Consider the following 230,686-nt stretch of genomic DNA (forward strand, 5'->3'; position numbering starts at 1 on the left):
AAACTCCAAGCTTGCGTGTAAACAAGATTGGGATTCATCTCCATTATTTGCTTGCCATCATCAATTACCCAATTAATCCAAAACTGACCGTAACAAGGACGAACTGTCACTTCCTTCACCCAATCTGAATCAATGAATTCTGGTAATGGTAAAGCAATTTCAGCTAACAAATGTGGTTTAGTTTCTCTACTAATCGAAGGATAAAAACAACCATTTTTGTAAGTAAGTGCTTGCCTTGGGAACGTAACTGCCGCCAGTCCACCGCTTTTTCTATATTGTGGTAACGATGGTTTATCAACCTCACCTCTGTAATAAGCATTAACAAGTCCGTTGTAAGAAGTAATTGACTCACCAATAGATTTCAATGTTTGCTGTGCAGCCTGTGCAGCCAAAGCCTTGTAATGTGGATTGTCTTTGAGAATTTTATCAAGTTCTGGATAAGTAGTATTGCATCTGTAGGTTTTCCATCCGTGGCGTAATTCATCACCTTTCCAGTAGGTCGTGAAAGCATTACCCGACTCTTCAAGTCTTGAATAATGAGTTTGACGAACATGATAAAGAGCGCAATTAATCAAACTGTTAGCGTGTTGGCACTGGTCTAGCCAAAACGCTTGTTCAATATCTGTAAACCTTGCTTTAACTGGTAAAGTTTTGTACACCTTGTCACGGGGGTCTTACACGTACAAAAATGGGGCAGCCTTAAAAACAAATTGTTCATCTGTATTAGGGATTGCAACCTCAGGAAGGCTGCCCCATTTTTGAGGGGACAATGCGTCGTCATCACCTCCTGTCGTTTATTATATTAGTTACTACATATAAAGTCAACAATACTCCGGAAAATGGCAAAGCTCTCAAAAGAAGACCATGACTACAGAAGAACGGAGAATTCCGTGTCCTCAATCAATTATCATTTTGTATTTGTACCAAAACGACGAAGACCCGTATTGGTCACCGATGTGGCAAGAAGACTGCAAGAAATTATTTTTGAACTAGTGCAAGAACACAACTGGAGACTCATTGCATTAGAAATTCAACCCGACCACGTGCATATGTTTATTAATGCACCTACAGATGAAGCGCCTTCACAGATTGCTAAATGGGTTAAAGGTAGAGCATCCCATCATCTAAGAAAAGAATTTCCAGAACTTTTAAAACTACCTGCTTTGTGGACTCCAACCTACTTTGTAGCGTCAACAGGTCAAGTTAGCACAGAGGTAGTTAAAAAGTACATTGAGAACCAGCGTGGGAAGTGAGACAACAGGTTAAAACCTGTTGAGTCGGGTTTCATCCCCTGGCTGAAGCGCAGGGGTTCTCACCCTCCCATGCTGTTTTGATAGGTAAAGAAGAAACTATTCCTATCCCCCGCATTGCCAACAAAGCAGTTCCAAAAGCTGCTTCCGCATTCACAGAACACTCAACAGGTACCTGTAAAAGACGCCCTCTAATAACCCGCCAAACAAGATTTCCCGCACCACCCCCAGCCGTATAAACATGAGTTAACTTATCAGCCCCCAAATCCTGCAATAACTCATATCCCCTTGCTTCTATCCGAGCAATGCTTTCTAACAAACCGTGTAAAAATTCCACCTGACTCTCCGGACGCGGTTCCAATCGCGCAGACAAATTTGGGTCATTAATCGGAAATCTCTCCCCTGGCTTTAATAACGGATAGTAATCCAACTGACTTGCTTTGAACCCATCAATCTCTTGACTGAGGCTTTCTAACTCTGCATTAGTAAAAAATTGCTTAAGGACTGCACCTCCCGTATTAGAAGCCCCTCCCGTCAGCCACAGATCTCCCAAGCGGTGGCTGTAAATTCCGTACCTTGGATCGTCTACACGAATTCGGCTTAACAGTTTCAGTACCAACGTCGATCCCAGAGAAGTCACTGCTTCACCTGGAAGTGTTGCACCACTGGCAAGAAAAGCTGCAATACTATCAGTTGTGCCAGCACAAACCAAACAATCGCGACGAAACCCCAACCCATCTGCAACTTCAGCACGTAATTCTGCAATGGGTGTACCTGGAGCGAGAACTTTTGGTAAATGAACTTTAATTTGTAACTGTTCCAGCCAATCCGGATATTCTAACTTTTCCACGTCATAACCCAACTTCAATGCATTGTGGTAATCGCTAACACCCAATTGCCCATGTAAAAGAAATGCCAGCCAGTCTGCTTGATGCAGGAAGTGTGTTGCTTCAGCAAAAGATGGCAATTGTGACATCCATAAAAGTTTGGCAAGGCTAGAAGTCGCACCTAAAACTGTATGATTGGGAGGGGCTACCGTTTTTAACTCTTCCATCACGATCGCTCCTCGTCCATCGTTGTACAACAGAGGTGTATCCACAGGTTGACCCGTGCTGTCGCATAACAAGACTGTAGAAGAAGTCCCATTGATAGCGATCGCTCTAACTTTTCGCCTTAATTCCTCTGCAATTTGCTCAAGCAGGTTAAATAAAGCATCTTTCCAGCAGTTTGTTAGGTCAAAGGCATTTAACATATCAAAAGGATAGCGCCCCTCAAACTGGATACAAGCGTCTTTGTCAATGACTGCAGCCCTTGCACCCGATGTACCAAAGTCTATACCCAAATACAAGCTCATAAGTTATTTTGGATTTTGGATTTTGGATTTTCGATTAACGAATTTTGGATTTTGGATTGAGAAAGCCTTACCCGGACTTATTCTTATCTAACTACCTGTTGTATTCCTTTTTTAATTTAATAAGTTTTATTAAATAAGCTTGACATCTTTTGAATTTTTCTAACTTTTGACTTTAGATTTTTGACTTTTGACTTGTTTATGTTGCATCTTGTAACAACCTATTCCCCAATCTTCGCAAAACAGTGAAAAGTAGTAAACGAACTGTTCAAAATCGTTGAGATTGTGAGGTTTAAACCATGTCGATCCCAAATCTTCTCTATCTCGCCCAAGTAACTAGTATCTCAGATACTCAAGTGTACATCGCACTTGTTGTCGCGCTTATCCCAGGCGTTCTGGCTTGGCGTTTAGCAGCATCACTTTACGATTCATAACCCTCTTGTAGAAGGTTATTAACCTGGCTTTACGAGTACGGTTTTTAGGCACTTGCGGCTTGGTGTCATCACAACTGAAAACTGTATCCGTAAAGCCAGGATTTTTTTACCAAAATCTCAGTGTACCAAGTTGAAAAAATGAAGTAATATGACAGCAAATAAAACTGCAATAAGTGCAGATGCGCTTTTTGTGGTGTAGAGTTACGATTATTTTTTTACTACCATGAATGCTTTTCAACCGTCTAGACCACCGCTGCAACCAATAGAAAAGCGTCGAGTCACTCCTCGCCCAAAGCGGCGTCTTCGTCAACGCTCTTACCAAGTGATGGCACTGGAAACCACAGCAAAGATTGGGGTTAATATTGTCATATCAGCAGCTGCTATTTCCGCCCTAATTCAGCTTTTGCCTTATCACTGGTCGCAGCAAGAAAAGCTAAGAGCTATCCGCGTTGATGTGCAGCAGGTGGAAGGACGGGTTTATGATTTGCAGGCTGAATTTAGTCGGAACTTTGACCCACGCCAAACTCAAAGAATTATGCAAGAAGAGGGCTACCGATTTGACCCTTCTCAGCGTCAGGTCGTGTTCCCCAAAAATAGGACAGAAGTGGAACAATCAGAATCAGATTAATTTCTGTCCGATTACGTATTACTCAACAACTTTATGGCAGACAACATACCTCAACCTGGAGAAAAAGCGCCTGATTTTTCCGCACCAGACCAAGATAGTCATCAAGTGAGTTTGGGTGATTTTTCCAATCAGTGGATTGTTCTTTACTTCTACCCAAAAGATGACACTCCTGGTTGTACGACAGAAGCTAAGGACTTCACTGAATTAAGTCAAGACTTTAGCAAATTGAATGCAAAAGTCTTAGGTGTCAGTGTAGACACAGAAAAAAATCATTGTAAATTTATCAACAAGCATAACTTATCAATTACATTATTAAGCGATCCAGAGCATCAAGTCGCTGACGCTTACGGTGCATGGCGATTGAAAAAATTTATGGGTAAAGAGTACATGGGTGTGGAACGTTCAACCTTTCTGATTGCGCCCGACCAAACCATAGCATATACCTGGGCAAAAGTCAAAGCCAAGGGTCATGCTGCGGCTGTACTCGCTCAATTACAAAAATTGATAGCCACGTGAAAATGAGCAAACCCGACGACAGACGCGCCGGGTTTGAAATTGATATGTAAAGAATGGATGAAGAAAAAGGATAAAGAATGATATTTTTTGATACTTTATCCTTTATAATTCATACTTTTTTGATGCTCTGTCATCTTGTTCATCCGTTTCCAAATGTGCTTGTGCTAAGAGCCTTTTGCCATGAATAACTGCCGCAATTGTTACAGTGTTACCTTGAATCTGATAAATAATTCGATAGGTGTAAGCAAACAGTTCCCTAATGCTACCATCATTAAATTCTGGCACCATTGGTCCAGAAATCGGGAGTTGGCTTAACTTACGAGAAGAATCAAGTATTCTCTGAACTACTGTGGCAGCGTAGGAAGCGGAGTCCCGAAATATGTATGCCGCGATCGCGTCTACATCTTCAAGCGCTTTGGGAGACCAAACTACTCGATAAGCCATTTACGTAAAAGCGCCTCGGCTTCCTCTTGAGAGATAGTGTCCTTACTGTCAGCTGCCAACAAACCCTGTCGCACTTTTTCAAGTACGTACAGGTGATACTGAACATCCTCAACAGAACAATCATCTGGTAGTTTGCTCAGCAGAGATTGGACTTTTTCCTTTGTAGTACTCATAGCATTTTTTTTAGTAAATTTATATGAATTATTTTTTAAGGGTAGGCAAAGAACCTACCCTTAATCTACATTCTGTTAAAAGTTTTCGTACTTCGCAATGGCATCCTTTATCTTCTCTAACACTTCAGAGACAAGCATACTACCTAATTCTCCAGAAGCCCTAGTACGGATACTGAGAGTATTACTTTCTACCTCTTTTGCTCCCACCACTGCCATGACGGGAATTTTTTCTTTCTCAGCATTGCGAATCAGTTTACCCAGGCGATCGCCAGTGGTATCTACTTCTGCACGAATACCCAACATTCTCATTTTTGCTGCCACATCCAAAGCATAATCCAGTTGTCCTTCGCCCACTGGCAGCAATCTGGCTTGTATTGGGGCTAACCACAAAGGAAAATCGCCTGCATACTCTTCAATCAAGATACCGATCAGCCGTTCTAGGGAACCGAAAGGCGCACGGTGAATCATAACTGGGCGTTTGCGGACCCCATCTTCAGCCACATATTCCAAATCAAACCTTTCTGGCAGATTATAATCTACCTGCACAGTTCCCAGTTGCCACTCTCGCTCTAAGGCATCACTAAAAATAAAGTCAAGCTTGGGACCGTAAAAGGCTGCTTCTCCAATTCCCAGGAAATGCTCCATTCCTAGCTGTTCGACAGCACGCTGAATAGCACCTTCTGCTTTTTCCCAAACATCATCCGAACCAATATACTTATCGCTAGCCGGATCGCGAAAACTCAGTCTAGCTTTAAACTTTTTCAGTTGCAGTTTGTTGAAGACCGACAAAATCAAGTCTACAACATTGAGGAACTCATTATCCAACTGTTCTGGCGTTACAAATAAGTGAGAATCATCAACAGTGAAACCCCTTACCCTTGTCAAACCACCCAATTCCCCAGATTGTTCGTAACGGTAAACAGTCCCAAACTCTGCCAACCGCATTGGGAGTTCTCTATAGGAACGCAAATCGCTTTTATAGATTTGGATGTGAAATGGGCAATTCATCGGCTTGAGGACGAAACCTTGCTCTTGTTTTTCGGCTTCTTCATCCTCCGCCATCAAAGGAAACATATCTTCTTTATATTTCTGCCAGTGTCCGGAGGTCTTAAATAAGTCAACTCTGGCAATGTGAGGAGTGACTACTGGTAAATATCCCCGTTTTAGCTGTTCCTGTTTGAGAAAGTCTTCTAAAAGACTCCTCAACAGTGTTCCCTTCGGTGTCCACAATGGTAACCCCGGTCCTACCAAGTCAGAAAAGATAAATAATCCCAGTTCTTTACCCAGTCTCCGGTGATCTCGTCGTAGTGCTTCTTCCTTGCGCCGTTTGTATTCGGCGAGTTGTTCTGGTGTTTCCCAAGCAGTTGCGTATATACGTTGTAACTGTGCTTTTGTTTCGTCTCCACGCCAATAAGCACCGGCAACGCTTTCCAATTCAATCGCTTTTGGGTTAAGCTCCTTTGTATTTTCCACATGAGGTCCGGCGCACAAATCCCACCATTCATTTCCTAAATGGTAAATTGTAATCGGTTCCTCTTTAATGTCCGCTAGAATTTCTAACTTATATGGTTCGTTAATTTCTTTAATCCGGCGTTCAGCTTCTTCGCGGTTCACTTCTTCTCGAATAACTGGTAGCTTTTTATTAATTAACTTTACCATTTCCTTGTAAATGGCTTTCAAATCCTGTTCTGAGAAGGGTTCAGGATTGTCAAAGTCATAGTAAAAGCCGTTCTCAATCCAAGGACCGATTGTAACTTGCGCCTTGGGAAACAGCTTTTGTACAGCCATCGCCATAACATGAGAGGCAGTGTGGCGAATTTTTTTTAGAGTCTCTGACTCGCTAGTACGCGGCAAATATACTATCTTTTCAGATTGTTCTAGTTGATTAGATGATTCTGGCGGCATCGGCTATAAAATAATTGGCGAAACGATTGAACTGTTAAGTTATGAGTTAAATTTATAACAAATATAATTAACTATAATACACTTTTATTTTCATCTTGTCAGCTTTTATTTGTTGTGGTTGTAAACCTTAGTATTTCAATATAACCATGTTTGAGTCTCTTCATTCATTGTTTAACAACTATTAAGTCATTCATAAAATCTAACCGTATATAGTTGCTTTTCGCTCATGACTCTGATACCAGGGAGTGGGGAGTAGGGAGTGGGGAGTAGGGGTAAGAAATTTTCATTCCCTCGTTGTGGACAATTGCCCATGGGTGTCTATCTTGATTTGTCAGATCTAATCTGAATATAACTAGTTGAATAGTTGTGGGTTTATTTTTACAAACCCACCGGCTCAATTTATTTCTAATCAAAGAATTGGCACTATATTTTAACTAATGGCTCTCACTAATTTGACATTTTTCTAAAATTTTACTATTAACAGGAGTTCAACACTAAACTATCCTCTCGGTTCTGGTGAGTTTTACTCGATTGTACATAAGTTTAACTTAACTTATTGTTAACTCATAATTATAAGATGATTTATCGCTATATTAGGGGGTTGGGGACTGGCGACTGGGGATAAATGGCTGCCAGAACTCCGACTTCTCCTGCGAAGTCGGAGTTCTGAGTGTTTTCTGAGAATTAGGAAAATATTTAAAAACTTTTAAAACTTTTAGAAGACAAATACTGTGCAGTAATTAATACAAGTGTTGTGATAATTATCAGCAATTTTGCTAGAGTATTTATGGTTTTTTTAAAAATCCCTCTGCGGAATCTGTACAATTGCCTTGAAGATTTTATATAATAAGTGAAATGTAGCTAATGTTACAAATGCTTAAAAATCTCTGACTTGTGAAAGAGATTGAAAAAATGTTAAGAATCGTAAATAGAGTTAATATTAGTATGAAAGTTAAGAATATGCTTTTCATTTATGCAAGACTCTAATTTATCTGAATCAGAGTTGCTCAAAACGGTTTTGCAACCACTATTAGAAGATTTTCAGTATTGGTTTGCGCGATCGCGTAACTTTTTGGAAACAGAGCAGCTTTCATTTATGAGTCCAAACGAACAATCAGACTTACTCATGAGAGTCAAGCAAGCACAAGCGGAAGTAAACACAGCTAAGATGCTATTTACAGCAACTGACAGCAAAGTAGGAATTGATATGGCAACGTTAGTACCTTGGCATCAATTGGTATCGCAATGCTGGAATGTAGCGATGCGCTTCCGTCAAATGCGAGATAATGAACAGCAGAGAGACAGCATATAAGTCAAGATTCATTAACATTTTTTCCAAAAACAATGTGTATATTATGCTACCTTTCCTTTTTCTGAGTTAAAATTTCTCATTTTTATGAATATAAGCGCACCTGGAGTGCGTTAAGCATTTGGCATCTTTGGGATTCACTGACTGCATTTAAAAACTCATCATTAGAATTTGCTACTTCTGGAGGAAAAACAATGTTACATCTACTTTACATTTTTGCTTTTACCCTACTAGCTTTCATAGCAGTTGCAAACTTAATTCGCAATTTGATTTTATTTAGTTTTGACAGAGAGCGAGTTTACCCGCCAAAATCCGTATCTTTAGGAGATCGGAGCACTCATAAATCATTTACACCACATCCAGAGCTACTTGATGCGTCCGGTAACTTAATCAGAGAACCATTGTTAGTCATGCGATCGATCAACGTTGAAGACGCCCGCCAAAAACTTGATGCACTTTACGAAGCTTCTCCAGGACAGAAAATCGAGAACCAAAAGGAAGAATAAATTTTAGATTTTGGATTAAATGAATTTTAGATTTTGGATTTTGGATTTTGGATTTGAAATTCTCAATCCAAAATCTAAAATCTAAAATCCAAAATTTTATCAGGCTTCAATCACAACTCGGAGGTTACCGCGTTTCTTGGCAACGCGACAAGCTGTTGTGCTTCCGGAACGCTCAAATTCTAAGTCTAGAATTGTACCACCAACGCGCAAATTGTGTAGGGACAGACGAGCGATCGACTCCGGTAAGGCGGGGTCGATAATTCGCAAGCAATTGTTGGGAGCATCCGGCACTAAGTTAACTATCATTTGCAGCAGTTGAAAAATGCTGCCAGTAGCCCAAGCCTGAGGCGTACAAGCAACAGGATACTGCACGGGGGCATTATCGACCTTGCGCTCGTAGCCGCAGAACAACTCTGGAGGACGACTGTAAGGCTGCTGGTTAGTCATGTCGAATAAACCCTCAAAAAGTTCCAAGGCTTGATCGATTAAACCGAGGGAACGCAAACCCATAGCAATGAGGGAGTTATCGTGAGGCCAAACAGAACCAATGTGATACCCCATTGGATTGTAAGCAGGTGATAAACTACTTAAGGTACGAATACCCCAACCATTAAACATATCCGGTCCGCGCAATCGTTCGGCAACACTGTAAGCTTTTTCTGGAGTAAATATTCCTAAATGCAAGCAGTGACCTGGATTCGAGGTAATACTGTCTACGTGCTTGCCATCGCCATCTAAAGCCAAGGCACAAAAATCTTGGTCTTCCATCCAAAAGTCTCTGTTGAAGCGAAGCTTAAGATTTCTGGCTTCTTCCGTCCATCGATCTGACAAATCAATGCGCTTCTTCATCCTAGCAATTTCTGCTAGGCGTAGTTTGGCAGCATAAACATAAGCTTGAACTTCACAGAGGGAAATCGGTCCGTTAGCTAACTCTCCCTTGCGGTTAACAATACAATCTCCAGAATCTTTCCACCCTTGGTTAGCAAGTCCCTTTTTAGATTTGCGATAGTAGCTGAGGTAACCCGTATTTTTCATACTGCGGTCAATCCATTCCATTGCAAAGAGTGCATGAGACCAAAGTTGCTCTAAAGTCTCTCCATCATGAGTCCATGCATAATATTCAGCATATAGCATCAGCCATAAGGGAGTGGCATCCACCGTACCGTAGTAAGGTGTGTGAGGAATTTCTTGGCAACGTGCCAATTCTCCAAACCGCAGCTCGTGTAACATCTTACCCGGTTCTTCGTCTCGGCGATCGTTTTCTACTTTTCCTTGGTAATTTGCCAGTATGTATAGAGTTTCCTTCGCAATCTGAGGATTCAACATTAAGGTTTGAGAAGCCGCAATGATGGAGTCTCTGCCAAACAGTGCGGAGAACCACGGGACACCTGCGGAAACAGTCTTGTATTTCCCAAAAGATTGGCGCAATAAATACATATCCTGTTCGGCACGCTCAATAATTTGATTAAAATAGCTTTTATCCGAACGAATTTGTGTAATTTGATGCACCCAGTTTTGCTCTTCCATCAACTCAGAAGCTTTTGCTTGTCCCAAGGTGATAGCAGCACTGACTGTAGAACTCGATTGGTTGTTGGTGAGTAAATTCACTCGATAGCCCAACTTTTGGGTTTCGTGGGAAGCCAATTCCAATCGCCAAATAGCAGTATATCCTTTGAAATAGTCTGGTTGCCGATACTGGAATTGAATGCGGGATTCCATCACCAAACCGTCAAGACCTTGATAGGCAAGTGAGAGTGATTGTTCCTTATGGGTGGGGTTTTGAGCTTGTGCAAGAATGCCTTCAAGAGAAGATGTTTCCTCGTGTGCTTCCTCTATATGCCGCAAAAGTTTACCCCGATTGTCTCGGCTATAGCCACGAACTTCAAATAAATCGGCAAAATCTGCTTCAAAGCTGATACTTAGTTCAAAAGAAATGGAAGTTGTGCTATAATTTGCTATCTCCAATTCTTCAAACAAAGCGCCATTCAGTACAAATTCCCGACGAATACCTAATGTATCTGGCCTCAGGCGTTCGTCTATTCTGGGATTAGTACATAATACTGACAGTGAAAATCCTTTGTCGGCTGTACTGCTGAGGAGTACGGGGGAATGCCCTTCAATTTGCAATTCCAAACGGCTGAGGAATCGGGTATCACTGCAGAACAGCCCCAAACTGGGACCGTCATTTAGCCCGCAGCCAGAGACATTTCCTAGAGTGTCTGTTATGAAAAATAAATCATCATCTTTAACCGTCAACGTTGGTTGCGGTTTTTCACTGATGACGCAGGGCCACTCTGAAATAGGTACTTGGTCAGCAGGAACAAAGGTTTTTCCGTCCAGAATAATTTTCTCCGGGGTCATGAGGGTATCCGGTGTCATCAGCAATATCCGTGTGTACAGGTCTACTTTTTTTTCGCGTTCGCTCTTAGCGCAAGCTGAAAGAGTGCTTATCGCTCTTAGCGCAAGCTGAAAGAGTGCTTATCGCCTTTGGCGCAAGCCGATCATAGTGCTTATCGCATCAGCGTCAACAGGAAAAAAGACGTCAATCCGAACTGATTTGAGCCACTGAGCAAAGATAATAATCGCATACACCCGGTTACAGGGTATGGATCTAACTCACAACATCAAATCTTTATAAATATTTATTTCTTACAAAACTAGGGAACAGGGGAGTCCCTGTTCTTTGTTCGCTTTTAAAAAAATGCGCGTTGTGGGAGTAGCGCCCACTTTAAAAAAAGATGTTTTTCTCTCAAGAGCGAATCCCTAAGAAAAATACCTTTTTTTAAACCAGCACTTTTAAGTGTTTATTTCCCTGTTCTCGTTTCTCTGTTCCCTGTTCCCTCTGAAAATGTGAATATACCTCAGAATAGACTCAAACATAACCTCAAACAATAAGATTTGAACTTTTCTCTAACTTATCTCTAACATATTAAGTAGATTTTTTTTAAATGTGCTAAAAAAGAATAAATATATTTTTTTTAGTAACAAAACTGCTAACTCAATTACATATTTTGACATTTGAAATACACGCAGGGTGAGCATTGTCCACCATAGCCGGAGGACACACCACCCTCGTTTAACCACTCACCACTACCTAAAGTAGAGCTTGGTGAACTATATTAGATTATGCAAGTCAGCTATTATTGAAACCTCCCAATATCAGCCGATGAATAACTACAACGTACAATGGTTGTGGCAAGCGTCTTCTCCATATCTTGAAGACCCATTCCCTATACCCCACAGCCCGCTCCTTATTTTTTAATTGAGAGGAGTTTCACAATTCTTTACATATTGCAACCATCTTATTAACTAAAGAGTCCGTTGTAATTTGTACAATCAGCTGTGACATGGATTTTATCTGAGATTGTGGCTACCAAAAGACATTGATGAGCATTTCGACTTCCATGCTGAGTGAATTGCTACAGGCTCTACCCTACCTGCGGCCCCAGATATATTTTAAAGCTTCCTTAACGGCGCTCTCCCATGCGATGGAAGATCAAATTTTGGCGGCGACTTTAGAGCAGCCTTTAGTGATCGCTAGCTTCCAGCGAGAGCGATTTTACCGCCAAGAAGCTCATCGGTATCAGAGGCTATCTCAGCGAAGCAATCAAATATACGTACTATCAGCACCAGAAACGGATTTCACCAATAGCTCGGAACATTATGAGAAAATTGCCTTTGAACCAGAAGATGCTTTGAGTCAAGAGTGGCATTTAGTGGTCATTGCTCAAAACTACGCGACTTGTCTGGTTTGTCGAGAAAGCGTTGGTTCCATAACTAAAAACAAAAAACTGCGAGAGAGCAGTCCTTCTTTGGACACGGATGCAGCGCGGAGGTTTGAAGGAATTTGGACAGCAGAACGAGGTGTGAGTCTCAAAGCAGCTGAGTTGTTACTAAACAGAATTTTGGAATACAGACCGGAACTATTTGACAAAGTTGAACAAGCACGTCAAAGATTTGGGTTGGGAGAGGACAAGAGCGAAGTCACCGCCGCGCAAAGTAGCGAATATGCTTGTAACATCGATACAGACCCCTTTGTTCAACGCTTGGTGACGTACTTACAAGCAAGTCAGTATAAATTACACAAAGCTTATCGTTCTATTTCAGCTCAAGCACGAAAAGAGCGATTGGTCAATTCTATTGGTACTGCTATTAGGCGATCGCTCAATCCTCAAGAAATTCTCAAAGTCGCTGCCGAAGAATTGGGACAAAATTTAGACGCTTGTCGTTGTTTAATTTACCGCGCTCAAGCAACAGATGTCCAAGCCAAAATAGAACATGAGTTTTTAAGTCCTGGAGCACCATCGCTTTTAGGAAAACCTTGGCCTTTGGAAAACAACCTCCTGTTCCGGGAAGTCGTACTGCAAAACGATGGTATTTTTGTTACAGATACTCGAACTGATTCTTATATTAGTAGTTCCAAAGCACTTTCAAAACTCGTTAAAAAACACGGAATTCTTTCTTGGCTGATGGAACCCGTGTTCTACCAGGGGCGGTTGTTAGGTATTGTTGAGCTACATTATTGTAAAGAAACTATACACGATTGGCAAACTGGAGATTTTGATTTGGTGGAAGCGATCGCAACACAAGTAGGAGTTGCTCTTATCCAAGCAGAAGCATACGCCAACTTAGAGGAACTGAACCAGCAGTTAGAAGCCCTCGATCGCACGCGCAGTAATTTGATTGCAATCACCGGTCACGAACTCCGGACTCCCTTATCCACAATACAGGTATGCTTGGAAAGCCTTGCCACCGAGCCAGATATGCCTTTAGAGTTGCGACAAGTAATGCTCAACACAGCGCTTTCTGACTCAGAAAGAATGCGAAAACTGATACAAGATTTCCTGACTCTTTCAAACTTAGAAAGCGGACGGGTAGAGTGGCATCCCGAATCACTCCCTTTACAGGAGTGCGTTGATTTAGCCTTAAGCCGCATCCGCAGTCGCTTCGACAATGAAAATACACCCACAATTAAAACTCAGATTGCACAAAGCCTACCCCTAGTTAAAGCTGATGGAGATTGGCTGGTGGAAGTATTAGCAAAACTGATAGATAATGCGTGTAAATTTACACCTGTGGATGGGAAAATCACGGTTAAGGCTGAGCGCAACAATCAAAAAATGGTTGAAGTTACAGTGGCTGATACCGGGCGAGGGATTGAACAGAATCGTTTAGAAATTGTATTTGACCGATTTTACCAAGAAGAAGGGGCATTGCGGCGTACTGCAGGAGGAACGGGTCTGGGCTTAGCAATTTGCCGTCAAATTGTCAATGGTTGGGGCGGAGAAATTTGGGCAGAATCCAGCGGCAAAAACAAAGGCAGTCAGTTTCACTTTACCATACCCATTATTGAGAACAGCCAAGAACAAAAACCGTCAAAAGTCAAGAGTAAATAAAAGGGGAATGGGGAGTGGTGAGTGGGGAGTAGGGTTGTTCGCTCTTCCCTACTCCCTATTCCCTACTCCCCACTCCCTTCTTACTAACAACTGTTACAGTCTATGACGTAATCGCAATATAAGGCTAGCTGCGGTGATAGTATGCCCTAAAAACGTTGAGAGAGAACTCTATGGCGGAAACACTTTCTGGACAAACTCCCGTTTTTGGTGGCTACACTGGCGGCTTGCTCAAAAAAGCAGACGTAGAAGAAAAGTACGCTATTACTTGGACTAGCCCCAAGGAACAGCCCTTTGAACTACCCACTGGTGGTACTGCTATCATGCGCCAAGGAGAGAACCTACTATATATAGCTCGCAAAGAGTATGGCATCTATCTGGGCGGTCAAGTACTCCGGAAGTTGAAAATCACAGACTACAAAGTCTATCGGATCTTCCCCAACGGAGAAATTCAGTATATTCACCCAGCCGATGGTGTCTTCCCAGAAAAAGTAAACCAAGGTCGTGAAAAAGTTCGTTATGTAGACCGTAGCATCGGCGAAAATCCCAGCCCCGCTCAAGTTAAATTTAGCGGTACAGCTACCTATGATGCTCCCAATTCATAGTTAATTGTTAGTGGTTAGTAGTTAGTAGTTAGTAGTTAGTAGTAGTAACAATCAACTATCAACCACTAACCATTAACCACTAACCACTAACTAATAACTGCTAATACCAATTTGAAAAAAAAATACGACAGATAGTTGGGTGAGATTAAGTCTAAGCAAGGCATTTTCAATCCAAAATCCAAAATCTAAAATCCAAAATGGTATATGATTTTCCCAGAATTCTCCGAGTTTTCTGAGTTAGCTAAAGAGGGCAATTTTGTTCCGGTTTACCAAGAATGGGTAGCAGACCTCGATACACCAGTGTCTGCTTGGTACAAAGTATGCGCGGGTCAACCTTATAGCTTTTTGCTGGAATCTGTTGAAGGTGGAGAAAAGCTCGGACGGTATAGCTTTGTGGGTTGCGATCCGTTGTGGGTTTTAGAAGCAAGAGGGGATTGCGTCACTCAAAAACACCGCAATGGTTCTCAGGAAGTTTATGAAGGTGACCCCTTTGCAGCTTTGCAAGCTTGCTTGGAACCTTATAAACCAGTGAAATTACCTCAATTACCTCCAGGGATTGGAGGTTTGTTTGGTTTTTGGGGCTATGAATTGATTCATTGGATAGAACCAAGAGTCCCAATTCATCCACAAGATGAAAGAAATATTCCAGATGGATTGTGGATGCAGGTGGACAGCCTGTTGATTTTTGACCAGGTGAAACGGAAAATTTGGGCGATCGCCTATGCTGACTTGCGTGATGTAGAAACCAAGAATGGAAATTCATTAGAACAGGTGTATCAAAAAGCGTGCGATCGCGTAACTGATATGGTTAGCAAGCTCTCTTTGCCCGTGTCGCCGCAGAAAACTATTCTAGAATGGACGCCACCAGAAACAAACAAATCGGGGAAAGGAACGGGAATAGAGGAGTATAAAAGTAACTTTACGCGATCGAGCTTTTGTGCCAATGTTGAAAAGGCAAAGGACTATATCAAAGCAGGAGATATTTTTCAAGTCGTTATTTCTCAAAGATTGACAACAGAATATACTGGCGACCCCTTTTCTCTTTATCGATCGCTTCGGCAAATCAATCCTTCGCCTTACATGACGTATTTTAACTTTCAGGATTGGCAAATCATCGGTTCTAGCCCGGAAGTAATGGTAAAAGCAGAACTGGATGCTGAAGGGAAGGAGATTGCGACTGTACGTCCTATTGCTGGAACGCGTCCGCGAGGTAAAACGCCCCAAGAAGATGCAGCAAATGCTCTTGACTTACTCCAAGACCCCAAGGAAATTGCCGAACACGTCATGCTTGTCGATTTGGGGCGGAATGATTTGGGGCGAGTTTGTCAAAGTGGAACTGTGAGAGTTGATGAACTGATGGTAGTTGAGCGTTACTCTCACGTGATGCATATTGTGAGTAATGTTGTGGGTAAACTTGCGCCAGGAAAAACTGCATGGGATTTACTGAAAGCTTGCTTTCCTGCAGGAACAGTCAGTGGCGCACCTAAAATTCGCGCAATGGAAATTATTTATGAGTTGGAACCCAGCCGTCGTGGTGTCTACTCTGGTGTTTACGGATATTATGATTTTGAGGGACAATTGAATAGTGCGATCGCAATTCGGACAATGGTGGTTCGGAATAATATGGTAAGCGTGCAAGCAGGTGCTGGTTTGGTTGCTGATTCCGATCCGGAAAAGGAATATGAGGAGACGTTGAATAAGTCGAGAGGTCTTTTAGAGGCTATTCGCTGTTTGAGGTAAACTTGAGAGTTTAGGAACCGCAGATGAACGCTGATAAACGCTGATGAGTTGTATCTCATACATCCAAGCGAATTGCACACAGAGTTTAATCGCGAATTTTGATGTTGTGACTGGCAAGATTGTTGAGCCAACATGTGGAGACTCCAGAACAGAAGTTGATTTTGTCCAAAATATTCGTCGCTTGATTGAAACCGATCCGAATGCGACAAAATGGCACTTAGTTATGGATTGTCTAAATACTCATCAGTCGGAATCCTTGGTTCGTTTTGTTGCAGAAAACGAAGGTTTGAATATTGACTTGGGTGTCAAAGGAAAAAGCGGGATACTCAAATCTATGAAATCCCGTGCTGCTTTTTTGAGCGAGCCAACACATCGAATTGTTTTTCATTACACTCCCAAACACTGCTCTTGGCTGAATCAAATTGAGATTTGGTGCGCGTATTATGGGAGCGCAAGTTACTCAGAAGAGCAAGTTTTGTCAGTCAGGATGATTTGAAAACTCGAATACTTAATTTTATTGACTATTTTAACCAAACAATGGCGAAACCTTTCAAGTGGACATACAAGGGTAAAGTACTGGCTATTTAATGGTCTAGTTATTTACGCCGTACTGTACTAGAGATAGCTGTTTTAAGTACTGGTTGATTTGCTCTTGAATTTCAATCGCTTGACTGCCACCCTCTTCATCATCAGTATTGCGATCGCTTTGAGGTAAAAATGTCAAAACTATATCTGGTGGAACTGTAATTAAATCATCAACAGCTTTATCGACTTCGGCTCTGGCATCAGTTCCACTCAAGTTGCTAACTGATAATGCTTTTATAGTAACAATATCACTGTTAAATCCATAGCTTTTCAGGCGTTGCTTTATGCTCTCTAAAAAAGAGTTAACGCTCAAATCGCAAATTTGTAAAGCCGCAATGCGAATTAATCTTGATCGATCGCGATAATCGTCATGACGTTTATAAACACCTCCACCATTATGCTCAGACAGTCCTGCAAGGAATTTATCTCTCTTACCTACAAAGCCGTTTCCAAAAAGTAGAGGAGTTTCCTGAAGCGGCTTCTTCGGCTGCCAGAATAAACTTGGATAGTCACGGCTATTAATACTTCGCTCTAGCTCAAATCCATAAGCCGCTAGTGCATCTTTCACTGTTTCTTTATAAGAAGCTAAGAAGAATGTTCGCTCTTTGTGAGAAATCTTAGTTGCCTTAAGCAACTTTCCCCATTCAACATCAAACTTGTCGGCAGTTTCAACTGTAACGCATGGACGTAGAAGCACCATAGGATAGTCACGTTGATCTCTATTCTTGAACTGTACAGTGACTATAGGTTGGTCATCTGGAGCATTTCGCAGTGATTGTTTACTGCTTTCACGGGTTGCCTTTTTTATTAATCTGTCTCTGTGTTGCCCAACTGTTCCTGGTAACTGAGTGATAGTACCGTAACTTCCTAATTCTCTATCTCGAACTTTCAAGCCAATCAAAAGATTTTCCGGAGTATCTCTATCCAGATAATTTAGATAGAATTGTTGTAAATCACCTTTGTAAAGGATACTGCTGTGAACCGTCAAAGTTACAGCAGGTTGTAACTCTCCCTGTAGTTCGATAGTTTCTGACCAAAAATCTAGTTCACGTTTGACTTCAACTTGATTTTCGGACACAATACCTGCTGATGATCGAGGAGCAATAGCGGCTAGGATTCTCCCACTACAACGTCTAATTGAAATTAATGAAGAGATTTTGAATCTACCTCAAGGATTTGAAGCTTCGACAATTGCTCATGAAATTGGACATTGGGTGCTCCACATCAATCCACATGAAGTAGAGAGATTTTTAAAACGTCAAGACCAAGGACTTGAGACCGTAGCACAGCCATTTTTATGCCGTAATGCTGGTAGCCAAAAGAAGGCTAAGTCAATTGAGTGGCAAGCCCAATATTTCGCCAGCTGTTTACTGATGCCTAGGTTTATATTGGAAGAAAAACGATTAGGACGTGATTTAACAAATTGGCATCACCTCTATAGAATGAAAGACGAGCTTGGCGTAACGATATCTAATCTGATACACCGCCTACAACAAGATCTTGGCTGGATTCACATTCTTCCTGGTTCTCGTCAGATTCTACTGGGTGATGCTGCACCTTGTAGGGAGAAACAACCAATCAGGTAGACGCGATCCCATCCTCTTGATAAGCACAAGCAACATCACTGCGAATGCGCCAGATATTTTTGGTCAGTTAATGATGTCAGTTTTTTATGATGGAACCGCTCCTCAGGTTTTTGTTTTACGTAGTACCACGCTTGATTACAACAGTTACCGGTTGCTCGATTAAGGTGGAGATGGTGCGATCGCTTAACTATCAACTACCATCGTTGTAGATAATGAAGATTCTTGTTCTGGTTCTAAGTAGTCATCCAGCATAACAAGGATGGATATTTGGATAGATAACCCAGCAGATGCAGTAGCCGCAACCAGTTCTGGGGGTAATGTTAACCCACCCTGGTCTTCTTCTCGAATAGTGCTAATGTACAAATCAGCGTTGCAGTTAGTGCGATCGAGTATTGCGAGATTTGATGATATTTTCTGTAGCGTAGTAGTAACTTGTAGCATTTGACTATCTCTCTCTTCCTCAGTGCTGTCAGTATCAAATTGGGCAAGTTCGAGTATCCACAGATCGACAGGTTGAACTCACTTTTTTGAAACACGCTCACCACGTCGCACAAATTTCGTCGGTTGAATTCCTAGAGCTTGTGTCAACTCCTCTGAAGAAGGGATCTCGCCTCCCAGTCGCAAAGATATTTGGGTTGTACTCACCTTATCCACCTCTATCACGCCTTGGAAAATCAAAATTATGCATTAAATATGTTATCTATTTATCTATCCAAAAATTCTTCTGCCAATTCAAGTAGTTCACTATACGTAAAAAGTATTATCTGAATAAAATATCTATTCATCTGCGTACATCCGCGTGCATCTGCGGTTCTTAATTTTTACTATACTACACCCAACCAAAACTCCAATATTTTTTGTCTTTCTCGTCGTTATAACCTCAAACAAATGTTATTTAAATTGTTTCTTTTGAAAAAATCAAATTGAGAACATTGAACTCATTAGAATTTAACAAATACTTATCTGTAAAATTTTATCTTTTTAGTTCGCATCAAAAAAACGCAACCCTTTTTTATTTGTCCAAAGTCCAAAAATACTCCTGTCTTTTCTTTTACATCATATCGAACCAATGATTCTCCTAGCACGTAGTCATGAATTTGACATTTAAATTTCCAGGTGCAAGATAAAATAAGGACAATTCACCCCTATATTATGCTCAAGTATGTTTAAGGGTTCAATTCCAGCCTTCTACTCACTCGCCCATTGACTCAAAGTCTATGACTGAAACTTCCCCTAAACCCGTTGCAACAACTGCCCCTTTGCCTGCAAATGAGGTAGAACGCTTAGAGGCTCTGCGGCGATACAACATTCTCGATACCCCACCGGAAGCTGCCTTCGATCGCATCACCTCCTTGGCAGCACGTTTATTTAATGTGCCGATCGCGCTGGTTTCCCTGGTTGATGCATCAAGAGGCTGGTTTAAATCGTCCTATGGCTTTGATGTGCGAGAGGTGCAGCGAGATACGACTATTTGCAGCTTTGCGCTGTTATCTAACGAGGTATTAGTCATCCCCGACACCAGACAAGACAATCGTCTCGTCTGTAATCCATTTGTACAAAATGAACCGGGGCTGCGGTTCTACGCCGGTGCGCCGTTGCTTACCCAAGATGGCTTCAATCTAGGCACTCTTTGTTTGTTAGATACAAAACCGCGTGATACCTTAACTAATGAGCAAACAGCCATCCTCGCGGATCTTGCCGCAATGGTGATGGATGAACTAGAGCTACGACTGGCAGCCCGTAAAATTGCTCAAATCGATGCAGCGTTGCTAGAAGTGACTCAGGGCGTTTCTGCTGTAACGGGTGAAGCATTTTTCTCTGCTTTAGTGCAACATTTGAGCAAAGTGCTGGGGGTTGATTACACCTACATTGGTCTGGTGGAGGGAGATAACCAGGAAGCAATCCGGACGCTCGCCGTCTACTCCAAGGGGCAGATCGTTGACAACTTTGCATATCTTTTGCATGAAACTCCCTGCAAGGAGGTGCTCCAGCAACGAAAATTGTGCTGCTATCCCAATCGAGTCCAAGCCTTGTTTCCTAACGCGCCTCTTTTAGAACCTCTAAACGTGGAAAGCTATGTAGCGATTCCGTTTTTTGACTTAATGGGCGTACCCCTCGGCTTACTAGGCGTGATGGATGGCAAACCTTTGACAAATGTTCAGCTTGCAGAATCCCTATTAACCATCTTTGCCCTACGGATCGCCACCGAACTGGAGCGACAGCAAACAGAAGCAGCACGGCAACAAGCCCAGTATGAGTTGGAGCGCTTAGTTGAACAACGAACGGCTGAATTATCTCAAGCAAACGAATTACTCCACTTGGAAATTGCAGAGCGGCAGCAAGCTGAAGCAGCCCTGCAAAAAGAACAGGAGTTACTCAGAGTGCTGCTTGATAATGTGCAGGCAGGAATCGTAGCGTGTAATGCCGAGGGGATTTTGACCCTATTTAATCGAGCAGCACGAGAATTTCATGGCTTGCCAGAGCAACCACTGCCGCCCGATCGATGGGCAGAGTACTATGACCTGTATTTACCCGATGGCAAAACGCAGATGTCCAAAAACGAGATTCCGCTATTTCGAGCGTTACAGGGACAGACAGTCGAGAATGTTGAAATGGCGATCGCACCCAAGCAGAGAACCACGAAGACGCTACTTGCCAGTGGACAGGCGATCGTTGATAGCCAGGGCAAAAAACAGGGGGCAGTCGTCGTGATGCATGACATCACCGAACGCAAACAAGCTGAAGCCGAATTACTGATTTCAGATGTTGCCTTGCAGCAAATGCCCGATGCCATTTTGTTGACCGATTTGGAGGGTAAGATTCAACGCTGGCTGGGCAATGCCGAGCAAATCTTTGGCTATACAGCCGCAGAGGCGATCGGCAAACCCGTTAATTTTCTCCATCGCTCAGACATTAAAGCTGCGATGACGGCTGAAATCATTCAGTCTATTCAGACAACAGGAGAGTTTTGTGGTGAAATTCCCTGTCTGCGAAAAGATGGATCGGCAGTGTCGATCGAGACAACAGCCAAAACCGTATACGACAAAGCTGGGAATCCCATCTTTTTCATTGGTATCAACAAAGACATTACCGAGCGCAAACAGGCAGAAGCGGAACGCGCCCAATTAATGCGGCAGCAAGTTCAAGAGCAAACAGCCCGCATCAAAGCAGAAGTTGACCAGCAGCGATCGGCATTTCTGGCAGCAGTCAGTACAGTACTAGCATCCTCATTGGATTACGAATGGACTCTGGCAAGTGTTGCGAATCTGGTAGTGCCGTTCTTTGCAGACTGGTGTGCGATCGACCTGCTGCAAAACAATCAATTGATTCATCGGGTTGCAGTGGCTCACCGCGATCCAACGAAAGTAGAATTTGTCGGGGAAATTCATCGGCAATATCCCAGACAAAGCGACGCGACGGAGGGAGTACCCAAGGTGCTGCAAACTGGGAAAACAGAAATGGTGACTGAAATTCCAGATGCTGCATTGCTGATGGTGGCTCAAAACGCTGAACATTTGCGAATATTGCACGAACTGGGCTTAAAGTCTAGCATTATCTCACCTTTGATTGCCCGTGGACAGATTTTAGGGGCAATTTCGTTTGTCACGGCTGAATCCGAGCGCCGTTATAGTGAGGCAGATCTGGCATTGGCAGAAGACATCGCCCATCGAACCGCGATCGCCATCGATAATGCCCGTCTCTACGAAGCAGAACGAACAGCAAGAAATGTAGCGGAATCTGCCAACCGCGTCAAAGATGAATTTCTCGCTGTTTTGTCCCATGAGTTGCGAACACCGCTCAATCCGATTTTGGGTTGGTCTAAATTGCTTCGCACTGGAAAATTAGATACCGCAAAAACAGATTATGCCTTAGAAACAATTGAGCGCAACGCTAAACTCCAAACCCAACTCATTGAGGATCTTTTAGATGTCTCGCGCATTTTGCAAGGTAAGCTCAGCCTCAATATGGTTCCCGTTAACCTGGCATCAACAATTCAATCGGCACTTGAAACCGTGCGGTTAGCAGCAGAAGCCAAATCAATCGATTTGCGATTTACGATTTTAAATTTGGAATTAAAAGAAACTGATTCGCTCTTAGAGTTACAAACTGGTGGACAACAGCCTGAAAATCTAAAATCCGAAATCCGTCTTGAAAAGTTTGCTACCGAGAGAAAGCCTCCTGACAACTTTTCGCAAAATCCAAAATTCCAAGTTTTAGGAGATTCAGCCCGCATCCAGCAAGTGGTTTGGAATTTGCTCTCCAATGCCGTCAAGTTTACGCCCCAAGGAGGACAGGTAGAGATTGGGTTATTGGTTACTGGTGATTCGTCATCTGTAGAAGATAAAGAGCAAAGGACAAATGACACTGGACAAATGACAAAGTATGCTCAAATTCAAGTCACAGACACGGGTAAGGGAATTTCTCCAGACTTTCTACCGTATGTGTTTGAGTATTTCCGTCAAGCAGATAGCACCACAACCAGAATATTTGGGGGATTAGGGTTAGGGCTGGCGATCGTGCGTCATCTTGTCGAGTTACATGGGGGAACCGTTGCAGTAGACAGTCCAGGAGAGGGACAGGGGGCAACTTTTACTGTCAGGTTGCCGATGAAATCCGAAAGTGTTACACCGAAGGATAGAACAGCGACGAATCACTCCCGCATGGCTGCTCCTGACACTTTATCGCTTACAAGTGTCCGGGTTTTGGTGGTTGATGATGAAGTAGACTCCCGTGATTTTCTCACTTTTGTCTTGGAACAAGCAGGTGCAGAAGTTACTGCAACAGCATCTGCTCGTGAAGCATTACAAGTACTGGCGCAATTCAAGCCAGACATTCTACTCTGCGATATTGGTATGCCAGAAACAGACGGCTATATGTTAATGCGTCAGATACGCGCATTGGAATCAGAACAAGAAAATAAGACTCCAGCGATCGCCCTAACTGCCTATGCGGGAGAGGTAAATCAGAAACAGGCACTGGCTGTGGGTTTTCAGGAGCACATCGCTAAACCTGTAACTCCAGAAATACTGGTTCAAGCGATCCGAAGGTTAGCTAGATTGAACAGAAATGTCCTTTAAATTTTTGCTACTTTATAAACTCAAATGTGTATCATGTGTTTTTAAGAATAGATGGGCAAACCTCATGCTCTGGGTCCCACCATAAAAGAGTCAACACACCTAGATCGAGGATTCCCCATACTCTTTCTTTTCCAGAAAGGCGGAGTGAAACAAGTTCATCTATATCATCTTGTCCAATTTCACTTAAACGAGCTTGAGCTATTGAACACAAGTCATTGACATCTACTGAATGGTTAAATTTTTTACTATTCACCAGAATTTCTGCCCAAGTCATAGTTTCAAAAGAAGCAAGTTTGTCCTTAACATAAAGAAGAGTCTCGGTGTCTAACTTGTGCCAACCATAGGGACCGAGCATTTCAAGCCTAGAAATACGCCAAGACGGATTCATATTATAATAGCTAGTCGGTGAGGAAGCTATTTTAGGTTGCTTAGTAGAAGAGGGATTTACTTTTATTTTCGGCTTTTTATTAAGACGAGTGCGTTAAATTACAGACTGCTGTAATATTCAGCCATTGCAGCATGGGTAATTTCTTTGTTCCCACGTTCTCCAAGCATCAATCCTTGACGAGCATCTATCCAAGGATCTTCTTTGTGAGTTAAATCACTTAACCACAGAGAAGAGCGATCGCCATAAAAGTTGATAACTTCATCAATAGTTTCGCGTTGAGTTGGTGTCAGGTTGCTAGAATTCCCTTCGGATAACTCTGAAACTTTAAATTGACCTCGATGACTATTGTATAAGGCAGGTACTACAGGACCATTCGCCCACGCTTCAATTTTTTCAGAAAAAAGAGGTTCCTCATCCCAGACAAGAGACCAAGCTTGGGAGTAGTAAACAAGTTTTTGAAGTTTCATGGCCATCAATGGTCCCATTTTCTCTAAAATGTAGACTGCCACATCATGGACGTTTACCATAATCCCCTCCTTGGTTTGGTCTTTCCGTTAAAATCGATCTTAACGACTTAAAACCAAACACTCAATATATTCTATATCAAAATTATAATACATATTTACTATTATAAACATACAGTATCAAATTGGGCAAGTTTGAGTATCCACAGATCGACAGGTTGAACTCGCTTTTTTGAAACACGCTCACCACGCCGCACAAATTTCGCCGATTTAATTCCTAGAGTTTGTGTCAACTCCTCTGAAGAAGGGAGATCGCCTCCCAGTCGCAAAGATATTTGGGTTGTACTCACCCGATCCACCTCTATCACGTCTTGGAAAATCAAAATTATGCATTAAACATATTCATCTGCGTACATCCGCGTGCATCTGCGGTTCTTAATTTCTTACTGTACTACACCCACAAAAACTCCAATATCTTTTATCTTTCTCGTTGTTACAACCTCAAACAAATGTTATTTAAATTGTTTCTTTTGAAAGAATCAAATTGAGAACATTTAACTCATTAGAACTTAACAAATATTTATCCGTAAAAATCTTTTGCCTCATTTCCTCCAAACTATAACTTCTAAATACAACAAAAGGAAAATCTTGATAATTATGACCGATAGGAAAAATATTCCCTACAGGATAGAGCGTCCGAATATAAGTAGCAAGAATATCGCGAAAAGACTCTTCTTTTGGTTCTTCTGGATTGCTAGAAAAATATTCACTCATAGCGTTACCGCTCATAAACGCAAATAAAGGAAAAGCATAATATCGATCTGAACACTTGCTACCCTGCTCGAACTTTTGTGTTGTATTTACACCATCTCTAAGTTTGTTCGCTAACTCAATCGCATCCTTAATTGCAGATTGTAAACTTTCAGGATAAGATTTACTGTGACTGATGTACTGCATCTTCCGCCACAAATCTTCATTTGCGTAGTTAGCAATGTCCAGCAGTGACATTTGGTAAGTTTCCTCTAAAGTATTTTCCGGAATAGGAACTACCAATAAACTTCCACTAATATAACCCAATTCAATTTTGCCAAAATCTAATAGCTTATCAAGGCTATTACAAATCTGAGGAAATTGCTTAGAAAATAAAAAATCCAAATAATTAGATTCAGTAGTATCTCTAACCACAAACTCCGCATGACTAAACAATTTTTGTAATTGCGTGTAAACGTTCTCTACTAAAACATCGCGCTGATTCTTCCTATGCACCTGCTTAAGCTCATTGATAAGATTTGCCATTTGCTCTGAAAAAGTTCCACCTACAGCAAATACAGATTTACCACCAATAGGAATAATCATGAAATGGTTTCTACCAATTTTACCAGAACCAAAAATCCTGGTCATTATCGAAGCTTTTAAAATTAACAATATATTTAAAAGATTGAGTACGCTTTCCTGTATAGATAACTGTTGATTTTGAAGATCGTCTTGATAATAAACCGAACGTTCTGCTAAGTAAAAAATGAGTTCCTTGTCTTGATTGTCTATTTCATCATCTCCACGCCCTCTATAAATAACCTGAATGACTTCCATAAGATTTTTCTCAATCTGAAAGCCAGGAATCTCTACAAGAATATGTTTTGCTTTGGGAAAAGATAGACCCCTACTTCCAGATGCTGTCATAAAAACAATTTTGACACGCTCTTTATATTTATTAATCTTTTCTTTCTCTTCTTCAGGGATATTAGCGTGTATTTCTAAGTAATCTCGAAATAGCTGAAAATCTTCCTGTTGTTTTTTAATTCCGTCAATTAATTGAGCTAATCTTTGCTTATCTTGAATATAAACGATCGCTTGCTCGACATCAGGACGACTCAACAGAAGTTTTATATCTTGAAAAATTTCTTGTTGCAAGCTTTTGACTAAATTATTTTTTTGTTTAAGACGACACTCCTGACTAAATTGGTAAGATTCTACGACTAATTTATAAGTAATAGATAAACTCCGAGCAGGATAGGAATTTGCATTAATAAGAGTTGCTGGTAAATTTTTAAATTTAAACTGTTTGAACATCAAAGCTTGAAACACATCTGAAGCTTTACGAAAATATATTTTATCTGGTTCAGGTGATTTATTAGCAAGATGTTGGTTGATAATATTTTCATCAACAATCGAAGCATCAGCTACAATGATTTTAGTATTAAATCCATGTTCGGGAAGCATTAACTTATACGTTTCCACAAGTTTACTAACCCCATCTAAAAACTCTACTCCACTTTCATCCCCGGTAATTTCATCTATCATAATAAACAAATGCTTAATTTTCCAAGAAATACTTTTCATCTTTTCTGGAATAACTTTATTGTCTTTTTTGTTATAAGCACTTCTAAAAATTTTCTCAAAATGTTTTAACGTGTCACCTGTAATTGTTTTCTTTAAAGACTGTATTGCAACTGTAGCTACAATATTATTGGAATATCCCAGTTCTACCATTGTAGATACTGCTTCGCAAATACTATTCAAAACACCCCTACCTTTGTGCTCCATATCTTGAAGCACATCCTCTGTTTGTCTCTTTATTTTGTTGGAACGTTGTCCGCGTAAAGTCGGATTTCTTCTATCGCGGAAGTTGACAGACTGTGCGGAAAAATCTCCCTGTTTGCGATTCCAAAGGTATTGAACAGTATATTCTCTGGAGTTATTTTCAAGGAGGGTATTATGTGTATTAAGAGCGAGTATTCTATCATCGCATAATTCCTGAGAGTCTTTGTCTTTAAATTTCTCGATAATATCTAAGTTAACTTGTGTTCTGGGGCTAACATAAAAGAAAAGAAACCCATTATCAATGCGCTTTTTAAGAAAATTTACAATTGCCGTGGTTTTACCAATACCGGGATTTCCTGTTAAAAATAAATAAGTAGCATCAGAGTCAAGTGCTTTTGTTATCAGTTCCGTATGAGCTTCTCTCAATTTCATACTTCCTGATAATTTCAGTTGATTTATCAGTTCATCGGGAACTTGACCGACTGAATTGATAAATCCATTGATTTGCTCTTGATGGGTAATAATATTTGTTTGATTGGGTTTAATTTCTAAAAGTCGCTCTATAAAGTTTTTCCCATTGGTAAAGCTTTGATAAGCACTCCGCTTAATCTGATTTAAAACTTGTAGGCGAGCCGTGCTAATTTCTTTCCCACTGACATCATTTTTATAAATTTCATAACAAGTTTTTAAAATAGCTAAATTATCTGGGCGGACAGACATAGTACTTAATCCGCGATCGCTATACCCTACAGCATGCAATACCACTGATGTTTCTTCTTGAAGAATGTGGCTTTCTTTGAGAAAGTCATAAAAACTATGAAGATAACCTGCTGCTTGAATGAGCTTAGAACTCTCTTTATCTTTATATTTAAAAGCTGTAAAGTAGCTCTTTAAATCTTCCGAAAAATCCAATTCTAAAGATTCTGTATCTATACTGAGTTGAGAAAAAACACTTTTTGACCGTAAGTAATTGACGTCTCTAATTAATAAACGTCGGATAATTTCTATATAATCTAAATTTTTGATTTCTTCCTCTGTCTTGATAGAAAAAACAGATAAATCGACACACACAATTTTTAGCTGCTTCCGGTTACGTAGCAAAATGAGAGTATCTGCATTGACAAACTCCCCTTTTTTGCCCATATCTAGTTCCTTCCAGACATATTGTTCAACACAGCGATCGATATCTTCTTCTGTCAATGTGTCAAACTGGCGCAAGACTTCTTTAAACCACTGTTCTGTATTTTTATTTTCGTAAGTTCCTATACTGTTATCACCACTAAACTTGCATTGATGATACAAAATTTCTATATTTTTTAATTTATCTGGCTTACTCCAGCCTATAGCTCTAATATATTCGCCCAAAAAGTTTAATCCGCAGAAAAATCCTTTTTGCAGAAAAAATACACTCCACTTTTGGACTATCTCTCTTTCTAGAGAACCAATCGTTTTACTAACAATTTGTTTCAACATTTTGGGAAACTTGAGTTGCTGGAGTTCCTGAAGATACAAGTTTCCAAAACGGTGTTTAATTTGCTTCTCTTTTATATAGGCAAGAATTCCAATATTAAATCCGACTTCAAATAAACGCCCTAATTCTTCAGCTATGTTAAATGTCATATAATAATTCGATTAGATTTTACAATATACGCTCATATCCCCGACTTCTCAAAGAAGTCGGGGATCTTGCAGTTATGTGCTTTAACAAACAAGCTTATCAAATTAAAACTGCTTTCGTTTCCGTAATAATTCCCCAATTGTCAGGTCGAACTGTGACTTTCCTTCAAACACTGTTCCTACCTTCCCTTTGTGGAAGTGAACATAATCGATACGGTAAGCTTCTTCTGGTAAAGGTACGTAGCCTACAGAAGCTGATACTACAGGCGCTTTTTTCAGATAGAAATCGACAAACTGGTAAACCGCTTGTTTGTTTTCAGCCGCCCAAGGATTGACATAAATAAACAAAGGTCTTGATAGCGGTTGATACTTAGCTTTTTCCACGGTTTCACGTGATGGTAGCACGGCTCCAGATCCACTATTAACAGCTAGCGCTTTTAACTTACTCTTATGTTTTTCAAGATAAGCATAGCCAAAGTAGCCCAAAGCATCTTGGTCTTTGCTGATTCCCTCTGCTAAAACTTCATCGTCTTCGCTAGGTGTGTAGTCAGTACGACTTGCTCTAGCTTTGCCAACAACTGCTTCAGTAAAGTAATCAAAAGTGCCAGACTTGCTACCTGCACCATACAATTTTAAAGGCCGGTTGGGCCAAGATGCACGTACCTGATTCCAACGGGTGATTTTTCCTTGAGCCGCAGGTTCCCAAATTTTTTTAAGCTCTGCTACAGTAATGTCTTTTGCCCAATTATTTTTCGGATTGACAACTACGCTAAGAGCATCAAAAGCAATAGGGAGTTCTATATACCTCACACTATTTTTCCTACACGCTTCCATCTCCTCCTTGGCAATAGGTCTCGAAGCATTACTAATATCTGTTTTTCCAGTACAGAATTTTTCAAAACCACCGCTCGTACCAGAAACATTAACTATCACTTGTGTTTTATTGTTTTGGGATGACTGATATTCTTTTGCGATCGCTTGTGTTATTGGATAAACTGTACTAGAACCATCAGTTCTGATTGTTTGTGTCGTGGTTTGTGAATAACTAACTGGTATGGAGTAATGAGTTGTTATTACCAAAGCCCCCAATGCAAAACCCAGATTGACTAATTTTTTCATTGATTTTTTCTCACAATATTCAAAAGTCTATCTTCGTTTTTCTAGTTTTTATTACCAAACAGTTTTTCCAAGCCAAAAATACTTTTAGGCTTGTTACCTGCTTAACAGGTTTGCCTTTGTTACATTGTTTTATTCAAGAACATTTATATAACATAATGGAAAGCAAAAATATAAGATTAAGGCACAATTTGACCTAAGTTAACAATTTTGCCACCAAACCTACTATTCCCCCTGCAAGAACTAACCAAGCGGAGTTTACCTTAAAACGGAACACCACGATTGCACTCAAAACCGCCAATACAATTGTTAACAGATCTACCAGTGCAGCACGTCCAAGAGTATAAGTGACTACTGCCATTAACCCCAAAGAAGCTGCATTGACTCCATCTAAGAAACGACTGACCCAAGGCGATTGACGCAACTTTGGAACCCAAGGGTTAATTATCCATACCAAAACAAAGGCGGGAAGAAAAATGCCAATTGTTCCTGCGATCGCTCCTGCATGACCACCCAACAGATAGCCAATAAAGGTTGCTGTCGTGAATACGGGACCTGGTGTAAACTGACCAATAGCAACTGCATCTAGAAGTTGTTGGGAGGTCAGCCATTGATTTCGTTCTACTAGTTCTCGTTGCAAGAAGGCTAATAGCACGTAGCCGCTACCATAAAGTACTGAGCCAATTTTCAGAAAGAAAAGAAATACGTTGAGCCAGCTAACAGATGATGCAGCCACAGGAGTTGAAGCACCTGTTTGTGCTAGGAAAAAAGAAGCAGGTAACAGCCAAGCCCCTGTTGTTCTACCCTTATTGCGCCACAAATTTTTCACCAGCATGACTCCTAAACCAGCTAGTAGCAGCAACAGGAGTTCATCTACTCCCAAGAAAAAAGCAATGATCGTTGCTCCTGCGGTGATGGCGGTAGGAATATTCTTAATAGCTTTTTTGCCTAACTGCCACAATGCTTGTGCCACAATGGCAATGATGACGGGTTTAATGCCATAGAGCAACCATTCAACTTGCGGAACCTTTTGGTAGCGATCGTAAATGGCAGCCAGTGTCCAAACAATAAGCATGGCAGGTAGGATGAAACATGAACCTGCAACGAGCAGTCCGCGCCATCCCGCTCTCTCATAACCAATATGAATAGCAAGCTCGGTAGAATTGGGACCGGGTATCAGGTTGGTGACACCTAACAAATCTAATAGTTTCTCGCGGCTCAACCATTGGCGACGAGTAACCACTTCATCATCCATCATGGCGATGTGCGCCGCAGGACCCCCAAAAGCAATTGCACCCAATTTCAAAAAGACGAGAGCTAATTCTTTGAGTCGTTGTTTTTGTTGTTGCGGGGCTAATTCAGCATATGGGATCTGTTGTTCTGGCGACTGAGTTCCTTCAGTATTTTGAGACATTGTTGCAAACCTTAGCTTTCTATTTGTAACCGTAGTATTGCGTAATTAATGTTTGATTTAACACATATACTCTTTCTTCAAAGAGATTGCACAAGGATAGTATCGTAAATCGATATCGAAATTCTATATTCCCAATGACGGAAATGTTGTGTGGTTTTGACAAACCTTATAAATACATTATTTCTAGCAAATTACCGGGGTATGTATGGATAACGTCAAAAAGGTGAGCGAATCTATAGCAGTCCTATTTTATGGATAAATTTATTAACCGCAAAGACGCAAAGAGCGCAAAGAAAAGAGTGAAGAGATAATTTTAAAAATGATTTAGGATTGGTATAGGAATCCTAAATCATTTATGAAAAACTTTAAGTACCGTAGGTAGGGCTATGCCCACCAACTAAAGCTTGCGTGCGGCATAGCCCTACCTACGTGTAGTTCAAAAATCAAATAGGATTGCTATATATATCAGCTATTATCTAGCTGAAGATTGTGGGAATTTTTGAGAAAAAATATATCGTTGGTGCGCTAGGATTGTCAATGTTGGTCATCGAAGCTCAATTTTGCGTGTAATGAAATTAGACCGTATCACCAGCAATCCCAATCGGATGAATGGACAGCCCTGCATTCGTAATCTTCGTCTCACAGTTCGTCGGGTTATTGAGTTACTGGCTACTTATCCAGAGCGAGAAGAACTGAGTCAAGAGTTCCCGGAACTGGAAGAAGAAGACATTCGGCAAGCTTTAATTTTTGCCTCTTCCTACTTGGACGATCGCATTATTGAGCTATCTCAAAGCTGTCACTGACCCCCGAATTCTATTCGGTGGATTGCTATATATCAGCTATTATCTATCTGAAGATTGTGGGAATTAATGAGAATAAATATCTCATTTTCTTTAATTAAATCTCCCGTACAAAGGACTGGCAGCCGCTCTTGATATGCCTTAATAGCTAATATATAATCACGGTCAGCTAATTCTGTTTTGATTGGACGCAGTCTATCGACAACTACGCCAAATAATGTAATCTCGCCACTCATTGTGTCAGCCAATGGTGTTTCAATGTGTGTAACTAACCCTTGAATGGTGATGTTGGGTGCATTGGTAATGAGTGAGCTATAAACCTCAATTTGAGAGCGATTTTCTGCTAATGCTAGGGTTTCTAATACTTCTGCCATCCGCCCCTTAAAGTCAACAATTTCTGGTTTAAGGGGGAGTAGAATTTCAAAATCGTCTAGAGTCCAAAGGTTGGCTTTGTCACCTTTAATTTTCTGTTGATGCCAACCATGCGATCGAAGATAACTTGCCACTTGTTGGGGGTCGATATATTGAAATTTTTCTACATCCAAGATAATAGCTGTCATAGTGGCTCTCCATCAGCAATGCGTTCCATTATCATACGAAGTGTATTGGAGCTAAATATATTTTGACGCTTATGATAAAATTAGAGTAAAACGCATACATAACCATGAATGTACAACTTGTCAACTCCCTCGTAGAAGTGGTACTAAACCTCTCTCTCGAAGAGCAACAACTCTTTCAAGAAAAGCTTAGTAATAAACATTTAATTTTGCGAACTAGTAAGTTTCTAACATTAGAAGAGAGATTGTTACTTTGGCAAGAGTGGATAGATACAGCACCAAAAAGCTATGCCAATCTTTCTGATGAAGCTCTGCGTCGAGAAAATATCTATGATGATGAAGTATGACTCATTATCTATTAAATACTAATATCCTTTTACGTTCAAGAGATATAGCTTCACCCGATTACAATCTTGTCCTTAGAACAATAAAGCATCTAATATCTAATTATCACCGATGTTTTATTACATCTCAAGTTTTAATTGAATTTTGGGTTGTAGCCACTCGTCCTGTTGCTGTAAATGGATTGGGGTGGACACCAGAAGAAGCCGAACGAGCAGTGCAAATGCTAATAAATCAGTTTGAGTGGCTAGAAGAAACACCAGATATATTTCGCCTTTGGTTTAGCCTTGCTACAACTTACAAGATTTCAGGCAAACGCACCCACGATTTACGTATACAAGCAGTGATGCTTGCTCATAACATCAGCCATCTTCTTACTTTAAACCCAAAAGACTTTGTAGCAGTTGAAGGAATTACTATTATTCACCCCAATAGCATAAACAGCTAGAGGCTAGGCAAATCTACAAGCAACGAATGGAGCAATAAAAGTCGGGGGTTTTCTCTGACTGTCTGAAACCACCCCTAACCCCTATCTTCAAATAATTCTCCGAACAGTTCTTTAACTTTTTGTTTGGCATCTTCTAAAACTTGTTTACCCAATGGGGTCGCGCAATAAACTCGGCGCGAATGTCTTCCCGAACGTTCAACGGTTGAGTGAAGATAGCCCTTGCGTTCCATGTCATGAAGCATTGGATAAAGGGTTCCTGCACTCAGCTTGTAGCCGTGTCGCGCTAATTCTTCAATTATACCCAAACCAAAAATTGTCTCATGAACTGCATGATGAAGAATGTGAAGTCGAATTAGACCGGAGTAAAAATCTTTGTCATCCATCTTGTTCTCTAGACTTGTGCTTGAAGGAGTGACACTCGCTCACCTTCTCTTGACTGGTCACTGGTTACTGGTCACTGCTCACGTTAATTGTAGAACCCAACGACGAAAAAGTTTCACAGTAATTCGATAGCGTTCCCTCAACTTCTTCAATATATTACGATCGCTGACCCTGACGGTATCTGGCTGTTTTATTCTCATGGTCAAGTAAAGTTCGTTTATCGTTTATCATAGATATCTGGGCAAGTAAGAGAACCCCACAGAATAATTGATCCAATGTTGTCATGCTCAGTGTAGCGTAAGCATAACGAAGCATCTCAAAGCTTAACGCGAGCATTTCAATGAGATTCTTCACTTTACGCGAGTTGCGTTCAGATGCCATTGGGCATTTTTTTTCGTGGAGTTCTCTAAAGGAAGGTGCTTATGGCGATTCCCTCTGAGCTACAAAATCTGATTCAAGAGGCTTTAGAATCAGTGTATCGTCATCCCCAGCATGACTTAAATCTAGGTGATCGTCATGCTATTTGGGCGGCATTTGGTGATAATGGTCATCTAAGACGTACAGCACTAGCAATCTCTACAGTCCGTCATGTACTCCCGATTTGGAATCGAAGATTCAAGAATGATGATAGACCGCAACAAATTCTTACCCTAGCGGAAAAAGTTATTTCTGGAGATGTTAGTAAAGCTTTCGCAGAAAAAGAGAGCCAACATTTATGGCGACAAATGCAACAATTAGGTTATGACGATTCGGGTATGGCTTTTACTGTTGGATGTGCAGCAGTTGCATCGCTTGATACTGCAATTTTTGATGAAAATTTTGACCCGGATGAGATTGATTTTAATCTGACAGATAATCGAGATACAGAAGCGAATGATGCTGCTTTCTTTGCTGCTTGTGCTTATGCAAATGGTGCAGTGTGGGAGACTATTTCTGGAAAATCAGATTCTGCGAAGCGTTTGGAATTTTGGTCGTGGTGGTTAAATGTTGATGTTCCCTATGCGTGGGAGGTTATAAAAGATGAGAAGATAGATATTCCTTTGCCTGAAGCTTCTTAATTACAAAGATGGTGCGATTGCTATAATCCATAGTTTGTCGGTAGCGTACTACAAAACCCAGGGGATTGGTCACTGGTCACTGAATTGTACAACCCAACGGCGGAAGAGTTCTACGGTAATTCGATAGCGCCCTTCAATTTCTTCAATGACATCATGACGCTTCAAAGTTTGAAGTGCTGGCTGTAAACTAGCTCCATCAATACCTGTAGCATGAGACAAAATATCTAAACTTAGCCCTTCTTCATGAGGTGCGATAAGCCGGGTACGGCTTGCGCCAAGGGCGATCGCTCTAATTATCGCCTGTTGATGAGCTGCACCTCGCGCCGCTTGACCCCAAACCCCATCAAAATAATAGCGTCCTCGCTTGAAGAAGTCTTCATTGATAACTGCTTCCACATCTGTCAATCCAAAAACAGGATCGCGGGGGCGTTGTTGCTCAAAAACTTGGTCGTTATAGCGGCGAACTAGCTGAAAACCCACGAGTTGAACTAAAAAAGGTTGTCCGTTGGTAAGGTCATAAATTTTATCTAGAGCTTCTAAGGTGTAGTCAAGAGAAAAATCTTCATCTGGGTTTGCTAAAATTTGGCGGGTAGCAGCACGTTTTTGGAAGTTAACGTGGATGGGAATGACGCTAGCAAAGAAAGGTTGGAAGTAATCTGCTGTCATTTCTTCTAAGGTATGCAAACCTGCAAACGCAAAAGCAACTTTAGAACTCATTTGTACGAGTCCCCGCAAAAATCCCATAAAATCTACAGGGATTTTTCCCGCCGCAATTAAATCTTCAATTTTCTCAAATTCGTCTAGAGCAATAATTAAAGATGTATCATCTAAAGTTTCTATAACCTTTTGCAAATAACGTCTAAATGTAGGGAGGGGAAGATTCAAAAGTTCTTCATCAGGAGGCGGTTGCAAGTTCATGACTTGAGAAACAGCATCACTCATAGCGATTAATACCTCTCCAACTCCTGAAGGTGCATCTCCCACTTCCAGTAAATTCACGTAAGCCACCTTTACCCCAGATCCAACCAAGTTAGCAGCGTTTTTCAGAATAGAGGTTTTGCCCATCCGCCTGTGACCGTAGATAACCACAGACTGGAGTTGTTGACCCATCAACCAAAGTTCCTCCAACTGTCTCATCACATCTTCCCGTCCAACAAAGCGTTCCCCCACAACGGGGTCGCCAATAATGTAGGGATTGCGGATAGGCTTAGTAATAGAAATTTCTCCTACTTCACCAACGACTGATAGTAACGCTTCTTTCCAAGTGTCTGCGATATCTACTATTAGTCCCTGTTCTGCTTGCGGTAGGGTGTTGGCATCGTCCAGTACCTTTTTGAGTTCTCCTTGTGCGCGGTTGAGAGCAAAGGAACGAGCAGTACGAGACGCGCTACGTAGAACAACTTGGGTATCTTCAATTACGCGATGGAGAGTCGTCAGTGCTTGCCAAGTCGTTGGACGCAGTAGAGGTTCTTGTGGAAAAGTCGGTAGTTGTAAAGCAGCAATAGTAGCTGGTTCCCTTGCTTGATAAAGAGCAACTAGAGTTTGGGCAAGGATAAACATTTCCTCTCCGTAGAGAAGAGAACGCACTACTTCAAAAGCTGCGATCGCTTTCACGGGTTCTTTTTCATGGAGATGCCAAAAACCAGCTGCAACAGCACGAGCAGGAGTGTCTAGTCGCGTATTTGTAACAAAACGGCTTTGCAACCTTCGTCGCCAGTTACCAGGTAAGAACCAGATACCTCTAATAGTCTCCGCCTTAAGCATCGCACCCAAAGAAGCTGAGGCAAAACGTATAACTTGCCAATCATAAGGAGTGTCAGCGAGCCGAGAAACACGCCAAATTATTTGCTCTGATGGAGTCTTAGCAAGTTCCCGATTAATGGCTTCCACAACAGGAATGAATTGCAACGTATAAGCCAGCAGCTGATTAACATTATGCACGCCTATTTCCCAATCCTGTTGAAGCCAATTCTGCAAGCGGACAGAAAGATAAGGTAAAGGAAGCGAAGTTATGCGGGGGAGTAACCAACTATTCTTTTGAAGATGTCGCAGATTAAAAGATGAGCCAATAAGCCAATTATCTGGACGGAGTATTGCCACGCCACTTACTACACCAAACGCCACACCAAACGCCACGCCAAACGCCACGCCAAACCCCACCACGCCAAACGCCACGCCAAACGCCACGCCAAACGCCACGCCACGCGCCACGCCAAACGCTACACCAAACCCCACGCCACTCGCTACACCAAACCCCACGCCTAACGGCACGCCAAACCCCACACTAAATCCCACGCCAAACCCCACGCCACTCGCCACCACGTCACTCGCCATACCTAACGCCACGCCACCTATCACGCCAAACCCCACGCCTAACGGCACGCCTAACGCCACGCCAAACCCCACGCCAGACCCCATGCCTAACGACACTCCACTTATCACGCCAAACGTCACGAAAAACAATTCAATCGGAAAGCCTAGGTTTTGGAAAATCAAACCTAAAACTGGAGGTGTAACAACTGTTAACAATAACTCTTGTAAAAGCAATTGACGTTGGATGGGATTTTGTTGCCGTAACTTCCGTCCCCTTGACCAATTCATTTCTCCTTCAAGATTGTATCCACCGTATCCACCACCAAACGTGTCTACATACCATCGCAATGCTTGGGGAAAGAAAAACACCCAGTACAACAAGCGTAGGTAATCCAGTGGGTTCCATAGGGCGAGGGGGCGCTTGAGTTTGGGGGCTAAGTCTAGAAGGGGAACAGAGCATTGTTGGTTCATAACATACCCCCCACATACTGAGCAAAAGCTCGGTAGCATATTTGCACAAGTCGTCGAGGGTGTCCGTCACTTTGCTGTACGAGTTGAGTTATTGTCTCCTCTGAAAAACTTACACCAGTTCCAGCCAACCGATTGGCAATAAAATCACGCATAGTCGTTTCATCCCAACGCTTGATTTGTTCCTCTTGACAAATACCTGCTAGCGGTGATGTTTTACCTTTATCGTGACTGTCATTAAATAAGTTATCTAGTGGTTCACTCGCAGCAAGAATCAATCGTATAGGAGCATCATTTCCTTCTGCCAAAGCACGCAACTGATCTCTGACTTGGCGAGTAAATCCCTTCCAAGTAAATTTCGCCACATTATCTATAGCCAGCAGTACTTTTTTTGGATGCTGTCGTAAACTACGAGTTAGTTTGTAGCCTTTGCATTCAGGGATATCCAGTTTGTCGCATAAAGCAATGTAAAAGTCACTTTCATTACCAATTTCATTCAAATCAAGGAAAATTGGCAGACGTGGTGATTCAAGCCGAGTTTCAGCTTGTTGGCAAATTGCCCATAGCAAAGACGATTTGCCAATCCCCTCCTCTCCTATCAAAGCAACACTACTACCACTTTCTAGCACCTCAAACACCCGTTGAATGTCTCGTTCCCGTCCAAAAAACTGTCTTGGATCTTCAACTCTACCTACTTGGGGAATAAAAGGATTTGCAATTGTTTTTTTAGGTTCTGATGTTGGAAAGGAAATCAGAGGTTGTTTCTGATAAATGACTGGTTTGAGGTGCTCTGGAAAACCTTGAAGTTGAATCCGTACACAACCAAAATCATACGCTTCTTCAATGGAACGATTTGCTGCTAATGCTTCGTAAAAACCCACAGCAAATGCGATCGCTGCTCGATCGCCGATCGCATCATTCATCCCTATCACAAACGGGATGTGTTCGGCAATTGCTTTTGCTTGAATTTCAGAATGACAAGCGTTCAATACTATACAGTAGACTTGCGATGCGAACAATTTAAACAATGCAGCCAAAGCATCCGGCTTGACTAGCTGAATATTACCACTTTCGTTCTCAAAGCAAAGTTCGCCTGTATGAATACCATGCCCGGAGAAATGTATAATATGCGGGTTAACATCAAATATTGCCCGTGTAATATCATCGACGCGAACAGATCCATGATTCTCTAGCTTGTATTTTCCTAGTTCTTTGGCTATTCGCAACCTGTCTTCAATATCCCGCAACTCTTGCTGCGATCGCAAACGAGAAGCGTCGCTCGGATCTGCTGCTAAAAACAGGATTCTTACAGGAATTTCACAGAGCATCCAGGAAATTACAACATTTGAGTTGATAATCAGTGTATCACTAAATTCCTAAAAAGTTGTCTTACTCCTGTCTCGTCCAAAGATTACTTATTTAAATGAACCGCAAAGACGCAAAGGACACGTTCGCGAAGCGTCTCGAAGAGAAGAAAGAGGAAAAGCAAGTCTATAAGGCATAATTGCTTTTAAGGTTTAGCCACTGGGTATAATATAAATAATCGTAAAAATTAAATTTATGACACTTTTACAAGCTAAAAACCTAACTATAGGAGACGTTCATCGATTCTTTGGTTTTCAAAGGCAGTATAATAACTCGTTTACTTCATTATTATCTTTAAAACCTTTAACGGAATTTGAACAGCAAGAACTTTTGCAAATCCAAACAGACTTTGACAACTATTTAATAGAAAGCAAAGTTTTGGAAGGGCTGGTTAAAGCTTTAACAATCTTTCCCTTAATGCGACTGGCTGGATTTTATCGCTCTCCTGTAAAAATTGGATTGGAAGAGAATATTGCCGATTTGGTTATTGAAGACGAGGATACCATAATTACTGGAAGAATAGATATTTTAGCTATCAACAAGATTAAATTAGCCAAGAACAAACCATATTTTTGGGTATTAGCGATCGAAGCTAAAAACACTGATATTGATGCGTTAGCTGGTTTACCTCAATTGCTCACTTATGTTTATGAAAAGTTAGAAGAGCAAACACCTGTTTGGGGATTGACGACAAATGGAAGGATTTATCAATTTATTTATATTCAACAGGTAAATCCGCCCGTATATCAGTTAATGCCAATACTTAATTTAATGGAATCTGAGGATGCAATCCAGTTACTACAAGTTTTCAAAGCAATTTGTCAGCTATAAAAATCCTAAATCATTAAACCTTTTGTATAAGTAAATTACATCAGCGTGTATCTGCGTTCATCTGCGGTTAATTATTCATTTTTTTGAATTTTTGCAAGAAGTTTACCTACCTACTTTAAAATATTGGAGGCAGAGCCTTGTAACGAGAATAATAATATATAATTCATATCATCTAGTCCGCGCAGGCGGACTTTGTTTGTATAGCCCCAGAATTCTATTCTGAGGGGTTGATATGAAATGTGAAATTCACCGAAAGTATTTGTTGGGTTTCGTTCCTCAACCCAACCTACCTTCTTCATACAAATTGTACATTTAAGATTTTCTTAACCTCTGTCAAAAATGCGAGAGAATTAAAATCTACCTTACCTCTCATATGGCTAAACAATGACAATGAACCTACTGAATTCTCCCCAATCAAATTTTCGTAAGGATCTAGTTTAAGATTGATATCTTTTGCTTTTTCATAACGAGAGAAGTGAAACAAGGTTAAATACTGCAAAATTTCATTTTTCAGTTCCCCTTTAAAAATGAGACCCTTATAAATATCTTCCTCATCAAGTATACCTTCATAAATATTTAAAAAAGTAGAGTAGGAAATCACCCCATTGTAGTAGCGATCGCTGCGGGTTCCAACAATAACTCCATTAAATAAGTTAAAGAAAACAACAGATTTTTTACTGGGGTCGTCTACCAGATTAGTCAGTTCTGCTGTATCTTGAATATATAAAGACGCACTGACATCAATTTTTTGTGACCTAACAGCATAGTATTTATCAAAAAACATGGGGTAAATTTTGATATCTTGATGCTGTGCTTTCAAGGCTCCAATAACTTCTTGCGATAGGAAAAAGAGCCTATCGTCTTCAGTTTTTGTCATATTTAACGTACTGGTATAAGGAGCTTTCGCAATGTAGAGAAAATGCCTGCAACCTTTTCCGTATAGTTTCGCAACCTCATCAATAATAACAGTTGGATTCCTGAACATTTGTTGATGTTCGTAATTTTCGGAAAAAGTTTTTAGCAATTGAACTCTGACGGTACTCTCTTGACAGCTTAACAACAAGATTTCTCCCATCAAATTCGATATTTTTTGAGAACCATTCCACCTTCTGTCACTTTCTCGGCTGGAAACTATCACAATTGCTAACTTGTTAATATTTCTGGGAAAGTCTGAAGAATTAGAGAAGGTAAATGATTTCGGTAATACCGAATATAAGGAACTCAGAACGTTAGGTACTTTGAACTTTCCTTTACTCTGTAAATCTCTAATGTCAACTCCCTGTGTGTTAGAGCGATGTCTTTCATTTAACAAATGAGATAAAACGTGAGCAAAAGACGCAATAAATTTTTCTATCGGTGCATCATCTTCTTTAGTATGCTGGTGCAACCGTAAAATCGGTATAAATAATTTATTTTGTTTGTGTAACAACACTCTAAGACATATGTATGTTAACAAACCAAAGGTAAATCTGTAAAGAAATAGTTCTTGAGATTCCAGTTTACTATTTTCTAACTTATAAGGAAATAATAATAATTTTCTGTTGATAAAATGACTTTTGTAAATATCCTGACATTTTTTATCTGACCAAGGCAAAAATAATAAGGGTAATGCACCTATATTTGTTTGCTCGTAATCCATTTTAAAGGTTTGCTTGTCTTCAGTCGCCACATAGTGAATATCGGTAATCGTAATTTTAGCTGGAAGACTGCAAAGCGCATCTTCTTTAACATTTGCGTCACCAACAGAGATGTATTTAATAACTTCTTTTGGATTTCCTTTTAAAATTGGTTTAAAAAATGTACTTTGGTGAAGAATTGTGTGAATATCTTGTTCAAGAATACCTTGACTGATAGAAAGATGCTGGGGATATTCTCTGATGGAAAAAGTTCGTCCAGAGTTAATCAGTTGAACAAGTAACTTTTTCAGCTTACTGATTTTTTCTTGAATGTTATATTCTTTAAAATATTTAACAATATTGCTTAAAAGTTGCTGTTTGGTATTTTCGTCATCCTTTTTAAAGATTTGTACTACTTTTTGCTCAAAGTTAGAAATTGGATTGTACTCTAATTGTGATAATTTAGGGTTAATTGCAAACAGACAATAGTACAGAAAGAGAATCTTTAAAACCTTTCTAGCAAATATTTCCTTTCTTAAAGGATTTGCTAGTTCTTCTTTATGTTGTTGACTTTCAGGATCGAGCAAATTCAAATAGTATTCAAATACCTTTTTACCACCATATGCCTGTACTTTGCCGTCAAATTTGAGCTTAACACCTAAGATAAATTGGACTTCTCCCCGTTCATCATCTGTTGTTTCTCCCAAATACCCTTCTATTTTGGGAATAATCGGTAGCATTTCATATGCTTCTGCACGTGAAAAAATATCTTTGTAGTTCAATGAAACACCAGCATAGGTGACTAGGTAATCTCCATCTGCTTTATTAGCCTCATTGATATATTCTTCAATTAGCCTTAATCTTCTAATTGTATCTTGGAGATAAATAACTGCTTCGGTATTGCTAGATCTAGTATCGGTGTTAACGTTCTCGTAGAGATACTCTAGATAGTTTATTTGTGCTTTTTTCTTCAGTTTCCCTAGTGTTTCTGTATCTATAATTCGCTGAAGTCGATAAAAATCTAATTGCGGGTTGTCCTTATCTTTGTATAAATCGTCAAGAAGATAACCTAGCTCTTCTCGTTCTTCTTCATTTGCAGACGCACACTGAACTTTTATGTACTGCTCTAAACCTTTTTTTAAGTGCTCGTTAAACTCACGTGTTTTTTGTACGGCAATTGTTAGCTTGTGAAATCTTAAGACGGCTTTTTCTTTATGATTTCTGTCTGGAACGGTTAATCTTTGCTTCTGTAAACCTTCATAGGAGCTAAACGGATAGGTGAAGTTTAAGCTAGCTGTATCACCTTTAAAGGTTTGCAAATCTGTCACTAAACTTTCTACAAACTCTTTTACGTTAGCAGAAGGACGCTGCTGCGCGATCGCATCTCCTAATATCTGTCTGACACAATCTGCGATCGCCTGAATTTTATCAGGAAATAATTCTTTACAACCCGGACTAAAATTGACAGTAGCAGATTTTGCATTATTAGCAGCAGCACCTAAAGGATTACTCATCTGCAACTGAGCAACTTGACTAGCGACAGCATCAACATCAATACGCAGTCGCATACCATCGGTTGATACCCCAAACAGGTTTTTAGGCTGCTGATTTCGTAGAACTTGTAAAATTTTGTCCAGTATATCGCTGTAGTCCACAAAAACCAGCTCGTTGTTACCTGTTCGTATAGTACTCACTCTACTAGCTCCTAGCCTTATCTATGGCTTGTTCGGTGAATACTTAGTATAATTCCTGGTTCAGGTACTGACATCAGAGATTTCCACGAAATATCGTTGGGGGCTTTTAAATCAAAAATCTACATTCTTGTGGGATGGGCTTCTAGCCCGTCCATTTGATAAAACGGGCAGGATGCCCGTTCCACAAGAGAGATGCCCGTTTCACCAGAGATGAGGCTATACCAGTGCGGTAACTTTCTCCAACAGCCCTTGGAATAACTTCAGCCCATCGCTATTGCCTAACATGGAGTCAGATGCTCTCTCAGGATGAGGCATCATCCCCAACACGTTACCTTTAGAATTGCAAATCCCAGCAATGTTGTTTAGCGAACCATTGGGATTATCCCCCTCATAGCGAAACAGCACTTGACCGTTATCTTCTATCTCTGATAGCGTCTTCTCATCTGCATAAAATCGCCCTTCTCCGTGAGCGATAGGCAATGTAATGATTTCGCCTGTTTGATAATTTTGTGTCCAGGAAAGATCTGTACGCTCAACTTTGACAGGAACGCGATCGCAAATAAAATGTAAGTCTTGATTTCGCGCCAATGCTCCAGGTAGCAGCCCCGCCTCAGTCAGCACTTGAAACCCGTTGCATATACCAAGAACTGGTTTACCCTTTTGAGCGTGTTCTATAACTTGTTGCATCACGGGAGAAAACTGCGCTATGGCACCACAGCGGAGGTAATCTCCGTAACTAAAACCGCCAGGTATAATAACAACATCAAGATCGGAAAGCTCGGTGTCTTGATGCCAAACCATGCGAGTTGGTTGCCCCATCAAGTTTTTTGTGACATAGGCAACATCGCGATCGCAGTTAGAACCGGGAAAAACAACAACACCAAATTTCATAATTAGTTAGTGGTTAGTGGTTAGTGGTTAGTGGTTAGTAGCTTCAAACAACTAACTACTAACAACTAACTACTAACCTTAGTAGTTTCTGATTCGACTTCACTCAAATCAAAGCGGTAGTTTTCAATCACGGGGTTTGCGAGCATTTGGTCACACATCCGATCCATCTCCTGACGGGCTGTACTTTCATCAGGTGAGGTGAGAGTGATTTCAATGTATTTACCGATCCGCACTTGCTCCACATTGTGATATCCTAACTGTCTTAGTCCCGATTGCACTGCTACACCAGCAGGGTCTAGGACTGAAGGACGGAGTGTCACATAAATTTTAGCTTGATACTTCCTTTGCACTGGCTTTAGCTAAAGACTGCGATCGTTATACTACATCCTTTTGCTGCAATTGGAAGATATAAGATTTCACTTATTAAAAGTTAAGCTAAAACTTAGCCAAGGTAACAATTTAAAAAATCTTGTTGCTAAGAGACTATAAGATTCCCATTATTAGGAGTTAAGCTAGAAAATAGTCATGGTGACAGTATAAAAAATACTGGATAAATACTAGAGATCTCAATGGTATGTTGTTGTCTATGAGAGCCATTCGCACACGAAGTCAAGATCGCATTCTAAATCTGCTGAAAACCGTTAAGCAGGGTATATCCGCTCAGGATATTTATGTGGAGTTACGCAACCGCAACCAAAGCATGGGCTTGGCAACCGTTTATCGTTCTTTGGAAGCCTTAAAACTTGAAGGCATGGTACAAGTGAGGACATTGGGTAACGGAGAAGCCCTTTACAGCTTAGCGCAGCAAGACAAGCATCACCTAACCTGCCTCCAGTGTGGTGCATCCATTCCAATTAATCAATGTCCAGTCCACGATTTAGAAAGTCAGTTACAAGATACACACAGGTTCAAAATTTTCTATCACACCTTAGAATTTTTCGGCTTGTGCAACCAATGTCAGGTGGCACAAGCGTCTGGGGAGTGAGGGAGTAGGGAGTAGAATTAATTCCCGGCGTTGCATATTTGCGGGATGATTTTATTTTCTCTGTAAGTTGAAAAACTTAATTCTTGGCGCTCTTGGCGTCTTGGCGGTTCATTTTTCATCCCTATTTTATGCAACGCCTAATTCCCTAACCCCTAATCCCTAACCCTTATTCCTTGGAGGCATTTCCATTCCCAACAAGGGGTTTGAATCAGTGTGACCATCTGCAACAATTGAGCGGATACCTTCTAAGGTTGCAGGGATAGTGCGTGGGTCTATAAACATAACCTTACTGCTATCACTCCTGCCAATTGTTGCACCCATATCTAAGTAGCCTAAGGCAAACAGAACTTCCAAAGCTTGATGAACGGTGGGATCTGTTTTAATTTTTTGGGCAATAATTTCAGCAGATTCAGCAATAGCTTGAGCCTTGAGAACTTGCTGTTGTCGTTCTGCTTGCGCCCTAAGAACGATCGCCTTTTGTTCGGCTTCAGCTTGCAAAATCACCGATTTTTGACGGGCTTCTGCATCCAACACTTGGGCATCAGCTTTACCTCTAGCAGAGTTTACGGCTGACTCTCGGTCTCCCTCAGAAGTTAAAATTGCCGCCCGTTTGCGGCGTTCTGCCGACATTTGCAGTTCCATCGATTCCCGGACTGCTTGAGAAGGAATCAGGTCCCGCAGTTCCACCCGCGTGACTTTTACACCCCAAGGATCGGTTGCAACATCCAAATCGTGTAATAAAAGTTCATTAATTTGAGCGCGGGCGGTAAAAGTTTGATCTAGCTCCAATTGACCCATCTCCGCACGAATTTGAGTGAGTACCAAATTCTCCATTGCCATGCGGAGATTTTCTACTTTGTAGTAAGCTTTCTCCATATCGATAATGCGCCAGTAAACCACCGCATCAACGGTTATTGACACGTTGTCCCGAGTAATGCACTGTTGTGGGGGAATGTCTATAACTTTTTCCCGGATAGTTTCGCGATAAACAAGTCGGTCTGCAACGGGAATGATAAAGTTAAGCCCTGGTTCTAGCTTTTTGTTATAACTACCCAAACGTTCCACTAAGGCTTCATTACCCTGATTAATGATTTTTACAGAACCTGCTAAGGCAGAACCGCCTAAAGCTAAAAATACAAGTAAAAAAAACTGTTCCATTGTTAAGTTTCCTATTTATTCAGCGCCTTACGAGTGCAATAAATTCTCTGGCATCACGTATAGAGTGGTGCCTTCGCGCCTTGTGACATAAACTCTTTGATTAGCGGCTATGCTAAGTTTTTCATCGTCACACCGCGCCCGCCAAGAATTACCCTCGTACAGGACTCGTCCAGCTTTCCCCACTGGAATCTCAGTTAAAGTTTCAGCTATAATTGCCTGCTGAATTTTTGACTTGCGCCGTGGCGGTGTTACAAATCGACGACTGAGTAAGACTAAAGAAGTGGAAAGCAACAGCCAAACCACTGCTTGCAGCCATAACTTATCTAAGACCACTTGAGACAACAGCGCCACCACAAAAGCGCTTATGCCCATTAAAAAGGCAACAAAAGCTGTTGGCACAAACAGTTCAGTTAAACACAGACCTGCACCTGCTAACAGCCAAATTACGGTAGTATTTGTCATTTGTCATTGGTCATTTGTCATTGGTAAGGGGGTTTTTAAAAAAAATTTACATATTGTAATATGTTTTTGTTTATTTCTACCTACCTACTGAAGTATAAGTATACAATTCCACTTTATTCTAACGTTTTAAATTAGGACATATTGAAAAATCGTCAGTAGTTACTACCAACCATGTACGGGCGCAAGGCCGCCGCGCCCCTACTAACAACTAACAACTAACAACTAACAATTAACCATTTGCATGCTTTCTACTCAACGAATAATTTATTGCACAAATCCAGACTGTAGCAACCCTATTAATTCTGTGGGAGATAGTATTTGTACGAGTTGTCAAACTCCCATAGCTCATCGCTATCTTTGGGCAACTGGTTTATCAGCAACCGAATTTAAAATAGGAGAAAAGGTAGCAGATAGATATGAGGTTATTACACCTCAAATCTGGTTAGATACTTTACCGGGACGATCGCCAGACATACCAGAAGATGTACCAGAAGAAATTATTCCTTACCTACGCTTATATCATCACCGATTGCATTTACCTCAAGTTTATGGATTAGTTTATTTACCTATAGGACATGGGAATCCTATTTTCTTATTAGAAAATGCCCCCATAGATGAAACTGGAAATCTTTACCCAACAATAGAAGATGCTTGGGAACAGGCAAAAGGTGTGAGACAAGTTTATTGGTTGTGGCAAATTCTTCAATTATGGACACCTCTATCAGAACTGAGAGTTGCTGGAAGTGTTCTGGTTCCGTATAACTTGCGAGTACAAGGTTGGTGCGTGCGATTGGTACAACTTGTAGAAACGAGAGGTAATGCGCCCCTACACAGTACATCTTTACAACAATTGGGAGAGTGTTGGCAACCTTGGGTAGCTACTGCAAAAACTCAAGTCGCAAAAGAACTAGAAAAGATAGTGCAGCAGATGCGTAGTGGGGAAGCAAATTTAGAAACTGTAAATTCTCAACTCAATGCCTTACTACTTTCTTCAGCAGCAGAATTGCCTTTAATGGTACGCGTATCAGGAGCTACAAATATTGGTTCAGTAGTTTTGCCTCAGAATGAAGATGCTTGCTACCCCACTGATTCTGTGGATCCAGATGACCCCCTATTGCCTCACGTGTCAATTGTTTGTGATGGTATTGGGGGACACGAAGGTGGCGAAGTGGCTAGCCAATTAGCAGTGCAATCCTTAAAGCTACAAATTCGCGCCTTGCTGGCTGAGGTTACGGAACAAACAGAACTCGCTGCACCAGATTTATTGCAAAAACAACTCGAAGCCATTTTACGAGTTGTCAATAACGTGATATGCAATTGCAATAACGAACAAAACCGCGAAGGAACCCAACGTATGGGTACTACTGTTGTCATGGCAGTACAACCACCGCAGGTAGTCCAAACTCCCTCTGGATGGCAATCCCAAAATGCTCATGAACTTTACTTGGCTAGTGTGGGTGATAGCCGTGCTTATTGGATGACCCATCACTACTGTCAATTGCTGACGGTAGATGATGATGTTGCAGGGCGGGAAGTCCGCTATGGGCGCAGTTTTTATCGGAAAGCCCTAGAACGCCCAGACGCTACAGCCCTTACCCAAGCTTTGGGAACGAAAGATGGTGAGTTTTTGCGTCCCTCAATTCAGCGATTTATTTTGGAAGAAGACGGTATACTTTTGTTGTGTTCTGATGGCTTGAGTGACAATGACTGGGTGGAACACTCCTGGCAAGAATTTGCTTTACCAGTGTTAAGAGGTGAACTTTCCCCAGAGGATGCTGTCGCAGCGTGGATTGATTTGGCAAATCAAAAAAATGCCCATGACAATGTGTCTGTTGTTCTGACACTTTGCCGTGTTTCCCCAGATTATTTAGTACCCATGACGCGATCGCTACTACCTGTAGAAATAGAACAAGAAGAAGAGCAGGAGTTGACAGCCAGTGCTCAAGCGCTTCTGGATTTAGATACAACAGAAGCCTCACCAGCGCCAGGGAAGAAAGTCCAAGCCCCTGTCAAAGCTCAGCGCCGCCGTTTTCGTTGGTTATGGATTTTGGGATTATTGACCGTGCTTGTAGGCGGTACAGGTGGCGGATTGTTTGCTTGGTGGAAATTGAGTCCTCAAACATTCCAGCAAGCTTGTCAGAAACTTCCCCTAAAGGTGCGGGGTTTGTGTGAGAGGGAGTAGGGGATTTTGGATTTTGGATTTTGGATTTTGGATTTTGGATTTTGGATTTTGGGGACAAGGGGGACGAGGGGAGGTTGACCGATGGAACACAGTGGAGTGAAGATAAGAAGGATTAGACCTCTTGCTAAGAGGAGTACGTGAACTGGAGTAGTCCAGAGTAAAACGGAGTCATTCGTCTTACTGACTCCGCCATGACTCAACTTTGAATCAGTTTCAAAGTTACCCGTCAGGGTTTCAGTCCGCTTAGGAGTGATGACTTAATGAGATTAGCCAGTCTCAAGCGTCGGAGAAGGAACATGGCTACGTCACGATAGCGCAACACCGTAATCCACTAACAAGCTCTTAAGCCGTGTCGAGGCAAACAATACCCCGCAAGGGAGCGCTCAAATCGAGCAAATGTGTAGTTTGGGGTGGCGGTTAAGTCCGATTAACCCCAAATTACTACAAATAATTCTGAAATAATGAAAGTTGGTAGCATGACACCCAGGGATTACAATATTTCCTAAAGCTCTTCTCCTTCAACTCTCCTTGGGAGAAAAAAGGTGATGTTGCGGGATAATCTATAACATTAAAGCCTGCACGGGCAGGCTTTGTTTGTCTGGTAACGATACAAGCGCCGAACAGCCTGTCCGTGCAGACTAAGTCCGAAGGTCAGATTTTGCAAGCAGTCTATTTTTCAAAAAAAGTAATTTTCCGTGAGGAATAGCTGTGGAGATAGTGGTGGAAATACAGAAGCAAGGTGTAAAAGAAGGTATGAAAATTGGCGATCGCGTCCGTGTTAAAGAATCTGTTATCGTTTACCACAATCCCGAACATCGCGGTAAAGCTTTTGACATCAAAGGCTCAGAAGGCGAAGTTGTGGGTATTGTCAACCAATGGCAAGGCAGACCTGTCAGTGCTAACTTGCCAATCTACGTTCAGTTTAGTAAAAAATTTAAAGCCCACTTACGAGAAAATGAAATAGAGCTATTATAACCAAGTTTACTTGCGGCGACAAAACCATTGCATTATATTTAGTTCGCCGCGCATTCTTTCTAATTCTTGGCGGTTTTGTTCTGCTGTCATATGATACCATTCGCAGTGGCGTTTAAACTCAGAACGAGTTTGAACTTCCTGATAGAACTGGTAAGTTGTTTGGTATGAGGCAAAGGTTTCCTCAACTTCAGGTTGAGGAGCAGGAATAATATGTGATAAGTGTTGAGACATTAATCCAAAATCCAAAATCTAAAATCCAAAATCCTCAGAGCCATCCACGCAAGCCGTAAGCAATAATCCCAACATACTCTTTTATCGCCGCCGTTAACATCTCTAAGTTATCCACACTAGGTAGCAAATTTAAAATTGCTGATTTGGGACTGCTAGAAAGTTCTTGTAATTCGCCTTCACTGACGAGAAAGTCGGTTGGTGCGGGAATCGCATCAATACCTTGACGCTTAAAAATTAACAGCGATCGCGGCATATGCATTGCCGAAGTTACCAATAATACACGACGAATCCCACGAGACTCCAGAACTTTTTTGACATTAACTGCATTTTGATAGGTATTTAGGGACTCAGGTTCTTGCACCAGAGCTTCTGCTGGTATACCAATGGAAGACAGTACTTTCGCCATATCCCCCGACTCAGATGAACCACTACCCCGCCAATCAATGCGACCTCCACTGAGCACAATCACAGGTGCTTTTTTTTGCAAGTAGAGTTGAGCCGCGTAAATAACGCGATCGCCTGCTTCATTTAAATCTACAGTTGGTCGGGGAAAAAAAGCTGATTTTGTTGCGCCACCCAAAACCACGATGGCTTCTGCATTTGGAATTCCACCCGGAACGTTTTGCCATTCCAGAGAACGCACAAGAGTTCGAGCCACCCAGCTATTACTACTGACTAACAACACCACTAGCGACAGCACAATAAACAAAGCTGCTATGCGGGGTCGCTTCCACAACATAACCAACGCCACCAGCATACATATGCAGGCTAGTCCTAGTGGGTAGAAAAATAACGGTAGTAATTTGGAGAGATATAGGAACATAAGAGTTAGTGGTTAGTGGTTAGTGGTTAGTGGTTATTAGCTACTAACAACTAACCACTAACCACTAACCATTCATTACCTTTCCCAAAATCGTAAATTAATACCTCCACTAGTACGACGGCGGAACTTGCGGCTGATTTTTCTCACTCGCCGTCTATCTGGTTTGTCATCGGGAAGAGCGGATTCTGCGTCTTCCGTATCATCAGTCGGTAGCTGAGTTCTGGAATCTTCTTTGGTTTCCCACCAAGCAATAATCCAACCGCCACCTATACCAGCAATTGCACCTAGCAAGATACCCATAGGAGGATTATAACCTGCAAAGACAAAGCCAAGTAGGAAAAATAACCAGTATTTTAGACCGACATCAATACCTTCAGAAACACCTATGTCAGGTTGCTTGGGACCAGTTTTCTGTGCTGATGTCAACCATCCTATGGCAATACCACCAAGTACGCCTAAGAAAATACTTAAGGATGATGGATACCCTGTCATCAAAAACACTAGTGTCAAAAATAACCCAAATAGAGTCTGAGTAATAAAGTTTCCAGAGAAGCTTAACTTTGGTGGTGCCATAAGGGGAAGCTATTGGCGAATGACTTCTTTTAATTGTGCCTCTAGTGGTTGAACTGTGTCCAAAATCTTTACAAGAGGTTTCTCTTTTTCAGTAAAAGGCTCAGCTTGCTGAAGTTGTGATTCTAACAGATCGACGGTCGCATCGGTAATATCACCTGTACGTTCTCTTAGCCGCTTTTGTAGTACTTCTCGTGGTGCAGTACATTGGATAATCTGTATCGGGATTTGATGCATTTGGGCTTGTGCGATAGCATCCTCTCGAAGTTGCTGTCTGTCGTACTTAGCGTCTAAAATCACCGTATAACCTTGTTTTGCCAGCAAGACTCCCAATTCTAACACCCGTGCATAAGTTTTCTGAGTCATTTCGGCTGTATAAATCTCGTCTCCACCACGTTCAAATAATGGAATTCCAGCTAAATGCTTCCGTACCGCGTCCGAACGAAGGTGAATTGCACCCAGGTGACGAGCTAAATACCTTGCCGTAGTAGATTTACCAGAACCCGACACACCAGACATCAGTATCAGTTGTCCTTGACGGGGTTTCGTATATTCCCAAGCGAGTTTGTAGTAAGTCGCTGCTGTTTTTGTCACCTCCTCCTTAACTGATGAAGGGACACTGGGATCGTCCAACAAAAACGAAGTCACCTTGGCGCGGACATAAGATTGGCGGCTTAAATATATAGGCAAAACTTGCAAGCCCTCCCAATCTCCAGTCACCTCAAGGTAAGTATTGAGGTACGTATTACTCAAATCCAAACGCTGCTGAGCTTCCAAATCCATCACAGCATAAGCAATGTCGTACATCACATCGACAAAGCGAAACGGTTCATTAAACTCAATGCAGTCAAACAACCACAATTTGTTTTGCCACAAACAAATGTTACCCAAGTGTAAGTCACCATGACATTCGCGAATGCGATCGCTTTTAATTCTGTCCTTAAAAAGTTCGTCACACTCCGAAAAAAAACTATCCGTATACCGCTTTGTTTCCTCAAACTGTTCCCGTGTTTGGGGACCACCGATATACTTCTCACTTTGCTCGTAATTCTCATCAAATGCTGCACGAACTTGCGCGACTTCACCAAAAGAGCGAATATAATCATTAGTCACGGTCTTACTAGCATGATACTCCGCCACAACCCGTCCCAACTCTTCCACAAGTTCCTCATTTAACTGACCCTGTTTAAACAGCTGACTCAGCAAAACATCATCAGGAAACTGGAGCATCTTCAGAACATACTCAACAGGTTCTCCCGTTTCACCCAAACGGTATTGCCCATCTACCAAAGCAATTGGTAACACCTCCAAATATAGTTCCGCAGCCCCTCTCTGATTCAGACGCAACTCTTCATAAGAAAAATGTCGCCGCTTCTCCAGCGTTGAATAATCCAAAAAACCAAAATTGACTGGTTTCTTCACCTTATAAGCATATTTACCAGTTAACAATACATAAGAAATATGGGTTTGAATCAATTGAATAGGTTCACTCACTTCATGAGGATAAAACCCACGCTCTAACATCTGCTGAATTAAAGGGGGAATAGAAACCTCTGTCATTTTTTCTTGGCGCTCTTGGCGTCTTGGCGGTTTACATAACAAAAAACCAGAGGTTATACCCCTGGTTTCCACGGATAGTTTAGCAAACTTTAACTCATCAAGTCTCGGTTTAGCCCTCAGATTCTGTTCCCGAATCAGAACCTCTCTGTGGAGGCAAAATTGTTAGAACAGATTGACCAGGTTCACCCATATACTTCGCACCTGCGGGCAAAGGAATTTGATCTACCTGCAAACTATCACCAACTTCCATGTTAGAGATATCAATATCAATTGCTGCAGGAATACTTTCTGGAGGGCAACGCAGCGCCAAATTTGTGATATGTACGTCTAATACGCCACCGTCTCTCTTCACCCCAATTGATTCTCCCACAAGATGCAGGCGGACTTCTATATCAGTATCGCCATGACCTGCAACAGCAAAAAAGCTGAGATGATAAAGCGTACCCTTCGCTGGATGAGATTGAACTTCCCGCAACAGAGTTTTTCCACGCCAAGGAATATCGGTCACGCTAAGGTCAACTATGGAGTTATTAATAGAAGCCTTGTTGAGAAGGCGTTCAGCAACTTTGGCATCTAGGATAATTGCTACTGATTCAGTACCTTGATGACCGTACAAGTTTGCTGGTATTTTACCAGAACGGCGCAAAGCATTGGGTTTGCTTCCATCTGGTCGTGTTTGACATTCGATTGTAAGTTCCATGTTAATTGTTAGGGGGTAGGGGGTAGAGGGTAGGGGGTAGAGGGTAGGGGGTAGAGGGTAGGGTTAGAAGTAGATAGTACTCAAATACTATTTATTTTTACTCCCTATTCCCCACTCCCCACTCCCTACTCCCTAACCAACAGTTTGCAACAAAGCACGTTTTGGTCCGTGGATGGGGTCTTCCACAATAATAGTTTGGTCTCGGCTGGCTCCTAAGGAGACAATCGCGATGGGAACTTCCATCAACTCTGCCAAAAACTTCAAATAATTTAGTGCTTCTCTTGGCAAGTCTTCTAAAGAACGACAGTGAGTTGTTGGGGTACGCCATCCCGGCATAGTTTTGTAAATAGGACAACACCTGGCAAATTTCCGGGAGCTAGTGGGGAAGTGTTCGCAGCGTTCTCCATCTACCTCGTAAGCAACACAAACTTTGATTTCCTCTATTTCATCAAGAACATCTAGTTTGGTGATTGCCAAACAGTCCATACCATTTATCCGCACTGCGTAGCGACCAATTACAGCATCAAACCAACCACAGCGTCTCTTGCGACCGGTTGTTGTACCAAATTCAGCGCCGCGATCGCATAACACTTCTCCCATTTCCCCATGTATTTCTGTGGGGAAAGGTCCTTCTCCTACTCGCGTGGTGTACGCTTTAGCCACTCCAATCACTCGGTCTATCATTGTTGGTCCCAGCCCTGTCCCAACACAAGCTCCGCCTGCGACTGGATTGGAGGAAGTGACATAAGGATAAGTTCCGTGATCCAAGTCAAGAAGTGTACCTTGTGCTCCTTCAAACAAAATATTGCGTCGCCGTTGAATTGCGTCGTATATTTTTAAGGAAGTATCAACAACGTGGGGACGCAAACGATCTGCATACCCCAGATACTCGTCAATGACTTGTTTGGGGTCTAAGGGCGGGAGGTTGTAAAGTTTTTCCAGAATGACGTTTTTGTAATTAATCGTCCATTCTATCTGCTCGCGCAACCCTAATGGGTCCATTAAATCTAGAACCCTAATTCCTGTCCGTTCGGATTTATCGGCATAAGTCGGACCGATCCCCCGACCAGTTGTGCCAATTTTGTGGCTTCCCCTCCGTTCTTCCGAAGCCTTATCAATCATACGATGGTAAGGCATTGTAACATGGGCTGTCTCAGAAATTAGCAGATTTTGTGTAGAAACACCTACTTCTGTAAGTTGGTCAAGTTCTGCTATCAAAACCTGTGGATCTATGACTGTTCCACAGCCGATCATGCACTCGGTATCTGGATACAAAATACCAGAGGGAATCAAGTGCAGTTTGAAGGTTTGATCCTTAACTACAATCGTGTGTCCAGCATTGACACCCCCTTGGTAACGTATAACAACATCTGCGGAGCGGCTGAGTAAGTCGGTTATTTTTCCTTTTCCTTCATCGCCCCACTGGGCACCTATAACAATGACGTTAGCCAAGTGATTATTTTAAAGAGCTAAAGTTTCCACAAATAACTATTATTACCAGATTTAGTTTATTATGTCAACTAAATTAACAGTGACCAGTGACCAGTGACCAGTGACCAGAAAGTAGGGCTGGCTACAAATAATTAGAAACCCGGTTTCTTTAAGAAACCGGGTTTCTAGTATTGCTAAATAACTATTAAGTATAATAAGTTACATTTTAACCTTGACATTTCATACTTCATCCTTGAGTTTATTTGTTACTGTTAATAATAATTAAAATTTTTAGGGAAAAGGCTACCATGGCTCTCTACGCTGAGTTACATAGACATTTGGGCGGTTCGGTTGTACCGCGTGTTTTGTGGCGCTACTTCGAGCGTCACTCATCAGAGTTAATTTCTCGCTTTTCTCATTACTCTGAGTTTGAAGAATTTTACACGCGCCCTCGCAATACTCTGGATGAATATCTGGAGTTGCACACTCTGGTGGAAAGCGTACAAACAGTAGAAACTTTACCTTACTTTATTTATCGTCTGCTTCGAGGCGCTTATATATTTGAAAATCTTGCTTATTTAGAACTGCGTTACACGCCTTATTTGAGAACGCCAGAGCATCTGAGTCAAGCTGAAAGAATTGACAAGATGGCAGAAATCGTTGATGTTGTGGGCAAAGCCAGCCAACTTTCAGAATATCCCATTGTCAACAGCCAAATTCTTTGTATGCACACTCGCTTGCCTTTTGAAGTTAACAAGGCAATTGTCGATCTAGCAGTACAAAATCAACAATACGTCTGTGGTATAGATGTCGCAGGGGGAGATAGTCATTATGCCGAGCGTTTGGACGAATGGATTAGGCTTTATGAGTATGCGCGATCGCTAAATCTCAATACAACAGGTCACCTTTACGAAACCACCGTCGGTTGTTATCCTCAACTCTTGCCTTATTTAATGCGGATTGGTCATGGAATCCAAATTCCTTTGCTGTATCCAGAGTTACTTCAAGATTTGGCAAGGCGAGGTCAGTGTTTGGAAGTTTGTCCCACAACTTACATAAAAACTGGGACTTTGCAAGATATCCGTCAACTCAAGCTTGTCTTTGACCGTTGTTTTGATGCGGGGGTAGATATTGCCATTTGTACGGACAATGCTGGATTGCACAACGTGCGGCTACCCTTTGAGTATGAAAATTTGTTAACTTACGACATCATCAATTTTAAACAGCTACAAGCTTGTCAGGATGCTGCTTTCCGCCATGCTTTTGCTTGGCCTTACAGACAGCGTCCAGCTTCTCTGTTAAATGGGTTGCTGAATCATGAAGAAGAGTTAGTTGTTAGTTGTTAGTTGTTGGTTGTTAGTAGAAAACCACTGTAACGGGCGCGGCGGTCTTGCGCCCCTACCAACCACTAACCACTAACTAAGATTAAACTCCTTCTACAGCACCGCCTGCAGCCGTCCAAGCTGCAAGCCCGCCTGTGATTGTAGCGACATGAGCAAACCCTGCTTCTCGTAGCGTTTGTGCTGCATGGGCAGATTGCTCATCACTTTCCCCATAAATATAGATGTCCCGCTTCTTGACTAGGGAAGAAGCTCTTTTTGTCAGGTCACTTAAAGGAATCGGGATCGCGCCAGTTATGTGACCGTGATTGTAGGTTGGGCGATCGCGCACATCAATAATAGTACAACCAGGTTGACCCCATTCAAGACGAGATTTGAGGTCATGAGCATCCGATTGGGATGCAAAAGCACTTAACAGAGTGTTTTCCATAAGCATTTCTCTGGTATTGCATCGCAGTGGCTACTTCGGTCTTTTGAGCAAGCCACTGCCTTATCAATATTGAAATCTATCAAAAATCTGATTTTTATCGACTTTTTTTTACAATTTATACATATTTATTTTTAAGTTTAAATAAAAAAATTAAAATATATTAAATATATTTAATATATTTTAATAATTAACTCAGTAATGATCTGAACTGCATACACCCAAGTGATTGCAATACTGTTCGGTTAAGGATTTCCAAATTAAAAAATATCCAACTTTTTCTTGTGGTACGGGCGTCCCCGCCCGTCCTGTATTAGTGGCGGGTTGTGAGCACCGCACCACAAGATGGATAATTTATTTCGTGGAAATCCCTTAAGCGAAAATGAGAAACCCGGTTTCTTGAACAATACCTTCGCCAAAATTAAAGATGTGAGCTTATATTTTATACTGATAGATCATGGTATGTATAATTCAAGCGTTACCAACAGAAGTTGTGCATCTAATTACAGCGGGGGAAGTTATAGACTCCTTAGCTTCTGTCGTGCGGGAATTAGTAGAAAATTCCTTAGATGCAGGTGCAACGAGAATTGTAGTTTCTCTATGGCCTCAACAATGGCGTATCCGCGTTGCAGATAATGGATGTGGAATGCCTTTAGATGACTTACAACGTGCAGCAACAGCCCACAGTACCAGTAAAATTCGGCAATGTGCTGACTTGTGGAAAATTACGAGCTTGGGTTTTCGTGGAGAAGCACTCCACAGTTTGACGACGTTGGCAGATTTAGAAATATTGAGCCGTCCTCATTGTGGAGATGGGGGTTGGCGAATTGTTTATGGCTACGGAGGAGAAGCACGACATATAGAAGCAGCAGCGATCGCGAACGGTACTGTCGTCACAGTTTCCAACCTTTTTGAAAATTGGTCATCTCGTCGTGAGGGATTGCCATCACTAGCACTGCAAATGAAAGCAGTGCAAGCAACGATTCAACAAATCGCCCTGTGTCATCCCCATGTGACTTGGCAGGTTTGTCAAAATGACCGGGAATGGTTTTCCATTTGTCCCTCATCAGCAGTTGCTCAACTATTGCCCCAAATTGTACATCAAATCAAAGAGTCCGATCTCCATGAATTAAAACTAGAAATTCCCACTCCCAACTCCCAACTCCCCATTACCCCTTATCCCCAGAGGGGGCCCCACCTTCCCCACTCCCAACTCTCACTAACGATAGGATTACCAGACAGGTGTCACCGTCGCCGTCCAGATTGGGTGAAAGTGGCAATTAACAAACGGATGGTAAAATCACCGGAGTTAGAACAAACTATTCTGACAGGATTTCACAGAACATTGCCACGCGATCGCTATCCTGTTTGTTTTTTACACTTACTTATTCCCCCCGAACAAGTCAACTGGAACCGTAACCCAGCAAAATCAGAAATTTACCTCAACCACCTCAATCATTGGCAAGAGCAAATTTCCCAAACCATTGAGAAAGCACTCCGCCTTAACTCGACATCTGTCAGAGAATCCGCCCATACAACTCGCGTCAGTCAATTACTTAAAGCTGCAGAAGAAAAAGCCCCTTATAACTTCAATCCATCAAACCCAGCAGACAAACCCCCTACTCCCCACTCCCTACTCCCCACTCCCCATAACATAAAAGCCGTTGCTCAAGTTAATAACACCTATATCGTGGCAGAACATCCAGGTGGAGTGTGGTTGGTGGAACAGCACATTGCTCACGAGCGCATTTTATACGAGCAACTTTGCGATAACTGGCAGATTGTTCCCCTTGAACCACCAGTTATCCTCTATCAACTGTCTCCAGCCCAGGTAGCGCAACTAGAACATATTGGTTTGGACATAGAAACTTTTGGCGAACAACTTTGGGCAATTCGCAGCGTCCCCGCACTCTTACAGCAGCGAGATGATTGTGGAGAAGCGATTTTAGAACTCAGTTTAGGCGGTGATTTACAGACAGCGCAAGTCGCTGTTGCTTGTCGCAGCGCTATTCGTAACGGTAAATCCCTGACTCAGCCGGAAATGCAAGCAATACTAGAGCAATGGCAACGCACGCGCAATCCCCGCACTTGTCCTCACGGACGCCCAATTTGCCTATCCTTAGAAGAGCCAGCTTTAGCTCGTTTCTTCCGCCGTAATTGGGTGATTGGGAAAAGTCACGGAATTTGAAAAGTTTCGTGTAAAAGTGTTAAAATATGAAGCTATATTACCAATTTTCAAGAATTAAATAAACTTAGATCTCAATCCTAATGGTTATAGTTATTTTCGCCGTAATGTACTACTAACCCATTTATTCAGAGTCTAAATTATCTATTAACTCTTCTAAAGCTAAATTTTTGGCATACTGTGGTCAATCATCAAAAATTTTCTTTAAAAGCTCTGGGGATGCATTTCTTGCAAACCAGTCTTCGCTGGGATTGTTGTGGAGATTCAAAAAATACTTTAAACGTTCTTCTATAGCTTCTCTATCAGCTTGCTCCAGTTGTCCAATTCGATTTAACCAATTTCCCATGGAATCTTTAAAGCAATTAGCCTCAACAGAACATATCTGATGAACCAGGGCAAATGATTTTTTATCCAGATTATTTCTACTTGTAGGGTTAATAGGATATGCTGTTGGTAAACCTTTATCTTTTCCTTTTGAACTTGAAGTTAATGGAATAACCGTAAAAGTTTCTATATAGCTACAGTCATCCTGGAATTGGTCATTTGTCCAAATAATATAGGGATGTTCGCCTCTAAACACCTTACTAGAATTAATTTTTAGCGTGCAGGAAATAGTTTGACATTCAATCTCACCTGGTTCATTCAAGTCATAAAGATGAATATGACCAAGTTTACAACGAAGAGAAACTCTGTAGGGATTGATAAAATAGATCCAACCTTGACGAGGTTTTTTTCCAGCCACTCTATAATCCTAATTCATTGATTAATTTTTCTCGTTCAGAATGTAAGTTAAGTTGAACTTTGTCTTCTGGTTTATGGGTATCTTTAACTTCAATCATGGGAGATGTGTTATACACATACTCTAGCAATTGATTCAGTTTATCTTGCCCTAGACCAGCCCATTCTCTCCTAATATTATCAAGCATCAGCTTGAGACCTTGTGACAGGTTTAAATTCTCTATATTACCTGCTTTAGGTCCAAGTTTGAGAAGTGTTGTATTTCCCAGAGATTCTTGAATAATCTCTTTTCCGTTCATTTGATTTAAGGCAACCTCTATGTCCTCATGCCAAGATCCATAGTAATAATAATACCAATTGAGTTCAGTCAGTTGCTTTCCTGTCCATTTGACAGAGTAAAGATCGGCTAAATACAAAAACTTAATAATTTGTGTTTTTGTAATGTATCCTTTTGTTTCATAGACAAAATATTTTATGAGCGTTTCTAACATAGCTCTTTTTGTTTCTAATTGTTAAGAAATTCTTGGTCAACCATCATTAAAATGCTGAGGCACGAAGCCCCGTCACGAAGCGTGCGGGGTGCTGACGATATCTGATAGACGCCTCTGGCAAAGCACTATCATTAGGTTAAATTGATGACTGAACACTGTCAGCTATCAAATAGAGTACACGAGTACTATATTAGTACATGGTCAAAATGATAGTCAATACTTCTGATTGATTTTAGTAGAATTTGAAAGGAGAGAGCGATCGCATCTTTTAGATACAGGTGAATCTATACATACCCGTTTGGTTGGAGAAAATTTACTCCATGAAAGTTTAGAAGATTAACTAATTGAAATTTACCTATGCTAACCAATATTAAAATAAAGAATTTTCGAGCATTTCGAGAACATATAGATGTTCGTTTCAGACCGATTACAATTGGCTCTTCCGTACTAAGTGGGCTAAACTTTTGATAAATAGATTAAAACCCTTGCTGGGCAAACATAAAAGCCCTTCTTCACTGTATTTTATGTAAGATTACTTAAATTTCGACTACAACCACCTGTAAGCATTGGTTTTAAAGCAAACTTATCAAAATTAATTAATGATTTAGCCCACTAAGTACGGAAGAACCGTAATTCCAAGGTTGAGGCTTGGGTTAAGAATGACCATATGGGTTCGCAGATAACGTGAAATTTGGACAACGAAGTTATAGGGATTCTAGGCTACGCAATTCGCACATAAAGTGAAATTGACCATGGGGTAAGGGTTTTAGCCTTCCAGTCAATTCGCACATAAGTTGAAATTTTGCATCTAATCACAGAAATTCACGGGATTTTGTCAAATACTGATTATAATTTATACCAAAAAACATGAATGTCCCGTAGTCAAGCTGGTTGACTATCGTATGAAGTAAGCGATCGCTCTATTAGCAGAGTATAAGCTCATTACACTTCAAAAGTGCGCTTTAAAAAGCATTCGGGCTGTCGATAAATCAAAGTCGGAAAATTTCATATAGTGTGTGAATTGACGCTTGAGGCTAAGACCGTTGTGCTACAATAGATTTCACTTTATGCGCGAATTGTGTCGTCTGAAACCCGCTTCACTCCGTTGTTAAAATTTCATCTTATCTGCGAACCCACAACCACCTTGGATTTGAAATTCTCTACATATTTGAAGGTATTGTTCGCAAATATAGACCTGACTTTATTATTCGCCTAAAAACTGGAAGTTTCTTGATTTTAGAAACTAAAGGTCATTACACTCAAAAAGACGTAGCTAAAAGTGTATTTTTAGAACAGTGGATTCAAGCAGTTAATCAGCATGGTGGCTTTGGTTTTTGGCAACGAGATATATCAAGAAATCCATCTGACGTTAAGATGATTTTAGATAGGGCGGTTTTTCTATCAAAATAAGAATCAACCTTTAGCGTAAATATTATATTATTTCCTCGCCCGCCCTTTTCTTGCGGCGTCATCAGTAAAAATTTTATACTTTATACTTTACACTTTTGACTTCAAAAAGAGACTTTTAATATAGATAAATCATCATCAAACTTGGTTCTAGCACTGATGGAGTTAATTTCTGCCATCACCTGCTTGAGATGGCAGGTATTTGTCTTTGTATAACTAACTAATACATCTATAAAAGCATTAAGTCCCCAAATCTTTTGACTTGGTGTAACAATTTCGTACACCCCATCGCTAAATATATATAAAGTACTGTTTTCTTCAATTTCAACAGTGCTATCTTCATAGTCATCATCAGGCAAAAATCCTATTGGACAACTCAGAGAGTCGAGTTTTTGCACTGCAATGTTTTGTTCAGATGCACGAGATAACAGCACGGCTGGTGGATGTCCCGCATTAGCGTAAACAAGTCGGCGTTGTGTACGGTTGTACACTCCGTACCAAATTGTAAAGTACTTATCATTGTGGTTATCCATTTGGAAGGATTGATTGAGTGTACTTAGAACTTGGCTGGGTTGACAAAAATTAGTTTTGGGTAGGGATTGCGATCGCAAAACGTTGAGTACAGATACAGACAGCAAGGCTGAACCTACTCCATGTCCCGATACATCTAGGAGATAAATCGCTAGATGTTCATCATCTATCCAATAATAGTCAAAGCAATCACCGCCAAGCTGTACTGAGGGAAGAAACAGCGCTTCTGTTGAGATAGTCCCTGAGAGTGGTGGGGGTAGAAGCGATCGCACATAATCTGCAGCCTCAGATAATTCTGCTTCCAAGATTTGTTTTTGAGTTTGCAAATCTTGATTGAGAACTTGTAAAGCTTGTTTCTGGTTCTGCAAATCTTGATGAAGTTGATGCAATCTTAGCCCTGCTCTTACCCGTGCTTTGATTTCATTAACTTCAATAGGTTTAGAAACAAATTCATCTGCTCCAGCATCAAGCCCCTCTACTCTGTCTCCTGCTTCACCCGGAGCAGCACCCCTAGCCGTCAGTAAAATAAAAAAAGTTGTTGCTAAGTCTGGATTTGCCTTAATTTGACGGCAAACTTCCAGCCCATCCAAACCAGACATCATCCAATCACAAATCATCAAAGCAGGATGTAGCTGTTTTGCCAAGTCAATTCCTTCTACACCGTCACTGGCTACAGAAACATCATACCCTTGCTTTTGAAGTGTGTTCTTCAGTGCCATCCGCACAATGGGATCGTCATCAATAATAAGAATTTTAAACATCAACCATTAATTTATAACTAAAATAATTATAGGTTTTATCAAATATTAAATTAGCATTGATAATTTTTATTTAAAAAATAAGTTATATCTCTAAAGACGGCAAATGAATTCCAACCTATTATTGGATTAGGAGTTTTTTGATGAAAAAAGTGAATTATAAAATTTTTCTAAAAGTTCATACAAATCTAACTGTCTCCTCTGCTATTTTGTCATGGTTTGAGCAAATTAACCAACCTCCGCTCCTGGATAAAAAAATTCTGTGGCAATGCCAAACATTGCTTATAGAAGGCTTTTCTAATATAGTGGAGCACGCTCATAAGAATCTACCAATGGAAACTCCCATTGAGATAGAAGCTGTGCGTTCGGAAGAATGTATAGAAATCCGTATTTGGTCTTATGGAGAAGCTTTTGACCTCAAGCAAAAGCTACAAGAGATAGGTAGCTTGGAGGAAAACGAAGAAGAACGCGGACGCGGCTTGAAAATTATGGCTGTTCTTGCAGACGAGTTAAAATATGAGCCGACGGTGGATAATCGTTACTGCTTATTTATACGTAAATACTACTAAGCTTTAAGCATGGCAAATTACTTATTTTCCCTTATTTCCTGATCGTTATTTTACAGACTGTAAATTCACGGTAGTGAAATAAATTTTTTTTGCTTATGATTGCAGTCTCAGTCTATTAAAAATATAACGGAATTAGTAGTTAAAACATTATCCATTATCAAACCTATGATCCCTACTGTTAATGTACTTTCCCTTTCTGGTGTTATAGACGGTGCTAGAGGTGATGAACTGCGTCGTGAAGTTAAAGATATCATGACTCATGGATCTGATATCGTGCTAATCGATCTTCACGAGGTAAAGTTTATCGATAGTTCTGGCTTAGGTGCTTTAGTATCGGCAATGAAGGTTGTACGAAACTCAGGTGGTAAGCTTTATGTGTGCTCAATGAATGACCAAGTCAAAATGTTATTTGAACTGACTAAGATGGATCGGATTTTTCAACAATTTGTCGATCGCGAAGAATTCAATCGCCATATATTGACCAGCAATCAGTGACTGGTCACTGGTCACTGGTCACTGGTCACTGGTCACTGATTAGTCTGAAATAACTGCAAGCTTTCTTGGCGGCTTCTGCATCTTCAAGTTAAGGCTAGGCCTTTTCAAAGTCATTCTAGGTTTGCTCTTGTTCAAAATAACTGCCTCATAAGGTACAACTCCAGCTAATTCACTATCAATACAGCGAGCTGCTACCCTGGATAAATCCAAACTTCTTGGGGGAATATATGGACCTCGGTCGTTAACCCTCACAATGACTGTCTTGCCATTTTTCAAATTAGTTACCTGCAAGTATGTGTTAAATGGCAATGACTTGTGAGCAACTGTTAATTCGTTCTGATTAAATGTCTCACCATTTGCTGTTATGCGACCGTGAAAGTACGGACCGTACCAAGAAGCTAAGCCCGCCATTCTTTTCTTAGAAGAAGTCAAGCCATACATTTCCTTCTGTCCTTCAACAAGTGATAGCTTAGGTACTTGCAATGCTTGACGCAAATTATTTACCCATTCGATCGCTAATAAATCGCCACTACGGTGAGTTTTTCGAGTGACTTCTTTCCCAATTCCAAACAAAAAGCGATTACCCGACATTAATGCTGGTATCCCATCAACAAGAGCAGGATGCAATCGAGAAGCATCAAAATTAGATGATTTCACAAGTCTTGTCAAGCGTTGTTGCATCAAACTTGCTTGTTGTCGATCTGGTAAATTCGCTACCACACGGTTATTTAGCCACACTTCGTAATTGCTTGTACCTCGATTAACAACTACAACAGGCGAAGAAGTAGAATCAAAACCTGGTTCGATGGGATTGGGAAAGCGAAAGAAATTTTGGAGCGATCGCAGTATTTGATTTGGGAGAAAATCTCGATCATCAGACCCTGTCTTTATCAAACTTGGAACGGGTAGAAGACTTGCATCTTTAACAGTAGGTTGCTTGGCTAGATTATCTTGTTGAAGACCGCAAAACTGATTTTTGCTATTTTTATCTCTCTTTATGAGCGGAGCGGGTGGTTTAGTAAGATTTGGTTTTGATTCCTTATCACCCCAATCCATTTTTAGAAACCTCAGTGACAGTATTGTTGTAGTACCTACAACATTCATTTGATGTCGAACGGGCGTTAAAAATGGATGAGGGTTACTAACCAGCTTCCCTAAGTTGGATGACACTTTTGCCGGAACAATATTTGAAGTAAAACTTGATGGCAAGTTTTGGTTCAACGACAAAAACGAACCAATCCAGGATGTAACCCAAAGTAGTCCAAAAAATATCATGGTTCAGTCAGTTTTCAGGTATGTACACCTTTTGATGGTGCTAACCTTGTTCTTTGATAATGACAATTTCTCAATCACAAAACCAGCGCGGTCTACTCTTCCAAAAAGTCAGAATAACAGCGCAGTTGTGATTAAGATACTGAGCGATCCCAGCAGGTAACATATTATCCTGTTGTCGCTCAACAAGCAAATAAAAGTTTTCGATATTTTTTTTGATTATTACTCTATTTTCAATTTATTTTTTTTATAACTGATTGGTACTCAAGTACAGCGAAGTGTTCATAAATCGCCTGTTTGACACCATTTCCTGGAATAGTGAATTTTTTAAAAAGCATCAACTACGATAGATTTACGCTTGCTAAGGCATTCTTAAATCATTCGTAAGTAGAGAGAAACCCGGTATCTCCCAGATACCGGGTTTTTAAGGCTTACTGATTGTCTCTCAACTCAAATTGGGATAGGACACATGCCCTACTCCCCACTCCCCACCCCTACTCCCCACTCCCTACTCCCCACTCCCTACTCTCCAAGTAGAGGGATCAAGGAAAATTAACAATTTCCCAGAGATTGAAAAAAAACACTGCCAAATGTAACGGATTGCAAAGTATAATAAAAACGATAAAACGATTAAGAATTATTCAATATCACAAAGGTTAAATGCGAGTAGCGATCGCCGGAGCGGGTTTAGCAGGGTTATCCTGTGCCAAATATCTCACGGATGCAGGTTACACTCCAATCGTCTTAGAAAGCCGAGACGTATTGGGGGGACTGGTAGCCGCTTGGAAAGACAAAGACGGCGACTGGTATGAAACCGGGCTGCACATCTTCTTTGGAGCATATCCAAATATGCTGCAGTTGCTGAAAGAGTTGGGCATTGACGATCGGCTGCAGTGGAAAGAACACGCGCTGATATTCAATCAGCCCGACAATCCAGGCACTTACAGTCGCTTTGATTTTCCTGATATACCAGCGCCTTGGAACGGCATAGTCGCTATTCTACGGAATAACGATATGCTCACCTGGCCAGAAAAAATTCGCTTTGGCATCGGGTTGATACCGGCGATGATTCAGGGGCAAAAGTACGTAGAGGCTATGGATAAATACTCTTGGAGAGAGTGGATGAAAAAGCAAAATATTCCTCCAAGGGTAGAAAAAGAAGTTTTTATCGCCATGTCTAAGGCGTTAAATTTTATCAATCCAGAAGAAATTTCAGCAACAATTCTTTTGACGGCTCTCAATCGATTTCTTCAAGAAAAGAATGGTTCGAAAATGGCTTTTCTGGATGGTTCGCCAACAGAACGGATGTGCGAGCCGATGGTGGATTACATCACCTCACGAGGTGGAGAAGTTCGATTGAATGCGCCATTAAAAGAAATTTTGCTGAACGAAGATGGCACTGTCAAAGGATACGTCATACGCGGGCTGAATGGGGCAAGCGATGAAGTTGTGACAGCCGATATGTACGTCTCGGCAATGTCAGTGGACGTCATGAAGGTGATGATGCCGGAACCTTGGAAGCAAGTAGAATTTTTCCAAAAGCTAGAAGGTTTGGAAGGCGTACCGGTGATAAACTTACAGCTATGGTTTGACCGTAAACTAACAGATATCGACCAGCTGCTGTTTTCGCGATCGCCCTTGCTTAGCGTTTATGCTGACATGAGCAACACTTGTCGCGGGTACGAAAACCCCGATAAATCGATGCTGGAGTTAGTTTTAGCACCAGCCGTCGATTGGATTGCTAAATCTGATGAAGAAATATTACAGGCAACCCTTGCCGAATTAGAAAAGCTCTTTCCCGACCACTTCATCGGAGACAATCCGACAAAGTTGCTAAAATACCATGTCGTAAAAACGCCGCGATCGGTTTACAAAGCAACGCCCGGTCGTCAGCAGCACCGTCCAGAACAAGTGACTCCAGTTTCCAACTTCTATCTAGCAGGTAGTTACACGATGCAACGTTACTTGGGGAGTATGGAAGGTGCCGTACTTTCTGGTAAGCTGACAGCGCAGGCGATAGCTGAAGCACATCCAGTGGCAAAATCGTCAAGCCTGCAAATGCAAACCCTTCAGCCTGCAACGAATGCTGCAACTGCCTGATTCTCCCCCACGCATGAAAACGTTGGTCTCGGTAGACGAGTCCTACGAACTTTGTCGCCAACTCACAGAAAAACATGCCAAAACTTTTTACCTGGCTACTTTGCTGATGAGTAAGGTAAAGCGCAAGCATATTTGGGCAATCTATGCTTGGTGTCGTCGTACAGATGAACTAGTGGACGGTCCCGTTGCTTCTATCACCACACCGGAAACCTTGGATCGGTGGGAGCAGCAACTGAAATCCATTTTCGCAGGACAGCCAACGGACAATTTCGATGTAGCTCTCGTGGATACCCTCCACTCTTGCCCGACGGACATCCAACCCTATCGGGACATGATTGAGGGTCAGCGTATGGATCTATACCGAAGCCGCTACCAAACTTTTGAGGAGTTATACCTCTACTGTTATCGCGTCGCCGGCACTGTAGGCTTGATGTCAACAGCAGTTATGGGCGTAGATACATCCAATCAAACAGCCCCTTGGCACAAGAGCGAGTCGCCCTATATTCCTACGGAAGAAGCAATTTCCTTAGGAATTGCCAGCCAGATGACCAATATCCTGCGCGATGTAGGAGAAGACGCAAGTCGGGGGAGAATTTACATTCCCTTAGAAGACTTAGCGAAGTTCAATTACACCGAGCAAGACTTGATCCAAGGTGTAATTGATGAGCGATGGCGATCGTTGATGCGCTTCCAAATTAGCAGGACGCGCCAATTTTATACAAAAGCAGAAAGAGGAATCAGCTATCTCTCTGCTGATGCTCGGTTACCCGTATGGGCTGCTCTAATCCATTACAGTAGGATTCTCAAGGTTATTGAACGCAGCGATTATGACGTGTTCAATCAGCGTGCTTACGTGCCGAAATTACAAAAGTTACTTACATTACCAGTGGCATGGTTGCGAGCACAAGTGTTGTAAGGTTTGTCATTGGTCATTTGTCCTTTGTTCACACGAATGACAAATGACAAATGACAAATGGCAAATAACTATTGACATTTCAATTTTTGCTCTGGTAACATTAGTATTCGTGACCCTGGAGAGGTGGCTGAGTGGTCGAAAGCGGCAGATTGCTAATCTGTTGGAGCGTTTTGGCGTTCCCGAGGGTTCGAATCCCTCCCTCTCCGTTGTTTTAGCAATTGATGAAGACTGATGGAAAGTTATTTTCACCAATTTTTTCATCAATGTTATTATTTATCTTCTGGAGCCAATATAAAAACTGAACCCACTTAATCTGGTGGTTGACCATACGGATTTTGATGATCTGCTAGATCCCCGACTTCTTAAAGAAGTCGGGGATCTGAGCAAACTTATCCATCAAAACTTATGCGACAGAACACTAGTCAAATTTTAATCTTATATTTAGGCTCCTATAAAGAAGAGGAGTGAAATTTATTGTATGCAAAGAACAAGCACAGCCTTAGCCCTGGCTTTAGTGACTGTAGGAATTGGTTTTCTGACCGCGGCTTGTGATACCCAAGCCCCCAATACGTCAACAACTAACAGTGGTAACACAACCCCAGAAAGCTCAAATACAACTGCTAGTGGTAGCGGTCTGAAAATAGGTTCTTTATTGCCCGCCACTGGAGATCTAGCCTCCATCGGGCAGCAAATGATCCCATCCGTTCCCTTTCTTGTTGAGACTGTTAATGCTTGTGGGGGGGTTAATGGTCAACCCGTGACACTCATTCAGGTAGATGACCAAACCGATCCTAAAGCGGGTGCAGCTGGTATGACAAAACTAGCGACTGTAGACAAGGTAGCAGGTGTGGTAGGCTCTTTTGCCAGCAGTGTTTCTACTGCTGCTGTCTCAATTGCCGTCCAGAACAAAGTCATGCTAATTTCCCCTGGTAGCACAAGCCCCGTCTTTACCGAACAAGCAAAAAAAGGTGAATTTAAAGGTTTTTGGGCGCGTACTGTTCCACCTGATAGCTATCAAGGACCAGCCCTAGCTACATTGGCACAAAAAAGAGGTTACAAGCGAGTTTCTACCCTTGTAATTAATAACGATTACGGCGTTGGTTTTGAACAAGCATTTGTACGAGCTTTTGAAAAATCGGGGGGAACTGTTGTTAATAAAAACAAACCGGTTCGCTACGACCCCAAATCAACCACTTTTGAAAGTGAAGCCTCAGCAGCTTTTGGAGGTAAACCAGATGCTGTTCTGGGAGTTTTTTACGTAGAAACAGGTAGCTTGCTTTTAAAATCAGCATACCAACAAGGTTTGCTACAGGGGGTACAGGTAATGCTGACTGACGGTATGAAGTCAGATGAGTTTCCCCAACAAGTTGGCAAAACAAATGATGGAAAATATATTGTGACGGGTGTTATTGGTACGGTACCGGGTTCTGATGGAAAAGCATTAGAAGCTCTTACCAAACTTTGGCAATCAAAAAAAGGTAGTTCACCAGGAGAATTTGCTCCTCAATCATGGGATGCCACTGCTTTACTAGTACTAGCGGCACAAGCTGCCAAGGAGAACACTGGTACGGGTATAGCAAATAAAATCAGTGAAGTATCAAATGCTCCTGGTGTAGAAGTCACAGACGTTTGTGAGGGATTGAAGTTACTTAAAGAAGGGAAAGATATTAATTACCAAGGCGCGAGTGGCAACGTAGATGTTGACAAAAACGGTGATGTCATTGGTATCTACAATGTCTGGACTGTTGAACCTGACGGTAAACTCAAAACAATTGACAAAGTGAGTCCAAAGTAATGCGATTTTGGATTTTAGATTTTAGATTTTGGATTAGGAGATGGTGGATTTTGGATTAGGGGATGGTGGATTTGAGATTTGGGATTTTGAAAATTTTCCTACCCTACTCCCTACTCCCCACTCCCTACTCCCTTTTTCAAGACAGGGTGGACATTGCCCTACCTACTGAATCGTTATTTATCGACCAAAGAGACTACCGAAATTGTAACCAATTCCGATCGCCAAACCGACATCTATATCATCAAAAAATGCTGCATTTATAGCAGCTGTTGCTGTAAACTGAGACGATATTGGTACGTCAATACCACCAGTAAGCAAGAAAGCTACATCAGCATCATCGCTAGTTTCAATAGCAACACCAGCACCAAGATAAGGCGCAATAGGCAATGGTTCGGAGAAAGGATCTACCGATCTAAATGACAAGTCATAAGTTACGGGAATGAGAATGGCTGTATCGTCTCCAATCACAGCCGATGGACGTGCAGATAAAACACGTGTCAGCCCGATTTTACTAAGAACCATGAAGTTACCATCGCTCAAAGCAGAGTCGCCACCCAACCCGATGTTTCCTCCTATTCCGATGTAACTCGATCCACCACGAGTTCTTCGCCCTGGATCGACAGTAGTAATATCGGATTGTGCCACTTTAGAAGTAGATGGCTTAACCTGGGTTTCAGTTTCTTGGGGAGTTACAAGCGCTGCAGATGACGTAGTTGTCGTTCCTGGAACAGGTGTAACAACGTTGTTAGAAGTTTCCTGTTGTGTATTATTTTGTACTTGCTGCACCTGATTTAGATCGGCAGCAGATGCTACGGTATGATCGGGAACGGAAGATTTCTCCACATATGAAGTAAAGACATTTGGGTAGAAGTGTTCTACTTTAATACTTGTTGTTCGGGCAGACGCTTCAGTTCCAGAAGATGCTCTCAACTGTTCACCGTTTGTAGTATCTACTACTTGAGCAACAGCAGGCACGCTGAAACTTGTAGCTACTATAGCTGATATGCTCAGCACGCAAAAAGAATTTTTACGGAAAAAAATAGTGTTCACAATCACTCCTCAAAAAATATTGCCTGAAAAATAATTAAGTTGTTAGATTTTTAGTCAACTTTTGGCAATATCCACCATTTAACACTAAAAAAATGATTCCATCATCCTCTATTGGACATGACTGTGCAGAAATTTTAAGCCCCATTCCGCACCCCAACTGTCACACGAAGAAGAACGTGAGATGAATGCTGGGACAAAAACTCCGACACCCCCAACCTATTTTTACCGTGTTTCAAAGCAGGAAAGGCTACTGAGGCAATGCTTGATGATATTCATTCTTGCACGAGCGTGATGAGGGAAAATTTTATTCCCAATTTTCAAGACTTATTTGGAAAATATCGATTTCAAATGGTAGCAATTTATTATATATAAATTGAGACTATGTTCTTATGTCGCGTCAAAATAAAAAGCCAAGTGGATGCGGATGCTCAAATATTCCGATTTCCATAATCATAGCTATCTTAGGAGGTGGTTATTGGTGGTTCATCCAGCCAGGAAATCTAGACATCAGCCGCCTTTTACCTAAGAATATACCAATAACTAATTCTTCAGTTAGTTTTGATATCTGTCATCATAATCCTTATTGGGCTAAACGATATTTCGCCGCTGATTGGCAACAATGGAATGTCGATCAGGTATTTATTCAAGCTTATAATGAGGCGAATTTCAAAGAAGAATTAAATTATGCCAAAAATTATGCGGGAATTGCTATTAGCGAGCGACAATTCCATCGCTTAAAAGAATTAATAGATAACCCCGCAATCAAAAGTATTTTAGTTTTCCCCCTTGCTGGAAAACCAGAAGAAACAGCTTCTAGCTTAAAAAGCTTAACGCAAAACAACGGCTACTCCCCTCCCGCCCGAAGATTACCTATTTGAATGAACCGCAAAGACATAAAGGACATGAAAAAAGAGGAAAAAAAGATAATTTTACTTTAAACGCGATCGCTTTTATCAATCGGTGATTTGCCTTCTCATAGACTTAATTTCTCCGCGCTTGCTTTTGCTATCAAGACGCTTTTTTTGAGAGTTGCGAGTTGGCTTGGTAGGTTTACGGTTTATTTTCAGTATGACTACGCTTTTGATGAGTTCTTGCAGTCGTCTCAACGCTTCTTCCCGGTTCTTCTCTTGGCTTCTGTATTCTTGAGACTTAATAACAACAACTCCCTCTTGGGTGATACGTCGATCTTTGAGCTTTAAAAGTTGTTCTTTGTAAAAATCGGGTAATGATGAAGCCTTTATATCAAAACGCAAGTGGATGGCAGTGGAAACCTTGTTTACGTTTTGACCTCCTGCTCCTTGTGAGCGAATTGCATTAATTTCGATCTCGCTGTCGGGGATGATAGTTTTGGTAGAAATTTGCAGCATTACTTATATATAGCTTATTTTGGACATCACATACAAGGACAGAAGCAACAATATTCAGAGGTGATAACCGAACTATCACTCCTAATACCATTTCACTTTAATCGTGATACATTTAAATTCTGTAAAGACGCGCCATGGCGCGTCTCTACGTTTTAGATTTGTATCATCCTTTTCGTAAAATGGTATAAGGATTTATTTGAGCACATTTTTGATAATAATAACTATTTTATAACATCAGTCTCCAGTGAAACAAACAGAACTTTAATGAACGATCGCGTTGATATCCGTAATAACTCTGTAGCAATTAATATCATAAATAGGAGAAGATATTATTTACAAGTAAGATAAATAGTATGTCTGCTTCTAATCCAGAAAGTATAAAATTTGCGTCAAAAGTTGTAAGTAGCGTTTCTAGTCACTTAAAGTAACTACTGTACCAATGCTATAGTGACCAATGACCAGTTAATTAAGAATCAATTTTCTTTTTGATTCCATAAATAAATTTATTAATTAGGGACACAATATAATTGTGTCCCTGCTTTTTAAATGGATATTAAAAAATCTGAATGATCTAAACTATTTATAATAGGAAACAGCTAATTGTTTTCGAGCGAATTGAGTAGACCTAGCCATAGAGAGTGAATCCAGACTTCTTTGACTAAGTTCAGGCATCTCTTGCCAGCAGCTGCGGCAAAACCAAGAAATTTGATTTTTACGGATATGGCGTAGCAGTTGGTTAGAGCAACAGGGACAAGTAGTCATAATTTTTTTAAAACCCCATTATGATAAACGTACTGAATTTAGGCTTCGGTCTACGTTTTTGAACTGAATTTCGTCTGTGTTAAATGTAGTTAGAATATTTGAGGAATTTTTGAAGATCCCGTTTTTGTTACAAAAATGTAATATAAGGTAATGTTTGTACAAAAAAACAAGCGTTACTCAGATCCCCAGCTTCTCTAAGAAGTCGGGGATCTGAGTAACGCCAGTAAGGGTTAGCGGACATCTAGCTAATTTTTCGTTCTCACTTAATATTTTGAAATATGATTTTTAGTAAATCTACTTGCGAAAAAGGCTTTGTCAGATATCCGGTTGACTTAACCATTTTTGCCTTCGCTTTATCGATAAATCCCGTTCGTCCCGTAACCATAATTACAGGTGTATTTTGAAAATATGAATGTTTTCTTAACAAAGAACAGATTTCATACCCATCTAAGTTGGGCATTTCAATATCAAGTAAAATTATATCCGGTTTAATACGGATAATCTGCATTAAAGCTTTCAGAGGATCGCTAATTCCTGTGACAGTGAATATTTGTTGATCTAAAAAGTTTTTAACAGCATTGACAACAACGGGACTATCATCAATACAAACCACTTTATAAAGTCTTTGCTCGGTGGAAGTTTGAAAAGTTTCTTGTCTGGTATTATTAGTTTCTATCTCAGGATCGCTAATGCTAGGAATCAAAAACTGACTTGAGTCGTTGATAACTTCATGTCTCTCCTGTCTGATAAACTTTTGTTCAATCTTGGCTTGATATTTTCGTGCTTTTGCCTTGATAAATTGTATGCACTGCTGTTGAGCACTTGCAGGTTTAGCATTTCTCTGTTGTTGTCTATCTTGACATTCTTCAAAAAGCACGCGTAAATCTAAATGACAGAATCTTGGTAAATCGTCCAAGCAAACTTCTGGTACGAATTCGTAGCTTCCATCTTCAATTTTGAGTAATGGCTCTAATACGTCTAGCGCCAATTGCTCTATCAACATTCCTGCTTCCGCAGAAGTTATGTGATTTTGATTAACCAACCAGCAAATAAGCCTATACTCTGGACTTTCTATTGATTCATCATTATTGTGGGTTTCTAATAATGATTGGAAGTGTTTATCAATCGCATTACGAAGATTGGGAACTTGTTCGCTTAGCCGTTGCAAATTTCTATGAAGAATATCAAACATTTGCTCGCTATAGGAGATATAAACGAGTTCGCCTTTCTCCATATAAATTAGCCAGGAAGCCGATGGACTATAAACTTGCCAACAACCAGTATTGTGGTTACTAGCCATTTTACTTAGTAGAAATAGCGGCTGTATTTTCTGGAAAAACCTGTATCTACCAATGGGAAGTGTAGTCATATTCATGGCTCTGAGTTCACATCAAGATTTGCAACCAAAGTTGGGTTGTGAACAAATTTATGAATGACAATATTTTGTCAGGATAATTGCAACATATAGATAGCAAATTGTCCTATCTTGACATAAACCTGTTCTTTGCTCTCCTAACCACGCTTGTTCTTGTAAAGCCCAAGTTGTAGAAATTAGAAGTTTGAAGTTACAGCCAGTTCACTAAACTGGCGGTACTCCTTGTTAGGGAGTCTTGTTTGGAGATGCCTGATTCCTATTAATATTAATTTGGTAACCCTGTAAATTTCTAGTTTTTTCGGCTACATTACCCTTTAAGAGGGCAAGGATGGAATCACCGACAGATTGTATGGAGAATTCCAGCATCTCCTTGAGGTAGATTTAGGCGATACGGCTAAAGCACTTAGCTTTGCTATCGCACCAAGCTTCAAAGTTTGGCTTACTGCAAAGTGTTGATATGGTAGACAGCTTTTCTTCAAAAAAGGTTCTTATTTGACATGAGCACATACCAAGACTTTCTTGTCTTTTCATATGCCTTGAGCAGATAGGTATATTTTGAGACCGCCGACTATGACCCTGTAACAGTTGTCCGCTCAATACCCCTGTCTCTAGCCAACTTAAAATACTGCTTTGACTATAATTCACGGCAACCTTCCTCCAACGGTGACTGGGATGTCAACTCACACAACAACACTACGCGGTAGAACGCTCTGAAGGTTAGTGAAGAAGAAAGTAAATTCTTCACGCGCATTTGGGAACACACTCTGACGTTGTTTGATGATGGGCAGTCACCCTGGGGCATATGATGCAAATTCTAGAACTTTTCCACAGAATTCAAGCAGTGTAGTGCATACCTGAAATATAAAAATTTTTAGTTACCTGGTAGATGATAAATACCTTACTCTCTAACACTAGGGTAGATGGTAAGTAACTTGCTCTCTACAATTAGGTTACTATAGTTTTCAAAAAAAAGTTAAAGGATGTGTAAAGAGTAATATAAGTAAATAAAGAAACCATAAAAGGTCATTGCTCTTTTAACATAAATGTCTTGTAAGGATGTATACTGTTACGTCTTTTTTTAAGTGTATACACTGAATTATTTATCAGTAGAGAAATTATTATAACTTTATACTCCACGTATCGGAAAATCAAAACTTATTTTTTTAGAGTAAAAATACTGATAAGTAATATTTTTATATCACTAAGTATAAGTCTGGAACTCCTATTGTCTAGAGTTCAAATTTACAAAAATGTATCTTTTATAACATCAGAACATAGGTGCGATCGCAAGTATTGCGGTAAAGGGAAAAATTTGGTTTGGCAATTTATAGACACAGTCTTTTAAAAATTTTGTCATCCTCCTAAAGATGTAAATTTTTATTTAAGTCCTTTATATCTAATTGATAAATGAGACAGAATTTATACATGATTTTTAGGCATGATTTTAATTACTTAGTATTTTTTATACATATTTAAATAAATGTTTGCTTGAAAAATTGAATGAAGATTTCAACGAGACGAGTCGTGAGAACTTATGCATAAATAAGTATATGTTTTTACTTAGTATAAAAAATAACTCAATAAAGACCACCCTATTTTATACAATTCAAGAAAACTTTTTAAATAAGAATGATTGCATCAAAGCTTCACAGAATCTTTACAAAACGATTATAAAAATTCTATTTGATTTTTAAAACATACGTAGAGTGGGCAATGCTGACTGTATCAAGATTGTAGTGGGCGGTCAGGACTATGCCATATCTCTTCCGATGTGAATTTCTCAGACTTTCAGGAGAATTAAGAGCTAATTTACCCCAAATCAATCGAGTGTGGGTGATAGCTATTATTTCTGACAAAAGTTAATCATTACTTAAGAATCGTGGACATAACGACAGGCTTTTTTTCCATTATAAATTGATGAAAGCCTTGGAACTAAAAAGTCAGTAATAGATTATAGGAATGGGACAAGAAGAGACATTCATCAAAGCCCAAAGACAAGTAATCAAAACTAGGAGTACATCACCATGGCTAAGATTACAATTTCCCAACTGCATAACGTTGATGCTGACTCTATCCAAGAGTTAACAGATGCTGAGATTGATGCAACAAAAGGTGGACTGACATTAGTAGCAGCTCCTCTCATTAATCTGAAAAACACTGCTATCCTTGGTCAAGCTGACACCTATAAATCTTCCAATACTGTGGGTAAAAATATCCTACAAAGCTTATTGGGCGTGGTTTTATTATAAATGTCTTGAACTCAAGCACAGATCTGAAGCTGAAACCCATGAAAACTGGTTAAAATCTTTGTCTACTAAGCTTTAGCAAACTCTAGATTTCAGCCCGGAAATATATTTCCGGGCTGAATCTTATCATAGGGGTAGTGTGTAAACCGCCCACGGCTTCAAAACAAGGGTTAGTGAAGACGAACATGAGTGCGACGACAGCGCACGCACTCCCCTTGACCTTTTGAACTGTCGGATGAAAATCTTTTTGAGACATAAGTGTTCTCATTCTCTACCTAAACAATAGGTTTTTTCAAGTTAATCAGAATTTTGGCTAAACTTTTAAGATGGTTCGCAATTAAATAAAGTGACAGAAATCAATTTACAAGTTTCAGAAGAAAGCATTCGACCTATTTCTTCCAAGGATGTTCGTCTAGATCGTTACCTTTCGCAAGAATTACCAAATCTATCTCGTTCCAGGATTCAACAGTTAATTGAGCAAGGTAACGTTCATCTGAATGGCAAACTCTGTATATCTAAGAAGATCTCTGTAAAAGCAGGGGATAATATCACCCTGAAAATACCAGAAGCAGAACCACTGGAACTTAAACCAGAAGAGATACCTTTAGATATTCTTTACGAGGATAGCTCTTTACTGATTATTAATAAACCAGCAGGTTTAGTTGTTCATCCCGCACCTGGTCATCAAGATGGTACTCTTGTAAACGCTATCTTAGCCCACTGTCCCAACTTACCAGGAATTGGGGGAGTTCAAAGACCGGGAATTGTTCATCGATTGGATAAGGATACGACTGGGGCTATTGTTATTGCCAAAACAGAACAAGCTCATCAAGCATTACAGGCTCAACTGAAAGCAAAAACTGCAGGGCGAGAATACTTGGGGATCGTCTACGGTGCGCCCAAGAAGGAAAGCGGTACTATCAATCTACCCATTGGTCGCCACCCAGTGGATCGCAAAAAAATGGCAGTTGTTCCTGTAGAAAAAGGCGGAAGACTGGCGGTGACTCACTGGAAACTGAGAGAACGTTTGGGAAACTACACATTAATGCATTTTCAGTTAGAAACTGGACGCACCCATCAAATTCGGGTTCACAGCGCTCAAATAGGTCATCCCATTGTTGGTGACCCCATATATAGTTCTGGTCATTCTGTGGGAGTTAACTTACCCGGTCAAGCACTTCATGCTTGGAAACTGAAGTTGCAACATCCGGTATCTGGGGAATCGATAGAAGTTACTGCACCTCTTCCTCAGATATTTACGACTTTACTAGAAGTTCTACGACGAAGAATAGGGAGTAGGGAGTAGGGAGTAGGGAGTAGGGATAAGAAATTTTCCTAACCTCGTTGTGGGCGATCGCTCATAAATGGCTATCTTGTCAATGCATAAGCTGTAAAAATTTATATTGGGTTTGCCATCCTCATCAGCAGATACAAAAATGAGAAATCTTACAAAATCTTCTTAACTCAACTTAACATACCTTTACAAAAAACTCTGGCATTAACTTTGCTATCATTCTCACTCAAATCCCGTGTAGTATTACTTTTGATAGATTATGAGATGACAGTCTAATTAGATGAAGATAGACAAAGGAATGTTTCATATTGTAAAATTGCAGTTATACCGATCGCACTAAAAGCTTGATTGGTAAAGGGATTTCGCAAAATGCTGTAAGGTTTTACACAAACTTACAATTCTTAACAATAAATTCACTCAAGCACTATATAAAATCTAAAGAGCAATTAAGAAATCGATGCAAAAAACAAAGACTTTAACAAAACAAATTGATTGCATAATGCCATCTATATTTTTGGTAAGTGTGCGTGTAATTTGTGTTGTAATTGGTATGTTCTTATGTTTCGATTCAAGAATTGCTTTTAACCTTTAGCGAGCTGATTTCAGAGATTGGATAAGCTGCAATAAAATTGAGGAGAAAAGAACAATGCTAGATGCTTTTTCTAAAGTCGTTGAACAAGCTGATAAAAAAGGTTCTTACCTAAGCGATAACGAAATTAATGGATTATCAGCATTAGTTAGTGATAGCAATAAGCGTTTAGATGTGGTTAATCGCCTCACTAGTAACGCTTCCTCCATTGTGGCAAACGCATATCGCGCTTTAGTAGCTGAACGTGCTGAAATTTTCAATGCAGGCGGTGCTTGCTTCCACAACCGCAATCAAGCTGCTTGTATCCGCGATTTAGGATTTGTTTTGCGTTATGTCACTTACTCTGTATTAGCAGGTGATGCTAGCGTTATGGACGATCGCTGCTTAAATGGTTTGCGTGAAACCTACCAAGCATTGGGTACTCCTGGTGATGCTGTAGCTTCTGGAATTAAAAAAATGAAAGATGCTGCGATCGCAATTGCTAACGATTCCAATGGCATTACCCGAGGTGATTGCAGCCAACTTATGTCTGAAGTTGCTAGCTATTTCGATCGGGCTGCTGCTGCTGTTGTTTAATGCAATTTTTTCCAACTAGGTTCTTGAGAAGAACGTAGAAATCAGAAATATCCTCTAGGAAAAATTTCTGAGTTCTGAGCCATTACAGCTATTAACATTTGGAGATTAAGAAGATCATGAAAACCCCACTGACTGAAGCGATCGCAACTGCTGATGTTCGCGGTACTTATCTCAGCAATACCGAAATGCAAGCTGTTTTTGGTCGTTTCAACCGTGCTCGTGCAGGTTTGGAAGCAGCCAAAGCATTTTCTCAAAATGGCAAGAAATGGGCAGAAGCTGCAGCTAATCACGTGTATCAAAAGTTTCCTTACACCACCCAAATGCAAGGACCTCAGTACGCTTCTACCCAAGAAGGCAAAAACAAGTGTGTACGGGATATCGATCACTACCTCCGCACCATTAGCTACTGCTGCGTAGTAGGCGGTACTGGTCCTTTGGATGAATACGTTGTTGCAGGATTGAACGAACTCAATAGCGCTCTCGGTCTTTCCCCCAGCTGGTATGTAGCAGCACTGGAATTTGTCCGCAGCAATCATGGTCTAAGTGGTGACGTTGCTGGTGAAGCTAACACCTACATCAACTATGCGATTAACGCATTGAGTTAATAGCTAATAGCTAATAGCTAATGGCTAATAGTTAATGATTAATGGCTAATGGCTAATGGTTAATAACATTGATAGCAATTAGCGATAGGCAATTAGCTATTAGCCATTAGCCATTAGCCATGAATTTTAAGCAATCAGCAATTAGCAAAATTGGAGTTTTAGAAAGATGACTAGTTCAGTTGTAGAACGGCTAGGAGTTAACGATTGGGTAGGCAAAAAAGTTGAACTACGCCAGAATTGGAACGAAGATGATTTGCAACTGGTGTTTAGGGCTGCTTACGAGCAAATCTTTGGACGCCAAGGAATATACGCTAGTCAAAAATTCACCAGCCCCGAATCTTTGTTGCGGAACGGTAAAATCAACGTTCAACAATTTGTTGAGATTTTAGCTAAATCCGACTTTTACAAAGAATGCTTTTTTTACCAGAACTCTCAAGGGCGTTTCATTGAATTAAACTACAAACATTTGCTCGGACGCGCTCCTTACGACCAGTCAGAAATTGCTTATCATGTAGACCTCTACGCTTCTCGTGGCTACGATGCTGACATAGAGTCTTACATTTATAGCCCAGAATATGAAAATGCTTTTGGTAGTTATGTCGTTCCCTATTATCGCGGATTCAAATCAATTCCGGGAATGAAGACAGTTGGATATAACCGCATATTCGCACTTTATCGTGGCAGTGCTAACAGTGATAACGCGCAATATGGTGGGAAAAATTCCCGTTTGAGATCGAAAATCTCGATGAACATGGCAAACATGATTATGCCATCAACATCCGCAGCAGGTGGTGGTGGCACTACAAGCGCGCCATCCCTCTTCAGTTCTCCTGTAAGAGGCGATAATCGCTTGTTTGTTATTGAAGCAATTCTGGGTGTACAGAACACTGGTGTAGCAGTACGCCGTAGCAGACAGGTTTACACTGTACCCTATGAAAGACTGTCAGCTACCTATCAAGAAATTCACAAGCGTGGCGGTAAGATAGTCAGCATTACACAACCCTAAAAGGGATGGGGAGAGGGGGAGAGAGTCACTCCCTCACTCCCTCACTCCCCCTCTCCTTCACTCCTCACTATGACTACTACTCATCAAGCCGAACCAATTATTTCAGAAGAAACTGCGATCGCCGCACTAAAAAGTGAAGATAACCAAATTCGCTATTATGCGGCTTGGTGGCTGGGAAAACACCAAGCACAAGCCGGTTGTGCAGCACTATGTGAAGCTCTATTTGATGAAAGTTATCGAGTCCCTCATGGTGGTTATCCTCTACGCCGTCAAGCAGCAAGGGCGCTAGGTCAACTCAAAAATCCACAAGCTGTCACTGCGTTAATAGCAGCACTGGAGTGTGAGGAGGATCTGCGCCTGCGGGAAGCAGTAATCCAAACCCTGGGAGTTATTGGAGATAAGAGGGCTGTTCAGCCTTTAGTGAATCTTCTGCAATCCAATAAAGAGGAACCATATGAAGCTCTTATTGAAGCGTTAGCTGCTTTAGAAGTATGGTCAGTTCGTCCCCACATAGAGTCTTTTTTCAATCATCCTTCTGAACGAGTGCAGTGTGCAGCAGCTCGCTACCTATATCTTTTAACTCAGCAACCGCAGTACATTGAACGTATTCTGAAAAATCTCAACCACGAGAATATGTATTTGCGTTGGGCTGCTGTATTTGACTTAGGGGCGATTGGTCATCGACAAGCTATCGAAGCTATTTTGGCAGCTCGAATTCCAAACAGTCTCAAGCTGCTGAATTTGAAACGAATTTTAGAATCGGTTTTAGATAGTAGTGAAATTTGCGATCGCGAAACATCCAACTTACTGTTTAAAGCAATTGATGATTTATTAATTCAGCTTTAAACTTTTCAAGCAAGTAGAAAATGGCATTGGCGATTCGGGATTAACTGGTCACTGGTCACTGGTCACTGGTCACTGTTAAAATGACAAACATCTCTGCATTAATCCAAGCCTTAAACCACAACCAACCCGCTCAATGCGTAACGGTTGTTGATTCTTTAGTCAAGCTTGCACCTGCAACCGTAGAACCACTGATTTCTGCTTATCGTAGTTCTACCGATCAAGGTTTACAAGCGTACATCATTCAAGCTTTGGCTCAAATTGGCGATCCCAGAGCCACAGAGTTGCTAGGGGAAGTTGTCGGTACAGCAGTTGCTAACCATTGCCAAGGCAATGTCCGTCGTATTGCAGCACGAGGGTTGGGACAGATATGTTCTACCACTGACAACCCTGCTGTGACTCAGTATGCTATGGAAAAATTGACTTGGGCTTTGCTCGCTCCCGAAGATTGGGGATTGCGTTATGCAGCAGCTGTCTCTTTACAAGAAATTGCCACGCCAGACGCATACAATGCCTTACGAATGGCTCTCAATCAAGAGACCGATAAAGTTGTGCGATCGCGAGTCGATAGAGCTTTAGAGGGGAGTGGGGAGTAGGGGAGGAAGATTTCCATGCTTAGCGGTGAAATTTTTTCATCGCCAATCATGAAAATCCCTCTTCTCTACTCCCCACTCCCTATTCCCTACTCCCCTCCAAATGGTTTTGGAGGTTGTCAGGACTTACGCATTGACAGAAAATTGACTATGTGCATTCAAGCCTACCTGTTGTTTAAGGTGTTCTAGAATGAAGTCACGAGCTACGTGAAGAGACAAATTTCTCTGGACTTCGTACCAGTTTTCAATTAACTCTTCTATTCTCATTAATTCTAATTGGGTAAAGGCGCGGATAGCACTAAAAAAGTGAGTTCTAATTGCCGCAGATGTCCTCACCATAAATCGCTCAATTCCACACACTTGTTTAATAGCTCGATGGTAGCATTCAATTCCCCAATGAATTGAATGTAATTCTTTAAACTCTGCCATAGATATTGAAAAAAGTGCATCGAGGTCAGGTACATACATGATGTAATATCTGTGAGCTTCGTTTTTGAAATCTCTCCGAAATACTTTCACTTGCCCAAACTTTTTCAGATACACTATTAAACCAGTTTCGGGAATTTCTAGATTTTGGACTTGGATAAAATTTTTACCATCGACTGAACAGGAACGATTTTTAGCTATCCCAGTTAAAAACCCTAATTCCTGGTTTTTTAGGAACTTCAAGTTTTTCTGACTGGAATACCAAGCATCAGTAGTCACTATCTTTGGCTCCAATCCCCACTCCAAAACCTCAGTAATCATTTCTCGTAAGTAGTCATTTTTTGTTTTACCATCTTGTTTGTTATAAATGCGATAATTTACTGGTACAGACTTACCCGACACATCGGTGTAATACAAGGTAATTAGCTGAATTCCTTTGACTGTACGATGATGCCGTCCCGAATAAAAATAACCAATTAACTCTGTTAATTTTTCACTATGAGCCTTGTCAATTACCGTATCGTCTCCACTTAATGTGCCACCTACCAAATTGATATGCGGCTTAACTTCATTAAACAAATCTAATGGTTCATACTGCTCACGTAACAAAAATCTGTTGACACTATCATGAGACAAATCTTCCATGATTTCTGCTAAACGTGTGCAGCCTGGATATTTCGATTCCGCCAGTAAAAACAGAGTGTAAGTGTTTAAATCGCATTTGGCCGTGGATGGCTTGGTAGTTACTCTAATTGCCCATACCCTCAATCGAGACAAGATAAATTATCCATCTTTCCAGTCTCCTACGGACTAGCGTAGGCGTAGCTCGCCGTAGGCATCGCCGATGTTTTTCGGTTTTTTATTACTGCATTTATTGTCTCATTTGTCAATGCGTAAGTCCTGGTTGTTTTGCTATTTGTAAAATTACATACCAAAAAATAATACAAAAATCAACCCCCTCAAGTGATAAATTTTGAATTTGTTTTTTTCGATGCTTTTTGCCCTCACCACCCTCTTCAGGAGAAAATTTTCTCAAGGGACAGAAATATTTAGACATACTTCGTTAAGAAATATTTACATTATTATTGGGTGATCGGACACGGTAAGAAACTGTTATATGTTGTTTTAGCTAGGTTACATCAATAATTAAAAAAATATTAATAACTGGAAATCATGGTTTGGTAAAAATAAATATGAATGTTTGTAACAAAAAAATCTTCTTTTCTCAGGCTGAGCCTCTTATATGTAAAGGATTTGAGGCTTTTCTTATTGGTCTATCTCATTTATTCATAATTTGTAACAGAATAATGTCCCAATAGCATTGTATAAACATAATCTGGAGGGGTTAAAGAACAGACGAAAGTTAAATGAGGCAATCAGTTCACAAGGTTTGCCAAGTTTCTCATAAAATCACCCCAGGTTCTCATAATCTCTCGTTCATGCTTCGGCAGGCTAGAAGTGAGAGCCGTACAAGTGAGAGACAGTTTAGTTCGGTATCTGTTGTTTACCAATCCAAAATTCATAAAACAATTTCAGTTTTAATCAAGACAGCACTCAACTAAGCGATTAGGAGAAAAAAGTCCATGTTAGACGCATTTGCTAAGGTGGTTTCTCAAGCCGATTCCAGAGGTGAATTTTTGAGCACCGAGCAACTAGATGCTCTGAACAACCTGGTTAAAGATGGCAGCAAGCGATTGGATGTTGTAAACCGCATCACCAGCAATGCTTCCACCATTGTTACCAACGCTGCTCGTGCCTTGTTTGAAGAACAGCCCCAGTTGATTGCTCCTGGTGGTAACGCTTACACCAACCGTCGTATGGCTGCTTGTTTGCGCGACATGGAAATCATCTTGCGCTATGTTACCTACGCAATTTTAGCCGGTGACGCTAGCGTATTAGATGACCGCTGCTTGAACGGCTTGCGCGAAACCTACCAAGCTTTGGGTACCCCTGGTTCTTCCGTTGCAGCTGGCGTTCAAAAAATGAAAGACGCTGCAACCAAAATTGCTAACGACCCCGCAGGTATCACCCCTGGTGATTGCAGTGCATTGATCTCTGAAGTAGCTAGCTACTTCGATCGCGCTGCTGCTGCCGTTGCCTAATAGCACAAGAAAAGCCCAGAACCTAACAACAGGTATCTCGGCATAAAGAAATGTAACACCAAGGAGATTGTACACCATGAAAACCCCAATTACCGAAGCAATTGCAGCTGCTGATACCCAAGGACGTTTTTTAGGCAATACAGAACTACAAGCTGTTAACGGTCGTTTCGAGCGTGCAGCAGCAAGCTTGGAAGCGGCTCGTGGTTTGACATCCAACGCTCAGCGTCTGATTGACGGTGCAACTCAAGCAGTTTATCAGAAGTTCCCTTACACAACCCAATATCAGGGACCTCAGTACGCTGCTGATTCTCGTGGTAAGTCCAAGTGTGCTCGTGACGTTGGCCACTACCTGCGGATTGTTACCTACTCCTTGGTTGCTGGTGGTACCGGTCCATTGGATGAGTACTTGATTGCTGGTTTAGATGAAATCAACCGCTCCTTTGAATTATCTGGTAGCTGGTACGTAGAAGCTCTGAAGTACATCAAATCCAACCACGGTCTCTCCGGTCAAGCTGCTAACGAAGCTAACACCTACATTGATTACGCCATCAACGCTCTAAGCTAGATCGCGTATTGCCCGGAGAGGGATGCAAGTGCTGGATGAGTTCACCTAGCAGTTGAATCACGCTCCGGGCATTGTTTTACCTAGGGAAAGATAAAAAATACTTATCAAAGCACTCTGTAGTTAGTTGAAGTGCTAAAGAAATTAGGGGGAAAGAAAAATGGCGATTACAGCAGCAGCATCCAGGCTGGGGACTGAAGCTTTTAACGATTCACCTCGAATTGAACTCCGCCCCAACGCCAGCAAAGACAATGTCGAAGCGGTGATTCGTGCCGTGTATCGGCAGGTTTTGGGTAATGATTATTTGATGGCATCAGAACGTCTCAAGAGCGCCGAATCACTCCTGCGAGATGGGAATCTAACAGTCCGGGAGTTTGTGCGTAGCGTTGCCAAGTCAGAACTTTACAAGAAGAAATTTTTCTACAACAGTTTCCAAACTCGATTAATCGAACTCAACTACAAACATCTGTTGGGTCGTGCTCCCTACGATGAGTCGGAAGTGGTTTACCACTTAGACTTGTATCAAAACCAAGGGTATGATGCCGAAATAGATTCCTATATTGATTCTGTAGAGTATCAAACTAACTTCGGCGACAATATAGTACCATACTATCGCGGTTTTGCAACTCAACCAGGACAAAAAACAGTCGGATTTAACCGGATGTTCCGGTTATATCGTGGTTATGCCAATAGCGATCGCGCTCAAGTAGAAGGAACAACCTCTCGTCTGGCTCGCGACTTGGCAACAAACAGTGCATCCTCCATCGTGGGTCCTTCTGGTAGCAACGAAAACTGGAACTACCGTGCATCCAGTGATGTCGCGCCCCGGAAAAATTTGGGGAACGCTGTAGGTCAAGGCGATCGCGTATACCGAATTGAAGTAGCAGGACTGTTGAGTCCTGGCTACCCTAAGGTACGCCGCAGCAGCACCGCCATATTTGTGCCATACGAAAGACTTTCTGAGAAGTTACAACAACTTCAGCGCCAAGGCGGCAAAATCGTTAGCATCAACCCAGCGTAAGGGGGGAATGGGGAATGGGGAATGGGGAATGGGGAATATCTTTACCACCCCCTACCCTCTACTTCCTACTCCCCACCCCTGACTAGTTAACAAGTAACACTAGAGGAGAAATAAGGATGTTTGGACAAACCACAGTTGGAGCCGGTGGTATTTCTAGTGCAGGTAGCCGGATTTTCCGTTACGAAGTCGTAGGTTTGCGTCAAAACTCAGAGAACGACAAGAACAATTACGACATCCGCAACAGTGCTAGCGTATATGTCACAGTCCCCTACAGCCGTATGAACGAAGAAATGCAGCGCATTACCCGCATGGGTGGTAGGATTGTAAAAATTGAGCCTTTAACTGCCGCAGAAGCCAACTAAAGTCTATCAATGATAGAACCCAGTGCAGAAGAGTATTTAGTAGAAAGCACGCAGCCGCTAACACCAGAGCAAGCAACTGCAAACCTGCGCTCGTCAGATTTAAGTCTCCGCTACTACGCAGCTTGGTGGCTGGGTAGATTTCGAGTTAGGTCAACAGAAGCTGTAGATGCTCTGATTGCAGCGTTAGAGGATGAAGCTGATAGAACAGAACTTGGAGGCTACCCTCTGCGACGCAATGCAGCAAGAGCACTGGGGAAAATAGGCAACATGAGAGCAGTACCAGCACTCATCAAGTGTTTGGAATGCACCGATTTTTACGTAAGGGAAGCAGCAGCCCAGTCTCTGGAAATGCTACGCGACCCAAGCGCCGCCACTCCACTTATGCAATTGTTAGCAGGGGGTGTTGCAGCTGCCATCCAGGTACCGGGACGCCCTCACCTAACCCAGCCATATGAAGCGGTGCTTGAAGCCTTAGGAGCAATTGGTGCTACTGAGGCTCTGCCCTTAATTCAACCCTTTATTGAGCATCCCGTCCCAAGAGTGCAATGTGCTGCAAACAGGGCAATGTACCAGCTCGCACAAGATCCTCAATATGGGGAACGTTTGGTGAAAGTGCTGGACAACAGTAACCTACAATTGCGCCGTGTAGCCCTAGGAGATTTAGGAGCAATAGGGTATGTGGCAGCCGCAGATGCAATTGCCAATGCCACAGTAGAGAATAGCTTCAAACTAATTGCCCTCAAAGGCTTATTGGAAAGTCAACTCAATGAGGAGTCAGAAGCATTGTCTCTAACTGATGATGCTATTCGAATCCTAAACTTGATGGATTCATTGTTGTAGTGACCAATGACTGACACCCAACAATTAATTCGCGCCGTTGCCGAAGCAGACTCCCCTGCGCGAATGGTGACGGCAGTGCAAAAATTGGCAGCAGCAAAAGATACGGCAGCAATTCCTACCCTAATTGCCTCCTTTGGATACAACAACCCAGGAGCAGCAGTAGCGGCAGTTGCCGGACTGACAGAATTAGGAGAGGTTGCAGTGCCACAGTTGCTGGAAAACATAGATGATTATAACTATGGCGCACGGGCCTACTCAATTCGCACTTTAGCTGCGATAGGAGACCCCCGCGCCTTAGAAGTGTTATTAACAGCATCTGCTACGGACTTTGCACCCACTGTTCGCCGTGCAGCCGCTAAGGGCTTGGGCTTCTTGCAATGGCACAAGTTGCCTGCAACACTTCGCGTAACTGCACAAATCAAAGCCATGGATGCCCTGCTTGCCCTAACGCAAGACTCGGACTGGTCAATTCGCTATGCCGCAATTGTTGGCTTGCAATCACTAGCAAAAATACCCAATCTCCAAAGTTCTATCAAGACCAGATTCAAGGAAATGCTAGCCAGCGATGCCGAAAAAGCAATCCGTGCTCGCGTGCTCTTAGCACAGTCAGTGACCAGTGACCAGTGACCAGTGACCAATCTCGTTTACCACAAAACAAGGTAAAAGTCAAGATGTCAATACCATTACTTGAATCCACACCAATCACGCAAAACCAGCGCGTTGATGGCTATGAAGTACCTAACGAAGACACTCCACAAATTTACCGATCGACAGACGCTATCTCAAACACTGATATTGATGCCATCATCTGGGCAGGATACCGACAAATTTTCAGCGAACACCTCATTTTAGACAGCTACCGCCTGCCCTTCTTAGAATCGCAATTGCGAAATGGGGCAATTACTGTCCGAGATTTTATCCGGGGATTGGGTAAGTCTGAAGTTTATCGGTCACTTGTAGGAGACACCAACTCCAACTACCGCCTAGTTGACATCAGTTTCAAGCGCTTTTTAGGACGCGCCACCTATGGCAAAGACGAGCAAATTGCGTGGTCTATTGTCATTGCTACAAAAGGTTTAAATGGCTTTATTGATGCCCTAGTAGACGGTGACGAATACCGCCAAAACTTCGACAATGATATAGTTCCTTACCAACGCCGTCGCTTTAAAGACAGACCCTTCAACTTAGTGAATCCTCGCTACGCCGACTACTGGCGCAACCGGGAGTTGTCAATATCCTTAGGGGCTACGGTTTACTACCAAGCAGCTGTTACAGGACAATCAGTACAAAGAGGCGTTCGTGGAGCTATTCCTTCTAACTTCTTAACAATGGCTGCAAGTATTGCACCTGGTGGTTTAAACTACCAGCGATCGCAAGACAGAGCCAGAAACTACATCTCCAACGTAGATCTGCCTGAAGCATATAGCCAAACAGCAGCCCAACCAACTGTAAAACCCACGAAAGTGAACCTACCCTACAGTTACATTCCTGGAAATCAAACAGTCTAGGGAATAGGGAATGGGGAATAGGGAATAGGGAAAAACTATCCCCAATGCCCAATACCCAATGTCCAATGCTCAATTCACCAATTAACGTTATGACAATCCCTTTACTGCAATATAAACCCAGTTCGCAAAACCAGCGAGTCGCTGGTTATGAAGTGCCCAACGAAGATACTCCCAGAATTTACCGATTGGAAGATGCTCCTTCAGATGGTGAAATTCAAGAACTGATTTGGGCTGCTTATCGACAAATTGTCAGCGAACACGAAATTTTGAATTTCTACCGCCAGGGCAATTTAGAATCTCAACTGAAGAACCGCTCCATCAGTGTACGGGACTTTATTCGAGGTTTAGCGAAGTCAGAAGCTTACCGCCGTCTAGTGGTTGAGACAAATTCTAATTACCGTGTTGTAGAAGTGACTTTGAAACGGCTGTTAGGACGTTCGCCCTACAACAAAGACGAAGAAATTGCTTGGTCAATTAAAATTGCTACTTTCGGCTTTGATGGCTTTGTTGATGCTTTGTTAGACAGCGAAGAGTATACAACCAACTTTGGTGAAAATACTGTTCCCTACCAACGCCGTCGCTTTAAAGACAGACCCTTTAATTTAGTCACACCTCGCTACGGTAATTACTGGCGAGACAAGCAGGAAGATGAACGCTACAAGTGGGGAGATATCAAGAACTTCCTAGAAATGGCAAGTTCCATCAAAGTCACTCAAGTTAAACCCACACCAGTGAACACAGCAAACATCAAAATTCCCGATACCACCAGGCAAACAAAACCAGAGGGAATTCCTGTTTCCATTAGCTCCACTGCAAGTTTCCCAATTCGGTAAATGAGTTAGTGGTTACTGGTTACTGGTCACTGGTCACTGTTTACTGGTTACTGGTTACTGGTCACTAGTCACTGAATACGGGACAATAAAGAATGAGGATATTCAGCCTCTTCTATAAGCCAGTTCTTTTTTTAGCATAGTTAGTTTAAGAGGAAAAACAGAGCATGGCATTGCCATTACTTCAATACAAACCAAGCAGCCAAAATCAACGCGTTAAGAGCTTTGGTAAAGCCGATCAAAACGAAGATACACCATATATCTATCGTTTAGAAGATGTTAGCAGTTACACTGACATTCAAAGCATCATTTGGGCAGGATATCACCAAGTTTTTAGCGAGCATGAGATTCTTAGCTTTAATCGCCAAAAAAATATAGAATCCCAACTGAAAAACGGCTCAATTACTGTACGTGACTTCATTCGCGGTTTAGCTCAATCTGAAGCTTTTTACCGTTTGGTAGTCTCTGTCAATAATAATTACCGTTTGGTAGAAATTTGCCTCAAGCGCTTGTTAGGTCGTGAGCCTTACAATAAAGATGAGGAAATTGCTTGGTCAATTAAAATTGCTACCTTGGGCTTTAAAGGTTTTGTTGATGCTCTTGTAGATAGTCAAGAGTACACCGACAACTTTGGTGACAATACCGTTCCTTACCAGCGCAAGCGCATGGAAGGACGCCCCTTCAACTTGGTAACTCCTCGCTACGGTGAAGACTTCCAAGAAGTCGCTGGTACCGTGACCACCGATTGGCGCTTTACTCTGGACAAATTCTACAGCCGCAAGTCCCAAGAACGGCGACTCCCAGAAGGCGATCCACGCAAGTACCGCGATTTGGCAGAGTCTATCAGTGCCAAAGGTAACTACGCTCAACGTATTTCTGCTTTTGACCTTGATTATCTCAGCCTAGTGCCTAACCGTGGCAGACGCTAAGATTTTTCTCTGAATAACTTAAATTTGATACTGGGTCTGGTAGCTGCGTTTATGTATCAGCTGGTTAACCTCCGCATGTTAACTGGGTGTCGCATAAAGCGGAAACTAGACCCAGTGATTTTTTATCAGTCTTTTTGACAAGATAGAGCCAAAAATGGCTGAACAATAGAATTAATAAGGTTTTCAGATTGTCATGCACGATTTTACAAGAATTTCAGATCAATGCCTACTAGAGCGCCGGTCCAGTAGAAGTGCTTGACGTAAAACGCAAAATATGAAGGTTATTAAAATCGGCGATTTTGGCGTTATGTTTTAATGCGATCGCTAAAACCGAACGCAAATATTTAGTTTAAAATAAGCATTTTTATGTTATACACATAATTTCGTTTTTGTCAACATATATTAGTGAACCGGCGCTCTAGTTGTCCTAGATAATGGTCGAGAATTTTTTGAAACAATCATATATTATATGAGGGCTTGACATTCATGTTCTACCACACACAATAAGTATGTCAAATAACTCACCTAAAGATGTAGAGTTAGATCTTCGTCAATTCTTGTCACAGCTTTCTCAACAACTACAGGGTATCTGTGATAAGTTAGAGCCACATATAAAAACTAATCAAGATCTAAAAACTATCAAAGATAACGTTGACAAACTCAAACACGATGTAGATAATAAAATACAAAAATTCAATCCTAAAGGGAAAAGAAGCGGAAGAGATAAGAACTGGTGGAACTCGATAATAAACCGTTGATAACACTAGCAAACTGAATTGGGTTATGGCTATGATTTAAAAATTACATGAGTACAATAGTAGAGATATAAGCTTACTAAGCATCATCATACTAGAAATCATAATAAAAAACAAAATGCTTATTATAAATAATATAGGAAACATACTCGATTCTTGCTCTGTACACTGAAAACTGATCCTTTACAGGGTAGGCTCTCTGTTCATTTGTTTTTTCAAAAAAACATATTATCCGTTATTGAATTAAAGCAAAATTATTGACCTCTTAAGTTCGCATACCACTCTTCATATTTTTTACTTAATTCGTTAAGATAATATTCTAAAATTTGACTTTGTTTTTCAGTGATAAACTCATCTGCTAATCTTGAGTTAATTAAGTTTATTACTTCTTTATATGGTTGAATATCAGACATACCTGCTGTGATTGCCGAAGTTAATCTTCTCTGGTATTCATCATGCCAATTAATAGGTGTCGCATTTTCTAAACTATCACATAGCCAATTTAAACACTCCAGTATATTTTCACGAAAATTATTATAGTACTTCTTATCAATTGAAATACTTCTCTGTTTGATAAGTTGATTAAAAACATGATTCCTTACTGTAATTCGATTCTTTTTGTCATCTAGCCATTCCTTTATCTGTTGAGCTAGATTATAATTACTAATCAACTCCTCTGGACTCGGTACTTGTTGAAGAACTTCTAAGCATTCTTTAGATATATCACTTGGGATAGTTGCGTTTTTTAATTGTTCTTCTACTTTTATTAAAGCAGTTTTGTATTTTTTTAATTCGTTCAGTAGATGCTCATTTTGAAAATTTTTTCTGTTTTCTGCAACTTGTTTTTTTACTTCTTCTTCTATATCTAGTTTTAGCCAATTCTCAAGAATTGAAGTACCAGCTATTCCTATCAAACTTAGTAAAATAGCAGTTACTACAGGTGGTATTTGTACTTGTTTAGATGTATTTGATGATTGGTTAGACAGGACATTTGGTGTCAAGAAATTAACTATATCGTTAAAGTTCAAACCAAGTAAAAAAACGAAGCTACTATAAATACCTACAATCCATGCCACAATTTTTGGTCGAGACATTTATCCACCTCTTGAAAAGATTATAGATCAGTAAAATTTACAAACACATTGTGTCAATAAAGGTTTTAAAAAGCCTGTCTAATTGAAAATTTACTTGCAATAGTGAAACCAAAAGTTTATTTACAATAAATAACAAAGTGAAGTGTGTATTAAAAACTGATATATAACTGCACTAAGAGTAAGATAATTTTTAACAAAAAACTTCACTTTGCAAGAATAATCTTATTTGTGAAGAAAACTCAGCAAAAGTTTAAGGCTTAGTAACCTCTAAAAGATTGCGTAAGAGTTCCTCTTCTTCCCTCATAGCTTTCCTAACCCGCTCCATCATGTAACAAGCGGTATTCTTATTAACTCCTATTTCCTTAGCAAGCTGACGCACACTGATACCCCCTGGAGAATTCAGCATTAAACGAATTGCAACAAACCACTTATGTAAGTCTACACGAGTTTGGTGCAAAAATGTACCTACAGTGACACTATAGGATGTAAAACATTCGTTACATTGATACCTGTGTTCATTCTTTAATTTACGAAAACTCATGGAATCACAATAAGGACATTTAGGCTTTCCATTCCAACGAATTTGCTCAAGTAGGGAAATATATTCTTCAGGAGTATATGTCATAGCTAAGCTCAAAGTTCTGAGCTTAACTGTGTCATAAATCACTCAGTGTATAAAGACAAATAAAGAGGGCGAACCCTTAGCGGGACTTAAACAAAAAAGAAAACAGAAATAGGGTATAATGCTTTACTAGCATAGCTTTCACATCAAAGTAACATCCTATAAAAGAGACAACCCCTAAAGCTAGTTCAGGCTACATTTGGGCTTAATTTTTGTTTAAGTCCCATTAGAAGAGTATTCCTTTCAGCGTTCAGGTGTGTGTTGCGGAATTGATTGTGTTATCCCCATTGTTGCTCCTACAGAGGGAGGGGTGATAGTTCGAGACCTGTAAACGGATTTGTTGGGTTGAATGAAGTGAAACCCAACCTACCCAATTTGATGTCACATACTTCTAACTTTTTCAATGGGATGATGTCAAATCCAAAAGATTGACGATCGCTTGAACTAACCGCTCCGGATCTACTGGCTTAGCAATATGGTCTTGAAACCCTACAGCAAGTGCTTGTTGCTGATTTATTTCCCCAGCATAAGCAGTAAGAGCGATCGCTGTTATCTGGCTGTTTTGCTCCCTTTGCATTGCTCGGATTTGTCCCATTAGCATATAGCCGTCCATATCAGGCATCCCAATATCACTGACTAACACATCGGGTTGAGTCTTTGCTATGACTTGGAGTGCTTCAAGTGCAGAAGCAACTTCTGTAACGATCGCACCACGTTGTTCTAAGATAAAAGCAATTAATTCTCTTGAGTCGGCTTCATCATCAACCACAAGCATCTGTATGCCACTTAGGGGTAATGCATCATTTATGGGGAAAGAGGAATTATCTTCATCTTTTAGGCTTTTGTCTTCATTTAAAAGCGGTAAAGAAACAGTAAAAGTAGCGCCAAGTTCTTCCCCAGGACTTTCGGCTCGAACAGTACCACCATGCAGTTCCACCAAGTGACGGACAATCGCCAACCCTAACCCCAATCCGCCAAATTTCCTAGTTGTCGCCGCATCTGCCTGACGGAAGTAATCGAACACATACGGCAAAAAGTCAGGGTGGATGCCTTTGCCCGTGTCGCTGACTGTAATTTGAGCTTGCCAGTTAATGAACTCTAACCGAATTTCTACCCGTCCGCCCGGTGAAGTGAACTTAACGGCGTTGGTCAGCAAATTCCAAATTACTTGCTGTAATCGACCTGAATCTCCCAAAACCCGCCCGATATTTGAGTCAAACACTGTATCAATGTGAATTGACTTGGCTTGAGCCGCCAACCTTACTGTTTCAATAGCTGCTTCAATCGTCATTGCCAAATTCACAGGAGCCATTGCAAGGCTAAGTTTGCCACGTAGAATGCGAGAGACATCTAACAAATCTTCAATCAGTTGTGCTTGGAGTTTGGCGTTGCGCTCAATTGTTTGTAAAGCCTGAGTTGTTTTTGTTGCATCTAACTTACTCCTAAGCAGTAACTGAGACCAACCTAAGATAGGATTGAGTGGCGATCGCAACTCGTGAGACAACACCGCTAAAAACTCATCTTTGATCCGGTTAGCAGTTTCAGCTTCCGCACGGGCGGCTTGCTCTTGCTCGAGCAGCCACTGGCGCTGTTTATCGAGTTGTTTTTGATTTTCAATATCTGTTGCCGTGCCAAACCATTTAATAACCTGCCCTTGTTCATTTTTTAGTGGTACAGCTTGATGCAAATACCAGCGATAAGCTCCATCTGCTCGTCGCATCCGACCTTCAGCACGATAGTTTGCACCAGCGTGTTGCGCTGCGGCCCAATGTTGGCTGAGAGTTGGGACATCATCAGGATGTACGATTGCTTGCCAGCCAAAGGTTTGAGCTTGGGCTAGGGTTAAACCAGTGAAATCTGACCATCGTTGATTGACATCAATGAGTATTCCATCGGTGTTGGCAGTCCATACCAGTTGCGGAATCGATTCTGCTAAATACCGATAGCGTTCTTCACTTTGCCGTAACCCTTCTTCTGCTTGTTTGCGACGAGTGATATCCCGGAAGAAAATGTCAAGACCATCTTCATGAGGATAGGCGTCAATCTCAAGCCACATATTATATGTGTCTGGTTGGTAGAAGTGATGCTCAAAGTGGACGGGTATCTGTTCTGCCATTGCCCACCGATACTGGTGTTCTACATTCGTCCCTACTGATGCAAGCCACTCCTCCCAGTGATTCTTACCAATAACTTCTGTGCGAGGTTTGCCGCTAATTCGCTCGGCTTCCGCATTTTGGTAAACGATCCGCCAGTCCCGGTCAAGTGCTAAAAAGGCATCACGCGTACTTTCCAAAGTACGTGTAATCCGCAAATTGGCTTCCCGCAGCGCCCGCAAGTTTGCCTTGGTTTTTTGGTTAGCAATCCGCAATTGCGTGCAGAGTAAGGCGATAAAAAATGACACCAATGAGAATGCGAACAATTGCACCAAGCGATTGACACCAGTGATAGCAAATGAGTGGATCGGCTCAATGAAGAAGTAAAGACTATAACCAACAGACAGCGCGATCGCGAGCAATCCCGGTTTCATACCCCCATACCAGGCACTAGCTGCAACAGCCGCAAAAAATAGCGGAAATATTAGTGGATTTAGGAGCGGCAGAAGCAGTTGTGTTAACAGAAGGGCGACTGTCGCTGCCAGAATCGCAACTCCATATGGTAGCAACCGAGAGGGCATATAGATTTCCTTACTTAACAGTCCCCGTCATCTCACAAATCTACCCCTATTCTACCTACAGGAAATACTGCCTTCGCAGGTTCTTGCCAACACATCATTAGATATAGCAATTCTAAATGATTTATGAAAAAATCTCATTTTAAGATTGGAGGCTGTTTCTGGTACTTTAAACGATTTCACTCCAGAGCAAATTGCAATTTTTGATGCAGCCGTGGAAGAAAGATAAAAAGGTGTCTTATCTCCTGGATACAAATATTATTTTTTACATCCTTAAGATAAAAAATAGAAATTAATAAAAAGTTAGAGGATGTGCGCCGTTTAGGACAAGACGTTTTTATAAGTTGCATAACCCCTATATTATATAAGGAGAGTCAATAGCCTCTTCTCGCTCGGCATCCACTAAAGCTTGATAAACCATGACTGCAACTTCTGCACGGGTAGCATCTCGTTCGGGATTGAGATGTTTTGGATTGGGAAAATTAACAACCATCCTCTTTTGTGTAGCAATAACTATCTCTCGCTTTTTCGACTCTGGTACTTTTTCCCAGTCAGTATAAACATTGTTAGCAGTAAAATTATCAGTTCTTAATTCTAATCCATTTACGAGAGAGACAATAATTTGCAATCGTTTCATATTTAGATTGGGACGGAAAGCATTGTCGGGAAAAGCTGAGAGAAACTGCCCTTCATATGCCTGCTGTATTGCCCTATAAGCCCAAAAACTCCCCGGTACATCTTTAAAGTCCATCGCCTGTCGTTTGCCCTGTGGATTAAATGCTTTGACAACTATTGCTGCATACTGCGATCGCGTAATTGTCGCATCTGGTTTGAAAGTGCGATCGCGAAAACCAGCGACTATTTCCAACTTGAATAATTTCTGAATAAACTCCTCTGCCCAATGATTCTTAATATCAATTAATCCTTGAGGGGTAAGTGTAAAAAATGTCAAATTACTTACAGATGTGGGAACAGGTGTAGAAATAAGCGTAGGTATTGAAGTTTGTGGCAACGCAGGTAAGAGTAGAGGTGCTTGAGTAGGTGCAGGTGTAAGTTTTGGTATCTGAGTAAAAACGGGTATCGGTTTAGAAGTCAGTGCAGGAGCTTGATTGTATACTAATTCTACGTATCCCTTGATCTTACCAGGGTCTACTTGATTGCCGACAGCTAATTGTCTGTGAGAACTGGAATTTTGCAAATCGAACTTACCATTGAGGCGCAAGATGTTACCTCCATAATCATTGGTATTGCCTAAATCTGGTAAGGCGTTAGAAGTTAGGGTCAGACCATCTTCAGTATTTCTTTCACTGATATTATTTCGCAACACTGGACGAGCATCACCAGAGACCACAATTCCAGAGCGATTTTCGTAAATATTATTCTCCGTAAGAATGGGAGAAGCGCGATCGCTAATCACCATACCAAAACCAGATCTGTAGCAGAGATTACCCCGGATTTCTCCTTGAGTGTCGCGAACAATGGAAATGCAATTGGTAGCATTCTCTGCAAATAAACTATCAGTAATGGTGACATGAGCATTGCCAGAGGCAAAAACACCGTCACGGTTACAATTGATGAAAGTACAATTAGAAATGGTAGAAGCAATTGATTCAATCCAAACAGCAACTCCACGGTTAGCCTGATTTGTTACGGTTATTCCTCTAAGTTCTGCACCATTGGAGGACAAGATAAAGGTGACATTTTGTTTTGCTAAGGTAGGGCTGCGATATTCACCACTCCCTTCAATCAGCACATTGCTGCCTTTATTACTTTCATTTCCTACGATTGTGACAGCAATGGAAACATTGATAGGAAAGATTTCACCGCTAGCAGCATTGTAATAACCTTCTGCCAATTGAATCTGACTACCCGATGAAACTCGCTTGAGAGCTTGGGTAATTGTTTTTAACGGTGCTTGTTGGCTACCAGCCGCACTGTCACTGCCTGCTGTTGGATTCACGTACAGAGTCTCAGCCATGTTTACACACTCTAGGAAGCACTGCGGCAATACTACCGCAAAGACGTGCTCTGAAGAAACATGGGGAGTAGGGAGTGGGGAGTGGGGAGTAGGGAATATTCCTTAACCTACTAACTACTAACCACTAACAACTAACCTTTAACGCAACTTAGTTCCACAACTCTTACAAAATTTAGCATCTACATCGTGAAAAAGAAGACCACAACCAGAACAAGTTGTTTCTACTTGATTGGCTGTTTTGAACAATCGCTTAATTAGATCGCCCACTTGCCAAGGAATGAGTGCAACACCAGTCAAAATCATCAATACAGTCAGCAGACGCCCTAATTCAGAAACAGGAGTCACATCACCAAAACCAACAGTTGTCATTGTGACAACAGAGAAATAAAAAGCATCCAAAAAAGTCACAAAAACTTTTGAATTTACAGGATGTTCTACTTGATAAATTAAACCAGAATATACAAAGATAATGGCAAATAAAGTAAATAATATACGTGTAAAAATAACACCATCTTCAGTATCAATACTAAATAAAAACTTATTATCTATAAACCTAATTAATCTTAAAATCCGAAACCACCTTAGAAGCCTGATAAAGCTAATATCCACCGTTCCTATAAGAAAAGGCAAGATTGCCATTAAGTCAATAACTGCGTATGGACTAAAAATATACTGAACCTTATTTTCTGCACTCCAAAGACGGAGTACATATTCTATTGCAAAAACTAACAATATTACAGTATCTATTGCATCTAGGTTTAATCGAATAACCTCAGGAATATTATATGTTTCCGCTACAAAAATTCCGGACGACAGTAAAACTAATCCAGCAATAGAAAGATTAATAGCTTTGCCTACTGGCGTTTCCAAATCTTTCAAGTAAAATGCTGTTTTTTCTCTACTCAATAACATAATTGACACTAGTTACGCTTAAGAAATAATTCGATATAGTAATCTAGTTTGATTTTTGAAATCCTCTTTTTCTACCCTCAGTGCTCTCAGAGTCGGTATAGAAATCATAAAAACTCGGTAACTTCATCGTTGAGCATACGAGATATCAAGCTTGACCACAGAGAGAAATCGGTTTTTTTGCCTCCTTTTTGAATACTGTACCGACGATCGACTAAAATTCATTAAAATTTTCATAATTCAAATAAAACCGCTATATATTATACATTTTTAAAGTTTATGGCTTTCTACTTTATAGTCTAAACCAAAATTTTTAGATCGAATGTACTAAAATAAACTAAAAGCCTTATTCAGCAGTAAACACAGGTTTTATTATAGCCATCTTATTTGATTTGTAAAAATTGCGATATCTCAGAAACCCGGTATCTTTAAGATACCGGGTTGCTCGCCTTTTACAAATGATTTAGGATTGTTATATGAAAAAATCAAGACTAAGCATGGCTAATCTCTACAAAATCTATTGATCGCATTCTTTTTTCAAAATAGTGTAAATATTAAATTCCTTGATTTGGAGCTTGTCTATCTAATAACTCGTTGCAGAAACGAATGAATAAACTTAGGTTGGGGAACAACCCAATTGTGTAAAAAAATCTTAGGCGATGTTCGTAATCGCAGCTATACAAACAAAGCCAGACGAGCGCAGGGTTTTACACATTTGGGATGCGCCCCTTAGGTTATACCTATGTAGCTATCTATGTGTCACATTCTTTTTTAAAAATGGTATAGTTAAAGAACAACCTTTTTGCTAAAAAGTGGAGTTTATATTTAATTATTATGTAGGTTTCAATCCTGTCTTTGCTAGGACTGAAACTCGTTATGCGTGAAGGATTGTACGCTTTAATCTTTAGAAGGCTTACGTAGTATAGGTTTCGAGCTTTGGATCGTCGTTTCCCAGGCTGAGGTTCTTTCTTGTGCAAGCCTTTCCCTTTCTTCTTGTTTGGCCTTTTCCTTGATTTTTAAGTATTCCTTTATATGGTTTGGGAGTTTTTGGTCGAAACCGAAGTAATCTGCATAGGCGATTAAATCGGCATCCGATAGTTCTTCGTAGAATGCCCGCATTTTGCTTTGAAATTTTGGGTCGAGCGCGATCAGCTGACGACGAAAACTTAGATAACCTTGCCAGTCTCTAGCAATAATCGTGAGTTTCATGGCTTCCAACAATTCTTGTTCAGTCATATGACACGTTTAAGGAATTTGGGGGAATTAGGACAGTATAAAGCTCTCTCGGGACAAAGTTAAGACAATGGGACATTAACAAAATGCTCGCAAATCTTGCTAGGTAAGTCATTTGTCCTTAATCATTGGTTATTTGTAGGACTTACGCATTGACAGAAATCGTCAGATATGAGTCAAGCACTTTTAGCACCTCAGCGTTTGATTTTTTTACGAATTAGAACCAACATCATATACCGTAGGGGCGCAAGGCCTTGCGCCCCTACAGCCTGAAACGACCATTATTCGTTGATTCATATGATGGCCAATTTGTACAGTGAGTAAGTCCTAATTTGTTAAGAGTCTTCTACTTCATTTTTTCTACATCCTCCTGCCCTGGGCGCTTCGTTTTGACTCTTTTTATTAAGTTATGTGACGAAAAGTTATTAAATACAAAAAATTTGATTTTTAGATATTTTTGTTAACGTTCCGTGACAAAAAATAGTTGGTTAATCGGTATGCTCGATCTAAATTACTCTGTAAATCAACATACAAAAACCTAAGAAATAGAAATATGCTTTCTTCCAGGAACCGCAATTACTAGCAGACAATTTAAGTGCTAATTTGTAGATATTTCCGGAAATAGCTTAAAACGTATGGTATTATGAAATAACAATTAATTACACGTTTCATGACCAGATATGTCACACCGCGAGAAGCGATGCAGATCCTCCAAGTCTCAGAAAAAACGCTTAGAGACTGGGACAAAGCCGGAAGAATTACCACTATTAGAACTCCTGCGGGACATAGAAGATACGACATTGACTCTATCCTCTCTCCTCAATCAACCAAACAACGAAAGACAGTTCTTTATTGCAGAGTCAGTTCTCATAAGCAACGAGATGACCTCAAAAGACTTGCAGATTATCTCCAATCCCTCTTCCCAAAAGGCGAGGTCATCAAAGAAATCGGGTCAGGACTCAACTACACTCGAATTGGTTTACAAGCCCTTTTGGGACAGATTTTGTCTGGAGATGTCGAACAAGTTGTATGCAGCTATAAAGACAGATTGGCAAGATTCGGAATTGAGGTCATTGACTACATCTGCACCTACAACAATACAAAACTCGTGGTTCTCAACCGCATTGATTTGTCTCCTGAACGAGAGTTCGTTGAGGACATCTTGGCAATTATCCACGTCTTCAGTTCCAAACTTTACGGACTCAGAAAGTACAAGCAAAAAATCAAAGAAGATCCGGATTTACCCGGAAGCTAACCTGAGAAGTGTTTACAGGAAATGGCTTTCGGCTTGTCGATGGTGTTACAATGCAGCAATTGCTTACCAAAGAGATTGTTTTGTAAAAGGAGAAAAACAACCTAGTAAATTTCACCTACGAGAAATCATTTTAAAATCTTGCCCTGATTGGGTGTCAGAATGCCCATATTCTCCAAGAGAAGAATCGGTTTTTGATGCTAAAATAGCTTTCTCTAAAACTAAGGACAAAACGAATCCTAGATTTAGATCGTGTAGAGAGCCTGTAAAAAGTTTACGAATCAGTGCTAAATATTGGGGTGCATTTTATTCTGGCAAAGGCAAAGATAAGCAAATTGCAGGGTTTACTCATTATGCAAGTAGCAAAGCGGTTGTAAATGGTGAAAGCATTGCTATTAAAAGCTTGCAGATAAATCCATCAGAGCCTTTATGTGAGGAAATGCCCTCGGAATTTACTATCTTGCTTGATAAAGGTAAGTGGTTTATCTGTTTTGCAATCCCACTAGAAATTCAACCCAATAGCTTAAGTAACTGCATTAGTTTAGATCCAGGGGTCAGGACTTTTTTGACAGGGTTTGACGGGGATCATTTATTAGAGATAGGTAATGGTTCTATTTCTAGAATAGCCGTGCTGTGTCAAAGATTAGACAGACTACAATCTCAAATCGCAAAAGCCAAAGGTAGGGCTAACAAAAGGTTGAGGTGGAAACTAAGAAGACAGTCAGAGGTGTTAAGAACTAGGATTAGAAACCTTACTAACGAGATTCATAACAAAGCTTCAGTCTTCTTAACCAAAAACTACAAACACATTTTCTTGCCAACCTTTGAAACATCTCAAATGGTTGTTAAAAAGAAACGTAAGCTAACCTCTAAAACAGCTAGAAATATGCTGACGTGGTCGCACTATAGGTTTAAGCAGACTCTCAAGTTTCATGCCTTAAAAAGGAATTGCGTTGTGCATGATGTTACAGAAGAATACACAAGCAAGACTTGTTCAAAGTGCGGACACGTTCATGAAAAATTAGGCGGAAACAAAAAATTCAAGTGTCCTAATTGTAATCATGAAATTTCAAGAGACTGGAACGGTGCAATTAATATTTTTATCAAGTCTATTAATGATTTGGTAAATGCTTCAGCTACGGTTGAAGCTGGGGAGGATATACCCCAATACGCAGTAGAATTTAGTACTAGTTACTAGATTCTACCGGGTTAAATGATATCCGTGTTTCTGATGACAAGTATCTGACATTTAATTGAGTTGCTCTATTGATTTCATTATTTCTCAAAAATTGGTAAAGTAACATACAATTTAAAAATACGCTTTACTGTAGATGTGAGAGGAAAATTATGAGCCGTCCTATAATACTTGGTATTGTTGGCGACAGTGCCGCTGGTAAGACAACATTGACTAAGGGGATTGCTCAAGTTCTTGGCCCAGAGAATGTCACGGTTATCTGTACGGATGATTATCATAAATACGATCGCAAACAGCGTGCTGAAATTGGTATTACTGCAATACATCGTGACTGCAATTATCTGGATATTATGCAGCAGCACTTGTCACAACTACGGATTGGGCTGCCAATTCTCAAGCCTGTTTACAGTCACACAACGGGAACTTTTGAACCCCCTGTATATATTAAGCCAAACAAGTTTGTCATCATTGAAGGATTGTTAGGTTATTCCACTCGTATTGCTCGTGAAAGTTATGATGTAAAAGTTTACCTTGCACCTCCCGAATCTCTGCGTGCTACATGGAAAGTGAAGCGAGATACTCAGAAGCGAGGTTATACGGAAGAACAAGTTCTGGAAGAACTCAAAAAACGCGAACCAGATTCAGAAGAGTTTATTCGTCCGCAGCGGCAATGGTCTGATATCGTAGTGAGTTTCTATCCACCGAATGATGATTTGGAGCAAGCTAATGGGCATTTAAATGTTCGTCTGGTACTCCGTCCTACCATTCCACACCCGGATTTTACCCAAATTATCAATTACGGTAATGGCATGGAATCTGCAATCCGCTTGGGATTGGATAGGGATATGGGCAAACCTGTGGATGTTTTGGAAGTTGATGGTCATGCCACTCTAGAGCAGGTGAATAAGCTCGAACAGATTCTTTGTTCTGATATGCCGCACCTAAAGAACATATGCGATCGCGAAGGTAACCCGGAATTGGGCAAAGTCGCAAGTACGACAGGAGAAACCATTCAAAGTTACCCGCTCGCTATCACGCAATTATTGATTACCTATCATATGCTGAAAGCTACGCAAATTTACTCATAACAGTGACCAGTGACCGGTGACCAGTGACCAGTAATATCGAGGCACAGGCAAATATTAAATAATTTGTCAAAAAAGAATTAGTTTCAAAGTTGACAGGGGATTTCCAGGAATAAGTTAATGTATCATTCTTATCTCCCATCCTCTTGTATGACTTATAGCCTTAGAATTGCTGATATGCCCATGACCGAACGTCCGCGCGAGCGATTGTTGACATACGGTCCCAAAGTTTTGGCTACAGCCGAGTTGATAGCAATTCTGCTAGGAACCGGTCAAGGAGCCGGAAAACTTTCTGCTGTGGGTTTAGGACAGTACATTTTGAACGAACTGGGAAAACACCAGCGAGAGGATGAACCTTTAACTGTTTTGCGAGATGTCAGCGCCGCAGAGTTAATGCAAATCCATGGGATAAAAGCTGCGAAAGCTGCAACCATTGTAGCAGCAATTGAATTGGGTAAACGAGCATTCCTATCTCGTCCTGGAGAAAAGACCATCATCGATAGCCCAGCAGTTGCGGCTGCAGCCCTCAGTCAAGACTTAATGTGGCAAAATCAGGAGAGGTTTGCTGTTGTTCTGTTGGATGTGAAAAACCGCTTGCTAGGAACGCAAGTGATTACAATTGGCACCGCAACCGAAACCCTAGCACCGCCTAGGGAAATTTTTCGGGAAACGATTAGGCAAGGCGCAACCCGGCTGATCGTAGCCCACAATCACCCATCTGGAAATCTTGAACCCAGTCAGGCGGATATTGAGTTAACCCGTCAGTTACTAGTTGGGGCAAACTTATTGGGCGTTCCTTTACTCGACCATTTGATTTTGGGTGATGGGACTCACCAAAGTTTACGGGAGATCACAACTTTGTGGGAGGAGTGTCCGCAGGGAGATTAAACAATAAATGATGATGGACAATGCGAGCGCGAAAACTCAATAAAAATGCTAATATTTTAGCAGATAAGAGATGAACTAGTTACAAGAAAGATTTTGGCAAAAAACAACATTCCGAACGTTTGCGCGTGCCGTTTTTGCTAAAGGTCTAATCTTTAGATGGGCATAAGACTATGGTGCGATTAAAGTTATGGCAGTGGGTTGTCTTGGCAACACCGATCGCAGCGATCGTTGGTTTCTTACTGGTAGCAGCAGGGTTGCAAATTCATCAGTGGAGCATTAACTGGATCTGGGCTGTATTTATCCTTGTATTTGTTGCTTGGCGTTGGTTGTTGGTGAAATGGACTCAACCATTGGTTAGTCAAGTAGAAGCTGTAGTGGCGGAGGTTAGCAAAGAACTGGAATCTACTACAGGCGATACATCAGGGCGAACAGTGGGAACTGATGCTGCAAATCTTGCAGAAGTCGCCTTACAGGAGATATTGAAAGCTTCACAAAACGATCGCCCAATCTGGGAAGACTGGTCAACTTTTTGGCACCGCTGTCAGGAGCTTGTTGTGGCGATCGCTCAGATCTACAACCCAGAAGAAAAGTATCCCTTGTTGAACATTTACGTTCCCCAAGCTTATGGTCTCATTCGGGGAACAGTAGATGACTTGGATCGGTGGATGCAGAATTTATCCCCTGTTCTCAATCAAGTCACGGTTGGGCAAGCATACCAAGCATACGAGATGTACCGCAAGTTAGAGCCTTCTGCTCGTAAACTTTTGCGAGCGTGGAATTGGGCGCAGTGGCTGTTAAATCCAGCAGCAGCAGTGGCTAAAGTTGTGAGTCAGCGTTCCGGTAGCCAAGCGACTCAGCAACTGTTGGTGAATTTGAGCCAGCTTTTGAGAGAAGCTGCTTTGAGAAACTTGTGTCAGCAAGCGATGGCTCTCTACAGTAGCACGACATTACCCGTCTCAGCACCTTCTGTTTCCACACCCAGTTTACCCAAGGTCAACACTCAAACTCTGCGAGATATCCTAGCTCAAGCAGAACCGACAGAAGCAGTGGAGCAAAAACCCGTTAACATTCTACTGGTAGGGCGAACGGGTTCTGGCAAAAGCAGCCTGATTAACACCCTCTTTCAAACAGATTTAGCCGCAGTAGATGTTTTGCCCAGTACAGATCGGATTCAAAATTACCACTGGCAAAGCCAGACAGGAGAAACACTCACACTTTGGGATACCCCTGGTTACGAGCAAGTCAACCGTAAAGATTTACGAGAAATTGTACTAGATTATACTAACAACGTTGATTTGCTACTATTAGCCACTCCTGCTCTCGATCCCGCGTTACAAATGGATGTGGATTTTCTGAGAGACTTAAAGGCAGACATGGCAAATTTACCTGCGATCGCAGTTGTGACTCAAGTAGATCGTCTGCGTCCCATTCGAGAGTGGGAACCTCCTTATGATTGGGAATGGGGGAATCGCCCAAAGGAGATAGCGATTCGGGAAGCAACAGAGTATCGCACTCAACTTTTGGGAGACTTCTGCAATCTAGTTTTGCCCGTCGTAACTGGTGACAGCAAAACATCTCGCATTCCATGGGGAATAGACGTATTATCCTTAGGGTTAATAAATGCGATCGCACCAGCCAAGCAACTCCGTCTGGCTCGCTTTTTACGCGATCGAGAAGCCCGCACCACGGCGGCTGCCAAAATCATCGATCGCTACACTTTTCAAATGGCAACAACTCAGGGACTTGCAGCATTTTTGAAAAGCCCAGTTTTGCAATTCATTTCTACAATATCAACAGGCTCACCAGCTCTCGCAAATTTACTAGCAGCACAAATTCCAGTGGAACAGTTGCCAATTGTGATTGGCAAACTTCAGATGGCTTATGAGCTTTTCTCACTCTTAGGTACGGGCAATTCCAACAAATTTGACCTTTTATCACTTTGGTCATTGCTGCTAGAAAATACTGCCTCTCCCGATCGCAATGCTTGGGCATTTGGTCACGCTTTAGTAGAGTATTGGACACAAAATTTGTCAATTGAACAGTTGCGAGAGCGGTTTGAGTCCTATTTGTCACAGTGACAAAGACTAGATTTTCAGACTTTTCTAAAATGATGTTAATCCACGCCACATACTACAAGTTGGGAAACCCGCCCAACGCAGTGGTCCCCTTTGAAAAGGAGGGTGGGGCGAGCCAGTTAAATGTAGTACTAATGGCTTCTTTCTAATACATTTCGTAAGTATTATTATTGATCCTGACGTGACCGGGGTCAATGACCCTTTTACGTGGGGACCGCAGAACGGAAACTGCTGGGAGAATTTAATCTCTACTCGAAAGACATAGCTTAGCTACATCGCGCTATCAGGGTACGTGGATTCGAGAAAAACCGGAAAATGTAATTGCTATTGGGGAGAGATAGTTGTTATAGTACGGCATAAGTGATTTTCATTTGCACCTATTGACTAACATATTCATTTATTGTTTTTATATGGGAGCAAAGCTCTGGAAAAAAATGTTCATATTACTCTGGTAGAGTCTTCTAATATCACAAAGATTGGAGTTGGCGAAGCGACTTTCAGTAGCATCAAGTCATTCTTCAATTTTCTTGACTTGCAAGAGCGTGAATGGATGTCAAAGTGCAATGCCACTTATAAGATGGCGATTAAGTTTGTTAATTGGAATGCACAGACAAGACACTTCTACCATCCTTTTGAAAGATATGACGCTGTAGATGGGTTCATCCTTGGGGAGATATAGGGGCAACTATTGCCAGTGGTTCCTTCCGTACCTCAGGTATGCTAGTGATTCCTTGCAGTATGAGTACTGTGGCAAAGATTGCAGGGGGTCTCAGTTCAGACCTGCTTGAACGCGCAGCAGATGTGCAGCTTAAGGAGGGGCGTAAGCTAGTAGTAGTACCACGCGAAACGCCCTTAAGTCTGATTCACCTACGCAATTTGATAGCTTTAGCAGAGGCTGGTGCTCATATTGTCCCAGCAATTCCCGCTTGGTATCATCAGCCGCAGACTATTGAAGACCTGGTGGACTTTGTCGTGGCACGTGCCATAGACCAGTTTGAAATTGATAACTCCTTAATTCAGCGCTGGCGGGAACGCTCTGAAAGTTGAGTTTAAGGTAAGGATTTTGCTTTATGTTCTCCTGACTTAAGGTTTCAAAGTTTATGTGAGAAATTCCAGCCTGTTGTAGCATCTGTTTCATTTCTGAACTACCAGCTTCTGACTGACAAACAAGCAGCATCAAAGCGTGACGAGGTAAAGATGAAATCTGTGTCAAGAGTTGCAGCGAGGGCTTAATATCAACGCCAATCACTTCCTGTTCGGGAGTAGCTATTTTAGTAACTTCCCATAAATGTCGCGCCGTTGTGATGACAAGGTTAGCAGCCAACAGCTCTTTCAAGGCTTTTGGCTGACTAGTCTTTAAGTCTTCCAAATGGAGTTTCGATAAAGAAAGTTTTATTTCTGATTGAATGGCTTCATACACATCTGCACTATGTTGCAAGCATTCTACAAAAACTAACTTTAAAGGTGGTACTTGATGCCGATTCAATCTTACGGCTTGTGCGTAGGCAGCTGCACCAAATTCAGATGGAGATAATTCAATTATTGTCGCAGCACTAAAGGCTTCACCTAGCAGATTGTAAAATGGCTTATAAGTAATAATGTTCTGTACAGCTTGGGTGTGAGCGACAAAAGTTCCTTTACCTCTAGAGGCTACCAAATAACCAGATTCAATCAGATAATTATAGACTGTAGCAATGGTGTTGTGGTTTACTCCTAAATGTTTGGCTAATTGAGTAACAGTTGGCAAAGCATCACCCGGTTGCAGTTCTCCTATAGAGATTAGTAATTTAATCTGTTCAGCAATTTGAGCATTAATCGTTATCGGTGCTTGAGTATCAACAGTAATTGGCAACGAAATCGGATGAGGCATTACCATATGAATATGTAGAATTTAGTCATAATATCCTCTTATAAAAGAGTTGCTTATTCTTCCTTCATTAGGTGAATTACCAAATACAATTAGGTAGACACTAAGGGAAAGAAAAATGAAACAACTAAGATGCTATCAACACCTGAAAAAATTATCTAACTTGATAATAAGCGGGAAAGAGTAAGATTTGATTTTCAATGGCAGTCGGATTTACCGACCTGTTACACTCTATATTATCTCACGAAATTTCCAAATTCTTCCTACACATTTCTCTTCTAAGTATTGAGGCAGTGAATGTCGCTCAAACATTCGACCATCCCTTAATTTAATAGTGTCATAAATCTCTAATACCGTAGGTTGTGTGTAAATTTCTTCAACGTTGTTAAGAAAGCTTTTAGTGTCTTCAACCAGTAAAGATGCCAATTCTAATGCCTGCTCCTCATCTTGTGAAACTATAATGTGTTGAGGAAGACACCACATCTCTATAAACTTTCGATTCAGGCTCACCATCCTTCTGTTACTATCGACTACAAGAATGCCAGCAGGAGTCGGAATTTTACCTTGACTCAAGAGGCTTATTTTACCTTGATAGGACTTACGCGTTGACAGAAATTTTATTGTGTGCATATAGCCTTACTTGATTTGCCCAACAGAAGCTAAGCATGAATGAGCTAACCTTGCTGTATTCTTAATAGGTGTAAGGAAAATCAACTTATCGAGACTTTACAACAGCAGATCAACGAGGCACAAGCCACTTACAAGCAGATGCGTGAAATCCGCCCGACAGATTTGCAAGCAGCTCAAGCTGAGGTCGATAGTGCGATCGCTGCTCTAAAAAAAGCGAAGGCAGATCTTGCTTTAGCCTATGTACGCTCGCCCATCGCAGGTCAGATTTTAAAAATTTATGCTCAACCTGGAGAAATTGTTGGAGAGAAGGGAATCGCCGCTATTGGTCAAACAAATCAGATGTTTGTAGCCGCAGAGGTCTATGAAACTGACATTAACAGAGTACGGAGCGGACAACGAGCTACTGTTACCAGTTCTGCTTTTGCCGACGAATTAAAGGGAACCGTAACTAAGATGGTTCTTGCGTAATTAGCGTGCTAAATTATTTGAAAAATCAGCTTGAAATCTTTACGGGGCTTTTATTACAGCCATTATTGACTGCAATCAACGTATTCGGGTTGAAATGCGCGACTATAAGTGCTTGTAAGCCTTGATTTTAAAGGAAAGTTATCGACTATAATTATAAATTAGCACGCGCTTTGTACGAAAGAACCCATTTTTCTCTGTATAGATCGGCAGCCTGAAGGTATTTAGGGCAGTTGAAAACGGAATCTTAAAAAGAAGGCGTTGCAATTAGCGGGGCGTGAGCCAAATAACAGGGGTGGTGCGAGGGTAACTGCTCCTTAACTGCTCCTATTTCTCCACAGGCTGCTAAGGAGTCATTTATTTTCTGACGACTTACTTAGTGTACCTGTACTGTGCAGTACTTGCTTAACCAGATATAAACTTATGTAAAGTATCTACTCATATTTAGTTGATTTACGGAAAGAATATATCAAAATGATTAAGTTTTCTCATAATTACGGTGTGGGGAGAAGTGGTACTTAGCGTTCCAAAGACCCTCAATAACTGCTTTGACAGGAAAAATGAGAATGTTTTACAAAACTTCTTAATATCAAGAAAGAATGACAAACAGAGTATTAAGAAGTTGGCAGCTTTAACGAAATAAAGTCAACAATAACTTTAATTGAAGCTAGAGACTTGCTGACCTATGCAGCCAATTCGTACTTTTAACGTATCTCCATCACTACCGCAGCGACTTGAGCCGCTACGGAAGTTAGCGTATAACCTCCATTGGGATTGGAACGTTGAGACCAAAGACTTATTTCGTCGCTTAGATCCCGATTTATGGGAATCTAGCCGTCACAATCCTGTTTTGATGCTCGGTACAATCAGCCAAGCGAGATTGATGGAAGTTGTGGAAGATGAAGGCTTCCTAGCGCAAATGGATCGAGCTGCGCGTCAGTTGGAAGATTATTTTCACGAACGCACTTGGTATCACAAGAATAGGGATAAGGGACTGGGAACTGGGGACAAGGAACAGAGCCATCCTCCCAATCCCCAACCCAAAGAATGCTACGCCTATTTTTCTGCTGAATTCGGACTGGTGGATTGTTTGCCCATCTACTCTGGAGGTTTGGGAGTTCTAGCCGGGGATCACCTCAAATCAGCCAGCGATTTGGGTTTACCTTTGGTTGGTGTAGGTTTGCTTTACCAGCAAGGCTATTTTGCTCAATATCTCAATGCTGATGGTTGGCAGCAGGAACGCTACCCCATCAACGACTTCTACAATATGCCTTTGCAACTGGAACGCAATCCTGATGGTTCTGAACTGCGAATTGGGGTAGACTATCCAGGGCGAAAGGTATATGCCCGTGTTTGGCGCGTACAAGTAGGAACAGTGCCTTTGTATATGCTAGACACTAACATTGAGCCAAATAACCCTTACGATCATGACATCACAGACCAACTCTACGGTGGCGATATTGATATGCGTATCCACCAAGAGATGATTTTGGGGATCGGTGGTGTCCAAATGCTGAAAGCGCTTGGATATGATGTTACCGCTTACCATATGAATGAAGGTCATGCGGCTTTCTCAGCATTAGAGCGTATCCGCATCCTCATTCAAGAACAAGGGCTGAATTATGTTGAAGCCAAACAAGTAGTGGCTTCTAGTAACATTTTTACCACTCACACACCAGTACCTGCAGGAATTGACCTGTTTCCCCCAGATAAAGTTTTGCATTACCTGGGATACTACGCAGATATTTTTGGTTTGAATAAAGACCAATTTTTAGCGTTAGGACGGGAAAACACGGGTGATTTGTCTGCGCCGTTTAGTATGGCGGTGCTGGCTCTGAAAATGGCAACATTTTCTAACGGTGTCGCACAATTACACGGGGTTGTGTCGCGACAAATGTTCAAAGGTTTGTGGCAGAACGTACCAGCTGAGGAAGTCCCCATCGCAGCAATCACAAACGGCGTGCATGCCCGAAGCTGTGTTGCTAAATCTACTCAAGAGTTATACGATCGCTACTTAGGACCGAGCTGGTCATCAGCACCAACCGATCACCCTTTGTGGGAACGCATGGACTCGATCCCCGATGAGGAGTTGTGGCGCAATCACGAACGCTGTCGCCTGGACATGATTATGTACGTGCGGGAACGTTTGGTGAAACATTTACAAGATCGTGGGGCTTCTCCTCTAGAAATTGCCCAAGCACAAGAAGTTCTTGACCCGAAAGTTCTCACTATTGGTTTTGCCCGCCGCTTTGCCACCTACAAACGTGCTACCCTGTGGATGCGTGATATTGACCGGATTAAGAGAATTTTATTGGGCAATAAAGACCGCAAAGTGCAGTTTGTCTTTGCTGGTAAGGCACACCCCAAAGATATTCCTGGTAAAGAACTTATCCGCGAAATCAATCGCTTTATTCACGAACAAAATTTGGAAAAGCAAGTTGTGTTTGTTCCCAACTACGACATTCACATAGCCAGATTGATGGTGGCTGGTTGTGATGTGTGGTTAAATAATCCACGCCGCCCACGGGAAGCTTCTGGTACAAGCGGTATGAAGGCATCAATGAATGGGTTACCGAATTTAAGCGTGCTGGATGGTTGGTGGGATGAAGCTGACTACGTCCGCACTGGTTGGGCAATTGGACATGGGGAACTGTATGACGATCCCAATTACCAGGATCAAATTGAGGCAAACGCTTTTTATGATATTTTGGAAAAGGAAGTCGTGCCTTTGTTCTATGACCGGGATGTGGATGGCTTACCCCGTCGCTGGGTTGATAAAATGAAGGATGCCATTCGATTGAACTGCCCATTCTTCAACACGGCGCGGATGGTGGGAGAGTATGCTTTGCGGGCTTATTTCCCGGCGAGCGATCGCAGCCACACTTTGACCACTGATAACTATGCCCCAGCTAAGGAATTAGCTGCTTGGAAAGAAAATTTAACTGCACACTGGTACAGTATAAAAATCAAGGATATCAACATATCTTCTGGTGCTGAGATTGAGGTTAACCAGACTGTTAGCGTTAAAGCTAGAGTTGATTTGGCAACTTTAACAGAAAAAGATGTGCAATTGGAACTTTACCAAGGTGCGATAGATGCTAATGGCGAGATTGTCAACGGTATACCTGTGGTGATGGATTACCAAGGGGAAGATAAGGATGGATTAAGTATTTACACGGCTGATGTTGTGTACGTAACATCTGGTTTGCAGGGCTTGTCTTTGCGCGTGTTACCTAAGCACAAATATTTATCTAGTCCTTATGAACCACGGTTGATTGTTTGGGCGCAGTAGGAGAATTTTGGATTTTAGATTTTGGATTTTAAATTGCTAATCCAAAATCTAAAATCTAAAATCTAAAATTCTATTGGGGATGACAATGTAACCAGTGGTGCGATCGCCCAGTACTTGGTTGCGTTGTTCTCCCCAATACCACCAGTAAGCTGCGACGTAAGCACAGATGAGGCTATCGAGTTTGTCTTCTGTTTCTTTGAGGGCTGCGCCTAGCGTGGGAATTTTTGGCATGAATGAACCGCAGAGTCGCAGAGGACACAGAGGCGGATGGAGGGATATTAACTAGTTGATGCTTTGCTAATATTTACTCACTTTCCTTAAGGTCTGCTAACATGAGTGGTATGGCATACATACCACTCAGACTCATGGGTCGAATTTTTGGGATTGCACCCAAATACTTTAAGGAAGTACGCGGATGAAGGCAAAATCAAAAGCATCAAAAACTCAGCAGGGCAAAGACTTTACGACGTTGAATCCTACACCCGTGGCGATACAACTAGAACTACCATTGTTTGCTACTGTCGAGTCTGTTCCTCAAAGCAGCGCGACGACCTTGATAGACAAGTCGTGTATATGCAATCCCTCTACCCAACAGCAGAAATTATCAGAGACATTGGGTCAGGTATCAACTTTAAGCGCAAAGGTTTGCAATCCTTATTGGAACGCCTTATGCGTGGAGATAAGCTCACACTTGTCGTTGCCTGTCGTGACCGACTCGCGAGGTTTGGATTCGAGCTTTTTCAATTCATGGTCGAGCAAAACGGTGGACAAATCGTGGTTCTCGACAAAACTGTACACTGTCCTAGAATGTCCCCAGAAAAAGGGGGAACCTTCAAGCCCCTTGTTTAAACGAGGGGTAGTGCAGGATATCAGTAATCAGGTTCCCCCTTTTTCTACGTGTAAGACTCCTGACCCGAATCAGAACTTACACAGGATTTACTCTCAATCCTTCACGTCTTCAGTTGCCGAATGCATGGACTTAGAAAATACTCCAAAAAAATCAAGGAAGATTTATCTAAAGCTAACACCGGAACAGAAGATACTGATTAGACAATGGTTTGGTGTTAGCCGTTTCGTTTTCAATCAAACTCTTGAATTGTTAAGGGATGGAGTTATTAAAGCCAATTGGAAAGCGATTAAGGGAAGTATTCTTAACAGCTTGCCCGATTGGTGTAAAGATACTCCCTACCAAATCAAATCAATAGCTATCAAAGATGCTTGTAAAGCGGTTAGCAACGCTAAACTTAAGTACAAACAATCTGGGGTCTTTTATAATTTCAAATTTAAATCTAGAAAAGACCCAAAACAATCGTGTTATATTCCCAAATCAGCTGTATCAGAAAAAGGGATTTACCACACAATATTAGGTGAAGTTAAGTTTACCGAAACTTTGCCTAAAAATTTTGGTGATTGTCGTTTAGTATGCGTTTATAGCGATTACTACCTGACAATTCCAACAAATAGTCTACAACTAGAAACCGAGAACCAAGGACGTGTTGTAGCTTTAGATCCAGGCATTAGAAAATTTTTCACTTTTTTCTCCGAATCGTCATTTGGCTGGTTAGGCAAGAATGCTAACATGAAAATTCAAAAACTTTGCTTTAAGTTAGATGAATTATGTAGCGCTATTTCTAAGTCAACTGGACAATTAAAAAGAAGATTGAAGAAAGCCGCTAACAGGATAAGAGCCAAGATTAAAAACTTAGTTGATGAACTTCACAAAAAGACGGCTAAGTTCTTGGTTGATAATTTTGATGTCATTCTACTTCCAACTTTTGAAACATCACAGATGTCAAAAAAAGGAAAGCGTAGAATCAGGTCAAAGTCTGTACGTCAGATGTTAACACTTTCTCACTATCAGTTTAAGCAATTCATCAAGCATAAAGCTTTTGAACATAACAAAGTAGTGTTAGATGTGAATGAAGCGTACACATCAAAAACAGTTAGCTGGACTGGTGAAATAGTAAAAATTGGCGGATCTAAAATCATTAAATCCCCATCCACGGGTAAAACTATGGATAGAGATTTAAATGGTGCGCGAGGGATTTTCCTTCGTGCATTGGTTGATACGCCCTGGCTAAGAGAGAATCTTAGCTTGAGTATTTGTTAACGTGTGTTGGGAATCGTTAGCGAAAATGTATCGGAAGGTAGGATGTTTGTAAAAGCAAAGGCAATCCCCACATGGTCTGGATCGTAGCGTTTTATTTTTAGTCCTGACTATGCTTTATGGGGTTAAAGAATCACAATATGCGCGACTAAATATTAACTAATATTAACTAACGCGGTATAATGTCATCAAGTTTAAGCTGTATATTTGGAAAAAGGAAAGAATTTATATTTTCGCCTAAACGATATTGTTGTTGCTGATATGTATCGCCAATTAACTGACAAACCGTAAAAGTGGGTTGTTTTGGTTTACCAATAAATTGCAAACCTCCTAAACCTAAAAAGTCTACAATCCAGTATTCTTGAATATTTAGAAATGCATATTCTTCTACTTTTCGAGCATAATCGTCTTGCCAATTAGTGCTTACTACTTCGACAACATGTTTGATGGTGCTACCATTGCAAATAATCGGCTCTTTTTGCCATAAAGGTTCAAACCTGAGTTGTTCGTTATCCAAAACTATTATGTCTGGACGCAGTGCTGTTGCTTGGGCCGCAGGTGGCTTGATTAAGCAACTTTTTGGTACTATCCAATCTAATGAGGCTTTTAGGATTTCAACAAAAACTCGACCTGCAATATTACCCGAAACAGTTTCGTGCGGGCCTGTTGGTTCCATGTCGCGCAATTCTCCATCAATAAGTTCGTAGCGGGGATTATCGCCGTATTCAGCGACAAATTCCTCGAAAGTAAGCAGTTTTGGTGGGGTATAAGTCATAATATTATCTAATCATCAAAGTCAAAACTATGGGGTAATTCATGCAGTTTGTTCAGCAGTTTGCGTTTTCACAATAAGGCGTTGCTTAACTGCTCGATCAAGTTGATGTAATTCTTCTGCTTCAAGCTCTTGAAGTTGGCTGATAATTTTCTGAAGGATTGCTTGAGTCATAAACTTTTCTTTTTACAATTGTGAATTTTTTAATTCTAATCATTTTAATATAGCATTCCGCTCCAGAGCAATGGTATTCTCTTTGGTAAGAAGGCAAGTTGTCAACATCAGAAATCTGCCATCAACCTTGCCTTGCGGAGAAAGAATTGCAGCACAGTTTCTTCGCGTCAGCGAAAAAAGGATTTGACGGCTGATAACTATGCCTTAGCGAAGGAACTAGCTGCTTGGAAAGAAATTCTCTTGGGGATGACAATGTAACCAGTGGTGCGATCGCCTAGTACTTGGTTGCGTTGTTCTCCCCAATACCACCAGTAAGCTGCGACGTAGGCACATATAAGGCTATCTAGTTTGTCTTCTGCTTCTTTGAGGGCTGCGCCTGTTGTGGGAATTTCTGAAAGAAATGAACCGCAGAGTCGCAGAGGACACAGAGGAGGATAGAGAGAGGGTAAAATTTCTATGATGTAATTATAGAGTTTGGTAAGTTCTGCGCGGCGCTCGTTGAGGCGTCCTTTTTTGTATTTGAGGATGCGTTCTAAGCTGAAGAGATGCACGATGGCTGGATGGGGGAATACTTCGATTTGGTATTTGCCTGGTTTTTGTGGTTCAATGGTTGGGGCATGGGCAAAACCACGAGCTTCTAGTTCTAGTCCAAAGTTTACTGTTCGCTCTGCAAAGGGTAAGTTAAGATTAGCTGGGTAGCATCCTGCATGATATTTGCCAAAGTATTTGTGGGTGAGTTTATCGGGTAAACGGCTTCCGGTAATGTTGGGGATCAAGGTTGGTGCGTCTACGGCAATGATGGTGGGTTCTTCTGGTTTGAGGCAAGTGTCAATCCAAGTGAGAATGTCTGTAATGAGTTCTTTTCGATCTAAGTCTATTATTTTTAGTTTTTCGTCTGTCAGTTCTAGATAGCATAACCCACTTGGTTGAGATTTCCAGCCTAAGTCGATTCCGAGAAATTTCATTTTTGTCAATCCGAAGATCCCCTTATTGTCGCATTTTTAGCCAGTTCCTGACAGAAAATTTGGCCAGACGAATTGAAAATTGATTTCCTTGAAGCCTTGGCTGAACTTGAAGATAATGAGTGTCACAGAACTAGGAATGTTCCTAAAATAAGACTTCATAAAATAAAAGGTATTAAACAAGCAATCTATCGTGCTGACATAGATAAAATATAAAGCTTTAAATACGGTAGATGAAGATGGAACTAAGATGTTAGGCTATAGGAGAGCCATGTATGTTCTGAAAGCCAAAACGTAAGATGTGGTTCTGTGTCAGATGAGGCAAAAAATCGAAATCACTGTACGCAGGCTGCGTTCTTATTGTTGAGAAAGAGCCATCGCTTTTTATCGTCAACTCTACACTCACAAAGTAGCAACTACCCTGGTGTAAAGTACACTTGTCAAAACCGTTTCAGCACGACTTGAGTTGTGTTGAGACTGATATCAATATGCGTGTAGAACTGATTTTAGCGCTTCTTCATTACAGTTCTTTACAAAATTTCACGAATGTTTTATGCAGCCATTAACACGTCAAACAAAGGTTGTCGCCACCGTCAGTCTTGCTAGTTCGCTCCAGACAATTGCGGGTATGATAAAAGCTGGGATGAACGTAGCTTGTCTCAATTTATCTCATGGAAGTTATGACGATCTTGCTCAAACAATTGCTCAGATTCGCTCGATAGCAGAGGAACTGGACACTCCCATAACTTTATTGCAAGAACTGCAAAAACCGCAGTTATCTTCTCTAACCGACAAAGATACTCAAGATTTAGAATTTGGTTTATCTCAGGAAGTTGATTATATTGCTCTAAGTTTTGTAAGTAGTGCTGAGGATGTTCGGGTTTTAAAGAACTTACTACAGCAAAAAGGTGCAGCTGATACACCTGTCGTTGCTAAAATTGAAAAACATGATGCGATCGCCAACCTAGAAGAGATACTGGATGAATGCGATGCAGTGATGATAGCACCGAGTGATTTGGGTGTAGGGATGAGTCAAGAGAAACTTCTTCTGCTACAAAAACGCATTATCGGACTGTGTAACCATAAAGGAATTCCTGTCATTAGCGCAATACAGATGCCAGAAAGCACGATCCATAATGCCCATTCGATTCGTGCAGAAACTAGTGACATTGCCAACGCCATTATAGATGGTACTGATGCAATACTGCTCTCAAGTGAATCAGAGGTAGGAGAGGTTTCTGTCGAAAGCGTACAAAGATTAGTGAAAATTGCAACAGAAACAGAAGCAGAGATAGAATTTCTGAACAATCCGCCTGCAAAAACGGATGTCACTCATGCGCTAAGTATGGGACTCAATGCGATTTGCAAAGTGCTACCCCCGCGCTACATTGCCACGTTTACAAGTAGCGGTTACACAGCCCGGTTAGCAGCTGGAGAACGTCCTAAAGTACCCATTCTTGCGCTTACACCTAACCCCAAAGTTTACCGCAGTTTAAACCTCATTTGGGGCGTGCAACCAGTTTTGCTAAACCGCGAAGTTGAGACTTTTGAAGAATTGACAGCACAAGTTGAGGAAATTTTGCGCGATCGCAGTTGGGTTGAACCAGGCGACAAAGTTCTCATTATGGCTGGTATTCCTACCAAGCGTTCACAAGGAACAAATTTTCTCAAAATTCATACAATTGCAGTGAGCACCTGACCAGTGACCAGCGATCCCTATTATGATTCACTATAATTGACCAGCTTTCAGTTCTTCGAGTTCATCAGGATGAATAGCCAAATAATTAGCGATCCAATTACAACCGCTCTTCCATAAACTCTCGAAATCAAATTCCAGTTTTGTCCTAACTAGGAGAAGTAAGCATCTTACCTTCAGTGCTGAGAACTACGCTAGTGACTCCACTACTAGACCGAGTAAAAATTTTGATAACGGTTTAATTAATAGTATATTAAAATACAGTGTTTACCAAATAAGACTGACAATGACGGATAAAAATCCACCAACTGCATATGATTCTCCTTGGAAAGATATCCTACAAATATACTTTGAAGAATTTATTTTATTTTTCTTGCCCAATGAGTATATACATATTGATTGGACAAAACCAATTGAATTCTTAGACAAAGAATTAGAGGAAGTTGTTAAAGACGCTGAGATTGGACGCCGTTTTGCTGATAAATTGGTAAAAATATATTTGACTAACGGCTCAGAAGAATGGGTACTTATTCATATTGAGGTACAGGCTCAAGAAGATTCAGATTTTGCAGAAAGAATGTATGTTTATAGCTCTCGTATTTATAGTAAATATAAAAAGAAAGTAGTTTCAATCGCCGTTTTGGGTGATGATAATCCTAATTGGAAACCATCACAATTCGGTTATAGTTTATTTGGGTATAGATTAAATGTAGAATATCCTGTTATCAAATTATTAGATGATCAACAACAGCAATCCCAATTATCGGCAAGTAATAATCCATTTGCTATGGTAGTCTTGGCACACTTAGCTGCACTTAATACCCGTAGTGATAGAACATTACGCAAACAAGAAAAGCTAGCTTTAGTACAGCGATTGTACTCCATGGAGTTTGAGGAACAAGATATTCTCAATTTGTTTGCTTTCTTAGATTGGATGTTGACGCTACCATTAGATTTAGAAGCAGAGTTTAGACAAGAAGTTAAACAACTGGAGGTAAGACAGGCAATGAAGTACGTTACTTCTGTTGAACGCAGCGGTATTGAAACAGGTAAAAAAGAACACGCCTTATCGTTAATAGTACGGCTACTCAATCGCCGTGTAGGTAATGTTGATGACACAATAGTTAACCGTCTACGTGGGTTATCAGTTGAAGAGTTGGATACATTAGGTGAGGCATTACTAGATTTTACTTCGATGGCTGATTTAACTAATTGGTTGGAGCAACAGTAGTTTCATAGTAGTAAATTTGCGTGGCATAAATCTTTTTTTGTAATTATAGAACGTTTGGTACAGTTTTTTGAGAATGTTGCTAAGCTTTTCCCCTCTCCCTTTGGGAGAGGGAAATAAATGGGACAGAGAAATATATGAGAGCGGGTAGAGGGTAGGTAACTGTCACTTAATTACTACCCACATTTACTCAATGCTAGCCTTTTTGAAGAGGTTCGTTTACCTCGTTAACATGAGGGTCAAACTAGATTCTGAACAAACCTTAATATTTCTTAACGGATGTCACGTTGACTTTCAGAGGGCGATTGATTTATAGTTACCTCTTAACTAAGACTAGCGAGAAACGCTTTGCAGATTTTGGGTCAAACCAAGTACTCGCAAACACGTCTTTGCATACAAGTCAAGGTTTTATAGCAATACGAATGTAAGCATTGGTATTGTAGACATTTACCCAATCTAACAGGTTCTACTGGCGACAGCTTGGTGAACACCGGGAATCAAGAGATTCTCAAAGCTTCAGCACAGGCACGGGAGTATAACCCCTGTCAGTTTGTGAAGGTGTGAATCCTTCAGGGGAGGAGGAGTTGACCGCTATTCCTCCGGTTTGACCAGATTTATCCACTTGTGGGTAAGTTTGGGTAGACATTTGCGAGCGGTATTGAATTTTGACTCCCTTCTCCCTAAGGGAGAAGGGTTGGGGATGAGGGTAATTCATTGATTGAGGATTCTCCTACAGTCCTACCATAGGAATGTAACCTGGTAGCTGCTTGACTCGTTCTATCCAACTCAGAACGTGTTGATAAGGTTCAAGTGAAATTTTGCCATCAGGTGCTAGAGCAACATAGGGGAAAACTGCTATATCTGCAATCGTCGGGCGATCGCATTCCAACCATTGGCGTTCTGCGCTCCGCTCAGTAGCGAAGCGATCGCTCAAATGTTGATTCAGCTGTGTGAGAATAAATTCTGCTTTTTGGTTTGCCCAGTCAATATTGACATAAGTAGCATTGAACAGGTAGTACCGACGAGCGAATTCCGGTCCCTGACGGATTTCACCTGCGGCTGTTGACAGCCAACGCACAACTCGACTAAGTGCTACAGCATCAAGTGGTAACCATTGTTCGCCACCATACTGGCGAGCTAAGTACACCAGTATTGCTTGAGCATCTGCAAGCGTAGTATCTCCATCTACAAGAACGGGAACTTGACCAAAGGGATTGATGGCAAGAAATTCAGAAGACTTGTGTTCTCCCTTCATCAAATCAACTTTAATCCATTCATACTCAATGTTTAAAAGCGATAGCAAAAGCCTTGGTTTGTAGCTGTTACCAGATAATTCGTGACCGTAAAGCTTAATCATGAGTTGATCCTTTTTTGTACCAATCGTTCGGTCTATGATTAATGTACCAATCGTTCGGTATAATGTCAAGAGGTCAATTTTTTATTCCCACATAAATGGCAAAAGACACTTACATTCCCTGTTTGCTGCAATTATTTCGACAATATGGCTACGATGGCGCAACCCTGTCCAAAATTTCTCAAGCAACAGGGCTGGGGAAAGCCAGCCTTTACCATCACTTCCCTGGGGGTAAAGATGAAATGATGACGGCTGTGTTAGATTTTCTCAATAGCTGGTTTGAGCAACACATCTTAAAGGCACTTCATTCAGAAGGAGATGCACTGACTCGATTGTGTAGGATGTGCGATCGCGTCCTGGAGCTATATGAAGGTGGGAAACAACCCTGCTTGACAGCCATAATATTGATGGGGTCATCACGAGATGTGTTTCATGTCAAGGTGCAAACAGTCTTGCGTGCGTGGATTGATGCGATCGCAAATGTTTTGATAGAAGCAGGATTAAAAGAATCTCTGGCAAAAGAACGAGCGGAAAATGCCCTCATAGCGATTCAAGGAGCTTTAATTGTGGCTCATGGGTTAGACGATCTAACTCCCTTTGAGCGTGTTGTAAAACAATTACCGCAGGAACTTTGCTCTTAAGTTGTGGTACGTTCGCCCTATTTCTTTCCTCTTAGGGCATTGATTCCTCTTCGACGCTAAAAATCAGCGAACGTACAGTTTTTACTATTTTTTCAACTTATTTTAAGCTTTGGAGTGATTTTGCATAGACATCAGTAATAGGAACAGCGTGTTAACGGCTCCAATTCCTCCAGAATGTCAATAAACCATCGCTAGTCGGCGGCGGTGCTCATTGATTATAGCGAGATCGCTTATTTTACTAAGTATAGTGTTGTTGCAAGAGCGATTGCAGCTTACTCCAATCGTTCCAATAGTCTAAAATTCTTTGCTTTGATGCTCAGTTTGTAGAAGTTAACCTTCATGACTGTTTAAATTATTGGGTAGTTCACATTGCCAATCCAAAATCTAAAATCTAAAATCTAAAATTCTATTGGGGATGATAATGTAACCTGTAGTGCGATCGCCTAGTGCTAGGTTGCGTTGTTCTCCCCAATACCACCAGTAAGCTGCGACGTAGGCACATATAAGGCTATCTAGTTTGTCTTCTGCTTCTTTGAGGGCTGCGCCTGTTGTGGGAATTTCTGAAAGAAATGAACCGCAGAGTCGCAGAGGACACAGAGGAGGATGGAGAGAGGGGAAAATTTTGGTGATGTAATTATGGAGTTTGGTGAGTTCTGCGCGGCGCTCGTTGAGGCGTCCTTTTTTGTATTTGAGGATGCGTTCTAAGCCGAAGAGATGGACGATTGCTGGATGGGGAAATACTTCGATTTGATATCTTCCTGGTTTTTGTGGTTCTATAGTTGGAGCGTGGTTAAAACCACAGGCTTCTAGTTCTAGTCCAAAGTTTACTGTTCGCTCTGCAAAGGGTAGGCTAAGATTTGCTGGGTAGCATCCTGTAATCATCTAAAATACTCCAAAAGCTTGTTTTGTTGGTACTTTTTAACCCTTTTTCAACTGCTTTAGCGCAGTATTTACAAGCTACGGAAGATTCTAGAACATTAATTGTGCTGACTTACTTAGCTATATTTGTGTAGTTGATTTCTTTGTATTGTGTGTTATGGGAATGTGACGAAAAATCAATACATTCCCAAATTCATCAAAAAAGAACAAGAATTAACAAGCTTTAACCTGTTCTGAAATGACTAACTCCGGTTGAGTCACTAATACAGGACGACGGAAGATAGCAACAATCGCCTGTAAAGTGAAAACAACCATTGCCAACGCTCCCAAGCTAAAAATAATATCGCCAGGTATCCGTAGCCACACCGTCCATTGCATCCAGGGACTACCAATTATCTCCGCACTCCGAGCATACCAAGTGCCACGCTCTACAGATGCCATCAATTGATAAAACCCGTTGGGAATCATACCAAAGACGAGCATGATGACTAAACCGCTATTAATTGTCCAAAAGGCAAAGTTTAGTAATTTTTCATTCCAATCGCGTTCGGGTACGAGTTCGCGCAGGGCAAACAACATTAATGCTAATGCTAGAGAACCGTAAACGCCAAATAGTGCAGAGTGAGCGTGAATTGGTGTTGTATTCAAACCTTGAGAGTAATAGAGAAAGATTGGTGGGTTAATCAAAAATCCAAAAACTCCAGCCCCAACTAGATTCCAAAAACAGGTAGCAATAAAAAAGCGCAACGGCAAGCGATAAAATCCTTCTGCTGCTTGAGACATTTTTAGAGTTTTGACAACTTCAAACCCAATTAGAGTTAGAGGGACTACTTCTAAAGCTGATGCAACCGATCCCATTGCGGTGATGAAGACAGGAGTACCCGCAAAATAAAGATGGTGAAGCGTACCGATAACACCACTACCTAGATATAAAATTGTGGTCAGGTAAGTAGCGCGAAGTGCTGAGGATTTCTTCAGAAAGCCTAACTCACTGCATAAGTAAGCGATCGCAACTGTGGCAAATACTTCAAAGAAGCCTTCCACCCACAAGTGTACCACCCACCAACGCCAATACTCGGCTACGCTCAAAGGCGTGCGATTGGTGTACATTAATCCTGCTGCATAAAACAAAGGAATGGTGATGGCACTGTAAAGGAAGAAATGGTTCAAACCTGTATAACTACCTTCCTCGTGCAAAGCAGGCTTGAGGGCGCGATACATCAACCACAGCCAGAAGACCATGCCACCAATCAGTAGCAACTGCCAAACTCTACCTAATTCAACATATTCATAGCCCTGGTGTCCCCATAAGAAACTGTGCTTGCCTAAAAGTCCTTGTACTCCAGCCCAAGAACCGACTAGAGAACCAACTACAACCACAGTTAAAGCAACCAGTAACCCAGCATTACCAAGGGCTTGACGCTTGGGTTCGTGCTTGCCAAACCGAGGGGCAAAGTAAAGCCCAGCCGCTAGCCAACAAGTAGCAATCCAAAATACTGCTAATTGCAAGTGCCAGGTACGAGAAGCAGCATAAGGTAAAAACTTCTGGAGAGGAATGCCGTAAAATCCATCTCCTTCTACAGCATAGTGAGCAGTCACCATACCCATACCAATTTGCACTAAAAATAGTGCCATTGCCACGCCAAAAAATAGTGAAGTGATTTTCTGGCTGAGAGTTGGTATGGGAATTGCAGGGCGAGTCTTTATTTCTGAAATAACCTCATCATCTGCTTGCGTTAGATAGACTAATAGGAATAGAGCGATCGCACCAATCAAAACTACAACCGATACAATCGACCACACTACAAATTGCCCTGGTGCAGTATTGCCAATTAAGTCATCATGAGGCCAATTTGCTGTATAGGAAAATGGTGCATTCGGACGATTTGCTGCTGCTGCCCAAGCTGTCCAGGCAAAAAAGGCTGTGACGTTACGAATTTGGGTATTATCTTTAAACCAACCATCAGGGATAGAGTGAATTCGAGAGCCATGAGCGAGTAATTTCTGGTAGTCCTGAAACACTTGCTGCAATCCTCTAGTTTGGGCATCAGTTAACAGAAGCTCGTGAGTTTGAGGATCGTAGCGATTCGTTTTGAACTGCTCGCTTACTTTTGCTTGTAGGCTCGCCCGTTCTGGCAGAGGCAGCGCTGCTAAATCTGCTTGAGAAAATTCTGGATTGCTATTTTCTACTACTCCAGCAGTTGCTAATCCCCAACGATGCAAAAAATCAGCCGTCCAATCGGGTGCTAGATAGCTACCATGACCCCAGATACTACCAATATGCTGACCGCCGCGAGCTAGATAAGTTTCTTGCCCAGCTTGGATTTGGGCTGCACTGATGATGGTTTCTTGTTGGGGCGATCGCCATACGGCGGGTACGGGCGGTGCATTTTTCCAAATTGCTGCCCCAGCACTTAATAATACAGTAAAAGTAATAACGCAAATTAGCACCAGCCACGCAGGTAAATTCATCATGCGTGTTTTTGCTGCGTTAGCGTAGCTTGACGAAGTTTTCGCAATACTCACAGTTGGATTAGCCATAACCGGAATTGTCCCTTTCAATCGAAAGCTGTGTATTACAGCCGCAAAGCTTCATTAGCTAGCCAAATCTCGCTAGCTATGACTTGAAGTTAGGAGAAGAATTTGAGGAACTTGTGAGTTAAGTGCAAAAAATCACACCAACTTGCACGAAACTTCGATTAGGTATAGACTGATAACCGCTAAATCATGACATATAGCTTATTTATTTCTAATCGATTTTTACTCATTAATTTTGGTTCTTCAGTACTTGTTATGCTAAACTAACAAGTACTGAAGAGCCGTATATTTTATCAATATATCTAAATATAGAAATAGATAGATAAAGGAATGATAATCATAAAAAGGGATGAAACTTAAAGGATAAAGTGGCTCTACCTCTACTAAAATTGGTATCAATACTAGGCGATCGATAACACATCAGTTATTTGATCGGCGAACGCTAGCTCCTGATGCCATAAAAAACTTTTCAAAAGCGGTGGATGGCTTGACACAAGGAGCAGATGCAGAGCAGCCATTACTGTTGTTAGTTGACTGCGATCGCTCAAATCGTCGTTAGCCTTTTGTAAAGCTGACTCTGCTTTTTGGCGTTGTGCAATTTGATTTCGTAGTTCAATGTTTACTGCTTCAAGTTGTGCCGGACTAGGTAAAGCAAGTGCTTTAGGCATTAACAGCACCATTTCAGATGCTGTATAAAGTGATACTATAGCAGTGAAAGCTTTTATAGACCCTGACAGCCAATAGGTTGGATGCCAAAGCGTCCAAATCTCCATTAGATGAGAAGTTCATCTTCGTCTACGATCGCCTGAGTGATTCTCCCTGAATCTACATCAGTTCATCTTTGTCTACGATCGCCTGGGTGATTCTCCCTGAATCTACATCGGTTCATCTTTGTCTACGATCGCCTGAGTGATTCTCCCTGAATCTACATCGGTTCATCTTCGTCTAATTATCTCTGCCCACAGCGATTAATTAGGCAATGGATCTGTTTCAGGGCACTCCCCCCCTGAACGGTTACCAAATTGCTCTAGACAACTTCACTTTTAAGACAACAAAGTCTGTACCTGAACCTATCTCTGTTTTAGGTTTGTTAATCTTTGGTGCAGCTGGTGCTACTTGTGTACAGTCACAACAAAAGAGAAGAAAGCCATCGCTCTCTCCTCCTTTGCAATAAAAAACTTGTTCGCGAAATCAGTTAAGCTTTCTCGATTCCAGGACGCCCATTTTGAACCACAAATGAAGCACGATCGCTAATCGTACCAAATGGGGTTAGTACTTCTGACACAACTTTATAGTCTGTTGTCCAACTATGAGGAGTTAGCACACAACGTACATATCCCCGTTGACCGTTGTAAAACTTAATGTGGGGATTGTCTGGCAGATAAGCTTCAACTGTGGGGCTGGAGTCTGCACCGTCTCCACCGGAACTAATTGAGGTACACACAAACTCACTTCCAACAGTGGCAGAATTTGGGTTATCAAAGTCAGCTTTTAACTCCATTGCCCAGTTAGAGTGTACGTCACCCGTTAATACAACTGGATTGGACGGTTTGCGCTGTTCTAGGAAATTCAGCAGTCGCTTTCGAGCAACAACGTAAGCATCCCACTTATCCATGCTGAAAGTTTGACCTTCTCCTGGTGTAAAGTCTCTCTGAGCAACCGGAACTTGTTGAGCTAGTACGTTCCAAGTAGCCTGAGAGCGATCTAGACCATTGAATAACCATTTTTCTTGGCGATCGCCTAGGAGGGTTGCTTCTGGGTCAAAAGCTTCTGCACACCGTTGTGTAGTAATGTCTCCACAAGGTTGGTCTGTACGATACTGACGGGTATCCAACACGTGGAAGGTTGCTAATTTTCCGAAGGAAAGACGGCGGAAAAGTTGCAGATCTGGTCCCTCCGGTTTTGAGAAGGGTCGTAGAGGCATATGCTCGTAATAAACTTGATATGCGATCGCCCGCCTTAATAAAAACTCAGCCGGATCTTGGTCATCATCATCGATTTGGGAAGTGGCGTTAGCATAGTTGTTTTCAACCTCATGGTCATCCCAAGTCACAATCCAAGGGAATGCAGCGTGTGCTGCTTGCAGGTTTTTATCCCCTTTATAAAGAGCATAACGATTGCGATAATCTTCTACAGTTTTGATCTCAGGACCGTTATGCTGTCTGGGACGATCTGGTGTGATTCCCCCTTCATAGATGTAATCACCAGTATGCACGACTAAGTGAAGGTCTTCCTCCGCCAAATATTTATATGCTGTGTAGTACCCTTGCTCGTAGTGTTGGCAAGAGACAAAAGCAAAGGGGAGTTTGCTAACGTCACTCTCAGGTTTGGGTGCTGTACGAGTTCGACCAATTGGACTTTCTTCTGTACCTGAGGTAAATCTGTACCAGTACCAAGTGTTAGGTTTCAACCCATTAACAACAACGCGAACTGAGTGTCCCAGTTCTGGAATTGCAATTTCGGTGCCTTTTGCCACTATGCGTGTCATGTTGGGATCGGTTGCCACTTGCCAACGAATTGGCACGTTGACGTGTGGCATTCCACCTCCATTTAAGGGATCTGGAGCTAAACGAGTCCAGAGAACTACACTATCTGCATATGGTTCTCCAGAAGCTATACCGAGTGTAAAAGGATAACTAGAGAATGAAACTTGGGCGAGCACTCGTTGATGGGAAAATTGGTTGGCGATCGCCAAACCTGTCAATGCTCCTGCCCCAATGATTAAATTGCGTCGCTTAATTCGACTGTACAGAAACTGCTCAAAAGCCCTGTAATCTATCATACTTTTGCCCTTGTCTAAAAGGTAAACGCAAGCAAAAAAACAACTGACTTAAGGAAGTATAAACTATACCTTATGGTAGTTTTTACTTTTTGCCCTTTACCCTTGCATAAGTCAATTGTTACTTTGCCGAGTTCAACCTATCACTCGGACATTAATTTCCCACAAAGGGAAAGTTAATACTATTTTAATTTGATCTTTTTCTTCTAAAAAATTTGGAGTTGTTACTTTGTCAGGGCTGTATTAATTCGATCGTGGTAACATTTTTGATTAAAGCAAGCGAAAAATGAATGGATAACGATAGGGTATATCCGGATTATCGAGGACTCTAAGAATAGCAATAACTGGCATAATAATGCTAACGATACCTAATATCACTAGTAATGGAATGCCAATTATCAGAAGAGTTAATAATGCAAAGACAAATGCATAAATATAGAGATTTATGTGAAAATTAAGTGATTCTTTAGCATTGTCTTTAACAACAGGGTCTTCAGTCGTCAAAAAAATTCCTATAGGAATACCCACAGAGATAATAGTTGAGCTAAAGAATATAGCTCCGTGACAAAGGGCTGAAAAAAGTTTGCGCTGAGTGAGTCGATCCATACCATACCTCTACTATACAGAGAGAAAGTATTAATCGTAGCTAATAGCAACGACTCTTCAATCCTAGCGCTTGCATGGGTTAATGTTGGATATTAGACCGCCGAGTTAATAGGACGGGCTAGAAGCCCATCCCACGCTCCCGGATAATTTATCTCCTGAAAGTGGCTAACAGGCAGCGCACCACCCGCAATGAATGGAAGAAATATTCTTTCCCCCATTCCCCACTCCCTACTCCCCACTCCCCTTATTTCTTAAGAGTCCTTAAATCAAGGAGAATTTAGAAAAATTTGCGTTTAGAATTCTTACGGCGAATACCTATGACAGACGGACGGGGTACACCTGTAGCCTTACCTTCACCACCATATTCGGTAGGAATGTTGCTTGGCCAACTACTACCACGAGGTAATGTACGTGTTTGGTTGAATGTAGTCCCGTTCAAATCCAGCAATTCGATAGTACGGCTAAGTTCAGTACCATCGTTAATCGGAACATTTTCACCAGGATGCTGTACGGCAAGAACTAGTGTATCGCCTACAAGAGTCGGTCCTGTCATTTCACAACGAACTGGACCGTAAGCAAAGGGGATAACTGTTCCCGCGTCGAGTCCTTTGGTAGGAATGACAAACAACCAGTTATTACCGAATACACCAGTAAAGGTAGAAACGTTACCAGTTAATGTATGGTCGATTCTATTTTGAGTTGGATTAGCACCAAGACTAAAACCGTTGTGGGTGTCAGTTGACATATCTGTTACACCCCAAATATTTCCTTTGGGATCGATGAGTAAGTTATCGACGTTGGCAAAACCAGCGCCTAATTCAGAACCATCTTCTCCACCTTGTTTAAATCTCTCCCAACGGAAGGTTGTACCTGTACCGTCTTGACTATCTTCGATAATCTTGTAAAGTCCACCAGATTGCTGGGTGCCATTGGTTGCTGGACTTAGCTTAGCAACTTGGAAAATCCGCGAATCTGGGTATCCGTCGCTTCCTGGCGCACCATCTGTGTAAGCAACAAACACTTCTTTAGTATATGGATGCACTTCTAAATCTTCGGGGCGGGCGGTGGGGGTTCCTCCCGCTAGGTTAGCAGCTAAGAATGCGTCGCTAAGAATTGCACCTTGACTTGTGTAGAAGTCAGAAAGCTTTTTCTTTTGATAATCAGGTAAAGCAGTTGCTTCATTTTTGCGATCGCAGTTAAAAGCACCACCATCTTCTGTTTGTGCAGCAATACCTTTGCGTCTGGGTAATTTTAACAGACCATCTCTTTGAGCTGCTCCCAAAGCGTCAAATTCTACAGAAGAAATAACTGATGGTGGAATAGGATTGGTTGGCGTGTTTAAGTTCAAAGCAATCCACTCACCAGTCCCATCTGGGTTGAAGCTCGCTACATAGAGAGTTCCTTCTTCCCACAATTGGCTGTTGCTCTTATCAGTGACTGAACCAATAGTCCTCTCACTCACAAACTTCCAAGTGTGTCCGCCGCGTCTGTCATCCCCTAAATATGCCACTAACTTGTTACCAGCTTCAGCACGGTAACCAACGTTTTCATGGCGGAAACGACCTAACCAAGTATGTTTGCGCGGGCGGAAATGGGGATCTGCGGGATCGACCTCTACAATCCAACCGTATTTTTCTCCAACTAGACCAAAAGTCTCACCAACAGTTCCTTTGGTGTAACCTGTTTGAGTACCGTCTGGTTTGACTGATTCTGTCACACCAACAAAAAACTCTGCACTTCCTTGGAAGTTTTCTTCGCCAGAGAGGATTGTACCCCAAGGAGTTGTACCACCAGAACAGTTATATCCCGTGCCAATAATTCTGTTACCTAGCCCGTCCGAACTAAGAGCAAAAACGTCGTGTACTGCAGGTCCGGTACCGATAAGATAATTCTCATCACCTTGTTGGTAGCTCAAGCGGCCCCAAGAAGTTACTTTTTCATATCCATCGCGACGTTCGTTGTTAATCCTCAATCCAGAAAGACCGTGAAGGCGGCGGTTTTTGGAGTCTCCTTTGACAACTACAAAACGACCATTGGAATCGTTACGGCGAAGACGAACAATAGAACCACCTATGTTGTATAAAAACTCTCCTTCTAGAGCAATACTTTTTTCAGAAGGAAGCGCAAACCCAATGACATTTGCAAACGCTGTGGGGTAGCTTGCCAAATCTGCTGGTGTCTCTGGTGCTAAAAAGGAAATGGGATAACTCACGTACTCATGATTTACCCATAAATAGCCTTCATCATCGCTTGTGTCGATAGGAACAAAGCCAGTGTAGTCGCAGTTATAGCCAAAGTATTCTTCAGTGTTGGGGAAAACGCGATCGCCCCAACCTACAATCACGTAACGCTCATACTCTGGAGGTACAACGACATCATCAATGACTTTGTAATTAGTTAGGTTGAGATGAGAAGCATCAAGAACTTTTCCTTGACCGATAGACTCTGGCAAGAAACTGTTTTTGTCCTTGTAAATTTCGAGAGGATGTGGTAGGCGTACAGGTGTAAAACTCAGGGGATGCGGACGCTTTGCTTGTGCAATATCAGCACCACCTAAAACTCGATCCACCACTACAGCACCCGCAGTGCCTGCAAAGAATAGGAGTATTTGTCTCCGACCCAACATGGACATGATAGAAGTTTCCTCTTGAGCTACGTCTTCACCCTTATAAAATCTGTACTTATAAGGCAAACAACCAAAAATAAACCGAAATTTGCCAAACCAACAGTCTAGGTAACTCAGATTTTTTCCAGCAAATTAAAAGCTAGTTGCTGTCATGCAGGATTAAGTTCTTAAGAGACCTTAAAACTGAACCTGTGTAATATATACCCACAAATGAATGTATGCTTTTTAGGTTAAGAAGAGGTAATATTAGAATTAATTCAATATTTTTTTAGATATTTTTCTTGAAAAAGAATAATTTGTGATAAGATTTAGGACTGAATTTATACTTTGTCACTTGATTTGAGAATACTTAATATCTTGCATCATTCTCAACAAGACAAAAAAAAACAGGTTTCTGAACGATAAATCAACGCTTTCATATTACATGATTTGCAAGAAACCCTATTTTTGATGCTGGTGCAAGATGTCAGGATAAACAGTATTATCTTTGATTTTTGTTATTGCTTGATAGTTGATATCTATCAAACCTCAAGACTTTTATTTATTAACTGGTTACTGGTCACTGGTCAGCGATCGCTGTTAAAACCGCAGAAAACACGAAGAAAAATAGCTTGACAATTTGCTACTTCAATGATATCAAATTTTGATCTTAAAAAAGAAAGAACAGGAGACTCAATACCCAATGACCATTTAATAAATATTTTCATTGTTAGATTGCTTTTCACGCTTATTTTTGCGAAATTATAATTCATCTTTAAAATACGGTAAATACATCCACCATTTTGATGTTGGTGGGCATTGCTACAAGTATCGGTAATTTTAGAGCGGAAAGGGATTAAGAAGGCACCAAGTAGAAGGCAGAGGTCAGCTATGTATCCCTACGCATAAATGCGAGGAATTTGATAAAGTTCGCACCAAGATTGTTTTCCGAGCTACTTAAAAGCAGGGGCTGTCTTACCGTATGAGCAGATGGCACAGAGAACTTAGTAATGTATTAAAATTTACAATATGAATCTTCTGCCCTCTGCAACCGAGCCTCTGCCTTTCTTCGGTAAATTTGCTTTAAAATCAAGGCTTACAGGCGCTTAGAGTCTAAATTTCAGCAATCTGACCGTTATGCAGTCAATAATGACTGCGGTGTGGCAACTTATGGATGACTAGAGTGAATGTGAAAAACCCCCTCCATGTAACGGTCAGCAGCGGCGGCGGCCTCTTCTGGACTGCGGCCATTCTGACGCGCACTTAGATAAGGCGCGTACCAGTCCCACCAGTGATGCTCAGCGTGAGTCTTCTCGTAGTGGTCGTGGTGCTCTGCCGTCTCGCGGAGAAGGTTTGCAAGGGTTGCAACGTCTATGTCTCGTGCTTGCGTCGAGTTCCAAACGCGACCAGGAAGCCGCGTCTGGATTTCCTGAAGCAGCCAGACGTTCCCGTCCAAATCCTCAAACGAGGCAAATGAGAAGTAAGAACGACCTTGCGGGTCGCGCCCGCCGACGTGCGGGTTCTCCACAGCATTGTTAAAGGGGCCGCCGACGTAGTGGAAGATCTCGCTCACGTCTACACCGCGAGCGATCAAGTCTTCGCGGGCGGCATCGAGGTCGTCCACAGCGAGGACCAAGTTGTACACCGGGCCAGGATTTTCCGGAGTGACTCCCTTGCCGAAGATGATCGAGGCTTCCGAGTTGTGCGGCGTCATCTGCACGCCCCGGAAGTCGCCCTCCGCCACGTCGATGTCGAGCCGCCAGCCGAGATTCTCGTAGAATGCCTTCGCGCGATCGACGTCGGAAACGTTAAACACCACGACTTCGAGCTTCATGTTTGGACTGTTTACGCGATTGCTACTCATCTTGTTCTCCTTTTGGTTGGTAAGTTTGATGTTCAGATTGATTACTTTTTATTCTTCGACGATCGCCCAATCCACACCACTCAAGTTCTTTGAGTTAAACTGCCAGTTAAACTTGCTCAATTCCAAACTGACAGGTTCATTACTTTCGAGGGTTAGAGTTAGGGTCAGGCTATGGTCGAAGCCGTGATGCGGTGGTCATGGTCGGTGCTGGTAGCGACTGGTAGCCATGCTTCGATTTCCGCTGCCACTTTCGCGGTATTGTTCCGATACATCGCGATCGTGTCCTTGCCGACGGGCAAATGCAGCGGCGGATGTTCCGCATTGGCGAGTTGAATAATCACAGCCGCAAACTTTTTCGGATCGCCGGGTTGGTGCCCGTGTAGCGTATCGGCTCCGCTCCGCATCGGTCCTACCGTTTCCTGGTAATCGTCGATAATGGTTTTAGCGGCAACATAGGATTCAGTGCTCAGGAAGTCAGTACTAAAAAGACCGGGAGCCACTACCGTGACGCGGATGCCGAGCGGTGCCAGTTCGACCGCTAGCCCTTTCGAGAGACCTTCGACCGCAAATTTAGTAGACCCGTACAATCCCCAGCCCGGAATTGCATCGTAGCCAAACAAAGACGAGATATTGATGATGTGCCCAGACTTTTGCTGGCGCAGGTACGGCAACACGGCACGAGTCACGTTCAGTAAACCAAACACGTTGGTATCATACTGTTTGCGAACTTCGGCATCCGTGGCTTCTTCGATCGCAGTCACCATGCCAAACCCGGCATTATTGATTAAGACATCGAGCCGACCGAAACGGGCAATGCCTTGCTTAACAGCCGCTTGTACCTGTTCTTCCTGGGTGACATCCATCTGCACAACGTACAGATCTGGGTGGTTGTGCAGGGTAGTGGCGAGTTGTGCGGGCTGAGAGCGAACCGTTGCCACTACTCGATCGCCCACTGCCAGGGCTGCAGAGGCAATTTCTAACCCAAAGCCTCTGGAAGCTCCGGTAATGAACCATACTTTCTGCGTTTTCATCGTATGTCCTCGTTTTAGTTGTTGTCTAGTTTGTTGGCTTGGTAGTGTCGCAAAAATGGTAGGGTGAGAAGGTTAATTTTCCTCTGCCTCAACCTAAATCCTTGTGTGCAATTTTGCGTCTCACCTGTCGGTGGTAGTCAGGTTCTCTTCATTGGTATCGACGACAAAGACGGCTAGCATACGCATGGGTTGAGTATCACTGGCATTTGCGCTGACACGATGACGATCGCCAGGTACTTCAAAAAAGTTCTCACCAGCGTGATACACCTGCTCCGGATTATCATTGATTTTGCTACGAATCGCACCTTCCAGCACTGTTGCATAGACAAAAGCCGAGGCTGGATGGGTGTGTGCGGGTGTTGAGCCACCTGGCCCATATTCGACCAGCAAGCCTTTCACACTCTTTCCTGGCACATTGGGAAGGGCGCGATCAAAGACCAGCGTTACTTTAGACATATCATTAGACGTATCAGCAGATAAATCATTGGCTGAAGCTGCAAATACGGGGAGAGTTGCGAATATGGAGATCGCTATGAATATGGAGAGAGTCATGAATGCAACTCGCGAGAAAAATCTAGTAAACACTTCCGTTCTCCTTGCGTGAATACAAACTGGTGGATATAAATCCGTCTGATGTGCCCTCATGCTGAATCAAGCAGATCGCGGATTAGACATGTGTAGGTTGAGTTGAGCTTTGCAAAACTTAGTAGTTGCGCTTTGGTTGGGCTTTGTGTCTTCAACTCAACTTATGTTAGCATTGAATTCTCATTACTGAGCTTTAAGCGATAGAGCGGTTGAGCCAGTCCTCGAAACGGGTCGAACCGATGCGCGAGTTGCCCGAAGGAACGAGAGATCGATCGTTTAACGCTGCACCAAAGTAACGGGCGTGACTATCTACAACCACCTGACGTGAGTCGTGAGTTGCGCTCAGGAATTGGCGGATGATTTCCTCAAAACGGAATCGATCTGGACCAGCTAAATCGATAATGCCGTTTACTGGCGCTCCCAGTGTGATATCGACCAGCGCGTCAGCAACGTCCTCCGACAGGATGGGCTGGATAAAGGCAGAGGGCAAGCGAACCGTTTGCCCATCGGTGGGGAATTGAGCGACGATCGTCTCGATGAACTCAAAGAACTGCGTAGCGCGGAGGATTGTATAGGGTATTCCTGCGGACTGGATCAACTTCTCCTGAGCGACTTTCGCACGCATATAGCCGCTATCAGGGATGCGATCGGCACCGACAATTGATACTACAATGTGATGAGCCACACCCACGTCTGCCTCTGCTGCAAGCAGGTTCCGGGATGACTGAAGGAAAAACTCCAACACCGCCGCATCTTCAAAGGAGGGTGAGTTCGTCACATCGACAACAACTTGAGCACCCACTAACACCTCAGCCAGTCCCTCACCTGTAACAGCGTTGACACCTGAAGAAGGGGACGCGGCCACCGCCTCATGTCCGAAATCCTGTAGCTTGCTCACAAGCTTCTTACCAATCAGCCCACTGCCACCAATGACAACAATTTTCATGACAACACCTCTGATAATTTAAAGAACAGGGTTGTTGAGCTTTGAGCCTCTCAATTTAAATGGCTGTTTCCACCCTCTTCAAGTGGCGGCACTTTCTGCCTGAAATCATCGTGCTCAACCATTCTTGCGACAGAACCCAAAATTTTGCATCCGGTCAGCCCAGTCGCTTATTTGATCTCAGCTGGGTCAAACTCGGTAACTCGTCCCGAACGGGCAGCCAGAAATACATCGTAGGAAACACAATAGGCAATCGTGACATCATTGGCTTTGTTGTAAAGATGAACTACCGTGCCCGCTCCTCCCGGTTGAAGGGCGATAGGTTCCAAGTCGCCAAAAAAGAGACGACGAATGGTATCACCGCTGCCCAATTCATCCCTTAATTTCCGTAACAGAGCCAGTTTTCCTTCCAGGGTTGGAGGGGTTGGATCGGCAGGATGCTTTGCTTGAGTCATATATTGTTGTTCTCCAATGTTTTTGAAATTTACTGGTCAAACTTTTTCAGATCCAGACGCAGTCAATTTGCAATGAAAGCATACTGCTCAGGCAAGTGGCAGGTTTCTTTTTAACCAAGAGCCACGGTGGTGTCAACCACCCATTCTAACGGTCGAGGCTGAAAATTCAGTTCGCGTTTTGCTTTGGCATTCGATGCGCCTCGCATCTGAGTTCCGTAGTAAACAATATCTGCACCACCCTCCCTTTTCAGAGCATCTTCAACGGATATCTGTGGCGGGGGTGGAGCATTCAGCCATCGAGCAAACGCTCTGAGCCATTCGCGCACCGCTAAAGGGCGATCGTTCGCAATCAGATAAACACCAGGATTGCCCTGCTCTGCTGCTGCAACTGTGGCGATCGCTGCATCCTCAATGTGTAACCACGACCATACGCCCTCCCCATTTCCAACAATTGGAAACTGTTGCTGCCGCACCTGTTGCGCTACATCACCATCAGGATTGAACCAGGTGCCGGGTCCGTAGAAGAAACCATAGCGTAAGGCAATTCCTTCGAGATTGGATGTTTCCAATAAACGGTGTTCAATCTCAGTTACGAGGCGAGCATCTGCGGCAACGGCGGGGGAGGCATCAAACGCTAGAGGCGTTTCTTCATCTGCCAATCCAGCACCGGGAATTCCCCAGAATGCGATTGACTGTCTCAGGTAACGGCGCACCCCCTGGGCCTGTGCTGCCGCCAGCACATTTGCTCCCCCTTCTAACCGAATTCGCGTATTCAGAGTCGCTGCCGCACTCATTGATTCGCGAGTGTAAGTCCTGGGTAGGGCGGTGAGTTGTTCAATCACCACCTCCGGTTGAGCGTGGGCGATAGCTACTTTAACTGAATCTGCGTTGAATACATCCGCGATCGCAGGTTCTATTCCCTGTGCCGCTAATGACTGTGCTCTTTCTGGAGAACGGGTCATAGCTACAACGTTGTGTCCTCTAGCAAGTAATTGGTCGAGTAGCGGGCGACCGATCGCTCCTGTTGCCCCGGCAACAAAAATCCTCATTTGTGACTCCTCTAAAACTTCTTAGCTAGTAAGTTAATGAGATTTGAGCGAAATAAGCAAATATTTTTGAATTAATTGCTCGTCGTGAACTTCGCTTCTGTCCTTAAGCAATTGATGTCCCGTCACCGTCCGGGAGCGCGTGTCTTCACCTCCTGGAGCACCCAACCGTTGCCGTCTGGATCGCTAAACGAGGCATAGGAGGCATAGTCGCGACGTTTCGGGTCGGCACCAGGTACCCGTCCCTCGGTTCCGGCGTGGGGGAAGATCCCTCCGATGTCGTGGAACACCTCACTCACCTCGACACCCCGCTCGACGAGTTCGGCGCGGGCTGCCAAGATGTCGTAAACGATGAGGTACAGACCTTGAACTGATCCGGGCGCGGTTGATATAATTCCTTTACCAAAGATGATTGAAGCTTCTGAGCCAGTAGGTGTCAACTGCACCACCCGGAAGTCTTCACCGATGACGAAGTCGGCATCCAACCGCCATCCCAACGCCTCATAGAAGTGCTTGGAGCGATCGACATCGGAGACGGGCAATACCACAACTTCGAGTTTCATGTTTTGACTGTTTACGCGATCGCCCTTGGCGCAAGCTGTACCCAGCTTATCGCTATTCATATTGTTCTCCTTTAGGTTAGTGAAGCTCAATGCCCACCTCGGTTAATTTCATTCTTCTACGATCGCCCAATACAAACCACTCAAGTTATTTGAGTTAAAACGCGATTTAATTCTTCTGTGCTTGAGGAACGCCACCCTAAGTGAGCCACAAGCAATAAAACCTGGTACACTTTAACCAAGATGGAATCATTATTGAAGAAAAGATTCGCAAGTTCCTTTGTACCATCGGCTGCTCTATGGATTCCAACCCATCAAAATCTAAACGAGGTCGCTCCCTAACGGGGCGAGTGCGCGGAGTCATCCTATCGCCTCAAGGGTGGCAAAAGTTTCAGACGGCAAAACAGCAGGCGGAATCCGACGAAACCTGGGGTAAGCGGTTCACCCAGGAAGATTTGAGCGATCGCACCGGACTCTCCCTAAATACCCTCGCTCGCATTTTCAAGCGCGACCTGGGGGTCGATCGTCAGTCATTGGAGTACCTCTTCCGGGCGTTTGGGCTGGAATTGACAAAAACAGACCTGACATCCCCAGCCGTATCTGAAGAGACTCTGAGCCGATGGACAAATCCCCAACAGGACTGGGACACGGCGGTCGATGCCTCAGTGTTTTATGGGCGTGAGGCAGAACTGACGCAACTGTGGCAGTGGGCTGTGTCCGAGCGCTGTCGTCTGGTTGGAGTATTGGGCATTGGGGGCATTGGCAAAAGTACGATCGCGGTCAAGGCGGCGCTTCAAATGCAGATGGACTTTGAGATTGTCGTGTGGCGCTCCCTGGCTAATGCACCACCACTGGATGAACTCCTGTCGAGCCTGCTGAAGTTTCTCATGCCGCTTTATGGGGAAGATCCTATCATTCCCACCACGCTCGATCAACAAATTTCCAAAACCATCCAATATCTGCGGTCGCGTCGGTGTCTATTAATTCTGGATAATGCTGAAACCATTTTGCAGCGCGAGCCAGTGGGACAATGGATCTCGGGTTACGAAGGTTACGGACAGTTGCTCAGAGCCATTGGTGAAACGTCTCACCAAAGTTGTTTGTTGGTCACTAGTCGAGAAAAGCCACGCGAAATAGCACTGATGGAAGGCGCACAAACACTGGTGCGATCGCTGACATTGAGTGGGCTAACACCTGCTGATGGACGCGCTATCTTTCGGCAAAAAGGAGCGTTTACAGGTTCAGAAGCCGAATGGCAAACTTTGATCCATCACTACGGCGGCAATCCGCTGGCGTTGAAACTGGTGGCAGCCGCAATTCAAGATTTGTTTAACGGCAGCATTACCGAGGTGTTGCCCTATCTCAGTCAGGGATTGGCTGTTTTTGAAGACATTCGCGATTTGCTGGCTCGTCAGTTCGATCGCCTCTGTGAAGCTGAACAGAAGACACTATCCTGGTTTGCAATTCATCGGGAGCCAGTCTCGATAGCAGATATTCGAGAGAACGTGGTCGATCCTGCTGCTCAACAAAGTGTACCTAACTCGATCAACTCACTACTGAGGCGATCGCTAATTGAAAAGACCGATGGGTTATTCTTCTTGCAACCTGTGGTGATGCAATATGTCACAGAGCGATTCGTGCAGCTTCTTTGCATTGAATTTGAGACGCTGCAGCTTAACGTTTGGCAAACGCATCCCTTACTGCGAGTACAAGCAAAAGATTACATTCGAGAGATTCAGACGCGCCTAATTATGCAACCTGTGATGGAGCGGCTTCTGTCTCGCTTTGGCAGTGTGGCAGCGATTGAGGCGCAAGCAAGGCACCTATTAACGCAACAGGGGAAGAAACCAGGATACACCGCAGGCAATTTGATTAACCTGCTGGTGCAGTTTCAAGTGGATTTGCGTGGATCTGACTTTTCCGATCTCGTAGTGCAGCAAGCCGACCTGCGACAGGTCGATTTAGCAGGAGTCAACTTTCAGAATGCCACGTTCGCCAAATCTATCTTTTCCGAAACCCTCGGTCTTGCCATGTCAATCGATTTTAGTCCAGACGGCCAGACGATCGCGGTGGGCGATTCGAGCGGCAGCATCTATCTCTGGAATGTCACCACAGCCCAACTCTTAGCCACCTTTGAAGATCACATTGGTTGGGTTTGGTCGGTTGCCTTTAGCCCGGATGGCAGAACGTTAGCCACCGGCAGTAGTGATAGTTCGATCCGGTTGTGGGATGTCGAAAGTGGGCGATGCTTACAGGTGCTTACAGAGCATACAGGTTGTGTTTGGACAGTGAGTTTTAGTCCTGACGGTCAGCAATTAGCGAGCGGCTGTGAAGACAAAACGGTGCGTTTGTGGAATTTGCAAGGGCAGTGTCTCCGTGTCTTAAAGGGACACACCCAGAGTGTTTACGCCGTCCACTTTGCTCCTGACCAGCAAACCTTAACCAGTAGCAGTAATGACACAACCATTCGGATCTGGGATGTGAGCAATGGGAACTGCTTGAGTGTCTTACAGGGGCATACCAGCGGGGTTCGTTGTGTGCGATACAGCCCAGACGGTCAACAGCTAGCCACTGGCTGTCGCGATGGGTCGATTCGACTGTGGAGCGGTTATCTCTCCAATAATCAACAGTCAAAGCCCAGTTTTAAGGTGCTACAGGGACATACCAATTGGGTTTGGGACATTGCTTTTAGCCCCGATGGTCGTTTGTTAGCTAGTGCCAGTCGCGATGGCACTCTGCGCGTGTGGAGTGTTCAAGACGGGCAATCTATCCATGTGCTCGACGATCACACGCACGATGTTTTCGCGCTTGCTATTAATGCCGACAGTCAACTGTTGGTGAGTGCCGGTCAAGATAATACGGTTCGATTGTGGCATTTGCAGAGTGGACAAAGCCTCAAAACATTGCGCGGACATACCAGTGGCATTCACTCCTTGAGTCTCAGTCCAGATGGTCAAATGCTTGCTAGTAGTGGTCGGAATGGAACGATCCAGGTGTGGCATTTACAGTTAGATGGCAATCTGTCATCGCTTCACCCCTACCAAACCTTGCCTAGCCAGATCCGTTGGACTTCATCATTAAGTCATGTCAGCTTTAGCCCTGTTAGCGCTAGCTTGCCGTCAGGCGTTGGTGAAACGCTGGCAGTCAATCGCCCTGATGGGTCGATTGCCCTGTGGAATATACAAACTGGGCATCTCGACCAGTGGTCAGCGCATAGCGCGTCCATCTCGACAGTTTTGTTTAGTCCAAATGGACAAACTTTGGCAACCAGTAATTCTGATCGCACTGTGCGGCTGTGGGATGTGCGGACTCATAACTGTTTGCAGGTGTTACAAGGTCATGAGAACAGCGTCCGAGCGATCGCCTTTGATAAGAGCGGTCAATGGTTGGCGAGTGGCAGTTTTGATAGCACCATTCGGTTTTGGGAGGTGCAAACTGGAGAATGTTTTCGGGTATTGCGGGGGCACGCGGGAGCCGTTTTCACAGTGACATTCGATCCCAGTGGTCAACGACTGGTAAGCGGCGGTATTGACCAAACCATTCGTTTGTGGGATGTGCAAACTGGCACGTATCTGAGAACATTGTCGGGGCATACGGGAGCCGTGTGGACGCTTGCCATCAGTCCAGATGGTCGAATCTTAGCAAGTGGCGGTGATGACCAAACCATTCGTTTGTGGGATCTGCAAACGGGGCATTGCCTCCACATATTGGGTGAACACACTAGTTGGGTCAGATCGGTTATCTTTAGCTTCAATGGTCAAATCTTATTCAGTGGCAGTGACGATCGCGCGATAAAACTATGGGATGTAAAGACAGGACGTTGTATCAGCACGCTAACGATCAATCGCCTGTATGAAGGCATGAAGATTCAAGGCGCAACCGGGTTGACAGTAGCTCAAAGAACTACCCTGAAAGCATTAGGGGCAATTGACCATTGAAGCGATACAAATCCAGATTCAGCGCCTTCTCTTCTGCTCGATCGTGTCTAGCAACTGTTGAAAGGCGTTGAGCGATCGCGCCATTTCCTCGTTCACGAGTTGGTCAACTCGTTCATCCAAAGAAATCTCTGACAATCCGCTTGTCACAAGTTGTTCAACTTGTTCATCATCTGTTAATAAAGCAGGCAGCAAAGAGATCTCACGATACCTTAAGAGCGTTAAGGTATCCAGCATCATCACGGTTTCAGGAGCCACTAGAGTTTGAATATAGCGCCACGCGGATTCAGGCGGAATATCTGTGCAATCCCATACCAGACGCAGTGGTTTTACCCCTTCTGAGAGCGATTGCCAGCGTATTTCCAGGGGAAAGGCTTCGCCAACACGTTGACAGAGATTTCGATAATGCTGGTACAGAAGTTTGGCTTGCATCACACTGAAAGATGTTTCTGTATCGGTAATAAGTGGATTGATCGCTCTATCCAAACGACCAATGGGAACAGTTGTAAAACAAACAACGTCACTCACCAGCTTTCCTTGCTGAATCAGGCTCTCCAGCCCTCTAAGATAACTATCGAATACTTGCTCATATATGCTTGGAGAAAACACTAACGTTGCATTTACATTGATACGATTGCCAATTAGATGTTCAATCACTGGTAGCAGCAATTGAGTCGCTGGGATTCTCAACAACAAATTACTCCATCCAACTGACTGCCAGATGTCTTGCGCTGCTGCGATCGCTGTTTCCGGTTGAAGCAGTGCATCAGGCGGAAGATCAATTTGAACATAGCCATTGCATCCCTGAGTTTGAGAATGGACTTGTTTGAAGAAATCAGCCGCCAATTGTAGATCTCGCACAATCAAATAGTTATAGTCCGAGCGAGCATTCCGACTCATCCCTTGCTGCGCCAGTATAGTGAAGTCGCGATTATACTCGTGTCCCTCAATTGCCACTTGCAAGCTTTGAAAGTTTGAGCGAACGCCCCTTAAACCGTCTGACTCAATGTACTGCTGCAACTCACCACGGCTAATCCAGCCTCGCTCAAACCCAGTGAGCCAAACCGACTGTCCATATCGACGGAGTGATGGCAACAGATTCATCACTGATGACCTCCCGATCAAAGGTTAAACATCTAATGAACCAGTCTATGAAACTTCTTCAAATTTCACCACTCAAGATCCGCCAGTTAAGTGCCAAGTTCCATGGTTTACTTCTTAAGGTGCGGAGACAACAGAAATGGCATCCGAGCATTTGGATTGCTATAAATGAACTACACTTGCTCTTGTGGTACGGGCGTCCCCGCCCGAACATCATAGAGGGCGGGCGAGGACACCCACCTCACTCCATATGGTCTAATAAGAGTGAAAATTGCTATAAAAAATGAAAGATAATTTTTTTCATTTTTTATGATTCATCCTTAGTTTGGTCATATTTCTCAGGTTAAGAGAAGGTAATATAGTTATTAATAACTACGTCTTCTTCTTTTAAACTAACTAAAGAATAATATTTGATAGAATCTGAAATTAGTCTATAACGATTTTTTTTTGATTCTATGTCGTGCTACTAGGTTTCATTATTTCGGAATTATTTGGAGTAATTTGGGGTTAATTGGACTTAACCACCCCCCAAACTACACCATTTGCTCGATTTGAGCGCTCCCAAAAGGGGTATTGTTTGCCTCGACACGGCTTAAGAGCTTGTTAATGAATTACGGTGTTGCACTATCGTGACGTAGCCATGTTCCTTCTCCGACGCTTGAGGCACAGCTTTCCTCATTAAGTCTTGGCTCTTAAGCGGACTGAAACCCTTGCGGGTAACACAGAATCCGTATTCTGTGCTGAGTCATGGTGGAGTCAGTAAGTCGAATTGCTCCGATTTACTCTGGATTACTCCAGTTCACGTACTCCTCCACATAGTTCTATCCTCCATCTTAATTATCGGATAGTTGCTTTAGAATAGACAAGGCTATCCATTCAGAAAAAAATTCTTCCTTGGTATGTTATGTTGTTTACCAGTTTTCTTGTCTTATCGTTAAGATGTATAATAGCATACAAGCAAAAAGGCCATGCTAGTTGGCAGGATGAGAGGTCTGCCTTGACTTGAAGGCTAGACTACCAAAAAGGCGAGGCAGCGTATAAGTCGTTATTAATAGAAAGGTTGGGAAAATTCGTCCATGTCTGTAAAAAATTTTCAAAAAGAATCATTGTATCGGGTGAAACGTTGGTGCTCTCACTTTTTTGCGTCTGTGCCATTTTTGCTTGCCTGTGCTGTTTTCTTGACGGTTATTGGTTGCAAAAGCCCTGTTTTACTGCTTTGCTTGCTTTTAATTGGTTTAGCAACAGCAGTCATTCAACAGATAGGGCAGCAGACACATATACCTAAACATTGGCTTATTCTTTTACAAACTCTGGCAGTCGCTGCAATTCTTAGCTTCTTTTGGATAGACTACTTCAGCGTTCCAGCCGTCGCTCAATTTTTCGGCAAAGCGGAAAACTTTTTCAAAAATAATTTAACTCAAGGTTCTCCACAAGGAAGCGGCACCACAAATGCCGTTAGTTTGGTGTTTAATGTTATACGAGCGCTTTACCTACTTTACATTGCTATTGCCCTGATTGGCGTTGTTAACGCCGTTCGTAAAGATGAAGATTGGCAAGTTGTAGCCAGAACACCCCTATTGGTAGTTATTGCTGTTACCGTTGCGGATGTGTTGACATCCTTTATCATTGGGTGAGCGTGGGAATGTGCTATGGCTGATGACCGAGACAAAGAATTTCGACCTGTCAACCAAATCCTGGGAAGCCAGCCTTCCTTGGGACCAATTCCTGCCGATCAAATCTTTCCTTGGACGATAATTGCCCTTCTCTCCTACATGATTGTGAATGGATTTTTTGGAGGTGCATTCCGAGATGAATGGCAAAAATGGTTGTGGACAATCTTAATTGCTGGGTGGGGTATGGCAACTTGGTGGATCTTAACAGGGGGTAGAAGTTGGCGATTTTTGAGCAAGTTTATAGGTGTTCCGACCTGGACTAGAGGCACTGCTCGTTATAAAAGTTTTCTAGAATCTCATTATGAAAGAAAAAATAGGAAAACAAAGCGTAGGCATCGCGGGTCGAGAAAGTAGACTCACACCTTTTGAAGATGCCCTCCATTTAGCCACAATGCTGCGTGTTGCGCTGGATGGTAGAGATATTGGTGCTTATATTTTGACAAAAGGTACTCAAAAAGATAGATTTTGCTTTGTTTTTGGCTTTGAATGCCAAGGTATCCATACTACCCTAACAACCGATCAAATCGAGACAATTTGCAATAATATTGAGGTCGGGTTAAAAGATATCCCTGGGGAAGAAAGAATTACCATTCACATGGGGTCTTTTAGTTCCGATAAACAGCGACAACAAGAACTGACAGCCCTCATAAAACGCACCCCATCACCAGATATAAAATATTTGCTGATGGCGGAACGAGCTCGTATTAAAGAACTGGCTCGTGCTGGTATTCGCAAACCAAAGTTTCTCCGGTTGTATGTGACGTATACTATTGAACCAAGCGCTACAGCAACGAATGATTGGATAGAGAAACTTTTGGCAAGAGGCGAACAGTGGTGGTTAAAATTCAAAGGTGATTTCGTAGATGTCAGAAACGAGCAGACTGAAGCCACGATCGCGAATGCTTACAAAGAAGGGTTTCGTCGTTGGGAACAGCTTCTCTCTAACCAAATGGGATTGAGTGTTAAGCCTTTGTCTGCTGTTGAACTTTGGCAGGAAATCTGGAAGCGATTTAATGACACTCCGCCAGTAGATATCCCTCAATTGCTAATTTTAGATGAACAGGGACTACACGAACAAGTTTATTCGGACTTAACGAGTACCAAATTGCTCATAGAGAATCTCCACAGTACAACATTGCTGATGGAGTCTAGTGTACCATGTGCCGATCGCCGTTGGGTTCATGTTAACAATAACTACGTCGGCGTGATGTCATTTCTGGAAAAACCCGGTGGTTGGCAGAACAAATCTGCTCAACTGCGCTATTTGTGGGAACTGCTAGCAAGAGAAACAATTGTTGATACAGAGATTTTTTGTCAGTTGAGTGCAGCTAACCCCGCTTTTGTAAAAACGACTTTACAAAGGGTTCTGAAGCAGTCGAATATAACGGCATTGACGGCGCAAGAGAAAAGCAAAACTATCGATGTCAATGCTCAATTAAAGCTGAGGAAATCGGTAGCAGCCCAAGAGGAATTGTATGAAGGGGCTGTGCCAATTTATACATCTGTTGCCTTTCTGGTGCATCGCCCAACTCTTGAGAAGTTAGATGAGGCGACAAAGTATATAGAAAGCTGTTTTCAACGTCCGGCGCAGGTTGTTAGAGAAACAGAGTACGCTTGGAAAATTTGGCTGCAAACACTACCGATAGTTTGGGAGGGGTTGCTAGCAAAACCTTTCAACCGTCGCCAGCTTTATTTAACGAGTGAAGTGCAAGGGTTAATGCCTTTAACTCTAACCAAAGTAGGCGACAAACGAGGCTTTGAGTTGATAGCAGAAGAAGGAGGAACACCCGTTCATTTAGATTTGTTTAACCAGCATAAAAATTTAGCGCTGTTTGCGACAACTCGTGCTGGTAAATCGGTGTTGGTATCAGGTATTTTAACTCAAGCTTTGGCACATAACATTCCCGTAGTAGCGTTGGATTACCCCAAACCCGATGGGACTTCTACCTTCACCGATTACACGGAATTTATGGGGAAGAACGGGGCGTATTTTGATATTTCCAAACAATCAAATAACTTGTTTGAACAGCCAGATTTGCGATCGCTCTCACGAGATGAACAGCGCGATCGTATGCTTGATTATGTGGGATTCCTAGAATCAGCGCTCATGACAATGATTTTAGGGTCATCATCTGAAAATCAACTCCTGACACAAACAGTCAGATCCATTCTCAACTTGGCTTTAGGAGCTTTCTTTGCTGATGAAGGTATCAAACAGCGCTATCGAGAGGCGATAGAAGAGGGATTTGGCACTCAAGCTTGGCAAAAAACCCCCACCCTACAAGATTTTCTCATATTTTGCTCTCCAGAACACCTGCAACTAGAGTCCATAGGAGGTAGAGTTGAGGATGCGCTCAATCAAATTCATTTGCGCTTGCGGTTTTGGCTTTCAAGCCGAGTAGGACAAGCTATTTCCGCACCCTCTAGCTTCCCCACCGATGCGCCCCTTTTGGTTTTTGCTCTGAGAAACCTCTCCGATAATGAAGATGCAGCAATACTTTCCTTAAGTGCATATTCAGCAGCATTGCGACGCGCCTTAAGCAGCCCATCTTCAATATTCTTTATCGACGAAGCTCCAATTCTCTTTGAGTTCGAGCAAATTGCTAGCTTAGTGGGAAGAATCTGTGCCAACGGTGCTAAAGCTGGTATTAGGGTTATATTATCAGCACAAGACCCAGATACCATTGCCAAATCCAAAGCCGCATCTAAAATTTTGCAAAACCTGTCAACGCGATTAATTGGTCGCATCCAACCAGTAGCAGTCGATAGTTTCACGAATATTTTAAAATATCCACGAGAAATTATTGTTCGCAATGCCTCAGAAAGCTTTTTCCCCCGCAAAGAAGGCGTTTACAGCCAATGGTTGTTGGATGACAACGGGATTTATACTTTCTGTCGTTATTATCCTGGATTTGAACAATTAGCAGTTGTTGCTAACAACCCTAACGAACAATCTGCACGGACAGAAACTATGCAGCGCTACAGTGATAAGTATGAAGCAATTTCTGTTTTTGCACGTCAGTTAGTAGCTTCACTGCGGGGATCGTAAGGGGATGTCTGAGAAATCTTATTTTTTACCAACCGGGCGAATAGAATTCGCGGCTATACAGGCAAAACCCACCTGCGTGGGTTTGAAACTCTTTATTTTTCATGAGTCCGCGCAGGCGGACTTCGTTTGTGTAGTAGCTCATTCTATGAGGCCAAAACTTTTCAGATTAAATTTCTTTTTCTAGGTACAAATTTATGAAAAAAACTATCCTTTTGGCTTCTTCTTTGGCATTACTAGGAATGTTACCAGCCATGGCACAATTTACTAAACCCTCATTAGGGAAGGTTTGGGTGGATTTTCAAGAGTACGCGAGAGATTTACAATCTTACCTGGGAAATGAAACTTATCCCGGCAATAACTATGATAATCTTCCCAGCCCCTCAAGAGTTGTAGAATCCGAAATTAAAGATGCGATCGATTATTCCGCATCCTATTATATACAGGAAGGCAAGATCCCCAACCCGATTGCAGCAGGAAACCGCTTTCGCGAGCGAGTGTTTGACAATTCCTCAGGTACTTTTGAAAACAATCCAGAGGTACAAGTCACAATAGCCGCCAATGAAATCACCCGCCAAATGACTCGCGGTGTAGTGGAAAGTGTTTTAGGTGAACGCGGACAAGAACGATCAAAAGCGAAGTTAGAAAATGTAGAGAACTCTGTTGAAAGCATTGAAAAAGCTGTAGAAAGTGCTGAGGAAAGCAAAAGCATACTGGATCAAATTGTCTCCTCTGCTTGTCAAGCTGTAACTGGTGGTACTGGTACTGGTACTGGTTCTAATCTTCCTACCAATCAGGCTTGTGCAAATGTAACTCAAGCAAATATGCAGTTACAAAACCTCATAATTCAGCGCGAGCAATCTAAAATACTAGGGGAAACGCTTGGGCTGACAATACAAGGAAACCAGTTTCAACAATACTCAAACTTGAATCTAGCAAATATTTCCCAGCAGATGGAAGAGGCAAATCGTGCTAGAAGAGTCGATGCATCTGCAGAGGCGGCGCAACTTTTGAAAGCAACTTCTCAAGCAGATTTGCTAGGAGTTAGAATTAACAGTGACCAGCGACCAGTTAACAGTGACCAGTGACCAGTGACCAGTGACCAGTGACCAGTGACCAAAAATGGGGATCGATAGCTTGAACTTTTTCGCACAAATTATTGTTAATGATATCCTCAACGGAGGCGCAACAACTACACAAAGTCTTGCTGAGAGTTGGAACAATCAATGGGTGGATTTATTACAAAATAATACCAATAATAATTTGTATGGTTCGCTAACAAATTTAGGTATTTTTTTTGCAGTAGGAACTTTGCTATTTTTCATGATGCAATGGCTGAGAGATGTCTTAGATAACGAATATTCTCGTCCCCTCTCAGGGTTGATTTGGCCATTTATTGTAGTCATACTGTTAGCTAATCCTGGAAATGGAACCATACTGTCGAATCTGACATTAGGGTTGCGGAATTTTATCAATAATGTGAATCAGCAAGTCGTGCAAGCAGGTGACAGCAATCAAACTTACCAGCAAGCACTAAATTTGAGTATTGCTGAAGAAATTGCTGGCTCTTACTTGCGTCCTTGTCAGACACTGAATGGTGTACAGCAAACTCAATGCTTTACAGAAGCTAGGAAAAAAATTGATTACCTCTGGGTAGAGTATAGGAATTTATATGGTGATAAAACTTGGATCAATAGACTAGAAACCAAGGTGAATTTAGTTCTAGATAATCCAGGGAATGAATCGGAACTTGTATTGAACTCTTTCGTGGGTTCGACAGTACAAACGAGTATCAAAAGTTTTTTAATTTCCTTACAATTTGCTTTCCAGAATCTGATAGAGTCTACGATGCTTCTGTTAGCAGTATTGGGACCACTAGCGGTAGGTGGGTCATTGCTACCTATATCTGGCAAACCAATTTTTGCTTGGCTTACAGGATTTTTATCTGCCGGAATTGCTAAAATTTCATTCAGTATTATTGCTGTGATAACGGCTGCGGTGATTATTAACGGACCCGCAGAAGATGCGAGTGCAGACCCGGACTTAATGTGGTTTATCATTTTTTTGGGAATTTTAGCACCAATTTTATCTTTAGTTTTGGCTGGTCTTGGGGGATTGACAGTATTCAACGCGATCGGCAATACAGCTTCGCTAGTGAGAGATAGGCTTTAGGTGAGGGGATAGCGATAAGCACTATGATCGGCTTGCGCCAAGGGCGATAAGCGCTCTTTCAGCTTGCGCTTCGCGATAAGCCGGGTACGGCGGCGCTGCCATGCGATCGCACAACTGACATCACTTCCCACAATCTTGTATCAAGTCGGTATGGCGCTATGTTGGATTGTATACCTATAATAAAGACTAACTCCGAGTAGTATGGATTGCAGGCGAGCAGACAAAGTTAACAGAAGAAGCTACCAAAAAAGGGCTTGATAAGGAGGTTGGCAAAGGGGATGAATCAATGGTAAGTTTACTGGAAAAAAGACAAAAACGAACTGGGAGCGTTTTGGCAGCCTTTGCCTTCCTCACCTTCGGTTTGCATCTAGTTGTTGTATTTCTACTTGTCGTTCAAGGATTGACTATTCGCAAACTCAGTTTGGAAAAATCGCCTACCTTTGTACAACTCATTGATGGTAAACCAGTTGCTATTACTGAAGCTGAAGATTTAGAACGAGAACCACAAGCAATTCGCCAATTCGTCAGTAATACAATGGCATCAATGTTTAACTGGTCTGGATCGCTACCAGTACAAACCGTAGAACAAGCGACAAAACCCATACCAGATGCAGGAATATCTATTAAAGCGCCACAAGGTTACAACAAAAAAATTACCACAAGCAGTTGGATTGGCAGTTTTGCCTTATCAGAAGATTTACGGCAAGATTTTTTAAGACAAATTGCAGACCTAACCCCACTAGAAGTCTTCTCTAACAACCCCAGCCAAGCCATGTCAGGGCAGTTAATTATCAAACAGGTTTCCCGTCCTGAAAAAATAGAGCCTGGGTTGTGGCGAGTTGGGATAGTTGCGGATCTTGTCCAAAAAAAGCGGTTTCAAGAAGATAAAAAAGTCATAGTTCCTTTTAATAAAGATGTGATTGTGAGAGCAGTTAATACTTTTGCACATCCCCAAGCCGATCTGATGACAGACTTGCAAAAAGCAGTTTACGCAATCCGTGCTGAAAAGATGGAGATATCCGAAATACGTAATTTGTGTTTGCTTGATGGATATGGAGGTTCGACAGGAAATAATTCTTGCCAAGAAAATATAGGAAAGCCCGAAAGTTTTATTAGATAAAAGCAAAGTTTTTATTTTTAGAAAAAATCGAATCTATAAACTTTAATAAAATGCAATTACTTAAACAAGAAAACAAAAAAACCAATATACTACCACTGTTAGCAGTAGCAACATTCGGTCTAAATTTGTTAGCTTTGTTGGTACTCATGTTTCATGGTTCGATGTTGCAGCAGTTAAATCGTAGAAATACAACTCAAAGTTTGGTGCAACTTGCTGATGGTAGTGCCATAACAGCAGACCCCAAACAGAATTTAGAGCGGAACCCAGAGACCATTCGTCGCTTTGTGGGTGAAACCATGACCTTAATGTTGACCTGGTCGCAAAAACAGCCACCAAGAACAGTCTGGCAATTGAGTTCTCAATTGCTAGCAGGCAATGCGCGGCAAAGATTCGAGCTAGAAGTTGATAAATTAATTCCAGAAAATCAAGCGGGAAATATCAATAAAGGAACTGAATCTGTGTTAGTGGTACAAAGAATCTCTGAACCAACAAAGATTGAGAGTGAGAATGGCAAGTGGAAAGTAGAGATAATTGGCAATCACATAGTTTTTACAAGTTCCGATCCCTTAGGAGAGACTACTCCTTTTCGGAAACAAATTTTAGTCCAGGCAATAGACGAACAGGCAACATCACTACCCAAAGTCCCACTTCCGCTAGATTTAGCAGTGCATCGCCTCGGCGAAGCAAAGCTAGAAATATACAATATATGTGAGATAACAGATAATAAGTGTTCCTAAAGTAAAGCTTATCTACTAAATAATACAATGACTAGATACCAAACGCCCTCTCAATCTTTCAGTAGTTCAGATACCCCTTTGAATTCGGGGGATTTCCAACCCGAAGACTCTTCGGATTTGGAATCACGGATGGCAAGATTAGTTGGCTTGGAAGAAGAATCTCCTTCTTCTGAAGAGGGTTCAGTTTCCATAAAACAACCATCAGTTCCTGAACCACAAGAACCACAAGAACTTCAAACGAAGCAACCCCTATCCTCCAATCCCTTTGCCAAACTAGGCGTAGTGGGGGCTGCAACTTTGGCTATGGTTGTAGTTGCTGGCACGTTTTTGACACAGTTAATGAGCGGTACCAACAATAAGCCCAGCAGTCAAAATCGCAGTTTGGTAACGCAAGCGCCACCACAGCCCAAACCAGAATCACGCATAGAGCAGCTAGAAAGAGAAAATGAAGCACTAAAATCGAAACTTGCTCTCACTGAACAAGCAGCAGCAGTCAAAGCAGCACAACAACAACTCAGAAACTTAAAACCAGAAACATCTCGAATTGCGCTCAGACCAAATCCACAGTTGGAATCGAGAGATTCTTCCAGAGACAAACCAAGGGTGATAGTACAAAGAATACCAGCACCCCCCGTCGTGCGAACTATTTACCGAGATAGAATTGTAACAGTCGATCGCCCCGTTCGAGCGCCTCAAGCTATAGCAAGAACACCTAACCCTCTACCCATCGAACTACCACCAGTTCCGCCCCCACTTGGGTCATCTGTAGAATTTACTCCACCACCAGATCCCCTTCAGGAGTGGGCAAGATTAGCAAAACTGGGTAGCTACGGTCAAGTCTCTACCCCTGATAATCAAAATACTAGTAATGCAACAATCGCTAGCAGACCTAATGAAATAGAAGCACCGCAACCTCTAGTCACTCCCAGACCGCCTGTGAGAATAACGCCTCCAGAAAATTCTACAGATAGCCTAGTAGCACAGAGGAGAACTAAAGCAACCAAATCAACAGTGGTCGGAACTAGCGCCAAGGCTACTTTGGTAAAGGGTCTATATGGAACAGTCAGTAGAGGTCGTGAGAGCAATAATAATAATAATAATCAAATATTTGTGGTGCGGTTAAGGGAAGCATTAAAAGCTGAAGATGGTTCTGTTGTCATACCAGCAAACGCAGAACTACATACTAAAGTTCGTTCTATTTCTGAAGGAGGTTTGCTGGATATTGATGTAGATAAAGTTATTTGGGAAGAAAAAAATGGCGATCGCATAGAAAAGACCGTACCGCAAGATGCATTGACAATTAGTGGTGCAGGTGGTAAGCCCCCAGTTGCAACCCAGTATACCGGTGGAGGGCCATCCATCGGACGTGATGTCATGTTATTCGCCTTGGGGGGTGCTCAAAAAGCAGCAGAGTTACCCAACCGTCCTCGGCAAAAATTGGTTCCTGTCCCAATTGTAGGAGTCAACGGGGAGAATAATGGTTCTACTTTGGTTTCCCAAACCGACTATAACGAAAACATTGCAGCCGGAATTTTAGAAGGCGGTACAAGATCTCTCATTCCCGAATTAACCCGACGCACTCAACAAGCACAATCCCAAAAAGCGCAGAGAAATAATATTTGGTGGATACCAGCAGGAACAAAAGTGGAAGTTAGAGTTGATCGAGCAACGCAATTTTAAAGACTACCAAGTTTGCTCAGATCCCCGACTTCTTAAAGAAGTCGGAGATCTTGCCGCTCCGACAAAAAACTATCAGCGTCCATCAGCGTTCATCTGCGGTTCAAAACCCAAAAACTTAGTCATGAACGACATTCCAAAAAACACCCCGCACAATCCTTATTACCTCCCTCTAGTTTCCTTCTTTTTCTCAGCTGCAACGTTATTGCTAGCAAGTAGCGCCTTAGCTAATAACGCCGTTTTGCGTTCCATATTTTCTTGCCAAGCCCAAGGTTTAGGAGGAGCAATACCCAATATCACAGTTTGGTTTCAGCAAGGGACAAACTTAAGCTTTATTCAAGCTGGAGAAACAATTAAAAAAGTTTGGTTAGATGACCCGTCGAAAGTCACATTAGATTTTGATGGTCCCATGTGCTTGCAGTCTGGTCAACAAGGCTCAGAAACAGGAGATTGTGAAAACTCAGCAGCAAGCGTCATTCACCTCAGACGAATTCAAAAACTTAACATTCCTGGGCTTCCCAACACGAACTCCTCACTTCTCACTGTGGTAACTGAAAAGCAAGGACAAAAAAAGTTGTACACCTTCCGAGTGAACTACGGAGAAGGTGCGCCCGAATATAACACCTTAGCTGTTTTTGCCGATCCCTCTTATGCTGGTGCAGGGTCTTGCGCCACAAGAAACAACAGACAAGATTATGGGAATACAAACCTCGAAAGGAGAGACAACTAATAGTTATAAAGGGATAGGATTATCAAAAATCATTGTTGCCATTAGTACTTAGCAAAATTAAATTCTAAGTAGAAATAGCAAGATTCAGCAAAAGTTTTTTAAGATTTCATAAAAAATTCATATATTTCATCAGTACTTTAAATTTAGTTTAAAAACTGTTTGCTATCTTAAGTAATTAGTTATGTACTTATTTTCTATCCGTTAACTTAAAAAATGATTATCGCACATCATGATTACAGATCGAGACTCTAGAAACTGGCAACAAGAAAGCCGTTATAGTAGTCGGGGAAGTACTTATTTGTACGCACCGATGTCGAACTTCAATGAAATGGCTGAAGTTGGTGAAACTCCCCCTTGATGTGCTGTTTTTGTATGTAAATACAATACAATAATAATTTCAACACTCACATCGTTAAATATAGAATTTTTCATATATTCAATAGATGCGATCGCGTTGAAAGAGTAATTTTTGTAACTAAATAGTTAAAGACTAGCCTGTGATATTGAACAGGTCAATACTTGCTGTCGCCTTGTAGTGATATTTTGTTGTTGATTAATTACAACAAAAGTTTGGAATAGAGGCGCATCAAGCAATTGAACTATAATCATAAAAATCCGGTTTCTTGAAATTGAGCCAACAAGACATCAAGCTTTGCAACGAAGAGAAACTGGGTTTGTTGCCCCCATTTTCACTACTGGATCGACGCTCTAGCTCTCTCAAGAGTTATTTTTTGAATTTCTCAAACGTTCTCTCAGGAATTAGACTTTATCTATTTGAAGTTTTTACATAGTTTTGTAATTTCAAAATCAGACCAAGACAGATGAGTATAAAGCTCAGTAGCTAGAATTAATTTATACAAGAATTTATAGCTGCTCATAAGTACTAAAAACAACTTTACCAAGAGTTATCTAACCATGAAAAATGAGCAAATTTTTTCAAAATCTAAGCGTTTACAAGAGCTTTTCTTAACAACTTTGTTAGGTCAGATTCCTACAATTTTCTTAGGAAAAAGGTTACGAAACATACTGTACAAGAGTATTTTTGGCAAACTAGGTAACTCTGTTTATATCCAAAACGGTGTTGAATTTATCAGCACTAGATATATCGAAATTTCGCTTACGTAAGATTTGGCAGGAGATTTATCAAGTGCAAATATTCAAATCTAATAACTTTACTGAACAAAGGCTGCGTCTTCAATACTTGGATGGCTTACGCGGACTCGCATCTCTATATGTAGTACTAGTCCACATTGACCCATTTACAGGAGAGCAATTGCCGGAATGGTTATCACTTTTTACTAAACTGTTGAGATATGGTGCATTTAGTGTAGTGGTTTTTATTGTGCTTTCTGGCTATGTTTTGATGTTGCCAGTTGTCCGTTCGCAAACCGGATTTGTTTCAGGTGGTTTGTTAAATTATATTCAACGGCGATCGCGTCGAATCTTACCTCCTTACTATACTGCCCTTGTATTGAGTTTGTTACTAGCAGTTGCTGTAGTTGCTATAGAAAAATTTACTAATTTCCGCTGGACAGAAATACCAGAAGCACCCTTTTCTCCCTACTTTGCCTGGGTTGATGTTGTTACTCACCTACTATTAATTCACAACTTTAGCTCCGATACGTACCACTCTATTAATTCTCCTATGTGGAGTGTGGCAACAGAATGGCAACTATACTTTTTGTTTCCACTTTTGTTGCTACCCATATGGAGACGTTTTGGCATAACAGTAGTAGTCATTGCAGCTTTTTTAATCGGTTTAGCACCTCTATATCTCTTTAATAGATTTATAGAAACAGCCTGTCCTTGGTTTCTTGGCATATTTGCTTTAGGGATGCTAGCAGCAGATGTTGGATTTTCTCAAAATCCAAAGTTAATCAACCTCAAAAAATCCATACCTTGGGGTATGCTGGCAGTTATTCTCACTCTGATTGCTTTTGTTACCGAATGGAGACGCTTGGGATTGGAATTCTGGGTTGGGCAAAGTTTTCTGGGTGCTGCCTCTGCCTGTCTATTTATTTGTTTTACACAACTGGTGGTAGAAGAGAAAAAGTCACCTCTTTTGTTAAGGCTATTTGAACATCCTTGGGCAATTGCACTTGGAGCTTTTTCATACAGTCTATACCTTACCCACGGTCCGGTGTTAATGCTAGTACGTCAAGTGCTTTTGAGTTGGCAAATGTCCCCGACAATGTTTGGTGTAACGTACTACATATTAAGTACAGTCATGTCGCTCTTGTTTGCCTATTTGTTTTACTTATTTGTTGAGCGACCTTTCATGTCCCATTTTTTGAAAAAGCGCAAGGTAAAAGATGCTGTGAGTAGTTGACAGAGTGAACAATGACAGTCAGGCAAATAAACTCATTGATTTAAGAATTTATTCAACTCTTCCACAGAGGAATCTATAAATTTAGGTGTAAGCGCTCTTAATTTTGGATTGTCTTGACGTTGAAGGAGGTGACGCAATAAATGTAAGCGTCGTGCAGCAATCAATGCATCTAAGCAAGATTCATTTTGCTTGGGAAGCGAGCAGATTTCTTGATAACTTTCAAGTAAAACTGTTCGCCAAACTGGGTACTCAGATCGGTTACGGAAGTAATAAAGTGTCACAGCCAAATCATAGAGATAATAACTCCAACCACAATCATCAAAATCAAATACCTGTATCTTGCCTTTATAAAACTTACAGTTTCCGTAATGTAAGTCACCATGTATAAGACCAAAGAACTCTCTGTGCTGTCTGAGATATTGCATGGAAGAGCGAATTTTTTTAGCAGATGCTTCCAGCACAGCTTGATTGCTCTGTGATACTAGCAATGTGCTTTCAATTGGCAAACTTGTAGGAAATGTTCCGAACAATCTTTCCTCATCTATTTGGGGTCGCACAAAGCCTTTTGGAACAATAAACTGCTGGCTATATTGATGCAACTGTGCCAAAAATATGCCCATCAGCATAATTGCTTTTGGACTCAGTCCAGCATCTAAAAATCGACCGGGAAGCCAACGAAAAAGAGTGCAATATCGTGCTTCTGGAACTCCCACCGCTTCTGCCATCACAAAAAGCGAACCATCACTCGCCGATACAGGTTGTGCAACTGCTAAATCAGTTTTATTTTGTAGCGACAATAACCAGAGTAATTCCGAATGAATTGAAGCAAAATCGTGTTTACCTGGTCGATAAATCCGAAGCACATACCAAAAGTCTGTTTTTTCCAATGTTTCACTTAATTTATCAGACCCTAACTCAACTTTAAATGTAGTGTTCTCGCCATGTGCCAGACATACTAAGCGGCTTTTATCTATGTTGTAGTTGAGCAAAGCAGACTGTGCTAACCGCAAGAGCCGCTTCACTTGACCACTATAGCTAAGTTCAGCAAAAGGCTTCATTTGATTTTTACGGGCAAATACCTATAGTTTAGTAAATTTTTATGAAAAACGCTGTAAGACTCGATTCCCAAAACCCCCCTTTTTCAGCTATGCAAAGGGGGATCTTTGAGAAATGAACATCACTAACTTTCTCAGCTTGTTAAATTAACTTTTGCACCTTGTCTTGAGCCATTACTTAATTCTTAGATTTTATTTTGAATCTGCAATTTCCACAGAAACCGCGTCTAACTCTGCTTCTAATTGCTCTTTCTACTCCAACCATTTTCTATTGTTTTTTGTACATACCATAGTCTTGCTTTTGGGTCTTTGACAGCATCCAGAATGCGATCGCATCCGTAATTGTAAACGTTATATTTTACTCATCCACGTCCTGGCTTACAAGGTCACTTAACGTATTCAGGCGAACAGGTGGCTTATTCGGAAGCTCAACCACAATAGTTAAATTACCGCCTATAGCATCAATGTAGTTCCTCAAAGTAGACAGCAACATATCAGACTCTCTTTCCAGGCGTGACACGTTAGATTGCGGCATTCGCAAGCTTCGTGAAATTTCCGCCTGCGTTAGCCCTGCGGCTTTTCGCAGTTCCTGCAAAGTGAGATATTCAGTTTCTAATTCTTCAGCCCGATCCTGTATCCGTTGCTTGCGCTCGTCTGGCAAATTATCCCATATACTTTGCAAAATTTTCCCTTTGGTCATTGGTTGTCCTCCTTTAACTGGGTCAAATGATTGTCGAAGCGTTCATCGGCCTTTTTGATAAGCTGCTTGTAAAACCGTTTCTCACTCACCCCAGATTTTTCGCCTGCGACAAGTAGAATTGCTTGTCGTTTCGGATCGAAGGCAAACGCAGTTCGCCACACACCGTTGTCCGCTTTAAACCTTAGCTCTTTCATGTTTGTATGCTTAGAACCATTGAGTGTGTCCACATGAGGTCTGTTTAGCTGCGGGCCGTACTTTTCCAGCATCACCACTTCTGCTAATAAAGCATCCTGCACCGCCTCGGAAAATTCCAAGAACTCTTGTGCAAATAGAGGATAAAATTCAACGTTCCAACACATACCAATACATTATCATTTATGATATATATCGTCAATGATATTATTTTGGTGTTTTTTTGTATGGCGATAGCTTTGTAAACGACATAACTTGATAGCTGGAGAGTGTCAAAAGGAAGCCATGTCAAAAAATCACTACAAGCGATTTTCCACAAACCATCCTAAACCGCCCACTCCTAACAATAACAGCGTTAACCAATCACCCCAAAACCCCCTTTTCAGCTTATGCATAGAGGGGGGATCTTTGAGGAATCAACATCACTAACTGAACCGCATTCGTGACAGGTTAAAACAATTGTAATTTTGTCAATTCATCTAAAGGAAGATATAACCGTTTTTTAGAATGATAATATTGTAAAAAGGAGGAGGGAGTTGCAAGCTAAGCTTGCAACTCCCTCCTCCTAATCTATTATCATTATTAAAGCCGGAGGCAACTTTTCAGAGGTATTCCCGTTAACAACCAGAAGTAGAACGATTTTTCAGGGTTACTTATTATTTTTTTGGTTACAGAAAAATGCCAAACTAAATAATGAAAAGTTTGTCTAAAGAGATGACTTATCGCGGTTTATACCATTTTAGTGTTGCTTATGATAAAGGTCAGGCAGATGACCCAGTTAAGTACTTTACTGCTCAAGAAAACCAGGACTTAGGTGTGGTTAAAAGTGTCCGAAAGCCAGTCTCTCAACTGGATTTGTCTCCTTTTCCCGCACCCTCTTGACAGATGTGCCATTTTCTTAACCTGTCACGAATGGGGGAAACCTAACAAATATCTGTAAATGTTGGGTTTCGTTCCTCAACCCAACCTACCCGTCTTTCGATTTGAATACCTTCCTTCATCCAACTTGCCACAATTTCCATACATCCCTCTTCATCTGCGTTCGTCTGCGTTCATCTGCGGTTCCTAAACTCTTATAAAATTACCAAAACCGATACCCTACAAACCATCCCAAACCACTCACTCCTAACAATAACGGCGTCAACCAATCACCCCAAAGCACGTATAAAGTCTTACTTTGAAGACGATATATTGTTTCTGCACGAACTTCGTAAGTATTGTGTCCCGATATCCACAATGTTCTACCGTGAGGATCGACAAAAGCAGAATATCCCGTATTTGTTGCCCGCACTGCCCATCTATCAGTTTCAATTGCCCGCATAATATCCTGTGCGTGATGCTGCGCTGGCATAGCCGCACTGTAGTGAGCATCATTAGAAGGTCCCAGTATAAACTCTCCCCCCGCCACAGCTTGACGGCGAAAATGTTCTGAAAAAGCCGATTCATAACAAATCCCAACAATAGCACGACCAAAAGGCGTGTCAAATATTTGATTTTGCTTCCCCGCCACCTGGTGTTCCTTCAAAGGTGACAAACGATCAATAATACCACCCAAAATTTCCTCAAACGGAACATATTCCCCAATCGGCACCATCTTAACTTTGCCGTAGCGACTAAAAATCACACCACTGTCCGTAACTGTAAATAAACTATTTGTATAACTACGTCCATCTCTATAAAAACCCCCAATCCAAGCAACTTTCTTTTTTTCCCGCACCGCAGCTACTAAAGAACTCGACATAATATCGTTCTGGAAAAAAGGCAAAGCCCCCTCTGGAGTCAGCACTGCATCAACACCTCGATCTACGAGGGTGATATAACCCTTGGTGTAACCTTCAATAGCACGGCGAAAACCTTCTCGAAACAGTTTAATTTCATTGGGAACATTTCCCTGAACAATCCCCACTTTTAACGCGGCTTCTGGTTTTTGAACTAAAGGACGGCTATATAAACCCAAACCAATGAGATGGAGAGAAATAAATAGTGCAGCTGCAGAAACTAAATAATTGAACCTTCTAGGCGCAGAGGTCGCAGAGAGAAGAAATTTCATTCTTTCCTCTGTATTCTCTGCGCTTCTGCGGTTTATCCATGCTTCTGCAAGCAAACCGTTTACTGCTACAATAGCCGCCGTCACTGCATTAGGTCCAGATAGTTGACCTAAATGTAAAATGACGAGATTTTGCGGACTTTGCGTGTAAGAAAGAGAACTCCACCACAACGGGCCAGCACTCCAAAGTGCTTCTAATCCACACCAGATAGCTGTGCCAATAAGAACGCGAACAAATCCATTTTGGATTTTAGATTTTGGATTTTGGATTTTGGATCGATCTATGGGGGCTTTATTTTCTCGTTTGAAGGTAACTTTAAACCAATCTAAAATCGGCAATCTAAAATCTAAAATTAAAGAAAAACAAGTTGCCCAAGTAGCAACTAATGCTGCTCCCCACAAAGTAATGAACGTCCAGCAAAATAATGCGATCGCTAAACTTGCCAACCAAGGAACCCCCATCCAAGTCATGGGATGAATTCCAGTAATCCAAGACAACGCGATTCCGTGATAACCAATACCCCAGGCTAGAGGGAGGGAGAGAGGGAGAGAGGAAGAGAGGGAGGAAGGGGGGGATGGGTTGTTTCGTTGTGCAGAATTAACAACGAGTACCCATAGGGGGGCTAGGGCAACCCATGCCAAGAACCAAGCACCAAAAGGCGCAACAGTCAACCCCATCAAAATTCCACTGAGGAGAGCAATAATGGTTTTGGATTTTGGATTTTGGATTTTGGATTTTAAATTTAATCTAAAATCTAAAATCCACAATCCAAAATTCTTACTCTGCTTCGGTTGCATCAACAGTATCGGGGGGAACTATTGCCACTCCCGTGATAACGTCATCTTCGTCAAGGCGCTGCACTCGTACCCCAGTTGCCGATCGCGATTGAATTGAAATCGCATTCACCGCCTGACGAATGATGATACCGCGACTGGTGACCATCATAATCTCCGCATCATCATTGTTAACGATATGTAAGGTTGCCAGTTGGTCTTTGATTTTGCGGTTTTTGAATTTAGTCGCCATAAGACCCTGACCGGCACGCTTTTGCAGGCGGAACTGGGAAACCGGTACGCGCTTGCCGTACCCTCCCATTGTAATCACCAACACCCACGGCTCGGTACTGCCGTTACCAGCAACTTCTACAGATTCTTCATTCACATCAACCTCAAGGAGTTCTTCCGTTTCGACATCCTCAATTTCAGCTTCTGAATCTGTGTCTGTATTTAAAGTGGCCAGAATTTCAGCTTCTGTATCTGTATCTGTGTCTGTAGTTGTAGTTAAAGTGGCTAGAATAGCTGCTGGAAGAATATCCATCCCTACCAGTTCATCTTTATCGCGCAGTTTCATGGCTTTTACCCCACGAGTCGCCCGTCCCAAAGGACGCAGTTGTGCGTGATTGCATCTAAAGTGAATTGCCATACCCCGACGCGAACCAATGATAACGCTGTCTTCCACTTTTGCCCTTCTCACCCAACGGAGTTGATCCCCTTCTTCTAAAGAGATCGCAATCAAGCCATTGGCACGAATATTACTAAAAGCTGCCAATTCAGTTTTCTTGATATAGCCGCCGTTGGTGAGCATGACCAAATATTCGTCGCGGCTAAACTCCGTAACCGGAACTATTGAGGTAATTTTTTCCTCTTTAGGAACGGGTAGCAATTGGACAATTGGTGTACCCCTGCTAGTACGAGAACTCACGGGTATTTGATAAGTTTTGAGGCAATAAACAACACCTCGCTGGCTGAAGAATAAAACACTGTCATGGTCGCAGCAAGTGAGGAAATGCTCAACACCATCATCTTCTTTCATCTTTGCTGCGGCTTTGCCTCTAGTCGCACGGCTTTGCGCTTCAAAGGTGTTGACTGGCATCCGTTTGATGTAGCCTTGTTCGGTCACTAAAATGACAACCTTTTCATTGGCAATCAAGTCCCGGTCATCTATTTCCCCTTCCAAAGGCGAAATCACTGTACGGCGGGGCGTTGTGTATTTCGCTTTGAGCAGCTTAATCTCGTTCTCAATAATTTCCAGAATTCGCTCTCGACGTGCGAGAATATCGCGCAAATCAGTAATGAGGGCTTGTAATTCTTCGTGTTCCAAGCGAATTTTATCTGCTTCTAAGGCTGTCAAACGCCGCAGTTGCATCTGCAAAATCGCATCTGCTTGAGCTTCAGAGAGTCCGTAGGTTGTGATTAACTCTCCTTTTGCTGTAGGCGCATCAGGTGCATGGCGAATTAAGTTAATAATTTGATCTAAGTGAGATAGGGCAATCAATAACCCTTGCAAAATATGGTCGCGTTCCTCAGCTTTCCGCAGTTCATATTGCGTGCGTCTGATAATGGATTCTATGCGGAAATCTAGGAAGACTTGCAAAAATTGCTTAAGGGTGATAACCTGAGGTTCGCCATTGACAATCGCCAACATATTCGCCCCAAAGTTGGCTTGTATTGGCGTTTGTTTGTAGAGATTGTTCAGGACAACCCTGGGATAAGCATCGCGCTTGAGTTCAATCACGATTCGCATTCCATCGCGATCGCTTTCATCTCGAATATCTGCAATTCCCTCTATTTTCTTGTCATTCACCAACTCAGCTATTTTTTCAATCAGTGCTGCTTTGTTGGTTTGGTATGGCAATTCGGTGACAATAATTGCTTCTCTATCCGGGCGTCCCCTCTGTTCTACGGTTTCTATTTGAGCTACACCGCGCATGGTGATGGAACCACGCCCCATAGTATAAGCCTCTTTAATTGGTCCTGTACCCAAAATCTGACCACCTGTGGGAAAATCAGGACCGGGAATATACTGCATCAATTGAATATCACTAATTTCTGGATTGTGAATCAGTGCTACCAATCCATCAATCAACTCACCCAAGTTATGAGGGGGAATGTTGGTTGCCATACCCACGGCAATACCAGAAGAACCATTGAGCAGCAACTGTGGAACACGTGCAGGCATGACAGTTGGTTCTTGCTGGGAACCGTCGAAGTTATTCACAAAATCGACGGTTTCTGACTCAATATCTTGTAGTAAAGCATCACTCGTTAAAGCTTGCAAGCGACATTCGGTGTATCGCATTGCCGCAGGTGGGTCATTATCTATAGAGCCGAAGTTTCCATGCCCTGCAATTAAGGGCGATCTCATGGAAAAATCCTGCGCCATCCGCACTAGAGCGTCATAGACTGCTGTGTCGCCGTGAGGGTGATATTTACCCAATACTTCCCCTACTACACGAGCGCATTTACGAAAAGGGCGATCTGCGGTCAATCCCAATTCATGCATAGCATAGAGGATACGACGATGCACAGGTTTCAGACCATCCCTGGCATCTGGCAGTGCCCGACCTACAATCACGCTCATGGCGTACTCTAAATAAGACCGGGACATTTCGTTCCCCAGATCGGTCGGGATAATCCTCTCCTGAGAGGTTGTCATAACCTAAAAAACTCCAAAAATCGCAGATTTTAGCCTTGATAGTGAAAAAAAAGCAAAATTATTCCGAATTAACGCTGAATAACTGCCATAATTTGATACAATTCTAACATATTTTGCTGTTTGCTGGCAGGAACAGTGACCAGTGACCAGTGACCAGTGACCAGTGACCAGGTCAAGCGTCATTAAATCCAAAATCCAAAATCCAAAATCCAAAATCCAAAATCCCAATTACTGGTAGCTGACCTCTGAAGATTGATTTTTGAGTTGAGATTCAATCAAGGGGACTTTAGGAGCGAGAAAAAATCCAATCAAACTGGCAAACAAAATTGGCGTGAAGGGGCTAGAATTGGTTAATTTTGACAGTAGTAAGGTTGTACTGATAGGTGTTCGCGTCACTGCTGCATTGATAGCCGCCATTGTACAAATCATGGCAAGTGTGGAATTCAATCCCGGAATTAAGCTAGCCACAGCTTTACCCAAACAAGCTCCTGTAAAAAATAGGGGGATGATAAATCCTCCGCGCCACCCGCCAGTGACAGTCACGCTAATAGATGCCATTTTTGCAAAAGCAAGCAAAAACAAGAAAACAGCCGGAAAGCTTTGATTTAGAACAACTTCTAACTCATGATGTCCAAAATAACGGGTAAGTGGTAAGACAGCCGCTAAAATACCAAGTCCCAAGCCAGCTAGTGTTGTGCGAAAATAAATGGGTCCTGGGATTTGGGCAAAAATGCGATCGCAGGCTCGAAAAATCCCCATAAAAATCCACCCAGCAATAACTCCCACAATTCCAAAGACAATAGCTATAGCAAAATCGTCAATACTGTCTACGTGATATTGCGGAAAGTGCCAGGTTGGCGCAACTCCCAAATGTGTAATTGCAGCGAAAACCAGATAACTCGCACAACTAGAAACAATAGCAGGCATTAAAGCTTCGTAATACTCAACAATGTGCTGGTGATGCAAAATTTCCAAAGCAAATATAGCACCACCAAGAGGAGCGCCAAACAAAGCAGTAAAGCCAGCAGCCATTGCAGCTAAACTCATCGACCTCACGTCTTCACCTTCGAGTCGTAAACGGTCAGCAACCCAAGTCCCAAAAGAACCTGTCACCTGTACCAGTGGCGCTTCCGGTCCAGCACTACCACCTGCTGAGATGCTGAGCAAAGAAGCCAGAATCATAGAAGGATTTTTGCGAGCATCCAAGCGTCCATTCTGAAGATGGATGTTATCAACGATCGCAGCAATTTCACCGGGATTGCCAAGAAAGTGAATGACTAAACCAATCGCTAAACCAGCGACTGGCATAATGATTAACAGACTCCAACCTTGAAATTTTTCCAGCCCGTGAATCATCAGTTCCAGTACACTCCAATACAACCCCGCAAATAAACCGCAAACAGTCCCCACAACCGCCCAGCGTAAAACCCAACGAGAAATTGTGAAGGGATTGCGTTTTATCAGTCCAAAAAGTTGACGAAAAGTCCGGCGTTGAGTTTGTCCGTGAGGAGGGCGATTGTCTGGTAGCACAAGTGATATTCCTTTCTCAACAAAACAAATGTTATGAAATCTTTATATTTACTATGCTAACGCGTGTGGCGGATAAACGAGCATTTGAATTTAAGCCCCAAGGTAGTGTGTAGCTCTTAAGGTGAAAGTCTAGGCTCAAGGTATATCAAGGTTGGAGTAAGTATCCATGTACAGCGACGAAACAACTCCCAATCAAGCTGAAAAAACAAATCCACAAACTGATGAGTCACAATTAAGCCCCGAATTGCGCGATCGCATTAAGCATCCTCCAAAAATGGACGACGTGTTGCTTTCTTTATCACCTGATGAACTCAGAGGTAACCCAGCCGTCGTACCGGAAATGATTGATGAACCAACCGACGAAACGATTGGCTTTACCAAAGAATAGTTACTACACTAATGGCTAATAGCTATTAGCCATTAGCCATTAACCATTAGCTCTATGTTGCCAGTTATTTACTCCGACGAGTTTCTAGATCATGAAACGGGGTCTTTTCATCCAGAAAAACCAGAACGTTTAACAGCAATTACGACTGCCCTCAAACAAGCTGCTTTTGCAGAACAAATTGAATGGCGATCGCCATCCTCACCAGAAACTCGACCCCTCATGTCTTTTTTGCAACAAGCGCATACTCAACGCCATATCAACAAAATTCGAGAAATTGCTCTTGCTGGTGGCGGTTATTTGGATGGAGATACCCCTGTTTCCCCCCGCAGTTACGATGTTGCTTTACTGGCAGTTAGCGCCTGGTTGGATGGAGTAGATATTGTGCTAGAAACTGGCAAACCAGCTTTTGTCCTGGCACGTCCACCAGGGCATCATGCTGTCAGTGATGAGGGGATGGGATTCTGTTTATTTTCCAATGCTGCTGTTGCTGCATTTTATGCCTTGCAAAAACCAGGAATCAATCGTGTAGCCATTCTGGACTGGGATGTCCATCATGGCAATGGCACACAAGCAATTGTCGAAGAACACCCGCAAGTTGCTTACTGTTCCTTGCATCAGTATCCCTGCTACCCAGGGACTGGAAGAGGAATAGAAAAAGGCTTTCATGATAATGTACTCAATTTACCTATGCCTCCTGGTAGTAATATGCAGGTATACCAGCCCGTATTTGAAAAAAAGGTCATACCTTTTTTGTCACAGTTTCAACCAGATTTGTTAATTGTTAGTGCTGGTTACGATGCCAATGCTGACGATCCTTTAGCAAGCATAGATTTACAGCCAAAAGATTATGGCATATTCACTGATTATTGCTTGGGAATAACTCGTAAAATTTTGTTCGGATTGGAAGGTGGTTACGATTTTGAATCCCTTTCTAAATCAGTTGTCGAAACAATTGAACACTGTTTGGTTTGAAGTGCCTCATCAAGTAATGATTTCACACCCTCATATAGAATTGGTATAAGATCTATTAGTACAAGTTCAATCAGTAATTATTACTACCAACTTGGCAAGCCACCATGAGCGAATCAGAGAAATATAAGCCTCACTCTGCGGATTACTTTAATGAAGAAAGAAACTTCTGGTGGAATCAGGATTTTCTAGAACTGATGGGAAAGCGGTGGGGATTGGAAAAAGTCAGCACCGTGCTAGATGTTGGTTGCGGAATTGGTCATTGGGGACAGATACTTGCTGATATTCTCCCCCTAAATGCCAAGGTAACAGGAATCGATAAGGAAGCGCAATGGGTAGAACAAGCTAGTGAAAGGGCGAAAGCGTTGATGGATGCTTGTATCAGGTAAATAAGCATAAAGACTCATTAAGTCCGCCTTTTTTCTTTCTTGTGGTATCGTTGTAATTATGAGAGATACAAAAATTACGTTTTGGTTATCTGAACCGCACTGCTCACAGCTTGAGAGGATGTTTTAAAAGTCCGAGAAAGTATAATTTTGTCATTCTGTTAGCGCAGCGTGTCCAGAGGGCAGTGGAGCGACGAAACGGAACGCTGTGTTCAACATGACATAGAACAACCCTTTTAAAACATCCTCTGATATATTTATGACCGAGATTTCTATCCATCACTTATTTAATCATCCAGATTGTATTCAGCAGGTTGCAACCTGGATTTACACAGAGTTTTGGGCAGATAAAACTGGATACACCGTAGAAACCTTCGAGCGACTTTTACGCCAAGCAAGCGATGCAGCCCAGATTCCTCTCTCTCTACTGGCTTTAGTAGAAGGACAGCCTGCTGGAACCATAAACCTGATCGCAAACGATGATGAACATCGTCCTCACCTATACCCCTGGCTGGCAGCACTGTTTGTCTTACCTCAGTACCGAGGGTGTGGAGTTGGAACCAGTCTCGTTCGAGCACTTTTGTATGAAGCAAAACAACTAGGCTTCTCAGAAATGTTTCTTGGCACAGATCAACCGGGCTTCTACTGCCAATTCGGAGCAGAATTCTACGAGCAAGCAAATGAAACGCTCTGTATCATGCGGCTTCCCGTTCCTGGGTAGGTTTGGAATCCTTGTGAGGTGGACAAAGAAGTGGACAAAGAAATAGAATTGGACGTGATGCATAGGTGCTGGAAACCCCAATTCACTCGCGTCTCAAGGCATTCTTGGAAGCACCTATTTCGATCTTCTGGTGCTGGTCAGAGGCTACAAGACGCTACGCACTTCAGTTAGGGCTTGTGGAGAATCACAGGGAAGAAGGACTCAAGGATTACATAGTTGAGGATCGGCTCAAGCGACAAAAAGAAATTGTTAGAGATTGCCTTTGGCGTGCCATGCTCGCGATCGCTAGCTATCCTTCAGAGCGTACCAAGTCGTGTAAGACCAAAAAAAATCGTCTAGATCGCCTAGTTCGTACAGATGTAAAAATGGCGATTGGCGAAGAAATGCCTCTATTTCATACTTTGTATGAAGGCAAATTGGTCTAATGGATGGCATATTTTTGTCTTGAACTCTACATATTTTTTAACAAAACCTTTGTTGACTCTGCATATATTTCTTTACAGATATCTAGAAGAGAAAAACTTTACGAATTACTGATAGTGAGTTATACAAGAATGAAAAATAGTACATCAGTAACAATGTTTACACAAACTAGAAAATATCGCATTGGTGGTTATCGTCCTGGCAAGAAATCAGAAGACGCTAAAATTCACCACACAGATCGTTTTGATAGCGATCGCTTACCGCCGAAAGTTGACCTGCGTAAATACATGACCGAAGTGGAAGAGCAGGTTGGTAATAGCTGTGTTGCAAATGCATTTGTAGGTGCTTATGAATACCTTGCTCAACGAGATTTAGGCGAATCTGGTGATGTGAGCCGTTTATTTGTTTACTATAACGCCCGCTCTCTTAATGGCAACGAACAAGAAGATCGCGGGACACAAATGGAACTTGCCATCAAAGCTCTAACCGACTATGGAGCGTGCTGTGAGGACATTTGGCCCAATGATGAGGAGCTGATTTTCCAAGAACCAGACAGTTCTGCTTACGAACATGCGGCAAATTTCAAAATAGAAGAAGCTGAGTTTATTGAAACTGACCTTGACTTGTGGAAACATACCTTAGCAGAAGGTTATCCCATTGCTTTTGCCCTGAACACGTTTGAGTCTTTTGATGATGCCACACGCAATCGGGGACGCGTACCTTTGCCCAAGAAATCAGATAATGTACGCTCCACCCACGGATGGCATGCAATGCTCTGTGTTGGCTACTCTGACAAAGACCGCGTGTTTATCGTGCGTAATTCTTGGGGTTCGGAATGGGGCGATAAGCCGGGTACGGCTTGCGCTTCGCGATCGCGGATATTGTTACATCCCTTACAATTATGTCATCCATCAGGAGTATAATGGTCACGACTCATGGATCATTAAATCTGTCAGCGACCTTGACTTTAGTGCTGGGGTTTGGGAAGAAGACGAATCGTTCTTTGCTGACGAAAATTCCCTGTTGCTTTTCGACTTCTACGTTACCACTGAAGACCCAGAGGGTTTTATTGAGGTTTTAGACGAACTCTGTATGAGCTACGTCGAAAGCGAGGAAGATTATTATTTTGACTACGAATATGAAGAACAGGAAGATGAAGAAAGCTATATTGTTAATATTCTTAACTTTGACTTGACAATAGAGGATAGCAGCGAATTTCTTGAGGAGCTAGATGCACTCTGCGAAAACTATGCGATCGACGGCGATTATGATTACAGTCTAGATGGTGACTACCATTAGAAGGTATTGAGCCATGAGAATTCCACAAAAACGACCACCTACACATCCGGGCGAAATATTACTTAAGGATTTCCTAGAACCAACGGAAGTATCACAACGCGAACTGGCAGATGCACTTCATGTTCCTTATCAAAGGATTAACGAGCTAGTAAACGAAAAGCGCGGTATCACGCCAAGTACAGCACTCCGACTATCAAGGTTTTTTGGAAACAGCCCAGACTTTTGGTTGAACTTGCAACAGAATTGGGAACTGTATCATGCACTCAAGGAAGAAGAAGAAGACCTCCAAACTATTGCACGCTTCAACAGAAAGGACGAAGAGATAAGAATTTGAATTGGTTAGTAGTTAGTAGTTAGTAGTTAATTCTTGTACCACTAACAACTAACAACTAACAAGTATCTATTTAAGCTTCCTCAATCTCTAGTCGAGCTGCTGTCACTGCATCGAAAGCAAAAGCCAAAACAAGAGGCATTGGACATTTCAACACATAGGTAGAAATAACTGCTGCGATCGTACCTACTACTGCTGATACAGACCAAAACTTCTCGTCCAAAGTCATTCCCTTTTGACTTTTAATCAATCTTAATACTTTAGTTGGAATGGGTTCGGGCATGACTGCACCGGGTGGAAAAGCCCAGTAGTTATTACGCCGCTCCTCAAATAAATCTGTCCAGCCGTTGTCCTGGCACCATTCCGCGATCCATTCCAGATGATAATGTTTCATACTCGGTCTAGGGAATTGAATTAGCATAATTGATGAATCGTTAGTCTTGAAATAGTCCTAACAAATAACCTGTTTAGTCCATAACCTAAGGATTATTTGGTTGTTGTTAAGCTTGGTTAAGAAATTAAAACATCTGTTGGAGCTTTTCTATAAAACTCACATATTCACAGACTAACAGCCGCTTGCCGATTCTTGTACGAAAAGAAAATAAACTTTACTTGAAACTTGGTAGCTCAATAATTCTTAATATTGGAGCGAGCAGTAACTTCAAAGTATCTGAAAAAAATGTGTAACGAAACCACCAGAAGGCAGAAAATGATAAAAAACTTAAAATATGATTTCCACAGTTATAGAATCATGCAAAAAGTATTAAGAACTTTCATACGAGCGCAAAGGCGCAAAGAACGCCTTAGTGACAAGTGCGACGAGGGCGCGAGCATTTATATTTAAAGATAGGCAACGCCGTACTTTTACGCTGGTCACGAAATAAAAAAAAGAGTATCAACGGGTAGAACTTCTTTGCTATTAGTGAGAGCATCCAAGGAGTCAGGATGATAAATTCCGTCTTTGACAGTAATCCACCTGTGATTCTTGTTGTTGATGATGAAAAGCCAATGCGGTTTGTGCTGCGTCAGGCTATTGAAAAAGAAGGATATTCTGTTGCTGAGGCTAGCAACGGACAACAATGTTTGGATATCTGTCAGGCACAACCGCCAGATATGGTGTTATTAGATGCTATGATGCCAGAGATGGATGGGTTTACTTGTTGCTCTCAACTGCAAATCCTTTTGGGCGATCGCTGTCCGCCAATTTTAATGATTACTGCTCTTGAAGACAAAAAGTTTGTCGCTCGCGCAATTGATGCAGGGGTAACAGGCTATCTCACAAAACCATTTGATTGGGACGTGCTGCGTCAGCGAGTCCATCGCTTGCTAGCCCACAAGTGGGTAGAAATGGAACTACAGATCGGAAAACAATAGCTACTTTGAGGGAGTAGGGAGTAGGGAGTAGGGAGTAGGGAGTAGGGAGTAGAAATGAAACTCCTGGTCACTGGTCACTGATTACTGGTCACTGGTCACTGATTACTGGTCACTGACATATCGCGGATACGCCACCCATCGTCCACACGAATCAAATCATACCTGACTCGTAATTTTTCTTTATCTGACCTTTTCATTTGACCGTTTTCATAAAATTCTGTGGCTTCAGTGACCGCTGCTTCTACTGCAGCTTGGTTTTGGGAAGTTCGATTGGTCTCCAAGGATTCTACTTTTACATCATGTTCGTATTTTCGATACCGATTCTTATCTTTTTCTCGTTGCCCCCACTGCCGCCATTTTGTTAAGGTTGGACTGACTAAAATATGCTCCAAACGGGAGAGATCGTGTTCCGAGCCAAAAGCTGTGGCTTTGATATCCAGCCAAGTCTGAACAATTTCTCTAGCTTTTTCTTCTGTCAAAGACCCGGCGGGTAGTTGTGGTTTGCTGGTGGGGTCGGGAATGGGTATTGGCGGCTGGTTGAGTTCTACTGAGACTTGCTCGCCTTTTAAGGATGCTCCGGGGGACAAAAGATTTTTGAAAAATCCAATCGTTGTTGAAATGACAAACCACAATACGACTACACTTGCTGCAGAGGCGAATATTATCCACAATAAGCGCAGTTGCGATCGCCGATTGCGTGTCCGTCTGCGGCGCGATGGAACGGGATTGTTTTCTGAAACGTACCCTAAATGAGTGGGCTGTCGTATTTGTCTCCTTGATTGGGGAGGAGCGGTGTTGACTGTACCATTTAAATTGTGATATGTCTCTCCAGGATAGTATTCGGTATTGGGCAGTGAGTTTACAGAAACTTCTGCTTGTCTGCTGACATTGCCATAAGGGCTGGGGGACGCATAACCACCGGATTGAGACAAGCGTAAATTGTCTTGCCTTTGCTCTGGTCTGATTTCTGGTTGTTCTACTAATGGTGTTCTTGTTGCTGGGAATTGCCTTGGGGTTGTTGTAGAACTGTTCTGGTGGCGACGATTTGTTTGTGCTTGAGCGGATGGCTGGGAGTAAGTACCTGCCGATTCATAAGTTGTTTCTTCTTCTGTTGGCAAGTTTTCTAAATAAGCTTGTACACCGGCATCTGAAAAATAATCTTTTAAGGAAGCTGGTTGGTCTACCAAATCTCGAAAGTGAGGGAATACGTCGTTTTGCAACCAGCGTTCTCCATACAAACACAATCCCGGTAACAAGTCTGGAGAATCATGAGAATATTCCCGAATAAAAGCTAGGGCTTCGTACTCTTGAGAGAGTTCTAAGACACGAGTGGCTTCCTCTGTTTGCCCTAAAAGCATGGCACAGAGCGACTGTTCTAAATGAACATCTTGACGCCGACTCAAGCGTATCAGTAAATGCTTTGCTTGACGAATCAATGCGGGTTGACGTTGGGCAAATCCTCTCGCCAGCGAGGCGTAAACTGCTAGATACGTTGCAACTGCTGAGGGACGCTTGCTTTCCGCTTCAAATAATTGGTGCTGTTCTGTAACTGTCAGGTAATTACGCAGTTGCTGAATAAATCGGAGAAAGTCATCAATATTTAGACCTGATTGGTCATTTCCTGAGCCATCAATGCCACCTCGCTCATCAAGAACTTTCTGTAATAATTGCAATCCTTGGGATCTTTCGATTGTATTTTCTTCAGGCAGTGCTAGCAGCTCTAAAATGCGATAAGGTCTCAATCTGTTGAGGTCAGACTGAATTTCAGATCTACCACTGGGAAACAACCCTTCCCGCGCTAGTAGTTCTTCTCCGGTTTCTAAGGAAATTGCCGCATTTTCATAGTGACCTTGCTGCCATTGCTCGCGACCTAGTTCCAAACAAGCAAGGGCAACAGTGAGAACTACATCTGGTAGTTCAACAGTGTAGTTTTCTTCGCTGTCTTCTCTATTGACGTATCGTTTGCCCGTAACATTTCTATTGATGAGGTAGGGGCGACCAAGTTTAAGGACGAGTTCGTACTCTCCCAATTCTTGCAAAATTAGGAGTGCTCCCACTAATTCGTCTTGTGCAATTTCAATGCTCAGATTGAGTGAGTCAAAATCTCTATTGCCTCGATTGGCAGTTTCAACAGCCACTGTCCTATCTTGATGGTTGTCAGAACCATAGGCTTCAGCTAAGTAGACTTTATCGTATGTTTTACGTTCTCTAGGATCTGATAAGACAACGTAAGCTTTCTCAATGAGTTTTTTTCTCGATGCGATCGCTGCAGGGGAATACTCGCGTCTTGGCAGCTGCATAATGCGATCGCCATATGCTTGCCGCAACTGTTCCTCACTTGCCGCCATCGGTATGCCTAAAATTCGGTAGTAATCTAGCGGAATTCGCACAGCCTACTTCCCCTGCAGCACGATAAACATAATTTTCCTACAGCATGACTGAGTTGTAAAAATTTATCATTATCCCAATTGAGTAACATAGCACTATAAATGTGCTCTACAGAACTTTTGCCCACGCTTCAATGATAATATTTTGCTGTTTCCGAGACAGAGTTTCTCTGTTTAAGATTATTTTTACTATTTTTCTGTAAATGTACTTGCCACCTGGTAACAAACAATAGATAATGAGTCTCGCTTTTTCTGACAGCGCTTATAGTAGTGCTGTTTTGGCAGGAATATATAGAAGTATATATTTATTCTCTTTTCCGAGTTTATAACTAAATCATTCCTGCCGTTGATTCAGATAGATTTTCTCCGACTATATGGTGAAAGAACCCCCTTTTTTATACTTTCTCCATTAGAGAGAACCGAAGTATATCACAGTTATTCTTCCATAGCAATTATCTCAAGAAAGATAACACTTTTGCTATCATTTTGTGAAATTGTTAATAAATAGGCAGAAAACTGACTATCGAGACAGCTAATTTATAGCCAACAGCTATAACAGCAGTTGCTAGTTACCAGTCATCAAATTATGTCTTCGATCGCTGTTTCGCTAGCCACTGGTTGAAATGCTATCTTGTTTAAAAGCTTACGCTGCATTTTGGCAAATTTGCTCACATAGTAACTTTAAGATTTACGACAGGAATACCAAGAAATAATGAGCCAAGAACGCACATTACCTAAATTTGATACAACAACCGTACAAATAACTAGAGACGAAGGGTTAGTATTGTACGAGGACATGATGTTGGGACGCTTGTTTGAGGACAAGTGTGCCGAAATGTACTACAGGGGCAAAATGTTTGGTTTTGTACACCTGTATAACGGTCAAGAAGCGATTTCTACTGGCGTGATCAAATCGATGCGACCAGGAGAAGATTTTGTTTGTAGTACCTACCGAGACCACGTTCATGCTTTGAGTGCGGGAGTCCCAGCAAAGGAGGTATTGGCGGAGTTATTTGGCAAAGCAACAGGATGCAGCAAAGGACGTGGTGGTTCCATGCATATGTTTTCCGCCGAACACCGTCTTTTGGGTGGGTACGCTTTTGTAGCAGAAGGGATTCCCGTAGCAGCAGGAGCAGCTTTTCAGAGCAAATACCGTCGCGAGGTCTTGGGGGATAAAAACGCCGATCAAGTGACGGCTTGCTTTTTTGGGGATGGCGCTGCCAATAACGGTCAGTTTTTTGAGACCTTAAATATGGCGGCTCTGTGGAATCTACCAATTATTTTTGTAGTAGAAAATAACAAGTGGGCGATCGGTATGGCTCACGAACGGGCGACTTCCCAACCAGAAATTTACAAGAAAGCCAGTGTGTTTAATATGGTGGGTGTGGAAGTAGACGGGATGGATATCTTAGCTGTGCGAGCAGTAGCCACCGAAGCAGTAGCCCGTGCGCGTGCGGGAGAAGGTCCCACCCTCATTGAAGCACTGACCTACCGTTTCCGGGGTCATTCCCTCGCTGACCCAGATGAAATGCGAAGCAAACAAGAAAAGGAATTTTGGTTCTCCCGAGACCCCATCAAAAAGTTTGCTGCTTATCTAGTTGAGCAAAACTTAGCTTCTAGCGAAGAACTCAAAGACATTGACCATCAGGTGCAGCAAGTCATCGACGAAGCCGTCAAATTTGCTGAAAGCAGCCCCGAACCAAGCCCAAGCGAGTTACATCGCTTTGTATTTGCAGAAGATGAATAATTGTTGGTTAGTTGTTAGTTGTTACAAAACTACTCAGGGATTAGCTAAATGGAAAGAGTGTTAATATAAGGGCGGGCGAGGACGCCTACCCCACAAGAGGAGATAATTTATTTTTTGGAAATTACCAACTAGTGATCGGTGACCAGTGACCAGTGACCAGTGACCAGTGACCACCAACCACTAACCACTAACAACTAACCACTAACAACTAACCACAAAATAAATTTTTTCTAACCCCTTTACAAAACTTCCGATTGTGCTATGATGGCATAGTCGAGAAGCGAAAGGGTCGCTAACTCAACGGTAGAGTACTCGGCTTTTAACCGATTAGTTCCGGGTTCGAATCCCGGGCGACCCATAAAAATGTAGAGACGCGCCATGGCGCGTCTTTGTGTAGGTACCAACCCTGGATGACCTTAACGATTCTTCACAGAAAGAAACGAAAAAGTTTACGATTAACGAAATATCTTAAAGTTTTTCAACATAAAGCTACAACACTAGTTATAATTTCCTATAAGCTTAAAATAATATTAAAAATAGCGTAATAATTTACGCTTGTCTTACCCATTAGCTGAACATCACATTTAGGAGGACTATCTATGGCGCTCGTACCCCTGCGACTGCTCTTAGACCACGCAGCAGAAAACGGTTACGGCATACCTGCTTACAACGTGAACAACATGGAGCAGATTCAAGCGATTATGCAAGCTGCTCAAGAGACAGATAGCCCTGTGATTTTGCAAGCCTCTAGAGGCGCTCGTAAGTATGCTGGTGAAAACTTCCTGCGTCACCTCATTTTGGCAGCAATAGAAACCTATCCTCACATTCCCATTACCATGCACCAGGATCACGGTAATGAACCTGCTACTTGCTACTCAGCTATTAAGAACGGCTTTACCAGCGTCATGATGGACGGTTCGCTGGAAGCCGATGCTAAGACCCCCGCTAGCTACGAGTACAACGTCAGCATTACCAGTGAAGTGGTCAAGGTAGCTCACTCGCTAGGTGTCAGCGTTGAAGGTGAACTTGGTTGCTTGGGTTCATTGGAAACTGGTATGGGTGAACAAGAAGATGGTCACGGTGCTGAGGGTAAGCTTTCCCACGACCAACTGCTGACTGACCCAGATCAAGCTGTTGACTTTGTGGAACAAACTCAAGTCGATGCTTTGGCGGTAGCTATTGGTACCAGCCACGGTGCTTATAAGTTCACCCGCAAGCCGACCGGGGAAATTCTAGCCATCAGCCGCATTGAAGAAATTCACCGCCGTTTGCCTAACACTCACTTGGTAATGCATGGTTCTTCCTCAGTACCTGAAGATTTGCTGGCTCTGATTAACCAGTATGGCGGTGCAATTCCTGAAACCTATGGTGTACCTGTGGAAGAAATCCAAAAAGGTATTAAGAGTGGTGTACGTAAGGTAAATATTGACACCGACAACCGTTTGGCTATCACTGCAGCAGTCCGTGAAGCTTTGGCAAAAGATCCCAAGGAATTTGACCCCCGTCACTTCCTGAAGCCCTCTATCAAATATATGCAGAAGGTTTGTGGCGATCGCTATCAGCAATTTGGTACTGCTGGTAACGCTAGCAAGATCAAGCAAATCTCCCTTGAGGAATTTGCTGCTAAATACGCTAAGGGTGAACTCAGCGCCATTACAAAAAAAGCTGCCGTTGTCTAATGCAAGACAGATAGGGAAATAGGGACACAGACTTTGCTTGTGTCCCCACATCACTGAGGATTCTAGTATTAATAAGACTCAACCGGGTGGTGCTTAAGTTCCCCGGTTTTTTGTTTTATTTTGTACGAGAACACAAGGTTTATGAGTTGCTGATGCGGGTGGTAAGAGTGCAACTGCATGAGGTACGGGGCGCGGTTCGTAACGCACTAAAGACTCCCCTTGGTAAACCAAAGCAGCACTTTGACCGGAATCTACCATGACAACATCTTGCAACCCTGCTTTAACAAGTGCAACTCCCAAAGATACAGAGTCCACAGACTCTAGAGAAACACCGATAGTGGGTTGTTTGTTTTGATTAATACCCCAAAAAGCCCGATGACGAGGTATATCAAAACCATACAGACCATTAAAAGTACTCGCTTCTTGAGGTTGACCGTCTCTAACCAACCATGCTGCTGCTACAAAAGCATCAGTCACATCTGGCATTTCAGCCTTTATCCCCTCTAAAGTATTGTGCTTTGTTGAATCAAAAGGAATATAACGTACTGAGTGAGGATTAATCAAGACTAAAGGGCGTCCGCCTATTTTTTGAATGTCCCACGCACTGCCAGGAACAAATTGTCTTGTACTCTGGCTGTAGACTGGTCCAATCATGACATTGGAGTTTAAGAATTTTAAAGAAAAGAAACCCCCATCTATAGCAGCAACAGCATTGGTTCCACTCTTATTTAAAATTTCTGCAACTTGATAGCGGCTATCCGCGTGAATGGTGATTGGTTTCCCACCAGAAACCAAGACTAAGGGAATTTTGTCAATATTTACGTCATTTTTTTGTATGGGGCTGGTAAAGTCAAAGCCGATTTTCCAGCTTGGTAATTTCGGACCACCCCATGCTTCAGTTATCACTTCTCTGATTCTAGATTGGCCAAAGCGGGAAACTGCTAGCAAACTTTCTGATGCACCGGCATATTTCTCGTCCGTATCACTCATTGTCAATGCTAGCTGATATCCTGCTTCATGCACGGCATTTGCAACTTGGGCATCATATTTTCCCACAGGATAAGTAAAGTAACGAATGGGGATACCTAAATTAGACTCAAGAATAGCTTTGGATTCTACGACTTCTTTTTTAATTTCTTCTGATGGTAGAACTGTTAAATCCGGCGGGTGGCTGACGCTATGGGAGGCAATTGTCACTAAAGGATCGGTTACCATCTCCTTAAGTTGTTCCCAACTTACGTGAGTTCGACCTACATTGTTGCCCACTCCTTTGGTGTAAATCGAAAAGACAGCTGGATAGCCATACTTTTTGAGTAAAGGATAAACGTATTCGTAATGTCCCCCGTAACCATCATCAAATGTTAAGAGAACAGGTTTTTCCGGGAGAGGCACTCCTGTTTGCAGGTGAGTTGTTAACTGGTCTAGAGTAATGGGAGTCATACCATTCTCTTTTAATAACTGGAAATGCGCTTCTAATTCTTCAGGCGTGACATCAAAAAAGACTTCTTTTTTTGGGAGTATATCGTGATACATTAGAATTGGGACTTTTGCTAGTTTTGCCCGCTCGTGAAGGTTAATGCCATTGCTGCGATTTAGGAAGGCAAAGACGTATGGACCCAAAGACTCAATGAGGGATGTCAGCCCTATTTTTGGTTGGCTGACTACAGTGGACATAAGAGCAAAATTACTAGCGACAAGGGAAAATTGATTGTTAATTCCCATATCAGTGTTACTGCAGCTTTCACTGACCTCAGTAGTATTTTGAGGTTCGATGACTCTTCTAACACGGCGGGCAACTGCTGGTTCTGGAAGAAAAGCGGAAACCGCAAACAGTCCACAGATCAAGGTATAAAATAAGCTCTGCGGGCGAAGATTAAGAAATAAGTGCTTCAAGATATAAGTATTTGTCTTTAGTTTCATAATTTTAACGAAAACAATTCTGCCTCCTAAGCGTAGTTTGACTGCGATCGCAGCAACGCCTACACATTATGGCTTTTTTTTCTCAAAATACAATGTAAAATCTTTAAAAAAGATTAAGTATAAAATAAGGCTTGCTTAAGTGTTACAAAAAAGGATGAAGTAGGTCGGATTATAGGGGTTTTTAAATTAAGGAACCGCAGCCTGTAGCAGACGCACGCGGATAAATATGTACTTCATTTGGATGAGAACAACGATGGTAGCTTAGGGACTTCCAATAAAAAACTGTCCCAAAATTTCTTGTGGTGCGGGCGTCCCCGCCCGCCACTCATGCAGGACGGAGACGCCCGCCACTCATGCAGGACGGAGACGACCGCCACTCATGCAGGACGGAGACGCCCGCCACTCATGCAGAACGGACCCCCCCGCCACTCCTGCAGGACAGGCGGGGACGCCCGTCCCACATTCCTGGGATAATTTATTTCTTGGATATCTCTTATCCTGAGATGACTGGATGGGATAGGAAAAATGTTCCTTTCGTTTTCGTTTTGTGTTCGTTAGAGAAATTGGAGCAACAGAATATGGTACATTTCGCAGAAATAATCGAGCCGCAAAATGTTAAGGAATTATACAATAAATTTGGGTTTAACGAAGATGGTGCAGATAGTGATATCGCTGCAGCTAGTTAGTGCCAATATCTAGTACAAAAATGCTTCTTTACATAAAAACAAGTCGAGGTAAGAGCGGATGACGACAACCACAACAACCGAAAAAATTTGGTGGACAACTGCCGATCTAGAGCTATTTCCAGATGACGGAAAACATTATGAAATCATTGACGGAGAATTATTTGTGACTAAAGCACCTCACTGGAAACATCAAGAAGTTTGTGTAAAAATAGGTACACAATTAGAAATCTGGTCAATTCAGACTGGATTGGGAAGAGTGGCCTTTGCACCAGGTATCATTTTTACTGATGCTGACAACGTAATTCCTGATGTGGTTTGGGCAAGTCATCAACGATTAACAGAATTATTGGATGAAGCAGGACATTTGACAGGTGCGCCAGAATTGGTAATAGAGGTATTGTCTCCTGGAGAAAAGCAGGAAAAGCGAGACCGTGAGTTAAAATTAAAACTTTATTCAATTCAAGGAGTAAATGAATATTGGATTTTTGACCGCGAAAGGCAAAAGGTGGAAATTTACCGTAGAGAAAATGCTATTTTGAAACTAGCTGCAACTTTGTATAAAGATGATAATTTAACCAGTCCTCTTTTGCCAGAATTTAGTTGTTCTGTTGAACGTTTGTTTGGATGATAAGTACAAACACTGGATAAATTGGGGATTTTTGCTAACATCAACTCGTAGGATAATTCAGATACCTAGTCTGTGCATTTAAGCTACTATGAACACACAACTGGTAGACTCTTTAGCGTAAATTATTCAGTTCCCAATTCTCAAAAGTAGGGGCGCGGCGACCTTGCACCCCTACAGATGGTGTGGTTCATTTATAGAAAAATTGTTGTGAAACTATCCTGAAAAAGAACAGTTTCCAGCCCTCAAAATCAAAGAAAGGTTAAACAAAAATGCGGTGTTGTAAGCTGGGCATTTGACGGCGCACTTGTTCAATTCGCGAAGGGTTAATTTCTGCGATCGCCACTCCTGGTTTTTCCCCGGCATCAGCTAAAATGACTCCCCAAGGATCGATAATCATAGCGTGTCCGTGGGTTTGACGGCGAGCATAGTTAAGTCCTGTTTGGGCTGGAGCAATGACATAGCAGGTGTTTTCGATAGCACGGGCTTGTAAAAGAACTTGCCAATGATCTTTGCCAGTAAAAGCTGTAAAGGCAGCAGGAACAAATAAAACATCCCCATTTTTATGGGCTATGTGTCGGTAAAGTTCGGGAAAGCGGACATCATAGCAGACGGAAAGCCCTATATTACCCAATTCTTCTGAAAAGTGGACGGGAGGAAGTTGTTCGCCTGCCATCACTGTACTGGATTCTCGATAGGTATTGCCGTCAGGAACGTTAACATCAAATAAATGGACTTTGTGGTAGCGGGCAAGTTCTTGACCGCTAGGATCGATGAGTAGGGCAGTATTGTAAACTTTCTTGCCATCATCTACTGGAACTGGAAAGCCGCCACCTAAGATAGTCACTTGATAGCGTTGCGCCATCGTTTTGAGAAATTTTTCCGAGTCGCGGGCGATCGCCAGAGCTTGAGCCATTTTTTCACTTTCCTCTCCCATAAAAGGAAAATTTTCTGGCAATCCAATTAATTCAGCACCCTGGCGCACGGCTAAATCGATGAATTCCTCAGCTTGTGCCAAGTTTTTTTCTAAATTAGGCACACTGGTCATTTGAATAGCGGCGGCTAAATAAGATTTCATAGATTTAAAACGAAATAGTAGATGTTTGTGAGAAGAGAAGGGAGTGAGAGAACAAATGATACTCAATGCCCCATGCTCACCTAAGGTTTACTACTGGGAGTTGGAGTTGGATTCATAAGTTGACTTGGTACAAGTTTACTTGGTGGAAGTTGTTCTGTGGTAATCAGGGCTTCCATCACTGTCTTCACAACTGGTGCAGCAACGGTACTACCAAAAGCGTACTGTCCTTTTGGCTCATCTACCAACGCCAACACTACATAACGGGGAGCTTCTACTGGCATAATACCCACAAAGCTAGTGATTTTAGCCCCAATGAGATATCCGCCTGAGGCACTGGCTTTTTGAGATGTACCTGTTTTACCAGCAATTCGGTATCCAGGAATTTGAGATGCTTTTCCTGTTCCATCATCAACTACAGTTTCCATCATTTCTATAACTTTGCGGGTGGTTGCATAGGAGAAGATTTGGCGAGGGGCTGGTCGTATGGGCGAATAGTGGACTTGTCCTTTACTATCGACAAGAGCTTTAACTACATGAGGCGAGACTAATTTACCACCATTGGCTAAAGCGCCATGCATTTGTACTAGCTGCAATGCTGTTAAAGAAAAGCCCTGACCAAAGGAAGTTGTTGCGGGTTCAACTGGCGTGGCAAGAAATTGTTCTTGACTTTTTAGCTGACTGTTTACCGCAAAAGGCAAATCTGTATCAACATTTTGCCCCAAGCCCAAACGTTCCAGCCAACCATAATAAACGGATGGTCGCAATTTTTGAATAATTTGCACCATGGCAATATTGCTAGAATTTTGCAAGACTTGAGCTATGTTCATCCGTCCAAAACGTTTGTTTTCGGCATTTCTAATTGTGCGATCGGTAACTTGAATTGACCCAGTATCGTTGAATGTGTCTTCAGGTTTGATAATTCCTTCTTCTAAGGCAATAGCTATATTTAACGGTTTAAAGGTTGAACCAGGTTCGTAAAGATCTGCTACCGTCCAGTTTTTAAACAGTGAAATATCTGCTTTGGAATACTCATTTGCATCATAAGTGGGTTGGCTCACTAGAGCAAGTATGGAACCATCCCAAGCATCCATAACAATAACTGCTCCCCGTTTTGCCTTATATTTTTTCATCTGCTCTTTCAGTGCAAAACGGGCAACTCTTTGCAAGCGGTTATCAAGAGTTAATTGCAATCGCAGGTCATCAAAATTGAGAAAGCCTTCTGGGGCATAATCTGGCATGATTGCTCCGTTCCCCGCTCTACTAAGGCGCATGGTTTGAACGGAACGCTCTAGTAATTTTTCTTGACTGTATTCCACACCTGCTTGACCCCGACGGTCAACATTGACATATCCTACCACTTCTGAAACTAAATCTTGCTGTGGGTAAAATCGAGAATATTTCTGAATTAACTCCAGCCCATTTAGGTGAAGTGCACTCAGGCGATCGGCAACTTCTTCTGGTAAAGCTAGGGCTAATGTAATGCCAGTTTTTTTGTTCTCAAATTTTTTTTCTAAGTCAGTTGCATCTCGATCCAATACAGCCGCAAGCTGTACAGCCATATCTTTGTTAGATTTTGAAAACAGCTTGGGATGGGCGTATAAAGTGTAAACAGGACGGTCAATTGCTAGCAAATCTCTGTTCCGCTCCACAACAGGACGACGAGGCATAAAAGGTCGTAAATTAACCATCTGTTGATTTCGTGCTCTTTCTGTTAGCTTTGACCCGCGCACGATTTGTAATTGATATAAATTAAAACCCAGCCCAAGCCCAGCAGTAAAAAGTAGCCCCCAAACTATCAACAATCGGGTTTTAGTTTTACTAACTCCATCGCGTAAGCGAGCTTCCAAACGTTCTGTTGGGGGGACTAACGGAACTTGTTCGTAGGTTTGTTCAATAAGTTTGTTGTGTGCAACTTGTTTTGAACCTCTTTGTCGTCGTTTGATAAACTCAGGTTTGGGAAAAGTTCCAAATCTTGTTCTGCTTGGTGGTGATTTTTGCATAAAATTTGTTAGTTGTTAGTTGTTAGTTGTTAGTTGTTAGTTGTTAGTGAGCAAATCACAAATAACAAATAACCACTAACCAATAATTAATATCCCGTTGGATTTAAAGTTTCCTGTTGGATTTCAGAAATTGGTGTTTTGGAATCTGTAGATGGGGGGGTTGAAGTCACAGGGGCAGGATTTACAAAAATCATGCGTTCGGGAGTGGGTGATAGTAGTTTTTCTGGTTGTTTCTGTGCTTGTTTTGCCATGTTGCTTTTTAGCACCCCGTTAGTTGTCATCAATTGTCGTTCTTGGCGGTTTAGGTTTTGCAGTTTGCGGTATGATTGGCTCCAAAGTTCCTGCGAATAAACAGTTAATCCATAAACTACAAGCGTTACAATGACTAACAAGAATGCTGCTATAGATGAATAACGATGTATCGCGTACAGGCGGAACAACCACAAAGGGAAAGCCTGAGCGGAAGGCATAACAGGAATATTTCTTACTTTTGGTTTGTTTACCTCTGTCCTAGGAAAGGAAGTTTTTTGGGGACTGAACGGGTTAATTGCAGCGCGCTGTAGTGGAGGCAGAGGATTTTGTGATGAGTGTCTTCGTTGTTTGGAAGACTCTGGAGTTGGGTTCGCTCTGAACTGCTTTGCGCGAAGGGCAACTTCTTGATGTGTGGAAAGTTTTTTTTGGTTGCCATTCGGGCGTTTTTTGGCACTTTTAACTGCTGATTGAGACAAGCTGCCCGTTGCAGAAACACCTGATTTGCGAGCAATAGACATAATTTGTTTGGATAAAAAATACTGTAATGCTATGTGGTTGACTGCTGACTATTAACTGTTAACCGTCAATTAATCAAATAACACCCTACACTGAATCAACGTATTCGGATAGGTAGCTGCACTAATCTTTGCATTCTCCCTGAAAACCAAGTCTCTCAAGGAAACGAGGTTTTTTGGCAATTTTTACTAAAAATTTGATACCCTAATCATTGAGGCATCGCATTGCCTTAGTATGACAACCCCTAGCCTCTACAGGCAAGAGTGTGCAAGAAATATATTTTTTGGTATCATTACTCGATTGGGAAGTTCATCCACCATGTTTTCTTGCCTTCTGCCTATATCCATAGGAAGAATCGAAACCTTTTCTTGCAATGTGTATTCCAAAGTCACTTAAAAAAAAGCAACAAATAGGGTATCGTATTCAACAGGCTAAATTCGTTCTTGCCGCAATTGGTGAAAGAGGAGTTATGAAAGTAAAAATCCTTGGCATTACCTTGATGTTAAGTCTCGCAGCAGCTCTTGGTGCATGCGAGAGCAGCACTACACCCACTGGTGGTGACACATCATCACCTGCTAGTACTTCTGCACCGGCTACTGAACCCACTGACACTGGCGCAGCGTCTCCTGCACCAACTGCTACGGGTAGCCCAACTGCAAGCCCCAGCCCCTAAGTTCTTATTTCAAAACAGCCTATCGATCAATTGACATTGTTGCAGAGCTTCTCACGAAAATTAAGTAAGTCAACATTTTCAAATACAAACTTAGGTGGATGGCTGTGTTTTGAGCAGGCATGAGACATTCGCTCTTGCTGTTGGCTAAATTTTCACAATCCCGTGTGGTGCTTGCCTTACCAGAGTAATCGATCTGGTAGTATTCTTTAACCTTACCAGGTTTATGAAGAAACCCGGTTTCTAAGTGAAGCCGGGTTTCTTAGTAGCATCCCACGGAGAAGTTCTCCCCACTCCCAACTCCCCACTCCCCACTCCCTCTTGTTCTTGATTGTGAAGCGAATTACACTTATCGTTTTAAGCGTTAGCACTACCATTATGGTAGGGTTAAATAACCGCTTGGCGTTGGTTATGGCATTACCACCATTACAAGACATACCGGAAGAAATTTTGCGGATGGAAATTGTTACGGCTGCGCGATCGCCTATTGATGGTAGTCTTGTTAGTGCTTCTGAGTATTCAAAGTTACAATTACAACTTTCAGTAAGTCCTCCTCCGAAACTCGATCCCAAGATAAGAGACCAAGTTTTTCTATTACGGATACGTAAACTTTTACTTCAGATTTTTCCTTTTTTAGACATATAGTGGATGGGCATTGGATTTTGGATTTTGGATTTTGGATTTTGGATTTTGGATTTTGGATTTTGGATTTTGGATTTTGGATTTTGGATTTTGGATTGGTGATTTAGGTATTGAGTATGAGTTATCACCTCTGCTCCCTGCTCCCTGCTCCCTGCTCCCTGCTCCCTGCTCCCTGCTCCCTGCTCCCTCACTTTCTTACCTAGGTACGATGATTACAATGACAAAATTTGCAAATAAATGTAAAGAATAGTAATAGAAGTTTTAAAAAGTCAGTTTACTTAGCCAATTTACTAAACCTAGCGTAGGTAGCTTCATGTCTATGACCACTATAGCCCCAGAACAAGTTAACCGTATAGTTTGGAATCAGCATCACGACCCCTTTGAAGTCTTAGGTGCTCATCTTGTTGAAGAGAATGGCAAAAGCAATCTTTGGGCTGTGCGAGCTTACCTACCAAATGCCAGTGCAGTGACAGTCATCCTTCCAGAAGAACGGAAGGAGTACCCGATGGAAACCGTTCACGATCCCCACTTTTTTGAATGCACCATAGAAACACAAGAGCTGATTAACTACCAGTTTCGCGTTAAAGAAGGAGAACACGAGCGAGTCATTTATGACCCTTACGCCTTCTATTCTCCAAAGTTAACAGAGTTTGATTTACACCTATTTGGGGAAGGTAACCATCACCGAATTTACGAAAAACTGGGAGCACACCTGACTGACGTCAACGGGATCGCAGGTGTTTACTTTGCTGTTTGGGCACCTAACGCCCGAAACGTCTCCATTATAGGAGATTTTAACAGTTGGGATGGGCGCAAACACCAAATGCGTAAAGGGCAAACCGGTATTTGGGAACTATTTGTTCCTGGATTAGGGGTAGGCGAACATTACAAATATGAAATTAAAAACATAGAAGGTCACATTTACGAAAAATCCGATCCCTATGGTTTTCAACAAGAACCACGACCCAAAACCGCGTCCATTGTCTCAGATTTAAAGTCCTACGCTTGGGGCGATGAAGACTGGCTGGAAAGCCGCCGTCATACCGATCCCCTGACCCAACCGATTTCTGTCTACGAAATGCATTTAGGGTCTTGGTTACACGCTTCTAGTGGAGAACCAGCCAAACTACCAAACGGCGAAACCGAACCCGTTGTTACTGTATCAGAACTCAATCCGGGCGCACGCTTTTTAACATACCGAGAACTAGCAGATCGGCTTATTCCCTATGTGAAAGACTTAGGATACACCCACATTGAAATACTACCCGTCGCCGAACACCCCTTTGATGGTTCTTGGGGCTATCAAGTCACCGGATACTACGCTCCCACCTCTCGTTACGGTAAACCAGAAGATTTTATGTATTTTGTTGACCAATGCCACAAAAATGGTATTGGGGTCATTGTCGATTGGGTTCCCGGTCATTTCCCTAAAGATGGTCATGGTTTGGCATTTTTTGATGGCACTCACCTTTACGAACACGCCGATCCCCGTAAAGGCGAACACAAAGAGTGGGGTACTTTGGTGTTCAACTACTCGCGCAACGAAGTCCGAAATTTCCTAGTAGCAAATGCCTTGTTTTGGTTTGATAAATACCACATTGATGGTATTCGCGTTGATGCTGTTGCTTCCATGCTTTACCTCGATTACTGCCGTAACGATGGAGAATGGGTTACCAACCAATATGGTGGTAGAGAAAATCTAGAAGCAGCCGACTTCTTGCGTCAAGTTAATCACATTATCTTTAGCTATTTTCCAGGCGTTGTCTCAATTGCTGAAGAATCTACCGCATGGCCTATGGTGTCTTGGCCAACATACACGGGAGGGTTGGGCTTTAACTTAAAGTGGAACATGGGTTGGATGCACGATATGCTGGACTACTTCAGCATGGACCCTTGGTTCCGCCAATTCCATCAAAACAATATCACCTTTAGTATGTGGTATCACCACAGTGAGAACTATATGCTGGCACTGTCTCACGATGAGGTGGTACATGGTAAGAGCAATATCATTGGTAAAGTGCCTGGGGATAGATGGCAAAAGTTTGCTAACGTGCGTTGTTTGTTTGCGTATATGTTTACTCACCCCGGTAAGAAAACCATGTTTATGAGCATGGAGTTTGGACAGTGGAGTGAGTGGAATGTTTGGAGTGACTTGGAATGGCAATTATTCCAACATGAGCCGCACCAACAGCTTAAAGAGTTTTTTAAAGGACTCAACCATCTCTACCGTTCTGAACCAGCTTTGTACACCCAAGATTTTGCAAGAGAAGGGTTTGAATGGATTGACTGTAGCGACAACCGCCACAGTGTAGTTTCCTTTATCCGTAGAGACAAAGACTCTGATAATTTCGTTGTCACAGTTTGTAACTTTACACCCCAACCCCACTCCCATTACCGTATTGGTGTTCCAGAGCCAGGGTTCTACACGGAGTTGTTCAATAGCGATGCCCGTCAGTACGGTGGTAGCAATATGGGTAATCTAGGTGGTAAGTGGACGGATAATTGGTCATTTCACAGCCGCCCGTATTCCTTAGATTTGTGTTTGCCACCTCTGGGAGTATTGGTTCTGAAGTTGGATAAGGAGAAGACAGCAGAAGCGTTGGCTAATTCGTAAAATTTCTTGTGGTGCGGGCCGAAAAGCCCGCTATTAAGGGACTTCCAAATACAAAAATGTCCCAAAATTTCATCTTGTGGTGCGGGCCGAAAAGCCTGCTCTTAGTAAGGGACGGGCGAGGACGCCCATCCCACAACATGAATGATTTATTTCTTGGAAACAAACTCACAACAAAAATGCTGGACGCAAAAAAATTTGGTTTTCTTGCATCCAGCATTCCTTTATCAGGAAATGCTTGTTTCTCCCAAACCTATAGCTATAGATAAATTCAGTTGCTATTGAAAGAGCAGATAACAAATCCTTTTTTTGTTATGTACTCTTTAAATAGGAGCAGATAGATGTCAGGTAGGAAAGTAACAAGTGCATTCCCTAATAGCAGTGAAAGTGTTTAACTTTTCATTATTGAGTTTGACAGACCTCAAAACTTCTTCACTTCTTTCTTTAGATAGATAAGCAAATATACTTAATTTTATCTTTATATTCAATCGTATTGTAGGGATGCAATGCCTTGCGCCCCTACTTGCTGTACTGGATTTGCAGTTTTTCAAGGACTTGTTGAGCGACTTGGGCGAGTTCAGGGTAAAGGAAGGACACGAAATCAAGAGGACAGAGGAACGTATCGTTACTGATAAAATCAGAACCTTCTTCAGCAAGAGACTTTGTTTGGATGATTGCTTCAAGAAAGATTGCCTCTCGGTCAAGGGTTGGAGTCATTTCAATCACACGGGTAGGAGTCATGTCTTCAAACTAATAGATGTATTTCTGGTAGCTAGACCCTGTGTTTACTCACTTTCCCCTCTTTCAGCGAGAAATAGTAAATTGAAAAAAAATAATTTGTTGTATTAATTATTACAAAAACCGCAACTCTTACCTTCTTTCTAGTGATAGATAAATGCATTTGTCTTCATGAATAATCTCTAGTACTTTGGCAAGAGGAAGTAAAAATCTACTGGCTGTAATGAATACAGCAGATCTCATGACCAATTGCTTGCTGCCTTTGGAGAATTAGCGATCGCTTCGGGGCTTTAGCCCTACCTACTGTGTCAAATTTTTGACTCTTAAAATTTTTTATTCATAAACATCTGTTTATCGATAAAACTACTGTATTTTTTAGTTCCGCTTACTACGCTTGTTCCGAATTCGCTTTCCCAAATTGCGATCGCAAAACCTGCTAAAGAATTTGGGATAAAAACTTGCGAGTGCGATCGTGCTTGGGGTTTTTAAAGAATGCATCCGGAGTTGCTTCCTCAACAACTAAACCACCATCCATTAAAACGACTCGGTCAGCAACTTCACGAGCAAAACCCACCTCATGAGTAACAACAACCATAGTCATACCATCAGCAGCAAGAGTTTTGATCGCATCCAAAACTTCGCGCACCATCTCTGGATCTAAAGCTGAAGTCGGTTCATCAAAAAGCATAATCTTGGGTTGCATAGCCAGAGATCTGGCAATTGCAACCCTTTGTTGCTGTCCTCCAGATAATTGTCCTGGATACTTTTGTGCTTGTTCCAAAATCCCCACTCTTTCCAGTAACTGCATAGCCACTTCTTCTGCTTTAATCTTTGACCATTTCCGCACCCAAATTGGTGCCAAAGTAATATTTTGCAATACTGTTAGGTGAGGAAACAAATTGAATTGTTGAAACACCATTCCTACTTCTTGACGAATTTTCTCAATGTTTCGCAAGTCATTTGTGAGAGCAATACCATCAATTTCAATTCGTCCCTGTTGGTATTCTTCTAAAGCATTAAAGGTACGAATAAAAGTTGACTTACCCGACCCTGAAGGTCCCATAAGTACGACAACTTCTCCTCGATTTACTGTTAGGCTTACACCCCGTAAAACGTGGAATTTTCCATACCACTTTTGAACATCTTCGGCAAGAATAATTTGTTGGTTTGTCATTGGTCACTGGTCACTGGTCACTGGTCACTGGTCACTGGTCACTGGTCACTGATTACTGATTTTCCAAGCGTCGAGAAGCTAGGGACATGGAGTAACAAAAAATCCAGTAGATGAACCCAATAAATAAATAGACTTCTGCATAGCGGTCGAGGAACTGGGGTTGAGCAAGAATAGAACGGGCAATTCCTGTTAATTCTAATAATCCAACAATTGCTAACAGGGAAGTATCTTTGAATAACCCAATGAATTGCCCAACAAGGGCTGGAATAACAGCACGCAGTGCTTGAGGGAGAACTATAAGTAGCATAGTTAAGGGGGTGTTAAACCCTAACGATCTGGCTGCTTCAAATTGTCCGCGTGGAATTGATTGAAGCCCACCACGCACATTTTCTGCTAGATAAGCAGCACTAAACAAGGTTAAGCCAGCCATTCCTCGCAGTACTCTATCTAAGCGAATTTCTGGAGGTAGAAATAAGGGTATCATCACTTGGGCTAAGAATAAAATTCCAATCAGTGGCAGTCCTCTAATAAGTTCAATGTATAAAATACTAAACCAACGCACGAAAAATAGCTGACTTTGACGCCCTAACGCTAATAATATCCCTAGGGGAAAAGATATAAATATGCTGACTGCTGCTGTAAGTATAGTCAGCAGCAAACCATTCCACAAACCGCTTTCTACAGGTTGCAGTCCCAAACCTCCCCCAATTAACCACAGAATAATTGGGAAAGATAGCGCCCACCCAAGGGGTAACCAAGTGTTGAACCTGCTAGGAAACCGTTTTGCGATCGCTCCCCATGATAAACCGGTTAGACCAAGAATAATGACCAATGCTAGCCAAAGTCGCCAATAGAGTTCTTGAGGAAAACGACCAACAAAAAATAAGGAGAAATTAGCTTGTATAACTGCCCATTTTGCTTGAGTCAATACCCACGTTAAGATGCTTTTGATTGCCCAGACAAGCACCCACAGGCAAACAACAGTGAGGATACTGTTGTACCAGTTGTTAAACAAATTCTTTCGCAGCCATTGCCAGATTGTTGGACTTTTGTTTTTTAAAAGGCTCATCGCTCCTTCAATTGCACCTTAAGGTTAAAGAAATTCATTGTCAGAGAAATAATGAGGCTCATTGTGAGATAAGTCATCATGATTAAAAGCATAACTTCTACCGCTCTACCTGTTTGGTTAAAAGTTGTAGATGCAACAAAGTAAATATCAGCGTAGCCAATTGCGATCGCTAAACTGGAGTTTTTGGCTATATTTAAGTACTGGCTCGTAAGTGGTGGTATAATTAACCGCAAAGCTTGAGGAAAAATCACCAGTCGCATAACTAGGTTGGGTTTTAAACCCAATGCTCTTGCTGCTTCCCATTGTCCCTTTGATACTGAGAGAATCCCGGCTCTCACAATTTCTGCTATGAAAGCAGCAGAGTAAAGAGTTAATCCCAAAATCAATGCGGATAATTCTGGGGAAAAGTGTATTCCAAAAGGCAGTGTAAGTCCCTGGTTGCTAATATCGATCGAACCAAAAAGGGAAATTTGAGTTTCAGTTTTTGGCAAACTGAGAAAAACAGCAAAGTACCAGAAGAACAATTGTAGAAGTAGGGGAGTGTTGCGTAAAATTTCTACGTAAACTAGAGCCAGCTTTCGTACCAACCAATTATCTGATAGCTGTGCTACCCCTACAGTTATACCTATAATTGTTGCTGCAATGATACAAATAATCACAACTCTTAAAGAATTCAGCAGTCCAACCAGTAAAGCCCGACTGTAGGAGTCAGACGGCTGGAAAGAAATCGGGGTTTCGCCAATATCAAAGGATGCTTGGGACTGTAAAAAATCAAACCCTAGTTGGATACCCAGTCGTTGTAAATTGTATGTTACATTGTGCCAAAGTATCGCAACTACAATGACCACTGCAAGCACAACTATTAGCTGACTGATAACAGGCCAAAATCGTTTATCGCGCCAAAAAGGAGTCATAAGAATTTTGGATTTTGGATTTTGGATTTTGGATTTTTAAGGATTGTGGATTTTGGATTGTGGATTTTGGATTGTGGATTTTGGATTGTGGATTTTGGATTGTGGACTTGGGATTTTGGACTTGGGATTTTGGATTTTGGATTTTGGATTTTGGATTTTGGACTTGGGATTTTGGACTTGGGATTTTGGATTAACTCATGTATAAATTGACGATATAAATCTTTATCGTTGGCAAACATTCCTTAATCTAAAATCTAAAATCTAAAATCCAAAATTCTCACCGAAATGGAGGTGCATAGAGAATACCGCCTTGGTTCCAAAGTTTGTTTGGACCTCTATCTAATTTCAATTCAGAGTTCTTGCCTAAATTACGCTCGTAAACTTCTCCATAGTTGCCTACATGCTTAATAATACGTATAACAAAATCATTTGTTAAACCAGTGCCTTTACCAAGATCGCCTTCTGCACCTAGCAAGCGCTTCACTTCTGGATTGGGGCTGTTGGCTAGTTGACTGAAATTTTGGGAATTGACTCCTAACTCCTCAGCATTAATTAAAGCAAATACAGTCCATTTCACAACATCAAACCATTTAGAATCTCCATTAACAACAGCTGGTGCTAAGGGTTCTTTAGACAAAACGGCATCTAAAACAATATGGTCATTTGGGTTCTTCATAATAGCTCGGCGAGAAACCAACTGAGAACGATCTGAGGTTACAGCTTCGCAACGACCTTGTTCGTAAGTAGCAAAAGCTGTGTTAACATCTTCAAAAACCAGAGGCTTGTAATTAACGTCTATTTGACGCATTCGATCGGATAAGTTCTGTTCGTTGGTAGTTCCTGTTTGAGTACAGATAGATTTCCCTTTGAGTTCTTCTAGCTTTTTAATGTTGCTACTTTTTTTCACCATTATTCCTTGACCGTCGTAAAATACAACAGGAGCAAATTCCAACCCAACAGAAGTATCTCGGCTAATTGTCCATGTTGTATTGCGGCTGAGGATGTCTACTTCACCTGTTTGTAAAGCCGTAAAGCGTTCTTTGGAGTTTAAGTTGCGGAACTCTACTTTTTTGGGATCGTCAAAAAGTGCGGATGCGATCGCACGGCAAACATCTACATCGATTCCAGCATATTCGCCATCACGTTTGACATAACTAAAACCCGGTAACCCTCCACTGACACCACATATCAGCTTTCCACGATTTTTAATCGTATCCAACCGACTTACACTATTTCCTCCTGATGCTCCAGCACAGGCATTAAGTGATAGAACTAGTGGTAAGGTAGCTAATAGTAATAACCGCCATTTACGCATTATCATTTTCCTCTTCTTTACAAATGCAGTACTCTAAAATCTATGTTTTTTAATCGTTCAACTGCTACCTGATTTAGTATTAAAAGACTGATTAGTTGGACGAGCAATTTCGTATAAATCGCGAGTGCGAGTATACCAGTTTCCTGACAAACGTCCAATTGCGTGTAGTTTAGACACGTCTATTGTGTTTTGCGGAGTGAGCAGATCGTCACGTATGTGCCACAGGAGTGCTTCAGCAATAATTAACCCAGATTGACTGCCTTCGTTTCCTACGTATACCACTTGCTTAACCTGACACTCTATATTAATTGGTGACTCAGCGACTCGCGGCGCACGTACCTTAACTGAGGGAATCGGTGTTAGTCCCGCCTCTTTGAACTCGTCCACTTCGGGTGGAAATTCGGCGCTGGAAATGTTCATTTGTTGCTCTATTTCTTCAACAACTACATTAACCACCAATTCTCCGGATGATTCTGCATTTACCAAGGTATCCTTTTTACCAGCACCGCGTCGCAGCCCGGAGGAAATAGCCAGAGTTGGTGGATTGGCTGTCACGCCCATGAAGAAACTGAAAGGCGCAAGATTGTGTGTCCCATCTGTCGCAATAGTAGAAACCCATGCGATCGGTCGGGGAACAATTGAGCCAATCAGTAATTGATAACCTGTTCTTGGGTCGATTTGATTGGGGTCGATAATCATTTACGTTTTCCTTTAAAAAGCTATAAATTCAGAAGAGATAAGGCATTGGCCAAAAAAATTATCAGCTTTTCCACTCAAAATAAGGAAGAAGAAAGAAACAATAATATTAAGTTAATATATAGCGATTTTTAACTAAGTGCAGTATATTTACGAGCTATCTGTGTCAACTTAAGCAAAAGTCATGTCTTGCCAAGCGTGAAAACGCCCTCACCCCCAACCCCCTCTCCCAATGGGAGAGGTGGCTTTTTAAGCCCATAATCGCTTGTACTTAACAACGGGGTGGAGTTCTTTTTCAAGCTAGAGCCTCGAAATACGGTTAAGGTTAAATCGCTGTAAGTCCCCCACTCAAAGAGTACTCAAACCGCATAACATAAAACAGTCCTACTTGCTTCGTGCTGTGTTTTTGAAAACCAAAGTTTTCATAAATAGTGCAGAGTTGTGGGCGAGAAGCATCACAATCCAACCTAAGATATTTCAATCCTTGAGATTTTGACTTTTCAACTGCCCATTCCAAAAGGCGATAGGAAACAACACCACCAGAATAGCCACGTCTAACAGCAAGTTTGTGAATAAAAGCTGACTCGCCTCTCGGCACATCAGACCAAAACAATTCATCTTCAAGTTGGTATTTGAGAGTTCCAACAGCCTGACTTGCATCCCAAGCAAGATAAAAAAGCCCTGCATCTACATCTGACTGAATTGTGTCTGGCATAACTTCATCATGACGCCAAAGACTCATACCTTGTGCATCAAGCCAAGATATTGCCTCTAAAAGGATCTCAGAAACAAGATAAGTTTCTTCCGACCGAGCTTGCGTTACGAAGAAATTCATTTTGCATTAAAGACTAACATAACTATTTGTTTACCATATTTCTACTGACTGCTGTAGGTAGGGCTAAAGCCCACCATTCTAAGCTTTTGTACGGCAGAACTACTACCTACGTAGATTTTAAGAATTCAATAAAATTCTATATAAGTTTAGCATATTCCAACTAATTAGATTAAATCCTATTTTTCGATAGATATACAGGAGTTAACATAAATAACCATTTATGAGACAATTCATAATAAGTAGGTAAACGGAAATAAACAAAACTATGTTACAAAATGTAAAGAACTCTAAAACCTTTACCAATGACAAATGATAAATGACAGTTTTTAGTACCCTCAACCCACAACAAAGTAACAACCTTTTATTACTCTTTATGTGTTCTTCCATCGGCTCGCGATATTAAAATATCTTTAGATGTAGTACATATTTTCTATTTGCTGTCTAGTTGCTTGTCGATCGCAAAGTTCTTGCAGAGTGTACTTTTGCAAGACTTGGTGTGCTGCTTGATTTGCTTCGAGCCAAACTTCTTGAATGGTTTCTGCTTCTACTGTGTCGCAAGCAGAATCGACTGTAGGCAAAGCAGCATCTACCCCTTCAATGCACTTCAAAATATCTAAAACTGTAATTTTTTTTGGATCTCGTGCCAAAATATAACCACCTTTCGACCCTCGTATGCTTTTAATCAAACCTCCAGATCTCAAGGTTGCTAGCAGTTGTTCTAAATAACGATTTGGTATCTTTTGTAACGCTGCTATTTCTCGAATATGTAACGATTCGTTATTGTGGTATTTCTTAGCCAATGCTACCATAGCTAGAATTGCGTATTCAGATTTGTTGGAGAGTTTCATTGTAAATAGCCTAAGACTGGCTGGTCAATTTTACTTTAATCAACTCTATTGATAAGAGCAAATATTTATTTCTATTAATTTTATAAACAGAATTTATTGAATTTTTTCAGCCCCATTAAAAAGTGATTTTTTGAACCGCAGAGGACGCAGAGGACGCAGAGGAAAGAGAGAACAGAGATTTTTACCGAAGGGTAGAACCTGGGAATGAGATTGTTGAACTTGTGCCTTTTATCGGAAATGGGAGATCTGAAAGAATTGAGAGTTTAAGAACTCTTTGGTTGACTAAATCTTGTATGTGATTAGCTACTTCTGTGACTTCTTGTTTAAGTTGTGAAGCAATGTCCCAAATTGTATTTTCACCATTGACGTATTGGATGATTTTTACACAATCTTTGGACAATCTAAAGTTTTCTAAATGGAGATGGTTCACCACTGGTGCAACATCAGGGTGCAAATGCCCTAAACTCATATTTCGCCACTTTTTTCTTAGTTCAACGGCTGTATTTAAATAGGGTATTAAATCTAATAAAGCAATTGGATGTAGTTTTTTGGGCAACCAACAACTATTTAATTTAGAATAACCTATAATATCGAACAAAACTTCATCAGTACTCTTGCTAAGAATGCTTTTTGCTTGAGTTAAAGTCAACTGTTTTTTTTCGATCCCCAACTTAAGCAAGCGATATTCCCAAAGTTCATCCTTTTTCAAATTTAGGTTATGTTCCTCAAAATTCCATTTAGGACAGATTTGTGTAACTGTTCTATACCAACGCCGAACGCGATGATTTCCCCCTGTAACATATAGTAAACGTCCCCAAAAAAAATATAAATACCAGTGTTTATTGACTGACGATAGAAATAGTTCTCCTGTTGCTCGTTGTTTACACAATACGGTTAAGCTCTTATTGACATTAACAAAGTCTGGGTATTCTAGTTCCATCACGGTTATTTCCTTAAAATACCGATCTCTCAAGTCGGTTAGATACCCGACTTCTTAGAGAAGTCGGGTATCTTGTAACACCCTTTTCAATACCATAGTAGATTATGGGTGGAATATTGTGTGATCGCTGCCCCAATTCCTACCTTTTCTATCAGGTTTTATAGGTACTAAACTAACATTATTGATTCTAAAATTCCTGAGAGGAATCCTCTTCCATTTTTGACATATACGTAGGTAGGGCTATGCTGCACAAAAGCCTGATTTAGTGAGATTTAGCTCTACCTAATAATATATTTACAATCAAATGACTTATTAATAGATGCTTGATAAGCTTGCTCATCATGAATATATAATTACTATTTAAGCTTTTATTTATTCGATGTTACGCAGTGAAGTTAGTTAACATAATAGAAATATACTTTATATTTCTATAAAGAAAAATAAAGAAAAAGTGAAATATTACCTATTGAGAATTTGGAGAGACTTGAAATTTCGCATCTCTAGATCGCCGATCCAGTAATACTAAAAACCCGGTTTCTTTATCGTTGATCCTACGAGATATCAAGCTTTCCAGGAGAGAGCAACCGGGTTTTTTGCCCCCTTTTTGACTACTGTATCGGATAAAGAAACTCGGTATCTGGGAGATACCGAGTTTCTAAGGTTCAGTTTTTAAGTATATAATTTTACCGGTACGAGAATACGTATGTAATCATGTAACTTAAATAAAACTTATATGTAAGTGATTACTTCAATTAATTTTACTTTAGGTTAAGTATTTTAACTTTCAATTGCGTAATGAATACATACTGAGGTATTTGACAGAAATTAATTGAATAGCAAGCGTCTGCAATTGCTATAAATCGCATAGCAGTTGTCTCAACAGGGGTATCTATAATTTTTGCGCCTGCTATCAATGCTTCACATATAGAATGATTATCGCTAAAAAATCAATTAACAATTTTTTTAATAGATTTTCCGAGGATTCAATGAATTTTAGTAATCCAGAAAAAAACACCATTCTGATCGTTGATGACAATCCTATCAACCTACAGATATTACTTGCTTTACTAGCAAATGCTAATTTTCAAGTTTTAGTGGCTGATGACGGGGAAGGTGCAATACAAATAGCAGAAATTTCTTGCCCAGATCTGATATTGTTAGATGTTTTAATGCCAAATATGGATGGCTTTGAAACTTGTCGTCGGTTGAAAAACAATGTAGCGACTCAGGATATCCCTATCATTTTTCTGACAGCCCTAGCACAAAAAGCAGACAAGGTCAAAGGTTTAAATCTTGGGGCTGTCGATTACATTACCAAGCCACTAGAAAATGAAGAAGTTTTAGCAAGAGTGAAAATTCATCTCAGCTTAAGAAATTTAACTAAAAGACTTAAAGAACAAAATACGCGTCTGGAAACAGAGATTTACGAGCGCCAGCAAGCAGAAAAGAAAATTCAAGAACAAGCAGCACTACTTGATATTACCACAGATGCAATTTTTGTTCGAGATGCAAACAACCTCATCCGTTATTGGAATAAAGGGGCTGAACATCTTTATGGATGGACAGCCGAAGAAGCTATTGGCAAAAATACTCGCGAAATTTTGTATAAATCGGAAACTTTTTCCCAACTTGATGAGATCCAACAAACATTGGCTGATGTTGGCTCTTGGGAGGGTGAGTTACATCAAGTTACAAAAGGGGATAACTCAATTATTGTTGCTAGCCGATGGACATTGATAAATAATGTGGAAGGGCAACCGAATTCTATCCTGACCGTCAACACAAACATAACGGAGAAGAAACAACTAGAAGCACAATTTCTGCAAGCGCAACGCATGGAAAGTTTGGGGACTCTAGCAAGTGGTATCGCTCACGATCTCAACAATACCCTAACCCCAATGATGATGATAATTCAACTGCTAGAAACCAAATTGGTGGGTGGGCAAAGTCGCGAATGGATTTCTTTATTAGAAAACAATGTGAGACGTGCAGCCGACTTAGTCAAACAGGTATTGTACTTCTCACAAGGTAGTGAAGTTCAATTTGCTACTTTACAAGTCAGGCATTTAATTTTGGAAGTTGAGCAGATTCTCAAACAATCATTTCCCAAATCCATCAATATCGTTTTAGATATTCCCAAACCAAACCTCTGGAGTATCTATGGTGATGCTACCCAACTTCACCAAGTTCTTATGAATCTCTGTATCAATGCTCGCGATGCAATGCCAGTAGGCGGCTCTTTACGAATTTCTGCAAAAAACGTTTGGGTAGATGCTCAATATACGCGCAAAAATATTGATGCTAAAGTGGGACCTTATGTTGCGATCGCAATATCTGATACAGGAATAGGCATTCCTCAAGAAATCATAGACAGAATTTTTGAACCATTTTTCACAACAAAAGATGTGGGTCAAGGTACGGGACTTGGATTGTCCACAGTTATGGGTCTTGTTAAAAGCCACGGTGGATTTGTGAGCGTGAAAAGTGAGGCAAGGAAGGGAGCAGAATTTCAGATCTATTTACCAGTCAAGCAAACGATAGAAACAGACAGTATATTAACAATAGATAACGATGATTTATCGCTAGGACATGGAGAATTGGTTCTTGTCGTTGATGATGACGATTCAATTCGTGAAATGACTAAAACTTTGTTAGAAAGAAATGCTTATAAAGTTTTAGTTGCTCGTGATGGAATGGAGGCAATCGCCCTATACACGCAGCATATCCGCGAAATCAACGTTGTCTTGATTGACATGATGATGCCTTCTATGGATGGTCCAACAACGATCCGCATTTTAAGAAAGATAAATCCAAACATTAAGATAGTTGGTTTTAGCGGACTTGGGTCAAACCATGAGATGTTAAAATTTTTGAAAGATCATGTCACAACTGTTTTACCAAAGCCTTTCTCTTTAGACGAGTTGTTAAGTAATTTACAGCTTGTTTTGAATGCTACTTAGAAATGTTAGTGGTTAGTAGATAGTAGATAGTGGTTAGTGGTTAGTGGTTAGTGGTTAGTGGTTAGTAGTATCAACAACTAACCACTAACAACTAACAACCAACAACTAACTACTTAATATTAATATTTATCGTAATTGCCGTACCTTGAAATTTTCCACTGGTTAGGGAATGGTAAGACACAAATCCACGATGTGGTTGGTCAAAAAGATAACCACGAGATAAAGGTGGAACCTTACCTTGTTTAACTAAAGAAATAAAAGTTCCTAGATAGTTGCGTATACTTTTGCGATTTCCCTCAGTTGTACTTATATGTTTCTCAATTAACATCATAAATAAGTCCAAGCTTCGGTTTTCTTGACCGTCTGCCCAATTGCCATTCTCTAAAAAAGAAGCTGCTATGAGTTTTTCACCTGTTTGTTGTACTTTAAACAGGGTATAGTAACGCCATTCTTTTTTTGAATCGCTAATATAACAAACCCAAGAACCCTCCGAGTCTTGTACAAAACCTTGTTGTGCAAGATACGCAAATGGCGAACTACTTTGCTGACTTGCTATGGGGGGTAATAAATTTTCTACCGTATTAAAAGAACAAAGTTTTTGTGTTATTTTTTGTTGCAGAGGAATTGGAATTTCTTGCGCTATAGCCACAAAAGATAGAAATGCAAACGCCTGAATAGCGGATGCACTAAACAAATGAATAATGGTATGCATATTTTTTTTACTTATTAAGTTAAAAATGAGACCCTTTTTTTCATGTAAAGTAAAAAGTGTCTCTCTTCCATTTTTTTATTCGATAAGTTCTTTAGCACTCCGGAGGATATTTCTTTTTTTCTCTCTCTAAAAGCTATTTGTTTAAAACAGTATAAATTGACATGATTTGAATTTAATTTTCTTGTTTAAAAATTTTTAAGATTTTATGAAGAGTATTTCTAGCTACTATTTTTGAGGATTTTTTTCATATAGGGTTGGCAATGCTCTAGATCCCCGACTTCTCAAAGAAGTCGGGGATCTAACTTGCTATATTAGTGTATTGAGTGGTGTGTCAGGCATTTCCCGTAAAGGATAAAGCTGTTGGCGTAACGGAGAATCTTCTGTCAGTGGTACTGAAATGACTTCAGACTCCTTCCCTAAAAGAACACTTTAGGCGCAGTATATATCTATACTGCTATTGGCAACAACACGCTTGGCAATTCTTTTAAATGAGAGCAGCGCTTCAACAGGAGAAACAATTGTAAAGAAATATGAATAATGCCTTCTGCCTTCTGCCCTATGCCCTGGGCGCTTCAACATAGCTGCCTCCTGTCTTCTACCTCCTTCGTTACATTCACCTAACTTATATAAATTCTTTGTTAAATTCATTTACAGACATAGCTCTCGGTGTGTCACACTTACAAACTAGAACTGGTTAAAGATTTGGAGTAAAAAGTCCGCAACTCCTGACTTTTGCTTTTAAGTTACCCTGTAGGGGTGTAACGAATGATATGATGTGACGTTAGTATCAATCAAATCCATCACTACTAACTGCACTACATTCTGGCTCGTCTGACTTGTTTGTCATTACGAAATCTGGTATCCTCTCGAAGGGAATTAAGCAGATCCGTCAAATCTTCTGGTGTGGCAAATCTTACCGCAACAGAAATCTTAATTTAACCAGGGAAAGTAGTGATTGGTTTGATGGATGTAACGGATAAGTCCGTCCTCTACAGATACAAATAGATTATGGAGGTATCTGTACGGATCGATCGTGTTCTACCAGTCAGGGATTTACTCGTTAGGCTGCAAACCTCCTTGCAACTTATCATATTGGCTGTTCTGGGTTAACAAAACCTAACCAGTCTCAGTATTGCTTTGACTATGTTTGAGAAAATGTTTATGTTCCTACCTTTAGGGTGCTCGCCAGCCCCAGAGTTACCGAAACTAGGTAGGTTGAGCATAAGTAGAGGCGCAAATTATTGCGTCTGTTTAAGCGTGCATCTCGAAACAGTAATTGACCCAGACATTAATGAAACTCTTATGACTGGGTTGATTGGAAGAGGCTTCACACCGCGCACCGAAGAGAACACCGGACGCGCAACGAGTTTGCCTCTTCCTTGAAAGTTCTGCAAGAGCGTGTCTCTTCAGAGCAAAGATTTGCGGTGAAATGACAACCAAAATTTTTTTGGCAATATTTTTTGTGTTGCCTTGATATTTTGCACAACCATAACTTACGTGACCTCAAAAATAAAGTCTGAAGTATGAAGTATGAAGTCAACCCTATGAATGAATTCGGGAGGAGGCGCTTTGCACGGAGAAGTTGGCTGAAAGGTTTTCCTCGCTCCCAACTTCGCCCCATGTCCTTTGGATATCCTACGCGCTTAGCTCCTTTGCAGGAGATAATAAAAGTTTCCACGGTAGTGCGTTGCTGTCGTCGAGAATGTTGTCGCAACTGCCTCCCTATTGCAACGACTGCCATGGGTTTAAAACTTAGATTGTATATTCTGCGTGCTACCAGAATAAGTTCGGGTACTTGTGCTGGCTTTAGCACTTTTTTATGCTCAATCCTTCATTTTTTAGACTTTATTTTTTATATCGGGAAAGCACTACATCATAAAGTAACTTGTCACTCTACCAAGTGGTTTGTCACTGTACACCTGTGAATTGTCCATAAACCCGTATTTGGATGGCAAAGGAAACGGTGAAAAAGATTCTAGTGATTGAAAATAAAGCAGAAACCCGAAAACTTTTTCTTTCATGCCTAAAAGCTGAAGGTTTCCATGCGATCAGTGCTGAAAACGGTGCGATCGCAGTTCAACGAGCACAACAAGAGTTACCCGATCTAATCATCAGCGAAGTTTTGTTGCCAAAACTCGATGGTTTTAAAGTTCTAACAGCATTGCGCCAAAATCCAGCCACAGCAATTATTCCTTTTATTTTTGTTACAGCTAAAGTCAGTCGCACTGATATTCGCAAAGGCATGGAATTGGGAGCAGATGATTACATCACAAAACCTTGTACATTAGATGAATTACTCAAAGCGATCGCAGCTCGCTTGCAGAGACAAGCCATTCTTCAAACGTTGTATGGAGCAGCACCCACATCAGTAACAGAAAATCCTTCCGGAGATAGTTGCGGCGCGTCTAGGACGAACGCAGGGACTCCAAGGGGCAAAACCTCTACTGACACTTTTCTATACTCTGGTTCTAAGAACCTGGAAGTAGCTTCTGCAAAGCGAAGCTTTTCACCCAATAGCATCATGAAATCGGACGAGCCTCAGTCAATTCTGCCCAACGATCCGGAATTGAGAGAGGTCTTCCGCTTTATTGAAGCAAACTACAATCAACAGATAACTTTAAGTAACGTAGCTGAAGCTGTGGGTTATTCTCCAGCTTATCTCACTAATCTTGTGAGACGGCAAACAGGACAAACTGTACAAGGTTGGATTATCGAGCGTCGAATGGCAGCTGCACGTTCCTTACTGTTAGAAACTAATCACAGAGTAGAAGAAATCGCTGCCCAAGTTGGGTATTTTCACACAGTTCATTTCTTTCGCCAGTTTCGCCAGTATCATGGAACAACTCCCCAAGCCTGGAGAAGAACACAGCTTGCTCAGTACAAAGCCCAATACAAGCAAGAGCAACAAAATGGTTAGCTCTTCCATGAAATACACTTACGGGACTTACGCAAACTCAATCTATTTTCCGGAATTCTAGACATTGGAGATCCCCCAACCCCCCTTAAAAAGGGGGGCTATGCGTCAGTCCTAACTTAATTGTAGGGACGCGGTGGTATTGCACCGCTACTGAAAGATTTACATAGAAATAAACTTAAACCTGAAGCTAAAAATTACAATATTATTCTAATCTTTAAATAATTTTTTATAAAAATATTTTATGATCCATATTTTTTTCCAGATGTTGCCAATTTTAAGCACTTTAATTACATATAAGAATCTCTGGAATTTTTGATATATATATGATCGTCTTTAGCTCTACCTAAAATTTTTTTCCTTCGGCATCTGCCTTGTTTCTTGAGAGCGTCCGACAGGCGGAGCACCACCCGCAATGAATGAAAGAAACTTTCTTTCCCCTACTCCCCACTCCCTACTCCCCACTCCCCCAAAAGTGTTTCTTGAGAGACATTAATGAACAATACTAAACATATATATGCTTTCCGGAACAATCGCACTTTTGATTTATTATGTTTTAAATTAAACATTAGCGAAAGAATTGTTACTTTTCAAAAGATAGACTGTTGGCAAGCGCTTTTGAACTACAGTAAGCTTTAAGAGACAAAGAAAAAGGGTGAAGATACAAAGACAACTGGTAACAACTGAATCACCGAACACCATAAACTGCTGTTATTTTAGGAGGATTCTCATATATGATTGTCGTCATGAAATCTGGTAGCCCATCAGAAGAAATTGAACGAATCATTCAAGAAATCCGCAATTGGAATATCACTCCAGAAAAATCAATAGGTCAGCACAAAGTGGTGATTGGTTTAATAGGTGAAACAGCGGAGATTGACCCGAGACAAATTCAAAATTTGAGCCACTGCATTGAGCAGGTTGTCCGGGTGAAAAAGCCTTTCAAACGAGCTTCTCTAGAATTTCACTCTCACCAACCAACAGATGTGGTTGTACCCACCCCAAATGGATCTGTAACTTTTGGGAAAAACCATCCTTTGGTGGTTGTAGCTGGACCCTGTTCTGTAGAAAATGAGGAGATGATTGTAGAAACAGCTCGGAGAGTGAAAGCTGCTGGAGCCAAATTTCTTCGAGGAGGAGCATACAAACCCCGTACATCCCCTTATGCGTTCCAAGGTCATGGAGAGAGTGCTTTATCACTCCTCGATAAAGCAAGAGAAGTCACTGGGTTGGGAATTATCACAGAAGTGATGGATACAACTGATATAGAGAAAGTTGCATTTGTCGCAGATGTGTTGCAGGTTGGTGCTCGCAATATGCAAAATTTCTCACTTCTTAAGAAGGTAGGTGCAACTGGAAAGCCGATTCTCTTAAAGCGCGGATTGTCAGCCACGATTGAAGAATGGTTGATGTCAGCCGAGTACATTTTGGCTGCTGGTAATCCCAATGTCATTCTGTGCGAACGCGGCATCCGCAGTTTCGATCGCCAATACACTCGCAATATTTTTGATATATCTGCAATTCCCGTTTTGCGATCGCTCACTCACCTACCCATTATGGTCGATCCCAGCCATGCCACTGGTAAATCAGAGTTGGTGCCAACAATGGCAAAAGCATCTGTAGCAGCTGGTGTTGATTCCTTAATGATTGAAGTTCATCCTAACCCAAGCAAAGCCCTTTCTGATGGTCCTCAATCTCTCACATGGGAAGGATTTGAGGAATTAATGCGGGATTTGCCTAATATGGCTAATGCTTTTGAAAGTATGAAGGCTAAAGGATAAAGGATCGTTAATTCTTTCATCCGACCTACGGAACACTTCATCCTTAAAATAAAACTTCTCCATTCAGGAAGGTCTTAGCAGCCTTGGAGAAAAGCAAGTTAAGCCTTACTTAACGGAGAAGTTAACTGAATTCGTTGTTCTCAGAACTCTACAACCAAAAAGGAAAAGAATCCTGTTATGTCCAATATACCAAATTCCACTCAAATTTTAGTCATCGGTGGCGGGCCAGCTGGATCTACTGCTGCGACTTTGTTAGCGCGTGAAGGTTTTGACGTGACTTTGTTGGAACGAGATATTTTTCCGCGATATCACATTGGTGAGTCACTTTTGCCATCAGCTTTAGAAATATTTGACTTGCTTGGCGTGCGGGAAAAAGTTGAAGCACAAGGATTTCAACGCAAGCCCGGAGCTTATTTGGAGTGGGGCAAAGAAAAGTGGAGCCTCAATTTTGGGGAACTTAGCGGCGACCACACTTACAGCTTTCAAGTTCGTCGTGCTGAGTTTGACCACTTGCTTTTAGAACATTCCAAAAGCCAAGGTGTGAAGGTTTTTGAAGGAACTGAAATCCGTCAAGTGTCTTTTGATGGAAATCGCCCAAAAAGCGCCACTTGGTCTCAATCCAATGGTGCGACTGGAGACATATCTTTTGATTTTGTCATTGATGCTTCAGGTCGTGCTGGTGTTTTGTCAACACGCTATCTGAAAAATCGCCGGAACCACAATGTATTCCAAAATATAGCCATCTGGGGCTATTGGAAGAATGTTAAAAGATTACCTCAAGGTCAAGAAGGCGCGATCGCAGTCGGTTCTATCCCAGAAGGTTGGCTGTGGGGAATTCCATTGGATGAAGAGATTATGAGTGTCGGCGTGGTTATGCACAAAGACCTTTACAAAGAAAGACGCAATAAGAAGTTGGAGGATATTTATTCAGAAGCCATTCAAGAATGCTCTCTAATCTCTGATATGATTGCGCCAGGTGAGTTAGTTTCAGAAGTCAAAGTCGAGCAAGACTATTCTTACACCTCTGACTACTTCTCTGGTCCAGGCTACTTTGTGTCAGGAGATGCTGCTTGCTTCCTAGATCCGCTCTTATCAAGTGGAGTTCATCTTGCCACTTACAGCGCACTATTAGCAGCCGCAAGTATCGCAAGCATTAAGCGCGGCGAGATTGACGAAGAACAAGCCGCCACCTTCTACGACAAGAGCTATCGACAAGCATATTTGCGTTTTCTCGTGTTTGTCTCAGCTTTCTACGACCAGAACCGTGGTAAAGATTCTTATTTCTGGGAAGCACAAAAATTAAGCCGCCACGACTTCAGTGGTGCTGATTTGAATCTTGCTTTCTTGAACCTAGTTTCTGGAGTTGAAGACTTAGTAGATGCACAAGAAGGTGCTACTGAGTTTGCTGTCAGCGAGATGTCAAAGCGGATCAAAGAAAACCATGACCTTCGCCAAGACAAAGAAACCTTGGCATCAAAGGACAAGTCTACTGATTCTGCAATCCAATCCACAAACAATTTCTTCAATGCAGTAGAAGGGTTCTTCTCCCTCTCCGCTGCAGGGGCTATTGACGGTGTATATGTCGTCACTAAGCCAAATCTAGGCTTAGCACAAGTCACCCCAACACGCGAACTTCAAACAGGGGTTAGGGGTTAGGGGGAGTGAGTGAGGGAGTGAGAGAGTGAGGGAGTGAGGGAGTGAGGGAGTGAGAGAGTGAGGGAAAGAATAATTTCTCTTGCTCCATCCCTAATACTCAATGCCCCCTCTCCCATCCCCAATCCAAAATCCAAAATCCAAAATCCAAAATCCAAAATCCAAAATCCAAAATCCAAAATCCAAAATCCAAAATCCAAAATCTAAGGAGCCTTCTCATGTCGGTTTTTGTATCTGAAAACCCCCAAAATGATGTAAAATCTGAGGAAATCGATGTTGCCGCGCAGATGCGTAAAGGGCATCCCCAAATTCCTGAAGGTGACGCTTACATCATTAGGCTGATCAAACAACATTCCCAAAGATTGGAACGACCAATTCGCGTATTTGACGTTGGTTGTGGAACTGGATATTTTGCTTCAAAGTTAGCAAAACGATTACCTGAAATAGAACTCATTGCAAATGAGGATGAACCAGAAATTGTCGCTAAATTAGAACGTCGTTTAGCAACGGATGCTAATGCTAAAGTGTTCTCTGGTTCATTTGAGGAGTGGAATGAAACTGTAGATATAGTTCTCTCCTGGGGAGCACATCACCATCTACCGAAAAACTACTTGACTCATGCCAAGCACATATTACATCAAGATGGTGTTATCATTGTAGGTGATGAGTTTTGCCCCGAATATTGCGAAAATCATCATGCAAAACGCATAGCTAACGCTGAATTGATCTACATTGCTAACGGGTATATCTTAACCACTGCAGAAGAAGTAGAGAATTATCAGCAAACGGGTCACATTCCAGAAGCTGCGTTAGATCTTGAACGTCTTCGGCAGCACGCACTTTGGACATGGTACAGGTATGTTGTGGACTTCGCTATGGATCGCAACTGTGTTGGCGTTGCGATCGAAGAACTGCGAGCAACTCACGACGACCTAATTACAGGGTTAGGTATCGAACATAAAATGTCTCCACTGATTGTGGAGCAAGAGTTTAGACTCAGTAACTTCCGACAAATCTCCAAGAAAGTTTTTGGTCCTTCCTATGCACCGGAATACCAAAGCTTCGTTATTTACGAATTGGGAATTTAAATCAAATGGTTAGTTGTTAGTTGTTAGTTGTTCGTAGGGGCGCAAGGCTTTGCATCCGTACAGAATTAGTAAAAAATGCAACTAATTACTAACTACGAATTACCAACATCCAACCCCCAACCTCCATCTCCCAACCACTAACCACTAACCACTAACCACTAACCCTTTCCAAATTATGATTGACCTCCGCAGTGATACAGTAACGCAGCCAACACCTGCCATGCGTCAGGTTATGGCTTCTGCTAAAGTTGGTGATGATGTGTATGGTGAAGATCCCTCTGTCCGTCATCTAGAGGAGTATGCAGCCCATCTCACGGGTAAAGAAACTGCATTGTTTGTTCCTACAGGCACAATGGCAAACCAAATCGCACTAGGTGCGCTCACCAAACCGGGTGATGAAGTGATTATCGGTACAGGTAGCCATTGTTACCTTTATGAAGGAGGTGCAGGTGCTGCTCTCAATGGTTTGCAATTTCAAACGGTTGGCAACAATGGTCGATTTACCGCTCATGATGTGAGTGCTGCTTACAAACCAGACAACCATCACCAAAGCCCAACAACTGTTGTTGCTTTTGAAAATACGCACAACCGTGGTGGTGGTTGGGTTTGGGATATTGATGAGTTGCGATCGCCTGCATCTGTTGCTCGCGAATATGGGATGTCACTGCACTTAGACGGTGCTCGTATTTTTAACGCTGAGGTTGCTAGTGGCGTGACTGTAAAAACTTGGTCAGAGCCATTTGATACCGTCACTTTTTGCTTGTCTAAAGGCTTGGGAGCACCTGCAGGAAGTGTTGTTTGCGGTTCAAAAGCTCACATTCATCGCGCCCATCGCCTGCGGAAAATGTTTGGCGGTGCGATGAGGCAGGTAGGAATTCTGGCGGCGGCTGGTATGTATGCGCTACAGCATCATGTAGAACGATTGGCAGATGACCACGCCAACGCTCAGTTATTGGCTCAGATGTTAGCAAAGACGCCAGGTATTGTTCTCGATCCTGCAACAGTTGAAACAAACATCATTTGGTTTCAATTAGCACCCAATGTTCCTGATGCTCCAACTTTGGTTGCTGCTGCACGCGATCGCGGCGTGTTTCTAAGTTCTTCGGGGAAACGAGCCGTCAGAGCCGTAACCCATTTTGATATTACCCGAGATGACTGCGTAATAGCAGCTGGAATAGTGGGTGAAATTCTTGCACAGTAAACGTTAGTGGTTAGTTGTTATTAGTTAGTTGTTAGTCGTTAGTAAATTTTTTACTAATCATGTACGGGCGCAAGGCATTGCGCCCCTACTAACCATTAACCACTCACCACTAACAATTTCCTAAATTCTATGTCTATGACATCAACTCCGAAATCCTCTTCATTAGATATACCAATGAGCGAACGTATTATTGTTGACATACAGCAAACGAGTTGTTGTATTGTTGGTGGCGGCCCTACAGGCGCTGTACTCGCACTTGCATTGGCGCGTCAAGGTGTTGCTGTAACATTGCTAGAGGCACATAAAACTTTTGACCGGGACTTCCGAGGCGACATTATGCATGCGGGAGCGATGGAAATCATGGATGAACTTGGTGTTGCTGAACGTTTGCTCCGGGAAATTCCTCACACAAAGACGGACAAAATAGAATTCATGACACCCGAACAAAGTGTCACATTTGCAGACTTCAGCCGGTTGAAATCTCGACACCCTTATGCTACTATTATTCCTCAAGCAAAGTTTATCGAATTCCTCACTACCGAAGCAAAACGCTACCCAAATTTTCAAATAATAATGGGTGCAAACGTACAGCAACTGATTGAGGAAGATGGAATTATCAGTGGTGTTCGATACCGAGGTAACGGTGGCTGGCATGAGGTGAGAGCCAAGCTGGTCGTTGGCGCAGATGGTCGCTTTTCTCGCATCCGTCAATTGGCAGGTATGCAACAGGATAAGACAACTGCTCCGATGGATTTGCTATGGTTGCGTCTTCCGCGACACTCTCACGAGCCACAAGGTCTGATTGCACGCTTTGGAGCCAAGCGCGTCATAGTTATGTACAATACCCATGACGATAATTGGCAATTTGCTTACCTCATTCGCAAAGGTTATTACAATCAACTCGTTGCGGCGGGTATAGAAGCATTGCAAGAGTCCATCGTTGAAATCGTGCCAGAATTTAGCGATCGCGTGCATCATCTCAAAGATTGGAAGCAAGCGTCACTTCTCTCTGTTGACGTTGGTTGTCTCAAGCAGTGGTTCCGTCCTGGACTTCTTTTTATTGGTGATTCAGCCCATGTCATCTCACCTATCGGTGGAGTTGGCATCAACTATGCAATCCAGGATGCAGCAACAGCAGCCAACATCCTTGGCGAACCACTCAGAAAAGGCGAGTTAAGACTGAGCCACCTCGCGCAAGTACAGCGCCGTCGCGAGTTGTCAGTGCGAACCCTCCAAGCTTTTCAGTCCTTTATTCAGACAAATATCACGGCCAAAGCCCTTCAATCAGACAATACATTAAAACTACCGTATTACCTGCATTTGCCAATTTTGCGCGATATCCCGGCTCAATTACTAGCTTTTGGTCTTTTTCCATCTCATTTAAAGATCAAATCCAGCTTGCAGGCAATGGTTGGAAATACGGCGAGTGGTTACTCTACCTTGCCAAATTAATAGCTTATATACCATTTTGGATTTTAGATTTTGGATTTTGGATTGAGGAAGCCTTACCTAGACTTAACTCTCGCCAAACTATCTGTCGCATTCTTTTTTCAAATTGGTATAGTTCAACTTTGTGACTTTTTTAAGGAGAATTATCATGGCACACGATGGAACAACAACACTTCCAACTCAGTACAACACAAGCGCAGAAAATCTTACAGAAGAAGACACATTGGTAGCCAATTCTGAGATGCCAATGCAGTACAACACGAGCGCAGAAAATCTCACAGTAGAAGACACATTGGTAGCTAATTCTGAGATGCCAATGCAGTACAACACGAGCGCAGAAAATCTCACAGCAGAAGACACATTGGTAGGAAATCCTGAAGAGCCAGTCGTACTACCCGATATAAATCGACCGGGTTACTGGTTAGTTGGCGATCACGCTACTTTTGTTGCAGATGGCGAAGATACCAACGGGCAATACTCTCTGTTTGACTTCTACACTCTTCCCCAGGGCGGTCCTTTTCCCCACATCCACCGTACAGAAAATGAGTTTGCCTATATCCTAGATGGAGAAATTTCTTACCAACTGAATGACGAAGTTATCACTGCAACTCCTGGAACATTTGTCTACAAACACCAAGATGATATTCATGGATTTGTCAACTTAGGTGACACACCATCACGGCATTTAGAGTTTACTTTACCACCAGGTTTGGAGAACGCATTTGCAACAGTTGGTGTACCCGGCTCAATTTTAGAACCACCTCCCAACGAAATTCCCCCTAGCGAAATCTTAGATAACTACACAGAGGTTTTAGCTGAATATGGAGTAGAGGCTCAAAATTCAATCATCTTCCCTTCAGCCGGACTCAATGAGACACTAACTGGTGTTCCTGAAGTGACATTACTTCGTCCCGGTCAAGCAGATACAGCAGTGAGTGCAACACTTGCTCTGAGTAACGGTACTGCAATTCCAGTTGATTTTGCCGCAGGGGAAAGAACAAAAACCGTAGAGATTCCCGTTGACGGTTCTGAAGTACCTGGACAAACTCTTGAATTAGCTATCACCAATCCCACAGACGGTGCTATTGTTGGGCTATTACAAGACGAACTTGTTCTCACTTTTGGAGAAGACAATACCTACACTTTAGAAAACGGGGATAAACCCGACAGTTTTCCAACAATACTGCCAAACGACGAAGAACGTCTGAAAGTGTCCTTAGGTAACGACGAGTATACCTTTGTCGCAACTGCAGCAGATACAGATGGAAAAATTTCCCTGCTTGATGTTTCCGTTCGACCGGGAACTCAAAACGAATCCCTGCTTTCTGCACCTACAGATTTAGGATTTTATGTCGTAGATGGGAATGTGACATTTGAGCTTGGAGATGAATCATTTACAGCTGCTCAAGACACTTTTGTCTTTCTACCTGAAGGTAACTCCTTTGCATTAACAAATCAAGGAACGCTACCTGCAAGAACACTTGCATTCTCTACATCTCCAGAAATTGAGGAATATATTGCAAGCATGGGTATAGGTGATACCCAATCTAATTCTCCTCTCTCAATCATGGAACCCCCGTTGACATCCGACCTCAGTACAATGATTTCAACAGAGTCCTTGGTTTAAGTTCGCGATAATTCCGGGACGATGCTTACCGGATACAAATTAGCTTTCAGACCACAAGGTAGTTTTTCCAAATCGATTGTACGGAAAATGCTCAAGTATATTCCACTCATTGCACGCTCTTCACTATCCTCCGTTTTTCTTGAATCTGGCGTCAACAAGATTTTGCATCCCGTTGCAACACAACAATTTATGGCTGCTCATGGGATGCCTTTCACAGGTCTATTTTTAGTCAGTGCTATTGTCCTTGAACTAGTTGCTGGGCTAGCAGTATTACTGGGTTACAAAGCTCGTTGGGCTGCGATCGCACTCATCAAGTTTTTGATTACTGTCACATTTATTTTCCACACAAATTTTTCCGATCCTATGCAGATAGGTCAGTTCATGAAGAATTTGGCTATTTTAGGTGGATTGATGATGGTAGTTCAATATGGACCGGGAGCAGTGAGTTTTGACCACCGAACCACTATAGTGAATTTGAAGAAGGGAGTAGGGAGTAGGGAATAGGGAGTAGGGAGTAGGGAGTGGGGAGTGGGGAGTGGGGAGTGGGGAGTGGGGAGTAAGAAGTAATAGATAGTTGGTTGAAATTAAGTCCCAGTCAGGCTTTTTCAATCCAAAATCTAAAATCTAAAATCCAAAATGGTATTAGATTGAAGGAACGCAATTATGGGTTTAATGAAAGCAGTTCAGGTCAGCAGACCTGGTGGAGATTTTGAAGTTGTCGAACGGGAAATTCCCGAACCCCAACACAATCAAGTCCGCGTCAAAATAGAAGCCTGTGGTATCTGCCATGGTGATGTGTTTGTCAAAGAAGGTTTTTGGCACGGGCTAAAATATCCCCGCATACCAGGTCATGAGATTGTTGGGTCTATTGATAAAGTCGGAGAAGGCGTCACCACTTGGCAGCAAGGGCAACGTGTAGGTGTTGGCTGGCATGGTGGGCATTGTTTCCAGTGTGAACCTTGTCTTCAAGGCGACTTTAGCAATTGCCAAAATTCTGCAATCACAGGAATAGATTTTGATGGCGGTTATGCAGAATATACAGTTGTACCAAGCTCAGCACTCGCTAGCATTCCAGAAGACTTTAGTTCCATTGAAGCAGCACCTTTATTATGTGCTGGAATTACAACCTTTAATGCCTTACGCAATTCTGGAGCAAGAGTAGGTGATATTGTTGCCGTACAAGGAGTCGGCGGATTGGGACATTTAGCCATTCAGTTTGCCCGTAAAATGGGTTTTAAAACGGTGGCAGTATCACGCGGACAAGATAAGAAAAAACTTGCCCTCGAAATGGGTGCTTCTGAATATGTTGACACTGAATTAGTTGATGCTGCACAAGCACTCATTGATATGGGGGGAGCAAAGGTTATCCTAGCCACAGCACCAAATAGCAAAGCAATGTCTTCTTTAGTTAATGGGTTAGCTGTTAATGGCAAGTTGTTAATTGTAGGGGCATCAGGAGAACCATTAGAAATATCTCCAATACAGTTAATTAAAGGCAGAAAATCCGTTCAAGGATGGCATAGCGGACACGCTAAAGATTCAGAAGAAACCTTAAGCTTTTGCATGATAAGTGAAATCCGTCCCTTAATTGAAGTATTTTCATTAGAAAATGTGGCAGAAGCTTACAAACGAATGCTCTACAACAAAGCTCGTTTTCGAGTAGTTTTGCAAATTTCCCCATAGAAAGTATGAAGGATAAAGGATGAAAAATGAGATTCTACCCTTCATACTTTATCCTTCATACTTCGTAATTCATAATTTATACTTCATACTTCACACTTCAATTGGTAAGAACTATGAACGCAATTGATACCGATTTTCTCAGCCAATTTAACGATCTGCCTTTCTTCTCGATACCACAAACTCAGCGACAAAAATTGTTCTCTCATGGTAAATTACGCAAAGTTCAATCTGGTGAAAGATTGATTGAAGAAGGCACCACAGAACCAATTCTTCTCATCCTTTTTGAAGGAGTCTGCCAGGTTCGCAAACTTGCACCAGAACATGAATTGAGCCAATTTCGAGAAGTCACTTTACGGCGTACACTTGCGCCTGCGATTTTTGGTGAAATGTCTTTTATTGAGAGTAGACCTCATTCATCTTCTGTAGTAGCTACAACATCTTGTTTGGTCTGGGAATTGACTTCTGAAGCTTTCCACCGATTTATGGACGGCAATATCAATCTTGGCATAGCGATCAAGCGCAGTTTTACTTATTTGATTGCACAGCGTTTACGCGAGACCGAGACAGCATTAGCCGCTATGCTTACCTATCAAGACGCAGTTTCCTTGAAATACAACGACATCAGTTTTGACGATTGTTCTCACTCCTAACAAGACATGACTATGGCATTCCAATTAACAATTCCAAAAATGGCTTGTTCTGCCTGTGCAAACAAGATTATCAAAGCAATTCAATCCATCGATCCGAACGCTACAGTGCAAACAGAACCAAAACTAAAGCTTGTGAGTGTCGCTACAAAAGTATCAGAAGTCACAATCAGACAAGCACTAGTCACAATTGGTTATCCTGCCATTTAAAAAGTATGAAGATCAAAGATAAAAGAATACAAAGTTTATCTTTTACACTTCACACTTCACACTTCACACTTCACACTTCAAGGAACAAAATAACTTATGGCAACCGTTTCATCTTTATTTCGCAAATACCATCGACAACTATCAATTATGGTATCCTTACCTCTAATGTTGATGGCTTTAACAGGAACTGTTTCACCTATCTTGGAAGAGATGCATTTTGACGCTGCAGTTAAAGTCATCCGTAAAATCCATAGTGGCAAGATTTTTTTTGGTTCTGGTTACGTAGTTTATTCAGCTCTAAGCGGTTTGGCATTGTTAGGGTTACTAGTAACTGGGTTTAGTATGCTACGGATATTTAACGGGCGTAAACATATCAAAAGACAGTGACCAGTGACCAGTGACCAGTGACCGATTAATCTCCATACTCAAAAGTAGGGGATTTAAAGAATGAATCTATTTCTTTTTTTTACCTAAATCAATTTAGTGGCTTTTAAAGTATACGTAATTGGTCATTTGTCACTAGTTACTGCTCACTGGTCACTGCTCACTGCTCACTGCTCACTGGTCACTGCTCACTGCTCACTGGTCACTGGTCACTGCTCACTGATTAATGAGGTTAATCTTACATGGAAACTCTCACCTTAAAATTAAGTGGTATGAGTTGTGCAGCTTGCGCCCACAGTGTTGAAGCAGCAATTAGTTCTGTACCTGGGGTATTGCAGTGCAATGTTAACTTTGGTGCAGAAATTGCTACTGTTCGGTATGAAAAGTGGCGAACTAATTTAGAAAAAATTCAAGCTGCTATCAATGATGCTGGATACTCTTCTTACTCTGGCTCGGATGAGGTCATAAATACTGTTGAAGAGGATGCAAAAAGTGCAGCCTATCTGGCAAAGTCACGCAACCTTACACGCAAATTGATATTTGCCAGTATTCACAGCATCCAAATTCTTTTGGGATCGCTACCACATATGATAGGAATGCACTTATCCTTTGTTCCGTCAGTTTTGAGTAATCATTGGGTACAATTACTATTAGCAACTCCCGTACAATTCTGGTGTGGTGCTTTCTTTTATCGTAATGCCTGGAAAGCTTTTAAACATCGGACAGCAACAATGGATACATTAGTTGTTTTAGGGACGAGCGCAGCTTATTTTTATTCACTATTTGTCACTGTTTTTCCTGAATTGTTTACATCTCACGGTTTAATGGCTGATGTGTATTATGAAGCCGCAACAGTTGTTATTACCTTAATTTTATTAGGTCGGCTGTTGGAACATCATGCTAAAAGTCAAACCTACGAATCTATACGTAAATTGATGGGATTGCAACCAAAAACCGCTTGTATTATCCGCGATAGTGTAGAAATTCATATTCCAATTCAAGAAGTGACTGTTGGTGATGTTATCTTAGTACGTCCAGGAGAAAAAATTCCGGTAGATGGAGAAGTGATTGATGGACTTTCTTCTGTGGATGAAGCCATGATTACAGGTGAAAGTATGCCTGTCAAAAAACAACCACCCGATGAAGTTATTGGTGCTACGATTAATAAAACAGGTTTTTTGATGTTCCGAGCAACACGAGTGGGACGCGATACAGTACTGTCCCAAATCGTTAAGCTAGTGCAAGAAGCCCAAGGTTCAAAAGCACCAATTCAGCGCTTGGCAGATCGAGTGACAGGATGGTTTGTACCAGCAGTTATCGCGATCGCGATCGTCACTTTTCTCATCTGGTTTAGTATTGTAGGTAACCTCACCCTTGCCTTGATAACAGCAATCGGGGTACTGATTATAGCTTGTCCCTGCGCTTTAGGTTTAGCAACTCCCACATCAGTTATGGTAGGAACGGGTATAGGTGCAGAACATGGCATTTTAATCAAAGGGGCTGAAAGCTTAGAACTAGCGCACAAAATAGAAACTATTGTGCTAGATAAAACTGGAACTCTCACAGAGGGAAAGCCAACTGTAACCGACTTTTTCACTACTAAAGGTACGCAAGATAACAACGAACTTAAACTCCTGCAAATGGTTGCGGCGGTAGAACAAGATTCGGAACATCCCTTAGCTGAAGCAATAATTAAGTACGCTAAATCTCAAGGTATTGACACGCGAAAGCTCCAGTCTCTACGAGCCAGGAATTTCCAAGCATTTCCAGGGATGGGTATTCAAGGTGGAGTTTCAGGTTGTTTGCTTCAAATAGGAACACAACGTTGGCTAGAAGAACAAGGTATTAATACATACAGATTCCACAAACAAAAAACAATTTTAGAAGCAACAGGTAAAACCTTAGTGTGGATTGCAGTAGATGGATCGATTCAAGGCTTAGTCGGAATCTCAGATGCTTTAAAACCTTCATCAAAAGAAGTTGTCAGAACGCTCCAAAAAATGGGTTTAGAAGTTATCATGCTGACTGGTGACAATCGTGCATCTGCGATCGCAATGGCTCTACAACTAGGTATCAAGCGAGTGTTTGCAGAAGTTCGACCCAATCAAAAAGCTCAAGTCATTCAGTCTTTGCAGAGTGAGGGATTGGTAAATAAAGACAGGGGATTGGGAAAACCATCGCTCATGGCTAATCGCCCATCACTTGTCGCTATGGTAGGCGATGGTATTAATGATGCACCCGCCCTTGCACAAGCCGATGTTGGGATTGCCATAGGAACCGGGACAGATGTTGCGATCGCCGCTAGCGATATCACCCTCATATCTGGCGACTTAGAAGGAATCATTACAGCGATTCAGTTAAGCCGTGCGACTATTCGCAACATTCGCCAAAATTTGCTTTTTGCCTTCATTTACAACCTTGCTGGAATTCCCATTGCTGCTGGAATTCTCTTTCCTTTCTTTGGATGGTTACTAAATCCAGTTATTGCAGGAGCCGCAATGGCTTTTAGCTCATTTTCTGTCATTACTAATGCCTTACGCCTGCGTTCATTTCAACCCAAAATTTATTTTTAGGTTAGTGGTTATTTGTCATTTAACCACTAACAACTTGACAGGCGAGACGCCTGTCCTACACCACTAATAACTTGACAGGCGAGACGCCTGTCCTACACCACCAACCATTAAAAAAATGAATTTACGACACCGATTTCCCAATTTATCTGTGATTGGTAGCTTGAGTCTTCTTGGCATAGTTACCCAACAACATCCAACTCGCGCTGAAACAGAAATACCTGAAAATATTCCTTTTGAGAAAATTTTCGCTGTGGAAACGAATTTACCTTCTAAGGTATTACCTCCCCCTAGAGCAGTTATATATTCTCGTGAGCAAGCTCAAAAAAATAAGCTCTTTACAGCAGAAGCCGTCATACCTTGCGATTTTTCAAACACCAACTTATTGCAATACTGCTCGGATAAACCGGGTTTCTCACAGCACGAACAACTCTATCCCTTGCCGGATTGCAACTTATTGTGCTTTAATAAAGACTCTGAAAAACGTTCTTCTACTGATTTAGAGTTTTTAAAAGGCCAGGAAAAAATTCCCCAAGAACCCAAATCTAAAAGTCTGGCACAATTAATGATTGAAAAATCAAAGGTTTTGGGAAGGAAAACCACGCAAAAGACTCAAAAGCCAGCAAATTCTTCATCTCCATATTCTTTACGTCCATATAAAAGCAAGAACTCAAAACGAAAATTTTCACGTTCGGACAATCTTACTAATTCTTTAGAATTATTCTCAGAAACTGCTGCGACTCCCCAGTCTTTACAATCATCATCCGAAATGGCTGATTCTACACAAAACTCTTCATCTCAATCTTCTCCTCCTTACTCTTTAGCTGCATACGATCTTGTTGATTCTGTAAAATTCTTCTCTACAGCTTCTCCAACTACCAACTCGTCACAACCCCAAGAAATTGCTGATTCTACAGAAGTACCTACACAGATATCTTCAAAAAAAACTTTCCGTGCGCCTTATTCTTTACGTCCATACAGCTCTAGTTTTACAGAAGAAGAACTTTCTGAAAAAACACCTGCTGTCTTAGAATTAGTTGAACTTTGGGAACCAGAAGATAATATAACTTTCCCTGCTTATCCTACTACCACAGCCCAAATAGAAAGACATAACACCATCTTAGAGCCAAAAAAAAACTCAAAAGAACAAGCCGTTTCAAGCTCAGCTAAAGATTTATCATTAGAACTGACAATAGAAGAAGCCCCCGATACTAGCGTTCCTCCCATTGAACAAACTGTCCGCAGACAAATAGATGCAGTCAAGCGTAAAGATTTGGATAATCGGCAAATTGCAGAAGTTAAGATAACTCCTGTGAGTCAACTAGAGAATCGGCAAAGATCGGAAGTTGATATCACCCCCGTCAGTCAACTGGACGATCTCCAACCATCTGACTGGGCTTTTCAAGCACTTCATTCTTTAAACGATCGCTATGGGATTAATAAAGCCAATCCAAAGGGTGGATTTCGGGGTAACCGAGCATTGACTCGTTATGAATTTGCTAGCGCACTCCAAACAACAATTGAGCAAATCAACGAGCTCGTAGCACAAGGGAGCACCCCAGTTATTTCCCGTGATGATATAGCTCTCTTAGAACGGCTTCAAGAAGAGTTTGCTGCTGAGTTAACTAGGTTGCAGGGACGTGTAGACGCATTAGAGGTTCGTACTTCTGAACTGCAAGCAAACCAGTTTTCGACAACAACCCAGTTAACAGGTCAAGTCATCTTTGGTGTAACGGGAGGTAGTTTTAGTGGCGATCGCATCGTTGACGTGACCGGTAGAGAGATTACGACAAAACAACCTAATACGACCTTTGTTTATCGAGCCGCCTTAGATTTTAACACGAGTTTTAGTGGTTCCGATTTGTTGAAAATTCGATTGGATGCAGGAAGCGATGGTGCAGATGATAACGCTGCAGGATTTCTTGAACCCAGTCTTGGTAGCGTCTTAGATTTTGCCGCAAAACCTCCAGTAGAACAATTTGGTATTTCCCGCCTCTTTTATACCTTCTCTCCCCTCAAAAACGTAACTCTTTCCCTCGGTCCAAAGATAGTTCTTAGCGACTACATAGACACAAATCGCTACGCCAACCTTAGCTTTTTAGATTTTTCCACTCAAGCATTTGTTAACAACTATCTTCTGTTTCCAGTTCAGGGCTTGGGTGCAGGTGCTGTCATTAGTTGGAACCCAGGCGATGGTCCATTTACAGCACGAGCAGGTTATATAGCGGCTGCTGCTAATGAACCCACTTCAAGAGATTCGACCTCCTTTGTTCCTGGTCTTTTTCCAATAGGGTACACTCTTTACCCTAATGGAGGTAGTACTGGGGGATTGTTTGGCGACCCTTACCAAGGGATAGCTGAAGTAGAATATGCACCTGCTAAAAACTTCGCAGTTCGTCTCCAGTATGCCTTTGGTAATATTTTAGGTGGACAATTTAATGTCTTTGGAGCCAACTTTGAATTCGCTTTTTCAGATCGAGTTGCTGTCTTTGGGCGCTATGGTCACGCTAGTTATAAAGACACAACCTTTGGCGACATCAACCCCAGTTATTGGATGCTGGGTCTAGCTTTTCCTGACCTATTTGTACGTGGGGCTAAAGCAGGGATTGCTGTTGGTCAGCCTTTCATTTCTCGTGATGTTGGCAATGCCACTCAAACTAATTTTGAAGCTTTTTACAACTATCCTATCAGCAACAATATTCAAATTACCCCAGTCGTACAGGTCATTACAAACCCAGGCAATCAGGAAAGCAATGGTACCGTTTTTACAGGTACACTCCGCACAGTGTTTTCTTTCTAAGGTTAGTTGTTAGTGGTTAGTTGTTAGTGGTTAGTTGTTAGTGGTTAGTTGTTAGTGGTTAGTTGTTAGTGGTTAGTTGTTAGTGGTTAGTTCTCTAGCATTTTACCATTATTTTACCGGAAAGTTGACAGGAGTTTAGAAGAAAGTCATCATGCGCTCAAAGCACTCAGTGTAGTAGTAGCTGCTAAGGAAGTTGATCGCAAACAAAGCAGGCATACAAATTAAAAAAGTATTTACCAGTCAATCCGCTTTCTAAAAAGTCTGTATTATATGAAACACAATTCACTGAAAATTCCTCTAACTGTTGCGATCGGTAGTATGGCTCTAGTAACAACTCCGGTGTATGCTGCCAATCCCGCACATATAGAGCAACTGCTGACAACAAAAAAGTGTATTAAATGCGATTTATCACAAGCTAAGCTGCGAGGAGCCGATCTAGATTATGCCAATCTTCAGGACACTAACTTATCAGGAGCTATTCTATCAGGAGCTAACCTTCAGTATGCCAACTTTCAAAACGCTAACTTGTCAGGCTCTGACCTGACACAAGCTAACTTGTCGCAAGCCAATTTGTCATCTGCAAATCTTCAGAAAGCTAACCTTTCCCAAGTGAACTTGTCATCAGCAAGTCTTCAACAAACAAATCTATCGCAAGCCAATCTTTTGCAAGCTAATTTATCGCGAGCTATCTTTTGGCAAGCAAACCTACGAAAAGCTAACTTATCCAAAGCAAACTTGTGGCAAGCAAACCTGTCAGTTGTAGGTAGCCTTCAACAAGCTAATTTCACAGGAGCTAAGCTATGGCAAGCCAATCTACGACAAGCAAATCTACGGGAAGCGAACTTTACACAAGCCGATCTCTCACAAGCAGATCTAACATCAGCAAGTATTCAGAAAACCAAGCTGTGGTATGCTAACTTGTCGCAATCCGTTCTTGAGGGAGTTAACCTTCAAGACGCAGACCTTGAGGAAACTAACCTTCAGGGAGCAAAAATGCCCAATGGTGAAATTTATTCTTCTTCACCTGCTCCCAGTATACCTATTCTTCATCTTCTTCTCAGCACTTTTAGCATTTTTGGGGCGGCGATCGCATTTTGGCGGTTGGCAAAAAGTTAATAAAAGGTTAGTTGTGTAGGACAGGCGTCTCGCCTGTCATGGTTAATGGTTAGTTGTGTAGGACAGGCGTCTCGCCTGTCATAGTTAGTGGTTAGTTGTGTAGGACAGGCGTCTCGCCTGTCATGGTTAATGGTTAGTTGTGTAGGACAGGCGTCTCGCCTGTCATAGTTAGTGGTTATACCAAAGCGAACTGCATAAGTTCAGGTGGCTTACACCTATAAGCAGTTGTTCCGCTTTGTGTTTACATTTTGAAATAATATGGAAAGTAATCTTTTAGATTCGCAGATCAAAGACTTCCTTTTTGGTAAATGGCGATTTGAAACAAGTCGAGGAGGTTTTATGCTGATCTTAAAAGATGATTATACTTATGAACAAACTTGGAATCAAAAAACATCGGTTATCAATGAACTGATGCAATTACCTTTCGGTAATAAAACGATTGGTGAATGGTATGTAGAAAACGCTACCTTATTTTTGAAGTATAAAAACACACCCCATTCTGTTTTGAATATTGATTTTTTTCCAATGTCTATTACAACTGTTCTAAACAGCACTCTTAGTTTCTTTATTCCTGATACATATAGAATACTGACGATTATCGATCAAAGACGTATTTATATGCAGTGTGAGGAAACTGATGATTCGTTTATTGCTATCAGGGATTGAATGTAATACGTAAATTGCTTACGTTATCAAAAATTTTTTTATCCGTCATGAGAAAAATTTCATGATTTTTTCATCATTGTTTCATGTAATAGCGAAATTATTATTAGTATGCAAACGCAAACAGACTGAACTACTATCTCCCATATGCCGTAATGCAGTTATCAGGTATGGGTTTTTTCTGTTGCTAGCAATAAAGTGAACAACCAGCCTTAGAGCCTGTGCCAGGAACTCTTTTTTGGACGTGACGGGGATTGAAATACATCAAACCCCTGTTCAACCCTAGCGCGGGCTTTTTTGTGCTGGGCGATCGCCAATCCTAAGTAGAGTTAGCCCGCAGTCACTACAAAATCCTACAAATTGCACTGAGAGTCAAACGGTTGTCACGCCTATGTGTAGTACGTTTGTAGTACAAGGGAGGGGTTGACTACCAAAATCCACTCTGTTGCGGCTATGTTTGTAATCCGCTATGGCGACCCCACAGAAAAAACATCCTTTGACATAGACTATAATGGTTGGCTAAAGCAAAATGGGTACAAGCAATTACCCGTTTTCACTCACAGCACTACCGACGATGAATTTTTGCTATTTGAAGGAAAGAGCGAAAAATTAGCTGTATATACGCACTCGCAATCTGGCGACTTCTTGTATTACGATATTCCTTCTTGGGACGATGCTTTAAACTTATTCAAGAAGTTCGCTCAACAAACAAGTATTGAGAAATAGAGCGGTAGATCCCGCCCAAAAAATTTTACCGTAATGAACCCAAATTTTTGTGCGTATGCTGGAAACGTTATGATTATTGAGAACTAGAGCATCGGTACAGAAATCACACTCAACCCGGTTTTTCCGAGTTGAGCCTACGACATATCAAGCTTGACCACAGAGAGAAACCGGGTTTTTTGCCTCCTTTTGGAATACTGTACTGGCGCTCTAGAGCCTGTGATTAACCTCACAAAAGCTTATTTTCGTATTAAATCCCAAACATTACGCTTAACTAAGCAGCGAGGGGTGGTTGGGAGGGTTTCAAATTTTTATTCCTAAGCTACTTATCAAACATTTGCTGTTGCATCCTGAAAGCGATTGGATGTTAACGTTGATGATTGAACTCCAGTTAAAATGGCAAGAATTTTCTGAGTGCTACTTTCAAAAATAAACGTGTTGTCAAGGATTTGAGTTATGGATAACTGAGCGTAAGTTAAACCGCCTACCAACCCAATGATGTCATACTCTTGGAAGTCGTTAATGGTATCAGTACCCTCATTTGAAGACACAACAAAAACATCATTGCCTTGTCCTCCTGTAAGGTAATCATTACCTTCTCCTCCCCAAATCAGGTCAAACCCATCGTTACCCCATATCTTATCGTTGCCAGCATCACCGTATAGCTTGTCGTCTCCGTCGCCGCCAAAGATGAGATCGCTACCATTAGCACCTTTTACCGTATCGTTGTTCTCAGAGGTAACATCGGCTACAGATATGATTTCGTCACCGAATACAGTATCTTCGCCCTCGCCAGCATTTATCGTGTCAGAACCCAGTTTGCCGATAATAGTTTCATTCCCTGCTAACCCAGAGATTTCATCGCTTCCATCAGTTCCTACTAAGGTATTTGGACTAGCATCATTAGCCGCAATAGTGAGAGTCGTTGTGTTGATTGTGCCAACAACCGCACCTTGAATAGTGCCAAAGTTAAACACTATTGTTTCGTCGTTCTCTGGTAAGTTATCGGCTTTGATCGTGATATTAAGTTGTTGTGTTAATGCTGTACCTGTGACTCCGGGATTAAAACTGAGAGTTGTCGGAGCAAAGGAATAGTCATTGTCTGATGTGGCGGTGCTACTTGAACTGATAGCTATAGGAACAGTCACAGTAGTGGATGGAATGCTATCTAGGGTAACGGGAATAGTCACTGTCGTATCGCTATTACCTTCTGTCTTGTGATAGCTAGCCGCACCAAAACTAACTTTGGAAGGATAGGGATTAACTTCAAATGCACCAATGTCAACTGTACCGTCAACAATTCGCGGATTGCCTCGTTGATCCGTCGTCAGTACACCCGTATTATCACCTGCATTAATAGCTGGACTACCTTGAAGTAGGGCATGAGTTAGGGTAGAACCACCGTTATCAGCTAGAGGTGCAAGCAGAGGGTTCGTATTTTGTAAATCACCTGTTGATGTAAAACCAGCGTCTGTACCGCTTTCTATGTTATGCCCAAAGGATACGATTTTACCATTACCTGGAGCGGCAAAATTTTGTTCGCCATCATCATTTTTATTTCCTGCTAAGATAGAATTTTTGATATTTACGGTCAACGTGATGAGATCGATACCACCTCCACCAGCACTTGAAAAGTTATTGTAAATAGTGGTGTTGGAAATGTTGACAGTACCAGTAGCTATTACATCCGCGATAGCACCTCCACCAAACTTAGCTGTATTACCACTGATAGTACTGTTGGCAATACTGAAGCCCGTTGCAGCACCAATACCTCCACCTACAACTTGAGCAGTATTCCCACTAATGGTGCTGTTGGAGATCGTTAATGTGCCTTCGTTATAGATACCACCCCCCGTCTGAGTCACCTGATTGTCACTAATGATGCTATCTGCGATCGCTAATGTGCCTTCGTTATAGATACCCCCACCAAATTCGCTATTTCCATTGGTGAGAGTCAACCCTTCAATATTGACTGTCTGACCGTTATTAATGGTTAAGATACTGTAATCTCCCCCTGAGTTTCGGCGAATTGTTAAATTTTTCGCCCCTGTGGAGTTAATAATATTGACGCTATCAGTAAGGTTGGGGAGTGCTGAAGCTAAGTTAACGATCGCACTTGTAGGTAAACTAAAGACAATATCCTGAGTTCCAGAAGTGCTGTTGGAATTAAGAATTGCTTGTCGTAAAGAACCAACACCACTGTCGTTGGTGTTAGTGACAATAAACTGACTGAGGACTTCACCATAGGCTTCCATTACCTCAGATTGAAACGCTAGAGATGCTTCAATCGACCCAGTAACAACTTCTAAATTCCAATCCCCGCCCAAAGCAGCATTTCCCGTTAAATCATCTGATGCAATAATATCGGCACCTGTTAACTGGCTGAGTTGCAGTATAAAAGTTTTTCCCTCCTCCCCAAATGCCACATCGCAACCATAAAGCAAAATATCAGCATCATCACTTAAAGCCTTTGCCCAATGCTGCAAATCCTTGTCATGGGATTTCAGAGTATCGCTGTTCAGTTGCGTTGAACCCAGTTGCAAACCAGCTTTTATACCGTGGGAAGTCAAATGAATTGATTTGACGACTCCACCTTCTTTAAGAAAGGGATTGGTTTGTAGGAACTCACTGATTTGTGCAACCCCGTCTTTTGTTGAATCTAGGATAACGACTTGATGGTCTGACTTAACGCTAGCTATCAAGTTTTGGTAATTGAGAACGGTCGGATCTATAAAAACAAGATTTAATTCTTGAATATGATTATTTTGTTGTGTCATGATTACTTTTTCTTAATAAAATAATGCAATACTTATTTTTTTCACTCCACATATCACAATTTATGCTGTGTGCCAGTTAATAACTAGCGTATCGGTACGGAAAAAAGCATCAAGATTCAATTAAGAGATAGATATTGGTTGAAATGAAGTCCCGGCAAGGTTGTCTTCATCCAAAATCCAAAATTATGACTTGTTGGAAGGCGCTAAAGAGGAATTGGGGACTTCCAAGAAATAATTCTCCATCTTGTGGGGCGGGCGTCCTCGCCTGCTTTCCAAGTGCTGAGGCTTGCCTGCTTTCCAAGTGCTGAGGCTTGCCTGCTTTCCAAGTGCTGAGGCTTGCCTGCTTTCCAAGTGCTGACGGGCGAGACGCCCGTACCACAAGAGATATTTGAAGACTTTTTTATTTGGAAGTCCCTTGGGAACAAGACGATAGGCGGTGAGTGCGATTAATTTTTGTATCAATAATGCCCAAAATCCTGAATTCCTCACAACTTCCTCACAACGATCTCCTAAATTTTGAATGAGAGCGGAAAATTGTTGCAATTTATACGGCTTATCAACTGTGAATAAAAAGGTTGGTAATGAGGATGATGCAAGCTAGAAAGCCTAATTGGCTCTTAATTACAAAGAATATTTATTCTGAGGATAGGGGTTCTGGTAGGAAATCCATATTTAGTATAAAAAAAGAGTAGTGTTCCGCTTGCCATTTACGAAAATCTAAGGTATTTGCAAGGCGCAAAGTCCGAAAGAAAAGCTTTGCGACGAGTCCGCCTTGGTATGAAACTTTTTCAAGAATTCCTCAGCTGGTCACTTACCTTAAATGTCCGAACGGTGGCTTGCAATTGCTGGGAAATATCGACTGTCTTTTGTAAAGATGAAGAAACTTGACGTGAAGAATTGCTAGTCATTTCTGAGACTTTGGCAATTTCTTGGATCAAATTCGAGACTTCTTTGGAGGTTTGTACCTGAGAGACTGTCGCCGTAGAAATGGAATGTACCAATAGATCGATTTGGCGACACACATCTAAAATATGATTCAAACTTTGTTTGGTATTTTGAACGAGACGAGTTCCTTCAACGACCTGTGTTGTCCCCAACTCCATGGCTTTGACAACTTGGCTGGTTTCACGTTGGATATTAGCCACAATTTCTTCGATTTCGGAAGTCGCCGCAGTACTTTGCGCTGCCAGTACAGTGATTTCTTCAGCAATGACGGCAAAACCTTGAGCATCTTCACCTGCACGATTCGCTTCAATACCAGTGTTAATAGCGAGCAAGTTGGTTTGCATCGCTATTTGGTTGATTAATCCTACGACGCGAGAGATTTGTTGTGAAGATTCACCAAGTCTTTTGACTTTTTTGGCAGTTTCTCCTACGGTTTCTCGCAAGGACAGAATATTTTCTACTGTCAAATCCATTGCTATACCACCAGTTTCAGCTGCATGATAGGCAGTCCGAGCAACTTCTGCGGCTTGTTTAGCACTTTTTGATACGGCTGTAATGGAGAGCTTCATTTGGTCAATAGTATCTAGGGTATGACCGATTTCTTTGGTTTGTTTGAGCGATTGCGTTGCTAATTGACTCATGGCTCCAGAATTCTCTGCGATCGCCGCATTCACTTCAGTCGCAGCCACTTTCACTTGAATCACAATTTCTCGCAAATTCTCCAGTATAGAGTTAAAAAAGTCAGCTACAGTGCCAATTTCTCCGGAGGTAACATCAGCGCGTACAGTCAAATCGCCTCTAGATGCAGCTTCTACATCATCAATAAGTTTTAGCAATTGTAGTTGCAGCCTTTCTTTTTGTTGACGTTGTTCTCTAGAGACTTGTTCTGCTGTCAAACGTCCTTTTTCTGCTTGAGCTAAAAGATTGGTTCTCTCCAAAGCTAAGCCCACAATTCTGACAAATTGCTCAAACAAATCTACTTCGGATTGCTGCCACAGACGCGGTTGCGAACATTGATGGGCAATTAATAAACCAAACAATTTGTCACCCAGTAGAATGGGGGCTACTAAATTGGCTTTCACCTCAAAGGTTTCTAGTTGTTGAATGTAACATTCAGATAAATTTGCTTGATAAATATTGCTAATTGCTACAACACGACCTTGTTGATACTTTTCGGCATAATCTTTTAAACAAGGATCTGAAATCTCTGCCCCAAGAAAACAAGACCAACCATCTGCAACTGATTCTGCAATAACGCTTCCTTGAAAATTTTCATCTATCTTGTAAATGACAGTTCGATCTGCCTTCAAAGCTTTTCGGATAGTTTGAACTGCAAAATTGTAAATTTCTTGTGAGTTGTGAGTGTTAGACAAGTGAATAGCAAGGTCTTTCAATGTTTGTGTCACTTCCAACAAACTCACTCGTTCTAAAGTCAATCCTACTTGAATTGCCAACTGCCTTAAAAAATTAATTTCGTAGGGTTGCCACAAATGAGGTTCTTGGCAGTGATGGGCAATTAAAAATCCAAAGATGTAATTGTCTTTGATAATTGGGGTGACTAAATTTGCTTTGATTTGCAATCGTTTTAACAACTTGAGGTGGTCGAAGGAAAAGCCTGCTTCCAAAACATTATTAGTAGCCAATACGCGACCTTTGCTATAAGCTTCTATGATTTCTCGGTCAATACAACTATCTTCAATTGTCTTTTGTAAAGCAACAGGGAAGCCTAAATCTACTGACTCAGCTATAACTTTTCCACCTCCTTCGGTGTAAAATTGATAAATAACAACTCGGTCGGCTTTGAGAGCAATTCTTGCTTCTTTAACTGTTGTGTTAAACAATTCTGCTGAATCTAATGACTGACGAATTGAAAGCAAGACATTTGTAAAAACTTTTAAGCGTTCGGCTTCCTCAGTTTGTTCTTGTAACAGAAGTTGCAGTTGATCTGCCATTAGATTAATGTTAGAACCCAAGATGGCAAGTTCATCTTTGCCTTCAATAGCAATTCGGGTATCAAGATTCCCCTGTCCTAATTTCTTGACAGCTGTACTAGCAGTTACAATTGGATACACGAGCCGGTTAGCAAAAATGGCTGAAATTCCCCCAACAATCAATGCTGTTACTAATGTTCCAATCTGGAAGACTAGCAATAAATCTCTTTGTGCGGCTAGGGCTGTTGCTGGATTTGTACTTAAAACAAGTTTCCATTTCAAATCTGGCAACTTTTCTAGTTTTTGCCAAGGGACATAAGTTATAAGTTCCTCGACATTTTCTTGTTTGTTAAAAAGAATTGCTGTTGTCACTTTTTCGCTGTCAGACATCTGCTTCCAGTTAGGAATTTTATCTCGTGCATATTTACCGACAGAGGCTCCATCTCTACACAAGAAAATTCTCCCATAAGTATCTACTAAATGGTAATTATCCTGACTTGTTTGTGTGGTGAAAACAACAGATTCTAAATATTTTAAAGGGATAATCGCTCGGATAATATGAAGAATTTCTCCTGTATTGTTTTTGATAGGCAATGCTAAATATATTTTGCCCAATTCTGGATCTTTTGTTTCTATAGGCTGACTAATGTAAGGCGATCGCGTTTTGAGGACTGCTTGAAAATAGTTCTCATTTTTTTGATTGGAAATTAACTGCCCTTTTGATGCTGCGATCGCATTCCCATTAATATCCAGTATGGCAATACTCTCATAGCTTTTTTCACTGTCTAGATAATCATTTAGTTTTGTTTCTATCTGCGTGCGGTTTATCCCTTCATTGAATTTCCCATTTGACAGAGATATTAGCTGAGCGATGATTTGAAGATTGTCATAACTTCTCAGCATAAATCTGTTGGCGCTGTCTGCTAGCAACCTAGCTTTATCTTGCTTGTTATTGGATATCTCTCTTGTTGTTGATTGGTTGACCATTTGGTAGGTTAGCATTCCAATAACGAACACTGGCAAAGTACCGATAGCAAAAGCAAAAGCGATCGCTTTTGTCCGTAAACTTGCACGTTGGAACCAAGAAGTCAAACGACGGGCGTAAAAATCTGGCCTGTTGGTCTGCATATCATTGTTTTCCTTTAATCTGCCAACTTCTCTGCCATAAGGAGGATGTTTTTTAAAGTCGCGATCGCGATACTAGATGCTATAAGGGAAATAGTGAGTACTTGTTTCAGCAATAGTTCTTCAAGCCAATACTGTCTGAGTTGTGAACTTTTCAGGACAAAAATTGCAATCTATACACAGGCGTTGCTTGTTAACAATTATTCTCATAATCAGTTTAAAAAAGTAGCTTACTCAAGAAAGGGCAAAATGCGGGTCGTACATAATTTAAAAATATACAAAGAAAATGAGGAAATTCTGAGGACTACGCTTTATTAGCTACTCCACTTAAGTATGTTAGCGATCTGATGTGAAAGCTTTAAAGGGTCGAATGGTTTAGTTATAACCCCCGCAACCCCTAACTTGGTAAATCGCTCTAAGTCAAGCTTCTGGGCTTTAGCAGTGAGTAAGATAACTGGAATTTTTTGGGTCACCGGATGACTTTGCAATGTATCAAAGAGTGCTAAACCATTTATATCTGGCATCATGACATCAAGTAAAATAGCATCAGGTTGCTCAGTTTCCGCTTTTCTCAATCCCTCAATACCAGATAAAGATGTTAGCACTTGCCAACGTCCTATTTTTTCTAAGCTAGCCCTAATCACAGTACACAAATTTTTTTCGTCATCAATAATCAAAATGCGCTTCGCTGACATAAATTTAACCTTCGTGCGGGGATAATTTAGGAATTGTGAAGTAAAAAACGCTACCTTTTCCTAAAACACTTTCCGCCCAGATTTTACCACCATGTTGCTGTACAATGAAGCGACAGATAGCTAAGCCCAAACCGATTCCTCCGTTTTGGCGCGAGTCGCTAGCATCAACTTGTTGAAACCTTTCAAAAATAGCCTCTAGCTTATCTTGAGGAATACCCCGTCCCCAATCTTGAACTTTAAATAAAACGCAATCTGGTAAATCTTTAGCACTCAAGATAACCTGACTGTTTGGGGGTGAAAATTTAATTGCGTTACTCACTAAATTGATGAGAGTTTGAAGAATTTGGTCTGGATCTGCCCATATCTGTACAGAAACAGGCAAGATAGAGAGGGTGATGTTGCTTTCTACTGCGAGAGATTGTAAGGTTTCTACGGACTGTCGCATGAGTGCGCTAGCGTCACACTGCTGTTTGACTAAAATGGCTTTGTTGGATTCCAGGCGTTCTAAATCTAGAATGTTATCAACCAATCTAACTAAACGTTCTGTATCGCTAGTGGCGATGGTTAGCATTTGTTGGACAACTTCCGGTTGATCGTTGAAGACTCCAGCAGCAAGAAGCCCCAAAGAACCGCGAATTGATGCAAGAGGCGTGCGAAGTTCGTGGCTGACAATTGAGATAAATTCATTT

Annotated in this window: 202 protein-coding genes, 2 tRNA genes and 5 pseudogenes (2 of these 209 cut by a window edge); 112 read left to right on the forward strand and 97 right to left on the reverse strand. The window is 41.9% G+C overall.

Annotated features, from left to right (window positions below; translation table 11 throughout):
- Positions 1–659: the 5' portion of an RNA-guided endonuclease InsQ/TnpB family protein gene (locus tag WA1_RS43660; RefSeq protein WP_017750189.1), read on the reverse strand. Its footprint begins 730 nt before the window's first position; 659 of the gene's 1,389 nt are visible here — the first part of the coding sequence; the start codon lies at positions 657–659; its stop codon lies beyond the left edge, outside the window.
- A gap of 180 nt (positions 660–839) precedes the next feature.
- Between WA1_RS43660 and tnpA the strand changes: the two genes are divergently transcribed.
- The gene (tnpA, locus tag WA1_RS43665; protein ID WP_017750190.1) at positions 840–1,253 is read left to right on the forward strand and encodes an IS200/IS605 family transposase; all 414 of its coding nucleotides are present in this window, start codon (positions 840–842) and stop codon (positions 1,251–1,253) included.
- Between the two features lie 31 nt (positions 1,254–1,284).
- Here tnpA and WA1_RS43670 read toward each other — a convergent pair whose 3' ends face one another.
- On the reverse strand, positions 1,285–2,604 hold the full coding sequence (locus WA1_RS43670) for an FGGY-family carbohydrate kinase (protein ID WP_066613256.1): 1,320 nt from the start codon (positions 2,602–2,604) through the stop codon (positions 1,285–1,287).
- A gap of 296 nt (positions 2,605–2,900) precedes the next feature.
- Here WA1_RS43670 and psaM point away from each other — a divergent pair, with 296 nt between their 5' ends.
- The 3 genes from psaM (at position 2,901) to bcp (ending at position 4,179) form a co-directional block, all read left to right on the forward strand.
- Complete coding sequence (gene psaM / locus WA1_RS54125) at positions 2,901–3,035, forward strand: photosystem I reaction center subunit XII (protein ID WP_081403060.1); 135 nt, start codon at positions 2,901–2,903, stop codon at positions 3,033–3,035.
- A 223-nt stretch (positions 3,036–3,258) separates the two neighbouring features.
- On the forward strand, positions 3,259–3,663 hold the full coding sequence (locus tag WA1_RS43675) for a slr1601 family putative cell division protein (RefSeq protein WP_017744633.1): 405 nt from the start codon (positions 3,259–3,261) through the stop codon (positions 3,661–3,663).
- A gap of 33 nt (positions 3,664–3,696) precedes the next feature.
- Positions 3,697–4,179, forward strand: coding sequence for a thioredoxin-dependent thiol peroxidase (bcp, locus tag WA1_RS43680; protein ID WP_017744634.1), 483 nt, complete (start codon positions 3,697–3,699; stop codon positions 4,177–4,179).
- A 102-nt stretch (positions 4,180–4,281) separates the two neighbouring features.
- On the opposite strand, the gene WA1_RS43685 is transcribed toward bcp, so the two are convergent.
- The 3 genes from WA1_RS43685 to thrS all read right to left on the reverse strand — a co-directional run bounded on the left by WA1_RS43685 (position 4,282) and on the right by thrS (position 6,701).
- Positions 4,282–4,623: a type II toxin-antitoxin system RelE/ParE family toxin gene (locus WA1_RS43685; protein WP_017744635.1), complete on the reverse strand. Its 342-nt coding sequence runs from the start codon at positions 4,621–4,623 to the stop codon at positions 4,282–4,284.
- Complete coding sequence (locus WA1_RS43690) at positions 4,608–4,796, reverse strand: hypothetical protein (RefSeq protein WP_017744636.1); 189 nt, start codon at positions 4,794–4,796, stop codon at positions 4,608–4,610. The genes WA1_RS43685 and WA1_RS43690 overlap by 16 nt, the downstream gene beginning before the upstream one ends.
- Positions 4,797–4,871: 75 nt before the next feature.
- Positions 4,872–6,701, reverse strand: a complete 1,830-nt coding sequence (gene thrS, locus WA1_RS43695; RefSeq protein WP_017744637.1) for a threonine--tRNA ligase — start codon at positions 6,699–6,701, stop codon at positions 4,872–4,874.
- A gap of 973 nt (positions 6,702–7,674) precedes the next feature.
- On the opposite strand from thrS, the gene WA1_RS43700 reads away from it, so the two are divergent.
- Together WA1_RS43700 and WA1_RS43705 are read left to right on the forward strand one after the other, a co-directional pair.
- Positions 7,675–8,013 (forward strand): DUF2605 domain-containing protein, encoded by a 339-nt coding sequence (locus WA1_RS43700; protein WP_017744638.1) that lies wholly within the window; start codon positions 7,675–7,677, stop codon positions 8,011–8,013.
- Between the two features lie 191 nt (positions 8,014–8,204).
- Positions 8,205–8,516: a DUF2973 domain-containing protein gene (locus tag WA1_RS43705; RefSeq protein WP_017744639.1), complete on the forward strand. Its 312-nt coding sequence runs from the start codon at positions 8,205–8,207 to the stop codon at positions 8,514–8,516.
- 99 nt (positions 8,517–8,615) lie between these two features.
- Here WA1_RS43705 and WA1_RS43710 read toward each other — a convergent pair whose 3' ends face one another.
- Positions 8,616–10,895 (reverse strand): amylo-alpha-1,6-glucosidase, encoded by a 2,280-nt coding sequence (locus tag WA1_RS43710; RefSeq protein WP_066613259.1) that lies wholly within the window; start codon positions 10,893–10,895, stop codon positions 8,616–8,618.
- Between the two features lie 1,007 nt (positions 10,896–11,902).
- On the opposite strand from WA1_RS43710, the gene WA1_RS43715 reads away from it, so the two are divergent.
- The 4 genes from WA1_RS43715 to WA1_RS43730 all read left to right on the forward strand — a co-directional run bounded on the left by WA1_RS43715 (position 11,903) and on the right by WA1_RS43730 (position 16,750).
- Positions 11,903–13,912, forward strand: coding sequence for a DICT sensory domain-containing protein (locus WA1_RS43715; protein WP_017744640.1), 2,010 nt, complete (start codon positions 11,903–11,905; stop codon positions 13,910–13,912).
- A gap of 170 nt (positions 13,913–14,082) precedes the next feature.
- Positions 14,083–14,514, forward strand: coding sequence for a photosystem I reaction center subunit II PsaD (locus WA1_RS43720; RefSeq protein ID WP_017744641.1), 432 nt, complete (start codon positions 14,083–14,085; stop codon positions 14,512–14,514).
- Positions 14,515–14,718: 204 nt separating this feature from the next.
- Positions 14,719–16,254, forward strand: coding sequence for an anthranilate synthase component I (trpE, locus tag WA1_RS43725; protein ID WP_017744642.1), 1,536 nt, complete (start codon positions 14,719–14,721; stop codon positions 16,252–16,254).
- Positions 16,255–16,297: 43 nt separating this feature from the next.
- The gene (locus WA1_RS43730; protein ID WP_272819354.1) at positions 16,298–16,750 is read left to right on the forward strand and encodes a transposase; all 453 of its coding nucleotides are present in this window, start codon (positions 16,298–16,300) and stop codon (positions 16,748–16,750) included.
- A gap of 96 nt (positions 16,751–16,846) precedes the next feature.
- Here the strand turns inward: WA1_RS43730 and WA1_RS43735 are convergent, their stop codons facing one another.
- Positions 16,847–17,917, reverse strand: a complete 1,071-nt coding sequence (locus tag WA1_RS43735) for a hypothetical protein (protein ID WP_017744643.1) — start codon at positions 17,915–17,917, stop codon at positions 16,847–16,849.
- Positions 17,918–17,996: 79 nt separating this feature from the next.
- Here WA1_RS43735 and WA1_RS43740 point away from each other — a divergent pair, with 79 nt between their 5' ends.
- Entirely contained in the window at positions 17,997–18,425 is a 429-nt protein-coding gene (locus tag WA1_RS43740) for an ImmA/IrrE family metallo-endopeptidase (RefSeq protein WP_017744644.1), read from the forward strand.
- Between the two features lie 183 nt (positions 18,426–18,608).
- Here the strand turns inward: WA1_RS43740 and WA1_RS43745 are convergent, their stop codons facing one another.
- Positions 18,609–18,866: a hypothetical protein gene (locus tag WA1_RS43745; protein WP_017744645.1), complete on the reverse strand. Its 258-nt coding sequence runs from the start codon at positions 18,864–18,866 to the stop codon at positions 18,609–18,611.
- Between the two features lie 776 nt (positions 18,867–19,642).
- Here WA1_RS43745 and WA1_RS43750 point away from each other — a divergent pair.
- The gene (locus WA1_RS43750; RefSeq protein WP_017744646.1) at positions 19,643–23,503 is read left to right on the forward strand and encodes a GAF domain-containing protein; all 3,861 of its coding nucleotides are present in this window, start codon (positions 19,643–19,645) and stop codon (positions 23,501–23,503) included.
- A gap of 31 nt (positions 23,504–23,534) precedes the next feature.
- Here WA1_RS43750 and WA1_RS43755 read toward each other — a convergent pair whose 3' ends face one another.
- From WA1_RS43755 to WA1_RS43780, 6 genes are all read right to left on the reverse strand, one after another.
- Positions 23,535–23,891 (reverse strand): hypothetical protein, encoded by a 357-nt coding sequence (locus WA1_RS43755; RefSeq protein ID WP_017744647.1) that lies wholly within the window; start codon positions 23,889–23,891, stop codon positions 23,535–23,537.
- Between the two features lie 98 nt (positions 23,892–23,989).
- The gene (locus WA1_RS43760) at positions 23,990–24,418 is read right to left on the reverse strand and encodes a Panacea domain-containing protein (protein ID WP_017744648.1); all 429 of its coding nucleotides are present in this window, start codon (positions 24,416–24,418) and stop codon (positions 23,990–23,992) included.
- A 101-nt stretch (positions 24,419–24,519) separates the two neighbouring features.
- The gene (locus WA1_RS43765) at positions 24,520–24,738 is read right to left on the reverse strand and encodes a hypothetical protein (protein ID WP_017744649.1); all 219 of its coding nucleotides are present in this window, start codon (positions 24,736–24,738) and stop codon (positions 24,520–24,522) included.
- A gap of 133 nt (positions 24,739–24,871) precedes the next feature.
- Entirely contained in the window at positions 24,872–28,516 is a 3,645-nt protein-coding gene (locus WA1_RS43770) for a helicase-related protein (RefSeq protein WP_017744650.1), read from the reverse strand.
- A 102-nt stretch (positions 28,517–28,618) separates the two neighbouring features.
- Entirely contained in the window at positions 28,619–29,632 is a 1,014-nt protein-coding gene (locus WA1_RS43775) for a PstS family phosphate ABC transporter substrate-binding protein (RefSeq protein ID WP_017744651.1), read from the reverse strand.
- A gap of 193 nt (positions 29,633–29,825) precedes the next feature.
- A complete protein-coding gene (locus WA1_RS43780; protein WP_017744652.1) occupies positions 29,826–31,043 on the reverse strand; it encodes a chromate transporter in 1,218 nt (405 codons plus the stop codon).
- A 569-nt stretch (positions 31,044–31,612) separates the two neighbouring features.
- Between WA1_RS43780 and WA1_RS43785 the strand changes: the two genes are divergently transcribed.
- Positions 31,613–31,846, forward strand: coding sequence for a DUF433 domain-containing protein (locus WA1_RS43785; protein ID WP_017744653.1), 234 nt, complete (start codon positions 31,613–31,615; stop codon positions 31,844–31,846).
- A gap of 32 nt (positions 31,847–31,878) precedes the next feature.
- Here WA1_RS43785 and WA1_RS43790 read toward each other — a convergent pair whose 3' ends face one another.
- The gene (locus tag WA1_RS43790; protein ID WP_017744654.1) at positions 31,879–32,403 is read right to left on the reverse strand and encodes a hypothetical protein; all 525 of its coding nucleotides are present in this window, start codon (positions 32,401–32,403) and stop codon (positions 31,879–31,881) included.
- A gap of 104 nt (positions 32,404–32,507) precedes the next feature.
- Between WA1_RS43790 and WA1_RS43795 the strand changes: the two genes are divergently transcribed.
- A complete protein-coding gene (locus WA1_RS43795) occupies positions 32,508–32,747 on the forward strand; it encodes a hypothetical protein (RefSeq protein WP_017744655.1) in 240 nt (79 codons plus the stop codon).
- A complete protein-coding gene (locus tag WA1_RS43800; protein WP_017744656.1) occupies positions 32,744–33,190 on the forward strand; it encodes a type II toxin-antitoxin system VapC family toxin in 447 nt (148 codons plus the stop codon). Before WA1_RS43795 ends, WA1_RS43800 begins: the two co-directional genes overlap by 4 nt.
- 74 nt (positions 33,191–33,264) lie before the next feature.
- On the opposite strand, the gene WA1_RS43805 is transcribed toward WA1_RS43800, so the two are convergent.
- Both WA1_RS43805 and WA1_RS43810 read right to left on the reverse strand, forming a co-directional pair.
- On the reverse strand, positions 33,265–33,573 hold the full coding sequence (locus tag WA1_RS43805) for a PadR family transcriptional regulator (RefSeq protein WP_017744657.1): 309 nt from the start codon (positions 33,571–33,573) through the stop codon (positions 33,265–33,267).
- A gap of 154 nt (positions 33,574–33,727) precedes the next feature.
- Entirely contained in the window at positions 33,728–33,952 is a 225-nt protein-coding gene (locus WA1_RS43810; protein ID WP_017744658.1) for a hypothetical protein, read from the reverse strand.
- A 41-nt stretch (positions 33,953–33,993) separates the two neighbouring features.
- Between WA1_RS43810 and WA1_RS43815 the strand changes: the two genes are divergently transcribed.
- Positions 33,994–34,629, forward strand: a complete 636-nt coding sequence (locus WA1_RS43815) for an Imm5 family immunity protein (RefSeq protein WP_017744659.1) — start codon at positions 33,994–33,996, stop codon at positions 34,627–34,629.
- A 69-nt stretch (positions 34,630–34,698) separates the two neighbouring features.
- On the opposite strand, the gene WA1_RS60935 is transcribed toward WA1_RS43815, so the two are convergent.
- The gene (locus WA1_RS60935) at positions 34,699–37,413 is read right to left on the reverse strand and encodes a hypothetical protein (protein WP_017744660.1); all 2,715 of its coding nucleotides are present in this window, start codon (positions 37,411–37,413) and stop codon (positions 34,699–34,701) included.
- Complete coding sequence (locus WA1_RS43825) at positions 37,410–38,738, reverse strand: nSTAND1 domain-containing NTPase (protein WP_017744661.1); 1,329 nt, start codon at positions 38,736–38,738, stop codon at positions 37,410–37,412. Before WA1_RS43825 ends, WA1_RS60935 begins: the two co-directional genes overlap by 4 nt.
- A gap of 232 nt (positions 38,739–38,970) precedes the next feature.
- Between WA1_RS43825 and WA1_RS43830 the strand changes: the two genes are divergently transcribed.
- Complete coding sequence (locus WA1_RS43830; protein ID WP_017744662.1) at positions 38,971–39,606, forward strand: hypothetical protein; 636 nt, start codon at positions 38,971–38,973, stop codon at positions 39,604–39,606.
- A 295-nt stretch (positions 39,607–39,901) separates the two neighbouring features.
- On the opposite strand, the gene WA1_RS43840 is transcribed toward WA1_RS43830, so the two are convergent.
- The 3 genes from WA1_RS43840 to purS all read right to left on the reverse strand — a co-directional run bounded on the left by WA1_RS43840 (position 39,902) and on the right by purS (position 44,157).
- Entirely contained in the window at positions 39,902–42,916 is a 3,015-nt protein-coding gene (locus WA1_RS43840; protein ID WP_017744664.1) for a hypothetical protein, read from the reverse strand.
- Between the two features lie 216 nt (positions 42,917–43,132).
- Positions 43,133–43,807, reverse strand: a complete 675-nt coding sequence (gene purQ, locus WA1_RS43845; protein WP_017744665.1) for a phosphoribosylformylglycinamidine synthase subunit PurQ — start codon at positions 43,805–43,807, stop codon at positions 43,133–43,135.
- A 65-nt stretch (positions 43,808–43,872) separates the two neighbouring features.
- A complete protein-coding gene (purS, locus tag WA1_RS43850) occupies positions 43,873–44,157 on the reverse strand; it encodes a phosphoribosylformylglycinamidine synthase subunit PurS (RefSeq protein WP_017744666.1) in 285 nt (94 codons plus the stop codon).
- A 236-nt stretch (positions 44,158–44,393) separates the two neighbouring features.
- Between purS and WA1_RS43855 the strand changes: the two genes are divergently transcribed.
- Positions 44,394–44,792 (forward strand): Fur family transcriptional regulator, encoded by a 399-nt coding sequence (locus WA1_RS43855; RefSeq protein ID WP_017744667.1) that lies wholly within the window; start codon positions 44,394–44,396, stop codon positions 44,790–44,792.
- 159 nt (positions 44,793–44,951) lie between these two features.
- Here the strand turns inward: WA1_RS43855 and WA1_RS43860 are convergent, their stop codons facing one another.
- Entirely contained in the window at positions 44,952–45,950 is a 999-nt protein-coding gene (locus tag WA1_RS43860; RefSeq protein ID WP_017744668.1) for an SPFH domain-containing protein, read from the reverse strand.
- A 27-nt stretch (positions 45,951–45,977) separates the two neighbouring features.
- Positions 45,978–46,412: an NfeD family protein gene (locus WA1_RS43865; protein WP_017744669.1), complete on the reverse strand. Its 435-nt coding sequence runs from the start codon at positions 46,410–46,412 to the stop codon at positions 45,978–45,980.
- A 241-nt stretch (positions 46,413–46,653) separates the two neighbouring features.
- Between WA1_RS43865 and WA1_RS43870 the strand changes: the two genes are divergently transcribed.
- Entirely contained in the window at positions 46,654–48,594 is a 1,941-nt protein-coding gene (locus WA1_RS43870) for a PP2C family protein-serine/threonine phosphatase (RefSeq protein ID WP_017744670.1), read from the forward strand.
- A 702-nt stretch (positions 48,595–49,296) separates the two neighbouring features.
- The gene (locus WA1_RS43875; RefSeq protein ID WP_026134794.1) at positions 49,297–49,569 is read left to right on the forward strand and encodes a ferredoxin-thioredoxin reductase variable chain; all 273 of its coding nucleotides are present in this window, start codon (positions 49,297–49,299) and stop codon (positions 49,567–49,569) included.
- 6 nt (positions 49,570–49,575) lie between these two features.
- On the opposite strand, the gene WA1_RS43880 is transcribed toward WA1_RS43875, so the two are convergent.
- From WA1_RS43880 to WA1_RS43905, 6 genes are all read right to left on the reverse strand, one after another.
- On the reverse strand, positions 49,576–49,800 hold the full coding sequence (locus WA1_RS43880; protein ID WP_017744672.1) for a hypothetical protein: 225 nt from the start codon (positions 49,798–49,800) through the stop codon (positions 49,576–49,578).
- Positions 49,801–49,834: 34 nt separating this feature from the next.
- Positions 49,835–50,623 carry a YdcF family protein gene (locus WA1_RS43885; RefSeq protein WP_026134795.1) on the reverse strand — a complete coding sequence of 263 codons (789 nt, stop codon included), beginning with the start codon at positions 50,621–50,623 and terminating at the stop codon, positions 49,835–49,837.
- Between the two features lie 75 nt (positions 50,624–50,698).
- Positions 50,699–51,196, reverse strand: coding sequence for a hypothetical protein (locus WA1_RS43890; protein ID WP_017744674.1), 498 nt, complete (start codon positions 51,194–51,196; stop codon positions 50,699–50,701).
- A gap of 9 nt (positions 51,197–51,205) precedes the next feature.
- Complete coding sequence (locus WA1_RS43895) at positions 51,206–52,753, reverse strand: bifunctional aminoglycoside phosphotransferase/ATP-binding protein (RefSeq protein WP_026134796.1); 1,548 nt, start codon at positions 52,751–52,753, stop codon at positions 51,206–51,208.
- 109 nt (positions 52,754–52,862) lie between these two features.
- A complete protein-coding gene (locus tag WA1_RS43900; protein WP_017744676.1) occupies positions 52,863–53,453 on the reverse strand; it encodes a 50S ribosomal protein L25/general stress protein Ctc in 591 nt (196 codons plus the stop codon).
- Between the two features lie 132 nt (positions 53,454–53,585).
- The gene (locus WA1_RS43905; protein WP_017744677.1) at positions 53,586–54,905 is read right to left on the reverse strand and encodes an adenylosuccinate synthase; all 1,320 of its coding nucleotides are present in this window, start codon (positions 54,903–54,905) and stop codon (positions 53,586–53,588) included.
- Between the two features lie 287 nt (positions 54,906–55,192).
- On the opposite strand from WA1_RS43905, the gene WA1_RS43910 reads away from it, so the two are divergent.
- A complete protein-coding gene (locus WA1_RS43910) occupies positions 55,193–56,230 on the forward strand; it encodes an adenosine deaminase (RefSeq protein WP_017744678.1) in 1,038 nt (345 codons plus the stop codon).
- A gap of 79 nt (positions 56,231–56,309) precedes the next feature.
- Here WA1_RS43910 and WA1_RS43915 read toward each other — a convergent pair whose 3' ends face one another.
- A complete protein-coding gene (locus WA1_RS43915; RefSeq protein ID WP_017744679.1) occupies positions 56,310–56,654 on the reverse strand; it encodes a rhodanese-like domain-containing protein in 345 nt (114 codons plus the stop codon).
- A gap of 454 nt (positions 56,655–57,108) precedes the next feature.
- Here WA1_RS43915 and mutL point away from each other — a divergent pair, with 454 nt between their 5' ends.
- Positions 57,109–58,839 (forward strand): DNA mismatch repair endonuclease MutL, encoded by a 1,731-nt coding sequence (mutL, locus tag WA1_RS43920; protein ID WP_017744680.1) that lies wholly within the window; start codon positions 57,109–57,111, stop codon positions 58,837–58,839.
- Positions 58,840–59,020: 181 nt separating this feature from the next.
- On the opposite strand, the gene WA1_RS43925 is transcribed toward mutL, so the two are convergent.
- Positions 59,021–59,578 (reverse strand): type II toxin-antitoxin system PemK/MazF family toxin, encoded by a 558-nt coding sequence (locus WA1_RS43925; RefSeq protein ID WP_017744681.1) that lies wholly within the window; start codon positions 59,576–59,578, stop codon positions 59,021–59,023.
- 1 nt (position 59,579) lies between these two features.
- Complete coding sequence (locus WA1_RS43930; protein WP_017744682.1) at positions 59,580–60,065, reverse strand: type II toxin-antitoxin system antitoxin SocA domain-containing protein; 486 nt, start codon at positions 60,063–60,065, stop codon at positions 59,580–59,582.
- Positions 60,066–61,295: 1,230 nt separating this feature from the next.
- On the opposite strand from WA1_RS43930, the gene WA1_RS43935 reads away from it, so the two are divergent.
- Entirely contained in the window at positions 61,296–61,475 is a 180-nt protein-coding gene (locus tag WA1_RS43935; protein ID WP_017744683.1) for a hypothetical protein, read from the forward strand.
- A gap of 101 nt (positions 61,476–61,576) precedes the next feature.
- On the opposite strand, the gene WA1_RS43940 is transcribed toward WA1_RS43935, so the two are convergent.
- Entirely contained in the window at positions 61,577–62,764 is a 1,188-nt protein-coding gene (locus tag WA1_RS43940; protein WP_017744684.1) for a PP2C family protein-serine/threonine phosphatase, read from the reverse strand.
- Positions 62,765–62,904: 140 nt separating this feature from the next.
- Here WA1_RS43940 and WA1_RS43945 point away from each other — a divergent pair, with 140 nt between their 5' ends.
- Complete coding sequence (locus tag WA1_RS43945) at positions 62,905–63,330, forward strand: ATP-binding protein (RefSeq protein WP_017744685.1); 426 nt, start codon at positions 62,905–62,907, stop codon at positions 63,328–63,330.
- Positions 63,331–63,495: 165 nt separating this feature from the next.
- Positions 63,496–63,825 (forward strand): STAS domain-containing protein, encoded by a 330-nt coding sequence (locus WA1_RS43950; RefSeq protein WP_017744686.1) that lies wholly within the window; start codon positions 63,496–63,498, stop codon positions 63,823–63,825.
- A 39-nt stretch (positions 63,826–63,864) separates the two neighbouring features.
- On the opposite strand, the gene WA1_RS43955 is transcribed toward WA1_RS43950, so the two are convergent.
- Complete coding sequence (locus tag WA1_RS43955; protein WP_026134799.1) at positions 63,865–65,100, reverse strand: septal ring lytic transglycosylase RlpA family protein; 1,236 nt, start codon at positions 65,098–65,100, stop codon at positions 63,865–63,867.
- A 657-nt stretch (positions 65,101–65,757) separates the two neighbouring features.
- Between WA1_RS43955 and pds the strand changes: the two genes are divergently transcribed.
- The 4 genes from pds to WA1_RS43975 all read left to right on the forward strand — a co-directional run bounded on the left by pds (position 65,758) and on the right by WA1_RS43975 (position 69,908).
- Entirely contained in the window at positions 65,758–67,197 is a 1,440-nt protein-coding gene (gene pds, locus WA1_RS43960; protein WP_017744690.1) for a 15-cis-phytoene desaturase, read from the forward strand.
- Complete coding sequence (crtB, locus tag WA1_RS43965) at positions 67,181–68,113, forward strand: 15-cis-phytoene synthase CrtB (protein ID WP_017744691.1); 933 nt, start codon at positions 67,181–67,183, stop codon at positions 68,111–68,113. Before pds ends, crtB begins: the two co-directional genes overlap by 17 nt.
- A 117-nt stretch (positions 68,114–68,230) precedes the next feature.
- Positions 68,231–68,319, forward strand: a tRNA-Ser gene (locus WA1_RS43970).
- A 272-nt stretch (positions 68,320–68,591) separates the two neighbouring features.
- Positions 68,592–69,908, forward strand: coding sequence for an ABC transporter substrate-binding protein (locus WA1_RS43975; RefSeq protein ID WP_017744692.1), 1,317 nt, complete (start codon positions 68,592–68,594; stop codon positions 69,906–69,908).
- A gap of 177 nt (positions 69,909–70,085) precedes the next feature.
- On the opposite strand, the gene WA1_RS43980 is transcribed toward WA1_RS43975, so the two are convergent.
- Positions 70,086–70,958: a hypothetical protein gene (locus WA1_RS43980; protein WP_017744693.1), complete on the reverse strand. Its 873-nt coding sequence runs from the start codon at positions 70,956–70,958 to the stop codon at positions 70,086–70,088.
- A 389-nt stretch (positions 70,959–71,347) separates the two neighbouring features.
- On the opposite strand from WA1_RS43980, the gene WA1_RS43985 reads away from it, so the two are divergent.
- Positions 71,348–71,836 (forward strand): hypothetical protein, encoded by a 489-nt coding sequence (locus tag WA1_RS43985; RefSeq protein WP_017744694.1) that lies wholly within the window; start codon positions 71,348–71,350, stop codon positions 71,834–71,836.
- 75 nt (positions 71,837–71,911) lie between these two features.
- Here WA1_RS43985 and arfB read toward each other — a convergent pair whose 3' ends face one another.
- Entirely contained in the window at positions 71,912–72,325 is a 414-nt protein-coding gene (arfB, locus tag WA1_RS43990) for an alternative ribosome rescue aminoacyl-tRNA hydrolase ArfB (RefSeq protein WP_017744695.1), read from the reverse strand.
- A 1,021-nt stretch (positions 72,326–73,346) separates the two neighbouring features.
- Positions 73,347–74,387 (reverse strand): response regulator, encoded by a 1,041-nt coding sequence (locus tag WA1_RS43995; protein ID WP_017744696.1) that lies wholly within the window; start codon positions 74,385–74,387, stop codon positions 73,347–73,349.
- A gap of 2,099 nt (positions 74,388–76,486) precedes the next feature.
- Between WA1_RS43995 and WA1_RS44000 the strand changes: the two genes are divergently transcribed.
- The 7 genes from WA1_RS44000 (at position 76,487) to WA1_RS44030 (ending at position 82,217) form a co-directional block, all read left to right on the forward strand.
- Positions 76,487–76,711 (forward strand): hypothetical protein, encoded by a 225-nt coding sequence (locus WA1_RS44000; protein ID WP_017744697.1) that lies wholly within the window; start codon positions 76,487–76,489, stop codon positions 76,709–76,711.
- Positions 76,712–77,054: 343 nt separating this feature from the next.
- Complete coding sequence (locus WA1_RS44005; RefSeq protein WP_017744699.1) at positions 77,055–78,014, forward strand: RluA family pseudouridine synthase; 960 nt, start codon at positions 77,055–77,057, stop codon at positions 78,012–78,014.
- A 634-nt stretch (positions 78,015–78,648) separates the two neighbouring features.
- Entirely contained in the window at positions 78,649–79,167 is a 519-nt protein-coding gene (locus tag WA1_RS44010; protein ID WP_017744700.1) for a globin family protein, read from the forward strand.
- A 116-nt stretch (positions 79,168–79,283) separates the two neighbouring features.
- A complete protein-coding gene (locus WA1_RS44015) occupies positions 79,284–79,772 on the forward strand; it encodes a phycocyanin alpha subunit (RefSeq protein ID WP_017744701.1) in 489 nt (162 codons plus the stop codon).
- A 166-nt stretch (positions 79,773–79,938) separates the two neighbouring features.
- Complete coding sequence (locus tag WA1_RS44020; RefSeq protein ID WP_017744702.1) at positions 79,939–80,778, forward strand: phycobilisome linker polypeptide; 840 nt, start codon at positions 79,939–79,941, stop codon at positions 80,776–80,778.
- A 69-nt stretch (positions 80,779–80,847) separates the two neighbouring features.
- The gene (locus WA1_RS44025) at positions 80,848–81,624 is read left to right on the forward strand and encodes a HEAT repeat domain-containing protein (protein ID WP_017744703.1); all 777 of its coding nucleotides are present in this window, start codon (positions 80,848–80,850) and stop codon (positions 81,622–81,624) included.
- 80 nt (positions 81,625–81,704) lie between these two features.
- Entirely contained in the window at positions 81,705–82,217 is a 513-nt protein-coding gene (locus WA1_RS44030; protein ID WP_017744704.1) for a HEAT repeat domain-containing protein, read from the forward strand.
- Positions 82,218–82,340: 123 nt separating this feature from the next.
- Here WA1_RS44030 and WA1_RS44035 read toward each other — a convergent pair whose 3' ends face one another.
- Positions 82,341–83,393, reverse strand: a complete 1,053-nt coding sequence (locus tag WA1_RS44035) for an IS701 family transposase (protein ID WP_066613377.1) — start codon at positions 83,391–83,393, stop codon at positions 82,341–82,343.
- A gap of 133 nt (positions 83,394–83,526) precedes the next feature.
- A complete protein-coding gene (locus WA1_RS57760) occupies positions 83,527–83,697 on the reverse strand; it encodes a hypothetical protein (RefSeq protein ID WP_158516775.1) in 171 nt (56 codons plus the stop codon).
- Positions 83,698–84,223: 526 nt separating this feature from the next.
- Here WA1_RS57760 and WA1_RS44040 point away from each other — a divergent pair.
- The 10 genes from WA1_RS44040 to WA1_RS44085 all read left to right on the forward strand — a co-directional run bounded on the left by WA1_RS44040 (position 84,224) and on the right by WA1_RS44085 (position 91,552).
- Positions 84,224–84,742 (forward strand): phycocyanin subunit beta, encoded by a 519-nt coding sequence (locus WA1_RS44040; protein ID WP_017744705.1) that lies wholly within the window; start codon positions 84,224–84,226, stop codon positions 84,740–84,742.
- A gap of 76 nt (positions 84,743–84,818) precedes the next feature.
- Positions 84,819–85,307 carry a phycocyanin subunit alpha gene (gene cpcA / locus WA1_RS44045; protein WP_017744706.1) on the forward strand — a complete coding sequence of 163 codons (489 nt, stop codon included), beginning with the start codon at positions 84,819–84,821 and terminating at the stop codon, positions 85,305–85,307.
- Between the two features lie 157 nt (positions 85,308–85,464).
- Positions 85,465–86,325 carry a phycobilisome linker polypeptide gene (locus tag WA1_RS44050; protein WP_017744707.1) on the forward strand — a complete coding sequence of 287 codons (861 nt, stop codon included), beginning with the start codon at positions 85,465–85,467 and terminating at the stop codon, positions 86,323–86,325.
- A 116-nt stretch (positions 86,326–86,441) separates the two neighbouring features.
- On the forward strand, positions 86,442–86,687 hold the full coding sequence (locus WA1_RS44055; RefSeq protein WP_017744708.1) for a phycobilisome linker polypeptide: 246 nt from the start codon (positions 86,442–86,444) through the stop codon (positions 86,685–86,687).
- A 9-nt stretch (positions 86,688–86,696) separates the two neighbouring features.
- Entirely contained in the window at positions 86,697–87,527 is an 831-nt protein-coding gene (locus WA1_RS44060; RefSeq protein WP_017744709.1) for a HEAT repeat domain-containing protein, read from the forward strand.
- Between the two features lie 6 nt (positions 87,528–87,533).
- Positions 87,534–88,154 (forward strand): HEAT repeat domain-containing protein, encoded by a 621-nt coding sequence (locus tag WA1_RS44065; protein WP_017744710.1) that lies wholly within the window; start codon positions 87,534–87,536, stop codon positions 88,152–88,154.
- Positions 88,155–88,198: 44 nt separating this feature from the next.
- Positions 88,199–89,035: a phycobilisome rod-core linker polypeptide gene (locus WA1_RS44070; protein ID WP_026134801.1), complete on the forward strand. Its 837-nt coding sequence runs from the start codon at positions 88,199–88,201 to the stop codon at positions 89,033–89,035.
- An 89-nt stretch (positions 89,036–89,124) separates the two neighbouring features.
- Positions 89,125–89,868, forward strand: a complete 744-nt coding sequence (locus tag WA1_RS44075; protein WP_026134802.1) for a phycobilisome rod-core linker polypeptide — start codon at positions 89,125–89,127, stop codon at positions 89,866–89,868.
- A 164-nt stretch (positions 89,869–90,032) separates the two neighbouring features.
- Positions 90,033–90,794, forward strand: a complete 762-nt coding sequence (locus tag WA1_RS44080) for a phycobilisome rod-core linker polypeptide (RefSeq protein ID WP_017744713.1) — start codon at positions 90,033–90,035, stop codon at positions 90,792–90,794.
- Between the two features lie 509 nt (positions 90,795–91,303).
- Positions 91,304–91,552: a hypothetical protein gene (locus WA1_RS44085; protein WP_017744714.1), complete on the forward strand. Its 249-nt coding sequence runs from the start codon at positions 91,304–91,306 to the stop codon at positions 91,550–91,552.
- A 251-nt stretch (positions 91,553–91,803) separates the two neighbouring features.
- Here the strand turns inward: WA1_RS44085 and WA1_RS44090 are convergent, their stop codons facing one another.
- From WA1_RS44090 to WA1_RS44115, 6 genes are all read right to left on the reverse strand, one after another.
- Positions 91,804–92,643, reverse strand: a complete 840-nt coding sequence (locus WA1_RS44090) for a hypothetical protein (protein ID WP_017744715.1) — start codon at positions 92,641–92,643, stop codon at positions 91,804–91,806.
- Positions 92,644–92,893: 250 nt separating this feature from the next.
- A complete protein-coding gene (locus tag WA1_RS44095) occupies positions 92,894–93,268 on the reverse strand; it encodes a transposase (protein ID WP_026134803.1) in 375 nt (124 codons plus the stop codon).
- 397 nt (positions 93,269–93,665) lie between these two features.
- Positions 93,666–95,939, reverse strand: coding sequence for a hybrid sensor histidine kinase/response regulator (locus WA1_RS44100; RefSeq protein ID WP_017744717.1), 2,274 nt, complete (start codon positions 95,937–95,939; stop codon positions 93,666–93,668).
- 352 nt (positions 95,940–96,291) lie between these two features.
- On the reverse strand, positions 96,292–97,914 hold the full coding sequence (locus WA1_RS44105; protein ID WP_017744718.1) for a DUF1565 domain-containing protein: 1,623 nt from the start codon (positions 97,912–97,914) through the stop codon (positions 96,292–96,294).
- Positions 97,915–98,052: 138 nt separating this feature from the next.
- Complete coding sequence (locus WA1_RS44110) at positions 98,053–98,826, reverse strand: ion transporter (RefSeq protein ID WP_017744719.1); 774 nt, start codon at positions 98,824–98,826, stop codon at positions 98,053–98,055.
- Between the two features lie 894 nt (positions 98,827–99,720).
- On the reverse strand, positions 99,721–100,059 hold the full coding sequence (locus tag WA1_RS44115) for a hypothetical protein (protein WP_017744720.1): 339 nt from the start codon (positions 100,057–100,059) through the stop codon (positions 99,721–99,723).
- A 667-nt stretch (positions 100,060–100,726) separates the two neighbouring features.
- On the opposite strand from WA1_RS44115, the gene WA1_RS44120 reads away from it, so the two are divergent.
- The 7 genes and pseudogenes from WA1_RS44120 to WA1_RS54140 all read left to right on the forward strand — a co-directional run.
- Positions 100,727–101,311, forward strand: coding sequence for an IS607 family transposase (locus tag WA1_RS44120; RefSeq protein ID WP_017744721.1), 585 nt, complete (start codon positions 100,727–100,729; stop codon positions 101,309–101,311).
- Complete coding sequence (locus tag WA1_RS44125; protein WP_419183604.1) at positions 101,208–102,506, forward strand: RNA-guided endonuclease InsQ/TnpB family protein; 1,299 nt, start codon at positions 101,208–101,210, stop codon at positions 102,504–102,506. Before WA1_RS44120 ends, WA1_RS44125 begins: the two co-directional genes overlap by 104 nt.
- A gap of 149 nt (positions 102,507–102,655) precedes the next feature.
- Entirely contained in the window at positions 102,656–103,591 is a 936-nt protein-coding gene (locus WA1_RS44130) for a phosphoribulokinase (RefSeq protein ID WP_017744723.1), read from the forward strand.
- A gap of 147 nt (positions 103,592–103,738) precedes the next feature.
- Entirely contained in the window at positions 103,739–104,476 is a 738-nt protein-coding gene (gene radC, locus WA1_RS44135) for a RadC family protein (protein WP_026134804.1), read from the forward strand.
- 170 nt (positions 104,477–104,646) lie between these two features.
- Complete coding sequence (locus tag WA1_RS44140) at positions 104,647–106,554, forward strand: GTPase family protein (RefSeq protein ID WP_017744725.1); 1,908 nt, start codon at positions 104,647–104,649, stop codon at positions 106,552–106,554.
- A 397-nt stretch (positions 106,555–106,951) separates the two neighbouring features.
- Entirely contained in the window at positions 106,952–107,230 is a 279-nt protein-coding gene (locus WA1_RS44145) for a tryptophan 7-halogenase (RefSeq protein WP_017744726.1), read from the forward strand.
- Positions 107,212–107,598 (forward strand): annotated as a pseudogene (locus WA1_RS54140) (UbiX family flavin prenyltransferase); the annotation flags it as partial. The gene WA1_RS44145 and the pseudogene WA1_RS54140, both read left to right, overlap by 19 nt.
- Here WA1_RS54140 and WA1_RS44150 read toward each other — a convergent pair.
- Positions 107,498–108,421: a GntR family transcriptional regulator gene (locus tag WA1_RS44150; protein ID WP_017744727.1), complete on the reverse strand. Its 924-nt coding sequence runs from the start codon at positions 108,419–108,421 to the stop codon at positions 107,498–107,500. The pseudogene WA1_RS54140 and the gene WA1_RS44150 overlap by 101 nt on opposite strands.
- Before the next feature lie 228 nt (positions 108,422–108,649).
- Entirely contained in the window at positions 108,650–108,991 is a 342-nt protein-coding gene (locus WA1_RS44155; protein ID WP_158516776.1) for a hypothetical protein, read from the reverse strand.
- A 144-nt stretch (positions 108,992–109,135) separates the two neighbouring features.
- Here WA1_RS44155 and WA1_RS44160 point away from each other — a divergent pair, with 144 nt between their 5' ends.
- Positions 109,136–109,516: an efflux RND transporter periplasmic adaptor subunit gene (locus WA1_RS44160; protein WP_272819470.1), complete on the forward strand. Its 381-nt coding sequence runs from the start codon at positions 109,136–109,138 to the stop codon at positions 109,514–109,516.
- A gap of 682 nt (positions 109,517–110,198) precedes the next feature.
- Positions 110,199–112,805, forward strand: coding sequence for an alpha-glucan family phosphorylase (gene glgP, locus WA1_RS44165; protein ID WP_017744730.1), 2,607 nt, complete (start codon positions 110,199–110,201; stop codon positions 112,803–112,805).
- A 48-nt stretch (positions 112,806–112,853) separates the two neighbouring features.
- Here glgP and WA1_RS44170 read toward each other — a convergent pair.
- Positions 112,854–113,087, reverse strand: a pseudogene (locus WA1_RS44170) (DUF429 domain-containing protein); the annotation flags it as partial.
- 96 nt (positions 113,088–113,183) lie between these two features.
- Here WA1_RS44170 and WA1_RS44175 point away from each other — a divergent pair.
- The 3 genes and pseudogenes from WA1_RS44175 (at position 113,184) to WA1_RS44180 (ending at position 114,915) form a co-directional block, all read left to right on the forward strand.
- Positions 113,184–113,654 carry an IS607 family transposase gene (locus WA1_RS44175; protein WP_272819355.1) on the forward strand — a complete coding sequence of 157 codons (471 nt, stop codon included), beginning with the start codon at positions 113,184–113,186 and terminating at the stop codon, positions 113,652–113,654.
- A 63-nt stretch (positions 113,655–113,717) separates the two neighbouring features.
- Positions 113,718–113,855 (forward strand): annotated as a pseudogene (locus tag WA1_RS60940) (IS607 family transposase); the annotation flags it as partial.
- On the forward strand, positions 113,851–114,915 hold the full coding sequence (locus WA1_RS44180) for a transposase (RefSeq protein WP_336389856.1): 1,065 nt from the start codon (positions 113,851–113,853) through the stop codon (positions 114,913–114,915). The pseudogene WA1_RS60940 and the gene WA1_RS44180, both read left to right, overlap by 5 nt.
- 166 nt (positions 114,916–115,081) lie before the next feature.
- On the opposite strand, the gene WA1_RS44185 is transcribed toward WA1_RS44180, so the two are convergent.
- From WA1_RS44185 to WA1_RS44190, 3 genes are all read right to left on the reverse strand, one after another.
- Positions 115,082–115,687, reverse strand: a complete 606-nt coding sequence (locus WA1_RS44185) for a Uma2 family endonuclease (protein WP_017744734.1) — start codon at positions 115,685–115,687, stop codon at positions 115,082–115,084.
- Positions 115,688–115,726: 39 nt separating this feature from the next.
- A complete protein-coding gene (locus tag WA1_RS60945; protein ID WP_017744735.1) occupies positions 115,727–115,858 on the reverse strand; it encodes a hypothetical protein in 132 nt (43 codons plus the stop codon).
- A 197-nt stretch (positions 115,859–116,055) separates the two neighbouring features.
- A complete protein-coding gene (locus tag WA1_RS44190) occupies positions 116,056–116,823 on the reverse strand; it encodes a DUF429 domain-containing protein (RefSeq protein ID WP_017744736.1) in 768 nt (255 codons plus the stop codon).
- Positions 116,824–117,373: 550 nt separating this feature from the next.
- On the opposite strand from WA1_RS44190, the gene WA1_RS44195 reads away from it, so the two are divergent.
- Complete coding sequence (locus tag WA1_RS44195; RefSeq protein WP_017744737.1) at positions 117,374–118,519, forward strand: pyruvate kinase; 1,146 nt, start codon at positions 117,374–117,376, stop codon at positions 118,517–118,519.
- Between the two features lie 283 nt (positions 118,520–118,802).
- Entirely contained in the window at positions 118,803–119,747 is a 945-nt protein-coding gene (locus tag WA1_RS44200; RefSeq protein WP_017744738.1) for a DUF4351 domain-containing protein, read from the forward strand.
- Between the two features lie 505 nt (positions 119,748–120,252).
- On the opposite strand, the gene WA1_RS44205 is transcribed toward WA1_RS44200, so the two are convergent.
- Positions 120,253–120,459, reverse strand: a complete 207-nt coding sequence (locus WA1_RS44205; RefSeq protein WP_017744739.1) for a hypothetical protein — start codon at positions 120,457–120,459, stop codon at positions 120,253–120,255.
- Positions 120,460–120,474: 15 nt separating this feature from the next.
- Complete coding sequence (locus WA1_RS44210; protein WP_017744740.1) at positions 120,475–121,101, reverse strand: glutathione S-transferase family protein; 627 nt, start codon at positions 121,099–121,101, stop codon at positions 120,475–120,477.
- Between the two features lie 95 nt (positions 121,102–121,196).
- Here WA1_RS44210 and WA1_RS44215 point away from each other — a divergent pair, with 95 nt between their 5' ends.
- On the forward strand, positions 121,197–121,739 hold the full coding sequence (locus tag WA1_RS44215) for a TetR/AcrR family transcriptional regulator (protein ID WP_017744741.1): 543 nt from the start codon (positions 121,197–121,199) through the stop codon (positions 121,737–121,739).
- A gap of 384 nt (positions 121,740–122,123) precedes the next feature.
- Here WA1_RS44215 and WA1_RS44220 read toward each other — a convergent pair.
- From WA1_RS44220 to WA1_RS44230, 3 genes and pseudogenes are all read right to left on the reverse strand, one after another.
- Positions 122,124–122,612: pseudogene (locus tag WA1_RS44220) on the reverse strand (DUF429 domain-containing protein); the annotation flags it as partial.
- A 219-nt stretch (positions 122,613–122,831) separates the two neighbouring features.
- Positions 122,832–125,159, reverse strand: a complete 2,328-nt coding sequence (locus tag WA1_RS44225) for a nitric-oxide reductase large subunit (protein ID WP_017744743.1) — start codon at positions 125,157–125,159, stop codon at positions 122,832–122,834.
- A gap of 398 nt (positions 125,160–125,557) precedes the next feature.
- A complete protein-coding gene (locus WA1_RS44230; protein ID WP_017744744.1) occupies positions 125,558–125,929 on the reverse strand; it encodes a hypothetical protein in 372 nt (123 codons plus the stop codon).
- 206 nt (positions 125,930–126,135) lie between these two features.
- Here WA1_RS44230 and WA1_RS44235 point away from each other — a divergent pair, with 206 nt between their 5' ends.
- On the forward strand, positions 126,136–126,330 hold the full coding sequence (locus WA1_RS44235; RefSeq protein ID WP_017744745.1) for a hypothetical protein: 195 nt from the start codon (positions 126,136–126,138) through the stop codon (positions 126,328–126,330).
- Positions 126,331–126,351: 21 nt separating this feature from the next.
- On the opposite strand, the gene WA1_RS44240 is transcribed toward WA1_RS44235, so the two are convergent.
- The 10 genes from WA1_RS44240 to WA1_RS44285 form a co-directional block, all read right to left on the reverse strand.
- Entirely contained in the window at positions 126,352–127,938 is a 1,587-nt protein-coding gene (locus WA1_RS44240; protein WP_017744746.1) for an alkaline phosphatase D family protein, read from the reverse strand.
- A gap of 267 nt (positions 127,939–128,205) precedes the next feature.
- Entirely contained in the window at positions 128,206–128,541 is a 336-nt protein-coding gene (locus WA1_RS44245; protein WP_017744747.1) for a DUF4870 domain-containing protein, read from the reverse strand.
- Positions 128,542–128,818: 277 nt separating this feature from the next.
- Positions 128,819–131,173 carry a PhoX family protein gene (locus tag WA1_RS44250; RefSeq protein ID WP_017744749.1) on the reverse strand — a complete coding sequence of 785 codons (2,355 nt, stop codon included), beginning with the start codon at positions 131,171–131,173 and terminating at the stop codon, positions 128,819–128,821.
- Between the two features lie 1,141 nt (positions 131,174–132,314).
- Entirely contained in the window at positions 132,315–133,010 is a 696-nt protein-coding gene (locus WA1_RS44255; RefSeq protein ID WP_017744751.1) for a VOC family protein, read from the reverse strand.
- Between the two features lie 164 nt (positions 133,011–133,174).
- The gene (locus WA1_RS44260; RefSeq protein WP_017744752.1) at positions 133,175–134,041 is read right to left on the reverse strand and encodes an oxidoreductase; all 867 of its coding nucleotides are present in this window, start codon (positions 134,039–134,041) and stop codon (positions 133,175–133,177) included.
- A 120-nt stretch (positions 134,042–134,161) separates the two neighbouring features.
- Positions 134,162–134,593, reverse strand: a complete 432-nt coding sequence (locus WA1_RS44265) for a cupin domain-containing protein (RefSeq protein ID WP_272819356.1) — start codon at positions 134,591–134,593, stop codon at positions 134,162–134,164.
- Between the two features lie 226 nt (positions 134,594–134,819).
- Entirely contained in the window at positions 134,820–135,572 is a 753-nt protein-coding gene (locus WA1_RS44270; protein WP_017744755.1) for an SDR family oxidoreductase, read from the reverse strand.
- Positions 135,573–135,739: 167 nt separating this feature from the next.
- Positions 135,740–136,024, reverse strand: a complete 285-nt coding sequence (locus tag WA1_RS44275; protein WP_017744756.1) for a hypothetical protein — start codon at positions 136,022–136,024, stop codon at positions 135,740–135,742.
- Positions 136,025–136,134: 110 nt separating this feature from the next.
- Entirely contained in the window at positions 136,135–137,073 is a 939-nt protein-coding gene (locus tag WA1_RS44280; RefSeq protein WP_017744757.1) for an NAD-dependent epimerase/dehydratase family protein, read from the reverse strand.
- 122 nt (positions 137,074–137,195) lie between these two features.
- Positions 137,196–137,693: a VOC family protein gene (locus tag WA1_RS44285; protein ID WP_017744758.1), complete on the reverse strand. Its 498-nt coding sequence runs from the start codon at positions 137,691–137,693 to the stop codon at positions 137,196–137,198.
- 236 nt (positions 137,694–137,929) lie between these two features.
- Between WA1_RS44285 and WA1_RS44290 the strand changes: the two genes are divergently transcribed.
- Positions 137,930–141,568: a WD40 domain-containing protein gene (locus WA1_RS44290; protein WP_017744759.1), complete on the forward strand. Its 3,639-nt coding sequence runs from the start codon at positions 137,930–137,932 to the stop codon at positions 141,566–141,568.
- 18 nt (positions 141,569–141,586) lie between these two features.
- Here WA1_RS44290 and WA1_RS44295 read toward each other — a convergent pair whose 3' ends face one another.
- Positions 141,587–142,669 carry a transaldolase family protein gene (locus WA1_RS44295; protein WP_017744760.1) on the reverse strand — a complete coding sequence of 361 codons (1,083 nt, stop codon included), beginning with the start codon at positions 142,667–142,669 and terminating at the stop codon, positions 141,587–141,589.
- A 1,073-nt stretch (positions 142,670–143,742) separates the two neighbouring features.
- Here WA1_RS44295 and WA1_RS44305 point away from each other — a divergent pair.
- The 12 genes from WA1_RS44305 (at position 143,743) to WA1_RS44355 (ending at position 156,150) form a co-directional block, all read left to right on the forward strand.
- On the forward strand, positions 143,743–144,300 hold the full coding sequence (locus WA1_RS44305; protein ID WP_017744761.1) for a hypothetical protein: 558 nt from the start codon (positions 143,743–143,745) through the stop codon (positions 144,298–144,300).
- Between the two features lie 15 nt (positions 144,301–144,315).
- A complete protein-coding gene (locus tag WA1_RS44310) occupies positions 144,316–144,693 on the forward strand; it encodes a hypothetical protein (protein ID WP_017744762.1) in 378 nt (125 codons plus the stop codon).
- On the forward strand, positions 144,641–147,388 hold the full coding sequence (locus WA1_RS44315; RefSeq protein ID WP_017744763.1) for a hypothetical protein: 2,748 nt from the start codon (positions 144,641–144,643) through the stop codon (positions 147,386–147,388). Before WA1_RS44310 ends, WA1_RS44315 begins: the two co-directional genes overlap by 53 nt.
- A 194-nt stretch (positions 147,389–147,582) precedes the next feature.
- Positions 147,583–148,473: a hypothetical protein gene (locus WA1_RS44320; RefSeq protein WP_017744764.1), complete on the forward strand. Its 891-nt coding sequence runs from the start codon at positions 147,583–147,585 to the stop codon at positions 148,471–148,473.
- A gap of 34 nt (positions 148,474–148,507) precedes the next feature.
- Positions 148,508–149,557 carry a hypothetical protein gene (locus WA1_RS44325; protein ID WP_017744765.1) on the forward strand — a complete coding sequence of 350 codons (1,050 nt, stop codon included), beginning with the start codon at positions 148,508–148,510 and terminating at the stop codon, positions 149,555–149,557.
- 286 nt (positions 149,558–149,843) lie between these two features.
- Entirely contained in the window at positions 149,844–150,677 is an 834-nt protein-coding gene (locus tag WA1_RS44330) for a hypothetical protein (RefSeq protein ID WP_017744766.1), read from the forward strand.
- Positions 150,678–150,727: 50 nt separating this feature from the next.
- On the forward strand, positions 150,728–151,414 hold the full coding sequence (locus WA1_RS44335) for a hypothetical protein (RefSeq protein WP_017744767.1): 687 nt from the start codon (positions 150,728–150,730) through the stop codon (positions 151,412–151,414).
- 27 nt (positions 151,415–151,441) lie between these two features.
- Entirely contained in the window at positions 151,442–153,094 is a 1,653-nt protein-coding gene (locus WA1_RS44340; protein WP_017744768.1) for a TrbI/VirB10 family protein, read from the forward strand.
- Positions 153,095–153,215: 121 nt separating this feature from the next.
- Positions 153,216–153,821, forward strand: coding sequence for a hypothetical protein (locus WA1_RS44345; protein WP_051077065.1), 606 nt, complete (start codon positions 153,216–153,218; stop codon positions 153,819–153,821).
- A 229-nt stretch (positions 153,822–154,050) separates the two neighbouring features.
- On the forward strand, positions 154,051–154,179 hold the full coding sequence (locus WA1_RS60950; protein WP_272819357.1) for a hypothetical protein: 129 nt from the start codon (positions 154,051–154,053) through the stop codon (positions 154,177–154,179).
- Between the two features lie 557 nt (positions 154,180–154,736).
- On the forward strand, positions 154,737–154,946 hold the full coding sequence (locus tag WA1_RS57765; protein ID WP_017744770.1) for a hypothetical protein: 210 nt from the start codon (positions 154,737–154,739) through the stop codon (positions 154,944–154,946).
- A 22-nt stretch (positions 154,947–154,968) separates the two neighbouring features.
- The gene (locus WA1_RS44355) at positions 154,969–156,150 is read left to right on the forward strand and encodes an acyltransferase family protein (protein ID WP_017744771.1); all 1,182 of its coding nucleotides are present in this window, start codon (positions 154,969–154,971) and stop codon (positions 156,148–156,150) included.
- A gap of 32 nt (positions 156,151–156,182) precedes the next feature.
- On the opposite strand, the gene WA1_RS44360 is transcribed toward WA1_RS44355, so the two are convergent.
- The 3 genes from WA1_RS44360 to WA1_RS44370 all read right to left on the reverse strand — a co-directional run bounded on the left by WA1_RS44360 (position 156,183) and on the right by WA1_RS44370 (position 158,264).
- A complete protein-coding gene (locus WA1_RS44360; RefSeq protein WP_017744772.1) occupies positions 156,183–157,208 on the reverse strand; it encodes a phosphotransferase enzyme family protein in 1,026 nt (341 codons plus the stop codon).
- A gap of 355 nt (positions 157,209–157,563) precedes the next feature.
- A complete protein-coding gene (locus WA1_RS44365) occupies positions 157,564–157,905 on the reverse strand; it encodes an XRE family transcriptional regulator (RefSeq protein ID WP_017744773.1) in 342 nt (113 codons plus the stop codon).
- On the reverse strand, positions 157,902–158,264 hold the full coding sequence (locus WA1_RS44370; protein WP_017744774.1) for a type II toxin-antitoxin system RelE/ParE family toxin: 363 nt from the start codon (positions 158,262–158,264) through the stop codon (positions 157,902–157,904). The genes WA1_RS44365 and WA1_RS44370 overlap by 4 nt, the downstream gene beginning before the upstream one ends.
- A 532-nt stretch (positions 158,265–158,796) precedes the next feature.
- On the opposite strand from WA1_RS44370, the pseudogene WA1_RS44375 reads away from it, so the two are divergent.
- Positions 158,797–158,967, forward strand: a pseudogene (locus WA1_RS44375) (IS4 family transposase); the annotation flags it as partial.
- Between the two features lie 211 nt (positions 158,968–159,178).
- On the opposite strand, the gene lnt reads toward WA1_RS44375, so the two are convergent.
- The 3 genes from lnt to WA1_RS44395 form a co-directional block, all read right to left on the reverse strand.
- Complete coding sequence (lnt, locus tag WA1_RS44380; RefSeq protein ID WP_169886908.1) at positions 159,179–160,822, reverse strand: apolipoprotein N-acyltransferase; 1,644 nt, start codon at positions 160,820–160,822, stop codon at positions 159,179–159,181.
- 100 nt (positions 160,823–160,922) lie between these two features.
- A complete protein-coding gene (gene gyrA / locus WA1_RS44385) occupies positions 160,923–163,580 on the reverse strand; it encodes a DNA gyrase subunit A (protein ID WP_026134810.1) in 2,658 nt (885 codons plus the stop codon).
- Positions 163,581–163,808: 228 nt separating this feature from the next.
- Entirely contained in the window at positions 163,809–165,110 is a 1,302-nt protein-coding gene (locus WA1_RS44395) for a chloride channel protein (RefSeq protein ID WP_017744780.1), read from the reverse strand.
- A gap of 166 nt (positions 165,111–165,276) precedes the next feature.
- Here WA1_RS44395 and WA1_RS44400 point away from each other — a divergent pair, with 166 nt between their 5' ends.
- The 8 genes from WA1_RS44400 to WA1_RS44430 all read left to right on the forward strand — a co-directional run bounded on the left by WA1_RS44400 (position 165,277) and on the right by WA1_RS44430 (position 169,630).
- On the forward strand, positions 165,277–165,498 hold the full coding sequence (locus WA1_RS44400; RefSeq protein ID WP_017744781.1) for a hypothetical protein: 222 nt from the start codon (positions 165,277–165,279) through the stop codon (positions 165,496–165,498).
- Between the two features lie 54 nt (positions 165,499–165,552).
- A complete protein-coding gene (locus WA1_RS44405; RefSeq protein WP_017744782.1) occupies positions 165,553–166,470 on the forward strand; it encodes a histone deacetylase family protein in 918 nt (305 codons plus the stop codon).
- A gap of 104 nt (positions 166,471–166,574) precedes the next feature.
- A complete protein-coding gene (locus WA1_RS44410; RefSeq protein WP_017744783.1) occupies positions 166,575–166,856 on the forward strand; it encodes a class I SAM-dependent methyltransferase in 282 nt (93 codons plus the stop codon).
- 256 nt (positions 166,857–167,112) lie between these two features.
- Positions 167,113–167,574, forward strand: coding sequence for a GNAT family N-acetyltransferase (locus WA1_RS44415; RefSeq protein WP_017744784.1), 462 nt, complete (start codon positions 167,113–167,115; stop codon positions 167,572–167,574).
- A 65-nt stretch (positions 167,575–167,639) separates the two neighbouring features.
- Positions 167,640–167,999, forward strand: a complete 360-nt coding sequence (locus tag WA1_RS57770; RefSeq protein WP_017744785.1) for a hypothetical protein — start codon at positions 167,640–167,642, stop codon at positions 167,997–167,999.
- 153 nt (positions 168,000–168,152) lie between these two features.
- Complete coding sequence (locus tag WA1_RS44425; protein WP_272819358.1) at positions 168,153–168,920, forward strand: C1 family peptidase; 768 nt, start codon at positions 168,153–168,155, stop codon at positions 168,918–168,920.
- Positions 168,921–169,020: 100 nt separating this feature from the next.
- A complete protein-coding gene (locus WA1_RS60955; protein ID WP_017744786.1) occupies positions 169,021–169,296 on the forward strand; it encodes a hypothetical protein in 276 nt (91 codons plus the stop codon).
- A gap of 13 nt (positions 169,297–169,309) precedes the next feature.
- Positions 169,310–169,630, forward strand: a complete 321-nt coding sequence (locus tag WA1_RS44430; protein WP_017744787.1) for a HigA family addiction module antitoxin — start codon at positions 169,310–169,312, stop codon at positions 169,628–169,630.
- Positions 169,631–169,700: 70 nt separating this feature from the next.
- On the opposite strand, the gene WA1_RS44435 is transcribed toward WA1_RS44430, so the two are convergent.
- Positions 169,701–170,021 carry a slr1957 family protein gene (locus WA1_RS44435; protein ID WP_017744788.1) on the reverse strand — a complete coding sequence of 107 codons (321 nt, stop codon included), beginning with the start codon at positions 170,019–170,021 and terminating at the stop codon, positions 169,701–169,703.
- Positions 170,022–170,572: 551 nt separating this feature from the next.
- On the opposite strand from WA1_RS44435, the gene WA1_RS44440 reads away from it, so the two are divergent.
- Complete coding sequence (locus WA1_RS44440) at positions 170,573–171,001, forward strand: response regulator (protein ID WP_017744789.1); 429 nt, start codon at positions 170,573–170,575, stop codon at positions 170,999–171,001.
- Between the two features lie 95 nt (positions 171,002–171,096).
- On the opposite strand, the gene WA1_RS44445 is transcribed toward WA1_RS44440, so the two are convergent.
- Positions 171,097–173,391: an IMS domain-containing protein gene (locus tag WA1_RS44445; protein ID WP_017744790.1), complete on the reverse strand. Its 2,295-nt coding sequence runs from the start codon at positions 173,389–173,391 to the stop codon at positions 171,097–171,099.
- Positions 173,392–174,100: 709 nt separating this feature from the next.
- Here WA1_RS44445 and pdhA point away from each other — a divergent pair.
- The 3 genes from pdhA (at position 174,101) to fba (ending at position 176,814) form a co-directional block, all read left to right on the forward strand.
- The gene (gene pdhA / locus WA1_RS44450) at positions 174,101–175,135 is read left to right on the forward strand and encodes a pyruvate dehydrogenase (acetyl-transferring) E1 component subunit alpha (protein WP_017744791.1); all 1,035 of its coding nucleotides are present in this window, start codon (positions 174,101–174,103) and stop codon (positions 175,133–175,135) included.
- 286 nt (positions 175,136–175,421) lie between these two features.
- Positions 175,422–175,493: transfer RNA gene (locus WA1_RS44455), tRNA-Lys, on the forward strand.
- A gap of 241 nt (positions 175,494–175,734) precedes the next feature.
- Positions 175,735–176,814, forward strand: coding sequence for a class II fructose-bisphosphate aldolase (gene fba, locus WA1_RS44460; protein WP_017744792.1), 1,080 nt, complete (start codon positions 175,735–175,737; stop codon positions 176,812–176,814).
- 93 nt (positions 176,815–176,907) lie between these two features.
- Here fba and WA1_RS44465 read toward each other — a convergent pair whose 3' ends face one another.
- Positions 176,908–178,734 (reverse strand): polysaccharide deacetylase family protein, encoded by a 1,827-nt coding sequence (locus tag WA1_RS44465; protein ID WP_017744793.1) that lies wholly within the window; start codon positions 178,732–178,734, stop codon positions 176,908–176,910.
- 744 nt (positions 178,735–179,478) lie between these two features.
- Between WA1_RS44465 and WA1_RS44475 the strand changes: the two genes are divergently transcribed.
- Entirely contained in the window at positions 179,479–180,048 is a 570-nt protein-coding gene (locus WA1_RS44475; RefSeq protein ID WP_017744795.1) for a Uma2 family endonuclease, read from the forward strand.
- Between the two features lie 259 nt (positions 180,049–180,307).
- On the opposite strand, the gene WA1_RS44480 is transcribed toward WA1_RS44475, so the two are convergent.
- From WA1_RS44480 to WA1_RS44490, 3 genes are all read right to left on the reverse strand, one after another.
- A complete protein-coding gene (locus tag WA1_RS44480) occupies positions 180,308–181,123 on the reverse strand; it encodes a carbon-nitrogen hydrolase family protein (protein ID WP_017744796.1) in 816 nt (271 codons plus the stop codon).
- An 80-nt stretch (positions 181,124–181,203) separates the two neighbouring features.
- Positions 181,204–183,123: a peptidoglycan D,D-transpeptidase FtsI family protein gene (locus tag WA1_RS44485; RefSeq protein ID WP_017744797.1), complete on the reverse strand. Its 1,920-nt coding sequence runs from the start codon at positions 183,121–183,123 to the stop codon at positions 181,204–181,206.
- Positions 183,124–183,209: 86 nt separating this feature from the next.
- Positions 183,210–183,893: a hypothetical protein gene (locus WA1_RS44490; protein ID WP_017744798.1), complete on the reverse strand. Its 684-nt coding sequence runs from the start codon at positions 183,891–183,893 to the stop codon at positions 183,210–183,212.
- Between the two features lie 467 nt (positions 183,894–184,360).
- On the opposite strand from WA1_RS44490, the gene WA1_RS44495 reads away from it, so the two are divergent.
- From WA1_RS44495 to glgB, 4 genes are all read left to right on the forward strand, one after another.
- Positions 184,361–184,564 carry a hypothetical protein gene (locus tag WA1_RS44495; RefSeq protein ID WP_026134811.1) on the forward strand — a complete coding sequence of 68 codons (204 nt, stop codon included), beginning with the start codon at positions 184,361–184,363 and terminating at the stop codon, positions 184,562–184,564.
- Between the two features lie 375 nt (positions 184,565–184,939).
- Positions 184,940–185,206 (forward strand): hypothetical protein, encoded by a 267-nt coding sequence (locus WA1_RS44500; RefSeq protein ID WP_017744800.1) that lies wholly within the window; start codon positions 184,940–184,942, stop codon positions 185,204–185,206.
- Between the two features lie 10 nt (positions 185,207–185,216).
- Positions 185,217–185,453 (forward strand): hypothetical protein, encoded by a 237-nt coding sequence (locus WA1_RS54145; RefSeq protein WP_081403064.1) that lies wholly within the window; start codon positions 185,217–185,219, stop codon positions 185,451–185,453.
- A gap of 69 nt (positions 185,454–185,522) precedes the next feature.
- Positions 185,523–187,817 carry a 1,4-alpha-glucan branching enzyme gene (gene glgB, locus WA1_RS44510; RefSeq protein ID WP_017744802.1) on the forward strand — a complete coding sequence of 765 codons (2,295 nt, stop codon included), beginning with the start codon at positions 185,523–185,525 and terminating at the stop codon, positions 187,815–187,817.
- A gap of 516 nt (positions 187,818–188,333) precedes the next feature.
- Here the strand turns inward: glgB and WA1_RS44515 are convergent.
- The 9 genes from WA1_RS44515 to WA1_RS44560 form a co-directional block, all read right to left on the reverse strand.
- Positions 188,334–188,555 carry a hypothetical protein gene (locus WA1_RS44515; RefSeq protein WP_017744803.1) on the reverse strand — a complete coding sequence of 74 codons (222 nt, stop codon included), beginning with the start codon at positions 188,553–188,555 and terminating at the stop codon, positions 188,334–188,336.
- Between the two features lie 433 nt (positions 188,556–188,988).
- Positions 188,989–189,726 carry an amino acid ABC transporter ATP-binding protein gene (locus tag WA1_RS44520; RefSeq protein ID WP_017744804.1) on the reverse strand — a complete coding sequence of 246 codons (738 nt, stop codon included), beginning with the start codon at positions 189,724–189,726 and terminating at the stop codon, positions 188,989–188,991.
- A gap of 52 nt (positions 189,727–189,778) precedes the next feature.
- Positions 189,779–190,795: an amino acid ABC transporter permease gene (locus tag WA1_RS44525; RefSeq protein WP_017744805.1), complete on the reverse strand. Its 1,017-nt coding sequence runs from the start codon at positions 190,793–190,795 to the stop codon at positions 189,779–189,781.
- Positions 190,792–191,709, reverse strand: a complete 918-nt coding sequence (locus tag WA1_RS44530; RefSeq protein ID WP_017744806.1) for an amino acid ABC transporter permease — start codon at positions 191,707–191,709, stop codon at positions 190,792–190,794. Before WA1_RS44530 ends, WA1_RS44525 begins: the two co-directional genes overlap by 4 nt.
- A gap of 277 nt (positions 191,710–191,986) precedes the next feature.
- The gene (locus WA1_RS44540) at positions 191,987–193,030 is read right to left on the reverse strand and encodes an amino acid ABC transporter substrate-binding protein (RefSeq protein ID WP_026134814.1); all 1,044 of its coding nucleotides are present in this window, start codon (positions 193,028–193,030) and stop codon (positions 191,987–191,989) included.
- A gap of 51 nt (positions 193,031–193,081) precedes the next feature.
- Positions 193,082–193,723 carry a flavin reductase family protein gene (locus WA1_RS44545; RefSeq protein ID WP_017744809.1) on the reverse strand — a complete coding sequence of 214 codons (642 nt, stop codon included), beginning with the start codon at positions 193,721–193,723 and terminating at the stop codon, positions 193,082–193,084.
- 322 nt (positions 193,724–194,045) lie between these two features.
- Positions 194,046–194,555, reverse strand: coding sequence for a GNAT family N-acetyltransferase (locus WA1_RS44550; RefSeq protein ID WP_017744810.1), 510 nt, complete (start codon positions 194,553–194,555; stop codon positions 194,046–194,048).
- Positions 194,556–194,965: 410 nt separating this feature from the next.
- Positions 194,966–195,403 (reverse strand): RrF2 family transcriptional regulator, encoded by a 438-nt coding sequence (locus WA1_RS44555; RefSeq protein ID WP_017744811.1) that lies wholly within the window; start codon positions 195,401–195,403, stop codon positions 194,966–194,968.
- Positions 195,404–195,584: 181 nt separating this feature from the next.
- Entirely contained in the window at positions 195,585–196,343 is a 759-nt protein-coding gene (locus WA1_RS44560; RefSeq protein ID WP_017744812.1) for a DUF4388 domain-containing protein, read from the reverse strand.
- 986 nt (positions 196,344–197,329) lie between these two features.
- Between WA1_RS44560 and WA1_RS44565 the strand changes: the two genes are divergently transcribed.
- Positions 197,330–199,303, forward strand: a complete 1,974-nt coding sequence (locus WA1_RS44565) for an ATP-binding response regulator (protein WP_026134815.1) — start codon at positions 197,330–197,332, stop codon at positions 199,301–199,303.
- Positions 199,304–199,412: 109 nt separating this feature from the next.
- On the opposite strand, the gene WA1_RS44570 is transcribed toward WA1_RS44565, so the two are convergent.
- Complete coding sequence (locus tag WA1_RS44570; RefSeq protein WP_017744814.1) at positions 199,413–200,015, reverse strand: hypothetical protein; 603 nt, start codon at positions 200,013–200,015, stop codon at positions 199,413–199,415.
- Between the two features lie 429 nt (positions 200,016–200,444).
- The gene (locus tag WA1_RS59015) at positions 200,445–200,663 is read right to left on the reverse strand and encodes a hypothetical protein (RefSeq protein WP_272819359.1); all 219 of its coding nucleotides are present in this window, start codon (positions 200,661–200,663) and stop codon (positions 200,445–200,447) included.
- A 1,300-nt stretch (positions 200,664–201,963) separates the two neighbouring features.
- Between WA1_RS59015 and WA1_RS44575 the strand changes: the two genes are divergently transcribed.
- The 3 genes from WA1_RS44575 to WA1_RS44585 all read left to right on the forward strand — a co-directional run bounded on the left by WA1_RS44575 (position 201,964) and on the right by WA1_RS44585 (position 206,366).
- Positions 201,964–202,932, forward strand: coding sequence for a response regulator transcription factor (locus WA1_RS44575; protein WP_017744815.1), 969 nt, complete (start codon positions 201,964–201,966; stop codon positions 202,930–202,932).
- A 731-nt stretch (positions 202,933–203,663) separates the two neighbouring features.
- Positions 203,664–204,710: a 3-deoxy-7-phosphoheptulonate synthase gene (gene aroF / locus WA1_RS44580; RefSeq protein WP_017744816.1), complete on the forward strand. Its 1,047-nt coding sequence runs from the start codon at positions 203,664–203,666 to the stop codon at positions 204,708–204,710.
- 177 nt (positions 204,711–204,887) lie between these two features.
- Positions 204,888–206,366, forward strand: a complete 1,479-nt coding sequence (locus WA1_RS44585) for an NAD(P)/FAD-dependent oxidoreductase (RefSeq protein ID WP_017744817.1) — start codon at positions 204,888–204,890, stop codon at positions 206,364–206,366.
- Here the strand turns inward: WA1_RS44585 and WA1_RS57775 are convergent.
- Entirely contained in the window at positions 206,363–206,563 is a 201-nt protein-coding gene (locus tag WA1_RS57775) for a hypothetical protein (RefSeq protein WP_158516777.1), read from the reverse strand. The two genes, WA1_RS44585 and WA1_RS57775, sit on opposite strands and share 4 nt — an antisense overlap.
- A gap of 18 nt (positions 206,564–206,581) precedes the next feature.
- On the opposite strand from WA1_RS57775, the gene WA1_RS44590 reads away from it, so the two are divergent.
- The 14 genes from WA1_RS44590 (at position 206,582) to WA1_RS44655 (ending at position 222,527) form a co-directional block, all read left to right on the forward strand.
- The gene (locus WA1_RS44590) at positions 206,582–207,451 is read left to right on the forward strand and encodes a class I SAM-dependent methyltransferase (protein ID WP_017744819.1); all 870 of its coding nucleotides are present in this window, start codon (positions 206,582–206,584) and stop codon (positions 207,449–207,451) included.
- Between the two features lie 175 nt (positions 207,452–207,626).
- The gene (ltaE, locus tag WA1_RS44595; protein ID WP_017744820.1) at positions 207,627–208,652 is read left to right on the forward strand and encodes a low-specificity L-threonine aldolase; all 1,026 of its coding nucleotides are present in this window, start codon (positions 207,627–207,629) and stop codon (positions 208,650–208,652) included.
- 135 nt (positions 208,653–208,787) lie between these two features.
- On the forward strand, positions 208,788–210,104 hold the full coding sequence (locus tag WA1_RS44600) for an FAD-dependent oxidoreductase (RefSeq protein ID WP_017744821.1): 1,317 nt from the start codon (positions 208,788–208,790) through the stop codon (positions 210,102–210,104).
- A gap of 145 nt (positions 210,105–210,249) precedes the next feature.
- Positions 210,250–211,728 (forward strand): cupin domain-containing protein, encoded by a 1,479-nt coding sequence (locus tag WA1_RS44605; protein WP_017744822.1) that lies wholly within the window; start codon positions 210,250–210,252, stop codon positions 211,726–211,728.
- Between the two features lie 87 nt (positions 211,729–211,815).
- Positions 211,816–212,232 (forward strand): DoxX family protein, encoded by a 417-nt coding sequence (locus WA1_RS44610; RefSeq protein WP_033335601.1) that lies wholly within the window; start codon positions 211,816–211,818, stop codon positions 212,230–212,232.
- 159 nt (positions 212,233–212,391) lie between these two features.
- A complete protein-coding gene (locus tag WA1_RS44615) occupies positions 212,392–213,411 on the forward strand; it encodes an alcohol dehydrogenase (protein ID WP_017744824.1) in 1,020 nt (339 codons plus the stop codon).
- A gap of 113 nt (positions 213,412–213,524) precedes the next feature.
- Positions 213,525–214,061, forward strand: a complete 537-nt coding sequence (locus WA1_RS44620) for a Crp/Fnr family transcriptional regulator (protein WP_017744825.1) — start codon at positions 213,525–213,527, stop codon at positions 214,059–214,061.
- A 12-nt stretch (positions 214,062–214,073) separates the two neighbouring features.
- Entirely contained in the window at positions 214,074–214,268 is a 195-nt protein-coding gene (locus tag WA1_RS44625) for a heavy-metal-associated domain-containing protein (protein WP_017744826.1), read from the forward strand.
- A 96-nt stretch (positions 214,269–214,364) separates the two neighbouring features.
- Positions 214,365–214,655 carry a hypothetical protein gene (locus WA1_RS44630; protein ID WP_017744827.1) on the forward strand — a complete coding sequence of 97 codons (291 nt, stop codon included), beginning with the start codon at positions 214,365–214,367 and terminating at the stop codon, positions 214,653–214,655.
- A gap of 239 nt (positions 214,656–214,894) precedes the next feature.
- A complete protein-coding gene (locus WA1_RS44635) occupies positions 214,895–217,225 on the forward strand; it encodes a heavy metal translocating P-type ATPase (RefSeq protein ID WP_017744828.1) in 2,331 nt (776 codons plus the stop codon).
- 115 nt (positions 217,226–217,340) lie between these two features.
- Positions 217,341–220,022: an iron uptake porin gene (locus tag WA1_RS44640; RefSeq protein WP_017744829.1), complete on the forward strand. Its 2,682-nt coding sequence runs from the start codon at positions 217,341–217,343 to the stop codon at positions 220,020–220,022.
- Positions 220,023–220,292: 270 nt separating this feature from the next.
- Positions 220,293–221,138 (forward strand): pentapeptide repeat-containing protein, encoded by an 846-nt coding sequence (locus WA1_RS44645; RefSeq protein ID WP_017744830.1) that lies wholly within the window; start codon positions 220,293–220,295, stop codon positions 221,136–221,138.
- Positions 221,139–221,396: 258 nt separating this feature from the next.
- Positions 221,397–221,804 (forward strand): hypothetical protein, encoded by a 408-nt coding sequence (locus WA1_RS44650; RefSeq protein ID WP_017744831.1) that lies wholly within the window; start codon positions 221,397–221,399, stop codon positions 221,802–221,804.
- 420 nt (positions 221,805–222,224) lie between these two features.
- The gene (locus WA1_RS44655) at positions 222,225–222,527 is read left to right on the forward strand and encodes a hypothetical protein (RefSeq protein ID WP_148662892.1); all 303 of its coding nucleotides are present in this window, start codon (positions 222,225–222,227) and stop codon (positions 222,525–222,527) included.
- 326 nt (positions 222,528–222,853) lie between these two features.
- Here WA1_RS44655 and WA1_RS44660 read toward each other — a convergent pair whose 3' ends face one another.
- From WA1_RS44660 to WA1_RS44685, 5 genes are all read right to left on the reverse strand, one after another.
- Positions 222,854–225,301, reverse strand: a complete 2,448-nt coding sequence (locus tag WA1_RS44660; RefSeq protein ID WP_017744833.1) for a DUF4347 domain-containing protein — start codon at positions 225,299–225,301, stop codon at positions 222,854–222,856.
- Between the two features lie 183 nt (positions 225,302–225,484).
- Positions 225,485–225,844 (reverse strand): hypothetical protein, encoded by a 360-nt coding sequence (locus WA1_RS44665; RefSeq protein WP_066613266.1) that lies wholly within the window; start codon positions 225,842–225,844, stop codon positions 225,485–225,487.
- A 245-nt stretch (positions 225,845–226,089) separates the two neighbouring features.
- Positions 226,090–229,305: a GAF domain-containing protein gene (locus tag WA1_RS44670; RefSeq protein WP_017744834.1), complete on the reverse strand. Its 3,216-nt coding sequence runs from the start codon at positions 229,303–229,305 to the stop codon at positions 226,090–226,092.
- Positions 229,306–229,616: 311 nt separating this feature from the next.
- Positions 229,617–229,997 carry a response regulator gene (locus WA1_RS44680; RefSeq protein ID WP_017744836.1) on the reverse strand — a complete coding sequence of 127 codons (381 nt, stop codon included), beginning with the start codon at positions 229,995–229,997 and terminating at the stop codon, positions 229,617–229,619.
- 4 nt (positions 229,998–230,001) lie between these two features.
- Positions 230,002–230,686, reverse strand: the 3' portion of a protein-coding gene (locus WA1_RS44685; protein ID WP_158516778.1) for a PAS domain-containing protein. It continues 1,322 nt past the right edge of the window; only the last 685 of its 2,007 coding nucleotides appear in the window; the start codon falls outside the window, past its right edge — the gene reads right to left on this strand; its stop codon occupies positions 230,002–230,004.

The organism is Scytonema hofmannii PCC 7110 (genome assembly GCF_000346485.2).
GTDB lineage: Bacteria > Cyanobacteriota > Cyanobacteriia > Cyanobacteriales > Nostocaceae > Scytonema > Scytonema hofmannii.

Bases quoted from the DNA above. Each gene is read 5' to 3' on its own strand.
- tnpA (WP_017750190.1), top strand. From the start codon at position 840: ATGGCAAAGCTCTCAAAAGAAGACCATGACTACAGAAGAACGGAGAAT.
- WA1_RS43670 (WP_066613256.1), bottom strand. From the start codon at position 2,604: ATGAGCTTGTATTTGGGTATAGACTTTGGTACATCGGGTGCAAGGGCT.
- psaM (WP_081403060.1), top strand. From the start codon at position 2,901: ATGTCGATCCCAAATCTTCTCTATCTCGCCCAAGTAACTAGTATCTCA.
- WA1_RS43675 (WP_017744633.1), top strand. From the start codon at position 3,259: ATGAATGCTTTTCAACCGTCTAGACCACCGCTGCAACCAATAGAAAAG.
- bcp (WP_017744634.1), top strand. From the start codon at position 3,697: ATGGCAGACAACATACCTCAACCTGGAGAAAAAGCGCCTGATTTTTCC.
- WA1_RS43685 (WP_017744635.1), bottom strand. From the start codon at position 4,623: ATGGCTTATCGAGTAGTTTGGTCTCCCAAAGCGCTTGAAGATGTAGAC.
- WA1_RS43690 (WP_017744636.1), bottom strand. From the start codon at position 4,796: ATGAGTACTACAAAGGAAAAAGTCCAATCTCTGCTGAGCAAACTACCA.
- thrS (WP_017744637.1), bottom strand. From the start codon at position 6,701: ATGCCGCCAGAATCATCTAATCAACTAGAACAATCTGAAAAGATAGTA.
- WA1_RS43700 (WP_017744638.1), top strand. From the start codon at position 7,675: ATGCAAGACTCTAATTTATCTGAATCAGAGTTGCTCAAAACGGTTTTG.
- WA1_RS43705 (WP_017744639.1), top strand. From the start codon at position 8,205: ATGTTACATCTACTTTACATTTTTGCTTTTACCCTACTAGCTTTCATA.
- WA1_RS43710 (WP_066613259.1), bottom strand. From the start codon at position 10,895: ATGACACCGGATACCCTCATGACCCCGGAGAAAATTATTCTGGACGGA.
- WA1_RS43715 (WP_017744640.1), top strand. From the start codon at position 11,903: ATGAGCATTTCGACTTCCATGCTGAGTGAATTGCTACAGGCTCTACCC.
- WA1_RS43720 (WP_017744641.1), top strand. From the start codon at position 14,083: ATGGCGGAAACACTTTCTGGACAAACTCCCGTTTTTGGTGGCTACACT.
- trpE (WP_017744642.1), top strand. From the start codon at position 14,719: ATGATTTTCCCAGAATTCTCCGAGTTTTCTGAGTTAGCTAAAGAGGGC.
- WA1_RS43730 (WP_272819354.1), top strand. From the start codon at position 16,298: ATGAGTTGTATCTCATACATCCAAGCGAATTGCACACAGAGTTTAATC.
- WA1_RS43745 (WP_017744645.1), bottom strand. From the start codon at position 18,866: ATGCTACAAGTTACTACTACGCTACAGAAAATATCATCAAATCTCGCA.
- WA1_RS43750 (WP_017744646.1), top strand. From the start codon at position 19,643: ATGACTGAAACTTCCCCTAAACCCGTTGCAACAACTGCCCCTTTGCCT.
- WA1_RS43755 (WP_017744647.1), bottom strand. From the start codon at position 23,891: ATGAATCCGTCTTGGCGTATTTCTAGGCTTGAAATGCTCGGTCCCTAT.
- WA1_RS43760 (WP_017744648.1), bottom strand. From the start codon at position 24,418: ATGGTAAACGTCCATGATGTGGCAGTCTACATTTTAGAGAAAATGGGA.
- WA1_RS43770 (WP_017744650.1), bottom strand. From the start codon at position 28,516: ATGACATTTAACATAGCTGAAGAATTAGGGCGTTTATTTGAAGTCGGA.
- WA1_RS43775 (WP_017744651.1), bottom strand. From the start codon at position 29,632: ATGAAAAAATTAGTCAATCTGGGTTTTGCATTGGGGGCTTTGGTAATA.
- WA1_RS43780 (WP_017744652.1), bottom strand. From the start codon at position 31,043: ATGTCTCAAAATACTGAAGGAACTCAGTCGCCAGAACAACAGATCCCA.
- WA1_RS43785 (WP_017744653.1), top strand. From the start codon at position 31,613: ATGAAATTAGACCGTATCACCAGCAATCCCAATCGGATGAATGGACAG.
- WA1_RS43790 (WP_017744654.1), bottom strand. From the start codon at position 32,403: ATGACAGCTATTATCTTGGATGTAGAAAAATTTCAATATATCGACCCC.
- WA1_RS43795 (WP_017744655.1), top strand. From the start codon at position 32,508: ATGAATGTACAACTTGTCAACTCCCTCGTAGAAGTGGTACTAAACCTC.
- WA1_RS43800 (WP_017744656.1), top strand. From the start codon at position 32,744: ATGACTCATTATCTATTAAATACTAATATCCTTTTACGTTCAAGAGAT.
- WA1_RS43805 (WP_017744657.1), bottom strand. From the start codon at position 33,573: ATGGATGACAAAGATTTTTACTCCGGTCTAATTCGACTTCACATTCTT.
- WA1_RS43810 (WP_017744658.1), bottom strand. From the start codon at position 33,952: ATGGCATCTGAACGCAACTCGCGTAAAGTGAAGAATCTCATTGAAATG.
- WA1_RS43815 (WP_017744659.1), top strand. From the start codon at position 33,994: ATGGCGATTCCCTCTGAGCTACAAAATCTGATTCAAGAGGCTTTAGAA.
- WA1_RS60935 (WP_017744660.1), bottom strand. From the start codon at position 37,413: ATGAACCAACAATGCTCTGTTCCCCTTCTAGACTTAGCCCCCAAACTC.
- WA1_RS43825 (WP_017744661.1), bottom strand. From the start codon at position 38,738: ATGCTCTGTGAAATTCCTGTAAGAATCCTGTTTTTAGCAGCAGATCCG.
- WA1_RS43830 (WP_017744662.1), top strand. From the start codon at position 38,971: ATGACACTTTTACAAGCTAAAAACCTAACTATAGGAGACGTTCATCGA.
- purQ (WP_017744665.1), bottom strand. From the start codon at position 43,807: ATGAAATTTGGTGTTGTTGTTTTTCCCGGTTCTAACTGCGATCGCGAT.
- WA1_RS43855 (WP_017744667.1), top strand. From the start codon at position 44,394: ATGAGAGCCATTCGCACACGAAGTCAAGATCGCATTCTAAATCTGCTG.
- WA1_RS43860 (WP_017744668.1), bottom strand. From the start codon at position 45,950: ATGGAACAGTTTTTTTTACTTGTATTTTTAGCTTTAGGCGGTTCTGCC.
- WA1_RS43865 (WP_017744669.1), bottom strand. From the start codon at position 46,412: ATGACAAATACTACCGTAATTTGGCTGTTAGCAGGTGCAGGTCTGTGT.
- WA1_RS43870 (WP_017744670.1), top strand. From the start codon at position 46,654: ATGCTTTCTACTCAACGAATAATTTATTGCACAAATCCAGACTGTAGC.
- WA1_RS43880 (WP_017744672.1), bottom strand. From the start codon at position 49,800: ATGTCTCAACACTTATCACATATTATTCCTGCTCCTCAACCTGAAGTT.
- WA1_RS43885 (WP_026134795.1), bottom strand. From the start codon at position 50,623: ATGTTCCTATATCTCTCCAAATTACTACCGTTATTTTTCTACCCACTA.
- WA1_RS43890 (WP_017744674.1), bottom strand. From the start codon at position 51,196: ATGGCACCACCAAAGTTAAGCTTCTCTGGAAACTTTATTACTCAGACT.
- WA1_RS43895 (WP_026134796.1), bottom strand. From the start codon at position 52,753: ATGACAGAGGTTTCTATTCCCCCTTTAATTCAGCAGATGTTAGAGCGT.
- WA1_RS43900 (WP_017744676.1), bottom strand. From the start codon at position 53,453: ATGGAACTTACAATCGAATGTCAAACACGACCAGATGGAAGCAAACCC.
- WA1_RS43910 (WP_017744678.1), top strand. From the start codon at position 55,193: ATGGCTCTCTACGCTGAGTTACATAGACATTTGGGCGGTTCGGTTGTA.
- WA1_RS43915 (WP_017744679.1), bottom strand. From the start codon at position 56,654: ATGGAAAACACTCTGTTAAGTGCTTTTGCATCCCAATCGGATGCTCAT.
- mutL (WP_017744680.1), top strand. From the start codon at position 57,109: ATGGTATGTATAATTCAAGCGTTACCAACAGAAGTTGTGCATCTAATT.
- WA1_RS43930 (WP_017744682.1), bottom strand. From the start codon at position 60,065: ATGTTAGAAACGCTCATAAAATATTTTGTCTATGAAACAAAAGGATAC.
- WA1_RS43940 (WP_017744684.1), bottom strand. From the start codon at position 62,764: ATGTTTAAAATTCTTATTATTGATGACGATCCCATTGTGCGGATGGCA.
- WA1_RS43945 (WP_017744685.1), top strand. From the start codon at position 62,905: ATGAAAAAAGTGAATTATAAAATTTTTCTAAAAGTTCATACAAATCTA.
- WA1_RS43950 (WP_017744686.1), top strand. From the start codon at position 63,496: ATGATCCCTACTGTTAATGTACTTTCCCTTTCTGGTGTTATAGACGGT.
- WA1_RS43955 (WP_026134799.1), bottom strand. From the start codon at position 65,100: ATGATATTTTTTGGACTACTTTGGGTTACATCCTGGATTGGTTCGTTT.
- pds (WP_017744690.1), top strand. From the start codon at position 65,758: ATGCGAGTAGCGATCGCCGGAGCGGGTTTAGCAGGGTTATCCTGTGCC.
- crtB (WP_017744691.1), top strand. From the start codon at position 67,181: ATGCTGCAACTGCCTGATTCTCCCCCACGCATGAAAACGTTGGTCTCG.
- WA1_RS43975 (WP_017744692.1), top strand. From the start codon at position 68,592: ATGCAAAGAACAAGCACAGCCTTAGCCCTGGCTTTAGTGACTGTAGGA.
- WA1_RS43985 (WP_017744694.1), top strand. From the start codon at position 71,348: ATGTCGCGTCAAAATAAAAAGCCAAGTGGATGCGGATGCTCAAATATT.
- arfB (WP_017744695.1), bottom strand. From the start codon at position 72,325: ATGCTGCAAATTTCTACCAAAACTATCATCCCCGACAGCGAGATCGAA.
- WA1_RS43995 (WP_017744696.1), bottom strand. From the start codon at position 74,387: ATGGCTAGTAACCACAATACTGGTTGTTGGCAAGTTTATAGTCCATCG.
- WA1_RS44000 (WP_017744697.1), top strand. From the start codon at position 76,487: ATGGCTAAGATTACAATTTCCCAACTGCATAACGTTGATGCTGACTCT.
- WA1_RS44010 (WP_017744700.1), top strand. From the start codon at position 78,649: ATGCTAGATGCTTTTTCTAAAGTCGTTGAACAAGCTGATAAAAAAGGT.
- WA1_RS44015 (WP_017744701.1), top strand. From the start codon at position 79,284: ATGAAAACCCCACTGACTGAAGCGATCGCAACTGCTGATGTTCGCGGT.
- WA1_RS44020 (WP_017744702.1), top strand. From the start codon at position 79,939: ATGACTAGTTCAGTTGTAGAACGGCTAGGAGTTAACGATTGGGTAGGC.
- WA1_RS44025 (WP_017744703.1), top strand. From the start codon at position 80,848: ATGACTACTACTCATCAAGCCGAACCAATTATTTCAGAAGAAACTGCG.
- WA1_RS44030 (WP_017744704.1), top strand. From the start codon at position 81,705: ATGACAAACATCTCTGCATTAATCCAAGCCTTAAACCACAACCAACCC.
- WA1_RS57760 (WP_158516775.1), bottom strand. From the start codon at position 83,697: ATGTCTAAATATTTCTGTCCCTTGAGAAAATTTTCTCCTGAAGAGGGT.
- WA1_RS44040 (WP_017744705.1), top strand. From the start codon at position 84,224: ATGTTAGACGCATTTGCTAAGGTGGTTTCTCAAGCCGATTCCAGAGGT.
- cpcA (WP_017744706.1), top strand. From the start codon at position 84,819: ATGAAAACCCCAATTACCGAAGCAATTGCAGCTGCTGATACCCAAGGA.
- WA1_RS44050 (WP_017744707.1), top strand. From the start codon at position 85,465: ATGGCGATTACAGCAGCAGCATCCAGGCTGGGGACTGAAGCTTTTAAC.
- WA1_RS44055 (WP_017744708.1), top strand. From the start codon at position 86,442: ATGTTTGGACAAACCACAGTTGGAGCCGGTGGTATTTCTAGTGCAGGT.
- WA1_RS44060 (WP_017744709.1), top strand. From the start codon at position 86,697: ATGATAGAACCCAGTGCAGAAGAGTATTTAGTAGAAAGCACGCAGCCG.
- WA1_RS44065 (WP_017744710.1), top strand. From the start codon at position 87,534: ATGACTGACACCCAACAATTAATTCGCGCCGTTGCCGAAGCAGACTCC.
- WA1_RS44070 (WP_026134801.1), top strand. From the start codon at position 88,199: ATGTCAATACCATTACTTGAATCCACACCAATCACGCAAAACCAGCGC.
- WA1_RS44075 (WP_026134802.1), top strand. From the start codon at position 89,125: ATGACAATCCCTTTACTGCAATATAAACCCAGTTCGCAAAACCAGCGA.
- WA1_RS44080 (WP_017744713.1), top strand. From the start codon at position 90,033: ATGGCATTGCCATTACTTCAATACAAACCAAGCAGCCAAAATCAACGC.
- WA1_RS44085 (WP_017744714.1), top strand. From the start codon at position 91,304: ATGTCAAATAACTCACCTAAAGATGTAGAGTTAGATCTTCGTCAATTC.
- WA1_RS44090 (WP_017744715.1), bottom strand. From the start codon at position 92,643: ATGTCTCGACCAAAAATTGTGGCATGGATTGTAGGTATTTATAGTAGC.
- WA1_RS44095 (WP_026134803.1), bottom strand. From the start codon at position 93,268: ATGACATATACTCCTGAAGAATATATTTCCCTACTTGAGCAAATTCGT.
- WA1_RS44100 (WP_017744717.1), bottom strand. From the start codon at position 95,939: ATGCCCTCTCGGTTGCTACCATATGGAGTTGCGATTCTGGCAGCGACA.
- WA1_RS44105 (WP_017744718.1), bottom strand. From the start codon at position 97,914: ATGGCTGAGACTCTGTACGTGAATCCAACAGCAGGCAGTGACAGTGCG.
- WA1_RS44110 (WP_017744719.1), bottom strand. From the start codon at position 98,826: ATGTTATTGAGTAGAGAAAAAACAGCATTTTACTTGAAAGATTTGGAA.
- WA1_RS44115 (WP_017744720.1), bottom strand. From the start codon at position 100,059: ATGACTGAACAAGAATTGTTGGAAGCCATGAAACTCACGATTATTGCT.
- WA1_RS44120 (WP_017744721.1), top strand. From the start codon at position 100,727: ATGACCAGATATGTCACACCGCGAGAAGCGATGCAGATCCTCCAAGTC.
- WA1_RS44130 (WP_017744723.1), top strand. From the start codon at position 102,656: ATGAGCCGTCCTATAATACTTGGTATTGTTGGCGACAGTGCCGCTGGT.
- radC (WP_026134804.1), top strand. From the start codon at position 103,739: ATGACTTATAGCCTTAGAATTGCTGATATGCCCATGACCGAACGTCCG.
- WA1_RS44140 (WP_017744725.1), top strand. From the start codon at position 104,647: ATGGTGCGATTAAAGTTATGGCAGTGGGTTGTCTTGGCAACACCGATC.
- WA1_RS44150 (WP_017744727.1), bottom strand. From the start codon at position 108,421: ATGCCTCATCCGATTTCGTTGCCAATTACTGTTGATACTCAAGCACCG.
- glgP (WP_017744730.1), top strand. From the start codon at position 110,199: ATGCAGCCAATTCGTACTTTTAACGTATCTCCATCACTACCGCAGCGA.
- WA1_RS44185 (WP_017744734.1), bottom strand. From the start codon at position 115,687: ATGACTTATACCCCACCAAAACTGCTTACTTTCGAGGAATTTGTCGCT.
- WA1_RS60945 (WP_017744735.1), bottom strand. From the start codon at position 115,858: ATGACTCAAGCAATCCTTCAGAAAATTATCAGCCAACTTCAAGAGCTT.
- WA1_RS44190 (WP_017744736.1), bottom strand. From the start codon at position 116,823: ATGAAATTTCTCGGAATCGACTTAGGCTGGAAATCTCAACCAAGTGGG.
- WA1_RS44195 (WP_017744737.1), top strand. From the start codon at position 117,374: ATGCAGCCATTAACACGTCAAACAAAGGTTGTCGCCACCGTCAGTCTT.
- WA1_RS44200 (WP_017744738.1), top strand. From the start codon at position 118,803: ATGACGGATAAAAATCCACCAACTGCATATGATTCTCCTTGGAAAGAT.
- WA1_RS44205 (WP_017744739.1), bottom strand. From the start codon at position 120,459: ATGAATTACCCTCATCCCCAACCCTTCTCCCTTAGGGAGAAGGGAGTC.
- WA1_RS44210 (WP_017744740.1), bottom strand. From the start codon at position 121,101: ATGATTAAGCTTTACGGTCACGAATTATCTGGTAACAGCTACAAACCA.
- WA1_RS44215 (WP_017744741.1), top strand. From the start codon at position 121,197: ATGGCAAAAGACACTTACATTCCCTGTTTGCTGCAATTATTTCGACAA.
- WA1_RS44225 (WP_017744743.1), bottom strand. From the start codon at position 125,159: ATGGCTAATCCAACTGTGAGTATTGCGAAAACTTCGTCAAGCTACGCT.
- WA1_RS44230 (WP_017744744.1), bottom strand. From the start codon at position 125,929: ATGGAGATTTGGACGCTTTGGCATCCAACCTATTGGCTGTCAGGGTCT.
- WA1_RS44235 (WP_017744745.1), top strand. From the start codon at position 126,136: ATGGATCTGTTTCAGGGCACTCCCCCCCTGAACGGTTACCAAATTGCT.
- WA1_RS44240 (WP_017744746.1), bottom strand. From the start codon at position 127,938: ATGATAGATTACAGGGCTTTTGAGCAGTTTCTGTACAGTCGAATTAAG.
- WA1_RS44245 (WP_017744747.1), bottom strand. From the start codon at position 128,541: ATGGATCGACTCACTCAGCGCAAACTTTTTTCAGCCCTTTGTCACGGA.
- WA1_RS44250 (WP_017744749.1), bottom strand. From the start codon at position 131,173: ATGTCCATGTTGGGTCGGAGACAAATACTCCTATTCTTTGCAGGCACT.
- WA1_RS44255 (WP_017744751.1), bottom strand. From the start codon at position 133,010: ATGAGTAGCAATCGCGTAAACAGTCCAAACATGAAGCTCGAAGTCGTG.
- WA1_RS44260 (WP_017744752.1), bottom strand. From the start codon at position 134,041: ATGAAAACGCAGAAAGTATGGTTCATTACCGGAGCTTCCAGAGGCTTT.
- WA1_RS44265 (WP_272819356.1), bottom strand. From the start codon at position 134,593: ATGACTCTCTCCATATTCATAGCGATCTCCATATTCGCAACTCTCCCC.
- WA1_RS44270 (WP_017744755.1), bottom strand. From the start codon at position 135,572: ATGAAAATTGTTGTCATTGGTGGCAGTGGGCTGATTGGTAAGAAGCTT.
- WA1_RS44275 (WP_017744756.1), bottom strand. From the start codon at position 136,024: ATGACTCAAGCAAAGCATCCTGCCGATCCAACCCCTCCAACCCTGGAA.
- WA1_RS44280 (WP_017744757.1), bottom strand. From the start codon at position 137,073: ATGAGGATTTTTGTTGCCGGGGCAACAGGAGCGATCGGTCGCCCGCTA.
- WA1_RS44285 (WP_017744758.1), bottom strand. From the start codon at position 137,693: ATGAATAGCGATAAGCTGGGTACAGCTTGCGCCAAGGGCGATCGCGTA.
- WA1_RS44290 (WP_017744759.1), top strand. From the start codon at position 137,930: ATGGATTCCAACCCATCAAAATCTAAACGAGGTCGCTCCCTAACGGGG.
- WA1_RS44295 (WP_017744760.1), bottom strand. From the start codon at position 142,669: ATGAATCTGTTGCCATCACTCCGTCGATATGGACAGTCGGTTTGGCTC.
- WA1_RS44305 (WP_017744761.1), top strand. From the start codon at position 143,743: ATGTCTGTAAAAAATTTTCAAAAAGAATCATTGTATCGGGTGAAACGT.
- WA1_RS44310 (WP_017744762.1), top strand. From the start codon at position 144,316: ATGGCTGATGACCGAGACAAAGAATTTCGACCTGTCAACCAAATCCTG.
- WA1_RS44315 (WP_017744763.1), top strand. From the start codon at position 144,641: ATGAAAGAAAAAATAGGAAAACAAAGCGTAGGCATCGCGGGTCGAGAA.
- WA1_RS44320 (WP_017744764.1), top strand. From the start codon at position 147,583: ATGAAAAAAACTATCCTTTTGGCTTCTTCTTTGGCATTACTAGGAATG.
- WA1_RS44325 (WP_017744765.1), top strand. From the start codon at position 148,508: ATGGGGATCGATAGCTTGAACTTTTTCGCACAAATTATTGTTAATGAT.
- WA1_RS44330 (WP_017744766.1), top strand. From the start codon at position 149,844: ATGGTAAGTTTACTGGAAAAAAGACAAAAACGAACTGGGAGCGTTTTG.
- WA1_RS44335 (WP_017744767.1), top strand. From the start codon at position 150,728: ATGCAATTACTTAAACAAGAAAACAAAAAAACCAATATACTACCACTG.
- WA1_RS44340 (WP_017744768.1), top strand. From the start codon at position 151,442: ATGACTAGATACCAAACGCCCTCTCAATCTTTCAGTAGTTCAGATACC.
- WA1_RS44345 (WP_051077065.1), top strand. From the start codon at position 153,216: ATGAACGACATTCCAAAAAACACCCCGCACAATCCTTATTACCTCCCT.
- WA1_RS60950 (WP_272819357.1), top strand. From the start codon at position 154,051: ATGATTACAGATCGAGACTCTAGAAACTGGCAACAAGAAAGCCGTTAT.
- WA1_RS57765 (WP_017744770.1), top strand. From the start codon at position 154,737: ATGAAAAATGAGCAAATTTTTTCAAAATCTAAGCGTTTACAAGAGCTT.
- WA1_RS44360 (WP_017744772.1), bottom strand. From the start codon at position 157,208: ATGAAGCCTTTTGCTGAACTTAGCTATAGTGGTCAAGTGAAGCGGCTC.
- WA1_RS44365 (WP_017744773.1), bottom strand. From the start codon at position 157,905: ATGACCAAAGGGAAAATTTTGCAAAGTATATGGGATAATTTGCCAGAC.
- WA1_RS44370 (WP_017744774.1), bottom strand. From the start codon at position 158,264: ATGTGTTGGAACGTTGAATTTTATCCTCTATTTGCACAAGAGTTCTTG.
- lnt (WP_169886908.1), bottom strand. From the start codon at position 160,822: ATGGGGTTGACTGTTGCGCCTTTTGGTGCTTGGTTCTTGGCATGGGTT.
- gyrA (WP_026134810.1), bottom strand. From the start codon at position 163,580: ATGACAACCTCTCAGGAGAGGATTATCCCGACCGATCTGGGGAACGAA.
- WA1_RS44400 (WP_017744781.1), top strand. From the start codon at position 165,277: ATGTACAGCGACGAAACAACTCCCAATCAAGCTGAAAAAACAAATCCA.
- WA1_RS44405 (WP_017744782.1), top strand. From the start codon at position 165,553: ATGTTGCCAGTTATTTACTCCGACGAGTTTCTAGATCATGAAACGGGG.
- WA1_RS44410 (WP_017744783.1), top strand. From the start codon at position 166,575: ATGAGCGAATCAGAGAAATATAAGCCTCACTCTGCGGATTACTTTAAT.
- WA1_RS44415 (WP_017744784.1), top strand. From the start codon at position 167,113: ATGACCGAGATTTCTATCCATCACTTATTTAATCATCCAGATTGTATT.
- WA1_RS44425 (WP_272819358.1), top strand. From the start codon at position 168,153: ATGTTTACACAAACTAGAAAATATCGCATTGGTGGTTATCGTCCTGGC.
- WA1_RS44430 (WP_017744787.1), top strand. From the start codon at position 169,310: ATGAGAATTCCACAAAAACGACCACCTACACATCCGGGCGAAATATTA.
- WA1_RS44435 (WP_017744788.1), bottom strand. From the start codon at position 170,021: ATGAAACATTATCATCTGGAATGGATCGCGGAATGGTGCCAGGACAAC.
- WA1_RS44440 (WP_017744789.1), top strand. From the start codon at position 170,573: ATGATAAATTCCGTCTTTGACAGTAATCCACCTGTGATTCTTGTTGTT.
- pdhA (WP_017744791.1), top strand. From the start codon at position 174,101: ATGAGCCAAGAACGCACATTACCTAAATTTGATACAACAACCGTACAA.
- fba (WP_017744792.1), top strand. From the start codon at position 175,735: ATGGCGCTCGTACCCCTGCGACTGCTCTTAGACCACGCAGCAGAAAAC.
- WA1_RS44465 (WP_017744793.1), bottom strand. From the start codon at position 178,734: ATGAAACTAAAGACAAATACTTATATCTTGAAGCACTTATTTCTTAAT.
- WA1_RS44475 (WP_017744795.1), top strand. From the start codon at position 179,479: ATGACGACAACCACAACAACCGAAAAAATTTGGTGGACAACTGCCGAT.
- WA1_RS44480 (WP_017744796.1), bottom strand. From the start codon at position 181,123: ATGAAATCTTATTTAGCCGCCGCTATTCAAATGACCAGTGTGCCTAAT.
- WA1_RS44485 (WP_017744797.1), bottom strand. From the start codon at position 183,123: ATGCAAAAATCACCACCAAGCAGAACAAGATTTGGAACTTTTCCCAAA.
- WA1_RS44490 (WP_017744798.1), bottom strand. From the start codon at position 183,893: ATGTCTATTGCTCGCAAATCAGGTGTTTCTGCAACGGGCAGCTTGTCT.
- WA1_RS44495 (WP_026134811.1), top strand. From the start codon at position 184,361: ATGAAAGTAAAAATCCTTGGCATTACCTTGATGTTAAGTCTCGCAGCA.
- WA1_RS44500 (WP_017744800.1), top strand. From the start codon at position 184,940: ATGGTAGGGTTAAATAACCGCTTGGCGTTGGTTATGGCATTACCACCA.
- glgB (WP_017744802.1), top strand. From the start codon at position 185,523: ATGACCACTATAGCCCCAGAACAAGTTAACCGTATAGTTTGGAATCAG.
- WA1_RS44515 (WP_017744803.1), bottom strand. From the start codon at position 188,555: ATGACTCCTACCCGTGTGATTGAAATGACTCCAACCCTTGACCGAGAG.
- WA1_RS44520 (WP_017744804.1), bottom strand. From the start codon at position 189,726: ATGACAAACCAACAAATTATTCTTGCCGAAGATGTTCAAAAGTGGTAT.
- WA1_RS44525 (WP_017744805.1), bottom strand. From the start codon at position 190,795: ATGAGCCTTTTAAAAAACAAAAGTCCAACAATCTGGCAATGGCTGCGA.
- WA1_RS44530 (WP_017744806.1), bottom strand. From the start codon at position 191,709: ATGACTCCTTTTTGGCGCGATAAACGATTTTGGCCTGTTATCAGTCAG.
- WA1_RS44540 (WP_026134814.1), bottom strand. From the start codon at position 193,030: ATGATAATGCGTAAATGGCGGTTATTACTATTAGCTACCTTACCACTA.
- WA1_RS44545 (WP_017744809.1), bottom strand. From the start codon at position 193,723: ATGATTATCGACCCCAATCAAATCGACCCAAGAACAGGTTATCAATTA.
- WA1_RS44550 (WP_017744810.1), bottom strand. From the start codon at position 194,555: ATGAATTTCTTCGTAACGCAAGCTCGGTCGGAAGAAACTTATCTTGTT.
- WA1_RS44555 (WP_017744811.1), bottom strand. From the start codon at position 195,403: ATGAAACTCTCCAACAAATCTGAATACGCAATTCTAGCTATGGTAGCA.
- WA1_RS44560 (WP_017744812.1), bottom strand. From the start codon at position 196,343: ATGGAACTAGAATACCCAGACTTTGTTAATGTCAATAAGAGCTTAACC.
- WA1_RS44565 (WP_026134815.1), top strand. From the start codon at position 197,330: ATGAATTTTAGTAATCCAGAAAAAAACACCATTCTGATCGTTGATGAC.
- WA1_RS44570 (WP_017744814.1), bottom strand. From the start codon at position 200,015: ATGCATACCATTATTCATTTGTTTAGTGCATCCGCTATTCAGGCGTTT.
- WA1_RS59015 (WP_272819359.1), bottom strand. From the start codon at position 200,663: ATGAATTTAACAAAGAATTTATATAAGTTAGGTGAATGTAACGAAGGA.
- WA1_RS44575 (WP_017744815.1), top strand. From the start codon at position 201,964: ATGGCAAAGGAAACGGTGAAAAAGATTCTAGTGATTGAAAATAAAGCA.
- aroF (WP_017744816.1), top strand. From the start codon at position 203,664: ATGATTGTCGTCATGAAATCTGGTAGCCCATCAGAAGAAATTGAACGA.
- WA1_RS44585 (WP_017744817.1), top strand. From the start codon at position 204,888: ATGTCCAATATACCAAATTCCACTCAAATTTTAGTCATCGGTGGCGGG.
- WA1_RS44590 (WP_017744819.1), top strand. From the start codon at position 206,582: ATGTCGGTTTTTGTATCTGAAAACCCCCAAAATGATGTAAAATCTGAG.
- ltaE (WP_017744820.1), top strand. From the start codon at position 207,627: ATGATTGACCTCCGCAGTGATACAGTAACGCAGCCAACACCTGCCATG.
- WA1_RS44600 (WP_017744821.1), top strand. From the start codon at position 208,788: ATGACATCAACTCCGAAATCCTCTTCATTAGATATACCAATGAGCGAA.
- WA1_RS44605 (WP_017744822.1), top strand. From the start codon at position 210,250: ATGGCACACGATGGAACAACAACACTTCCAACTCAGTACAACACAAGC.
- WA1_RS44610 (WP_033335601.1), top strand. From the start codon at position 211,816: ATGCTCAAGTATATTCCACTCATTGCACGCTCTTCACTATCCTCCGTT.
- WA1_RS44615 (WP_017744824.1), top strand. From the start codon at position 212,392: ATGGGTTTAATGAAAGCAGTTCAGGTCAGCAGACCTGGTGGAGATTTT.
- WA1_RS44620 (WP_017744825.1), top strand. From the start codon at position 213,525: ATGAACGCAATTGATACCGATTTTCTCAGCCAATTTAACGATCTGCCT.
- WA1_RS44625 (WP_017744826.1), top strand. From the start codon at position 214,074: ATGGCATTCCAATTAACAATTCCAAAAATGGCTTGTTCTGCCTGTGCA.
- WA1_RS44630 (WP_017744827.1), top strand. From the start codon at position 214,365: ATGGCAACCGTTTCATCTTTATTTCGCAAATACCATCGACAACTATCA.
- WA1_RS44635 (WP_017744828.1), top strand. From the start codon at position 214,895: ATGGAAACTCTCACCTTAAAATTAAGTGGTATGAGTTGTGCAGCTTGC.
- WA1_RS44640 (WP_017744829.1), top strand. From the start codon at position 217,341: ATGAATTTACGACACCGATTTCCCAATTTATCTGTGATTGGTAGCTTG.
- WA1_RS44645 (WP_017744830.1), top strand. From the start codon at position 220,293: ATGAAACACAATTCACTGAAAATTCCTCTAACTGTTGCGATCGGTAGT.
- WA1_RS44650 (WP_017744831.1), top strand. From the start codon at position 221,397: ATGGAAAGTAATCTTTTAGATTCGCAGATCAAAGACTTCCTTTTTGGT.
- WA1_RS44660 (WP_017744833.1), bottom strand. From the start codon at position 225,301: ATGACACAACAAAATAATCATATTCAAGAATTAAATCTTGTTTTTATA.
- WA1_RS44670 (WP_017744834.1), bottom strand. From the start codon at position 229,305: ATGCAGACCAACAGGCCAGATTTTTACGCCCGTCGTTTGACTTCTTGG.
- WA1_RS44680 (WP_017744836.1), bottom strand. From the start codon at position 229,997: ATGTCAGCGAAGCGCATTTTGATTATTGATGACGAAAAAAATTTGTGT.